A 229223-nucleotide genomic window follows, 5' to 3' on the forward strand; every position below is an offset into this window, starting at 1 on the left:
TTTCCCCCAATCTATAGTTGCCGCAGTTACTGGCCCACCCGACGGTCGGTTCGGGCCTGCAGTGGCATGGCGCTGCAAGACTGGGCCGCACCAATCATGTCTGACGCCGAGGGCAGCGTGCAAAACGCGGCTTGACGGGTGCCGGAACAACTGTCATCGAAATGCGGTCGGTTTCCTTCGGGAAATAATAGGGAATTCGCCATTCGAGCTTGGTCTTGGATGAACCGAAACTGCCCCCGCAACTGTAGACGGTGAGCTACCTCCATCATGCCACTGGGCCCTTTGGCCCGGGAAGGCGGGGACAGCCGCGATCCGTCAGTCAGGAGACCTGCCGACACTGAACCTGAAACACCGGGCGGGGTTGCTCGGGAGAGGATGATGATGGGACCGAGCCTTACGACACGCGCAGACCACCTAGCGCCCGCGCGCCGTTTTGCTGGCCCCTTCTCTTTCTATTCAAAGACCCCGGCGTCGGACCAACCGGAGCCTTCGACATGACAACCACACGCGCAAAAGCGACATTTACCGGACTGACCCTGATCGCCTCTCTAGCAGGGAGCACCGTGCTGGCGGCAGAAACAACCTATCCGCTGACCATCGATAATTGCGGCCACAGTCTGACCTTTGATAGCGCCCCCGAGGCCACCGTGACCATCGGGCAATCCACGACCGAGATCCTGTATCTTCTGGGCCAGCAGGACCGGATCAAGGGGACGTCGGTCTGGTTCAGCTCTGTCCTGCCAGAATTCAACGAAACCAACGCCGCCATCGACCGGTTGGCCGACAATGACCCCAGCTTTGAAAGCGTTCTGGCCAAACGTCCCGATCTGGTCACCGTCATGTATGAATGGCACGTCGGTCCCGAAGGTATGGTTGGCACCCGCGACAGCTTTCACGAGGTTGGCGTTCCGACCTATGTGATGCCCACCGACTGCGCCGCAAAGGACAATACGGTCGGGGCGGATGGCACGCGATCTGAACTGTTCACCACCCAGCAGCTCTATACCAGCATCGAGGAACTTGCCCGGATCTACAACGCGCAAGATGCCGGTGCCGCCCTGCTGCAAGATCTGCAATCGCGCGAAGCAAAGGCCGTGGCCAAGGCCAAATCGCTGAACCTGCCTCAGGGGACATCAGCGTTGTTCTGGTTCTCAGCGTCGGAAATGGCGGCGGACCCCTATGTCGCCGGCCAGCAGGGTGTGCCCGCCTATATGATGGACAAGCTTGGCGTCGAAAACGTTGTGACCTCGGCCGAGGAATGGCCGCTGGTAGGCTGGGAAACACTGGCGAAATCCGATCCGACTTTCATTGTTCTTGCCAAGATGGACCGTCGCCGCTTTCCGGCCGATGATATCGAGAAAAAGCGCGAATTCCTGATGACTGACCCCGTCGCCCGCGAGATGACCGCCGTGAAAGAGGGCCGGATCATCACCATGGACGCCCATGCGATGGACCCGACCGTGCGCGCGATCTATGCGCTCGAGACGATGGCCGACGCGCTGTCCGGTTTCGATCTGGCCGAATGACCGCAATCGACCGCCCCGTAATGCGCAGACCGCAGTGGCACTGGTGGGTGATTATCCCGCCCGCGCTGTTGGCCGCGCTGCTGTTTGGTGCTGCCATCGGCGAGGTCTCTATCCCGCCGCAGGTGGTGCTGAAAGTGCTGGCCAATAAGGTGCTGAACGCGGGTTATGCGGTCGACAAGATCGACGAAGGCATTGTGTGGAACTACCGCATGGCGCGGGCCGTGGTCGCGATGTGTTGCGGGGCCGGTCTGGCACTGTCAGGCGTCGTGTTGCAGGCGCTGCTGCGCAATGCGTTGGCAGACCCTTATCTGCTGGGCATCTCGGCGGGCGCGTCGACGGGTGCCGTCGCGGTGACCATCCTCGGGCTGGGGGGGGGTGCGATCTCGCTGTCCATCGGGGCCTTCAGCGGGGCGCTTGTGGCCTTTGCCTTTGTCGCCGTGCTGGCGCAGGCGGCGGGGGGCGGCGTCGGGCTGCGGGCAGCGGGTGTGATCGTGCTGGCAGGCATTGCGGGCAGCCAGATGTTCAACGCCCTGACCGCACTGATGATCACCAAATCCGCGAATGCGGAACAGGCCCGCGCCATCATGTTCTGGCTCTTGGGAAACATGTCGGGCGTGCGTTGGCCGGATGTGTTCAGCGCGTTGCCTGCCGCGATGATCGGTCTGCTGGCCTGCCTGTGGCACGCCCGCGCGCTGGATGCCTTTACCTTCGGCAGCGACAGCGCCGCGTCCTTGGGCATTCCGGTGCGCCGCGTGCAGCTGCTGCTGATCGGCACGGCGGCGCTGGTCACGGCGGTGATGGTCTCGGTGGTCGGGGCGATCGGCTTTGTGGGACTGGTGATCCCCCACGCCATGCGCATTGTCGTAGGGCATCGTCACGCGATCCTTGTGCCTGCATCTGCACTGGCTGGAGCGGTATTTTTGGTCTTTGCCGATGTGATTTCGCGGGTGATCGTACCGGGCCAAGTGCTGCCCATTGGCGTCGTTACCGCTTTGGTCGGCGCGCCTGTGTTTGCGCTGATCCTGATTGGCAAAAGGACGTCGCCATGATCCTGTCGTGTCACGAACTGGGCTGGCGGGTGCGCAACCGCGCCATTGTCAACGATGTGTCCTTGTCCTTGCGACCGGGCGAAAAGCTGGGGCTGATCGGGCCGAACGGATCGGGTAAATCCACGCTGCTGCATATGCTTGCCGGTATTCAGAAACCGTCGCGCGGGCGGGTCGAACTGGACGGCGCACCGCTTGCAAAGATGCGCCAGCGCGACATTGCGCAGCGGCTGGCGTTGGTCGAACAACACGCCGACACGGCTGACCGTATCACCGTGCGCCATGCCGTTGAACTGGGCCGCACACCGTGGCTGTCGGCCCTGCGCGGGTGGAGCCATCAGGATGATGCCATCGTGACGCAGGCCTTGGCGGATGTGGACCTGTCGGGCTTTGGCGACCGGCACTGGCACACGCTGTCGGGAGGCGAACAACAGCGCGTACATATCGCGCGTGCCTTGGCACAAAGGCCGCAAGTGCTGCTGCTGGACGAGCCGACGAACCACCTTGATATCCGGCACCAACTGTCGATCCTCGAGCTGATCCAGCGCCTGCCAACCACCGCCATCATCGCGCTTCATGACCTGAACCAAGCCACCCTTTGCGACCGTATCTGCGTGCTGCAAAATGGCACCTTGCGTGCCATTGGCACCCCGTCCGAGATCCTGAACGAACCTCTGCTGCGCGAGGTCTTTGGCGTCTGCGGTCACTTCCTCACGGATCCGGCGGACAACGCCCAAGTGATCCGCTTTCACACCGCGGCGCATTAGTCGGCGCAACCTGCACACCATTTGACAACTATCTTAAACATCCGGTCGGGAACCTTACGCGCTCTCCTTAGGTTTAACCTAAGGATCCTGAAGGAGTAGCTACAGATGACCGATAAAAAGCAGACCCCTCCCACCACCACTGACGCCGGTATTCGCGTTCAAAGCGATGAACATTCGCTGACCGTTGGCCCCGATGGCCCGATCGTGCTGAATGATGCCTATCTTCTTGAACAGATGGCGAATTTTAACCGCGAACGCATTCCAGAACGCCAGCCCCACGCCAAAGGCTCCGGTGCGTTCGGCACCTTCGAGACGACGCAGGACGTGTCGAAATACACGATGGCGAATATCTTCCAGCCCGGTGCGAAATGCGATGTGGTGATGCGGTTCTCTACCGTGGCGGGGGAACGCGGCAGCCCTGACACATGGCGCGACCCGCGCGGCTTTTCGGTCAAGATGTACACCGACGAAGGCATCTTTGACATGGTCGGCAACAACACCCCGATCTTCTTTGTACGCGACCCTATCAAGTTCCAGCAATTCATCCGCAGCCAGAAACGCCGCGCGGATAACAACATGCGCGACCACGACATGCAGTGGGATTTCTGGACCCTGTCGCCAGAAAGCGCGCATCAGGTGACCTATCTCATGGGCGACCGCGGTATTCCGAAAAACTGGCGCGAGATGAACGGCTATTCCAGCCACACCTATTCGCTGGTCAATGCCGAGGGCGATAAATTCTGGGTCAAGTTCCACTTCCACACCGATCAGGGCGACGGTAACGCCTACCTTAGCCAGGAAGAAGCCGACAAGCTGGCGGGGACCAACGGCGATTATCACCGCGCCGATCTGTTCAATAACATCCGCGACGGGAACCACCCCAGCTGGACGCTCATGTGGCAGATCATGCCCTATGAGGATGCCAAGACCTATCGCATCAACCCGTTTGATCTGACCAAGGTCTGGCCGCACGAGGACTACCCGCTGATCGAGGTCGGCAAGCTGACCCTGAACCGCAACCCTACCGATTTCCATACAGAGATCGAACAGGCCGCGTTCGAGCCGAACAATATGGTGCCGGGCGTGGGTCTGTCGCCGGACAAGATGCTGATGGCACGCGGCTTTGCCTATGCTGACGCGCACCGAGCGCGGCTGGGGGTGAACTACAAGCAGATTCCCGTCAACAAGCCCGTGTCACCCACGCATAGCTATTCAAAGGATGGTGCGGGCCGGACTGAAAAGGTTTCTGATCCGGTGTACGCGCCCAACTCCTACGGTGGCCCCTCTGCGCAGCCACATCAGCATGAGGCTGGCCTGTGGTATTCCGACGGTGAAATGGTGCGTCAGGCCTATACCCTGCGCCCTGATGATGACGACTGGAGCCAGGCTGGCAAGCTTGTCCGCGAGGTCATGGACGCTGACGGCCGTGAACGTTTGGTGTCGAACGTCGTGGGTCATTTGTGTGACGGCGTCAGTGAAAAGGTGCTGGTCCGCGCCTTTGAATACTGGCGCAATATCGACAAGGAAACTGGCGACAAGATCGAGGCCAGTGTGCGTGAAAAGCTGGGCGGCGAATCCAAAGCCCCCGGTATGGCGTCAGCGCTAAGCATTGGCGGCAAGTAACACCGACCTATCTATTGCACGCGATCAGCGGGGCCTTATCGGGCCCCGCTTTGCTATGTCTAGTTTCGCTGTGTTATCCGACGGCGATATTGTCGATCAGCCGCACACCGGCCAACCAAGCGGCTGCAAGCAAGCGTGCAGGACGGTCGGGCGTGGTCATCAGTTCCAACCGGTCGGCAGATCGCAAATCAAGGTATTCCACCTGCGTAAAGCCCGCGCGTTCAATCCGCTTTACCGCCACCGCGCGAAGGGCTTCAAGATTGCCCCCCGCACGCAGCCCCTCTGACATCTCCTCCATCGCGCGGTGCAATTCTGGTGCCCACGTACGGGCGCGATCCGACAACATCAGGTTGCGCGACGACATGGCCAACCCGTCCTCTTCGCGGATGGTGGGGCAACCGACGACCTCGATCGGGAGGTCCAGATCGCGGGCCAGACGGGTGACCACCTGCAGCTGCTGATAGTCCTTTTCGCCAAAGAACGCCTTGTCGGCTTGGGTCTGGGTGAACAGCTTGGTCACGATGGTCGCAACCCCGTCAAAGTGCCCTGCCCGATGCGCACCGCACAACCCTTGGGTAATGCCATCGACGGATACGGTCGTCGCAAAGCCATCGGGGTACATCTGCGCCCCATCAGGCACGTAAACCACATCCGCCTTCAACGAGATCAGCTTGCGCGCGTCCTCTTCTTCGGTGCGGGGATAGTTCTTGTAATCATCGGGGTTGTTGAACTGCTTGGGGTTGATGAAGATCGTCACGATCACGCGGTCGCAGGCCTCTTTCCCCGCCCGAACGAGGCTCAGGTGCCCCTGATGCAGCGCACCCATCGTGGGCACGACGGCGACGCTTTCGCCCGCGGCTTTCCATCCGGCGACTTTGCTGCGCAGTTCAACCAGCGTGCGGATAATTTCGGGTGTCATGTTTTAGAAACCTCGTCAGAAAATACATGGTCAGGTCCGGGGAAGGATCGCGCCGTGACCTCGTCGGCATAGGCCTGAACCGCGGCTTTTGCGTCATCGCGCAGATGGGCGTAGCGTTTTACGAATTTCGCCTTGAAGGCGGTGAACAGTCCCAGCATGTCGTCGACCACCAGAATTTGCCCGTCGCATTGCGCGGATGCACCGATGCCGATGGTGGGAATGCTGACGGTTTCGGTGATCTGGTTGGCCAGCGCTTGCGGTACTTTTTCAAGCACCACGGCAAAGGCCCCTGCCCGCGTCACCGCCTGCGCGTCGGCCATCAGCTGCGTGCCTGCCGCGCCGCGCCCCTGCACCTTATAGCCGCCAAGCGTGTGGATCGACTGCGGCGTCAGCCCGATATGCGCCATCACCGGAATGCCCCGCTTGGTCAGAAAAGCGATGGTGTCTTCCATCACCTCACCTCCCTCGAGCTTGACCGCGCCGGCACCGGTTTCACGCATCAAACGCGCCGCGTTTTCAAAGGCTTGCGCCGGGCTTTGTTCATAGCTGCCGAACGGCATATCGATGACCAACATCGACTGTGTCAGCCCGCGCCGCACCGCTTGACCGTGCAGGATCATCATCTCCATCGTGACCTCGAGCGTCGACGGCAGCCCGTGCAGCACCATCCCCACTGAATCCCCCACCAGCACAAAGTCGCAGATGCCATCCATCACCTGTGCCATCGGCGTCGTATAGGCCGTCAGGCTCACCAGCGGAGCCCCCCCTTTTCGAGCCAGAATATCCGTCGGCATCGGGGCAGTCTTGCGGGCTGTTGCGCTCATCTTGGCGGTCCTTTGTATAAGGTACGTCATTGCAATCACTGTGGCGCATGCACAGGCATGGGCCACAGTGATTGCGCATGCTTCTAGACCAAAACATCGCGGTTGAGGTAGCAAAACCCGAAAGAATTTACGCGTGTCGCAGCGTCAGTCGATTTAATGCTACTCTGACGGGATGGGCGGGACGGTCTGCGCACGGTGTCCCCTAGGTATGGTCAACACCAGCAGGCACACCACGACCAGTCCTACACCGATCCACCCCAAGGCGGGCAAGCGTTCGCCCACAATGACCACGGCCAGCACCGCCGCAACCACCGGTTCAATCAGCGTCAGGGTGGTGGCCGTACTGGCCCGCACCCGTGACAGCCCGTACCCGAAACAGATGTAGCCCAGAAACATCGGCACAAACGCCATATAAAGCCCGACCGCCGCATTGCCCCATGAGGCCAGCAGCGGGCCACCCGTTACGATCAGCACGGGCATGAGAAACATTCCTCCCAGACCAAAGGTCGCGCCCATCACGACAGATGACCGCACGCCACGCAACATCACCGACCGCGCCGTCCAGCTATACAGCGCATAGGTAAAGCCCCCCAGCAGGCCAAGCGCCACGCCAAGCGGGACAGATGAACCGCCCACAGCGCTGTGGCTGCTCCCCTCGGCCAGACAAATCAACACCATCCCCGCAACGCCCGACAGCGCGCCGACGGTCCAGCGCAGGGTCAGCAAGGATCGTTCCATCACATATTCAATAAGAGCGGCAAACAAGGGCGCGGTGCCGATGGTGACGACGGTGCCGATGGTCACCCCCGCCAGCCGCATCGCGCTGTAAAAGGCCAGCGGATAAATCATGACGGCCAAGGCCCCCAGCACAAGAAGCCCGCGGTGCTGCCAAAGTGCGGCGCGGGCCCGCGCAATGCCGCGCAATGCCAGCAAAGCCTGTCCGAGACCGCCAATCCCCATAGCAGCAGCCCCGATGGCAGCCGCGCTGACATCGGGGGCGAAAGTCGCGGCCGTGCCTGTCGTGCCCCAAACGGTACCCGCGAACAGTACCCCCGCGATGCCACGCGCATTACTTTGACCGCCTGCATTGGCCGCGTTTGTCATAGGGTCACACCTACCGTCTTTCAGCCCGCCACGCCCGCGCAATGAAGGCCGCCGGAGTCATAGCGTTATTCAGAGTGCAACCGCGACACGATGCTGCTGGCTGTGACCGTGCCGATCGTCTCTCCGTCTTCGACCACGGGGATCGCCTGTCCATCGTCGCCGATTTTGCCAATCAGTTCCGACACCGGCGTTTCCGCGGCAACGGCCCCGTCCGAGCTGGCAGCCGGTGGCCCCATCACATCGCGTGCCGTCAGCACGCCAAGCGGATTCATATTGGCCACAAACTCCGCGACATATTCTGACGCGGGGTTCGAAAAAATCTCGCGCGGGGTGCCGCATTGCACGATGCGCCCACCTTCCATGATGGCGATGCGCCCGCCGAGCTTGAAGGCTTCGTCCAGATCGTGGCTGACGAAGATGATCGTGCGTTTAAGCTCGCGTTGCAGATCAAGCAGCTCGTCCTGCAAGCGGGTACGGATCAACGGATCAAGGGCAGAGAAAGGCTCGTCCATCAGCAGGATCGGGGCTTCGGTGGCAAAGGCGCGGGCCAGCCCCACACGTTGCTGCATGCCGCCCGACAGCTCGCTGACCTTGCGGTCGGCCCAATCGGCCAGCCCGACCAGCTTCAGTTGCGCCTCTGCCCGTTCAAGGCGTTCGCGCTTGGGGACATCCGCCAGTTCCAGCCCAAGCGCCACGTTGTCACGCACGGTGCGCCACGGCAACAATCCGAACTGCTGGAAAACCATTGACACACATTCACGGCGCACACGGCGCAGATCAGCGGCAGAGCTTGCGGTGACATCACAGCTCCAGTCGCCATCATGCACCCGCACCGATCCGCGCACCAGCGGGTTCAGCCCGTTGACTGCACGCAGCAAGGTGGACTTGCCCGAGCCGGACAAGCCCATCAGAACAAGGATCTCGCCCTGTTTGACGTCAAGCGTGCAGTTATGCACCCCAAGGATCTGGCCGGTTTCGACCTCGATCTCGGCGCGGTCTTTGCCTGCATCCATCAAGGGCAGCGCCTTGGCCGGCTTCGTGCCGAACACGATGGATACGTTGTCGAATTCAACGGCGTTTGCGGGGTTGTTCATTTGATCGCTCATTTACGTGTCACCCGTAGCATCCGGTCCAGCATGATGGCGACCACCACAATGATCAGCCCCGATTCAAAGCCAAGCCCCGTGTTCACCTGATTAAGCGCCCGCACCACCGGCACGCCCAGACCATCGGCCCCCACGAGGGCGGCGATCACCACCATCGACAGCGACAGCATGATAGTCTGGTTCAGACCGGTCATAATCTGTGGCAACGCATAGGGCAGCTCGATCTTCCACAGGGTCTGGCTGGGCTTCGCGCCAAAGGCCTGCGCGGCCTCGAGCAGCGCCTTGGGGGTCGATGCGATACCAAGCTGCGTCAGCCTGATCGGTGCCGGCAGCACAAAGATCACCGTCGCGATCAGCCCCGGCACCATGCCGATGCCGAAAAAGACAATCGCGGGAATGAGATAGACGAAGGTGGGCAGCGTCTGCATCAGATCGAGCACCGGTGCCATATAGCGATACATCCGCGGGCGGTGCGCCGCGGCGATGCCGATGGGGACGCCGACGCCCATACACACCACACAGGCCGACAGCACCAGCGTCAGGCTTTCGGTCGTTTCCTCCCAATAGTCCTGATTGAGGATGAACAAAAACCCCACCACGATCAGCAACGGGGTTTTCCAGTTGCGCTGGATCGCCCATGTCAGCGCGCCGAAGACGGCGATGATGATCAGCGGATGCGGCGTTTGCAGCACCCAAAGGATTGCGTCAATCAACCATTCCATCGCGACGGCCAGCCCGTCGAACAGCCACCCGGCGTTGATGAGCAACCAATCAAAGATCGCCTCTGCGGCGTCATCAATCGGGATCTTGTTGTCGGTGAGCCAGTTCATGGGAACCTCCGGAGGACTGTTATCGTGCGATCATAGCAAAAAGGGCCCGCCCAGTGGCAGGCCCTTTTCACATTTTGTTGGATCAATTACTCGACGATGGTCTTAGCCGCGGCCATCGCGTCGCCACCGTCACGTGTTGTAACGCCGTCCAGCCATGTGTTCAGCACGTCAGGGTTGGCCTTGATCCAGGCCGTTGCCGCATCACGTGGCTCTTCGCCATCATCCAGAATGGCACCCATGATTTCGTTCTCCATGGCGAGCGTGAATTCCAGATTGTTCAGCAGCTTGCCGACGTTCGGGCATTCTTCGACGAAACCGGCGCGGGTGTTGGTCGCGACTGTCGCACCACCCAGATCGGGCCCAAAGAAGTCGTCCCCGCCTTCAAGATAGGTCAGGTCAAAGTTCGCGTTCATCGGGTGCGGTTCCCAGCCAAGAAAGACGATCGGCTCGCCCTTGGCGGACAGGCGTTTCACCTGCGCTAGCATCCCCTGCTCGGAGGATTCCTTGACCTCGAATTCGGCCAGATCAAAAGCGTTGTCGTCAATCATCGACTGGATCAGACGGTTGCCGTCGTTGCCCGGCTCAATGCCATAAATCTGGCCGTCCAGCGCGTCTGCATTGGCTGCGATATCGGCAAAGGTCTTGATCCCCAGATCGGCGGCGGCTTTGTTCACCGCCAGCGTGTATTTCGCGCCGGTCAGGTTGGTGCGCACGGTGTCAACCGTACCGTCTTCGCGATAAGGCGCGATGTCGGCTTCCATTGTCGGCATCCAATTGCCAAGAAACACATCTACATCGCCCGCAGCCATCGACGTATACGTCACCGGAACGGAAAGGATTTTTACGTCGGTTTCATACCCCAATGCGTCCAGCACAACGGTGGTCGCAGCGGTTGTTGCGGTGATGTCGGTCCAGCCTACGTCGGAAAAAGTGATTTCGTCACAGCTGGCCGCAGCAAGGCTGCTGGCAAGCGACAAGGTAAGCGCGGTGGTTGCTGCAAGGATTTTCATGGCAGAGGAACTCCCGTTATGTTTATTGTTGGTCGCGCAATAGAGCGCTATCGCGCCCTTCGATGCAACCCGATTTCTATAGGACCGCGCGGCATGATGCAGTGCGGACAAGGAGAAAACCAATGATCCGCATGCCCCAATTTCACCGTCCGCTTTACGCAGGTCGCCCCGCGTGAGCGGCGCAAGCCCTGCGTGGATCGGCGTCGATGTCTCAGACGGACATGTGCATTTGTGGGTGCATGATCCCCGTGGTGACGTGCTGGCACAGGCCGACGGGCCAGTTGCCGATTTGCCCGCCGAGGCGGGGTTTGTTGCCGCACTGACCGACCTGCTGTCGCCCTATTTGTCAGATCACCAGCGCTTGCCGGTGATTGTGGCTGGGCTGCCTGCCCTGCCCGCACACAGTCTGAGGCCGGTGCCAGCGCTGCCCGTTGACGGGGTTTTGGGTCTGGATGCCGACGACCCACGCTTGGATTTACGCGCAGTGCCGGGGCTGAAACAGGCCACTCCGCCGCAGATGATGCAAGGCCCCGAAACTGCGATCGCGGGCTACCTGCAAGCACTGCCAGAGTTTGACGGCGTAATCTGTACTCTTGATGCACAGTCTACATGGAGCCACATCAGCGCCCGCGAGGTGGTCAGCTTTCAAACATTCATGACACCGGCGATGGCACTCCAGCTCGGCGGTGCCGCCCCCCTGTCGCAGGCCGTTGCCGGCGGGACGCTGATTGAAGAGACGTTTGACACGGCCGTGAATGACATCATGGCCCGCCCTCAAAGTTTTGGCACCGCCCTTGCCGAGACTTCTGCGCAAGCCGCCCTTGAGGGGGCCAGTCCCGATGCAGGCTGGTCGCGGCTGATGGGGGCTCTTATCGGGCTCGAGCTTGCCGGATCGCGCCCCTACTGGCTGGGCCGCGAAGTCGTGATCCTATCGGATAGCCCGCTTTCGGCACTCTATACACGCGCGCTCAAAGCGCAGGGTGTCTTGGCACAAGATGTCTCGCGCAGGGAGCAACTGCGCGCAGGGCTTCAGGTCTGTGCAGAGGCAAGCGTCAACTGACGAGACGGGCACACCTAAGGGGAAGCCCCCGGCCTTAGGCCGGGGTGCCACCGTTCTCGGGAAAGAAGCAGGCCGCCGCATGGTGGCCTTGGGTCAGTTCGGGCCGTTCAGAACGGCATTTATCCTGCACCTTCCAACACCGTAGCGCAAAGGGGCACCCGTCGGGAATGGCCAAGGGCGATGGCAGTTCTCCCTCCAGCTTGATCCGTTCTTTCGCGGCACGGGGGTCTGCTTGCGGCGTCGCCGACAGCAGCGCTTTGGCATAAGGATGAAACGGCGTGCCGAACACATCCTCGCGGCTACCGCGTTCGACGGCACGGCCCAGATACATCACGATCACCTCGTCGGCGACGTGACGTACAACGCTAAGGTCATGCGAGATGAACAGATAGGCCAGTTGCAGACGTTCCTGCAGATCGACCAGCAGGTTCAGCACCGAGCTCTGGATCGACAGGTCCAGCGCGGACACAGGCTCGTCCAGCACCAGCACTTTGGGGTCCAGCATCAACGCCCGCGCAATCGCGATCCGCTGGCGTTGCCCGCCGGAGAACATATGCGGATAGCGGTCAAAATGCTCAGGCCGCAAACCCACCAACCCCAGCATCTCGCGCGCCTTGGCAGTACGCTCCTTGCTGCTCATGTCGGGGCGGTTGATCTTGAGAGGTTCTTCGAGGATCGCGCCGATCCGCTGGCGCGGGTTGAGCGAGCCATAGGGGTCTTGGAACACGATCTGCACCGATTTACGCAGCGATGCCCAGTCTTCGCGGACCACGGGTTTGCCATCCAGTGTCAGCGATCCGGCGGTCGGGTCCTCGATCATCGTGACCATCCGCGCGAGCGTCGGTTTCCCGCAGCTGCTTTCGCCTACGACGGCCAGCGTCTTGCCGGGATACAGCGCGAAATCGAGCCCGCCGACGGCCTTGAGCGTGCGCGGCTTGCGAAACAGCCCGCCGCCGACTTCGTAGTGACGCTCTAGCGCCGTTGCAGTCATCACAGGTGCGGTCATGATGCGACCCTTTCGTCTGTGTTCAAGGGGTAGAAACAACGCGCATAGCCCAGATCAGGGCCCAAGGCGGGCGGCGCTTCGGACTTGCATTTGGCGTTGGCGAATTTGCAGCGTGGCGAAAACAGGCATCCTGCGGGGCGGTCGAATTGCCCCGGCACCACGCCCGGAATGGTCGGCAGCCGCTTTTCTGTCGCCCGCTCTGGCAGCGCGTCCAGCAGCGCCGAGGTATAGGGGTGGTGCGGCGCGTCAAATAGCGGGATCACCGGCTGCTCTTCGATCTTTTGGCCCGCATATTGCACGCTGACCCGTTCGGCGGTTTCCGCAACCACGCCCATGTCGTGCGTGATCAAGACCAACCCCATGCCGGTTTCCTCGCGCAGGGATGCCAGCAGGTCAAGGATCTGCGCCTGAATGGTCACATCCAGCGCCGTGGTGGGTTCATCAGCAATCAGCAGCTTGGGCTTGCAGGCAATCGCCATGCCGATCATCACACGCTGGTTCATCCCGCCCGACATCTGGTGCGGGAAAGGCGGACAGCCGCTTTTCGGGATCGGGGATGCCGACCTGTTCAAAGAGCTCAATCGCGCGTTTCTGACGTTCGCGGCGGCCCATGCCAAGATGCACCCGTAGGGCCTCGCGGATTTGCCAGCCGACGGTAAAACACGGGTTCAGGGATGACATCGGTTCCTGAAAGATCATCGCCAGATCATTGCCGACGATCTTGCGGCGCGCTTTGGCATCCATCGTCAGCAGGTTGTGCCCGTCAAAGGTCAGCTCGTCCGCGGTGACGGTAGCCGTCCAGGGCAGCAGCCCCATCAGCGCCAGCATCGACACGGATTTACCCGACCCGCTTTCCCCCACAATCGCGAGGATTTCGCTTTCGTTCACGTCTTGGTCGACCCCGTCCACCGCCCGGAACTTGCCCGAGGCCGTGGCGAAATCAACGCTTAGGTTTCTGATACGCAAAAGTGTCATGGCTCAGCTCCGTTTCAGTTTCGGATCAAGCGCGTCGCGCAGGCCGTCACCCATGAGGTTGATCGCCAGCACGGTCACAAGGATCGCCACGCCGGGGAAGGTCACGACCCACCACGCGCGCAAAATGAACTCGCGTGCTTCGGCGAGCATGGTGCCCCATTCAGGAGTGGGCGGCTGCGCCCCCATCCCCAGAAAGCCTAAAGCCGCCGCATCAAGGATCGCGGTCGAAAACGACAACGCGGCCTGCACGATGATCGGCGCAAGGCAGTTGGGCAGCACGGTGACAAACATCAGCCGGAATATCCCCGCCCCTGCCACACGCGCCGAGGTCACGTAATCCTTTTGCCGTTCTGACATGACGCTGGCACGGGTCAGGCGCACATAGTGCGGCTGCAATACAATCGCGATGGCGATCATCGCGTTGGTCAGCGATGGCCCAAGAATCGCCACCAGCACCAGCGCCAGCAGCAACGACGGGAATGCCAAAACGATATCCATCACGCGCATGATGATGCTATCGACCCATTTGGGTGCAAAGCCCGCGATTAAGCCGATGATGATCCCGCCGCTCGCCGCGATTGAAACGACGACGACCCCCACAAAGAAAGAATAGCGCGCGCCCACGATCAGACGCGACAGCATATCGCGTCCCAGCGGGTCGGTGCCCAGAATATGGGTCCAGCTGCCGCCCTCTTGCCACGCGGGTGGCTGTAGGGTGGCGGCGCGGAATTGCTCGGTTGCGTCATGCGGCGCGACCCACGGGCCGAACAAGGCCAGAAAAGCAAAGACCGCAAAGATATACAGCCCGATGACAGCGCCACGGTTTTCGCGAAAGTAGAACCAGAATTCGCGCAAGCGGCCCTGACGTTCCTGAACCATTGCGGCTTCGGCAGAGAGTGCGTCGTCCATATTATCGCTTTCTGATTTTGGGGTTGATGACGCCGTACAGCATGTCGACGGTCAGGTTCACGACCATCACCATCACAGCAATCAGCAGCAGCCCGCCCTGAACCACGGGGTAATCGCGGCGGAAAATACTATCGACCATCCACTTGCCGATGCCCGGCCAGCTAAAGATCGTTTCGGTCAGGATCGCGCCGGCCAGCAGCGTGCCCACCGACAGACCAATCACGGTGATCACGGGGATCAGCGCATTACGCAGCGCGTGGATGCCGTTGATCCGTCCCGGCGACATGCCTTTGGCGCGCGCGGTGCGGATGTAATCCTCGCCCAGAACTTCCAGCATGGCCGACCGCGTCTGGCGCGCGATCACGGCCAGCGGGATCGTCCCTAGCACAATCGTCGGCAAGATCAGATGCCGCACCGCCGAAATAAACGCGCCCTTCTGGCCTGACGCCAGACTGTCGATCAGCATAAAGCCGGTGGGGTTGGGGAAATAGTACAGCAGATCGATCCGCCCCGACACAGGCGTCCATTGCAGGTTGCCCGAAAAGACAATGATCAGCAGCAACGCCCACCAGAAGATCGGCATCGAATAGCCCACCAGTGCCGTGGACATCAGCGCCCGGTCAAAAAACTTGCCTCGGTTCACCGCCGCAATCACCCCCGCCGGAAGGCCAAGCGCGATGGCAAAGATCATCGCACAGACCGACAGCTCAAGCGTCGCGGGGAACAGCGTAAAGAATTCGTCGAACACCGGGCGCTTGGTGACAAAGCTATTGCCCAGATCGCCCTGAAGCACGCCGGTCAGATAGTCCCAGAATTGCACATAGATCGGCTGGTCATAGCCGAATTGTTTGGCCAGTTGGGCATAGCGTTCATCAGAGATTCCGCGCTCGCCCGCCATCACTTGGATGGGGTCATCCGGCAGCGCGCGGATGAACCCGAAGGAGATCAGCGTCACCCCGATGAAGGTCGGGATGAACGTCAGCAGTCGTCCCAGAACATAGTTCAGCATTTTATCACCATCAGCTCTTTGGGGAAGTTGGTCAGCGTTTCATAGCCGTCGTCGGTAATCAGCACGTCATCCTCGATGCGCACGCCGAAATTCCCGATCTCGTAGAGGCCGGGCTCATTGGTGTAAACCGTCCCGGCGGGTAAAGTCATGTGGTTGCCACGCATGATATAAGGGGCCTCGTGGACCTCGCGGCCCAGACCGTGGCCGGTCTTGGTGCGGATGCGGTCCCCATAGGGCGAGGCTTCCAGCACAGAGATCACGGCATCGTCGATGTCATGCGCGGTCACCCCCGCGCGGGTCACGGCAAGCCCTGCCATATTGGCGCGCAGCACGGTGTCATAGACATCGCGCCCCTCGTCGGTGACATGATCCAGAAAAACGGTGCGGGTGATGTCGGCGGCAAAGCCGTTCTTGCGCGCGCCAAAGTCCAGCAGCAGCGCATCGCCCGCCTTGACTGCGTAATCCTCGCGCGCGTGGGCATGGGGCCGAGCCGAGCCATCCGCGGCGGCCACGATGGGACCAAAGGACAGGTCATCCGCCCCTTCCGCGAAAAGCGCCTGCACCAGCGTCTGTTCGATCTGCTTCTCGCTCTGGCCCAGCTTGACGCTGTCCAGCGTGCGCTGGAGGGCGCGTTCGGAAATGCCGATCGCCTCGCGCAGGGCAGAAATATCTTCAGGGGTTTTGATCATCCGCAGTGCCGAGATTTCGCGCTCTGCATCGGTGATGATCAGATCGGGTTGCGCGTCTTTGAACGCATGGTGCACGAACACGCGCATCACCTGCCCCTCAACCGCCAGCGACGTGATGCCCAAATGCTGCGTAAGCGCGGCAAAGGCATCGGCATAGCCTGTCTGATCACGCCAATCGAATACCGCACCGTCAAATCCGACTGTATCCCAGCTGCCCAGTTCAAGGTTCGGCAACAGCACAGCCGCGGGTTTATCCGCAGGGATCACCAGAACAAAGGGGCGTTCGTGGCTCATAAAGCTTTGGCCAACGGCACGCGAAAAATTGGGCCCGGGCACCAGCGCCACGGCATCGACGCCCAAATTGGCGGCCACAGCGGCATAGTCGGCAAGACGTTGGGAGAGATTTTCTGACACGGGGGGTTGCGCCTTTCGTTAACGTGGCCGGGGCCTAGAATAGAGGAAGGGACGGCGCGATATGCACCGTCCCCATTGCTTTGTCATCGCTGTTATTGCGACAGACCAACCTGGTTGAAGATGTGGCCACCCAGCGGGTGCACAACATAGTTTTCAACTTCGGGGCGCATTGGCATGTAAACAACCGAATGCGCGATGGTTGCCCAAGGGGCTTGGTCTTTGAAGATTTCCTGCGCTTTTTCATACAGCGGCGCACGTTCTTCTTGTGTCGGCAGAACCTTGGCTTCCTGAACCAGGGCGTCGAATTCCTCGTTGCACCATTGTGCGCGGTTGGATTTCTCTACGCCGTCGCAGCCCAGCAGAACCGCGAGGAAGTTGTCGGGGTCACCGTTGTCACCTGTCCAACCCAGCAGAACGGCACCATCGCGGTCTTTCGCTTTGGAACGCTCAAGGTATTCACCCCATTCGTAAGAAACGATCTCTACGTCGACACCGACCTTAGAGAAATCTTCCTGCATCAGCTCCGCCATACGGCGGGCATTGGGGTTGTAGGGACGCTGAACCGGCATCGCCCAGATTTTCAGCGTCAGGTCGGATACCCCTTCGGCTTCCAGCGCGGCTTTCGCGGCTTCGGGATCGTATTTGTCATCCTCGATCGCGTCGTTGTAGGACCACATTGTTGGCGGCAGCGGGTTCTTGGCGATTTCGCCGGAGCCCTGGAAAACCACGTCGATGATCGCCTGTTTGTCGATCGCCATATTCAACGCTTTGCGCACGTTGGCGTTGTCGAACGGAGGCATCTGTGTGTTGTACGCCAGATAGCCCACGTTCAGGCCCTCTTGCTCCATCACGACCACATCTTCGGCGTCTTTCATCGCCTGCACATCGGCAGGGTTCGGATAGGCCATGACGTGGCATTCGCCCGCTTGTACCTTCTGGTAGCGCACGGAGGCGTCCGGTGTGATCGCAAAGATCAATGCTTCGACTTTAGCCGGGTCACCCCAGTATGCGTCGTTGCGCACGTAACGGATCACGGCGTCTTTCTGGTAGGCTTGGAAGGTGAACGGGCCGGTACCGATAGGTGCCTGGTTCAGCATTTCCGGCGTGCCGGCTTCCAGCATCGCGTCAGCATATTCCTTGGACACGATCGACGCGAAATCCATCGCCATGTTCGCGATGATCGGCGCTTCGGCACGGGTCAGGTTGAACTGAACGGTATAATCGTCAACCTTTTAAATGCTTTCGACCAGATCTGGCATCGACATCGCACCGTAGTATTCCCACGTGCCACCCGATACTTTGTTGTAAGGGTTTTCGGCGTTGCCCTGACGGTCAAAGCTAAAGATCACGTCATCGGCGTTAAAATCACGCGTGGGCGTGAATTGCGCGTTGCTGTGAAACTTGACGCCCTTGCGCAGCTTGAACGTGACGGTTTTGCCGTCTTCGGACACGTCCCAGCTTTCGGCCAGCGCGGGAATGGTTTCGGTTGTGCCGACCTTGAATTCCGCCAAGCGGTTGTAGACCGGGTGGCTGGACGCGTCAAAGGTCGTGCCCGATGTGTACAGGGCCGGGTCAAAGCCTTCGGGCGACCCTTCCGAGCAATAGACCAGCGACTGCGCCTGCGCCGCAACGCCAAGCGTGCTCAGCAGCAGGCCAGTGGCCATGATTTTCTTAAAAGACATTCGATTTACTCTCCTGGTTGGTAAAGTGGTATGTCCCCACGGCCTCTTTGGGCCGATGAGGGCGATAGGGTTAACGCCTGAGGGGTAACATTTCGCGCAGGCTTTCCACCGGCGCGGCCTCATTCTGTCCGATTTCCCCGGACTTATCGTATTTCATCCGACCGACCCATAATATGCGGGCCTGCCGATCTGTCTTGTTGGACCAGCAATGGGGCGTGGTACCCAGATAATGCAGGCTGTCGCCCGCCGTCATCAGATACTCTCGTTCGCCAACCATCTGCGAGATCTCTCCCTCAAGGATATAGATGATCTCTTCGCCTACATGGGTCACTGTTTCGGACTCGTAGCCGGGCGGGACATTCATCACATAGGATGTCATCTCGTGACCCGCGCGTTCAGCACCGATCTGTTCATATTCAATCGACGATCCTGCCACCGCAAAACGGGGCCGTCCGGCACCGCGGGTCAGACTGTCGACCGTACGCGGGGTGCGCACAAAGAAATCCGTATCTACCTCAAGCGCGGCGGCGATCTGGCTAAGCGTGCCAAGCGTCGGCGTCGCATTGGCACGTTCCACCTGGCTCAGATAGCCGACCGACACACCGGACGCGGCGGACAGCTGCTGCAATGTCATCGCCATACGGTGACGCTGCATCCGCATGCGATCGCCCAATCCATCCGGTGGCGAAAGCGTTGCCGCCTGTATCGCTGTTGTTGACAAATAATCCCCCGAAAGCACGCTTTGGCGTATCTTGGCGCACAGACTGTCGCGCAACTTTGTTTACGTCAACAATAAAAATTATTGTCAGAGTGAAAACACCTCTAGTTGCCGCGACGGCACTTTGCGTTGAACCCGACACGGATCGCCCACCGTGGCACAGGACCGATTCTATTTATACGTGCACACGCCCCGCGTTCCGATAAACGCACATTTTTTAGGCAAACGCTAGAAAAAACGACACGGACCGCGCCATCAGCCCGCTTGCGCCGTTGCAACAATCAGCCCCACGACACACGCTAAACAGATGACTATGCCCCCACCTCTGCTGGTGTTTACCGACCTTGATGGCACGTTGCTGTCGCATACCTCCTATCGCTGGGACGCGGCCACACAGGCGCTGGATATACTGCGCGATATCGGTGCGGCGCTGGTGATCGCCAGCTCCAAATCTGCCCCGGAGATCATAGAGATTCGCGCCCAATTGGGCTGGACCAATTGCCCCGCGATCATTGAAAACGGCGCAGGCATTCTGCCCCCCGAGAGCACCGACACACCCAAAACGGAGACCTATGTCCGGCTGCGCCGCGCACTGGACAGCTTGCCCGCCAACCTGCGTGACCCGTTCCGCGGTTTCGGCGACATGACGGTGGCGCAGATCGCGCAGATCACGGGCCTGTCGCACAGCGGTGCCGCCAACGCGGCGGAGCGGGCCTTTTCTGAACCTGGCATCTGGTCCGGCAGCGCCGAGTTGCGCAGCACATTTATCGACGCCTTGCACGACCACGACATCCATGCCCGCGAAGGCGGCAGATTTCTCACACTGTCCTACGGGCGCACCAAGGCCGACCAGATGGCCGCGCTGACCGATGCCTTTGCGCCGCGCCATACGCTCGCGCTTGGCGATGCCCCCAACGACATAGAGATGCTGCAAGCGGCAGATTTCGGCGTCATCGTTGCCAACCCTCACCGTGCCCCCCTGCCCCCGATGCCCGGCGAAGACACGGGCCGGATCACCCGTACCACGCTTGCCGGCCCCGCTGGGTGGAACACCGCCGTGCTTGATATGATCGCGCGTCTGAATCTGAACGAAGGAGCGACAAAGCATGGCTGATTTTCATCAAAACGGAAATATCGCGACGTTGCACAATCTGCGCACCCGCTCTCAGGCCGAGATGACCTACGAGCTTGAAACATTCGCGCAGACCCGCAAAATGACGCTGATCCTGCCGTGCCTCTATTCCGAGCTACAAACCGAAGCGATGCCCCGCATTCTGGATGAACTTTCCAAGGTCACCTATCTGCACCGTATCATCATCGGTCTGGACCGCGCCGACGAGGCACAGTTCCGCCACGCCAAAGAGTTTTTCAAAGGCTTAAACCAGAACCATATTGTGATTTGGAACGACAGCCCGCGCATGCAAGCGCTTGAGGCTCAGCTCCAAGATATGGGGCTCGCCCCCGCCGAGAAGGGCAAAGGCAAAAATGTCTGGTCCTCTCTCGGGTATCTGATCGCTTGTCAGGACAGCGCCGTGATGGCGATCCACGATTGCGATATTGTCACCTATACCAACGACCTGCTGGCCCGCCTGATCTATCCGGTCGCCAATGCGAATTTCCCCTATCAGGTCGCCAAAGGCTATTACGCGCGGGTGGGCAGCGACAAGCTGAACGGGCGGGTCACGCGCCTACTGGTTAGCCCGCTGCTCATAGCGTTGAAAAAGGTCGTGGGGGATCGTGACTATATCGATTACCTGCGCGCCTTCCGCTATCCGCTGTCGGGCGAATTTGCCATGCGTACCAATATCCTGCCCGACCTTCGCATCCCATCCGACTGGGGGCTAGAGATTGGCGTGCTGTCAGAGGCATGGCGCAACCTTGCCCCGAAATCAGTCTGTCAGGTCGAAATCGCGGACGACTATGACCACAAGCACCAAGACCTGAGCGAAGCGGATGCCGACGCGGGCCTGAACCGCATGTCCACCGACATCTGCAAAGCGATCTTTCGCAAGCTGGCAGCGGATGGCACGGTGTTCACGCCCAACGTGTTCCGCACTCTAAAAGCGACCTACTACCGTTGTGCGCTGGACCTGCTGGACGCCTATTACAACGATGCCAAGATGAACGGCCTCAGCATCGACCGCCACCAAGAAGAGCGCGCGATTGAACTGTTTACCGAAAACATTATGCGGGCGGGGCATTTCTTTTTGGACAACCCGCACGAGACGCCCTTTATTCCCACGTGGAACCGTGTCCATTCAGCGGCACCGGATTTTCTGACGAAACTACGCGAAGCTGCGGCGGCGGATGATGCCGAATACACCTAATCACGGCAGTGTCTTTCGCCCAGTCAAAAGCGATTGGTGATCCACATGCATTGATAAGGCTCCAGCGTGATGTGATCCGCGCTGGTGGCAATCGGTTCGCCGCTGATCAGGTCCAGCCACGGCTGGTCCTCGATCAGGTTCAGCGCCGCTGCAGAGATCGCAACAGACGCATCACTGACGTTATGCAACGCAAAGATCGACTGCTTGCGATCCAGGCTTTGCCGCCACACGCCAAACACGCGGTCGTCTTGCAGATTCACGGTGAACTGTGTGGCATTGGGGTGAAACGCCTTTTGCTCTTGCCGCACCTTCAAGCGCGCCGACAAATCGCCCAAAACCCGCGCCTGCGCGCTGGCCCCATCGGCCAGTCGGTCACGCAACGTCGGATAGTCCCACCGATGGCGGTTGATCGCGCGGCTCATCCCGCGGTGTTCGACCTGCGCATGATCATTGGGCGTCGCCAGCATCGCGTGAATATAAAAGGCGGGTATCCCCTCCAGCGACATGACGATGGTCTGCGAGCAGATGAACCGTGCATGATGATGGTCGTCCTCGCCCTTAAAGGTCCGCGACAGCGCGTCGTAGAAGGTCGTGTTCAGCTCGTACGGGCTTTGCCCGCCGTCAGGCAGGCTGCGCATCGACACCAACCCGCCGACCTGTAGCACCGTATCAATGACCTGTTGCTTTTCATCCTCGGGCAACAACCCTTCGGCGGGGCGCATGCCGATGCCGTCGTGACTGGCGGTAAAATTCAGATACGCGCAGCCCATCGGCGCGGGCGGCATGGTGCGCTGCCAGCGCCGCAGATGCGCCCCGTTTCCCGACATCATCGCATGCAAAATCAGCGGCGGCAGCGGGAAATTATAGATTGCATGCGCCTCGTCCCCCGCGCCGAAGTAGCTTAGGTTTTCGGCCTTGGGTACATTGGTTTCCGTCAGCAAAATGATCTTTTCGGGCGCATAATCACACAGCAACCGCATCAGCCGGACAATCGCATGGGTCTGCGGCAGATGGATCGACGGCGTGCCGATCTGCTTCCATAGAAACGCCACCGCATCCAGCCGAATGATCTGCACGCCATTGTCCACATGCAGGCGAATGATCCGCAAAAACTCCAGCAGCACCTCGGGGTTGCGGAAATCGAGGTCGACCTGATCGTGGCTAAAGGTGCACCACACGTGACGCGGCCCATTGGGGGTCTCTACCTCTTGTAGCAGCGGCGTTGTGCGCGGGCGCACCACATCGCGCAGATCATCCTGCGGCGAGGCTTCGAAAAAGAACGTGTCAAAAGGGGACTGACCCTGACGGTACGCATTGAACCAATTACCCTGACTTGAGACGTGGTTCAGCACCAGATCCGACATCAGAGTAAAATCGGCGGCGATGCGATTAATATCAGGCCAGTCACCCAGCTGTGGGTTCACCGCGCGGAAATCGGACACCGCAAAGCCGTCGTCAGACGTATAGGGAAAGAACGGCAGAATATGCACGCTATTCAAAATTCCGCGTAGATATCGGTGCAGGAAATCGTTCAGTAGATCCAGCGGTTTATGCGCACCATCCACAATCGAATTGCCGTATGTAATCAACAGCGCATCCTGTTCCGACCACAGCGTATTGCCCGCCACACGGCCCCTCTTGCGCCGGGTTGTGTCCTCGGGCCAAAAGGCGTCCAATACCATGCTGGCCAAAATGTCGACATCCAGTTCGGGGTAGATTTCGCCCAGCAATGCACGAAGCCGATAGCCGAGAGAACGCGCGCTGTCCGTCATGATCTATTGCCTTGTATAAGAGCCATTTCCAGAACCCTAGCGCAGACAACTGCGCGCGACGAGCCAGCATGCCGCGGCCCCCGCCCTGAGGGCACTAAACCCAGAAGGTCGGGAAAACCCGTCTGATTAAGAGGCGCAACGCCCAATCGACGGGCATTTGACGGACCCCGAAGGCGGGATCAGCCTGCAACGGGCCAGATAGTTCAGAACGGTTGGAGAATGCGGTCTGGTCCTCACAGCTTGCCCACTTGCTAATACAGCGTCTTGGGTAGCGAAGAAGATCGACAGGCGGCTTTCGCCCTCGACGTCAAAGCGGTTCGCCGCAAGATTGAAATCCCCTCTCGCCCAGCGCGACATTTGGTATTTTCAGTTTGGATTTCCGACTTAAAAGCGGCTCTAGCGGGTTAAGACACCTTTTGTCAGCGAGGGTAGCTTTGGCACTTTAGCCTTCCGGTCCCGCAATCTTCTATACTGGGGATGCCTTCTATTCTGGGCCTGCGTCGCCCTATCTAGCTGGTATATATCTCGCATGCTATTTTGCCGCGATAGCTCGCCCATCTCTTTCCTCTCCCCCTTCCACTAAGGTTTCGTTGCATTGTCGCTTTGCGCTTAGATGTGCAGCGTATGTTGCGCACGGCCAGCGTGCTTGGAGCGGTAGAGCGCCGCATCAGCGTCCGACAAGACATCCTCCGCGACGGCATCCTGCCCCTTGTCGACCCAAATGCTGCCAATGCTGGCCGAAATCCTGCAGGCCGCACCGTCAAAATCAATTGGCCGCTCTAGCCGTGCTATGATCCGATTGCCAACCTCAGTGAGATGGGCACCGTCTGTGATACCGGGTAGAAGGACCGTAAATTCGTCACCGCCGACGCGGGCAATGGTATCGATCTCTCGGGTGGTGTCGATCATCACACGCGCGGCAGCCTGTAGCACATGATCGCCCGCCGCATGCCCCATGCTGTCATTGACCACCTTAAAGTAATCAAGATCGATCTGCATCACCGCGAACCCCTTTTTCCCCGCAATAAGACGTGCAAGCACATGGTCCATCGCACGGCGGTTCTTGAGACCCGTCAGCGTGTCAGTAAAGGCCTGCTCTTCCGCGGCGATCTTGGCGACCTCTAGCTTCTGGTTCAACGCACGCGAAGCCGCCATCGCCGCCGATTTCGCCTCTATGAGATATAGCATTTCAACCGCTAGATCCGTTGGCGCAAAATCTGCATTGCTTAGCCGATACGCGCGTACCCCGTTCAGGATTGAGATCCCGAAGGACAGGTTGATGACGCAATCGTCTTCCGCGGTTTCTGCATCCTGCCCCCCACTGCGATCCGGCAGTGGGACCAATACCCCCTTCAATATCAATTCCGGCCTTTCACGTAGCGCTAAATGCAGCTTGCGCCCTGCCAAGGGGCGGATCTGCGCGATGCTGCAAGCCATATTGGGACGCCGTATGACGAACTGATCAAAGAAGTTTCTGCCAACCCATGTACCGCGATGGCACAGCTTCTGAACTGTGGGCCCCACATGGCGAATACGTCCACAAGGCCGCACGATAAGATGCATCGGGCAAAGCATATCCAGCGCCGCCTCATAGGCAGCAGCGGTGATCATTCGCTTGCGCCCAACTCAAAGCTGCGTCCCTGTGCAAAGTCCCGGTCAATGATGGTGACGATAATGATCTCCTCCCCCGCAGTGAACCCTTTGCAGTCCAATAGCGCCAATGTGCCATAATCATCCGCGATCACCCGCATAATGCCCATCATCACATACCCAAAGCCCGATACCGGCCCGCGACACGTCAGCGCGAAACGCCAGTCGTCCAGCTGCGTGACCTCCATGGCGGGCAGACGAAGTTCCTCTATCGCGAGGGTGGCACGTTCAGGAAGATCATTGAGAGAATGGAGAAACTCTTCGAAATCGACGCCGCCGAACCGCAGCAGACGGCGCACCCCGTCACGTGCGGGGTTAGACACCAGCCAAGCGCCTAAATCCTCAAGCAGGTCCGGTATCGGGCGGTCCACCACCGCAGACAGGCGCGCAACGACCCGTGGCGTGATGGCGTCATCATAGGTCAGCATCGGCTCAAAGTCGCTCGAGCCCATTGCGCCACATAGATCGGCGCGCAGGGCGACTTGCGTCCATACCGCCCCCCCAAAACTGTCCAGCACGAACCGTTGGATCGTATGGTTGATCAGCCCGTGCATCGCACCCCTCTCTGCCGCTTTCAGGGGGGAAGGTGACTAAAGACCGTTAATAAACACCCAACGGAAACAGCCCCCGAGGGGCGAAAGCCGATCAAATTTATATCAATTCAAAGGCAAACGTCCGACAACGCGTCTATTGCGACCGACTGTCAAGCCACGCAGGCAGGTGGCCAATGTCAGGCAGCACCACATCCGCTGCGGCCTCAAGATCCTGCCGTGTAGCCATTCCAGTCAGCACCGCAACACATGCCATACCCGCTGCACGGCCCGCTGCCATATCATGCAGACTGTCGCCGATCATTGCCACTTCTGACGGGGCCAATCCAACGGCCTTGGCAAAAGCCAGCAATTGCCCCGATGTGGGTTTTGCACCGTAGCCACTGTCGAAACCCGCGATAAAATCAAAATATCCGGTCACCCCGGCTTCTCCCAGATGCGCCCGCGCGGGGGCTTCGGCGTCATTCGTCGCAACACCAAGCGTCAACCCGCGCGTCTTAAACACTTCGAGCAAAGCAATCAGCGGCACGGCCTCTGCCTGCGGGGCGTTTTCTGCCTCGTAATTCAACAGCTGCAATAATTCCGCCTTTGTCATCTCGCTGACCTGAGGGGCAAGCGCCTCCACGATCTCCCCCGGGGTGCCGGCAATGGCAATACTGTCAGCACAGAACGTTTGCGTCCGCACGTCAAACCCGATTTGTTGCCCCAGCAGGGCGGTCCGATCCGCATCCCCCTTGCCAAGCCGCGTGAGGAAGGAATGGGCCCATGCCTCCCATGTGGCGGCGAAATCGAACAGGGTTCCGTCTTTGTCGAACAGCAGGGCTTTGATCATTCTCAAGTCCAATTCATCTGCGCGCCGCCCGGCAAAGACTGCCGCGCCTGCATGATACGGTCGTAGGGCACATTAATCGTGTCGCATAGCCCCGTCACCCATGCGTCATCCATCATGATAAAATCAAGCACAGCGCCAAGAAACACCGGGTCACCCGCTTGCGTGCGCAGGTCTTCGGCCGAGGCACCGGTTGCCCCCATGAATGTCGGCATGAGGTCTTCGTTGGCAGCCAGCCAACCCAGCGCCTGCAAGGCGACTGTTTCAGCGGCATCTTGCTTCATCATATTAAATTCCCTCGCGGCTTCATAATCGAAACACTTTGTTAACCATTCACGGCAACAAAGAGCATTCAAGCCAATTACACGCGAGCGGAGATTGAAGACAAGTGCCGGGTAAAGTCCTTATCGTCGATACTGTTGCCACCAACCGCATCGCACTGAAAACCAAACTCACGACGGCCTCTTACGAGGTACGCGAGGCGACAGCGGTATCGCAGGCCGTTGAAATAGCGCAGCAATACGCGCCAGACATCATTATCGCGACGCACCACCCGGGGGGCCAAGATGCCACGCAACTGTGCCGTGCGCTTGCAGCGTCCCCCCTAACATCACGCATGCCGGTTTTTGCGCTTGCTGACGGGGGGGATCCGGCGATCTGTATCCATTTATTAACCCATGGCGCACAGGAGGCGATGGTAAAGCCGGTAAGCGACTCTCTTTTTCTAGGGCGGGTGCGCAGCATCATACGCGCACGAAATACGCCTGCCCCGTTTTATATGCACGAATCTCTCTGCCCCGCGCCCGGTCTAGCGGAACCGGCCGGTGGCTTTGCGCTTCCGGGAAATTTCCAGATTGTCAGCAGTGGCCAGCCGCGGACATCGGCCTGCCTGTCGCAGCTGCGCAAACGACTGGGCGGCATGGTGACACAAACGACGCCCCGCGATGCGCTTGCCTGTCTCAGGCAAAAGACCCTGCCCGACGTGTTTATCTTGACCCTGACCGGCGCGGACGAGACGGATGAAGAGCAGCTGCGGGTGATCTCTACCCTGCGGGCGAATGCAACCGCGCGCCACTGCGGTATCCTTGTCCTGCAGACGCAGCCCCACCCCGTTGCCGCGGCACATGCGCTGGATCTGGGGGCAGATGACCTGATGCAGCACGGCTTTAACGCCGAAGAATTGGTGCTACGGCTTGAAGGCTTGTTGCAGCGCAAACAACAGGGGGACACGATCCGGCGCGACGTGGATGCCCGCCTGCGCGAGGCGGTGTTTGATCCGCTTACCGGTATGTACAACCGCCGCCATGCCCTCTCGGAAGTGGCACGTCTTGCGGTGCGCATGCGCCAAAAAGGGTTACCGCTGGCGGTGATGCTGGTGGATATAGACCACTTCAAACGGGTGAACGATGCCTTCGGCCATGCCTCCGGCGACGCGGTGCTGGTCGAAACAGCGCGCCGGCTGAAATCATGTCTGCGCCCGCTGGATGTCGCTGGCCGCATCGGAGGCGAGGAGTTCTTGCTTGTGCTGCCCGGAATAACCGAGGACGAAGCGGCGCAGATGGCCAAGCGAATTTGCCGCGCCTATCGCACCACGCCGTTTACCATCCCCGCAAGCGTGCAGCCGATCCATACCACCATCAGCATCGGGCTGTGCATCGCGCAGCCGGAAGACAGCCCGCCTTTGGGCACATCGCAAAGCGCACAGGATCTCGTCGCCCGTTTGATCGACCGTGCGGATCAAGCCCTGTACAGCGCGAAACACGGCGGGCGCGACCGAGTGGGGCTGATCCGGTCGGCCGCATGACGGTGCCACGCGGGATATTTGCAATGCGGCGAAAAACACGCCACTCTCGTGCTTGCGCGTTTAGCAATAGCCCGGACGCGTATCCCAGCCCTACAACAAAGGCCTCGCCATGCTGCCCGATAAACCGATGACCGGTATTGCCATGATGCTTGGCTTTTGCATCATCGCCCCTGTGGGGGATGCGATCGCCAAACTGCTCGGGGCATCGGTGCCGCTGGGTCAGGTGGTCTTCCTCCGCTTCGCCGTCCAGCTGCTGATATTGCTGCCGATTGTGATTTTGACCGGTCGGCCCCTGATCCTGCGGGGCAAAACGCTGTGGCTGACGTTTGTGCGCACGCTGCTGCATGTCATCGGGATCGCGATGATGTTCTCCGCGCTGAAGTACCTGCCGCTTGCCGATGCGGTGGCGATTATCTTTGTCATGCCCTTCTTCATGCTGTTGCTCGGCAAATATGTCCTGAAGGAAGAGGTCGGCCCCCGTCGGCTAATCGCGTGCATCGTCGGCTTTTGCGGCACGCTGCTGGTGGTGCAACCCAGCTTTGCCGAGGTCGGCTGGCCCGCCTTGTTGCCCGTTGGCGTTGCGCTGAACTTTGCCCTGTTCATGCTGGTGACGCGTCAGATTGCGAAACACACCGACCCGATCAGCCTGCAAACGGTCAGCGGGTTTATGGCCTTGGTGATTATGCTGCCGTTCCTGGCCCTTGGTCAGGGCATGGCGCTGCCCGCCTTGGGATGGATCGCGCCTGACACAACAGATTGGTCGCTGCTAATCGCCATGGGCGTACTGGGAAGCATCGCGCATCTGCTGATGACATGGTCCCTGCGCTACGCCCCCTCGGCAACGCTGGCCCCGATGCAATATCTCGAAATTCCCGTGGCGACGCTGGTCGGGTTGATCGTTTTTGGCGATTTCCCCAATGCGCTGGCGGCGCTCGGCATGGGGATCACTATGGCCGCGGGGCTTTATATTATTCTGCGAGAGCAGGCCACCCAGCGGCGTCTGGCCGCAGCAACGCTTGTGCAACCTGCTGCATGAGGTCCCGTGGCACCATCAGCAGCGCGGCGGGGCGGTCCATCGAAAGCGTCAGGGCACCTGTGGCACGGTTCGATGTGCCCAAGCGCCCAAGCGGCGATAGCTCCAGCCCGTCAAGCGGCCACTCCAACCCGCGGCTTTGGCCCCGCACTGCGGCCAGCGGATATACCGACACCACATCGCCTGCCCGCGTCGGCAGGGTTATGTTTGGCGGTGCGAGAAAGATAAGCTGCGTGCCAGCGATCAGCAGGCAGCGTTGGTGCGGGTGGCGCGCCAGACTGCTCAGGGCCGCAAGCTGATGGTCCACGCGCCCGCCCGAAAATCCGACCGCCACGATCAAGGGGGCAGCCACCGACCGCAGCGCTTTGTCAAAGTCCGTCGTCTCTTGCTCTGCCAGTTTGAACTGACGCGCAGACGGGATGCGGGACAGGGTTTCGGACGATACGGAATCAAAGTCGCCGACCAGCGCCGCGACCTCTGCCCCTTGGGCAACGGCCAGATTGGCCCCACCGTCGACCGCTACGCACATCGGCGCAAGCTGCAGCGCGTCTTTCAGGTCATCCGGACCCACCTGCCCGCCCCCAACGACCGTTATAGGGCTGTTGCTTGCAACAAACGTTGTTTTCACGGCGATTTACCTCAAATTGGAAACAATGCCGCAATTTTGACATTAAATGATACGTTGCAGGGCACAGATTCGAGCCGAATTGGTCTTGAACCTTATGGTAAACAGTAAGCTGCAAATAGGCAGAGGACGACCATCCGATGATGAATAACAACAAAATTCTGACGGTCTCATACGGCACTTTCTCGTGCACGTTGGAAGGCTTTGACGATTCATTCGGCACCATGAAGGCCATCGCGGAGTATTTTCGCGATTTGTCGTCGGAGGATCGGTATTTCGGTGCAGAACCCGCACAGCCCGATGCGGAGATGCTGGCACATATCGCCCAAAAAGAGATTTCGCGCCGTGTCGAGGCGCGTCAGCAAGACGGACAGATTGTCCTGAGCGCACAAACGCCCGAAAAAGCCGCAGCGCAAGCGCAGCAAAGCCCTACCCCTGTAGCTGCACCTGCCAGCCCGTCGGTTGTGTCGACCTCCTTTGCGCCCCGCGGGCCTCAGGAAATTTCCGCCTATTACGACGCCTACAGCGTCAACGCCTTGAAAGCCGACACAGCTAAAACCGCCCCTGCAGCTCAGGCAGAAACCGCCCCTCAGCGCGTTGATGCGGTCAGCCGCGCCGTCGAGACACCGCAGCCTGCCTACGACGCCCCTGCGCCGCAGGCCGAAACCCCCAAAGCGCCACCCGCCGAGGTGGATATCGTACCCGGCCAGCCCGACGAAGACGTCGAGGCGTTCTTCGCCGATAGCCCACGCACCACTGTGACCCTCGACGACCAGGACGCCGAAATCCAACCGGTCGCGGCACCCGCCGTCGACAGCATCGCGGCCAAACTGCAGCGCATCCGCGCCGTGGTTGCCAATCAGGATGCGCCCGCTGCGCAACATCCCCAGATCTCTGGGGATGACACTGCAGACAAAAACGAGGCAAAAACCGATGATGTGATCGCCAGTGCCATTCACGACATCGAGGATGCCTTGAATGCGGATGATACTGTCGAAGATATTGCCCACGCACGTGAAGCCGATGCGCAGGTTGAAGAAGCCGCAGCGCCGGCCGAAACTGCGCCCCAAGACGACGACGCCTTAGAACAGCAGCCTGACGCAACGGCGCAAGACGACGCGTCCGACGAAGATGATGCGCAGAACGACGACACAGCTGATAGCGCAGAGCTTGAAGCCGTCGAAGACACCGCGCCGCGTGGTCGCGTGCTCAAGGTGAAACGCGCCGACATCGACCGCGCCATCGCCGCGGGCGAGCTGGAAGAAGTCAAAGAAGACGCCCCCGCTGTGCTGGAAGAGACCGATAGGCCCGCCGCGCGCCTCCCGCGTGATCCAGAATCGACGCTCTCGGACGAGGACGAAGAAGACTTGGCACGCGAGCTGGCCGAGCTAGAGGCGACATTGCCCTCTGCCTCCGCCGACACGCTGGCCGACGCGCCCGACGAGGATGCCGACACTGCGGTGGAAGACGAGATCACTTTGGAAGGCGAAACCAGCGCGGAGGACGTATCAGAAGATACAGATGCCGAAATGTCGGAAGACGACACTGAAACGGCGGCAGAGCCCGAAGCCGAAGCGCCCAAAGATGCCGCGCAACGTCGCAGCCTGCCAACGCTCGACGCGGATACCGGACCGGACATGAACCGTCTGCTCGCCGAAACCGACAACCAGATGGACGAACCCGAAGCCGCCACCCGCCGCGACGCGATCACCCATCTGCGTGCAGCCGTGGCCGCGAAAAAGGCCGACATCGCCCTTGGCGCGCCCGCCACGACAGAGCAGAAGAACAACGCCTACCGCAGCGATCTGGCTGAAGCGGTGAAACCGCGCCGTCCCGCGACGACCACCGCCCGCACCGAGCGTCCGGCAGAACCACGCCCTGCACCGCTCAAGCTGGTGGCAGCACAGCGGATCGACACCCACCAGCCGCGCAACGTTACCCCTGTACGCCCCCGCCGCGTGGCCGCAGTCGCGCCAGCTCCCGCGCCTGTTCCACAGGCCGGTGGGTTCGCTGAGTTCGCCGAAGAGATGGGAGCGACTAAACTGCCCGACCTGCTGGAAGCCGCAGCGGCCTATATGGCCTTTGTCGAAGGGATGGACGAATTTTCGCGCCCGCAGTTGATGAACACAGTGCGCCAAGGCGGTGCCGATGACTTTAGCCGCGAGGAAGGCCTGCGGTCGTTTGGCCTACTGCTGCGCACCGGCAAGCTTCAAAAGCTGGACGGTGGCCGGTTCAAAGCGTCAGAGCAAATCGGCTTTCAGCCAGATGAGCGCGCCGCCGGATAAGCTGGACAAACAGAAAGTCCGAAACGCAAAACGGCCCCCTCGGGGGCCGTTTTTTATTGTGATGTATGGTCGTGTATCCGCAAGCCAGGCCGGCCAAAGCGGTTCTATTCAGCGTCGTCGCGCGCGTTCGGGTCGGCCTGACCGATGCCCTTGAACACGAACTTGAGCGGGATCGCCCAAACCACGCCAAGCGCAATATAGATCAGCAGTTCAGCCCAGAACGGCGGCCGGTCAAACAGCGACACTGCGACGACAGCGGCAATGATATAGAGCGGCAGACCGACCAGAAGAATGACCAGCGCCCAACGGCGTCGTGCTTTATATCCAAGGGCCATCGTGGTGTCCTTTCATCAGGTGCCAAGGGCCCCGCAGGGCCCCGGCGATATAGATCAATCGGCGAAGGGGTCAGTGACCAGAATCGTATCTTCCCGCTCTGGCGAGGTTGACAGCATCGCGACGGGGCACTGGATCAGCTCTTCGATGCGGCGCACGTATTTGATCGCGTTCGCGGGCAGATCAGCCCAGCTGCGCGCGCCTTCGGTGCTTTCGGACCAGCCCGGCACTTCCTCGTAGATCGGGGTACAGCGCGCTTGTTGATCGGCTGCCGTGGGCAGGTAATCGAGCACTTGACCATCCAGATCGTAGCCGGTGCAGATCTTGAGCGTCTCAAACCCGTCAAGCACGTCAAGCTTGGTCAGCGAGATGCCGGTCACGCCACTGGTGACACAGGTCTGGCGCACGAGGGCCGCATCGAACCAGCCACAGCGACGCTTGCGCCCGGTGGTGGTGCCGAATTCATGGCCGCGTTCGCCCAGACGTTGACCGTCGGCATCGTCCAGTTCAGTCGGGAACGGGCCTTCGCCGACGCGCGTGGTATAGGCTTTGACGATCCCCAGCACATAGTTGATCGCGCCCGGACCAATGCCGACACCCGTCGCCGCCTGCCCTGCAATCACGTTCGACGACGTGACGAAAGGATAGGTACCAAAGTCGATGTCGAGCAGCGCGCCTTGGGCCCCTTCGAACAGGATACGCTTACCGGCTTTGCGCTTTTCGTTCATCACCTTCCAGACAGGTGCCGCATATTCAAGGATCTTCGGCGCGATCTCTTTAAGCAGTTCAACCAACCCGTCGCGGTCAATCGCTTCGACACCCAGACCCTTACGCAGCGGATCGTGGTGCTGCAACGCGCGGTCGACGCGTGCCTCGAGCGTGGCGGGGTCGGCCAGATCGGCAACGCGGATGGCGCGGCGACCGACTTTATCCTCGTAGCACGGCCCGATGCCGCGACCGGTGGTCCCGATTTTGGTACCTTTTGACGCGGCCTCTTCGCGGGCGCGGTCCAACTCGCCGTGGTAGGGCATGATCAGCGGCGTGTTTTCCGCGATCATCAGCGTTTCGGGCGTGATCTCGACGCCTTGGGCGCGGATCGTTTCGATTTCTTTCAGCAGGTGCCACGGGTCAAGCACAACACCGTTGCCGATAACCGAAAGCTTGCCGCCGCGTACAACACCCGAGGGCAGCGCGTGCAGCTTGTAGACCTTGCCGTCGATGACCAGCGTGTGGCCCGCGTTATGGCCACCCTGAAAGCGGGCGATGACATCGGCCCGTTCGCTGAGCCAGTCAACGATTTTGCCTTTTCCTTCGTCGCCCCACTGGGCGCCTACGACTACGACGTTGGCCATGAAGATATTCCTTTAACAGTTCAAATAACCGTGCAAACCCGTGGAGGTATAGCGACGACCGCCAAGGTCCGAAACTGTAAAATGCAGCCAAAACGCCGCGGCGTCACATTTCTCGGCATTTATCGGCCTTGGGCGGTAAAACTTGAACCCGCCCCCATAGACTTTGGCGCGGTAGCGCCGATATTCCAAGCCAGACCAAACAAGGAAGTACCACTGATGGGTTTTTTCATACGTTGGGCCTGCGCTTTTGTGCTGTTGGCCGCGACCTTTAATCCGACGTCTTATAATTATGTCACATGGGTCATGCGCTACGGCCATATGAATCTGTCCATCGCCGTCTTGCTGGGGCTGCTGCTGCTCATCGGCTACGTTGTTTATCTGCGTGCGACGCTGCGCTCTATCGGCGGGCTGGGGATGTTGCTGGTGCTGGCACTGGTCGGGGCCAGCCTCTGGGTGCTCTATGATCTGGGGGTCCTGCGGCTGGACAACGGCAGCTTTAACCTTTGGCTTGGCCTAGTCGCACTGAGCTTTGTACTGGGCATCGGCCTTAGCTGGAGCATCTTTCGCCGCGCCGTATCGGGGCAGGCAGATGTGGACGATGTGGAAACCTGAAGCGAGGTTTCACACCGGCTTTCTGCCCAAGCGGGGCAACGCGGGCCAATCCTCCCTTGCCCCCATAGGCAAACTTGCCTAGACACGCCCAAAGTCAAAACCGCAGAGCCGTAGGTACCAATGGAAAATGTAGTCCTGATTGTCCATCTCATTCTGGCCCTTGGCCTGATTGCAGTCGTGTTGCTGCAACGGTCCGAAGGGGGCGGCCTTGGCATGGGCGGTGGGGGCGGCGGTGCCGTTTCCGGTCGCTCGGCAGCCACGGCCATGGGCAAACTGACCTGGATCTTGGCCGCGGCCTTTATCGTGACGTCGATCACATTGACCATCATCGCGGCAGAAAAATCCGCCGGCTCCTCGGTTATCGACCGTCTGGGCGGCACGCCACCAGCTCTGAACCAAGGTGACGCACCAGCGCTGCCCGATACCGATTCACTGCTGCCGCCGACACCTGCGGAAAACACACCGCAAGTTCCGACTGCGGATTAATCCAGACACTACAACAGCTTGAGGTTAGGCCAAGTTACGCAACAGGATGTTGCGGCTTGGCCTTGCTTTTTCCATCCGAATCCTGTTAGGTATAAGTCCCGTGATGCTGCGGTTTTCCGCAGCTCAATTGCTTGGCTTTTGCCGCATCAAATCTGAACTCACGGGGGCCTTCATCACATGGCACGCTATATTTTCATCACCGGTGGTGTGGTTTCCAGCCTTGGCAAAGGCCTTGCCTCTGCGGCGTTGGGGGCCTTGCTGCAAGCGCGTGGCTTTTCCGTCCGTCTGCGCAAATTGGACCCGTACCTGAACGTCGATCCCGGCACGATGTCGCCCTTTGAACATGGCGAAGTTTTCGTGACCGACGATGGTGCCGAAACCGATCTGGATCTGGGCCACTACGAACGCTTTACCGGCGTCGCGGCACGCAAGACGGATTCGATCAGCTCTGGTCGGGTCTATTCCACCGTGCTCGAGAAAGAGCGTCGCGGCGACTATCTGGGCAAGACCATTCAGGTGATTCCCCACGTCACTAACGAGATCAAGGATTTCCTGCATGTCGGCGATGACGAGGTCGACTTTATGCTGTGCGAAATCGGCGGCACGGTGGGCGACATCGAGGGCTTGCCCTTCTTCGAAGCGATCCGCCAGTTCAGCCACGACAAACCGCGCGGCCAGTGTATCTTTATGCACCTCACCCTGCTGCCCTATCTGGCAGCCAGCGGCGAGCTGAAGACCAAGCCGACGCAACACTCCGTCAAGGAATTGCAAAGCATCGGGATCGCGCCGGATATTCTGGTCTGCCGTTCAGAACACCCGATCCCCGAAAAAGAGCGCGAGAAGATCGCCCTTTTCTGTAACGTCCGCAAAGAGGCTGTGGTCGCGGCCTATGACCTGAAAACCATCTATGACGCGCCGCTGGCCTATCACGCCCAAGGGCTGGATCAGGCCGTGCTGGATGCGTTCGATATCTCCCCCGCACCCAAGCCCGAACTGTCGGTCTGGCGCGATGTCTCTGACCGCGTGCACAACCCCGAAGGCGAGGTCAAAGTCGCCATCGTCGGCAAATACACCCAGCTTGAAGACGCCTATAAATCCATCGCAGAGGCGCTGACCCACGGTGGCATGGCCAATCGGGTCAAGGTCAAGATCGAATGGGTCGATGCAGAGGTCTTTGATCAAAGCGACGACCTGTCCTCGCACCTCGAAGGGTTCCACGCGATCCTCGTGCCCGGCGGGTTTGGCGAACGCGGTACTGAAGGCAAGATCAAGGCCGCACAATATGCCCGCGAACAGAAAGTCCCCTATCTGGGGATCTGTCTGGGCATGCAGATGGCCGTCATCGAAGCCGCGCGTAACGTGGCGGGCCTGACGACTGCGGGCTCCGAAGAATTCGACCACGAATCCAGCGGCAAAAAGCGTTTTGAACCCGTCGTCTACCACCTCAAGGAATGGGTGCAGGGCAACCACAAGGTCGAACGCAAGCTGGACGACGACAAAGGCGGCACCATGCGGCTTGGTGCCTATGACGCGACGCTGAAAGAAGGGTCGAACGTGGCCAAAGTCTATGGCACCACGTCCATCGACGAACGTCACCGCCACCGATATGAGGTCGATACCGCCTACCGCGAACAGCTTGAAAAAGCGGGTCTTACCTTCTCGGGGATGTCGCCCGACGGCATGCTGCCCGAGATCGTGGAATGGTCCGATCACCCGTGGTTCATCGGCGTGCAGTTCCACCCCGAACTCAAATCCAAACCCTTTGATCCGCACCCCTTGTTCAAGGATTTCATCCGCGCCGCCAAGGAAATGTCGCGGCTGGTCTGACCCTCGCGAAAGGCGGCCATCGGCATGCTCAGCTACCAACATATCTACCACGCCGGCAATCTGGCCGATGTTCACAAACACAGCCTGCTGGCGTGGATGTTGGGGTATCTGACGCGCAAGGACAAACCGCTGTCCTATCTGGAAACCCATGCGGGTCGGGCGCTGTATGACCTGTCCGACACCCCTGCCCTGAAAACCGGCGAGGCGGCGCAGGGCATTGGCCGTGCCCGTGGCTGGTTCGGCAATACGCATCCCTATGCGCAGGTGCTCGATCAGATCACGCGAGAGCAAGGGACCGATGCCTATCCCGGTTCGCCGCTCTTGGCCGCCAAGCTGCTGCGCGACAGCGACAGCATCCATCTGGCCGAACTGCATCCCGGTGAACATGCCGCGCTTGATCTGGCGATGTCGCCCTATAATGCCAAGTGTCACTACCGCGACGGGTTCGACATGGCTTTTGCCCTGACGCCCCCCACCCCGCGCCGTGGCCTGATGCTGATCGACCCGAGTTTTGAGATCAAAACCGATTACGTCGATATCCCGCGCCACATTGGCAAGCTCGCCCGCGCATGGAACGTCGGCATCATTGCGCTGTGGTATCCGATTTTGACCAGCAAGGCGCACCAACCCATGCTCAGCGCGCTGATGGGGGCCCACCCCGAAGCACTGCGCCACGAGGTCAGCTTTGCCCCTGCCCGCCGTGGTCACGGAATGGTCGGATCGGGCATGTTCGTGTTGAACCCGCCATACGGGCTCAAGGAAGAAGCGGCCCGTCTGACGGCCAAGTTCAAAACCCTACCTCGATAAGGAGCTACCGATGCCCAAAGGATACTGGATCGCAAATGTCGACGTTCGTGACGCCGAGGTCTACGACAAATACCGCGCTGCAAATGCCAAGCCTTTTGCCGATTTCGGGGCAAAGTTTCTGGTCCGTGGGGCCACGCCAGACATCCGCGAAGGTACGTCACACCCGCGCATCGTTGTGATCGAATTTGCCTCTCTTGCGGATGCCGTGGCCTGCTATGAAAGCGACGGGTATCAGGCGGCCAAAGACATCCGGTCGTCGGTGTCGGATGGCAATCTTGTCATCGTCGAAGGCTATGACGCCTGAGGCCACGAACAGCAGCTGTGTGCGCGTTTAGAATTGCGCTTTTTATACATCACCCCTTTGCGAATATGGGCCAATTGGAACGTCCGGCTTTGATTTGAGTTAGCCTAGAACGCCCCGAACGATAAAGAGTTGCCATGTTTGAACGTCTATTCCCCCGCCGCAAGCCGGACCCCAAGCCGCTGCCACAGCCGACCCCACAGCTTGCGCTTGGTGCATTGCTGGTGCGTGTGGCGCTGGCCGATCGCACCTACCGTGCGGCCGAAGTCGGGCAGATCGACCGCATTCTGGCGCAGACCTTTGGTTTGAAACCGATCGAGGCGGCGAAACTACGTGCCACGTGCGAAGCCTTGGAACGCCACGCGCCGGGCACGCCTGAATTTGCGCAAATCCTGCGCGAGGAAGTCGCCTATGACGACCGCAAGGCGCTTGGCGATGCGATGTGGTCCGTGGCGCTGGCCGATGGGGCGCGGGACGACGACATCGAAATTCAGCTGCTGGCGATCGAAACCGCGCTTGGGCTCAGCGACAAAGACATGTCCGCCGCCCGCGAAAAAGCGTTGAAAGCTTTGTGACCTTGGCCTCGCGCCGCAACCGCTCTATATCACGCCCATGTTTGCAGAATTCATCAAACGGCTGACCCAGCCTGATCCCGCCCAGCTTCCCGACGGGGATGCCCGCCTTGCGCTGACCGCGCTGTTGGTGCGCATCGCCAAGTCGGATAACGAATACGCCCCGTCCGAGCGCGCGCGCATCGACCAGATCATCGCCAAACGATATGCGCTGGATGATGACGACACCGCCACGCTGCGTGCCGACGCCGAAGCGCTTGAAGCCGAAGCCCCCGATACCGTTCGCTTTACCCGCGCGATCAAAGATGCCGTGCCCTATGACGCCCGCCTTGCCGTGATCAAAGCGCTGTGGGAAGTCGTGCTGGCTGACGGCATGCGCTCTGACGAAGAGAACGCCCTGCTCCGCTTGGTGACCAATTTGCTGGGGGTCTCGGACACCGACAGCGCCATCGTACGCAAACAGATTGAAGACAAAGACTAGTTTACGCGCAGGTGGCGATCTTACGCGGGGTCAACCTTTGAATTATTGGGCGAAACCCAAGTTCAAGATTGCAAATCCCCGTGAAAATCACCTTAACTTGCTGCGGAATGCACAATAAGGCAGCACAGTGACAGAACAGCCCCCCGTTATCGAGATCAACAATCTGCACAAGGCCTATGGCCCTCTGGAGGTGCTCAAGGGGGTGTCGGTCAAGGCCCCTCGGGGGCACGTCATCTCGCTGATCGGGTCGTCCGGTTCTGGTAAATCCACGTTGCTGCGCTGCTGTAACCTGCTCGAAGACAGCCAGCAGGGCGATTTGCGCTTTAACGGCGAGGCCGTGACCTGGAAAGGCACGGGCCACAACCGCCGCCCCGCCGATCCCAAGCAAGTGCTGCGCATTCGCACGAACCTGTCGATGGTGTTTCAGCAGTTCAACCTGTGGGCCCATATGACGATTCTGCAAAACGTGATGGAGGCCCCCCTCACCGTTCTGCGCCGCGACCGCGCCGAGGTAGAGGCAGCAGCACGGGCGTATCTCGATAAGGTGGGCATCGGCGACAAATGCGATGTCTTTCCGGCGCAGCTGTCGGGCGGCCAACAGCAACGCGCCGCCATCGCACGCGGGCTGTGTATGGAACCCGAAGCACTGCTATTCGACGAACCGACCTCGGCGCTTGATCCCGAGCTTGAGCAAGAGGTCGTCAAAGTCATCAAGGATCTGGCCGCCGAAGGGCGGACCATGATGATCGTAACCCATGATATGAAACTGGCGGCCGATGTGTCGGACCACGTCGTTTTCCTGCATCAGGGTTTGATCGAAGAACAAGGGGCCCCCGACGCATTGTTCGGTGCTCCTAAATCGGAACGTCTGCGCGGGTTCCTCTCGGCCACCCACGCGGACTAAAAAACGACCAAAAAACAATAAACTGGGAGACTTCAAAAATGAAAACACTCGTTCTTGCCACTGCCGCACTGGCGCTCAGCACAGGTTTCGCCATGGCAGATGCCCACGGCAAAACCATCCGTATGGGGACCGAAGGGGCCTACCCTCCCTATAACTTCCTGAACGATGCTGGCGAAGTAGACGGCTTTGAGCGCGAAGTCGGCGACGAACTGTGCGCCCGCGCCGAGCTGACCTGCGAATGGGTCACAAACGAATGGGACAGCATCATTCCGAACCTGACGTCGGGCAACTACGACACCATCATTGCCGGCATGAGCATCACCGACGAGCGTGAAGAAGTGATTGATTTCACACAGAACTACTTCCCGCCTGCGGCCTCTGCCTATGCCGCGAAATCGGCTGATGCCGACATCACAGGCGGCGTCGTTTCCGCGCAGACCAGCACGATCCAAGCGGGTCACGTCGCCGAATCCGGTGCCACCTTGCTGGAATTCGCCACCTATGACGAAACCGTCGCAGCCGTGAACAACGGCGAAGCCGACGCGGTTTTCGCCGATAAGGACGCATTGGTCCCCACGGTCGAGGAATCCGGCGGCGAGATGGTATTTGTCGGTGATGACGTACCACTGGGCGGCGGCATCGGTCTTGGCCTGCGCGAAAGCGACACAGAGCTGAAAGCAAAGTTCGACACCGCCATCCAGTCGATGAAGGATGACGGCAGCCTAAACAAGCTGATCATCAAGTGGTTCGGCGAAGACGCCAAAACATTCTGATCCTGATCGGGGCGGCACGTTTGCCGCCCCCTTTTCTCTGCCTACCGATCTGACTAAAGACCCCAATACAGACGCCCGCAAAAGGGCGCATACCACCGGGACATTTCGCTATTTTTGCTTGCACCGACCCAGAAACGCTTTCCGGCCTGTCATGGCTGACGTGCTACCTGACCACGGGCAAGCATTTGGCTTTCTATGGCGCATTCGGCACAGTGTTGCTGTTGCTTGCCATCACCGCCCCCGCAGCACTTGCCTTTGGCTTTGGCGGCGCGATGGCCGCACGGTCGCCCTTTGCACCGCTGTCATGGCTGGGCCGCACCTATATCGCCGTTGTGCGCGGCGTGCCGGATATTGCGTTCTTTTTATTTTTCGTCATCGCCTTGGATCAGGGCATCGAATACCTGCGCCACAAGGTGAAATGCCCCGACTGGGATCAACCGATCCGGCAGGGCAGTGATTTTCTTGTCTGTCAGGCCGCCAAAATGCCGCTTGGGAATTCGGCGCAATGGGTCCACGAAGCCTACGGCTTTTCGCTCGCCGTCCTGACCTTTGCGATCGTGTTCGGTGCCTTTGCGGCTAATGTGCTTTATGGCGCGATGCGCGCCGTGCCACGGGCGCAGATCGAAACCGGCGAAGCCTACGGCATGAGCCCGCGCCAGACCTTCTGGCGTATCCTTGTGCCGCAGATGTGGGTCTATGCGCTGCCCGGGCTGGGCAACCTGTGGATGGTGCTGATCAAGGCAACCCCGCTGCTGTTCTTGTTGGGTATCGAAGACATCGTGTACTGGGCGCGTGATCTGGGCGGGGCCAAGACGCCGCGCTTTACTGATTACCCCCACCCCGACTGGCGCATGTGGTATTTCCTAGCACTGCTGGTCTTCTACCTCTGCTTTACCCGTGTGTCTGAAATCGTGCTTGACCGACTGATGCGGCGACTGACCAAAGGTCAGGCCACCGCCGGTGGTGAAGCGCAGCGAAAGGCCGCCGCATGACCTGTTGGGAAACGATCCAATCCTACGGGCTGCGCTCGCTTGGCTATGGTGAACGGCTGCTGCCGCGCAGTGACTTTACGCTGTGTGATCAATTCACCCTGATCGGGTCGGGCATGATCTGGAACGTCTACTACGGATTTTTCGCGCTGATCAGCGGCTTTCTGCTGGCAACGGTTCTGGCCGTGGGCAAGGCGCACCCCAGCCCTTGGCTGCGCAAACCGTCGGAATGGTTTATCTTTCTGTTTCGCGGCTCGCCGTTGTTCATCCAGTTCTTTTTCGGCTATTTTTTGTTCCTTAGCCTAAAATCTGTGCATCCGTTCTTTGATATGTTCACCTCCGCGTGGCTCGGGGCGTTGATCGTTTTGTTCTTTAACACCTCCGCCTACTCGGCCGAGATTTTCTATGGCGCGCTGCAATCCATCCCCAAAGGCGACACCGAAGCCGCTGATGCCTATGGCATTTCGGGCTGGCCGCGTTTCAAGCGCATCGTCTGGCCGACCATGCTGCGTTTGGCCTGGCCCGCCTATACCAACGAGGCGATCTTCTTGTTTCATGCGACAACACTGGTCTTTTTCACCGGTTTTCCGGCGCTACAACAACGCGGCGATGCGCTTTATTATGCCAGCTATTTTGCGGATAAAACGTTCAACCCGTTCACCCCCTATCCCATTCTCGCCGGCTATTTCATTCTACTGACACTCGTGATCATCTCTGTCTTCGGGCTGATCAATCGCCGTCTAAACCGCCACCTGCCCCAGTCATCGGTGCGGAAAATTCGCTTGCGTCTAAATCTGATCCGGTAGTATCTATTTTTTGATCAAATTATTTAGCGCGTGGGCGCTACTTTCGGTTTTCATGTTTTAAGAACACCGTTCACGCCCGCCGCTTGCAAGGTGTGATATGAAAAACTGGCTTCGCAAACATCCTCAGGTCCGCACAATCCGTGTGGCCGCCGCCGACCTGAACGGTCAGGCCCGAGGCAAGCGCATCCCTACGCGTTTTGCCGACAAGGTCGTAGAGGACGGCACGCGCTTTCCGATGTCGGTGCTCAACCTCGACATCTGGGGCGAAGACATCGACGACAGCCCGCTGGTATTCGAAAGTGGCGATGCCGACGGCATCCTGCACCCGACAGAGCGTGGCTTTCTGCCGATGCCATGGCTTGATGCGCCGTCCGCCCTGCTGCCGATCTGGATGTTCCACGAGGATGGCCGCCCCTATGGCGGTGACCCGCGTCATGCCCTGCGCGCGGTGGTTGATCGCTATAAATCGCGCGGGCTGACACCGGTCTGCGCAGTCGAGCTTGAATTCTTTCTAATCGACGATTCGGGCCGCAAGCTTCAGGTGCCCCTGTCGCCGCGGTCGGGCAAACGCCGTAAGGCGGCTGAAACCCTGTCGATCCGCGCGCTTGACCAGTTCGATGAATTCTTCACCGACCTTTATGACGCCTGCGAAGAGATGGATATCCCCGCCGATACCGCGATTTCAGAGGCAGGTCTGGGCCAGTTCGAAATCAACCTGATGCACTGTGACGACGCCCTGCGCGCCGCCGATGATGCGTGGTTGTTCAAGATGCTGGTCAAGGGACTTGCCCGCCGCCACGGCTTTGCCGCGAGCTTTATGGCGAAACCCTACGAGGATTACCCCGGCTCTGGTTTGCATACGCATTTCTCTGTGCTCGACAAGAACGGCAACAACGTCTTTGATGACGGCGGCCCCCAAGGCACCGCGATCATGCGCCACGCCGTTGCGGGCTGCATGAACGCCATGGCCGGTTGCGCGCTGGTCTTTGCCCCTCATGCCAACAGCTTTGACCGGATGGTACCCGGTGCCCACGCGCCCACGGGCATTTCATGGGCCTATGAGAACCGTACCTCGTCGATCCGCATCCCGTCGGGCAGCCACAAGGCGCGGCGGATCGAACACCGAGTGTCGGGCGGTGATGTGAACCCCTATCTGATGCTGGCCGCCGTACTGGGGGCCGCGATGAACGGCATCGAAGACGGGGCCGAACCCCCTGCCCCGATCACCGGCAACGCCTATGCCGCCGAACTGCCGCAAATTCCGGGCGACTGGAAATCCGCGATCGATGCCTTCGAAAACTCGGAAGAGGTGAAACGCATTTTTGCCCCCGAAATGGTGCGCAACTTCATCCTAACCAAGCGCCAAGAGCTGCATTATATGCAAGAACTGACCCCGCAAGAGCAGGTCGAAATCTATCTGGACACGGTGTAAACAGATGGCGCGCATGAAAATCGGCATCCTCCAGACCGGCCACTCCCCCGACAACATGAAAGACGCGCTTGGCGATTATGGTGATATGTTCGTCAAACTGCTGGGCGGGCATGATTTTGACTTTCAGATTTGGTCGGTGGTTGATGGCGACTTCCCCGCCTCTGCCGTGGATGCGGATGGTTGGCTGATCACCGGATCCAAACACGGTGCCTACGAAGACCACGACTGGATCCAACCGCTTGAACAGCTGATCCGTGGCATACGCGACGCAGGCCGCCCCTTGGTCGGCATCTGCTTTGGCCACCAGATTATCGCCCAAGCCCTTGGCGGCAAAGTCGAAAAATTCGCGGGGGGCTGGTCTGTCGGCCGGACCGAATACACCATCGACGGCGAAACGCTGGCGCTGAACGCTTGGCATCAGGATCAGGTTACCGAACTGCCCCAAGGCGCAAAGGTCGTCGGCGCATCAGATTTCTGTGCCAATGCCGCCCTCCTTTATGATGATCAAATCTGGACGATCCAGCCCCACCCCGAGTTCACGCAAGATTTCATCGACGGGCTGATCCGCACCCGAGGCAAAGGCGTGGTCCCCGACCACCAGCTTGAATCTGCCTCCGCCCTGCTGGACGCCCCCACTAACAACGCGAAAATCGCCGACCACATTGCAGACTTCCTCAAGAAAGAGAGATTATGATGTCCGACTGGCTTGAAGAGCTTCCCCCCGCAGCACGTACATATCTAGAGGGTCGACGGCTCGACGAAGTTGAATGCATCATCCCTGATATTCCCGGCATCGCACGCGGCAAGGCAGTGCCCGCGACGAAATTTGCGCGTCAGGAGTATTTTCACCTTCCCGACAGCATCTTCTACCAGACCATCACCGGCGAATGGGGTGATGCCGCCGGTGTTGACGGCTTCATCGAAAAAGACATGATCCTGCGCCCCGATATCTCGACCGCGACCGCCGCCCCCTGGACCGGTGACTGGACCTTACAAGTCATTCACGACGCCTATGACCGCGATGGCAATGCTGTCGGCTATTCGCCACGCAATGTGCTAAAGCGGGTCGTCGAGCTGTATCGCGCGCAAGGCTGGGAACCCGTTGTGGCCCCCGAGATGGAATTCTTTCTGGTCGCCCGCAACCTTGACCCCGCCCACGAAATCAAGCCGATGATGGGCCGCTCGGGCCGTCCCGCCGCTGCGCGACAGGCCTATTCCATGACCGCCGTGGACGAATTCGGCCCCGTGATCGACGACATCTATGATTTCGCAGAGGCGCAGGGCTTCGAAATTGACGGCATCACCCAAGAAGGCGGCGCGGGCCAGCTGGAGATCAATCTGATCCACGGTGACCCTGTGCGTTTGGCAGACGAGGTATTCTATTTCAAACGTCTGATCCGCGAAGCCGCGCTGCGCCACGATTGCTATGCCACCTTCATGGCGAAACCCATCGCCAACGAACCCGGCAGCGCCATGCACATCCACCATTCGGTGCTGGACGCGACAACGGGCAAGAACATCTTTTCTGACCCGGAGGGTGGCGAAACGGAAGCGTTTTATCACTTTATCGCCGGTATGCAAAACCACATGCCCGACGCGCTGGCCGTCCTTGCACCCTATGTGAATAGCTATCGGCGCTACGTCAAAGACCACGCCGCGCCGATCAATCTGGAATGGGGCCGCGACAACCGCACCACGGGCATCCGCGTGCCCCTGTCCGGCCCAGCTTCACGCCGCGTCGAGAACCGCTTGGCCGGCATGGACTGCAACCCCTACCTCGGCATCGCCGCCTCGCTCGCCTGTGGTTATTTGGGCCTGATGGAGCAGAAAGACCCCAAACCCGAATTCAAGGGTGACGCCTATAATGGCGACGGGGATATCCCGCAGGTTCTAGGGTCAGCACTGGATCTGTTCGAAGAGGCCACAACCCTGCACGACGTGCTAGGCCCCGAGTTCGCCCGCGTCTATGCCATCGTGAAACGCGCCGAGTATGAAGAATTCCTTCATGTGATTTCCCCGTGGGAGCGTGAGCACCTGTTGATGAACGTCTAGGTTCGCCGCACCCGCGGGAGCCTTCGGCGAGGATTTAGGACCATTTGGAAGCGGTCGAGGGGGCCTATCTGCCATGAATCTGCTATATGAAAATGACGCGCCGGGGCGCTACCCCGACAGCTGGTACGCTGCGACCGCGACCCCCAGCACCCCCTACCCAACCCTAAAGGGGGACCAGCGCGCCGATGTCTGCATCGTGGGCGGCGGCTATACCGGACTGTCCGCCGCCTTGCATCTGGCACAAGCCGGACGCCGCGTCGTGCTGGTCGAGGCGCAGCGCGTGGGCTTTGGCGCATCGGGCCGCAATGGCGGTCAGCTGGGCAGTGGTCAGCGGGTCGAACAGGACGCGCTTGAAAAGATGGTCGGGGCTAACGCCGCCCGCCGTCTGTGGGACCTAGGCGAAGACGCCAAGGCGCTGGTCAAGCAGCTGATCGCCACCCATGACATTGACTGCTACCTCAAGCCCGGTGTGGCCTGGACCGCCAGCGCGTCGACGGATGTGGACCACCTGCACGCCTATGCTGGCTTCTTGCAGGACCGCTATGGCTACGACCAGATAGAGGTGCTGGACCGCAACGCTCTGCGCAATGTCTGCGCCTCGCCCGCCTATGCTGGCGGTATTCTGGATATGGGGGCCGCGCATCTACATCCCCTGAACCTCGCCCTTGGGCTGGCACGGGCGGCGCAGGCAGCAGGGGTCGAAATCTATGAACGCAGCGCCGTGCATCACATCACCGAAGGCAGCCCCGCCACTGTGCAAACCGATGGCGGGCGGGTCACGGCGGATCATGTGATCCTTGCCTGCAACGGCTATCTTGGCGGGCTGAACCGCAAGGTTGCGGCCAAGGTGATGCCGATCAACAACTTTATCATCGCCACCGAACCCTTGGGGGATCGCATAAAGGAAGTGTTGCCCCGTGACGTCGCCGTGGCCGATAGCAAATTCGTGGTGAATTATTTCCGGCTTAGCCATGACGGGCGGCTGCTGTTTGGCGGCGGCGAAAGCTATGGCTACCGGTTCCCCAGTGATGTCGCGGCCAAAGCCCGCAAGCCCATGGCCCAGGTTTTCCCCGCTTTGCGCGATGTAAAAATCGATTACGCTTGGGGCGGCACGCTGGCGATCACCATGAAGCGTCTGCCGTTTCTCGCACGTATTGCGCCGAATATCTTGTCGGCCTCTGGCTATTCCGGCCACGGCGTCGGCACGGCGATCCACGCAGGCCAGCTGATGGCACGTGCGATTGAAGGCGACGGCGATGGCTTTGACACCATGAGCGCCCTGCCCACCCCCAGCTTCCCCGGCGGCGGAGCCTTGCGCAGTCCGCTGCTTGCGCTGGCGATGACCTGGTTCAGTTTGCGCGATCGGCTGGGGATCTAGTCACAAAACATTCATGAAGCCGAGCGGTGAAAACGCTTGGTCCCACAGGCGCATTGTTTTACCATTCTGAAAACAAACATTCAGGATATTGAAATATGACCCTGCCCGACATGCACAGCGCCGAAGCTATTCCGGACTCTGCCCGCGCCGAGATAGAGCAGCTGTTGCAAAGCGGCGATCTGTTTCGCTACACCGCTGCTGCCGACGCGCCGGTGTCCCTGCTTGAAGCCGAGTTCGCGCAAATGATGGGCAGCCGCTATGCGCTGGCGGTGTCGTCCTGCTCTGCCGCGCTGTTTCTGTCACTGCTGGCGCTGGATCTGCCGCAGAATGCCAAGGTGCTGATCCCCGGCTTTACCTTTGCTGCCGTGCCCTCCGCTGTGATCCACGCCAATTATACGCCGGTGCTGTGCGAAGTCGGGGCGAACTACCGGATTGATATGGCGGATTTTGCCGCCAAGCTGCCGACGGTAGATGCGGTGATCATCAGCCACATGCGCGGGCATACCTCGGATATGGATGCGATCATGGCGCTTTGCGATGCCGCAGATATACCCGTGATCGAAGACGCGGCCCATTCGCTCGGCACGCTCTGGCATGACCGCAAGATAGGCACCATCGGCAAGATCGGCTGCTTCTCGTTCCAGTCCTACAAGATGGTCAACGCGGGCGAAGGCGGTATCCTGATCACCGACGACGCCGATCTCGTGGCGCGTGCGATCATTATGTCAGGGGCGTACGAGCACAACTGGAAGAAACACCCCGGCATCGCTGACGCCTGTGCGCGGTGGCAGAACCAGCTGCCGCTTTATAACCTGCGGCTCAACAACCTGTCGGCGGTGCTGGTGCGGGCTCAACTGGCCGAACTGCCCCGCCGTGTGGCCGACGGGCTGCGTAACCACGACTATGTCGCGGCCAAGCTGAATGCCGTTCCACAGATCGACGTCCCCGCCCCGCTCCCCCCCGAGACCCGGGCACCGGATTCCATCCAGTTCAACCTTGTGGGTCTGGACGACGCGGCCATCCGCGCCTTTGCAGATGCCAGCGCCAAGGCGGGCGTCAAGGTGCAGGTCTTTGGTCAAAGCACCGACAATGCGCGCGCTTTCTGGAATTGGCAGTTCATTCAAGATTTGCCCGACCTGCCCCAGACCCGCGCCATGTTGATGACAGCCTGCGACGTGCGCCTGCCCGTGCAACTGCAACCAGCCGAGCTCGACGCGATTGTGAATGTGCTGCTAGGCGCGCTGGCGACGGTGACGAAATCCGCCGCGGCCTAAGGCTTCATTTTGCCAGATAAACTCCCGCCGGAGGCATCCGGCAGACACAACAAAGCCCACCCGTCAGCGGATGGGCTTTGACCGTTCTAACGCATCTAAAACGCACCGAGAAAGAGGTTACTTCAACTTTGACAGTTTCTCTTGCAGTTCGGCCAGCTGCTGTTTGATCGCATCAAGACTTTCATCCTGACCGCCCCCCTTGGCGGGGCGCGCATCGCCCCCCCCCATGCCATTCCAGGGCGTCGGCATGGTGCCCGTCATCGCTTTCATAAAGGCCTCTTGCTGGGCCTGCATGACCTCGAAGCCCGGCATTTTCGACATCGGGTTGATCGTATTCATATTCTCGAGCACCCGTGCCTGACCATCGCGCAGCATATCGAACGACGATTTCAAGAACTGCGGCACGACACTGGCATCGGGGGACATATAACTGCGGACAAGATCGTTCAGCACATCCACGGGCAGCACGGATTCACCGCGGCTTTCGTGTTCGGCGATGATTTGCAGCAGGTATTGACGGGTCAGATCGTCGCCTGATTTCAGGTCTACAATCTTCACCTCTCGGCCATCGCGGATAAAGCCCGAAATATCGTCTAAAGTGACATAATCACTGGTTTCGGTATTATACAGGCGGCGGCTTGCATATCGTTTGATAAGCAGGGGCTTGACTGTTTCGGTCACACTAGGTCCTTCCCAAATAGGCATGCTGCATTGCAGCTTAGGGCAGCTTAAATGAAAAAGATAGGCGCCACAAAAAAGGGCAGACCGCAAAGTCTGCCCTCATCAATCTTTACTGAACCAAAGGCCAGAGCGATTACTTCGCTGTGGTTTTCTTTGTCGCGGCTGTCGCGTCGGCAGTTGCCTTTTTGACAGCGGCCGTTGCTTCTTCGGACATGTCCTTGCCAGCAGCCATCATCAGCTCAACAGTGTCCATCTGGACCTTTTTGGCGATCTCGGCAAAAGCGGCCATGTGCTCGGACGCAACTTCGGCAGAGGCCGAGGTGAACTCGGTCATTGCTTTGGCGTAGTCAGCAGGCTCTTGCTTGGCTTTCGACATTTCCGACATTTTTGTCAGGGTGTCTTGAGTCCATTTGCTGGAAATCGCTGCGGATTTCTCAGCGGCGCTCAAGGCCACACCGGACAGCTTTTCGTTCAGCGTCGCGGTGGTTTTGAACGCATCGTTCATTGCGGATGTGTCAACGGGGAATGCACCCATCATGTCTTTCATCATCGCGGCGAAATCTGGTGTCTTCGTCATGGTAAACTCTCCTTATGGGGGTAAGCGGCGTCTACCGCTTCGTTATGACTAAACTTAAGATAGATGCTGCAGTGCGGCATTGCAAGGTTTTTTCTGCATTGCAGCATCATCGATTCCAGACACTTGCGCCCTTAATAAAATGGGCAATCAGATCAACCTCTTGCCCTGCGCGCCACATAGGTGCCGGGCGCATCGCCAAACGTCTCGCGGCCATTTTCACCTGCAATACGTGCATCCACCTTACCGTCGGACTGATTCTCGAGCCATGCCCCCCAGCGGGGCCACCAAGACCCTTCGTGGAAGGTCGCGCCCTCTCGCCAGTCCTCATGGTCCAGCGACACATCAGCGTTGGTATAGTGGCCGTATTTGCCTTTGCTGGGCGGATTCACGATGCCTGCGATGTGCCCCGACTGCGTCATGACAAATGTCTTGTCAGCGCTGCCCATCAGCCCCACGCCGCGATAGCTGTCTTTCCACGGCGCGATGTGGTCCGTCTCGCAACCGACTGCCATCAGCGGCACGTCAATGTCTTCGAGCTTTAGCCGGTGGCCCAGCAGGTCGAACCCGCCGTCGACCAGCTTGTTCTGCTGGCAAAGCCCCCGCAAATATTCCATCGCCATGCGTTGCGGCAGGTTCGCCCCGTCGCCGTTCCAGTACAGCAGATCAAAGGCGGGCGGCGTATCGCCCAGCATGTAGCTTTTGATCGCGGGCCCATAGACTAGATCATTCGACCGCAAGAAAGAGAACGTACGTGCCATGATAAGCGACGGCAGCATACCTTTATCCTGTGTCTCTGCCTCGATCCCGTCAATGAAATCATCGGTCAGGAACGGCTGAAACTCACCTTGATCGGAGAAGTCGGTCAGGGCGGTAAAGAAGGTCGCGGATTTGACCGACGTATCGCCCCGCTGTTTCATCAGCGACAGCGCCAACGCCAGTGTCGTGCCTGCAATGCAATACCCCACGGCATGCACATTGTCTTGACCCGTGATCGCCTTGGCCTCCTTGATCGCGGTCAGGAACCCGTTTTCGATATAGTCGCCCATGCCAATGTCACGATGGCTTTGGTCCGGATTGACCCATGACACCATGAACAATGTATAGCCCTGATCCACGATCCATTTGACCAGACTGTTCTGCTCTTTCAGATCAAGAATGTAGAATTTGTTGATCCACGGTGGAAAGATCACGATTGGGGTGGCGTCCACTTTTTCGGTGCTGGGGCTATACTGGATCAGTTCGAACAGTTTGTTGCGAAACACGACCTTGCCGGGGGTTGTGGCGATGTTGCGACCCAGCTCGAACGCGCTCTCATCCGCCAGCCGCACGACCAGCTCGCCGTTGTTGGCCTCTAGGTCAGCAATCAGGTTCTCAAGCCCGCGGATCAGGCTTTCGCCTTCTGTGGCGACGGCACGTTCCAAAGCATCGGGGTTGGTGGCCAGAAAATTCGTCGGGCTCATCAGATCAACGATCTGGCGGCTAAAATAGCTCAGGCGTTTGCGTTCATGTGGGGCCAAATCGGCGACGTTCTCGACCGCTTGGCCAAGCGCCTCTGCGTTGATCTGGTACTGTTGTTTGACAAAATTGAAATAGGGGTGCGATTTCCACAACGGGTTGGCAAAGCGGCGGTCCTCGGGCGCGGTATCTTCAGGAGCTTCCAGCTTGCCTTTGGCCAGCGCCTGCTGCGCCTCGACGAAGTGGCTGACAGATTTGCTCCAGTACGACACCTGCTGCTCGATCATCTTGGCCGGATTTTGCACAGCTTCGGTCCAATAGGACGTCGCAGCCTTTGTAAACAGCTCCTGATTCGGACCGTCCAAGCTCGCCTGATGCGTGTCCCGCCCGACCATGATCTGCGACAGTCGTGCCCCCAGCGCTTCGACCTTGCGCAGGTTTTCCTCCATACGTTCCTGTGCCTTGGAACTCTCAACGTCGGTCTTAGTTGTTTTTATTGTCATGTTAACCGTTCCTCCCTATGTTTGCACCTGCAGCATCGCGCCGACCTTTGGGGGAGGGTCCGACAAGATGCAGGGCGCAAGGCCCCCCAACAGGAGACCCCTTACATGAAGTATATGGCATCTTACGATTTAATGGAAACGATGAGAAACACCAATCAGTGGCTTGGCGCCACCGCGTTGGCGATGGCATCGTATCCCGCTTTTGCAGCTGTTCCGAACCCCGCGCTGAACTGGATGGCCGCTTGGGGCGAAGTGACCGAACGCAGCTTTTCGCGCATGGTGGTCAAACCTGATTGGGACATTCCGCCGGCTGTTGGTGCCGATGGTCTGGATCATCCCGTCCTGATTGAAAAAGAGCTTCAAGGTCCGTTTGGCGATCTGGTGCATTTCGTTGTGCAGGGCCGCGACACGCCCAAGCGCAAGATCCTGCTGGTCGCGCCCATGTCCGGCCACTATGCGACCCTGCTGCGGTCCACCGTGATCAGCCTGATCCCCGATGCCGATTTGTACATCACCGACTGGCATAATGCCCGCGACATCCCTGTCAGCGCCGGCAAGTTCGACGTAGAGGATTATACCCTGCGGCTCGTCGACTATATGCGCCATCTGGGCCCCGACGTGCATGTGATCGCCGTGTGCCAACCTGCGCCACTGACCCTTGCCGCAACCGCCTATCTGGCCGAACAGGACCCCAAGGCGCAGCCCAGCTCGCTCACGTTGATTGGCGGGCCGATCGATACCGCCGCCAGCCCGACAGAGGTGACGGATTTCGGCCAACGCGTGAACATGAACCAGTTGCAAGAGATGATGATCCAGCAGGTCGGCTTCCAGCACCAAGGCGTGGGCCGCAAGGTCTATCCCGGTCTGTTGCAGCTGAACTCCTTCATCACGATGAACGCCGAAACCCATGCCAAGGCCTTCCGCGACCAGATCATGCGCGTCGCACAAGGGACGGCAGGCGACCATGACAAGCATAACAAGTTCTACGACGAATACCTCGCCGTGATGGACATGCCCGCCGAATTCTACCTGTCTACCGTGCAGCGGATCTTTAAGGACAATGAAATCGGCACCAACAGCTTCACGATCCAAGGCCAGCCCGTCGACATCGGCAAGATCACGGATGTTGCGGTGAAAACCGTCGAAGGCACCAAGGATGATATCTCGGCCCCTGGCCAATGTGTCGCCGCGCTGGACCTATGCACCGGCCTGCCCGACGACAAAAAGGCCAGCCATCTTGAAGACGGCGCAGGGCACTATGGTATCTTCGCAGGCAAAAGCTGGCGCGAGAATATCCGCCCGCTGGTGCTGAAATTCATCGATGAAAACCAGCGCACGGCCAAGGCAGCGGCCCCCCAAGCCCCCGCCGCCCCAGCCAATGCCGGCAAGACTTCGGTTCCGGCCCAGAAGTCGACAGCATAATGCCCGCCGCGCCGCGTGATCTGCCCTTTGCCTGCACCTGTGGGACTATCAAAGGGACTTTGCGCGGCGTGACACCCGCACGCGGCAGCCATGCCCAGTGTCACTGTATCGATTGCCGCGCGGCCGAGGTGTACTTGAACCACCCCGACCCTGCGCCACAGGCGGTCCAACTGTTCCAAACCACGCCCGACCGTTTCGACTTTGATCAGGGGTTCGACCGACTGGGCGTGTTTGCTTTTGGTGAAAAGAGCCTGCTGCGCTGGTATGCGACCTGCTGCGGGACGCCGATGTTCAACACGCTGCGCAAGCCCAAGCTTGCCTTTGCCAGCATCATGACCAGCGCTCTGTCCGACCCTTCGGCGCTTGGGCCCATCGTCGGCACCGGATATATCCCCACACCGTCAGGCAAAACCCGCAACGAGGGACTGCCGCGGTTGATCTGGGGGGCGCTATCGCGTGCTGCGGGGGCCAAGATAACGGGACGGTGGAAAACCAACCCCTTTATCGATCCCGATACCACGACGCCCAACCGCCCTGTGCAGATCGTGCCGAACGACCAGCGCCAAGCCATCCTCGACGCCCTGCGTTAATCCCGTCCTCAGACGCTAGGCAGGGGTCAGGGGCATCTTCATCCATTCCTTGATTGCTGCGGTCGTTGCCTCTGGCTGCTCCAGCGTGGGCAAATGCCCTGCCCCTTCGATCACGCGCAAAATGGCATAGGGCAGCAGTTCGGCCATAAAACTATGGCGCTTGACGGGGTTCAGCTTGCCCACCTCGCCACACATCACCAGCGTCGGCACCTTGCATTTGCGCAGCACCGCTTGCTGGTCGCGTGCCCGTTGCAAGGCGCGGGCCTGACGGATGTAGACCTCGGGTCCCAGCGTGTCTGCCATATCCATCGCGATCTCTAGGATCGCCGCGCGGTTCGGGCCGGGGGCCAACCACAAAGGGTCCAGCTCTTCGCGCATGGCATCGGCCAGCCGCCCCGACTTGACCTTGACGATCAACATCTCGCGCGCGGCGGCGGTCTGCGGCGTTTCGGCCAGCGGGCTGGCATCAATCAACGCCAACCGCGTCAACCGATCCGGCGCACGGCGCAAAATCTCAAGCGCGACAGCACCGCCCAACCCCATCCCTGCCAGCGCAAACCGTTTGGGCAATTGATCCAGCAGACCGGAGGCAATTTCCTCGATCCGTTCGCCTTGGGTGATCGGGGCCACGGTAACGGCGGTTTTCGCCGACAGTTCGGCAATCTGCGGCCAGAACACCCGCGCGTCAGACATGAGGCCGGGCAGAAGAACAAGAGGGTCAGCCATGTATGTCCCTGTCATTAGTCATAAATTCGCGCCACTTCGGGACACTGCTGCTGCGCCGTACCTCATCATGGATAGGCGATGCCACGCAAGGGCGGAAAATCCTTATAGCGCGTGCGGCGCTGCGCCAAGGGCTCTGACGGCGACTTCCCGCCACGCAATAATATCCCGCGCGGCGCGATATAGCTGGAAATGCTGCGCTGCGGCTCTGGTCGCCAGGTCAGGTTAAAGGCCGCGAGCTTGGGAAAGAACCACATCTCGGAATAGGGCAGATGATCATGCACCCACCACGCCAGATCGCGCCAGTCGCGGCCCTGATCATACTGGTCGGCAAACCACGGGACCACGATGCTGGCGCCCGCGATTGCCTGCGCCCCTGCCCCGCGATCCCAGATATGACATTCGATCGGGTTGTCATTGGCCGCGCAATTCAGCTTGCGCCGGTTGCCATAGGCATTCAGCGCCGCCGACCGATACCCTGACCGCACAGCGATACGTCCAAAGGTTTCCTCTAGCGGGTCCAGCAACGACGTGCAAAAGGCCCGCCCGTTCTCGATCGCAAGATCAGGATCGTCGGGGATATTGGGCTGTCCGTGAAAGCCCGAAATCTCAGAGTACATAAAATCGCGCATAAAGAAATGCCGGGACAGGCGGACCCGCCCAAAAGTCTCGAGGCTCCACATGCTGGCCGGTTTGCGCATGGCGAAGCCCCTTTCCCTCAGGCCGCTGCGGCGACCTCTTCCACCGCTTGGATCAGCAGGCCCAGACAGCGGTCGTCGGAAAAGCGGTGGTCCGCATCCTTGACCAGTTGCAACTGCATGTCCGGCCCCTGCGCATGTTCCAGCAGCCGCACAGCGGTGGCAACGCTGACGGCGGTGTCTGCGGTGCCTTGCAGGAAGCGCGTCGGGAACGGCAGATGCAGCGGATCGCGCAGCACCAGCTGCGTGCGTCCGTCCTCGATCATGCGGCGGGTGATGATGTAGGGCTCCATATAGTCAGACGGCAGCTCGACCTGCCCCGCCTCGGCCAAAGTCTGTTTCTGCGAATCGGTGAAGCTGGCCCAATAACCGTCTTCGGTAAAATCAGGGGCCGCGGCGATGGTCACCAGACCCGCGATCCGCGACGGCAGCGCGCGCGCCAACAGCAGCGACTGCCAACCGCCCATGGACGACCCCACCGGCAAGATCGGCCCCGCGGTCAGTGCTGCTACCGCCGCCAAGGTATCTTCGGCCCAATCGCCAATGCAGCCGTCGGTAAACGCGCCAGAGGATTCCCCATGACCCGAATAATCAAACCGCAAAAAGGCCCGCCCCTCGCGTTTGGCCCAGTCTTCAAGGAACACCGCCTTGGTGCCCATCATGTCGGATTTCAGACCGCCCAGAAACACCACGCAAGGGCCTTTTCCGTCGGTCTTGTGATAAGCCAGCCGCCGCCCTTGAGGCGTTTCCAGATACATCGGAGCCGTCATCCTCAGCCCCCCAGATAGGTGCCCTTGGCGGGGCGGTAAAAGATTTTCTGATTGTGCAAACGGCCCAGCAGATCGTCGATCCGGCGCAGGCTGTCTTTGGCGGCATCGGCGGGCAGCATCGATGCCGTTTCATTCAGCGCGTCCATCGACAGGTCACGTTTGGTCACATGCAGCGCCGCTTCGATCAGGTCAATATCGCTGATCGTCAGCTCAAAGTTGCGGTTGTGTTTGGACATGGGCTTCCCCCCTTTGGGTCAAATGCGCGCCCCAGTCATACGGCGCGCGGCCCCAACGATCAATCCGCCGCTTCGACTTCGCGCAGGCCAAGCGCCGCCAACGCCGCCGCCGCGGACATGGCTGCGAATAAAACCAGCGTTGCCACTGGCCCGATCAGTGCCGCGCCGCCACCCGCCACACCGGCGATCAGCAGCAGCCCGCCAATCACGGTGTTGGACACGGCGGCATAGGCCGACCGCTGGTCCTTGGGCGACATATCCACCAGATAGGTCGACCGCCCCTGCCGCACCCCGTGATAGGCGATCATCAGGACAAACAGCACCAGCGGCATCGCCCAGATCTGCGTCGCCATGCCAAGCAGCGCCAGCGCCACCGCCCCCACCATCGCCACTGCACCGACAATGCCGGTCAACATCAGCACACGGCGGCTCGACCGATCCGACAACCGCCCCCAGACGTACGAGCTCAGCAGCGACGCCAAGGCCGAGGCGAGCACCAGCGCGCCAAGCTGGCCGAGGGCGGATTGATCCTCGCCCCCCGCCAGCACCACAAAATACGGCGGCGCAAGCGATGTGGCGACCAACAGCCCGCGCACCAGTATGAACCGTCGCAGGTTTGCGTCTTCTTTGAGGATGGCAAAGCTGGCCGGCGTGGCCTTGGCGCTGTCGCTCGGGGCCTCGTCCAGCGTTGAAAACAGCAGCGCCGCCCCGCCCCACAGCAGCGCGGCCAGCGCAATCGCCGCAATCACCACGCCGCGATCCTGCACCAGCCCCGACATCAGCAACAGCGCCAGCACCAGCACCCCGGCAGAGGCGACAGAGCCCGCAGTGCCCGTGATCGATCCGCGCCGCGACTTGCCCACGGTCTTGCCGAGGATATCCTTGTACGACACCGAACAGGCCGCACGGCTGACCGCCAGCCCCGCCAGCGCCCCGCAAATTGCCAGCCCCGCCGCTGATCCGTCCAACATGAGCGCCGCCAGCACGATCAACGCCGCGAAAATGCCCTGCCCCGCAGACCCCGCGACCCAAGCCCATTTGCGCCGCGCCATCGCTTGCACCCAGCCCGCCATCACGATCTGCGGTAGCAGCGCCCCCGCCTCGCGGATCGGCACCAGCGCCCCCGCATAGACAGCCGGCGCGCCAAGCGCTGTCAGCAGCCACGACAACATCAGCTTGGGGTCAATCAGCCCGTCCGCGACTTTGGTCATCGTCAGGCTGGCGATATGGCGCAGGGCGTTCCGGGCCTCGGCCTCTTGCGCGTGGGGCGACAGGTCCTGCGCGTCGCCCTCTGCCCCCGAAAGGGTATCAAACGCCCGCTGCGCCATATCATCTTGCATATCTTCCGGTCCCGTCGCTTCTTGGTAATCCCCTGCAATCTATCGCAAGGGGCCGCCAAGGAAAGGACCCCACCGCGATATTGACAACCCAGACCACCGACGCCAAACAGGCCGAACGCATATAACCCGCAACCGGGCGTCTCGTAGGCGCCAAACCGACGAGGAGGCCCGCATGGCCCAGATCACCCTCACCCTTCCCGATGGCAACGCACGTCAGTACGACGCAGGTATCACTGCGGGCGACGTGGCCAACGACATCTCCAAATCGCTTGGCAAAAAAGCGATCAGCGCCACCGTGGACGGTGCGCATTTTGATCTGGCCTGGCCGATCAACGCAGATGCCGACATCGCGATCCACACCATGGCTGACGAAGCGCAAGCGAACGAGCTGGTACGCCACGACCTTGCCCACATCATGGCCCGCGCCGTGCAAGACCTGTGGCCCGATACCAAGGTCACCATCGGCCCCGTCATCAAGGACGGCTGGTACTATGACTTTGACCGCAAGGAATCCTTCACCCCCGAAGACCTTGGCCTGATCGAAAAGAAGATGAAGGAAATCATCAACAAGCGTGACCCCGTCCGCACTGAGGTCTGGGACCGCGCCCGCGCGATCAAGCATTACGAGGATTTGGGCGAACCTTATAAGGTCGAGCTGATCAACAGCATCTCCGGCGACGAGCCGCTGCGCATGTACTGGCACGGCGACTGGCAAGACCTCTGCCGTGGGCCGCACCTGCAACACACTGGGCAGGTGCCGGGCGACGCGTTCAAACTGATGTCCATCGCGGGCGCTTATTGGCGCGGCGACAGCGACCGCGCGATGCTGCAACGGATTTACGGTGTGGCCTTCACCGGCAAGGAAAAGCTGAAAGCGCACCTGAACATGCTCGAAGAGGCTGCCAAACGCGACCACCGCAAGCTGGGCCGCGAGATGGACCTGTTCCACATGCAAGAAGAAGCGCCGGGTCAGATCTTCTGGCACCCCAACGGCTGGCATATCTATACCGAGCTTCAGGATTACATGCGCCGCAAACAACGCGCCGGCGGCTATGTCGAGGTGAACACACCGCAGGTCGTGGACCGTAAACTCTGGGAAGCCTCCGGCCACTGGGAGAAATACCAAGACCACATGTTCATCGTCGAAGTGGACGAGGAACACGCCCGCGAGAAATCGGTCAACGCGCTGAAACCGATGAACTGCCCCTGCCACGTGCAGATCTTTAACCAAGGTTTGAAATCTTACCGCGACCTGCCCCTGCGCATGGCCGAATTCGGATCGTGCAACCGCTATGAACCCTCGGGCGCGCTGCACGGGATCATGCGCGTGCGCGGCTTTACGCAAGATGACGGCCACATCTTCTGTGCCGAAGACCAGATCGAAGCCGAGACCGCGAAATTCATTGAATTTCTGTCCGGCATCTACAAAGACCTCGGGTTTGAAAACTTCAGCGTCAAATTCTCGGACCGGCCTGAAAAACGCTCCGGCTCGGACGAGGTCTGGGACAAGGCCGAGGCCGCGTTGCTGTCTGCCACCCGCGCAGCTGGCATCGAACCCACGCTCAACCCCGGCGAAGGCGCGTTCTATGGCCCGAAACTGGAATTTGTGCTGACCGACGCCATCGGCCGCGACTGGCAATGTGGCACCCATCAGGTGGATTTTGTGCTGCCCGAACGGCTGGACGCGACCTATATCGGATCGGACGGCGCAAAACACCGCCCCGTCATGCTGCACCGCGCGACATTGGGATCATTCGAACGTTTTATCGGCATCCTGATCGAAGAACACGCAGGCAAACTGCCCTTCTGGCTGGCCCCGCGTCAGGTTGTCGTGGCCGCCATCACCTCAGAGGCCGATGACTACGTCCACGAGGTCGTCGCCACTCTTAAGGCACAAGGCGTCCGCGCCGAGGCGGATGTCCGCAACGAGAAAATCAACTACAAGGTCCGTGAACATTCGGTCGGCAAAGTGCCGGTGATCCTTGCGGTCGGGGCGCGCGAAGTCGAAGAGAAAACCGTGTCCGTCCGCCGTCTGGGTGAAAAGCAAACCTCCGTTCAGGCGCTATCGGACGTGGCAGATGCGCTTGGCATCGAAGCCACACCGCCCGATCTGCACGGCTGAAACCTGTAACAAACGTCTCGGGGCGCAATGATCTTGCGCCCCGAAGCTGTCATAATGTTTCAATATTGCGCCTTACGACGCGGGATTCTCACGCATTGTTACAAAAAAACCGGCGATTTCCTGACGCCTCTGTGACACACTTTGATGTGAGTAGCTTTGTCGCACCCCCCGCGGCTTAATGTCCTTATCGACACGCAACCCAATCAGGAGGAAACACCAATGTCCAACACGATGAAAACGCTCGCCGTTGCCGGCGCTGTTGCCGCAGCAATGTCCGCGCATGGCACAACAGCCAATGCGGCATCCAAAGAAAAATGCTATGGCGTCGCGCTTGCCGGTCAGAATGACTGCGCAGCAGGCCCCGGCACCACATGCGCCGGCACATCCGTCACTGATTACCAAGGCAACGCCTGGACGCTAGTTGACGCAGGCACCTGCGCCGAGATGGAGCTGCCCGAAATGGCTGACGGCTCCGAGCGTATGGGATCGCTCGAAGCGCTGGACCGCGATCTGCCAGCCTAAGGCCCCTTGCGGCTTAAACCCCTCGCCTGTGCAGCACGGAGCATCCGGCTGCGCAGGCCCCTTACGCGACCCCTACGATAGGGAGCCCCCCATGCCAGACGGAACCGCCCGTTTCGCCACCCTGCCCGCCAGCCCCGGCGTTGGCTATAAGCCCCAGCATTTCAAAGACCTGCAGGACGATCCTGGTCCGGTACAGTGGATCGAAATCCATGCAGAGAATTATATGGGCGACGGCGGCCGTCCCCTTGCGCAGCTGCGCGCGCTGTCCGAAAAGTTCGCGCTGTCAGTCCATGGTGTCGGCCTCAGCATCGGTGGTGAAATGCCGCTCGATCGTGACCACCTGGCCCGTCTGAAAAAGCTCTGCGACTGGGCAAAGCCCGCCAGTTTTTCAGAACATCTGGCCTGGTCCACCCATGACAGCGAGTTTTTGAACGACCTGTTGCCCTTGCCCTATACGGAATCCACCCTGTCCCGCGTGGCCGACCACATCAGTCAGGTTCAGGACACAATTGGGCGTCAAATGCTGCTGGAAAACCCCTCCAGCTACCTCGCCTTTGATGAATCCACCTTGTCTGAAACCGACTTTTTAGCCGAACTTACCCATCGAACCTCCTGCGGTTTATTGCTGGATGTCAACAATGTGTTCATTTCGGCCCAAAACCTTGGTCTCGCGCCCCGCGACTATATCGACGCCTATCCGGTCGACGCCGTGGGCGAGCTTCACGTTGGCGGCCACGAAGAAGACAGCGTTGGTTTCAACCAGCCGCTTTTGATCGACAGCCACAGTCGCCCCGTTGTCGACCCCGTCTGGGATTTGCTGGCCTATACGCTGGACCGCACCGGCCCCAAGCCCGTGCTGGTGGAATGGGACAATGACGTGCCCGACTGGCCGACCCTGCGCACAGAGGCAGAGCGTGCGGCGGATGTGCTGACCCGATGACCACGCTGCAACGGTTTCGTACGCCCCTGCTGGACCCGACGCAGGACCGCCCCGAGGGGCTGCGCGGTGCCGCTGGCGCGCCCGCCGACACGCGCTATGACGTCTACCGCAACAACGTCACCCATTCCTTAATTGCAGCGCTGCACAGCGCTTTTCCCTTGGTGCTCAAAGTATTAGGCACGCAGAATTTCGACCGGCTGGCCCCTGCCTACGTCCGTGCGCACCCGCCGACCTCTCCGCTCATGATGCATTACGGCGCTGATTTTCCCGACTTTCTCGCCGCACAACCGCAATTGTCTAAAATGGGTTACCTGCCCGACTGCGCCCGCCTCGACCTTGCCTTGCGCCGATCCTACCACGCGGCTGACAGTGCGCCCTTTGACCTCGAAACGTTCCAGCAGCTTACGCCAGAAGAGATGATGCAAACACAGCTCATCCCCGCCCCTGCGACGGTTTTGCTGCGGTCAAGCTGGCCGCTTTTTGATATCTGGCGGTTCAACATGCAGGCCGATGCCCCCAAGCCGCAAATGCAGGCCCAAGACGTGTTGATCACCCGCCCCGAGTTTGACCCCGCCCCGCATCTTTTGCCCCCCGGCGGCGGTGATTGGTTCGCCGCATTGGCCGAGGGCGCAACGCTTGATCAGGCCCATGACACCGCGCTGGCGCTTGTGCCTGATTTCGATCTTGGTGCGGCCTTGGGACTGTGCTTTGCAACTGGCGCATTTCGCGCAAAGAACGGCGGATAAGATGCTGAAGACCCTCACCCTTTATGACCGCGCCACCCACTGGATTTCAGCGCAGGACTGGCTGCTGCCGACGCTTGCACGGTTTCTATTTGCTGCCGTCCTTATGCAGTATTTCTTTGCCTCCGGCCTTACCAAACTCGACGGGTTGGTGACGCTGAGCACCGGTGCCTATGTCCAGATTTTCCCCCGTGCGTTCGAGGCGGCGGGCTATGACGCGACAGCGCTTTCGGCGTTCCACGGGTTGGTGGCCTATGCGGGGACGCTGGCGGAGTTTGTGCTGCCGGCGCTCATCGTGGCGGGGCTGTTCACGCGGTTTGCGGCGTTGGGGATGATCGGCTTTGTGGTGCTGCAATCGCTTACGGATCTGTACGGCCACGGGCAATGGAGCGCGCTTGGCCAGTGGTTTGACCGTCTGCCGGACGGAACCATTCTGGACCAACGCGGGCTTTGGGTGCTGCTGCTGGTGGTGCTGGTGGTCAGGGGCGGCGGGCCGGTGGCGCTGGACCGTATTTTGCTGGCGCGCCGCCGCTGAGGGTTACTGCGCGGCTTTGACCTCGGCTTGGGTCGTGTCATTCCAGCCGAGGAAAAGATCCTCCCCCACGGCGATGAGGGGACGTTTCATCAGCGCGGGATGGGCGACCAGAAGTTCAAGCGGATCGGAGGCGCGTTCGGCATCGTCCAGACCACGCCATGTGGTGGAACGCGTGTTCATCAGTGCTGCGCCAAAGCGGGCGTGGGCGCGGGCCAGAACGTCAGCGGGGACACCGTCTTGGCGGACATCGACCAGCTGCGCGTCGGGCAGCGCCTTGATCGCCTTGCGGCAGGTATCGCAGTTCTTCAGACCGTAGATCAGCATTCTCGTCTCACTTTTTCGGGTTTCATATGTCCTAAGATAATCGGGCAGCGCAAAATTTCTTGATTTTCGACGCAGGCGAACAACCTTTTACCGCGTGGGGCGGCGAAAGCAATTTTCGGGCCTGCGACAGCGAGTAATGAGGAGCGTTGAGATATGCCTACGGGTACAGTCAAATGGTTTAACACCACCAAAGGATACGGATTTATCGCGCCGGAGAGCGGCGGGTCGGATATTTTTGTCCATATTTCGGCAGTGGAACAGTCCGGTCTGACCGGTCTGGCGGACGATCAGAAAGTGTCTTTCGAAATGTCCGAGGGGCGCGACGGGCGTCAGATGGCGACGGAACTGGAGCTGCTGTAAAGAATCCGATGCCCGAGGGGCGCCGGATCCAGTTATGCGGGCATCAATCGGGGCTGCGGCTTAGCGGCAGCCCTTTTCGCCCGGCACGCAAGAATAGCTGGCGCGGCGCGGGTGATAGTGGCGGACCTTGTGCTTTTTCGGCGCGGGGTGCGACATCATCTGCTGGTAGCTGGTGGCCGTGTTCGGCGTGCCGCAGCAGATCACGCCGGAGATTGTGACCGGCTGAAGCCCTGCGGGGCAGAAGTTGGCGGAGGACGGATAGGCGTAGATTTTTGGCTCTGCCGAGACCTGCGCGGGCAGCAAAACTGCGCCCATCAAACCCAATCCGGCGATCATTCCTGTTGTTATACGCATAATATCCCCCGTTCTTTTCAATTTCCTTTAATTTGCCCAGACTTAAGCGCCAAGTCTAGCTTTTTCGCCTTTTGGGGCTGGAGGCTGGCGGGACTGGCGGGGCGGGCTTTGCGCCGTCGTAGGGTCTCGGGTTACCCATGGGTAACTTAACCTATTGTTATTGTTTGTTTATTTTTTGTTATGGGTGCGTGCGGTGGAGTGCGTTTGCTGGGATGAGGCGTGGTCCGGCACAGATGAGTCAAAAACCGTGGCCGACTTTTGAGGGGTCGAACGCGGAATACCCCGCATTTTGCTGGGGATGAATGAGGTGACCTAAACAGGAACTGCCGCGCCCGAACCGAGGGGTGGAAGTGAAGCGCCGACTCCGCGAAGGCAAGCCTTCGCGGAGTCGGTGACGCAGATGCTTTGCATCCGCTGACCCGCCCCGTGGGGGCGGTTCGGGCGCTGCCCAATCGGAGATTGGCATTGCACTAACTAAAATTTAAATCACGCAACTCTTCGCAGATACTTTCAATTCCTGGAAACATAGAAGCTTTTGTAATTCCCATTAACCGCAAATCGCCGATAGCTTTCTTAGCTTCGTACGCTGGCAAATCGAATGCATGAAGATAGGTTTGGCCATCCGCCTCTTGCAAATTTTGAATAAAGCGCTCGATATCTTCAAGATTTGTAAGATTCAAAACACCCTGTTGGGGAATAGCTCTTTCATTTTCGATTGCGAGTGTTTCGAGATTAGAAAAATGAGGTTTAACTAAGTTAAGGTGTGTCAGTTGATGATATTTCTGCTGATACAGTGTCCTATTGAAAGCATATATGCGTATGGGTTCTTTCTGATTTGGGTTTGTGTCTTTGTAAGCAAAAAAAGCAGCGACAAATGGTGATCGTGTCCAGTCAAGAAGCGGGGTTGGGAAGCCATGGTGCTGGGCGAGATTGAAGAATGCCCCTAACTCAATTGGATTTTCGAGATTAAATAGGTGCTTAGTTCTCGCACTCAAAGCATTGTGAAGTCGCTTCAGATCCTCGTGGAAATATCGTCTTAAGTCACGCCTATTCGTTCTATGGAAACTTGTCATCAAAGGCCAAGGTTGACTTTGACCGCGGAAAACCCAACCCAAGTTCGGCTTATCGGTTACAAACGCTTGAAATTCTGCCCAAGTCTTCACTTGATTGTTGGCTATCACTCTAGAATTGGTAGCAGCCACTGATCGAATAAGCCGCGCTGATCCACCAGTTCCAATCTCTGTTTTCCAACTGAGATTTATCGTTCCCGCATCGATTGGTGTAAAGATACCATCGACAACCTGCGGCAGCCTGACGCCCGGAAAACGATCGCTGAGCTCTGACCAATTGGGAATATATCCGTTATCTGCAATAAAGTGGATCGGTGTACACGAAATATCAAACTTTGTCAGAAAATCTTCTGCTTCGATCGGCGCGAGCGAAGACGGCAAATCATCCCCTTTTGGATATAGGTAAAGAACTCCTTTCGCAATTCCATCTATACTGTCTAAATCCATAACCATGGTTCCCTCGGGGTCGCCATCGTTTTCACCAATCCATTGCCCTGCAAGAGAGTTAGCAGAATTAGTACTCACCCAATCACTCCCTTAAACTCCCGCCATTCCCCCTTGCTCATGCCAGAGGTCTCCTGCGTGACCTCCTCACCCTTCACCATCCGACGGATACACTCAAGAGCTGTATTTGACACAGTTGCGCCACCTAGACGGTAATCCTCGAAGGCGCGGTAGGCGGCGGGGACCCAGTCGGCGACGACGTTGCAGATGGCATCGGCATAGACGCGGATTTCGTATTGGGCGTGGGCATCGGCGCGCAGACGCAGGAAATGGAACAGGTTGTGCAGGTCCACTTTCCAATACCATTGCGTGTAGATGTTCGACGGCAGGTTCATCCGCGCCAGCTCTCGCGCGAGACCATCCTGGGGTTCGCCGTCGGGGCCGGTTTCGGCAATCATCGCCTCGTAGTTGTCATAGGCGCGGTTGCTGTCGGATTTGAGGGTCTCGAGCACGCGGGCGGCCTCGGCGCCTTCGAGCACGCCACCGCGGCCTTGATTGTTCACCACGCTTTGCGCGTTCACATGGGCGGGTTCGGGGATGTAGAATTCGCGGTCGAGGATCGAATAGCGGGCGGAGTATTCGTTGACGTTGGCGGTCCGGTGACGGATCCACTGGCGCGCGACAAAGACGGGCAGTTTGACGTGGAGCTTGATCTCGCACATCTCGAAGGGGGTGGAGTGCCAGTGGCGCATCAGGTAGCGGATCAGGCCTTCGTCGTTTTGGACCGATTTCGTGCCACGGCCATAGCTGACGCGGGCCGCCTGACAGATCGCTTCGTCGTTGCCCATATAGTCGATGACGCGCACAAAGCCGTGGTCGAGCACGGGAATGGCCTTGTAGAGATGCGCCTCTATCCCGTCCGAGACGGCGCGCAGGGTCTGTTTCGGCTCGGCCCGCAGGGCGTCGATTTCGGCTTGTTGGTCGGGGCTGATCGGCATGGGGGGGCGTCCTGTCATATGGGCGTGGATTCGGAGTTTACTATATCTGTGGCAGCAAGGCACAGGAACCGCCATATGCGGTATTGTTTTTGGGATGCACTTTGTCGGCAAATGCATGGACGGTGCGGTGGAGCGTTGACAGCAGGGCGCGGGATTGGCGACTGTCGCGGCAATAATCAAGAAATTTTCGAGGCAGACAGTTATGAAATTCGGGACATCAGCGCTGGCGCTGTGCGCATTTTTGGCAGCATGTGGTAGTGGCACGCCGTTTAACGGCAAGGTAGACGTCGATACGGGGACGGACGGGAGCACGGGGGCAAGTGCGATCCCCGAAGCGCTGACCAATGACCTGAAGAGCTTTAGCTATGATCCGGCGTCGGAAACGCTGTCGATCACCGGCATCACCGCAGATGACAGCGCGTTCACTGCTGCCTATCGCCGCCGCCCCGGGTTGGACCGCAACGGCTATGAGGCCTATACCGCGCAGGACGGGTCGCTGGACCGCCATGTCACCGCGTATGTCAAGGATATCGACGGCACCCGCGCGGCTGTCGTGATGACGGGCGGCCAGTTTGAGCAGGTCTTTTCAGGCGCGGCCTATAGCAGCACATCCTATTCCGCGCCGGTCGCTCCGGGCACGCAATCCGAGGGCGGGCTGGTGACCTATGCGGGGAATTATGTGGGGCTTTTGAACGGGTCCGGGTCTGATGAGGATCTATTGCCCGTGACGGGGGGAACGGCGTCTGATCCGCTATCAAAACAGGCGGCAGAGGTGACCGGCAAAGTAGTACTGACAGGAGACTTTACAGACGCTGCGGTTGCAGGGATCATCTATGACCGCAAGGTTACCGACTATAATGCGGCTGGTGGTCTTGATCCCAATTCGGCCGATCCGTTCAAGGCGAAGAATATTGCCCTCGACAGTACTGCTATAGCGGATGATGGCACGTTCTTTGGCACGGCGTCGCAGGAAAATAATACGGTCGGCGAATACGGCGGCATTTTTGGCGGCATAGGGGCGACCGAGGTGGCAGGGGTGATCCATGCCGAAGACCACATTGAGATAGGGGGATCAGGCACGCCCATCGAATATGGCGCGTTTGTGCTCACGCAGTGCGGCCAGCCCGGTGAAGACCCGATCTGCGACCAGCCCGTCCGATAGCCCTCGTGCGTATCGCGGCCCTATCCCAGCAGGTGAGGAACGGCGCGTTGGCCTGCGGCTGCCTGCTGGCGGCTGCTCCTGTCCATGCAGAACCGTCGGTGGCGTTGACCCTCCCCGAAGCGCGGTCGCTGGCGGTGCATGCGTTGCAGGGGGATCGGCCTGCCCTCGCGTCGCAGATTGCGCATGGTTTGCTGGTTGCTGACCCACGTTCGCCCTATGCGCATTACGTATTGGCGACGGCACATGCGGATATGGGCGACGCGACTGCAGGGCGAAGATCAGCGGCGCGGGCTTACCGTTATGCCGAGACGACGGTACAGAAGTTTCAAGCAGCAGAGTTGGCGGCACGGCTGACCTTTGCCGAAGGGCATCCGACACGCACACAGCTTTGGCTGCGGCGCGCGGTGCAAAATGCGCCCTCCCCCGAGATCGAAGAGCAGCTTGCACGGGATTATGCCCGTGTGCGGCGCGAAAACCCGTTTCGTTTTTCTATCAGCGGTGGCGTGAAGCCATCGAGCAACGTCAACAACGGAGCCGACACCGCACAGCAGGTCATCGACGGGCTGCCGTTTACGGGCCGGCTTAGTGGTGGTGCGCAGGCCTTATCCGGCGTGGTGGGCACCGTTGACGCTGTCGCTGGCTATCGGTTGCGCAGTACAGACAGGGCACGCACAGACCTCGCTGCGCGGCTTTTTGTGCAACGTATCGCGCTTGATAGCAGATCGCACCACCTTGCGCCTGAAGTACGCAATCGTGACTTCGGCGCGACTTATGCGGACGTTACATTGCGGCAGACCTATGCGGTTGGGACACGAGGCAACACGGTTGATGTGACGGGATCGGTTGGTGAATACTGGTCCGGCGGCAATCGCAGCTATACATTCGCGCGGGTCGGACTAGGGCACCGTTGGCAGGTTTCAGCTGCGACGTCCGTCTCATTCGGGGCCGCTATCGAAGAGCGTTTTAGCGACCGGACGCATTTTTTCGATAGTAGCACTGCGTCGGTAAGCGCGGGCGCGACCCACACGGTGGCCGGGGGCGACGGGATCGGGCTCTCGGTCAACCTGCGCAAGACCGAAAGCGATTTCATCAACTATGCGTCGACGGCGGCGTCGCTACGCCTGACCTATAGTTTTGCCGACCAGATTGGTCCGGCCATAGTGAGCGCGGGTCTGGTCTTGGGTAAAACCGACTATGACGACTATGTCGCGGTGTTTAGTGTGCCCGGCGGCAAACAAGATTACGCGACCTATGCAGATGTGAACGTCCTGCTGCCGGATGTGGATTACGCCGGCTTTGCCCCTAGCGTGAATTTTCGCGCCGGACGGACACGTTCTAACGTCAGCCGGTTTGAAACACGTGAGCTTTCTGTGTCGCTAGGATTTCAGTCAAAATTCTGACATCCGCTGGCAACTGCAGCCAGCCGTGCTACTCTGCGTGTCGAAGATGAAAGCAAAGGAGCCGACCCCATGCCGATCAAATATTTGCACACGATGGTGCGCGTCAAAGATCTGGAGAAATCGCAAGCCTTCTACGAGCTGCTGGGCCTGAAAGAGCGCAGCCGGATCGACAATGAGGATGGGCGGTTTTCGCTGATTTTCATGTGCCCTCCCGGGCAGGACGACGGCCATGCGGATGTGGAGCTGACCTATAACTGGGACGGCGACGATGCGCTGCCAGATGACAGCCGCCATTTCGGGCATCTCGCCTATACCGTTGAGAACATTTACGAAACTTGCAAAATGCTGCAAGAGAACGGGATCACGATCAACCGGCCTCCGCGCGACGGGTATATGGCTTTTATCCGGTCGCCCGACAATGTGTCGGTTGAATTACTGCAAGAAGGGGATCGGCTCGAGCCGCAGGAACCTTGGGCCAGCATGGAAAATACCGGCCACTGGTAGGCCGATGATCCGGACGGCTTTCCTTGCCACTGCGCTGGGCTTTGCACCTGCTGTCCTGTGGGCGGCGGAGTGCAGGCTGGCGCTGGTGCTGGCGATGGATGTGTCCAGTTCGGTCGATGCGGTCGAGGACCGTTTACAGCGTGGCGGGACCGCCGCCGCGCTGCTATCCGATCCCGTGCGGCGGGCGTTTTTCGCCAGCGATCTGCCGGTGGCGCTGGCGGTCTATGAATGGTCGGGGCGCTATAATCAGCAGATGGTGCTGGACTGGCAAATGATCAATTCCCCCGATGATCTGACGCGCGCGGCGGGCGTGGTAGCGGGCAGCACACGCAGTCATAATGATTTCCCCACGGCGATGGGCTATGCGCTGGGCTTTGGCGCGGCGGTGATGGCGCAGGCACCACGTTGTTTGTACAAGACGATTGATCTGGCTGGGGATGGTCAGAACAACGAAGGCTTTGGCCCGCAACTGGCCTATCAGTCGTTCGATTTTGACGATGTGACTGTCAACGGGTTGGTGGTGAATGCCGCCGATTTCGAGGCCGAGACGGGGCTGATCGCCTTTTACAAACGCGAGGTCTTGCACGGCCCCGGTGCGTTTCTGGTGATCGCCAACGGGTTCGAGGATTTTGAACGTGCCATGCGGATCAAGCTGGAACGCGAGCTGACACCCCCTGCGATTGGCAGCCTGCCTGTGGCCAAGGACGCGGGATGATCCGCGCCGGTGCTGTGGCTGCTGTCGGCGCAATGCTTTGGGCGTCGGCGGGTTCGGCGGACTGTCGGCAGGCCTTGGCCTTGGGGCTGGATGTGTCGGGGTCCGTCGATGCGCGAGAGTATCACTTGCAATTGGATGGCGTCGCGGGGGCCTTGGACGACCCTTTGGTGCGCGCGGCGATCCTGTCGGCACCAGAGGCGCCGGTGTCCCTGCTGGTCTATGAATGGAGCGGCCCGACAGACCAGCGCGTGATCGCACCCTGGCGGTCGATCACGGATGGTGCCGCCTTGCAGGAGATGATTGACAGGTTGCGCCAGGTTGAACGCTCGGCAGCGTCGCCCGGCACCGCGCTTGGCGTGGCGATGGCGGCGGGGGCGGCGTATCTTGCGCAGCAGCCCAACTGTTTAAAGCACACGTTGGATATTTCAGGCGACGGCACCTCTAACCTTGGGCCCCGCCCTCGCGATGTGAAACAGCAGTTGGCTGGCAAAGACGTGACCGTGAATGCGCTGGTTATTGAACCGGCGGGGAATGATGCGCCCCTGACGGCGTATTTCGCGGCAGAGGTGGTCACCGGCCCCGCAGGTTTTGCCCTGCCCGCCGCGGGGTTTGACGCCTATCAATCGGCCATGACCACCAAGCTGCTGCGCGAACTGGCAGTGCTATCGCTGGCGCAACTGGCCGAATAGCATGTCCTCCCGCCGCACCGTTTAGTAGATATAGCGGATCTGGTCTGTCCAGTATCGTTCCATCCGTTTGAGAGAGCGGGTGATGTCATCCATGCCGGATGCGCCCAGCGCGCCCTTGTTCATCAGCCCGCTGGCGTGGCGGCCAAAAAGGTCCGAGACGACGCCGCTGATGTGACGCCCTTTGCCGGTCAGCCGCACCCGAACCGAGCGGCGGTCGATCTGGCAGCGCTGGTGGTGCATATAGCCCATATCCACCAGTTTTTTCAGGTTATAGCTGACGTTACTGCCCTGATAATAACCGCGACTTTTCAGCTCTCCGGCGGTGACTTCATTGTCGCCGACGTTGAACAGCAGCAGCGCCTGCACCGGATTGATCTCAATCACGCCGACACGTTCGAATTAGTCCTTGATCACGTCCAGCAGCAAACGGTGCAATCGTTCCACCAGCCCGAGCGCATCGAGGTAGCTTTGCATGAATCCCGCCTCTGACGGCGGAAGGGGGATGGGGTTTTGGATGCTCATATTCAACTCCGACATTGCGATTGGGGCGGAAGCTGAAGATAAAACTAAAATATATCGTTAAACTGGGCGGATGCCGGCGCAGCGCGGCCGACATCCAATGCGCAAACCGCGCCTAAAGCGGGTTTGCAGCCAGATGAGTCTGGATGTCCGCGATCAGCGCAGTAAAGGGTTCTGGCGCGGGGGATTGACCCGTAACCCATTGATAAAGATCGTGATCATTCTCGCTTAGCATTTCACCATACAGCGACAGCGCGGCGTCATCCATCGCCGCAAGGCGGGTTGAGGCATAAGAAGGTAAAATGAGATCCATTTCCTTAATACCGCGCCGCATGGAGCGCATATGCAGACGTTTGACCTTGTGTTCGTGCAGCTCAGCCATGGGTGGTCCCTTTGAAAATCCGGCGTAGTTTCTTTTCTAGACGGCCCATTTGTTCCGCCCGTTTCAACAGATCGGCGCGCATGTCGCGCAGTTCGATCAATGCTTCTTTGATGTTGTCATCCGAGGTCTGGGCATCATCGGGGGCGTCGATCCCGTCACCCTCGCCATTGATCAGCCACATCATCGACACGCCCAAAACGCCCGCGAGCGTTGCCAAGCGGTTGGCGCGGGGTTCGGACAGGTCGTCTTCCCAGCCGCGCAGGGTGGATTGTTTGATCCCCAAGCGCTTGGCAAGCGCGGCTTGCGTCATATCCGCATTCTCGCGCGCGGCAGCGACCCGGTCGCCAAAGGTTGCCACGTCGGATGCGTACCAGTCTTCGTTCTCGGTCATTGCGTCTCTCCTGTTTGGACCAATCTGGCTTGATCGGTGCGGGGGTGCGCCCTATGAGGGTGCTGTACACATATCAAACTGAGGCCGAAATGGAACTGCTGTCCAAGACCCTTGCGCGCGTAAAACCGTCGCCCACCATCGCCGTGACCCAAAAAGCTGCCGAGCTGAAGGCCGCAGGCAAGGATGTGATCGGGCTGGGGGCCGGAGAGCCGGATTTCGACACACCCCAGAACATCAAGGACGCTGGTATCGCCGCGATCACCGCGGGCAAGACCAAATACACCGCCGTTGACGGCATCCCCGAGCTGAAGCAGGCGATTTGCGTCAAGTTCAAGCGTGACAACGGGCTGGATTATACCCCGTCGCAGGTCAGCGTCGGGACGGGTGGCAAGCAGATCCTGTACAACGCGCTTGTGGCCACGATGAACCCCGGTGAAGAGGTCGTGATCCCTGCGCCCTATTGGGTCAGCTACCCCGATATGGTGCTGCTGGCCGGTGGCACGCCGGTGATCGCGCCTGCGACGCTGGAGAATGATTTCAAGCTGACGCCTGAGGCGTTGGAAGAGGCGATCACGCCCAACACGAAATGGTTCATCTTCAACTCGCCGTCGAACCCTACGGGCGCGGGCTATAGCTGGGATGAGCTGAAGGCGCTCACCGATGTACTGATGCGTCACCCCCAGGTCTGGGCAATGACCGATGATATGTATGAACATCTTGCCTATGATGATTTTAAATTCTGCACCCCCGCGCAGGTGGAGCCTGCCCTTTCTGACCGTACGCTGACGGTTAACGGTGTGTCCAAAGCCTATGCCATGACCGGCTGGCGTATCGGCTATGCTGCGGGGCCGGAAAAGCTGATTGGCGCGATGCGCAAGGTACAGTCGCAATCCACGTCGAACCCCTGCACCGTCAGCCAGTGGGCGGCGGTCGAGGCGCTGAACGGCACGCAGGACTACATTGCAGAGAACAACAAGATGTTCACCCGCCGTCGCAATCTGGTGGTGGATATGCTGAACGAGATCGACGGCGTGATCTGCCCCAAACCCGAGGGCGCGTTTTATGTCTACCCGTCCATCGCAGGGCTGATCGGCAAGACCACCCCGTCGGGGATCACCATCACCGATGACGAGGTTTTCGCCACCGCGCTGCTGGAAGACACTGGCGTTGCTGTCGTCTTTGGCGCGGCTTTCGGGCTTAGCCCGAACTTCCGCATCAGTTATGCCACCTCGGATGAAACACTGAAAGAAGCCTGCATGCGTTTGCAGAAGTTCTGCGCCGCGTTAAGCTAAGCCGGACCCAAAAGGAGCCGCCATGTCGAGCGATTTGCCAGAGTATTACTTTCGCGTGCGCGAGAATGGCGCGGCTGTGTTTCGCGTGGATGCAGAGAACCGCCAGCGGCGGATCGAGATGGACCAGATCGCCGTTGTGAATATCCGCAACGGCGAGATCAAGCCGCAGGGCGACCGTGTGCTATCGGACGGTGATATAGAGCGTATCCGCCAGTGGATGAACGCGCGCGCGCAGGTGCTGGCGCAGCGCGACATCGACGATATTCACCGCGCTGTCGATCACCTCAACCTGACCACGCAATGGGTGCAGTCAAAGGCCACAGATGAACAGCTTGATGCTGTGACGGACGCGTTGCTTTTGGCAATGCATGATCTGCGCAGCACGCTGGTGCGCAAGAAAGCCGACCGGCTGCCCTAAGCTGCCGGTCGCGGGTGCCCTTACGCGGCAGTGGGTGCGGTTGGCCCCAGCCGTTTCAGCACGCTGCCCCAGAAGCGTGCATTCAGCAGGATTGCCGCCACCCCAAGACCAAAGACCAGCCCGAGCCAGACCCCCACCCCTTCGAAATCGAAGACGAAGCCCAGCAGATATGACGCTGGCATGCCCACAATCCAATAGCTAAAGCCAGCAAGGATCATCGGCACCGTGGTATCCTGCACCCCGCGCAGAATGCCCAGGGCCACGGCCTGCGCGCCATCGACAAGCTGGAACAGCGACGCCATCGCCAGCAGTGCCACACCGATCGCAAGGATCTGTTCGCGGGCGGGTTCATCACGTTGCATGAACAGGTTGATCAGGGGTTCGGGCCACATCACGAAGACAAAGACCGTGACCACTGCGACCAGCGCCGACATCACTGTCGCCATGATCGCACCACGCGCCAGATGCGCCGGATCGCGGCGGCCATAGGCATTGCCCGCACGAATGGTGGCAACGTTGCTGATACCAAGGTGCACCATGAATGTGATTGACGCCAGCTGCAGCGCAATGCCGTGGGCGGCGAGTGCCACCGTGCCCAGCCAGCCCATCATGACGGCGCTGGCCGCGAACAGCCCGACCTCGCTTAGCCCCGTGAATCCGATGGGCAGGCCCAGACGGAACACGCGGGCCAGCATCTCCCAATCGGGGCGCCAGAGACGGACGAACATCTGGTGCTGCGGCATTTTCCATAAAACATAGACCACCACGGCGACCAGCGACACGCTGTGCGACGTGACAGAGGCGATGGCCGCACCGCGCACGCCCAGTTCGGGCGCGCCCCAGTTGCCGAAGATAAACGCATAGTTGGCCAACACATTCGCAACGCCTGCCAGCAGCGTGATCCACAGCACGACCTGCGTCCGCTCCAGCGCGGCAAGGTAGCTTTTGAGCACCATGACCATCAGCGCGGGGAAAATGCCCCAAGCGGCGATGAACAGATAGCCGTCCACCATATCGGCCAGCGCCTGATCCTGCCCCATCAGCGCCATGATGGGCCGCGACCAGATCATCAGCGGCAGTGCCAGCACGGCAAAGCCCATCGACAGCCACATGCCCATACGCGTGGCGCGGCGCAGCCCGACCTCGTCGCCTTCCGCGTCAAAGGCGGCGACGAGCGGCATCACGCCCCACGCAAAGCCCGAGCCAAAGATCAGCAGCACGAAGAAATAGGTACTGGCGAGGGTGACAGCGGCCAGCGCCTCGACGCTGTACCAGCCCGCCATAACCGTGTCGGAGACCCCGATCGCGATCTGCCCCAAATGCCCGCCCACAAGCGGAAGCCCCATCACGGTGATGGCCCGGGCGTGGCCCGGATATGTCATGTGTTTTCTCATCCACCTTTCCTACGCCGGAGCCGCCGCCAAGGAAAGAGCCGATGGCCCTGGGGTGGCGGCGCCAGACGGGCTTGCACGCTGACGCTGCGCGGGCCACAGTCCGGTCAACAAGAGCAAAGGGGATGTTCGTGCCTCCCCCGCCTAAGACAGTGATGAAACGGAGACGTGATGACCGCCCATTGGACCGAAACCACAGAGCTGAACGGCTACCCGTTCTTTATCCGCCACTGGGGGAACAAGGATGCCCCCAAACTTTTGATGTTGCACGGCTTTCCAGAATACTCCGGCGCGTGGAACGATCTGGCCCCGCTGCTGGCCGACCGGTTTCACTGCATCGCCCCCGACCAGCGCGGCTATGGTCAAAGTTGGCGACCGGCCGAGGTAGAGCACTATAAGACCGCAAAGCTGGTGTCGGATATGGTGGCACTGATCGGGGATGAACCGGTGATCTTGCTAGGACATGACTGGGGGGCCTCTGTCGCCTATGCGCTGACCATCGGGCGGCCTGATCTGGTGTCCAAACTGATCATCATGAACGGCGTCCACCCTGCCCCGTTCCAGCGCGAGCTAGCTAAGGGGGGCGCGCAGACGGACGCGTCGCAATACATCCATTTCCTACGCCGTGACGGGTCAGAGGATATTCTGGCCGCGGATGATTTCGACAAGCTGATGGGACTGTTCTCGGCGCATATGGATATGAGCTGGCTAGAGGGCGAGACGCTGGCGGGGTACAAAGGCGCATGGCGTGATGCAGCGGGCTTGCGCGGGATGGTGAACTGGTACCGCGCCTCACCGCTGAGACTGGGGGCCGAGGGCGAGGCGATTGACGACGCGCTGAGCTTTGATCCGGCGCGGTTGCAGGTCCGCTGCCCGCACCTGTTGGTCTGGGGGACGGACGATACCGCGCTGCTGCCCGAAACGACCCGCGGGCTTGAGGCGTACGCCCCAGACCTGACCCGCGTCACCATCGAGGGCGCGGATCACTGGCTGCACCACCAAAAACCGCAAGAGGCGGCGGAGGCCATTCTGAACTGGCTTTAGGCCACGCCTGCCCCGTCCCGCGCGTTATTTGCGGGCGCGGGTAAAGACCATTTTCTGCTGGTGCAGATCGGCAGGGTCGCCCATCCACGCATAGGCCAGCAGCGCCGGTTCGCGGTCCCCTACCGTGATCCGGTGCAGATGTTCCGGCGGGTTAAAGATCATTGATCCGGGCACATAGACGCCCTGATGGTTTTCCGACACCGCGCCGGACAGACACACGTAGCTTTCGGTGATCCCCTTATGGGCATGCGACGGATATGTGCAGGCGGGCGCAAAAAGCACGACACCCAGAATGATATCATGGCTGACGACCGGCCCCTGCGCCCCCGCCAGTTCGGCATAGGCATAGCTGTTGGTCAGCCCTTTGGGGACTTTCTCGTAGCCGTATTGCCAGCTGAGGTCATGGGCGATCGCATCCAGCGCCCGCACAGCCGGTGCCAAGGCCCCCTGTTTACCTTCGTCAAGCGCGCGACGCAGATGCGCTGTCACGGGTTTGACGGCAGGCGGTTGCAAGCGCAGTTCGGCGTTGCCGCGCAGCAGCCGCGCAATCGCCTCGCGGGCTTTGCGTTGGTGGCTTTTGATCCGGTCGCTGCCGCCTGCCGGCAGGTAGCGGTACAGCTCGTCACATTCCTGCATCATATAGCGCCAGTCGGGCACATCGCGCAGGGTTGTGGGGGCAGCGGTGTCAAATGTCATGGCAAGCCTTCCAACGGTTTCCTGCACCGATGATAGCAAAGGCACAACCACAGGAAACCCCGCATTGCGACGTCATCCGCCCTTCCCCCGACCATGGCGCTCTGGCATAGTGGCAGGCTCAACAAAAGCAACAGACAGGCAGGCCCCTACATGTCCGATCTTCTTTCCGGTGCGCAGACCAACGCCAAGGAATATGATGCCTCATCAATTCAGGTGCTTGAGGATATGGAGCACGTGCGCCTGCGCCCGGGCATGTACATCGGGGGCAAGGACGACCGCGCGCTGCACCATATGGTCGCGGAAATCATCGATAACTCGATGGACGAGGCGGTCGCGGGCCATGCCACCTGGATCGAACTGGAACTGCACGAGAACGGCCATGTCACCGTGCGCGACAACGGGCGCGGCATCCCCACCGATCCGCACCCCAAAGACCCCAGTAAATCCGCGCTGGAGATCATCTTTTGTACGCTGAATGCGGGCGGCAAATTCTCGGGCGATTCGTATGAGACCTCGGGCGGTCTGCACGGGGTCGGGTCATCGGTGGTTAACGCCCTGTCCGATCACCTGCGGGTCGAGGTCGCACGCAACCGCGAGCTTTTCGCGATGGAGTTTTCGCGCGGCATCCCCCAAGGCAAGCTTGAAAAAATCGGCGCGGCCCCGAACCGGCGCGGGACGGCTGTCACCTTCCACCCTGATCCCGACATTTTTGGCGCGCTCAAACTCAAGCCCGCGCGGCTGTTCGCGATGGCACGGTCCAAGGCCTATTTGTTTTCCGGCGTCGAAATTCGCTGGAAAACCGCCCAGACCGACGGCGACACCCCGCAAGAGGCGACGTTCCATTTTCCCGGCGGTCTTTCGGACTATCTGAACGAAACGCTGAAAGGGTCGACGACCTACGCCGAACACCCCTTTGGCGGCACCGTCGATTTTCGCGAGAAGTTCAATGCGCCGGGCAAGGTCGAATGGTCGATCAACTGGACGCCGTCGCGCGACGGGTTCATCCAGTCTTACTGTAACACCATCCCGACCCCCGAAGGCGGCACCCACGAGGCCGGTTTTTGGTCCGCGATCCTGAAAGGCGTCAAAGCGTATGGCGAGCTGGTCGGCAACAAAAAAGCCGCCACCATCACCCGCGACGATCTGATCACCGGCGGCTGTGCGCTGGTGTCGTGCTTTATCCGCGAGCCTGAATTCGTCGGCCAGACCAAGGACCGGCTGGCCACGGTGGATGCGCAGCGCATGGTGGAAAACGCCGTGCGCGACCACTTTGACAACTGGCTGGCAGCGGATACCAAATCTGCAGGTGCGATCCTTGATTTTCTGGTGCTGCGCGCCGAAGAACGCCTGCGCCGCCGTCAGGAAAAGGAAACCGCCCGCAAGACCGCAACCAAGAAGCTGCGCCTGCCCGGCAAGCTGACCGACTGTACGTCAAAAACCCGCGAAGGCACCGAGCTGTTCATCGTGGAGGGCGACTCTGCTGGCGGCTCTGGCAAGGGCGCGCGCAACCGCGTGAACCAAGCGTTGCTGCCGCTGAAGGGCAAAATTTTGAACGTGCTGGGGGCGGCCTCGGGCAAGCTGAACACCAATGCCGAGATTAACGATCTGTGCGAAGCGTTGGGTGTGGGCATGGGCAGCAAATTCGTGCTGGACGATCTGCGCTATGACAAGATCATCATCATGACCGATGCGGACGTCGACGGGGCCCACATCGCGGCCCTGCTGATGACGTTCTTTTACACCCAGATGCGCCCGATGATTGACGCCGGCCATCTCTACCTCGCCTGCCCGCCGCTGTACCGTCTGACGCAAGGGGCAAAACGGGTCTATGTGTCTGACGACGCAGAGAAAGACATGTGGCTGGAAAAAGGTCTGGGCGGCAAAGGCAAGATTGACCTGCAACGCTTTAAGGGTCTGGGCGAGATGGACGCGAAGGACCTGAAAGAAACCACGATGGACCCCAACACCCGTAAGCTGATCCGCGTCACCGTCGACGAAGACATGCCCGGAGAGACCAGCGATCTGGTCGAGCGCCTGATGGGGAAGAAACCGGAGCTGCGGTATCAATATATTCAGGAGAACGCCCAGTTTGTGGAAGAGCTGGATGTTTGAGGGGGCTGTTGAAACGGTTCACTCATTCACTTTTGCGCCAGAGATGGGCTATTCACTTCATTCTCTCAATGTATTCGCGCACATTGGCTTCGAGCGCGAACTCGCGACGAATAACACTTAACCGACAAGCGATATGTCAGCCCCCAAGGATTGCCATTGATACCGGCGTCCTGCAGCTTTTCGGGAAAAAGGTTGTATCGCCCGAGGTTATGTGGACGTCTTGGAAAGAGAGAGATACAGCCTTTCGGCACTTAAGTAAGTCCGAAGATTTCCAAGTTTTTGAAAAAACAGAAGAAATGAGCTTTTGTTTTGCTATCTGTGAAGCGTTTCGGACGGGAGACCTCAGAGCAATTCAACTCGAAAGTATAGGTAGGGAGCAGGCTGGAGCAAAAAACATTCATCTCTCTCGTCATCATGGTCACCTCCGCCTGGACTACGGCGTAAGCTACGAACTTTTTGATTTTTTAGATTTGATAGAAGAATCTGGGGAGCTTTTCCGTCGGATGAGTATAGACTCAACCAGCATCGTTGGACCAAAATATCAAATTGACACAAAGTACGTAACTCTAATTAGACATCTCAGTGGAAAGTCTCATAAAAAGGACCTTATTCACATTATAGCCTGCGATATTGGAAACATCGAAGTTTTCTTAACGATAGATCAAAAGCTGATAAATGCATTTTCTACCTATCAAAGTAGGAAGGGCGTGTATCGATTAAACGTCAAATTACTGACACCACGTGAACTTTGTTCGCATTTGAAAATGGCACCAATTAACATTCCTTTTTGATAATGAACGCTACGCCCGATGCACCCCCCGGGACTCTGCCCATTCGACCCTGAAACCTTCCCCCGGAAGGTTTCCGAGACGGGTCTCACTTCTCTCAAAAATACCGCTTGATCCCCCACCCGCTTTCACTCAACGTTTCGCCATGATCCGCGCCCTCATCCTCCTAATGTTTCTTGCCTCTTGCGGGCGGCCGTTGACGGAGAATGAGATGCTGTTCGCGGGCGACATCATGGGCGACACGCTGAATTACCCCAAGGTGCGGCTGCATGACGGGTCGCCCTCGCGGGGGGTGACGATGACGCGCAAGGCGCGGCCGCGCACGACCTGTCGCGAACGTATTCTGCCGCCCGAAAAAGTGGGCGAGGTGATCACCACCAAACCCGCCGCCGTGGCGCTGTGGAATACGGTGCTGTTCGACGAGGACTGGTATCTAGACGATTATCTGCCAGATTACCCCGACCGGATCGGGCTGATCGCGACGATGATCTTTGCGCATGAGCTGACCCATATCTGGCAATGGCAGAACCGCAAGACGACGGGCTACACCCCGCTGCGTGCGGCTTTTGAGCATGGCGGCAGGGCTGATCCGTACCTTTTTGATCTTGAAAGCGATCCGCAGTTTCTGGATTTCGCCTATGAGCAGCAAGGCTCCATCGTCGAGGAATTTGTCTGCTGCCGTGCGTTGGACCCGCAGGCCCCACGCACGCAACGGCTGCACGCGCTGATCTCGCAGGTCATGCCTGTAGCCCCCCTACCCCAAAGCCGCGCCTCTGCTGTGCGGATGCCGTGGGACGGGGTCGAAGTGAACGGGATTTGTGGTTAACGCTGGATGCTTTCGAGATAGACCAGCAGGCCGGCAAGGACGCGTGGCGTCGGCGTCAATTGTCCGTCAAGATCAACCGGCACCAGATCCAGCGCCATGCCCTCGCCAAAGTTCGGCATCACCCGTTTCAGGTGAGACCCGCCGAAATCATCTTCAGGATCGCCATAGATATAGGCCAGCGTCTTGGTCTGTGGGAACCGCCCGCCGTTGTCGCGCGCGAGCAAGGTCAGGTCGCGTGGCTGCGCGCTGAGCCCCTTGGCAACCGCGCCATCGCCTTGCGCGTTGCGCCCGTGGCATTGCACGCAGTTCTGCGCGAAGAACGCGGCCCCTTCGGCACGGTCGGGGGCGTCGGGCATCGGCTTGGCGGGCATACAGGCGGCAAGGCTCAGCAAGAGCGTCGCGCCAAGGGCTGTGGTGATTTTCATCATTTGATCCTCCGGTAGGTCACTGGGATGCTTGCCCTTGCTACGGGTCTTCGCCATGATCCAGATCAAGTAATTGAATTAATTTGGGCATATCATGGCACATTATGCAATTGTGATGCTGTTGGCTGGCATCGGTATTCCGGTTCTGGCCGCGCTGAACGCGGGTCTTGGCAGCCGGATCGGGTCTCCTGCGGCGGCGGCAACGGTGCTGTTTGTGGTCGCTTTCGCGGTCAGTCTGGTGGTCGCGTTGTTGGTGGGGCGGCAAGGGTTTGCGCAGATCCCCGCGGCCCCGAAACATCTGCTGCTGGCCGGTTTTCTGGTGGCCTTCTACATCTTGTCGATCACCTTTATCGCGCCGCATTTCGGCGTGGGCAATGCGGTGTTCTTTGTCTTGGTGGGGCAGCTGTTCAGCGCGGCGGCGATCGACCATTTTGGCCTGTTCGGCGCGCAAGTGTCGCCCTTGGGTGCCGCGCGCGCGGGGGGTATCGCGGTGATGTGCGCCGGCGTGTGGCTGACCCAGCAGGCCTGAGGGCAGAGGTCTAAAGGCTGACCAACTGCCCTGCATCCAGCCGGATCTGACGGTCCATCCGCGCGGCCAGTTCAAGGTTATGGGTCGCGATCACCGCAGATAGCCCCGTGCCGCGCACCAGCGTCATCAGCGCGGCAAAGACCTGATCCGAGGTGGTCGGGTCAAGGTTGCCCGTCGGTTCATCCGCCAGCAGCAGCCGCGGCGCATTGGCCAACGCACGACAGAAAGCGACCCGTTGCTGTTCGCCGCCCGACAGCGCCGCGGGCCGGTGGTCGGCACGGTGGCCGATACCGACCTCGTCCAGCAAAGACCGCGCTCGGGTCTGGGCATCGGACTGCGACACGCCATTGGCAAGCTGCGGCAGGACGATATTTTCCAGCGCCGAAAACTCGGGCAGCAGGTGGTGGAACTGATAGATGAACCCCACATCGCGCCGCCGCACGCCTGTGCGTTTGCGATCGGACTGCCCCGTCATATCGGTGCCGCCGATTTCAACTGTCCCCGCGTCGGGCGTATCCAGCAGCCCTGCGATATGCAGCAGCGTCGACTTGCCCGCGCCTGACGGGGCGACCAGCGCCACGACCTCGCCCGGGGCGACAGTCAGGTCAATGCCGCGCAGCACGTTGACTTCGTTCGGTTGGCCGGGGTTGTAGGATTTTCCGATCCCCGAGAGCCGCAAAACAGGATCATTCATAGCGCAGCGCCTCGACTGGGTTCATGCGCGCGGCACGGCGCGCAGGGAAGATGGTGACAACAAAAGACAGCCCGAGCGACAGGCCTATGGCCGACATCACGTCACCGAATTGCAGCTTGGCCGGCAGGAAATAGATGCCGCGGATCGACGGATCCCATGCGTTGCCGCCCGAGAGGTAGTTCACGGCGGCAAAAATCTGATCAACATACAGCGCAAAGAGACAGCCCAGGATCACCCCCATCGCCGTGCCGATGATGCCGGTGAAGGCCCCGCAGATAAAGAAAACGCGCAGGATCGACCCTTCGCTCAGGCCCATGGTGCGTAGAATACCGATGTCGCGGCCCTTATTTTTGACTAGCATAATCAGGCCCGACACGATGTTCATAGCCGCGATCAGCACAAGGATGCTGAGGATCACGAACATCACGCGGTCTTCGATATCAAGCGCGTTCAGGAACGACCCCGACGCATCACGCCATGTCCAAATCATGCCGCGATCCCCTGCCGCGGACAGCAACGGCACGGTCAGATCGTCCACGCGATCGGGATTTTCGACCATCACCTCAAGCTCGTCGGCGACGCCTTCGCGGTTAAAAAACGACTGCGCCTCGGTCAGCGGCAGATAGGCGCGCGTACGGTCGATGTCATAGCGACCGGCAGTGAAAATATAGGTGACCTCATAGCCATTTACCCGTGGCGAGGTGCCAAATGCGGTTTTAACCCCGTTCGGAGAAATGATCTTGATCGTGTCACCCAAGCCGACCCGCAGCGCCTGTGCCACGCCGGACCCGATGGCAATGCCCTGTTCGAAATCGGCCAGATTACCTTTGGCAGTTTCTGGGTTGGCGATGCGCGGGATATTGGCCAGATCAGCGGCATCAATGCCGAAAATTTCGATCCCCGCGTTGGCCTGCCCCTTGTTCGCCATCACCTGACCGCGCACCAAGGGGGACACGTGCGTGACGCCCGGCACTTGGGCCACGCTTTCAGCCATCTCGGTGTAGTTCGCAATCCCCGTCTGGGAGACCCCGTTATCATCCACGGTCGCCATATTATACACGGTCACATGGGCGTTGGCCCCAAGGATCGTGTCGACGAATTCAGCCCGAAAGCCCGAGCGTACGGCAAGCGTCGCGATCAGGGCAAAGACCGCTAAGGTGATCCCGATCAAGCTGATCCAAGTCATCACGCTGACGCCGCCTTCGGCGCGACGCGCCCGTAGGTAGCGCCAGGCGATCATCCATTCAAAGGCAGCGAAGGGCGGTGTCGAGGAAACTGGTTTGGCCAAGGGATGGCTCCGATCTGGGATCAATCGCGCGCAACCTCGCGGTTTCGGCGCATCGGGTCAAGCGAGGAGTGGTTGCGCAGCAGTCTGCAAGGCGGGCATAGGCGGTAAGGTCAGCGGCCCTGCGCCGGTGTGAGGGGGCGCCGTCGTCGGAACGGGGTGCGCAGTAGCCGCAGCAGCAGCCCCAGACCCAAACCGCCCGCAACAAAGCCCACGCTCGCAAAGATAACCCCCGCAAAGTTCAAGGGCACGGCAGGCTGGAACTCCTGCCATGCCGCCCGCGCAATCTGCGGGTCGGACATCTGCGATAGGTGATAGGCCCGCATGAACGGCCCCTGCCCCTGCAATCGGGTCAATGCGGTATCCAATGCATCGTAGCGTGCAAATGTCTCGGCCATGTCGGTGCGACGTCGCGCCATAAAGGCGGTGCCGGTCATCTGCGCCAGCGCATCACTGCGCGACAGACCGACCGCTTGGGCGCTGGCATCGAAATCAGCAACAACCTCGTGCAGCGCATCGACAGCCCCACCCAGCCGTTGCAGGTATTGTTGCGAGTATTCGGGGAACTGCGACGTTACCGCAGCCCCCGCCACACCGCCAGCAAGCGTCAGCGCGCGCAGGATCATGAAACGCCCCAAAGGTCCATTATGCAGCGTTCCATGATCCGCCTCCGTTTTTAAAAGGCCCGTCGTTCAAGGTTAGGCGATACCGCGATAGATCTCGGCGATCTTTTCAACCGCGGCCTCGGGTGTCATCTCTTCGCTCTCGCCGGTGCGGCGCGAGGTGAGCTCGACCACGCCGTTTTTCAGACCCCGCGGCCCAACGGTGATCCGCCACGGCAGACCGATCAGGTCCATCGTCGCAAACTTACCGCCCGCGCGTTCTTTGGTGTCGTCATAAAGCGGATCCAGCCCCAAGGCCTGCAGGCTGGCATAGAGCGCGTCACACGCCGCATCCGCCTGATCGTCGCCCTGCTTGAGGTTAACGATGCCTACGTGGAACGGCGTGACGCCTTCGGGCCAGATGATGCCCTTGTCGTCATGGGATGCCTCGATGATCGCGCCCAGCAGACGGCTGACGCCGATCCCGTGCGACCCCATGTGAACCGGCACAGGCTTGCCATCCGGCCCCTGCACGGTCGCGCCCATCGGTTCGGAGTACTTGGTGCCGAAATAAAAGATCTGCCCCACTTCGATCCCGCGCGCGCTGCGCTGGCGTTCGGCTGGCACTTCGGCAAAAAGCGCCGCGTCGTGGGTTTCATCGGTGCGGGCGTAGCGCGAGGTGAACTCCTCCATCACGGCCTGACACTGGTCGACGGAATCATAATCGATCTCGCGGTCGCCGAACTTGAGCTCGGTGATCTGGCTGTCATAGAACACCTCGGATTCGCCGGTTTCCGCCAGCACGAGGAATTCATGCGTGTCGTCGCCGCCAATCGGGCCGGAATCCGCGCGCATCGGGATCGCCTGCAAGCCCATGCGCTCGTAGCTGCGCAGGTAGGTCACCAGATGACGGTTATAGGCGTGCAGCGCGTCTTCTTTCGTCAGATCAAAGGTATAGCCGTCCTTCATCAGGAACTCGCGGCCGCGCATGACGCCGAAACGGGGGCGGACCTCGTCGCGGAATTTCCACTGGATGTGGTACAGCGTCATCGGCAGGTCCTTGTACGACCCCACATGGCTGCGGAAGATATCAGTGATCATTTCCTCGTTCGTGGGACCATAAAGCATATCGCGGTCCTGACGGTCCTTGATGCGCAACATCTCGGGGCCGTAGGCGTCAAAGCGGCCGGATTCCTTCCACAGGTCCGCCGATTGCAGCGTCGGCATCAGCATCGGGATGTGGCCGGCGCGCTGCTGTTCTTCGTGCACGATGGTTTCGATCTTGCGCAGCACTTTAAAGCCAAGCGGCAACCACGAATAGATCCCCGCAGCCGATTGCTTGATCATGCCGGCCCGCAGCATCAACCGGTGGCTGACGATCTGCGCCTCGGACGGGTTTTCCTTGAGCACAGGTAAAAAATAACGGGACAGACGCATGATGATCCTCTCAGAGTGAATTGGCACCTGACTATGATAATCCCCGCGTCGAGACAATCACCAACAAGCGGGCACCAACAGACGGGGCACCAACAGACGGGGCACCAACAAGCGGGCACCAACAAGCGGGCACCTAGACGGGCGCACGCTTGGTGATTGACGCTTGGGGCGCAGACGCGTTTCTTACCGAGATCGCCAAACCACAAAGGACGCCCCATGACCATGATCCTCGAGCCCGCGCGCGAAACCCCTGTGATCCACGAGACCGGCGTGCTGGTGATCGGGTCCGGCCCCGGCGGTCTGGCCGCCGCCCTTGCCGCCGCACGTGCGGGGGCAGAGGTGACGCTGCTTGATCGTTTCGGCTGCTTTGGTGGCAATATTACCGTGGTCGGGGTCGAAGGCTTTGCCTGGTACCGCCATGAACAGACGATAGAGGCCGGCGGCATCGGCTGGGAATTCGAAGAACGCGCCAAGGCAATGGGGGCTGCCAGCCCCGAATCCCAATCGCTCAGCTACGAGCTGGACAGCGAGGGATTCAAACTTGTCGCCGACCGGCTGGTGACCGAAGCAGGCATCCACCCGATGCTACACCGCCAGTTCGTAGCACCCATCATGGAGGGCGACACGATCAAGGGCGTCATCGTCGAATCAAAAGCGGGCCGCGAGGCGATCCTCGCCAAAATCGTGATCGATGCCACGGGCGACGCCGATGTCGCACATCGCGCTGGTGCCCCCACACAGAAAACCCCGATTGAGGACATGCAGGCCGCCTCGGTCATGTTCCACATCGCGGGCGTCGACAAGGCGGCCTTTATGGCGGGGGTCAAGGCCGACCCGCAGACCTATGCCAATTGGTCCACGGGCGAATGGGTGGTCGAAACCGATGGCAAGGAAGACGCGATGTTCTCTCCGTTTCTGGCCAAACCCTTTGCCCAGGCTATCCGCGACGGGCGTATGCCCGCCAATCTCAACACCATCGGGGGCACGTGGGGCGCAGTGCATGACAGCGGCGAGATGACCTATATGAATCTCGTCCACCTTGCAGAATGCGACGGCACCGACCCCGACAGCATGACCCGCTTCGAGATCGAGGGCCGCGCCCAGGCGATGCACGCAATTGACGCGCTCAAGGCGTATACACCCGGCTGCGAGACCGCGCGGCTGCGCAATTTTGGCATGAGCATCGGCATCCGCGACACCCGCAAGATCGACGCGGTCTATAACATGACCGAAACCGACGTGCGCCAGCAGGCCCGTTTTGACGACAGCATCGGCATCTACCCTGAATTCATCGACGGCTACGGCGTGCTGATCATCCCCACCACGGGGCGCTACATGCACATCCCCTACCGTGCGATGCTGCCCAAAGGGGTCAAGAATCTGCTGGTCGCAGGGCGCGCTATTGGCGGCGACAAAATCGCCCATGCCGCCACCCGCAACATGGCGTGCTGTACTGTGGCGGGCCAAGGCGCGGGCGTCGCGGCAGCAATTGCGCTGGCGACAGGCTGCCCGCTGGACGCCGTCCCGCTAGAGCGCCTGCAAAAAACCCTGCAAGATCAGGGCGTCCGCGTGTTCTGATCCACAAGGGCTGCTTCCAAATGGTAAAAATCCTCGCCGAAGGCACCTGACACGTCCACGCGCGCAGGCCGCCCATTTCACCACGGGCCTTGAAAAACGTGCCACGTTGCGCAATGTCGACCCAAATCAAAGTGCGAGGACGCGGCATGGGCCTGCCAATCAGAGATCAGATGAAATACTGGGGCATCGCCGGGGCGGTCTTTCTTGTTGTCTTGTGGTTCACCGGCGACATACTGCTGCCGTTTCTGATTGGCGCGGCGATTGCTTATTTTCTGGACCCCGTGGCGGACCGGCTCGAAGCGCTCGGCTTGAGCCGCGCGATGGCCACGATGGTGATCACATTGATGGCGCTGCTGATCTTTGTACTGATGGCGCTGTTGGTGGTCCCCGCGCTGATCAACCAAGCCGTGAACCTGATAGAGGTAGCACCCCAGCTGACGCGCAACTTCACCAATTTCCTGACCGAACGCTTTCCCACGCTGCTGGTCGAAGGGTCGACGCTGCGCAGTTCGATCAACTCTATCGGGTCTACCATTCAGGAACGTGGCGGAGAGTTTCTAAACACCGCAATCGCCTCGGCCGCGACGGTGCTGAATGTGCTGCTTTTGTTTGTGATCGTGCCGGTGGTTGCGGTCTACCTGCTGCTGGACTGGGACCGGATGGTCGGCCAGATCGACCGGTTACTGCCACGCGATCACGCGCCAGTGATCCGCCGGCTTGCACGTGATATCGACCGCACGCTGGCGGGATTTATCCGTGGCATGGGGACGGTCTGCCTGATTCTGGGCACCTATTACGCCATTGCCTTGATGTTGGTGGGGCTGCAATTTGGCCTAGTTGTCGGCTTTATCGCCGGTCTGGTCACCTTTATTCCCTATCTCGGGGCTGTTCTGGGCGGTGCTTTGGCCATCGGTCTGGCGCTGTTTCAATTCTGGGGGGATTGGTTCTCTATCGGGATGGTCGCGGGTATCTTTGTGCTGGGCCAGATGATCGAGGGTAATCTGCTTACGCCTAAATTGGTCGGTAACTCGGTCGGGCTGCATCCGGTCTGGCTGATCCTCGCGCTGTCGGTCTTTGGCTCGCTGTTCGGGTTTGTCGGCATGCTGGCTGCCGTGCCGATTGCCGCCGCCCTTGGGGTGATCGCGCGGTTCGCAACCGAACAATACGTCGAAAGCTCGCTCTATCAGGGCACGCAACGATCGACTTTGGACGAAACGGCGGACTGATAGCATGGCACAACAGCTTGGACTTGACCTTCCCAGCCGCCCAGCACTGGGACGGGACGACTTTTTTGTCGCCCCGTCAAACGCGATTGCTGTGGCGATGATCGAGGGCTGGCAGGCGTGGGCCGGCCGCAAGCTGGTGCTGACCGGCCCGCCCGGGTCGGGCAAGACCCACTTGGCGCATGTCTGGGCCAACCTGTCGGGCGCACAGATCATCGACGCGGCCGATATTGCCACTGCAGATATCCCCGCGCTGGCCCAGGGGCCTTTGGCGGTTGAAAACATCCCCGCAATCGCCGGTGACACCACCGCCGAGACAAATCTTTTCCACCTGCATAATCTGGCGCTGGCCGAGGGTCACAGCCTGCTGCTGACCGGCGCGCCGGCGGTGCCCCACTGGGGACTGCACCTGCCCGACCTCACAAGCCGTATGCGCGCCGCCACGGCTGCAGCGCTTGAAGCGCCCGATGACAGTTTGCTGACGGCTGTGATGGCCAAGTTGCTGGCCGACCGGCAGCTGACGCCAAAACCTGATGTGATCCCCTATCTGCTGCTGCGGATGGACCGGTCCTTTGCGGCGGCGGGCGATCTGGTGGCTGCGCTGGATGCCGCCAGTCTGGCTCTACAAAGGCCGGTGACACGCACCCTCGCGGCACAAGTGCTGGACAATGGGATTTCCGCTGCGCGATAGTCTTTATAGATCGCGTCACAAACCCATTACATTCCAACGCCATAAGGCCGTCATGACAAACGCTGACTTTCTCGAATCCGCCTTCGTACCGGCCCAAGATATGCCTGAACTGGATATCACCGGACCGGGTCGCTTTTACAACCGCGAGCTCAGCTGGCTCGGGTTCAACTGGCGTGTGCTGGAAGAGGCCAAGAACCCCCGCGTGCCGCTGTTGGAACGGCTGCGCTTTCTGTCGATCTCGGCGGGCAATCTGGATGAATTCTATACCGTGCGCGTCGCTGGCCTGCGCGAACTGGCACAGGCGGGCAACACAACGCCTGCCAGCGACGGGCTGACCCCTGCTCAGCAACTTGTGCTGATCAATGAAGACGCGCGCCGGCTGATGACCGAACAGCAAAATGTTCTGGTCGATCTGATGTCAAAGATGGACGATCAGAACATCATGCTTGAACGCGCCGCTGATCTGGACGCGGCCGACCTGGCCTATCTGGATGATGTGTTCTTGCACCGCGTCTTTGCCGTGCTGACCCCGCTGGCCATCGATCCCGCACACCCTTTCCCGTTCATTCCCAACACCGGCTATGCGCTGGCGTTGCAATTGGAACGCACCAGCGACAAGCGCCCTTTGCAAGCCTTGCTGCCAATTCCGGCGCAGATCGACCGGTTTGTCTCCCTGCCTGCCCCCGCAGGATCGCTGCGCTTCCTGCCGCTCGAAGATCTGCTGGTGCTCAAGATTCCCGGTCTGTTTCCGGGCTATAAGTTAAAGGCTCATTTCGAATTTCGGGTCCTACGTGACAGTGACCTCGAGGTCGAAGAAGAAGCCGAAGACCTTGTGCGCGAATTCGAAGTCGCCCTGAAACGCCGCCGCCGCGGCGAGGTCGTGCGTCTGACCCATTCCGCCGGAGCGCCTGAAAAACTAAAATCCGTGGTCATGGCCGAATTGGGCGTGCGCCCGCAAGACGTGATAGAGCTGGACGGGATGATCGGCATCAGCGATCTGGCGGAACTGGTGGTCGACAGCCGCCCCGATCTGCTGTGGCCACAATTCACGCCGCGCATTCCCGAGCGGGTGACCGACCACGAAGGCGACATGTTCGCGGCGATCCGGTCCAAGGACATGCTGCTGCACCACCCCTACGAGACGTTCGACATGGTCGTGCGCTTTCTGGCGCAGGCCGCACGTGACCCTGATGTGGTGGCGATCAAACAGACGCTCTATCGCACCTCGCGCGACAGCCCCATCGTAGAGGCGCTGTGCGAGGCCGCCGAAGACGGGAAATCGGTTACCGCGCTGGTCGAGCTCAAGGCGCGTTTCGACGAGGCCGCCAACATCCGCCAGTCGCGCCGGTTGGAACGCGCAGGCGCGCATGTGGTCTATGGTTTCCTTGACCTCAAAACCCACGCGAAAATCTCGACCGTCGTGCGCCGCGAAGGCGATCAACTGGTCACCTATACCCACTATGGCACCGGCAACTACCACCCGATCACCGCACGCATTTATACCGATCTGTCGCTGTTCACCTGTGACCAGAAGCTGGGCCGCGATGCGACCAAAGTGTTCAACTACCTATCAGGCTACGCGCAGCCCGACACGCTGGACAATCTCGCCATATCGCCCATCACGCTGAAACCGCGTCTGCTGGCCATGATCGCCGCCGAAGCCGAATATGCCGCCGCAGGCAAACCGGCAGAAATCTGGGCCAAGATGAACTCCGTCGTCGATGCGGATGTGATCGACGCCCTGTACGCCGCAAGCCAAGCAGGAGTAAAAATCAGCCTCGTGATCCGCGGCATCTGCGGCTTGCGCCCCGGCATCAAAGGCCTGTCCGAAAACATCCGCGTGAAATCCATCGTCGGGCGCTTTCTGGAACATTCGCGCATTGTCTGCTTTGGCAATGGCCACGGGCTACCGCATAAAAAGTCGCGGGTCTTCATGTCCTCCGCCGATTGGATGGGCCGCAATCTGACCCGCCGTGTCGAAACACTGGTCGAGATCGAAAATCCTACCGTTAAGGCACAGATCACCAGTCAGGTTATGGCGGCCAATCTGGCAGATGTGGCCCAAAGCTGGGTCATGTCGCCCGATGGAAGCTTTGAACGTCCCGAAATTGCCGACGGCACATTTGCGTTCAATTGCCACCGCTTTTTCATGGAGAACCCCTCCCTCTCAGGGCGCGGCACGGCGGGCGCATCGGACGTTCCGAAACTGACCCATACGGAAGACTGACCGCTTCATTTTGCCTATGTAAACTCTCGCCGAAGGCGCATCTATCCGCCCGCGTTCCCGCTGGCGTTTATACACCCTCTATCCCTTGAGGTTTTTCAGTTGCCTGCCCGTCTTAGCGATTGACCTAGCAGCCCGGCTGGGCCACCTTGCCCCCCCAAGACCAAAGCCCCCGCAGGAGCGTTCGTGGCAGATAGAACCGACACCCCTCCGCCCTCGCCCGTCCCTGAAACGGGCGTCGCTGATTTAGGCTTGTTCGGAAAACCCCTGTTTCTTGATCCGTCCGCCCGCGCGCTGGCGCGTGTCGGTGTGGTGGATGTGGGGTCGAACTCTGTCCGCTTGGTCGTCTTTGACGGGGCCGCGCGATCGCCTGCGTATTTCTATAACGAAAAGATCATGTGCGCGCTTGGGGCCGGCATGGCTGAAACCGGCCACCTGTCCCCCGACGGGCGGGTCCGGGCGCTTTCTGCCATGCGACGTTTCAGCAAACTGGCCCAAAGCATGGGCCTGTCAGAGCTGACTGTTGTGGCCACCGCTGCGGTGCGCGACGCCAGCGACGGACGTGATTTCTGCGACGAAGTCCAGCGCGAGACGGGGCTGAAAATATGGGTTATCGACGGCGAAGAAGAGGCACGGTTGTCCGCACAGGGCGTCCTGCTGGGCTGGCCCGGTGCCTATGGGTTGGTCTGTGACATCGGCGGATCCTCAATGGAGCTGGCCGAGATTTCCGGCGGGCGTGTGGGCAAACGTGTGACCTCAGCGCTTGGTCCCTTGAAACTGCGTGACATCAAGGGCGGGGCCAAAGCGCGTCAGGCCCAGATCAAGACCGTGATCGAAGGGCTGGCGGAAAAGATGGGCGCACAGCGCGACCGCCTGTTTCTGGTCGGCGGGTCATGGCGTGCGATTGCGCGGATCGACATGGTGCGCCGCGGCTATCCGCTGCACGTGCTGCATGAATACCGTATGACGCCCACATCGGTGCGCGAAACGGTCAAGCACATCCAGACCAGCGACCACGAAGAACTGCGTAAAATCAGCGGCGTATCGGCCAGCCGGATGGCGCTGGTGCCCTTCGCCGCTGAAGTTTTGTCACGGCTGGTCAAGACATTCAAACCCAAGGATATCGCGATTTCCAGCTACGGCATCCGCGAGGGGATGCTGTACGAACAGATGCCGCAGCGCCTACGTGACCGTGATCCGCTGATCGAAGCCTGCCGCTTTGCCGAAGCCAAAGACGCGCGGTCGCCGGGGTTCGGCAAGGCGCTGTTCGACTTCATCCTGCCGCTTTATAAATCGGCGTCGCCGCAGCGCAAACGACTGGTCAAGGCTGCCTGCCTGCTGCACGACGTCAGCTGGCGCGCGCACCCCGACTACCGCGCCGAAGTCTGCTTTGACAATGCCACCCGCGCCAATCTGGGCGGGCTGAAGCATGCTGAACGGATCTATCTGGGGCTGGCATTGCTGCACCGGTATTCCAACAAGCGCGAAAACACCCGTTTCGAAGACCTCTATGAAATGGTCGATGAAAAGACCCGCAACGAGGCTGAGATTCTGGGCAAGGCCATGCGCTTTGGCGCCATGCTGTGGATGAACCCCGAGGAAGAGCGCGGCCACATGCGCTGGTTCCCCAAGAAAAAGCTGCTGGAGCTGTGGCTGACCGACGACATGATGCCCCTGTTCGGAGAAGTCGCTGAAGCGCGGTTGAATTCCCTCGCCCTATCGCTCGGGGCCGAGGTGCAGCTTAAAACCTGCAAATAGAAAGGTGAGTCAGAGCCGGATCGAACTGTCAAAGGTCAATCTGTGGCACTTCGTCCAGATAGATCGCGGGCGGAGGCGGTGTATCTTCTGGGGTCTCGGCTTCGGGCGCGGGGTCTGGCTTGCGACGGATCACGATATCGCCGTTGGGCATCTTTTGAGGTGGCTCATAGACACTCCAATCCTCGACCTCATCCAACAAATCGGTGAGCGCGGGCCCCATTTCGGACACGAAATTGCGCAATGCGGGGCTGGCCTTGCGGCCCCAGTCGCTAAGCCCGTCCAGCGTGGGGGCCATCTCTTTTTTCATGCCGTCAAAGAAATTTCTGGCCCCGCGTTCCATTAACGAAAAGCCGGAGGTATCGTCGTCACTCTCCTGTGCCAGCGCGAAACCGGACAGACAAATCAAAGTGGTGGTCAAAAGAAACTGTCTCATGCCTAAGACACTGCCCTATTTCCAGACACGAGGAAAGCGGGAGTCGATAGGTCCAGATCAATCGTCACTGGAAAGTGATCCGACGCCGTGATTAACGCATCGCGCAAACCTGCATCGGCCCAGCATTCCGGATCGTCCATCGGGTGCCAGATGCGCCACTGGGGGTGGTGCGCGGTCAGGGCCGGGCTGATCATGATGTAATCCAGCAGCGCCTGAAGATAGCGTTTCTCGGGTGCGATCCAAAAGCGCGAGGTCGTGGGCATCGCCCCGATCCGCTGCCCCAACGCACGGGTTGCATGTGGGTCGAGCAAAGCCCGATCCTGCCGGTGCCCCATCACGATCTCTACCGAGGACCGCCCAAAAAGATCCTCGAAACTGTCCAGCCCGGGCCCGTCGTTCAGATCGCCCAGAACCATCAACGGGGTTCCCGCGTCTAACCGCGCATCAATGCGGCGGCGCAGCCAGACCGCCTGCGCCAGTTGTTTGCGCCGGTTTGCGATTCCGATGCGCAGCGCATCTTGCGGCGTCTTGGCCCCATGCGGTGCTTTGGATTTCAGATGCGCGCCGATCATATGAAAAGCGAACCCGTCACGGGTGACGATATCCAGCTCAAGCGGCGGCTTAGAGAAGACCACGTGATCCTCGCGCGCGTCGATATCCAGATCAATGGCCAACGTCCCGTCGAACCGCGGCGCGTCCCCCTGCCCGACCGATCCAGCGGGCGCATGGGTTGCCGATAATTGGTCCGGATCGAATAACAGCGCGATTTCCTGCTGCGTGTCATTGGCAAAGCCGATCAGGGCCTTGCGCGTGCGCAGATTGAAATGCGTGGCAAAACGTTCCAGCGCAGCCACCGTCCCGCGCTTGCGGCTTTGATCGGGGGCCTCGATCACCATCACCGCATCGGCGTCCAAGGCACGAAACACAGCGCCCAAAGCCTGTGCTTGCTGCGCACGGGTAATATCATGGCGGGCGGACCAGCCGTCATCCAGCAGCAGATGGTCATTGTCGTCGAACAAACCGGTAAACCATTCGACATTATAGGTCGCGATCCGCATTACCGCGCCTTGCCTGACCAGGTCTCCCATGCGCGATTGATGTCGATCATGCGCTTTTCGGCCATCGCCACAGCCTCTTGTGGCAGACCGCGGGCGACCAGCGCGTCAGGATGATTGGCGCGCACCAGCTTGCGCCACGCCGCGCGCCCCTCTTCAAGCGAAGCATCGGGTCGTATGCCCAAAACCGCATGGGGCAACGGCGAGGTATCGGGTACAAACCGCGCGCGAAGCGAGGCAAAGTCGCTGTCATCCATCGCGAAAATCTGCGCCACCCGCACCAAGAACGCGTCTTCATTCGGGTGGTACATGCCGTCGGCCATGGCAATATGGAACAAGCCTTCGATCAGATCGTGCAGCATCTCGGGCTGGTCCGCAAACATCTGCGCAATGCGTGCGGCGTAATCCTCGAAACCGGCCACATCATGACGCGCCAGATTGAACACCCGCGCCGCACCCTGTTGGTCGGCCTCGGCGATCTGGAACACCTCGCGAAAGGCGGTAACTTCGTCGCGGGTCACCTGTCCGTCGGCCTTGGCCATCTTGGCCCCCAGGGCAATCACGGCAATGGTGAAGGCTACCGACCGCTCGGGCGGGGTGCGCAGACGGTCGAAAACAGCCGACAGGCCCTCACCGGCGGTGAGCGCTGACAAAGCTTCGGTAATGCGAGACCAAATAGACATAACGCCCACCATACGGGGCAGCGCCGGGGAAGTCAGTGGGCCGACAGCATTTTCTGCATCAAAATTAGATCAAGCTGCTGGCCGTTCTTCTGCCCGATGCGCGGCATCCTGCCCACCTGGTCAAAGCCGAGTGCGGTATGAAACCCGATAGCACCGGGATTGGCCCCGCTGATGGCCGCCACCATGATGCGCCGCCCCTGTGCGGCTGCGGCGTCAAAAGCGGTTTGCATCAGGGCGCGCCCCACGCCGGTGCCCTGCACGGATCTGTCCAGCACGATCGAATGTTCCACCACATCGCGGTATCCCGGCCCAGAGCGAAAGGGGCCGAAAGTCACAAACCCAACGATCCCATCAGCCTCTGCGACCCAAAACTGGTCTGCACGCGCAGCGATAAGATCCGCGACCTCGGCGGCCGTTTTAACGTCCGTGGTAAAGGTAAACAGCGTATCGGCGATCATGCTATTCCAAAGTGCGGCCACCGCAGCCCCATCGTCACCGCACGCCGTCCGCAGTATCACGCCAACACGCCCCTGCCCGCAGGGGTATCAAAGGTTGCAAACAGCCCTGGCGTTCCGACCTCGAACATGACCCGCGCATCCTTCAACAACGGTGCCAACGCAGCCGCTAACGCCTCTGCCTGCGGATGCTGCACCATGAATGTCACCAGCCGACAGCCCGAGTTATCAAGCCGTTGGGTCGGATGTGCATCCCCATCCCACTGCATCAAAGCAGGGGCGCAATTATCATAGGGCAAGACACCGTTTTCCGGCACGGCCATACGCCAGCTCAAATCACCGCGTTGTAACTGTACCGGCGCGCCATAGCCTTCTGGCAAAGCGTCCAGCGCCGCCGCCAGATCATCGCAGCGGCAAATCCAGTTGGACAGACGCGCCGGCCCGTTGAACCGATCCAGATCAAACCACCGTGCATAGGCGGGCTGTGGCGCATCGGGATCAACAGCAATCGCCTCTAGATAAAGCGCATCTGACAGGCCTAACAGATGGTTATGCGTCCCAAATACCGCATGCGCGCCACCCGATTGCAACGGGACCCCTAGGACCTGCGCGGCATAGTCTGATGCTGCCTCAAGGCTTTCGCCTGCGACTGCAAGGTGATCCAGTTCAATCATGCTTCATGTTTCCAAATGGTTCGAATCCTCGGGGGAGTGTGAGGGGGCAGACAGCCCCCTCGCGCCCAGCTCAGTCCCGCGCGGCGCGGATGAGTTTCAGGATATCCTGCGCCGCGTTCGGAATGTTGGTGCCCGGTCCAAAGATCGCTTTAACCCCCGCATCTTTAAGGAACTTATAGTCCTGTTGCGGGATAACGCCGCCGCAGATCACCAGAATATCCTCGGCCCCTGCCTCTTTCAGCGCTTTAATCAGTTGCGGTGCCAGCGTTTTATGGCCTGCCGCCTGTGACGAGATACCGATGACGTGCACGTCATTGTCCACGGCGTCCTGTGCGGCTTCGGCAGGGGTCTGGAACAGCGGGCCTACGTCTACGTCAAAGCCGATGTCGGCAAAGGCCGTCGCGATCACCTTGGCCCCGCGGTCGTGCCCGTCCTGACCCATTTTTACCACCAGCATACGCGGGCGGCGGCCTTCGGCTTCGGCGAAGTCTTCTACGGATTTCTGAATTTCCGCAAAGCCGCTGTCGCCTTCATAGGCTGCGCCATAGACACCGGCCAGCGTTTTGACCTCGGCGCGGTGACGCCCGAATTTTTCTTCCATCGCCATGCTGATCTCTCCTACGGTGGCGCGGGCACGGGCAGCTTCAACCGCCCCTTCCAACAGGTTTCCGCCCTCGGAGGCACGACGGGTCAGTTCGGCCAGCGCGGCGGTACATGCCGCTTCATCTCGAGACCCGCGGATCGCTTCCAAACGCTTGATCTGGCTGTCGCGCACCTTGACGTTGTCCACATCGAGAATGTCGATCTCATCCTCGACCTCGCGGCGGTATTTGTTCACGCCGACGATCACCTCGGTCCCGCGGTCGATCTTGGCCTGACGGGTGGCGGCGGCCTCTTCGATGCGCAGTTTTGGCATGCCGGAGGCGACGGCTTTGGTCATACCACCCAGCTCTTCGACTTCCTCGATCAGCTTCCAAGCGGCGTCTGCCAGATCGGCGGTCAGCTTTTCGACGTAGTAGCTGCCCGCCAAGGGGTCCACGACATTGGTGACGCCGGTTTCTTCTTGCAAAATCAACTGCGTGTTGCGGGCGATGCGCGACGAGAAATCCGTGGGCAGCGCAATCGCCTCGTCCAGCGCATTGGTGTGCAGCGACTGCGTGCCGCCAAGCACTGCGCTCATGGCTTCATACGCCGTGCGGACCACGTTGTTATAGGGGTCTTGTTCCTGAAGGCTGACGCCCGAGGTCTGACAGTGGGTTCGCAGCATAGAGGATTTGGGGTTCTGCGGTTTGAATTCATCCATAATCCGCGACCACAGCAGGCGCGCCGCGCGCAGCTTTGCTGCCTCCATGAAGAAGTTCATGCCGATGCAGAAAAAGAAGCTCAACCGCGGCGCAAAACGGTCGACATCCATGCCTGCGGCAATGGCGGTGCGCACATATTCGCGGCCATCGGCAAGGGTAAAGGCCAGTTCCTGCACAAGGTTCGCGCCCGCCTCTTGCATGTGGTAGCCCGAGATCGAGATCGAATTGAATTTCGGCATATGGTCCGACGTGTATTCGATGATGTCGCCAATGATCCGCATCGAGGGTTCAGGCGGGTAGATATAGGTGTTGCGGACCATGAATTCCTTCAGAATGTCGTTCTGAATGGTGCCCGACAGCATGGATTTATCGTGCCCCTGTTCTTCGCCCGCGACGATGAAATTCGCCAAAATCGGGATCACGGCGCCGTTCATCGTCATCGACACCGATACTTTGTCCAGCGGGATACCGTCGAACAGGATCTTCATGTCCTCGACGCTGTCGATCGCAACGCCCGCCTTGCCCACGTCCCCTTCTACGCGGGGATGGTCGCTGTCATAGCCGCGGTGGGTGGCCAGATCGAACGCGACCGAGACACCTTGCTGCCCTGCTGCCAGTGCACGGCGGTAAAAGGCGTTCGATTCCTCAGCCGTCGAGAAGCCTGCATATTGACGGATGGTCCAGGGACGGCCAGCGTACATGGTCGCCTTGACGCCACGCGTAAAGGGCGCTTCGCCGGGGATGCCCCCGAGGTGATCCAGCCCTTCGGTGTCTTCGGCCGTATAAAGCGGTTTGACATCGATGCCTTCCAGCGTGTTCCACGTCAGATCATCCAGGCTACGCCCCCGCAATTCCGCCGCAGCCAGATTGCGCCAGTTTTCTTTGTCCGCTGTCATGGTGGTGTCCTTTTCTTCTGTCGCCTTCCGGCCAGCTTGTGCTGGCTCTTGTGGCGGTTGAGTTCTCTGTCAGGGTCGCAAGACCATCGGCACCGGCGGTCAGCCAGAACAGATCGTCCGCATAGGTTTCGCGCAAAGCCGCTGTCTGGTCTTGAGTAAAAGGTTGCCAGTGGCCCAGATCATCGCTGGGCAGCTTTGCCGCTTCGGGGTCCATTTGCGCGTGCAAGGCAGCCACGTCCGGACGCCGGTTCAGCCAGTATCCGTCGTTTACGACAGGTGCAGCACGCCCCGTCAGTTGCGAAAACAGCAGGTCGGGGTGGCCGGCGAAGTCGTCATAGCGGGCGACTGTGATTTTCGCTTCGGGCAAGGCGCAGGCAAGATCGGTGATGACATCGCGCCAGCCACGCGGATCATGGGCAATCCGGTCAAGCTGATCCGCATCGGGCACCGGATGTCCGCGCCCCACGGTATAGGCCAGCGCAGAGGTCCACCACTGGTCGGTTTGCCGGATGGCCAGCACCACCTGCGTCACGCGCCCGCCAAAGCTAGACCCGAACCGTGCCATGCGTTCGCCAATCGCAGGAAAAAGCCGTGCGCTGCGCACCGAATGACGTGCCGACCCGATCATGTTCTCGTCTGAAATCAGCAGTTGATCCGCACCAAGCTCGCGGGCCTTGCCCATCAGCAGCGAAACGCGTCCGTTGACCAGATTGGGGTCGGCTCCAAGGCCGCCGGAGGCAGGAAACAGCCCGGTAAAAAGCCCCCCGCGGGTCTGGCGCGGCCCCCAGACGCAGGTGCCACGCGCCGCGATCTCCTCTGAATGGTCGGCCAGATAGTGTTGAAAACTGGTCGTGCCTGTCCGGTGTGCGCCAACGTGAAGAAGGATATCCATGATCTGCTTGCCCAATCCTTGAAAGGTGGTCAGCCAAAAAGGCCCACCAAGTGTTTGAGCCACAGTCATGCCTGCAAACCTGTTGCAGAGTGCTTAATATGCGCAGATGTCGGGTTGTGCATCGCAATCGCGTCGCGCAATCTTATATCTGTACGGACAGGAGAAATGATGAAATCAGTGATAGCCCTTGTTTTTGCAGGATTGTTTGCGGTCTCGGCGGGGGCGGAAACGGTCTCTGAACCACAGGTTCCCGACTTGTTCCTGCCCGCCGATATGGAAAATTTGAGTGAATTCCACTGGAAAAAAAGGCCCATTCTGGTCTTTGCAGACAGTGAGGACGACCCCGCATACCAGACCCAGATGGAGCTTTTGCGCGAGCAGCCCGAAGACCTAGTGAGCCGTGATGTCGTCGTATTGACCGACACAGACCCCGCCGCACGTAGCACGCTACGGCTGCGGATGCGGCCACGCGGGTTTATGCTGGTGCTGGTCGGCAAAGACGGCGACATCAAGCTGCGCAAACCCCGTCCCTGGGACGTGCGCGAGATTACCCGCAGCATCGACAAAATGACCATCCGGCAGCGCGAAATCCGCGACGCGAAGGAACAGTCAGGTAAAATCTTTGACTGAAGGCACGCCAGCCGCAACGATATGGGGCGGTGCTGCGCAGGAATCCCCCGCAGCGCCGTATCGTATCCCATGATCACAACGGCTGGCATGGTGTTTATTCAAACTCGATGATGACATCATCCACAGCAAGGCTGTCGCCCGCTGCGGCGTTGATCTTGGACACCTTGCCCTTTTTCTCGGCGCGCAGGATGTTCTCCATCTTCATCGCCTCAATGGTGCACAGGTTCTGGCCTTCTTGGACCTCGTCGCCCACCTCAACGTCGATCTTCACCACCAGACCCGGCATCGGGCATAGCAGCAGCTTGGATGTATCGGGCGGCAGCTTTTCAGGCATCAGACGCGCGAGTTCTGCCTGACGGGGGCTGCGCACATGCACTTTCATATCCGCGCCACGCGCTCGGACGCGGAACCCGCCCGAGATCTTGCCGACCTTGAACACCAGTGGCGTATCATCGACGGTCATTTCTGCCAGCTGGTCGCCCGGCGTCCAATCGCCCGCGACGCGCAGCGCTGTACCGTCGTCGAACGTAACGGTCGCCCCCTTGGGGTCCGCTTGGATATCCACGTCAAACGAGTGGCCTTGCACCGCAACATTCCATGCAGTGCCGACCTTGCGTTCGTGGTTATCCATACGGCCCGACACGCGCGTCCGGCGGATCTCGCCGACGCGGTGCATGGCTGCTGTGGCGGCAGCAATGCGACGCAGGTCTGCTTCGGGCAGGTCTACCCCGTCAAACCCGTCCGGATACTGCTCTTCGATGAAGGCGGTGGTCATATTCCCTTCGACAAAAATCGGGTGATCCATCACGGCGGACAGGAACGGCAGATTGTGCCCGATGCCTTCGACCTCGAAGCTGTCGAGCGCCACGCGCATCCGTTCAATCGCCTCGGCCCGTGTCGGTGCCCATGTGCACAGCTTGGCGATCATCGGATCGTAATACATCGAAATCTCGCCGCCCTCATAGACGCCGGTATCATTGCGCACGGCCATGTCGCCCGATGGCGCGTCGCCTTGCCATTTATCGTTGTCAAGCAACGGGCCTGCCGCGATCTCCATCGGAGGACGGTAGCGCGTCAGACGTCCGATCGAGGGTAGGAAGCCGCGGTAAGGGTCTTCGGCATACAAACGGTTTTCAATGGCCCAGCCGGTCAGCTTGACGTCGTCTTGGGTGATCGTCAGCTTTTCACCATTGGCGACGCGGATCATCTGTTCAACCAGATCAACGCCCGTAATCAGTTCGGTCACGGGGTGTTCCACCTGAAGACGTGTGTTCATTTCAAGGAAGTAGAAATTCTTGTCGCCGTCCACGATGAATTCGACCGTACCGGCAGAGGTATAGCCCACGGCCTGCGCCAAGGCGACGGATTGCTCGCCCATGGCTTTGCGGGTGGCTTCGTCCAGGAAGGGCGACGGGGCCTCTTCAACGACCTTCTGGTTGCGGCGCTGGATCGAACATTCACGTTCGCCCAGATAGATGCCGTTGCCGTGGCTGTCGCACAGGACCTGTATCTCGATGTGGCGCGGCTGGGTGACGAATTTCTCGATAAAGATACGGTCGTCGCCAAAGCTGTTGGCGGCCTCGTTCTTGGACGACTGGAACCCCTCGCGGGCCTCTTCGTCGTTCCACGCGATACGCATCCCCTTGCCGCCGCCGCCCGCTGACGCCTTGAGCATCACCGGATAGCCGACCTCGTTCGAGATTTTAACCGCTTCGTCAGCGTCGGCGATCAAGCCCATGTAACCGGGGACGGTGGAAACGCCCGCCTCTTGAGCGATTTTCTTGGAGGTGATTTTGTCACCCATCTTTTCGATCGCGCCGACGGGCGGGCCGACAAAGGCGACGCCCGCAGCGGCAAGCGCTTCGGCAAACTTGGAGTTCTCGGACAAAAAGCCATAGCCCGGATGCACAGCCTGGGCGCCCGATTTCTTGACCGCCTCCATGATCTTGTCGATCACGATATAGGATTGGTTCGCAGCGGGAGGGCCGATGTGGATCGCCTCGTCGGCCATCTGGACGTGCAACGCCTGCGCATCCGCGTCTGAATAGACAGCGACGGTTTCAATGCCCATCTTCTTGGCGGTCTTGATAACGCGGCAGGCAATCTCGCCGCGGTTGGCGATCAGGATCTTATTGAACATCGACTGTCCCTTTTGGTCTTGAGTGAACGGAAAAACCCCGCATCAGCACGAGGCTGAGCGGGGCAAAATCTTGAGCAATACTGCTACCGCGGCGCGTGGCCGCAGCAGATGTCAGATTATTGGCAGCGTACTGCGCCGGACTGGCAGGCCAGTACGTTTGCGCCGGCACCGATGGCTGCACCTTGTGCAAGGCTACCGCCTGTAACCGCTGCGGCACCAGCGCCCACGACACCACCGCCAAGCGCTTGCTCGCCCAGAGTGTCGCCACAAGCGGCAAGGCCAGCGGACGCAGTAACGGCGAGAAGAATTGTTTTGATGGACATGGGTATAAACCTTTTATTGAACGTGCGTTATTCGCGATGTGATACTGCTTAACGCATGATTTCAAAGAAGGTTCCACAGCCGTCGGGAAAAGAGCGTGCGCCCCCGTCAAACTGGGCGTACTCTTGCCCAATACGCAAAGCGCATGGCGAAAAGCAGCCTGAATGATGGGGGCAACACGCATGGTTTAATCCTCGAAGGCGTCTGGGAACGACGCACGGGCCAGCGCTTCGTTGATGACCAGCATCGCCTCGTAGTCGGCAGGATCAAACGGATCGTCGACCGCAACCACTTCGCGGCCAAACAGCCACGACAAACGCCCGGCATCAAGATTGCCCCTCTCGAACGGCTGGTCGCCAAACGCTTCCCAGAGCGCGCGCATAAAGGCGGTGTCAACGCGACGGTCCGCCGCCTTGCGATCAGACCGGCGTTCGCGACGGGTCAACGGTGTGATCCCGCGCGGGTTGGCGCGACGAATGACGAATTGATAGTCTGAACCGGGCATACGCCCCGGGAAACCGCGATGCTTCAGCATGATGCCCCCCAGACGACAGGGGAAATGCGCGGTGAAACCCCTGCGTTAATTGCCGCAGAGGGAATGGAGACAGGCGCAGACGCCTGCCCCCAGCAAGTCTTACTTGTACTTGCCTGTGTACACGGGCTCAACCGAGATGGGCTCGGGTGCGACCACGACATATTCTTCTTGCTGCTTGGGTGCGCATGCCGAAACGGCTGCGATAAGGCCGAATGCGGCCAGCATTGTGATGCTCTTGGACATCTAAGTCTCCTGTCACTGTTTAAAGGGCCCGGCACTGCCTCATGCCAATCAGACCCCGGTTTTAAAGTGGGCAATACATCGGTATTCCCCGCCGCGACATTATCGCAGTTCAAAGCGGTTGGATACGGTGTGGTTTCCAATCCGCCCAAATGTGACGCCAAAGTCGCAGTTCGGTGCGCTGGTACCGCAGCGCTCGCAAGATGTTGTGGGTGCATCAAAGACCCTCCCAGATACAGGTGTCGTTGCTCAGGCGAAACGCCTCGAAAAACTGTGTGGCCTCGGGGTCTGATACCCCGAATTCCGTGACGCGATCAGCCAAAGAGATCACAATGACCTCTCCGTTCAGCGCGTGTTGCGCCATATAGGGAATGGCCAGCGCGTCGCACAGATAGGTCATATCGGCCCCTACCTGCGCAAAGTCCACAGCGCCTGTATCACGCGCGATATAGGGTGCGACGAAACGGAAGCGCAGCCATGTTTCGGTCGCCACCTGATCAACCAGAACCTCTTGCAGTTCCAGGCTTTGCCCCGACGGCATATCGACCGCGCTTGCCGCGACGACACCTGCGGACGTCGCGGCAAGCAACACCGATGCAGCAAGCCACGTCACCGCCGACGCCCGAAGGGGGCGGTCCGTGCAGCTAAGCTGATAAAGGGCGGGGCGAACTGTCACGCAAAGAGGTCTCCTGCCCCTCGGGGCACCTGTCGGGGCACCGCGAGGGATGCGCGTTAAACGACGTTAAAGCGGGATGTTGTTGTGCTTCTTCCAAGGCATCGCGGCTTTCTTGTTGCGCAGCGAGGCAAAGGCGCGGGCAATCCGCTTGCGGGTCATGCGTGGCTGGATCACTTCGTCGATAAAGCCGCGTTCTGCCGCGACAAACGGGTTTGCGAAACGCTCTTCGTAATCGGCGGTGTGGCGGGCGATCTTTTCGGGATCATTCAGATCGGCACGGTGGATGATCTCTGTCGCGCCCTTGGCCCCCATCACAGCGATCTCGGCTGTGGGCCACGCATAGTTAAAGTCCGACCGCAGGTGCTTGGACGCCATCACGTCATAGGCCCCGCCATAGGCTTTGCGGGTGATAACCGTCACCATCGGCACTGTTGCCTCGCCGTAAGCGAACAGCAATTTTGCGCCGTGTTTGATCACACCGCCGTATTCCTGCCCCGTACCGGGCAGGAAGCCGGGCACGTCGACCAACGTCAGGATCGGAATCTCGAAGGCATCACAGAACCGCACAAACCGCGCGGCCTTGCGCGAGCTGTCAATATCAAGACACCCCGCCAGCACCATCGGCTGGTTCGCGACGACGCCCACAGTGCGCCCTTCGATCCGGATAAAGCCGGTCAGGATATTCTTGGCGAAGTCTTCCTGAATTTCGTAAAAGTCGCCTTCATCCGCGAGCTTGTGGATCAGCTCTTTCATGTCATAGGGCGTGTTGGCGTTGCTCGGCACCAATGTATCCAGCGACGCCTCGATCCGGTCAGGTTCATCAAAGAACGGGCGGACGGGTGGCATGTCGCGGTTATTCGCGGGCAGGAAATCGACCAGACGACGGACTTCGGCCAGCGCTTCGACGTCATTTTCGAACGCGCCATCCGCGACAGAGGATTTGCGCGTGTGCGTGGACGCGCCGCCCAGCTCTTCTGCGGTGACCTGTTCGTTGGTCACGGTTTTCACCACATCAGGGCCGGTCACAAACATGTAAGAGGTATCTTTGACCATGAAGATAAAATCGGTCATCGCAGGCGAATAGACCGCCCCGCCCGCGCACGGCCCCATGATCACGCTGATCTGCGGGATCACGCCCGAGGCTTCGATATTGCGCTGGAACACTTCGGCATAACCGGCAAGGCTGTCGACACCTTCCTGAATACGCGCACCACCGGAATCGTTAATACCGATAACCGGCGCACCATTCTGGATCGCCATGTCCTGAATTTTGCAAATCTTCTGCGCGTGGGTCTGCGACAGCGATCCGCCGAAAACGGTGAAATCCTGACTGAACACATAGACCAGACGACCGTTGATGGTGCCCCAGCCTGTGACAACGCCGTCGCCTGCGGGTTTTTGCTGTTCCATCCCGAAATCGGTGCAGCGGTGTGTGACGAACATATCGAATTCTTCGAACGACCCTTCATCAAGCAACAGGTCGATCCGCTCGCGGGCGGTCAGCTTGCCACGGGCGTGCTGCGCGTCGATACGCTTTTGCCCGCCGCCCAATCGAGCGTCGTCGCGGCGGGTTTCAAGCTGTTCCAGAATATCTTTCATCACGCACCTCTATAAGATTTCCGGTATGCTAGCGTCAGGTCCGCGCGAACCAAAGCCCATTTTTGCAAATTTGCAAATAATATACACTTGGTTATTTGCTAATTGGAAAATTGCAAATTGTTCGGTTACCGTATGGTTCTGGATAGACAAGGTTCAACCGCAGGCATACTTATATGATATGGCCAAGGATAACCCCGTCCGTTTTCTGGATAAAACCTCTCCCCCGCATATTTCGACGTTAATCCTTTTGTCGGGGATTGGCGCGTTGGCGATGAACATGTTTTTGCCAAGCCTTCCCGCTATGGCTGAATATTTTGACGCCGACTATTCGGTCATGCAGCTGTCGGTCCCGCTTTATCTGCTGTGCAGCGCGGTATTGCAGGTCATTATCGGGCCCGTTTCTGACAATCTGGGGCGGCGTAATGTGCTGCTGTGGGGGCTTGTGATATATATGGTCGCGACGGTCGGGTGCATCTACGCGCCCACGACGGCCGTGTTTCTCGCGTTCCGATGCGTTCAGGCGATCGTGGCCGTATCGATGGTGCTCAGCCGTGCCGTGGTGCGCGACATGTTCGCCCAAGACAAAGCCGCGTCGATGATTGGCTATGTCACGATGGGCATGGCGCTGGTGCCGATGATCTCGCCTGCTGTGGGCGGGTTGCTGGAACAGTCGTTTGGCTGGCAGGCAACCTTCTGGGCAATGTTCTGGATCGGCGGACTGGTGCTGGCGATTACATGGTTCGATCTTGGCGAAACCCATGTCGCATCGGGCCGCACACTGGCCCAACAATTTGCCGAATACCCTGAACTGCTCGGCTCGCCGCGGTTCTGGGGGTATTCGATGGCAGCGGCCTGCTGCTCGGGCGCGTTCTTTGCTTATCTGGGCGGTGCGCCCTTTGTCGGCAGCGTGGTCTTCGGCATGGAACCGGCAGAGCTTGGCCTTTATTTCGGGGCGCCCGCCGTGGGCTATTTCCTTGGCAATTTCATCACGGCCCGCCAAGCAACGGTCGTCGGTGTGAACACGCTGGTGCTGTGGGGCTGTCTGGCCAATGCTGTTGGTGGCTCTGTCTCTATGTTGATCTTCTTGCTGGGCTATGGCTCGCCGCTGTCGTTCTTTGGGATGATGACGCTGGTCGGGCTTGGCAACGGGCTGTGCATCCCCAACGCGACGGCGGGCCTTTTGTCGGTGCGTCCGCATCTGGCGGGCACGGCATCGGGGCTTGGCGGGGCGATCATGATCGGCGGCGGTGCAGGGCTGAGCATTCTGGCCGGTGCCTTGCTGAGCGAAGAGACAGGTGCCTACCCGCTGCTTTGGATCATGCTGGCCACAGCCGTCGCAGGCGTGGCGTCGATACTGGTCGTGATTCGCCGTGAACGGGCGCTTGGCATCACCTGACAAACCTTGCCGCGGTAAGTTTGCAAAGATACGGTTGGTATAACGCAAACTTTGCAAAGGCCCCTCTCCTGATGGCGATCCAAAAGCTTTACGCTGGCGCAAAACTACGCGAGCTGCGCACCAAACTGGCGCACACCCAAAAGGAATTCGCCGCGCGGCTTGGCGTGTCTCTCCCGTACTTGAACCAGATGGAGAATAATAACCGTCCGGTCAGCACCACTGTCGTGTTGGCGTTGGCGTCGGAGTTTGGGATGGACGTGACCGAACTGTCGAGCGGCGACAGCGCACGGCTGGTCAGTGACATGCGCGAAGTGCTGTCGGACCCTGTATTTGAAGGCGATGTGCTCCCGTTGGCGGATGTGCAGCTGGCGGCTTCTAATGCGCCGGGGCTGGCGCGGGCGTTCATCAAGCTGCATCAAAGCCACCGACAGACACAGGAACGTCTGGCCTATCTGGACGAAGCCTTGGGCCGCGAGGATGCCCGCCCGTCCCCCAGCCCATGGGAAGAGGTGCGCGATTTCTTCCATTATTGCGACAACTACATTGATGCGGTGGACCGTGCCGCCGAATATTTCGCCCGCGATACCGGCAGCGGCCAAAGCCTGCGCGACACCACCAAAGCCGCCCTATCCGCCGCCGGGATCACGGTCGCGTTCGACGAGACGGACGCCCTGCGCCGCTATGATCCGGCCAGCGGCGTGCTGCATGTCTCTGCCCGCGCCTCGCAGGCAACGCAAACCTTCCAGATGTTGCTGCAAGTCGCGCTCGTGCGGCAGAACGACCTGCTTGAAGCGACACTGGATTTCGCCCGCTTCAACAGCCCTGCTGCCCGTGACATCGCGAAGATGGGGTTGGCGAACTATTTTGCCGGGGCCGCATTGATGCCCTATGGCCGCTTTCTGGAACACGCTCAAAGCTGCCGTCATGATCTTGAGGTCCTTGCGACGCAATTCGGAGCCTCGATCGAACAGGTGGCGCACCGGCTGTCGACGCTGCAACGCCCCGGATCAAAGGGCATTCCGTTCTTCTTTGTGCGCGTGGATCAAGCTGGCACGATCACCAAACGCCATTCGGCGACGCGGCTGCAATTCGCGCGTTTTGGCGGAGCTTGCCCCCTATGGAACGTGCACAGCGCGTTCGAAACGCCGGGCCGTTTCTTGCGCCAGCTGGCCGAGACGCCGGATGGGGTGCGCTATATCTCGCTCGCGCGCGACATATCGAAACCGGCGGGGCGGTTTGGCGCGCCGGTGCGACGCTATGCGATTTCGCTGGGGTGCGAGGTCCGCCACGCGCCCGCGCTGGTCTATGCCGACGGGATGGACACCACCCGCGCCTCTGCGTTTGAGCCCATCGGCATATCCTGCCGCATCTGCGAACGTAAACATTGCCATCAACGGTCGGTGCCGCCGCTGGAACGTCAGCTGGTGGTGGACCCGAACCTGCGCGACGTGCTGCCCTATCAGGTGGATTGACCGTTTACCGCTTTGCCGCCCGCCACCCTGCGGCACGTGCTTGCGCAGCGGTGCAGAACCAATGTTCACCTTTGTCGGTGCGGATCACGGTGCGGTCATAATCGCGCTGACCCGGCATGTGGAATATTCGCGTGCCCTTGCTGCTGACGTTGCCTTTGATCTCGCAACCGCCCGGACCCGCTGACGCGGCGGGCTTGGTCGCTGCTTTGGATGCCTTGCGAAAGACATCAGGGCGCTGTGTTTCATAAGCGTGTACCCCGCGCCCTGCCCGTTTAGCTGCCGCTTCGGTCTTGACGTAAGCACGGCTGTAGCGCGCATAGGAAAACGCCAGCCCTGCCGCAACCAGAGCCTGCCCCATATCCTGCCCGAGCGCTTTGCAGCGTGCCACGGTCCGACCATAGCGGTCGGTATCGACCCTCACACAATCAGCGCGTTGCCCGTCATAGCTTTGGTGGACCAAGGACGACACCCAAGCGCCGCAGTTCAACACGGTACCATCCGCAGCGGTGCAGGGTTGATCCCCCTCGACGGCGTCGATACCGAACAGCCGGATGCGGGTTTTGCCAAGGGCGATTGTATCGCCGTCAATCACCCTGATCACACCGGTGATACGCGGTTCGACCGCCGCAGACGGCTGCATGGCTGCGACCACAAAAGCCGCGGATAATAGTGTTTGAAGTATTAATTTCATATCCGGCTGATTGGGACGTTTCCGCGTCCTAATCAACCGGAGATGTTAACGTAGGTTAATTTTCATTAACCACAGTGTCATGTCGTCCCTGTCACCCAATAGCGCCTGCCTTATCGCTGCGAGGTTTCCCAATCGGGGTGGATCCAAGGCGCGTCATTTGACGCGGCCAACGGGTCAAGCCCCAGCACATGGTCCGATATTTTCTCGCCGACCATGATGGACGGCGCATTGAGGTTGCCGTTGGTAATCCGCGGAAAGATCGAGCTGTCGGCGACGCGCAGCCCCTCTACCCCGATCACGCGGCCCTGAGGATCGACGACCGCCTGCGGGTCATCGGCGCGACCCATGCGGCAGGTGCCACAGGGGTGATAGGCGCTTTCGGCATGTTCGCGGATAAAGGCATCAAGGTCGTCATCGCTTTGCAGGTCAGCCCCGGGCTGGATCTCGTGTTTGACGAAAGGTTTGAACGCGTCCTGCGCAAAGATCTCGCGGGTGAGACGAATACAATTGCGGAACTCCTCCCAATCCTTGTCTTGCGACATGTAATTGAAAAAGATTTTCGGCGCGTCGGCTGGGTCGCCGGACGCCAGCGTGACCGACCCGCGCGACGTGGATCGCATCGGCCCGACATGGGCCTGAAACCCGTGCCCCTCAGCCGCCGCCTGCCCGTCATAGCGCACGGCAATCGGCAGGAAGTGATACTGGATGTCCGGATATTTGATCCCCGCTTTGGACCGGATGAAGGCCGCGCTTTCGAACTGGTTCGACGCGCCCATGCCGGTTTTTGTAAACAGCCACTGCGCCCCGATGACGGCCTTCGAGAAGATGTTCCAGTGCTTGTACAACGTGATCGGCTGGCTGGCCGCCATCTGGATATACAGTTCAAGGTGGTCTTGCAGGTTTTGCCCGACGCCCGCGCGGTCGGCGACCACGTCGATGCCGTGCTCTGCCAAATGGGCCGCAGGGCCGATGCCCGACAGCATCAGCAGTTTAGGAGAGTTGATCGACGACGCCGCGATGATGACCTCACCGCTGGCACGCAGAATTTCGGTTTTGCCACTGCGCAGCACCTCGACCCCGACAGCGCGACCGTCTTCAATCACGATGCGCTGCGCCAAGGCGCGGACCAATTCAACATTGCCGGTTTTTTGCGCAGGCCGCAGATAGGCGTTGGCTGCGGACCAGCGGCGGCCTTTCCAGACCGTCTGCTCCATCGGGCCGAAGCCTTCCTGTTTCTCGCCGTTATAGTCGTCGGTTGCCTCATAGCCCGCTTGCTTGCCCGCCTCGACAAAGGCTTTGAAGAGCGGATTTTCACGCGGGCCACGGCTGACATGCAATGGGCCGTCTGTGCCGCGCCATTCGGGGTCGCCCCCGTGGCCGCCATCGTGCCAGCTTTCCATACGTTTGAAGTAGGGCAGCACATCGGCATAGCCCCAACCATCGGCGCCCTGTTCGGCCCAATGATCATAGTCCATCGCGTGCCCGCGCACATAGACCATCCCGTTGATCGACGACGATCCACCGATCACCTTGCCGCGCGGGGTCGCCAGACGGCGGTTATCCAGATGAGGTTCGGGTTCGGACTGGAACCCCCAGTCGTAGGTTTTCATATTCATCGGGTAGGACAGCGCCGCAGGCATCTGGATGAACGGCCCCGCATCGCTGCCGCCATGTTCAATGACCAGAACCTTGCGCCCCGCCGTCGCCAAACGATACGCCATCGCACAGCCCGCGCTGCCCGCCCCTACGATAATAAATTCAGCTTCCATCTTATCGCCTTTCTTCCGTATGTCTCGGGCGGGTCAAGGCGGCCCTAGGCCGCCGCGCATCTGGCGCGGCTTGTCCTTGATGCGCTCATGACTTGCATCCCAACATTTACAAGGAACCTTGAGGATCAGACCGATCCCAAAGGCACCTCGCAGCACCTTTCCCTGCGCCTTAGAAAGGCGCTTCCATATCGCCCATGCGCACGTAGACGGTTTTCAACTGGCTATAGTGATCAATCGCCGCCTTGGAGTTTTCCCGCCCCACACCGGAGTTTTTCATGCCGCCAAACGGCGCTTCGACCGGCGCATCGTTATAGGTGTTGATATAGCAGGTGCCCGCCTCGAACCCCGCCGCGACGCGGTGCGCGCGGGACAGGTCTTTGGTGAACACACCGGCGGCCAGACCGAATTCGGTCGCATTGGCGCGGGCCATGACCTCTTCCTCGGTCTCGAAATCCAGCACCGACATGACCGGCCCGAAAATCTCTTCGCGCGCGATGGACATGTCGTCGGTCACATCGGCAAAGACGGTGGGCTGCATGTAGAAGCCATCGCGGTCAATCGCCGCCCCGCCATAAACCAGACGCGCACCTTCGGCCTTGCCCTTTTCGACATAGCCAAGCGCGATCTCCATCTGGCGCTTTGATACCATCGGGCCAAAGCTGGTGTTGGGGTCCATTGGGTCGCCAATCACAGCGTTTTCCAGACGTTCCGCCAACCGCTTGAGGAAAGCTTCCTTGATGTCGCGGTGCACAAAGACGCGGGTACCGTTCGAACAGATCTGACCTGAGCTGTAGAAGTTACCCAGGATCGCGCCGCTGATGGCGTTTTCGATATCGGCATCTTCGAACACGATCATCGGGGACTTGCCGCCCAGTTCCATCGTGACGTGCTTGATGCCTTCGGCAGCGGCGGCATAGACCTTGCGGCCCGTGGGCACAGAGCCGGTCAGCGATACTTTGTCGACGCGCGGGTCGGTCACGAGGGAGGCCCCCACTTCGCCCATGCCCTGCACAACGTTATAAAGACCGGCGGGCAGCCCTGCCTCTACCAGAATTTCCGCGACTTTCAGCGCGCAAAGCGGCGTCGTCTCGGACGGTTTGAAGATGATCGAGTTGCCACAGGCCAGCGCCGGTGCGCCTTTCCAGCATGCGATTTGCGTCGGATAGTTCCACGCGCCGATGCCGACACAGACCCCCAGAGGTTCGCGTCGGGTATAGACCCAGTCTTCCCCCAGCTGGATATGTTCGCCCGTCAGCGATGCGGCCAGCCCGCCGAAATATTCCAGCGCGTCGGCACCACTGGTCGCATCCGCGACAGAGGTTTCCTGATAGGGTTTGCCGGTGTCATAGGTTTCGAGGATCGACAGATCGTGGTTACGCTCGCGCATGATGTCGGCGGCGCGGCGCAGGATACGGCCCCGTTCGGTGCCGGTCATCGCCGCCCAACCAGCCTGCGCATCACGCGCGGCGGTGATAGCCTTGTCCACGATTTCAGGCGTGGCAGCGTAGACGGTCGCGATCACTTCGCCGGTGGCCGGATAGATCACCTCGATCGGGGTGCCATTGGTGTCTTCGACGTATTCGCCGTTGATGAAATGGCTTGCTTTGGGTTGCGTTTGCATAGGTCTCTCTTTTTCGGTTGGGCCCCGCCCGTACGGCGAGGCCTGTGATAGGTTTACGGTTTATTCGGCAGCCACATTGGCGTTGCCATCCAGCCCGTGCAGGTGGCGGCGTTTGACAAAGAACATATAGCCAAGCGCCAGCAGGTAGATGCCGATCACGATGGTCCCGACCCACTGGATTTGCAGCCATTGGCTTTGGAACAGTAGGGTCAGCACGAATAGGCCGATGGCGTTGGCCAGCACATAAGACACCGTGCCAAAGCGTTCTGTCGTGAAGTTCAAGTTATCGGTGTAAAGCCGGATCAGACTGTCGAAAGAGTTGATCACGAACACGATGCCCACGATGGTCATAGCCCAGTTCGGGAAGCCTTCGGTGCCGATGCCATTCAGGTGGTAGTAATAGAGCACCGAGAACCACAGCCCCAGCGGGATCGACGGGAACACCAGCAAGGACGCCAGTAGCTGCCACGTCTTCAGCCCGCCCACAAAGCGGCTCACGAACTGCCCGATCATGATCGACCATGCGAACCACCAGAACAGGTAGAATTCGTGGTAATCCGTCAGCGGGATGACGAATTTGTGGATGTTGGTGAAATAGCCGCCCAGATTGCTTGCGGTTGACGCGAATTCGCCCAGTCCCATGCCGGCGTTCAGCCACATGTAAGCAATCAGCGCCAGAAACAGCAGCGTCGAGCTGACAGAAAGCACGCGCACGAACTTGAGGTCCGTCGAACTGAAGGCCGCAATCAGGATCACGAGGAAGCAGATCAGGTAGAAGACCGGCAGGATCGTCTCTCCGTCGCCGACCTCGGCGATGTAATACGGCATATAGATCAGGAACAACGCACCGGTGAAGGCACATGTGGTGATGATGACGATGTTGTTCAGCAGCTTGATCGCGGGAATTTCAAAGAACTTCACCCGCGGTTCGATTGCGCAGAAATAAAAGGTCGTCAGGAAGTAGAAGGCCCAGATCAGAAAGCCCCAGAACCCGAATTCGAGCGCCAGCGGATTGGTGAACGCATAGGCAGGCTCCGCGCCCGTGTCCGCATAAAGCGGATAGTCAAAGGCCAGTGGGAACATGATCAGCCCCACATCCAGACCCGAGGTGAAAAGGATCGCGATAAAGGTGAACAGCGGCACCGGCGTCACACCGGTCAGCGGCAGGTTCCACCACTTGATCGTACAAAAAACGGTTAGGCCCAAGGCCATGATGACCCCGAACGAAATGATGGTCGTTAACATATTGTCCCTCCGTGTTTGGGGTGCATTATAATTTTAAGTGCCCGCACCCCTTGGGCTGTCGTTCTATTCGCCGCGCGGAAAACGTTTGTTGTCTTCGAGCACGTTCAAATCCATGTGGTTGCGCATGTACTGCTCTGACGCTTTGCGCAGCGGCTGGTGATCCCAAGGATAATATCCGCCCTTGCGCAGCGCCTCGTAGACGACCCAGCGGCGGGCCTGACTTTTGCGCACATCAGCGTCAAAGGCAGCCAGATCCCAGCGGGCATCAGCCTTGGCCGACAGGGTCAGCCGCGTCCCCTGATGGGCGGGTTCCTCGGCAAGGTTGGTGAGCTCGTGCGGATCAGCGTCCAGATCGAACAGTTGGTCAGGATCAAGGGCGCAGCGGTTGAACTTCCACTTGCCATAGCGCAGCGACACCATCGGCGCGTAAGAGGCCTCTGCCGCGTATTCCATGGCGACGGGTTCGGTGCGTTCCACCCCCTGCCCCATGGGCACCAAAGATTGCCCCGTGGTCCATTCCTGCACCTCGTCCATGGACACGCCCGCCAAATCACAGACCGTCGGACAGACATCGATGTTGCTAACGGCGGTTGTCTGCAAACCGGCCTCCATCTGCGGGGCGGCGATCATCATCGGCACGCGGGATGAGCCTTCGAAAAAGCTCATCTTGAACCAAAGCCCCCGCTCCCCCAGCATATCGCCGTGGTCCGAGCAAAAGACGATAATCGCCTCCTGCCGCGTGTCTTCAAGCGTTTGCAGGATCTCACCGATCTTGTCGTCGAGATAGCTGATGTTGGCAAAGTAAGCCTGACGCGAGCGTTTGATGTCCCGCTCTGTGATGTCAAAGCTGCGCCAGTCGTTGGCATCAAAGATACGTTTCGAATGGTTGTCCTGATTGTCGTACCCCAGATCGGACACCTCGGGCAGCAGGTGCTCGCAATCGTTATACAGATCCCAGTATTTCTTGCGCGCTACATACGGATCATGCGGATGCGTAAAGCTGGCTGTCAGGCACCACGGACGCGGATCAAGACCGCGCGACAGGTCGTAAATCTTGCGCGTCGCCTCATAGGCCACGGCGTCGTCATATTCCATCTGGTTGCTGGTTTCCGCCACGCCCGCACCCGTGACCGACCCCATATTGTGATACCACCAGTCAATGCGTTCCCCCGGCTTGCGATAGTCCGGCGTCCAGCCGAAATCGGCGGGGTAGATATCGGTGGTCAGGCGTTCCTCGAACCCGTGCAACTGATCGGGGCCGACGAAATGCATCTTGCCCGACAGGCAGGTCTGATAGCCCGCACGCCGCAGATGGTGGGCGTAGGTGGGCACGCTCGACGCGAACTCTGCCGCGTTGTCATAGACGCCCGTGGCCGACGGGAGCTGCCCCGACATGAACGCCGCCCGCCCCGGCGCGCACAGCGGGCTGGCGGTATAGGCGTTCTTGAACCGCGTCGACCGCGCCGCCAGCTTTTTGAGGTTCGGGGCATGCAGCCACTCGGCGGGGCCGTCGGGAAACAGCGTGCCGTTCAACTGGTCAACCATCAGGATCAGGATATTGGGCTGGGTCATACCGCGGTCCCCACGAGCATATGAAGGACGGATAAGGCACGGTCACTGGCGGTGCGCGCATTTCCATCATCGGACAGGGCGGCGCGCAGGTACAAACCGTCAATCAAGGCAGCCAGCGTGTCGGCATCCCCGGACGGATCGTCCGAGATCGGGCGCAGCGCATAGGTCAGGTTCGACCGCAAGCGCCGCTGGTACACCACGAGCAGGCGATAGGTTTCAGTATTGGTGCGCGACGAGGCATAGAGCGTCATCCACGCACTGACAGTGGCCGGATCGAAATAGCTTTCCTCAAAGCTCGCGCGGATGATGGCTTCGGCGCGCCCGAGGGGGGATTTGGTCAGCCGGAGTTCGCGCCGCACCTCGGCGCTGTATTCCGATAGGATATAGCGCATGGCCGCCAGAAAAATCTGATCCTTGCCGCCAAAGTAGTGGTGCGCGAGCGCGGATGACATACCAGCGCGGCGCGCGATCTGGCCAACCGTCACATCCAAAGACTGTGCGGCACCGATTTCGGCAATCGTCGCTTTGACCAATGCGTCGCGGCGAATAGGCTCCATTCCGACTTTGGGCATAAAGAATCCTTAGTGGTTTGATAGCGTCTGGCTATCAAATCTACGTTTATTGACTGACAAGTCAATAAAAACCTCAGGGTGGATCAACCCCCGATTTAGTCACATCCAAGCAGCCGGTGCCGCTAAAATTTCGTCGCCGGTGCAGCGGGTGTGATCTGGCGTTTCAACATCGCTTCGCGCCAGGTGATGAAGGTGACAGAGCCAAGGATCACGGCACCACCAAGAACAACCCAGATATCAATGGGTTCGGCAAAAGCAATCGCGCCAAGCGCCGTTGCCCATACCAGCTGCAGGAAGGTCACAGGTTGGGTCACCGTCAGGGGTGCAGCAGCAAAGGCCAACGTCATCGTGTAGTGACCTGCGGTTGCAAAGCAGGCGACAGCGGCAAGGATTCCGATCTCCTCCCATGTGGGGGTAATCCAGGATGCCAGTGCAAAGGGGGCCAGAAACAGCGTCACGAACAGCGACATCATCGCCACGACCACCGAGGGGCGCACCTCGTCCGCGAGCACTTTGGCCAGCAAATATGCCCCGCCAAACACCACCGCCGCGATCAACATAGCGAAATGTCCGCTGGTCAGTTCCCGAAACCCCGGCCGCAGGATGATCGCGGCCCCGACCAACCCGAGCACAACCGCAATGATCCGGCGCAGCGCAAGCGTTTCGCCCAAAAACAGCGCGGCCCCGACGGTAACATAAATGGGCGCGAGATAGTTCATCGCCGTTACCTCGGCGATAGAGATGCGGGTCATCGCGTAGAACCACAAGATCACCCCGATCCCGTGCAGCCCGCCCCGAACACTGAAAAGCGCCCATTGCCGGCGCGACAGCTTGGCCTCTCGCAGCGCGCCTATGGCAGGCAACAGGAACACCAGACCAAAGCCGTAGCGGATAAAAGCAGCCTCTGAGGATGGCAGGCGCGGCCCCATATGCTTGACCAAAGCGGTCACACAGATGAAACAAAGGCCGGTCACGACCATCCAGAAGATACCGGTGACGGGGCTTTGGGGATGTGCAGTTTTCATCTGCGCAACATTCCGCAATGCTTTGGCAAGAGCAAGGTCACATCAGTAGAAGTTTCAACGCAATGGCCCACATTGTCAGGGCGATGACGCCGTCCAGTATCTGCCAGCTGCGCGGCTTGCTGAAGAACGGCCCCAACAGCCGCGCGCCATAGCCAAGTGCAAAGAAGAAGACAAAGCTCGAACTGACCGCCCCCAGCCCGAAGGCAAAGCGGTTGTCATATTGCGCAGCAATCGACCCCAGCAGCACAACTGTATCCAGATAGACGTGCGGGTTCAGCCAAGTCAGTGCTAATAGGGTCAGGATCGTGCGGCGCAGGCTGGTCGGCGCGGTGCCATCGACCGACAGCGCATGCCCCCCCTGCCATGCAGACCGTGCATTCTGGAAGCCATACCAGATCAAGAACGCCGCGCCGCCAAAGCGCATAACCGTCTCGAACCACGGCACCGCCACGGCCAGCGCGCCAAATCCTGCCACCCCCGCCGCGATCAAAACGGCATCGGATAGGGCGCAAGTCAGGCACACCCAGAAAACATGCTGCAACCGCAATCCCTGACGCAGCACAAAAGCATTCTGTGCGCCGATGGCCAAAATCAACGTTAGACCAAGCGCAAAGCCGGGGAAAAAAGCGGTCATGTCTGGAGGACTCCGTCGGGAATTTGGGGTGGTATCGGCAGGATGCGACACCGCCGTTCACCAAAAAGCAAAACCTTCCCCCGCTGCAACCCCAATTTTATTATTGCGGGCGCGAAACATTTGCGTGATTGGGCCCGTTACTACTAGCGAACCACAGATAGAGCGCCTATCTGACCCCTCTAAGACAACCAAGGAATACTGTCATGTTCGACAATAAACAGAAGCTGGAAATCAGCCAGGATGAATTGGCGCTCATCGAAGCAGCCCTGCACACGCAATCCAAGATCCTAAGCGTGCAGGCAAGCGCAGGCGGCTCTAAGGCGTTGGGACGTTTGAACGACGTCAAGCGCGTGCTGTCAGCCATTGCGCAACAGCGTGCCCCCGAGACAAGAGCCAAACCCGCATGGGGTGGTCTGTTTCGTATGGCGCGACTTCTGGGATAAATTCTGGCCCAAGCGCTGATTAAAAAAACCGCCCCACTGGCAAGCCAGGGGCGGTTTTTTTATGTCTCTAAAGTCGTGGTGACCGGTGCCTGCAAAGGCGAACCCCGCGCCCCGACTGATATCAGAGGCGGGGCGCGCTGCTTAAAGCTGTTCCATCACCTCGTCAGAGGCTTCGAAGTTCGTCGTGACGCGTTGCACATCATCGTCGTCTTCCAGGGCGTCGATCAGCTTCATCAGCTTCTCCATCCCCTCGAGGTCCATCTCTGTCGTGGTCGTCGGACGCCAGACCAGCTTGGTGCTGTCGGATTCGCCGAGCTCGCCTTCGAGAGCGCTGCTTACTTCGTTGAGGTCGGTGTCCAGGCACCAGATCACATGCCCCTCGTCCGAGCTGTCAACATCTTCGGCACCGGCTTCGATCGCTGCCATCATGACCGTATCGGCATCGCCGACGCTGGCGGGATAAGTGATTTCGCCCTTGCGGTCGAACATGAAGCCGACGCTCCCTGTCTCGCCCAGATTGCCGCCGTTCTTGGTGAACGTGGAACGTACAGTCGACGCGGTGCGGTTGCGGTTGTCGGTCATCGCCTCGACGATGACAGCAACACCATTGGGGCCATAGCCTTCATAGCGGATTTCTTCGTAATCCTCGCTCTCGCCGCCAACCGCCTTCTTGATCGCGCGATCGATGTTGTCCTTGGGCATGGATTGGCCCTTGGCCTCTTTCACCGCAAGACGTAGACGCGGGTTCTTGTCCGGGTCGGGTTCGCCCATCTTCGCCGCGATGGTGATTTCCTTGGAGAGCTTTGAAAACACCTTGGCGCGCAGTTTGTCCTGACGGCCCTTACGGTGCTGGATATTTGCCCATTTTGAGTGACCTGCCATGGTGACCTCATATGCTAAAATTCAGTGTTGGCTCTCTATACGGCAGCCTAGGCACCTGAACAAGCCACCGCGCACGCAGAGGGGATGGCTGCGTTTGGGGCAGACAGCCTGTGGTGCGGCTGCTAGTGCTGCAAGCGCAGTTCACCCAAGGTATGCCGAAATGACCACTGACCAAATTATTCTGTTTACGCTATTTGCCGCCGTGTTCGGCATGCTGCTGTGGGGGCGTTTTCGCTATGACCTTGTGGCCTTTTCCGCGCTGATGGTCGCGGTGGTGCTGGGGGTCGTTGACAGCAAGGACGCCTTTGCGGGCTTTGGCCACCCCGCGACGCTGGTGGTGGCGCTGGTGTTGATCGTATCGGCGGGGCTGACGCGGTCAGGCGCGGTGTTGCTGATCACCCGCACGCTGGTCGATGCCTCGCGCAGTTTGGGCGGGCATATCACCCTGATGGGGGTGATCGGCGGGGTGCTATCGGCCTTTATGAACAACGTCGCCGCACTGGCGTTGCTGATGCCGGTCGACATCCAGACCGCTCGCAAGGCGGGGCGATCACCGGGGTTAAGCCTGATGCCCCTGAGCTTTGCCACGATCCTTGGCGGCATGGCGACGCTGATCGGGACGCCGCCCAACATCATCATCGCCTCGATCCGACAGGAATCCCTTGGCGAGCCATTTCGCATGTTTGATTTCGCCCCCGTGGGGGGGATTGCGGCGGCGGCGGGGCTGGCCTTTGTCGCGCTGATCGGCTGGCGCTTTATCCCGCAACGCGAAAACAACGTATTGGGCCCCGAAGACCTGTCCCCCTATCTGGCAGAGCTGACGATCCCCGAAGGCAACGCCCAGATCGGCAAGCGTCTAGCCGAACTTCAGGATGTTGCCGATAAGGCTGATGTCGCCATGCTGGGGGTGATCCGCGACGGCAAGCGCCGCTACGGCCAATCGCGCAACCTGCCCCTGCGCGCGGGCGATGCGCTGGTGCTTGAAGCGACCCCGGACGCGCTCGACGAGTTTCGCAGCACGCTGGATTTGCACGTCGCCGACGCCGACCGCGAGGACCGGCTGCACGCCGATGGCGAAGGGGTCGAGATCATCGAAGTCGTGGTTACCAGCGATTCCCGTATGAATGGCCGTTCGGCACAGGCAGTTGGTCTGTCGTGGCGGCAACGCTCAGTGCTGCTGGGGGTGTCGCGGCGCGGCAAACGCATCACGTCGCAGCTGCGCAAGACCGAATTGCAGGTGGGCGATATTTTACTGCTGCTGGTACCCCGCGATACCGCCTCCCATGTGGTTGAATGGCTGGGCGTGCTGCCATTGGCCGACCGCGGGTTGGCGGTGACTGAAAACCACAAGGTCTGGCTTGCCATCGGCCTGTTTGCCGGCGCGGTCACGGCGGCGAGCTTTGGGTTGATCTATCTGCCTGTGGCCTTGGGGCTGGTGGTGATTGCCTATGTACTGGCGCGGATCGTCCCGCTGTCGGAACTTTACACTCATATCGAATGGCCCGTCGTCGTCCTGCTAGGGTCAATGATCCCGCTGGGGGCTGCGCTGGATAGCTCTGGCGGGACGGAACTGATTGCCGGTGCGCTGGTCGGATTGACCCAAGGGATGCCCGCGTGGGTGGTGCTGACCGTGTTGATGCTGGTCACGATGACCTTGTCGGATGTGTTGAACAACACCGCCACCACCATCGTCGCCGCCCCTGTGGGCATCCAGATGGCGCAAAGCCTTGATGTCTCGCCCGACCCGTTCCTGATGGCGGTCGCCGTCGCGGCTTCAAGCGCGTTTCTGACACCCATCGGACATAAGAACAACACCCTGATCCTCGGGCCCGGGGGCTATAACTTTGGCGATTACTGGCGCATGGGGCTGCCGCTGGAGATCATCGTCGTAGCGGTATCTATTCCGGCCATTTTGGTGTTCTGGCCGCTTTAGGGGCAGAGCCAAGTGAAGGAGCCGGGGGCCAGCCCCCGGACCCCCGGAATTTAATCCATTTGGAAGCGCGGGCTGTGCGCTACCAGAACAACGGGATCATCAGGGAGACGAGCAACGACATCGACAGGTTCAAGGGAATGCCGATGCGCATGAAGTCGGTGAAACGGTAGCCGCCCGGACCGTAGACCAGCGTGTTCGTCTGGTAGCCAATGGGTGTCGCGAAGGCGCAAGACGCTGCGATCATGACCGCGACCACCAAGGGGCGCGGGTCCATGCCAAGCGCGGACCCGAGGCTGATGGCAATCGGCGTCATGATCACTGCCACCGCGTTGTTCGACACGATCTCTGTCAGGATTGTCGTCAGCAGGAACACCGCAAAGATCACATAGAAGGGTGACAGAGTGCCGAGGAAAGGCGCGATGTTGTCAACGATCAGGCTGATCGCGCCGGAGTTTTGCAACCCCGCCCCGACCGCAAGCATCGAGAAGATCAGCGCCAGCAGCCGGCCATCGACGAAACTGAACGCTTCTTCCGCGTCGATACAGCCCGTGACCAGCACCAGCGCCACAGCAAGCACCGCCAGCAGCAGGATCGGCGCGACGTTCAGCGCGGCCAAGACCACGATTCCCACCAGCGCCGCTATGGCGATCGGGGCATGCCCGCGCCGGAAGGCCCGCGCCGAAGGCTGCGAGACGTCGACCATATCCATGTCTGAGGCAAGCCGCTGGATATCCTCCATCGCGCCTTCGAGCAGGAGCGTGTCACCGACCTTGACGATGAGGTCGTCAAGCTGGCGGCCGATGTTCTGGTTGCGGCGGTGCACCGCCAGAGGATACACGCCGTAGCGCCGCCGCAAGCGCAGCGCCCCAAGCGTGCGACCCACCATTTTGCAGCCCGGTGTAATCAGCACCTCTACGGTAGAGGTTTCAACGGCGGAAACCTGATCGACACGTTTCAGTTCCTTGTTGGCCTGAAGGCTCAGCAGTTCCGTCATCTGGGTCCGCAGAACCACACGGTCACCGACCCGCAGTTCGACACTGGCAAGGTCGCGGCGCAACGACTGATCGCCGCGCACCACGTCTATCAGCCGCACGCCTTCGCGTTTAAAGAGCTGCACGTCCAGCACCTCGCGTCCGATCAGGTTGGAGTCCGGCGGGATCACGGCTTCGGTGAAGAACTTCATCTTGGACCGGTCCGACAACATATTCGCCATACTGTCACGCGCAGGCAGCAGCTTTGGCGCGAAGACAGCCATATAGATCAGGCCCCAGGCGCAGACCACCAGCCCGATGGGCATGATTTCAAAGATGCCAAAAGGCTCCAGCCCCTGCGACCGTGCGACACCATCCACCAAAAGGTTGGTCGAGGTCCCGATCAACGTCAGCGAGCCACCCATGATCGCGGCATAGCTAAGCGGGATCAACAGTTTGGAGGCTTTGGTGCCAAGCGTCTGGCTCAGTTGCACCACGACCGGAATCATCACCACCACCACAGGCGTGTTATTCATAACCGCCGACGCCGCCATCACCGCTATGATCACGCCCACCACCGCGGTTTTCGGATGCGTCTTGGCATAGCGTTCGGCCATGCGCGTCAGCACGTCCAACGCACCTGTGCGCACCAGCGCCCCCATCACGATAAACATCGCGGCAATGGTCCAGGGGGCCGAGTTCTGAAGCACCGCCTGCGCATCATCATAGGGTAAGATGCCAAGCGCCAGCATGATGGCCGCCCCCGATAGCGCCACGACCTCGGTCGGGAGGGATTCGCGCAGGAACATGACGAACATGATCACAACAACGGTCAACGCCAGGATTGCAGAGGTGCTATCCGACAGGTTTAGAAAGTCCATTCAGGTATATCCGGCCTTGGGCAAAGGAAAATCAGACTGCAGTTTCGTCGATTGCTTCGTCCACGGCAAGCGCCGCCTTGGGGCAACTGTCAGATGCCCCTGCCCTGCGCTATTCCGGATACGGGTCTGTCATCCCCCGCAGCATGGCGGTTATGGGGCGCTTTGCTGCAGCTTGCCGCCCTGACGCACAGGCACGATGCGGGTCGCCTTGCCGGTGCGGTCGTCCGTCTCGATATAGACGCCGGACAGGGTCGCTTCTTCGTTGGCGGGGGTGAACCGGTCCTTGGGCATGCCCGTGATAAACCGGCGCAGGGGTTCGGTCTTTTCCATCCCGATGACCGAATGATAGTCGCCGGTCATTCCGGCATCCGTCAAATAGGCTGTCCCGCCGGGCAGGATCATCGCGTCAGAGGTCGGCACATGGGTATGCGTGCCCACAACAAGGCTGGCGCGGCCATCGCACCAATGCCCCATCGCCATCTTTTCGGATGTAGCTTCGCAATGCATATCGACAATCACCGCAGAGGCCATGCCCCCCAGCGGATGGGTTTTGAGCACGGGTTCGAGCGCCGAAAACGGATCGTCAAAGGGGCGTTTCATGAAGACCTGACCAAGCGCTTGCGTCACCAGCACCTTGCGCCCGTTCTGGGCGGTGAACAACCGTGCGCCTTTACCCGGTGCGTTTTTGGAAAAATTCAGGGGACGGATGACGCGCGGTTCTTGTTCGATAAAGCTCAGCATGTCTTTTTGATCGAACGCGTGGTCGCCCAGGGTCAGGCAATCTGCGCCCGCGTCCAGGAGCGCTTTGGCGTGGCTGCCAGACAGCCCCATGCCAGAGGTGGCGTTTTCACCGTTCACCACGACAAAATCGAGCTTCCATTCCGTCCGCAAACGGGAAAGGTTTTCGCTGATTGCGCGGCGGCCCGCGCGGCCCATGACATCGCCGAGGAAGAGTATTTTCATACCCCCAGCGTTAGGCTGCGCAGCGCCCGAGGGCAAGGGGCGACGCTGGAGTTTTTGCGCTTGTGCCGGTCGGGCTAGCCGATCTCGATCACGCCCGTCTCTGTCACGATCAGATCAAGCGGCTGGTCTGTGGGTTCAAGCGGCAGATCGTCAACCTCTTGTCCCGCAAAGGCAAATCCGATCGCCAAGGTCGCCCGACGTGCGCGCAGCTGTTCAAGCGTGCGGTCGTAAAATCCGCCGCCATACCCCAGACGCCCGCCAGAGCGGTTGAACGCCAGCAGCGGTACAATCACAATCTCGGGGTCGAAAAAATCATCCAATGCAGGGATTTGCGCCCCGAATGCACCGTCCACCAGCGCGGTCTCGGATGTCCAGCGCGAAAACCGCAAGGGTTGCGCCGGCCCCATAATCACCGGCACACCCACGGGCCCATGCGCGGCCGCTTCGGCCATGGCAGGGCGCGGGTCGATCTCTGTGCGGATGGGGAGAAAACCGGACAGTGGCACGCCGCGATACCCTGCCAGCACTTCGCTTAAATACCCCGCCTGGGCTGCATTTGCCGCATCAAACAGCGGCTTGCGACTGGCGAAAGCCGCCTTGCGTGCCGCAGCTTTGGTCGCAGCCATATCCATTACAGCAAAACCGCAGCGGCCAGCCCGAGAAAGGCAAAAAAGCCCACGACATCCGTCACTGTTGTCACGAAAGCCCCAGAGGCAAGCGCGGGATCGACGCCGAAGCGTTCAAGCAGGATCGGGATGCCCGTCCCTGCCAGTCCCGCCACGACCATATTGATGACCATAGCCGTCGCGATTACATAGCCAAGCGCGGGTGACCCGAACCACAAAATACCGACGATCCCCATGATGATCGCGAAAATCAGGCCATTCACCAGCCCCACAAGACATTCACGACGGATCACGCGCCAGACGTTCGATCCGGTCAAATCGCGGGTCGCAATGGCGCGCACGGCGACGGTCAAACTTTGAGTGCCTGCATTGCCGCCCATAGAGGCGACGATGGGCATCAAAACGGCCAGTGCCACAATCTGCGTAATCGCCGCCTCGAACTGCGAAATCACCATCGACGCTGCGATCGCAGTCAAAAGGTTCACCGCAAGCCAAGGCAAACGCTGCTTGGTCGTCTCTATCACGCGGTCGGACAGAGACCCCTCCCCGACACCGGCAAGCCGCAGAATGTCTTCTTCATGTTCTTCGTCGAGCACCGACATGGCGTCATCAATGGTGATCACACCGATCAGACGGCCTTCGTCGTCGACAACCGGGGCCGAAATCAGGTGGTACTGGTTGAACGCATAGGCCACATCGCCTTCGTCACGTAAGGCGGGGATGATCTGAAATGTGTCTTCCAGAATATCACGCATGGGCGTAGCGCGCTTGGACCGCATCAGTTTGCCCAACGTAACATTGCCCACCGGATGCAGACGCGGATCGACCATAACAATGTGATAGAACTGGTCAGGCAGGTCTTCTTCGGGGGTAGCGCGCAGGTGGTCAATCACCTCGCCCACCGTCCAATGCTCCGGTGCCATCACGACCTCGCGCTGCATCAAACGACCGGCTGAATATTCAGGATAGGTCAGCGCCTGCTCAACCGCGACCCGGTCTGCATCTTCCAAGGCACCCAGAATAGTTTCGGCCTGCGCATCCTCAAGGTCTTCGATGAGGTCGACAACATCATCGCTGTCCATGTCGCGCACAGCATCCGACAGCACCTCGGGCGTCAGGATCGCAACGACTTCCTCGCGGATCGATTCGTCGAGCTCCGACAGGATTTCACCATCGAACTCACGGTCATAAAGCCGGATCAGCTTGGTCCGCTCAAAAGCGCTGATCTGTTCCAGAAGGTCGGCGATGTCGGCCGCATGCAGCGGTTCCATCAGCTCTGTCAGCTTGGCGGCGTCGTCGATTTCCACCGCATATAGGATGGATGCCACGGCCTTTTTGTTCAGCCGGTATGCCTCGGCTTCATCTTCAGCATCGGGGGAGAGTTCAAGTTCCTGCGCGTCGTCAACCATGGCTGCCCCCACTTGCGAATTTGTGCAGACCATATGCGGGGCAAAGCGCGGATACAATGGCGCGGAACCGCATCCAAACGGATTGTAGCCGCTGCAGGCTGGGGTTAGACAAACCGCATGAAAACACAAACACTCCTCCTTGGCCAAACGCTCCGATTTACGGGCAATCCCCTCTCTGACCCGTGGGAGGATACAGTCCGTATCGACAGCGACGGCGCGGTTCTGATCGAGGGCGCGCATATCAAGGCCGTGGGCCGCGCCGGCGATCTGCGCAAAGCACATCCGCAAGCAACGGTGAAAGACTACGGCGACCGGCTGATCTGTCCGGGATTTGTCGACGCCCATGTGCACTATCCCCAAACCGCAATCATCGCGAGCTGGGGAAAACGGCTCATCGACTGGCTCAACACCTACACCTTCCCTGAAGAAATGCGCCTGTCCGACCCTGAATATGCCCGCGATATCGCCGGGCGCTATCTGGACCTGACACTGGCCAATGGTACCACCACGGTTTGCTCTTTCGCCACCATCGCCCCCACCAGCGTCGACGCCATATTCGAGGCAGCGGCAGCGCGTGGCCAAAGGGTCGTAGCGGGCAAAACCTGCATGGACCGCAATGCACCCGACGGGCTGCGCGACACTGCGCAATCCGCCTATGACGACAGCAAGGCCCTGATTGACCGCTGGCACGACAAGGGCCGCGCCAGCTATGCGATCACGCCACGGTTCACGCCCACGTCGACGCCCGAACAGCTGGCGGCGCTCGGGGCGCTTTGGTCGGAACGCCCCGGCTGCCTGATGCAGACGCACCTGAGCGAACAGGTCGACGAAATTGCCTGGGTCAAAGACCTTGTGCCCCACGCCCGCGAGTATCTGGACACCTACGAGGAACACGGGCTGGTGCGCGATCGCGCCGTCTTTGGTCACGCCATCCATCTGACCCCGCGCGAGATCGACCGCCTTGCCGATAGCGGCGCATCCGTTGTGCATTGTCCGACATCGAATACTTTTATCGGGTCAGGTTTGTTCGACATGGCGCAAATCGCGGCGCGGCGCATCCCTATCGGTTTGGCGACAGACACCGGCGGCGGGTCGTCGTTCTCGATGCTGCGCACAATGGCTGCGGCCTATGAGATCGGCCAGCTGCGCGGCACCCCCACCCATGCAGCGCAGTTGATGTGGCTTGCCACCGCCGGCTCTGCCCGCAGCCTGCATCTGCACGACAAGATCGGCACGCTCGCCGAAGGATACGAGGCCGACATCTCCATCCTTGACCTCGCCTCCACCCCTGCGATCAAGCAGCGAAGCGAGAACGCCAAAAACACCTGGGCCCAGCTTTTCGCGACCATCATGATGGGCGACGATCGTGCGATCAGCGATGTCTGGGTCAACGGGGTGCGCCGAGGCTGACGCCAGCCTCCTTCATTTTGCCCCTTAAACTCCCCGCGGCGCGTCCCGCACGAAGAACAGGCAGCGCCGCCGCGGGTCTATCCTAGCAGGGCGCAGCCAATACCATCGCCCAAATGCGGTCTGGGCTCTGATAGAGACCAAAGGCGCGCGCCTTGCGGCTCATCATGTTGCGGAAATGCGGTGGTGACTGCGCCCATCCCTGCATCGCCTGCGCCAGTTCACGCTGACCCTTGGCAAGGTTTTCAGCGACATAGCACCATTGATACCCCTGCGCGCGCACCCGGTCGCCAACACTTGATCCATCAAGACCGCTGTGAGCGAAATACCCGTGCCGGGCCATGTCCAGCGCATGGGCGCGCGCTGCAGCCTCCAAGCGGGACGAATAAATTAACGGGGCGACGCCCTCGCGGGCGCGCATCGCGTTCAGCGTTTGCACCGATAGCGGGTCTGCCGCGGCAGAGCAGATCGCAGCAACGATCACCCCAATCGCGATGCCAAGCGGTCTAGCAATACGTGTTATCAAATCACCCTCGTTCCACAGCACTTATACAAACGGATTTCGTTCATAAACTCGCGCTGCCAAATGCGGTATCAAAGAGTATCGCGAAGGGCCCGCGCCAGTTGGTTCTGCCGCGCGATTTGCGCGGGCAAGTCTATCGTCACAACCTGCCCGTCCCTTACCACACTGCGCCCTTCGACCAGTAGATCCCGAACCGTCGTTGGTCCCGCAAGCAACAACGCGGCGGGATCCCAGCTGCCCGCGCTTGCAATCCCGCTAACATCCCAGATGGCGATATCCGCTCGCGCACCGACGGCGATCCGCCCGCATTCGGGCCGCCCTAGAATATCCGCCCCGCCCCGCGTCGCGATCTCTAGCGCCTCACGGGCACTCATCGCGTCGGCCCCGCCCGAGACCCGTTGCAGCAGCATTGCTTGCCGGGCTTCGGCCACAAGATTTCCGGCATCATTGCTTGCCGACCCGTCGACCCCAAGACCCACCGGCACACCTGCATCCCGCATAGCCCGAACGGGGGCTATCCCCGACCCCAAGCGGCAATTCGAACAGGGACAATGCGCAACGCCTGTCTTTGTTTGCGCAAACAACGCGATTTCGCTGGGATCAAGTTCGACGCAATGCGCGTGCCAGACATCGGGACCGACCCAACCCAGATCCTGCGCATATTGTCCCGGGCGACAGCCAAACCGCGCCAGCGAATAGGCAACATCTTCGGCATTTTCAGCGAGATGCGTATGAAGCATGACACCCTTGTCCCGTGCCAACAGTGCCGCATCACGCATCAACTCCCTACTCACAGAGAAAGGTGAGCAAGGCGCGATCCCAACACGGCACATAGAGGATGCCGCGCCGTCGTGGAAACCGTCGATCAGCCGAATACAATCCTCCAGTATCGCCGCCTCACGCTCGACCAAAGCATCAGGCGGCAAGCCGCCGTCGCTTTCTCCGATGCTCATCGCGCCGCGCGTTGGCTGAAATCGTATCCCCAGCTCTGCGGCAGCATGGATCGTATCTTCCAGCCGGCTGCCATTAGGATACATATAAAGATGATCCGAACTTAAAGTGCACCCCGACAAGGCAAGTTCGGCGAGCCCGACCTGCGCCGAAACAAACATATGATCCGGCGTGAAACGCGCCCAGATAGGGTAGAGCGTCTTCAACCAACCAAACAGCAGCGCGTCCTGACCACCCGGCACTGCCCGCGTCAGGCTTTGATAGAGGTGGTGATGGGTATTCACCAACCCGGGCGTCACCACACACCCTGATGCTTCAATCACCTCCCCCTCGGTTGACAGGTTATGGCCTACCGCTGCAATGACACCGTCAGCCAACAGGACATCAGCCGCGACCAATTCGCGACGCGTGTCATCCATCGTAAGAAGATAGTCGGCGTTGCGTATCAGCAGTTCGGTCATACCGGACAATTCTTAAGGAACTCTAAAGCTTCGGCGTGTATTTCGCGATTGGCTGCCGCAATTGCACGGCCGCCGTTATGCGCCGGGCCACCGTCCCAGTCCGTCACGATACCGCCCGCTGCCTGCACCACAGCAATAGGTGCTTGAATATCGTAGGGTTGCAGCGAGGCTTCGATGACCAGATCGACCTGACCTGAAGCCACCAAAGCATAGGCATAGCAATCCATCCCAAAACGCGTCAGCCGCGCCTGTTGGGAAACTTTGGCAAAGGCCGCACCTTCATGCGCCGAGCCGACTTCGGGAAACGTCGTGAAAACAGTGGCTTGGGCCAAGGGCTGGGGGCTTCGCGTTTGCAGGGCGTATGCCCCCGACGGTCCCATGACCTCGGCCCGTTCGCCATACCCTAAAAAACGCTCGCGAATATAGGGTTGGTCGATGATGCCGAAGAACGGGCCGTTCGCATCGCTGAGCGCGATCAACACGCCCCAAGTGGGCGTACCGGATACAAATCCGCGGGTTCCGTCGATCGGATCCAATACCCAGGTTAGTTCGGAAGTTCCTTCGGTGGAGCCGTATTCCTCGCCCAAGATTGCATCGTCTGGCCGTTCGCGCTCTAGAATCTCGCGCATTGCCCGTTCGGCTGCTCGATCAGCTTCCGTAACCGGATCATAGCCGATTTGAAACTTGTTGTCCGCAAGCAGATCAGGTTTTCGAAAATGGGGGAGTATTGCCGTACGCGCTGCATCAGCCAGTAGATGACCCACACGAAGTATATCGGGATCCGAATGCAAGTTCTGTATCATGGCTACCGATCTGACACTTTCGCCAGATCCTTGCAAGATAACAGTTTGCGTTAGCGATTAAGCAACATCACTCAGCACACGTGCCAATTCGAACAACCGCCGCCGCTGGTTTTCAGGGATGGCATAATAGGAGCGGATGAGGTCCATCGCTTCTTTATCCCCGACCAGATCCGCAGGTATGTTTTCCAGCCCCTTCTCGGCTTGAGGTTTTTCCGCCTCTAGCCCCTCGAAGAAATGGGCTACATTGACGTTCAAAGCAAAGGCAATATCCCAGAGCCTAGAGGCGCTGACGCGGTTTGCGCCTGTCTCATACTTCTGGATTTGCTGAAATTTTATGCCAACAAGCTCTGCCAGGCGCTGCTGGGTCATGCCGGTCAACCAACGGCGCTGTCGTATCCGCTGGCCAACATGAACATCTACTTTGTGAGGCATCACGATCTTCTTTCTAATTCAGCGCCCATAATTTCGACGCTTGCATTTGTATTATTGAGGAAGTGACCAATTCACGTGGTCCTTTCCGACAAAACGTGCTACTTACAAATCTCATCGCTATGCGCAAATAAAATGAAAATGGACATACGTTCAGTTATCATCCTATTCATCTGCGACACCCAATCACGCGTTGATTTAGCGGACGGATTACCCCTTATACGAGAAATAAACCTAGCGGGCGAAAGTTAAATTGCATATCTTCTTTGCCAATTCTGCACCTATAGTTAAGCTGCATCCCTGTTTACCATTCGCCTCAGGTGACCTTTCTTTGCTTAGGTGAAAATCAGATTATCTTATCTATCAACACTATAGACGGCACGGGATGTGACACTTTGACATCACCGGGTGGTACGCGGTGTTTCGCTCATAGCATAAATTAGCCGCGCATATGGCGCGGGTAACGATAACGTTATGTAAGTATGGCCAGCAGGCATCTCCGAGAATCATCAGGTTCATAGCCGGATGATTGCAACACAAACCTTAACACATCGTGTAGGGCTTGATGCTTGCAGACGCGACTTAATGCGCGTTCGCGATTTCCTAAAACAACACTATCGTTAGGTAAAACTTCATAGTTGTCTCTTAGCCTTGTTCAAAACGGGAAAGAAGCCCCCTACGCTTCTCTCTCTTCACAGTGCGTAAGGTGGATTGTGCGACATTTGGCATAGCATCGCCTCGAACTTTCGCTACCTCGCGTATTTGAGTACGAAACTACTTGAAAACAATGGCGTGGATGCCGATATTTGACACAATACCAAGGTCGGAAAACCGACTTTGCAACACGTCTATTATTTGGAGGATATTCATGGCCGACGTGAACACAATCCGGTCCGCTGCCGGATCCCGCGCCGCCGCTATCGATGAGGGGCTGCGCACCCATATGAACAAGGTGTATGGCACCATGTCTATCGGCATGTTGATCACCTTTGCAGCGGCTTGGGCCATTTCTGGTCTCGCTGTTACAACTGATCCTTCCGCTGCAGCGGCGCAGATTGGTCCTGACAAATATCTGACAGCTCTAGGGGCTGCTTTGTATACGTCGCCACTGAAATGGGTGGTGATGCTTGCTCCGCTCGCCTTTGTGTTCGGCCTTAGCGCTGCAATGAACAAGATATCGGCTGCGACGGCCCAAACGTTGTTCTATGCCTTCGCTGCGGTTATGGGCGTCTCGATCAGTTCGATCTTTTTGGTCTTCACCGGATATTCGATCATCCAGATCTTCCTTGTTACCTCTATTGCTTTCGCTGGTCTGTCACTTTGGGGGTACACCACCAAAAAGGACATCTCTGGCTGGGGAAGCTTCCTTATAATGGGGGTGATTGGTCTGGTGGTCGCATCGATCGTGAACATCTTCCTTGCCTCGCCCGCGCTGGTTTTCGCGATCTCGGCTATTGGCGTTCTTATTTTTGCTGGTCTTACCGCCTATGATACGCAAAATATCAAGAACACCTATCTCGCCCACGCGCACCACGGTGATCAGGAATGGTTGCAAAAATCCGGCATCATGGGGGCCCTGAGCCTATACCTGAACTTCATCAACATGTTCATGATGTTGCTCCAGCTGTTCGGCAACCGCGAGTAAGACACGTTGTCTAGCTTGATACGGCAGACATAAGAATAACGCCCACCGGCTTTCGATCCGGTGGGCGTTTTTTTTGTCGTAAATACACGAGAACTTTGGCGGGTGAAAATAGGTCTGAGCTGAACAAGCCTCGCCCGTTCAGACCAATTTGCTCCGTTAAGACATAACTTAGAACGGATGCTCCGGCCGTGTGCGAGACACCTCCCGCGTTGGACTTAGCGGCCTGCGGCGACCCTATACCGCCACTTCGAAGATGTGGCCCAGTCCAGCGGTTACCGCCATCGCTAGCACCCCCCAGACCACGGCGCGGATACTGGCAGCCCGCATGGGTGCCCCCCCGAGCCGGGCACCGCCACCACCGAGTAAAATCAGTGCGAGCACGGCAGTTACGGCAATTGGCCATAGCCCCTGCCCCACAGGCGCACAGAGCGCGGCGAGCAGAGGGAAGGCCCCACCTAGGGCAAAGGCAAGGGCCGAAGCACCTGCGGCCTGTAGCGGGTTCGCCTGCCCTGCCAAACCGAACATGCCAAGCTCTTCACGCGCATGCGCCCCCAGGGCGTCATGGTCCGTCATCTGCGCCGCAACCTCAACGGCGAGCGCGGCATCGACACCGCGGCTCTCTAACCCTTCGGCCAGCTCTTCCAGCTCGTAGTCGGGGTCTTCTTCCAGAGCGACGCGTTCACGCTCTAGATCAGCGGCCTCCACATCGGCCTGCGCCGAAACAGATACATATTCCCCTGCAGCCATCGATAACGCCCCTGCCGTCAATCCGGCGAAACCGGTTAGGGCGATATTGCCCGTCTCCATGCCTGCCGAGGTGACGCCGACCAAAAGGCTAGAGATTGAAACGATACCATCATTCGCCCCCAAGACGGCGGCGCGCAGCCAGTTGCTGCGGTTGATGTAATGGCCTTCCTTGGGCATGACCCGCCTCCTTGCGCTCAACGCGACACAGGCCCGCAACGGCAGGCCTGTTCAACTGTCCGGGGTATAGAAACGCAAAAGGCCGCGCACTAGGCGCGGCCCTCATATCGCGTCGACGGTAAGATCTTACTTGATCTTGCCTTCTTTGTATTCAACGTGCTTGCGAATAACGGGGTCGTACTTTTTGATGACCATTTTCTCGGTCATGGTACGAGCGTTTTTCTTAGTGACGTAAAAATGGCCTGTGCCCGCGGACGAGTTCAGACGGATCTTGATCGTGGTTGGCTTCGCCATAGTCGTTCTCCTGCAACGACGAGCCGGCCGCTGTTCGACCGCTCGTGAAATCCTGAGTTTTGGGTTCTAGTCACGCCTGCGCCTGAGTCAACCGCTATTTCGAACTCACGGCCCAAACGAACCGTAAAAATTGATATTTTCCGGCATTCCCACCCCGAAATAAGGAGAGCTGGCCCATAAATATGCGCGGAAGGCCTATAAGCCGGATTTTGTCCCCGCTTTACAACGGGGGATGACCATTCCTCTGACCACACAGTTACCTGCATGGCTACAGCTGCCAACCCGGACCTGCTGGGGCAGAAGTGGCCCCGCCTTGCCTGTTGCCAGACACGGCGCGCGGTCCCTATTTGGCATTGCTCCCGGTGGGGCTTGCCTTGCCAGAGATGTTGCCACCTCCGCGGTGCGCTCTTACCGCACCGTTTCACCCTTACCTCTTTGGTGGTATCGGTTGCCCGACCCGTCAAAGCGGCGGTCTGTTTTCTGTGGCGCTATCCGTCGGGTTACCCCGCCCGGGCGTTACCCGGCACCGTTTCTTCTGGGAGTCCGGACTTTCCTCGACCTTGTTACCAAGACCGCGGCCATCCAGCCTTCCGCGCGCTGCACGCCTAGCGCCTAAATTCGGGTGGGGTCAATGTGTTTCGCCAGACGGATGCCTTCGGCGAGGATTTTTAACCATTTGGAAACGGGTATGATGCTACAGATTATGCCCAAGGACCATATCATCAGCGCAAAGTGGCCCCTTGCGCCAAGGTGCAAAGCGCAGGCGTGTGCTTTGTAACAAAAGGTCTACGTCATGCGTGGCCGTGTAGCCCGCCGCACGTGCTGCCGTGACAAAGGCATCGACCGTAGGATCGACAGTCGCGGGCTCGCTGCTTCCTTTTCCGGCGAGGTTCTGTCGTGCAAGACGGGGCCAGTCGAACCGTGGGCCGGGATCTACCTTGCGCCCAGGAGCCATATCGGAATGGCCTATGACCCCTTCTGGCAGGATCGCCCAACGGTCCATGATGCCACGCAGTAACGTCTCGAGCATGGCCATCTGCGGTTCGGGAAACGGGTGAGTGCCCCGATTATCGAGCTCGATCCCGATGGAGCGGGAATTGATGTCAGAGTGCCCCTGCCACTCTCCGCCCCCCGCATGCCAGGCACGCTGATCTTCTGGCACCAGCGGCACTGTGTCGCCCGTCATGGTGATGAGGTAATGGGCCGAAACTTCGGCCTCGGGGTCACAAAGGCGCGCACAGGCGGCTTCGGCGCTATCCATTGCGGTATAGTGCAACACGATCAAAGAGGGCCGCAGCCCGTTCCGGCGCGGCCCATGATTTGGAGATTTATAGTGCAGCGGCGTGCCAACCATCCGGCCTAGCCCCGCACCCCTTTGCGGTAGGGGCTTGGATCCCAGTTGCAGGCATATCCATCGCCGTCAGGGTCCATGCCATCGCGGTCTTTGGTCGGCCCGCCAGCGCTTAGAAAGGCGATCTGTGCTTGATCGGGGTGTGAATACTGTGCGCAGGCCCGCGCGAACTTGCGTTCTTTGTTGAACCCGCGACGGGTATATTGCGCGGTGCCAACGGCATGGGAATTCTGCAATGCGTAGGCAACGATATTGGGGCCGGCGTCGGCGCGATCCGGAAGCGCCTCGGGCTGCACCACACGATATTGCGCACGGTTGGCCGCGATGCGGGCCGCATCGCCTTCGATACTGCGCTCATCGGCCACCGCGTCAAAGTTGTTCTCTTGCGAGATCCCCCCTGCCCCCAATACTGGCGGCGCAGGGTTCGACGGGCTGGCGTTGACCGGTGCCACACCCGAATTGGTCGCGGCATCGTTGCCCAGACCACCGGGACGCGTGGCATCGAGGATACGCGCCGTTGCAGCGGCCGTAGCCGCGGGGGAGCCATCATTGACGGCATCCAGCGGCGTGGCATCCACAGCAGCCGGTGCCGGCATGCTTGCCACCGCCCCGCCGGCCAGTGCCGTATCCCGCTGCGCTTGCGCGGCATCGAATGAGCCGTCGAACCCGACGCCCCGTCCACTGTCGGGGACCGCGGGTTGGCAGGCCGAAAGGGCGAGCCCCAAGGCTGCAACAATTGAACAACGTATCATCATCGGACCTGCTTTATCTGCTCTGGTTTATCGGCGGGGGTTTACCACCATTTTTGCGGCTTGGCTACAAAGCCGGCCGCCTGCTCTAGCGCATAGGCGGTAGACAGTAGATCGGCCTCTTCCCATGGGCGACCAATAAGTTGCAAACCAAGGGGCAGCCCATTGTCGCTGATACCAGTCGGCAGCGCGATACCAGGCAGCCCCGCGAGGTTCACGGTGACCGTAAAGACGTCGTTCAGATACATCGCCACCGGATCGGCATCCGTCATCTCGCCCAGACCAAAGGCCGCCGACGGCGTGGTTGGTGTCAAGATGCTGTCGATACCTGCTCCAAATGCGTCTTCGAAATCTTTCTTGATCAAGGTACGGACCTTACGTGCCCGGTTGTAGTAAGCGTCGTAGAACCCCGCGCTTAGCACATAGGTACCAACCATAACACGGCGCTGCACCTCGGCCCCGAACCCTTCGGCGCGGGTCTTTTCGTACATCTCGGTGATGCCGTCGCCGTGGTCCAGCTTGGCGCGGTGGCCATAGCGCACCCCGTCATAGCGGGCGAGGTTCGACGAGGCTTCCGCCGGTGCGATCACGTAATAGGCAGGCAAAGCGTACTTCGTGTGCGGCAAGGAAATATCGACGATCTCGGCCCCGGCATCGCGCAGCATGGCAATACCGTTTTGCCACAGTTTATCGATCTCTGCGGGGATGCCATCAATGCGGTATTCGCGCGGGATACCGATCTTTTTGCCCCGAATGTCGCCCGTCAGCGCGGCTTCGAAATCGGGTACGGCCAGCTCGGCAGAGGTGCTGTCTTTGGCGTCATACCCGGCCATAGCGCCCAACATGATTGCCGCGTCGCGTACGGTTTTGGTCATTGGCCCCGCTTGATCCAGCGAAGAGGCAAACGCCACAACGCCCCAGCGGGAACAGCGCCCATAGGTCGGCTTGATCCCCACAGTGCCGGTAAAGGCCGCAGGCTGGCGGATCGAGCCGCCCGTATCGGTGCCGGTTGCCGCCAGACACAGGTCTGCGGCTACAGCCGCGGCCGACCCGCCCGAAGACCCGCCGGGGGTCAGCGCAGTGTCATCGCCGGACCGCCGCCAAGGGTTCACAGCATTGCCATAAACGGAGGTTTCATTCGACGAGCCCATCGCGAATTCATCCATGTTGAGCTTACCCAACATCACCGCGCCACTATCCAGCAGATTTTGCGACACAGTGCTTTCATACTCGGGCACGAAGCCTTCAAGGATCCGCGACGCGGCCTGCGACGGCACACCTTTGGTGCAGAACAGGTCCTTGATGCCGATGGGCAAGCCACACATCGCAGGCGCATCGCCGGATTTGATCCGCGCATCTGCCGCCTTGGCCTGATCCATCGCAAGATCACCGGTGTGGTGCACGAATGCATTCAGCGCGCCCGCGCCCTCGATGGCGGTCAAACATGCGCCGGTTAGCTCGGCCGAGGTCACATCGCCTTTGCGCAGCGCATCACGTGCTTCGGCAAGACCCAGTTTGTTCAAATCAGCCATTATTCAACCACCTTCGGAACCGCAAAAAATCCTTCACGCGCATCGGGCGCATTGGCCAACACTTTGGCCTGCTGGTCGCCATCGCGCACCACGTCCTCGCGCTTTTTCAGCACCTGAGGTGTTACGGATGTCATCGGCTCTACCCCGTCGACATCGACTTCGTTCAGCTGTTCGATAAAGCCGAGGATATTGTTGAACTCTTGCGCCAGCGCGGGCAAGGCGTCGGGTTCGACCTTGATGCGGGCCAGTTTCGCCACCCGTGCGGCTGTGGACTCGTCAATGGACATGGGCGCTCCTTCATCTGATTGGGTGCCGTTTATCGCCCCCTGCCCGCCCCCGCAAGTCTGGCCACTGTTTCTAGCGCTCGATCGCGCCGGTTGATCCTTCATTTTGCCAAATAAACTCCCGCCGGAGGCTCCCCTTCGTACAAACACGCGCTACAGTCCGCGAAAGACACCACATAAAGGGAGACCAAAAATGGATATCATCTGGCTCGGCCACGGCAGCTTTCGCATCGAGATCGAGGATCAGATCCTGCTGATCGACCCTTGGCTTACTGGCAACCCGATGCTGGGCGACGCGCAGCACGATGCCGCACTGTCCGGCGTGACGCAAATCCTGGTGACCCACGGGCATTTCGACCACACCCAAGACCTCAAGATGGTCGCGGAAAAAACCGGTGCGCCGGTTGCGGGCATGGTTGAACTGATGGGGTATTTCGGCGCGCAAGGCGTGGAAAACACCACGGGCTTCAACAAAGGCGGCACGATCCGCTGCGGCAAGGTTGACGTGACGATGGTGCCGGCATCGCATTCCTCTTCGGTCGATGGGGACGCGGGCCCGATCTATATGGGGGCTGAAATCGGCTTTATGATCAAGGGCGAAGGTCACACGGTCTATGTGTCGGGCGATACCGATATTATGGCGGATATGGATTGGATGGGCGACTACCACAAACCCGACATCGGCATCCTGAGCGCGGGCGGTCATTTCACGATGGATATGGCTGGCGCGGCCTACGCGGCCAAGCGGTATTTCGACTTCAAAACCGTGATCCCCTGCCACTACCGCACCTTTGACGCGCTTGAGCAATCGGCTCAGGTGCTGGTCGACGGCTTGCCCGGCGTGGACGTGATCGAGCCCGAAGTGCTCAAGGCAATCACGCTATAGGATCCCCCTATTCAATAGAGACGGCACGCTCCCCGATAAAGCAGAGGGTGTCGTCGGCGCGCAGGGCAATGTTGCCTTGATCAAACGCAGCTTTGCGCGCCTTTTGCGAGTTCAGCGCCAGCGTCGTACAAACTTCGAACGCGGTGTCGCTGAAGCGACGATACACATAAGGTGCGCCGCTCGCTGGGTCGCCACTGGCAAGGATATCGTGCAGGCTGTGGCGCGTGCTGGGACAATAGGCGTCATCCGTCAGGGTCTGGGGCAGCGGCTTGCGCGGGTGGCCGATGCACATGAGATGACTGCGAAGGATCCGCAGGTCACTGATGCGCTGCTTGTCCTCGCGCGCCAGTCGCGCCTGCTTTGGTCCACCTATCACCATCAAACCACCGACAATGGCCCCGCCGACCAGCAAGCACATGCAGATCAGTAGCAGTTTGTTCACGCAGGGGCCTCTTCGCGCAGGTCCCGCACATAAAAACCGAATATGCCTCCCGCCACTACCAGTACCACCAGCGCCTTAACGATAAATTGCAGCGTCAGATCACCGGTCAGCAGTGCATAGATCGTGGCAATTGCATCCCCGAGCAGGGTCAGCGCAGCCAAGAGCAGCCCGATATAGATCATCCATTTGCGGATCGCGGACCGGTAATGCGCAGGGTCGCGCGCAAGTTTCTGCCGCTCCCGCAGGGTCAGCCAGAGGTACAGCGGCGCAGTCACGATCAACACGGCAACACCCCAGCGGATTGGCCGGTCACTGTCGCCGTCCCCTGTGGCAAAGACCAGATCAACCAGCGCCTGCAACACAACCACCAGATTGAATGCCCCAAGAATCAGGACGCAAAACGTCAGCGCATAGGTAAAGAAATCCCGCGCAGACACCGTCGCCACGGGGCGCGGAACGGGCGGAGAGAACGGCATCTCGTCCCATCCGTTCAGGGCGTCCTGCACCTCTGCGCTGCGCCAGCCCGCGTGGGCCAGCGCGGCAGCAATCTCGGGGCGGGACTTGCCTGCCGTCAGCGCGTCGCGCACGAAAATGCTTAATTCATCCCGTTGGGCCATGGGGCTTATCCTTTTCGTTTCGCAGCAAAAAACGTCTTCAGCAGCTCTTCGCTCTCGGCGGCGGCGATGGCGTCATAGACGTCGGGGGCGTGGTGGCATTGGGCATGGGAAAACACCCGCGCGCCCTGTGCCACTCCGCCTGATTTGGGGTCGGACGCGCCGTAGTACAACCGTGCCAGCCGCGCCGCGGAGATCGCCGCAGCACACATGGCGCAGGGTTCCAGCGTGACATAAAGTGCGTGCCCGCCCAGCCGTTCGGACCCCGCCGCAGCGCAGGCGGCGCGAATGGCCAGCACCTCGGCATGGGCGGTCGGATCATTCAGCTCGCGCGTGCGGTTGCCCGCTTGGGCCACGACAGTGCCATCAGCTGCGACAATGACCGCGCCCACGGGTACTTCGCCGCGGGCAGCTGCGGCGCGGGCCTGTTCTAATGCGAGGGACATATAAGAGGTAAAGCTCATTCATGTCTCATGCCCGCAAACGCCGCCCTTTCGCAAGCGCAGGAAACAGGGTAAGCGCTGTGGTATGAGCGAAGATACACCCTCCCAGCCCCCGAAATCCGGCACCCCACCCGGTGACCGTATTGCCAAAGTCCTGTCCCGTGCCGGACTTGCCAGCCGCCGCGAAGCAGAGCGTATGATCGAGGCCGGCCGCGTGCGGGTCAACGGCGCGCAGATCGATTCGCCCGCGTTGAACGTGACGCCTGCCGATGCAATCACTGTGGACGGCAAGCCCGTCGGCGAGCCCGAACCACCCCGCGTCTGGCTGTACCACAAGCCCACGGGGCTGGTGACCACCAATCGCGACGAAAAAGGTCGCGGCACGATCTTTGATGATCTGCCCGAAGACATGCCCCGCGTCATGAGCGTCGGTCGCCTTGACCTTAACTCCGAAGGGTTGTTGCTGCTGACCAATGACGGCGAGGTCAAACGCAGGTTGGAATTGCCCTCGAACGGCTGGCTGCGGCGCTACCGCGTGCGGGTAAATGGTCGGCCCACCGATGATATGCTCGAACCGCTGCGCAAGGGCATCACCGTCGATGGTGAGGATTTCCAGCCCATGACGGTATCGCTTGATCGGCAACAGGGTGCAAATGCCTGGCTTACAATCGGTCTTCGCGAAGGCAAGAACCGCGAAATTCGCCGCGCGATGGAAGCGGTGCACCTGTCAGTCAACCGTCTGATCCGCACCAGCTATGGTCCGTTCCAGTTGGGCGAGCTGAAACCCGGTGAGGTCGAAGAGCTGAAACGCAAGATCGTCCGTGACCAGCTTGGGCTTGAGATTGCGGATTCCACTGGTACCGCCGTCAAGAAAAAGCCCGCGCGTATCGTCAAACGAAAGACGCGCAAACCCGGAGATCCAGGCCCCGGTCGCCCCGGTCTGCCAAAAGAACCCGGCGACAAGACCGCCACCGGCAAAACCATCCCCGGCAAGCCCAAGCCCGGCTATGGCAAATCCAAGCCTGCCCGCACTGCGTTCGACGCCCCTGCGCCGCGCAAATTCGGCACCCGCGTGAAATCCACCCGTAAACCCTGATTTCTTTGGGTTTACGGCCTCTTGTCAGCTTCTTTTACGTGCGCGACCCTAGTCGATGGGCGGTACCGCGACTATATGTCGTGCAAAGGAAGGTCTGATGGGTAGATTGCTAGTCATTGTCGCCACGCTGGCGCTGATTGTTGCGTTTGTCGCCATTTTGGTGACAAACGTCGCAAAGATACTGGACGCAAGCCGTCGCGCATCGGCACCCGCGCAGGGACAGGAGATCTATCGCCCCATGGCACCGACACCGTTTCAGAAAATCACCTATGTCGCCCTGATCGTTTTGCTGTTCGGCGTGTCCACCGGCTGGCTTGGGGGGCTTTGATCCATGGCACAGCGCTTTGGCGGTAAATACAGCAATCAAGACACCGGCGGCGACGCGTCAGCCCCGCGTGAAGCCCGTGCAAAACGCATAGAGGTGGACCCCGCAAGCGGGCGGGCAACGCTCTTGTTCATCCCCGCCATTCCGCTGGTGTTCCTGTCATTGAACGACGGGGCTCAGGGGCTTGTCCTTGGCTTGGTGGCCGCAGCGGCGTTGACCGGTGCCGCGTGGATGCTGCGCGAAGGATTAAAAGCCGAAGCCGCCTATACCGCGCGCAAAGTGGCTGAACGCCCCGCCCTGCCGCGCAAGATCATCGCCAGCCTGCTTACCGGTGCGGGTGTGGCCTTGGCTGCCTATAAAAATGATCCCGGCCTGGTGGCCCCCGTGCTCTATGGCTTGGCCGCTATGGGGTTGCATGTGTCGGCCTTTGGCATCGATCCGCTGACCGCCAAAGGGATGGAAGGCGTGGACAGCTTTCAGAAAGACCGCGTCGCCCGAGTTGTGGACGAAGCCGAAAAGCACCTTGCTGCTATGAACACAGCCATTGCCCGCGCTGGCGACCGCCAAGCACGGGACCGCTTGGCTCAGTTTCAGGACACGGCGCGTACCCTGATCCGCACAGTGCAGGATGACCCGCGCGATCTGACGGGTGCGCGTAAATACCTGTCGGTCTACCTGTTGGGCGCGCGGGACGCGACGATCAAGTTCGCTGACATATATGCCAGCACGGGCGATGCGCAGGCGCGTGCCGATTATCTGGCCTTGCTGGACGATCTGGACAAAAATTTTGCCGCGCGCACCCAAAAATCGCTATTGGAAGACAAGACCGACCTGAACATCGAAATCGACGTGCTGCGCGAGCGGCTTTCCCGAGAAGGCGTGCGCCTCGATTAATCTGTCGCACCCGCAAGAACATAGGAATACTTGAACCATGTCTGATACCGTTCGTGAAAAAGCCACCCAATCTGTCGCGCTGGTGGATGAGGTAAACGCCCAAGTGCTGGCCGACCCCGCGCCCGCGGATGCTGTCGTTTCGCTTGAAAAGGCAGATGCGCCCCAATCGGCCGAAATCAAAAGCCGCATGGCAGAGATCGACATGGGCGACACGCAATCGATTATCGGTTTCGGCTCCGGTGCGCAGGCTGAGCTGCAAGAAATCAGCCAAGCGATGTTGCAAGACGTGCGGAACAAGGATGTGGGCCCTGCCGGTGATAGCCTGCGCAATATCGTGACAACCATCCGCGGTTTTTCGGTATCGGAACTGGACGTTCGCCGTGAACGCAGCTGGTGGGAACGCCTGCTGGGTCGCGCCGCCCCCTTTGCCAAGTTCACCGCCAAGTTCGAACAGGTTCAAGGTCAGATCGACCGCGTCACGGACGAGCTGCTGACCCATGAGCACACCCTGCTAAAAGATATCAAATCACTTGATATGCTGTATGAAAAAACGCTGCAGTTCTATGATGAACTCGCCCTTTATATCGCAGCAGGCGAGGCCAAGCTGGAAGAGTTGGACGCGACCACCATTCCCGCCAAACAGGCAGAGGTCGACGCCGCGCCCGAGGCGGATCAGGTCATGGTCGCGCAGGAACTGCGCGATATCCGCGCCGCGCGTGACGATCTGGAACGCCGTGTGCATGACCTCAAGCTGACCCGTCAGGTGACGATGCAGTCGCTGCCCTCCATCCGCTTGGTGCAGGAAAACGACAAGTCGCTGGTGACCAAAATCAATTCCACCCTCGTGAACACAGTGCCACTGTGGGAAACCCAATTGGCGCAGGCGGTCACCATCCAGCGCAGCGTCGAAGCCGCCGCTGCCGTGCGCGACGCCAACGATCTGACGAATGAACTGCTGACGTCGAACGCTCAGAACTTGCGCGAAAGCAACAAGGTCATCCGCACCGAGATGGAACGCGGCGTTTTCGACATCGAAGCCGTCAAACAAGCCAACGCTGACCTGATCGGGACCATTCAGGAATCCCTGCAAATTGCGGACGAAGGCAAAGCGCGCCGCGCCTCTGCCGAAAAAGACCTGCAGGAAATGGAAGCCAATCTGCGCGACACGTTGGCCTCTGCCAAAGCGGTCAAGCCCGCACCCTCTTCGGTTTAATCCCTTTTACGCTTGGAGCGCGCGATATGGCATGGCAACGGTTAGGGCAGGCAGGATGGTTCGGCACGGTGGCAATGGTTGCCGCGCTTGCCGCCTGTACTCCGCAGCCCCCGGTTGAACCGACGCTGAAGCCCATCGCGCGCCCCGAAACGCCACCGGCCCCGCCGCCTGTGGTGGCCAAGCCGACGTCGCAGAAAAGCGCCAAGCTGCGCAGCTATTTCCATCAGATTCAGCAGGCGCAGCTTAGCCAGGGCCTTTTGCGACGTGATGGTGGCGGGCAGGATACGCCTTTTTCTGCCGGCATGCTGGTGCGCAACTTTGAACAAATCGCCTTTTACAACGAATACAACGCCACTCTGACCGGCCGTGGGGACAAATCCCCGATGCGTCGCTGGGAACGCCCCGTGCGGATGGAGGTGGTTTTCGGCGACGGCGTGCCCCCGTCCGAACGCGCGCGTGACGAGGCTTCGATCAAAAAATACGCCGCCCGTCTGGCCGCGACGACGCAGCATTCCGTCTCAGTCGGGGGGAAACCGAACTTTATGGTGATCGTCGTCGGCGAGGATGACCGGTCCGATGCTCTGGCCCTTGCAGCCAAGCGTATCCCCGGTGTCACTGCCGAAAGCCTTGCCGCGCTCGGTGATCTGCGCCGCGATACCTATTGCGTCGTCGCAGCCTATGCCGGGGGTGCGGACCCCAACATCTATACTGCTGCCGTGGCCGTGATCCGGGCAGAAAACCCGTCGCTTATGCGGCTGTCGTGCATCCACGAAGAACTCGCGCAGGGGCTTGGCCTTGCCAATGACAGCCCCACCGCACGCCCGTCGATCTTCAACGATGACGACGAATTCGCGCTGCTGACCCGCCATGACGAGCTTTTGCTCAAGATGCTTTATGATCCTCGTTTGCATGCTGGCATGACCGCCGAAGAGGCGACCCCCGTCGCCCGCGAGATCGCAAATGAACTACTTGGCGGGCCCGTTTAACCCGCCACCGACTTCCCCCGAAAGGACCAAGACATGGGTATTCTCGATTTTCTCTCTGGCCAATTCATCGACGTTATCCACTGGACCGATGACACCCGCGATACGATGGTGTCGCGTTTTGAGCGCGAAGGCCACGAGATCAAATACGGTGCCAAGCTGACCGTCCGCGAGGGTCAAGCTGCGGTGTTCGCCCACGAAGGCCAGCTGGCCGATGTGTTCACGCCCGGGCTTTATATGCTTGAAACCAACAACATGCCGATCATGACATCGTTGCAGCACTGGGACCACGGCTTTAAAAGCCCCTTCAAATCCGAGATTTATTTCGTTAACACCACGCGTTTCAACGATCTGAAATGGGGCACCAAGAACCCGATCATCGTGCGCGACCCCGAATTTGGCCCTGTGCGCCTGCGGTCCTATGGCACCTACTCTGTCAAAGTGTCGGACCCTGCGCGGTTCCTCACCGAAATCGTCGGCACCGATGGCGAATTCACCATGGACGAGATCAGCTATCAGATCCGCAACATCATCGTGCAGGAATTTTCGCGCAGCATCGCGTTGTCAAATATTCCGGTGATGGATATGGCCGCCAATACCCGCGAACTGGGCAAACTGGTGAGCACTGAAATCTCGGCCACGATTGCAGAATACGGCCTGACCATCCCCGAGCTTTATATTGAAAACGTCTCGCTTCCCCCTGCCGTAGAAGAGGTGATGGACAAGCGTTCCTCCATGGGTGTGATCGGGGACCTTAACAAGTTCACCCAGTTTCAGGCCGCCGAAGCCCTAGGCCGCGAAGGTGCTGCCGGTGCCGCCCTGCAAACCGGCCTTGGGGCTGGGTTGGGGATGCAGATGGGTCAGGCTGCTGCCGCCCAGACAGGCCCGTGGGGGCCCCGCCCCGCTGCTGCGGCCCCTGCCTCCCACACGCCTCCTCCGCCACCTCAGCCTGACAAGGTCTGGCATTTGGCCGAGAACGGCCAGACCAAGGGTCCGTTTTCCAAGGCCGCCTTGGGGCGCATGGCTGCCGATGGCGGGCTGAAACGCGAAACCTATGTCTGGACACCGGGTCAGGATGGCTGGCTGAAAGCTGACGACGTGGCAGAACTGGCGCAGCTCTTTACCGTGCTGCCGCCCCCGCCGCCGCCCGCCGGTGCATAAAGCGATCTGAAACTCAGATGGGGCGGCCCACGTGTCTAGGCTATGATCACACCCCGCCGACCCTTGCTGCCCCACCGGCGCACCCTGATGAAACTGTTGCATTGGGGCATGGTGCCCCTGTTCGTCTGGTTCTTGCTGGTGCAACCGTCTGACGTGGCGCGGATCGGGCCTGCGGCGGTGCGGTTTCATTCTGTCATGGGACTTGTTTTTGTCAGTGCGGCGCTGCTGTGGTGGGTCCACTATATGCGATGCGGATTGCTGGGCCGCCCCGGCCCCAAACTGACAGGCTGGGCCCGCTGGCTGCATCCTGTGCTGCATAAAACCCTGATCTGGGGTATCTTGGGTGTCGCGCTCACGGGGCTTATGATCGGGATTACCTCTACTGTGCAGCTATGGGCCGGGGGCATTGTCCCGATTGCCGTACCGTTCGACCTGCCACGTGCCAACGACTGGGTCGGCCTGATCCACAGTATCGAATTTTACGCCCTTGCAGGCATCGCGCTCGCCCATGCAGGGTTTCACATCTGGCGCCACATTCGTCTGCGCGATAACGCCCTGCGGATCATGGCCCCCAAGCTGCTGCACCGTTTTTTATAGCCCCGCTCTGGTCGCAGCGGGCGCGGTGCCCTATGTCTGGTGCAGGCCTGACCAAAGGACAGCTCTATGCCCGCCAGCACCGGCTTTGACGACCCCGCCCTCCCTCGAACGCCAAGCGAGGAACACCGTTTTCCATGCGATACCTGCGGGTCCGATCTGCGGTTTGATCCCGAAAGATATCTGCTGGTCTGCGACCACTGCGGCAATACCGAGGAAATCTCGGGGGCGCGCGGTGTGCATAGCCCCATCGCCGAGCTCGATTTTCAAGCCGCCCTCGCCAGCGCGCTCCCGCAATCCCAGATGGAGGAGACCCGCGTTACCACCTGCCCCAACTGCGCGGCGCAAGTGGAATTCGACCCCGGCAAACATGCAACCGAGTGCCCGTTCTGCGCGACGCCTGTGGTGATCGACACAGGCCTGAACCGCCACATCAAACCCCGCGCTGTGCTGCCCTTTGGCCTGACCGAAAATACCGCACGCGATGCCATGACAGACTGGCTGGGCAGCCTTTGGTTTGCCCCCAACGGCTTGCAAGAATACGCGCGCAAGGGCCGCAAGATGCAGGGGATCTATGTGCCCTACTGGACCTATGACGCCGACACCCGATCCAGCTATTCGGGCGAAAGGGGCACGGTCTATTACGTGACCCAGACCGTCATGCGCGACGGCAAGCGCGTGCAGCAGCAGGTGCCCAAAATCCGCTGGCGGGCGACCTCGGGTCGTGTGGCGCGTTTCTTTGATGATGTGCTGGTGCTGGCGTCAACATCGCTCCCGAAACGGTTTACCGATGCACTCGCCCCGTGGGATCTGGCGGCGCTTGAACCCTATGCGCCGGAATACCTCGCCGGTTTTCGCGCCGAAGCCTATGCGGTCACGCTTGACGAAGGCTATGCGCAGGCGCGCGAGGTGATGGACGCGATGATCCAGCGCGACGTGCGTTTTGATATCGGCGGCGACCGCCAGCGCATCCACAATATCCAGACGCAGGTCAGTGATGTGACGTTCAAGCATATCCTCCTGCCGGTCTGGCTGGCGGCCTATAAATACCGCGGCAAGACCTATCGTTTTGTCGTCAACGGCCGCACCGGCAGTGTTCAGGGGGAACGCCCCTATTCCACCGTCAAGATCACCTTTGCGGTGATCCTCGGCCTGATTGTCGCCGGGATCGTCGGCTATTTTATGGCACTGCAAAAATGACCCAGATCGATACGTTGACCGACATTCTCAAGGCGCGGTCGTCCTGCCGTGCTTTCCGCCCCGATCCGGTCGATGACGCGGTGATCACGCGCATCGTCGAAACCGCCCGCCATGTGCCGTCGTGGTGCAATGCGCAGCCGTGGCAGCTGACCGTCACCAAAGGGGCCGCGACCGACCGCTTCCGCGACGCGCTGGCGCAAGAGATTGCCAAGGGCACGCCCCCCGCCGCCGATCTCGATTGGCCCGCATCCTACAGTGGCGTTTACGGCGATCGGCGGCGGGCCTGCGGTTTCCAGCTCTATGACGCGGTTGGCATCGACAAGGCAGACCGCGCAGGTCGCACAGCGCAGATGATGCGAAACTATGCGCTGTTTGGCGCGCCCCATGTGGCGATCGTAACCTCCCCGGCAGAGCTTGGGGCTTACGGCGCGATGGACAGCGGCGGCTTTGTCACCGCCTTTACACTGGCTGCCACTGCGCTTGGCGTCGCCACCATTGCCCAAGCCGCCATCGCTGCCTATGCGCCCACCGTGCGCAGCCATTTCGACCTGCCGCAAGACCGTCTGATCCTTTGCGCGATTTCCTTTGGCTATGCGGACGACACAGCACCGGTCAACCGCTTCCGCACGCAGCGGGCCACACCCGCCGACATTATCGATTGGAAGGTCTGATATGCGCGCACTTCTCCAACGTGCTACCGACGCCTCTGTCACCGTCGACGGCCAGATCATCGGGCAGATCGAGCATGGCCTCCTGATTTTCGTCTGCGCCATGCCCGATGACACCCAAGCGACCGCTCAGACACTTGCTCAAAAGATCGCCAAGCTGCGCCTGTTTAAGGATGAAGCCGGCAAAATGAACCGTAGCCTCGCCGATACGGGCGGCAGCGCTCTGATTGTCAGCCAGTTCACCCTCGCCGCCGATACGTCCCGCGGCACCCGCCCCGGTTTCTCGCGCGCGGCCAAGCCTGATCAGGCAAAGATGCTGTACCAAGATTTCATCGTCTGCATCGAAGCCCTCGGCATCCCCGTCCAAACCGGCGCTTTCGGGGCCGACATGTCCGTCGCCCTGACCAATGACGGCCCCGTCACCCTCTGGCTCGACACGGAAAACCCCTGATCTTCCGAATGGAAAAAATCCTCGGGGGGTCAGGGGGGCCGACAGCCCCCTTGCCACGTCTACGGCTCGCGAAACGCCTCTTTGGACTTATAGAGCGGCTTTAAGAGATACTGCAAAACCGTCTTAGACCCTGTGTGCAGTTCGACGCTCGCCTGCATCCCCGGGCGGATCTGCAAAGACGCCTGTCGCGGGGTGAGGTGTTCAGTATCCACCTGCAGCGTCACCTTATAATGCGGATCGCCATCTGCCGCGCGGGACCGTTCGTCCTTGAACGTATCAGCCGAGATCAGTTTGACCGTGCCCTTCAACGTCCCGTAAATCGTATAGTCATAGGCTGACAGCTTGACCGTCGCCTCTTGCCCCGGACGTACGCCGGCGATGTTCTCTGGCTTGACGCGGGCCTCTACGACCAGCTCTTCGTCCAGCGGGATGATCTGCAAGATCTCCTCGCCCGGGCGCACGACGCCGCCGATGGTGGTCACACTCAGGTTGTTGACGATGCCGCGCAGCGGGCTGACCAGCACGGTGCGGTTCAACTGGTCCGTGCTCGCCTTGAGGTTCTGTTTCAGCGTTGCCAGCTCTTTCAGAACGTCCGAATACTCCTGCGCACGGTCCAGCTCTGTGCCGGTGACGATCTCGTCCAGTTTTATCCGCGCATCCGCATGGGTCTTGCGTGCACGCGTCACCTCGATCAGTGATACGATCTTTTTCTTGAGCATATTTTCAAGCAGTTCACGCTCTTTCGTGGCCTCGGTCAGCACCCGCCCCGCCCCTTCGGAGCGCGAGACAAAGTCCGATTGCCGCGCCCTCAACAACGCGCGTTCAGAAGCTACGATATCAGGGGTACGCGTGGCGAAGGCGTCGGGCACGTCAAAATCATATTGTCCGGCCAGCTCTGCCTCTAGGCGCAGACGGCGGATTTCAAAGGCGCTGATCTGATCGCGCAAGTCATCCACCGAGGACTGGAACTGCGTACCGTGCAACTTTGCCAGCACGTCGCCTTTCTCCACATGGTCACCCTCGCCCACGGCAAGCTCTGCCAGAATACCGCCCTCGAGGTTCTGGATGATCTGGGGCCGCGAGCTAGATATCATCGACCCTTCGGCGCGCACAATTTCATCGACCCAAGCAAAGGCAGCCCACAGCAGGAATACCAGCACGGATGCACCGCAGAGCCAGATCACCATGGACGGCCCGCGCATCTGCCCCGTCATCTGCGCCCCCAGCGGCGTGGTGCTGACAGAGTTCATGCGACATGCCCCTTCTGACCCGCCAAATGGGCGAGCACTTTTTCTTTTGGCCCGTCAACGGTCATACGGCCATCTTGCAGCACCAACGTGCGTTCCGTCAGTGCAAGGATCGGCGCACGATGCGTCGCGATGATCGCAGTGCGTCCGGCCATCCAGTCTTGCAACCGCGAGACCAGCGTTGCTTCCAGTCGTTGGTCCAGCGCGGCCGTCGGCTCATCCAGCAAGCAGATCGCCGGATCCTGCAACCACAGGCGCGCCCAACCAATAGATTGACGCTGTCCTATAGACAGGCCCGCGCCTGCGTCCTTGATCTCTAGGTCCAGACCCTTGTGGTGGTTGCGCACAAACGGCCCCAGACCCGCAAAATCAAGCGCTGCGTGCAGGCGGTCGTCGTCACGCTCCAGCATGGTGAGGTTCAGGTTATCGCGCAGCGTGCCCGAGAACAGGCGCACGTCCTGCCCCAGATAGCCGATCAGCCGGCGCAGGTCGCGCGGCTCGATCTGGCCCAGCTCTGTGCCGTCAATCAGGATGCGCCCTTCGGTCGGAGCGTAGAGCCCGCTGAGCATCTTCAGCAGTGTCGATTTGCCCGATCCATTGGCCCCCAGCACGGCGACATGCTGCCCCGGCTGGATCAGCATCGCTTTGATATCAACCGTCGGTGCGCCGTCATCTTCGTAACGGAAGATCACGTCGCGCAGTTCGAACTGGCCTTTCAGCTTTTCACGGCGCAGATAGGTGCGCGCCTCTGCGGTGTCCTGCGGTGCTGCGACAATCGCGTCGAGCCCGTCAAGCGCGCCTTTGACATTGCCCCACCGCGCCATGGTACCCGACAGTTGCGTCAGCGGCCCCAGCGTCCGGCCCGTCAGGATACCGACCGCAATGATCGACCCCACGGTAAATTCCCCCGCAAACACCAGATAGGTGCCCACGATGACCGCCGCGACATAGGTGGCCTGCTGGACCCCTTGGCTCCAGAACGTGAGGAAGGACGCGAGCTTGCGTTGCTCTGACGACTTAACCGACGACAGGGTGTTCAGCTCGGTCCACAGGCGCAGCACGCGGTCCTCTGCCCTTTGGGTCTTGACCGTATCAAGCTCGAATATCGCCTCGTGCAGCAGCCGCGAGGATTTGGTCGACGCGCCTTGGGTTTCCTGCGTCAGTTGGATCGCTTTCTTTTGCAGCAAGAACCCCGGCACAAGCATCAAGACACCGCCAAGCACCAGCACCCAGACGACATTCCCCGCGATGCTGGCCACGAGGAAGAGGAACACGAAGATAAAGGGGATATCCGCGATGGTGCCAATGGTCGACGCGGTAAAGAATTCGCGCACCGACCCGAATTCACGCATCGCGGAAAACAGCTGGTTGGGGGCTTGCCCGCGCGTGTCGGATCGCATCCCGAGCAACCGACGCATCAGGATGTCCTGCACCGACAGTTCGATCTGCCGCCCTGCCCCGTCCATCAGACGCGCCCGCGCCATCTTGAGGAAAGCTTCCATCAGCAACGCGAGCCCTGCACCAGCTGCAAGCACCCAGAGCGTCGCTTCGGACTGATGCGGGATCACACGGTCATAGACCTGCAAGGAAAACAGCGCCACGGCGACAGCCAGCAGGTTCGCCACAAACGACCCCGTTGCGACCTCTATCAACTGGCGACGAAAGCGCGGAAACTGCCCCCAGAACCAATGCGCAGGCGCACCGTCGGTTTTATGGGTTTCCGCCACTGTCTTCAGCGAGGCTTCGGCGCGCAGCACCAAGCCTGCAAAGAAGGGTTTGAAATCGCTGATCGGCACCATCGCGCGATTGTCGGTGCAGGTTGTGTCATAGAGGATCAGATCGCCACGCTGCTGGCCCATGACCAACAGCACCTGCCCCGATGTCATATAGGCCAGGGCCGGCCACATATCTTTCGAAATGCCCTGCACGCGGCTGACCTGAGTGACCAGCCCTGCTGTTTCCATCCCACGCGCAAGCGCTTCGGCCTCGACATGCGGATCGTTGCCATGCTGCGGGGCCGCGGCAACAACGTCAAAGATATCGCGGGCGGCGGTGGTGACCCCAAGTAATCCAGCATAGGTCGCGGCGAGTTTCGCGCGCGCCATGATACGGTCCTCGGGGCGATTGGCATTCTCTGCTTTGGGCTGCACCGCCTCCGTTGCCGCCATTCGACCTTGGTTGCCGTTGGTGATCGTCAGCGTAAAGGTCGGCTTCTGGGTCAAATCGCGCTCCCGTCCGCCAGCACACCCTGAATCTGCGCCATTTCGATCTTCAGACGCACTGCCTCGTATTTAAGGGTGATTTGCGATTGTTGCTGGCGCGAGTATGTCTCATAAACGCCGACCACATCCATGACCTGACGCTGACCGGCGTCATACTGTTCCTGAAACAGATCGAGGTTGCGTTTGGCCTGTACTGCAAGGGTCGCGGCTTCGCTCGCCTGACGGGTTTTGGCGCTCAGCTGCTTTTCCAGACGGCGCAACGTGCGGTTCGCGTCTTCGATCGATTGGCGCACTTTGCGTGTGGCGGTTTCCTCGGCCATGCCCGACGCGTCAAGCGACGCCTTGGTGCCCAGACCCAGCAGTTGATCCGACCCAAGTGACAGCCCTGCACCGCCCCCTTCACCGATGGTCGCGCCCGCGGACAGGCCCGGCAGCAAACCGGCACGTTCGACCTTGGACGCCGCAATGGCGCGGGTCTTTTCGGCTTCGGCACGGACCACGGACAGCGGCGCGCCGGCAAAGCTGTTGACGGGGACCTCTGGCACGCCGTGCATCGCGTCAAGCGGGTGAACCGACATCGCGTTCAGCTCGGACATCGAGGTCGCTTCGCGCTCGACCGAGGCATCAAGCGTGGCGCGGATTTCCAGTAGTTTCTGGCGCAGGATGGTCAGGTCGGACACATCCGATACGCCGCCTTTGACACGTTCCTGCATCACCCATTCGAAATGGGTCATATCCTTGAGCGCGACACGGTTCAGCGCCGCGGTATCGCGCGCCTCGATCGCGTTGGTGTAGAGCTTCAGCGCGGTTGCCACGCGGTTGTTGGTGTCTTGCGCCAGCGATACGGCAGCGACTTCGACGTCGGCCACAGCAAAAGCGCGTTCGCCCGCGCGGCGGCCATTATCGAACAGCACCTGATCCACCACCAGATTGGCCGCGAGCGACCCCAGCGAGGTGAGGTTGACCTGTGGCCCGATCTTGGGGAGCCAGTTCTTGCTCGCGGCCTCGGACCGCAACGTTGCGGCGCGCAGCTCTGCCTCGGCGGTGCGGCTGTTGGCGGCCAGCACGGCGGCGGCCACCTGATCCGACACGGTACCATCGGGCAAAACAGAAGACCGCAGCGCCAGACCTTGAATGATCTGGCTGTCTGCGGTGATTTTTTCAGCGTAGGTGGGTTTCATCGCCTGCGAGGCGTCGGGGGTGCGGAACCGTGTGACGATGTCGGTGGGCATCAGGTCACCGGGCATCATGCCGCTGCCGAAATCCGACATGCAGCCGGATAGGGCCAGCGCTGCTGCGCATATGCCCCCTGCCCGTTTTACACTCTGCCTCATTAGCCTGCCCTTAGCGTGCCGGTTTTTTTATTCTAAAAACGCCTGCGGTCGTTGCCGCCTGCGTGTGCCACCCGCGCCCCCTTGGACAGAGGGCGCGGTGCAGTCGTTAGACGATGACGTTGATGTCGTTGTCGATCAACAGCGTGGCTTCGTCACCCAAGGTGTAGATGTCATAGGTCTGGTTGCCACGTACCTCGGACCCTCCACGCTGCGCGCCGGTGATCGTCACGGTGTCGTCGTTATGCCCGTCGATGATCAGCTCGTTTGTGTTGCTCGAGAGGTTGACCAGCGCGGTTTCAGTGATGGTCAGCTGCGCCTCTTCGGCGAATTGCAGATCAACGGTTTCGATGTTGTAGTTGCCCAGGTTCGGGTTGGTCAGGTTAAGCTGCGTATTTGCCGCCTCGTCATCCAGCGCCAGATATGTGCCCGAGAAGTTTCCCGCCGCATCCGTTGCCGTCACGATCAGGTCGGACCCGTCCGGTACATTGCTGTTGAACTGAAAGTTCCGCTCGCCGATGGGGTCGATGTCAAAGCTGGTCGACTCCACTTCGGAGATAGAGCGGTCTGCATGCACTTGATGCACGTCCAACGTATCGGGGCTGATCTCGGTAGAGATACCTCGGATGCCGTCGCCGTCGCGGGTATAGGACGCGATGACGGGGCCTTCGGGGGCATAGGTGTCAATCGCCAGTGTGTCGGTGATCGATGCGATGTTGCCGACACGGTCCGTCGCCGTGACCGAGATATTGGCATCATAGGTGCCTTCGCGGATTTCGGAGGGCGGGATCGTCACCGACCAGTTGCCCGCGCCATCTACGAAAGCGGTGTAGTTGGTACCGTCAAAGTTGACCACAACGCTTGATCCGGCTTCAACCTGACCGTTTAGATCAATGCCGGTTTGCGCTTCGCGGGAGCTGACCACACCGTCATTCCCGCCTGCTTGCGCTATCTCGAGCGGGTCAACGACCGTGTCGATCAGCACGCCGTGGCTTGCCGTGGCGGTGTTGCCCGCTGCATCGGTCGCCTTGACAGATACGGTGGTGTTGATCGTGCCTTGGGACACCTGCCCCGGCGCAAAGGTCACGGACCAGTTGCCATTGGCATCCACAGCCCCATTAACCGACGCGCCGTCAAGCGTCACAATGATGGACGACCCGATTTCAGAGGTACCAGTGACCAGCACGCCGCCGTTCGCCAGACGCTCTGCCCCGCTGATGATGTCATCGCCTTCGACCGTGTTCAGCGACAGGTTGTCGACGCGGGTATCCACGCGCACGCTGTCAGAGGCGCTGCGGCTGTTACCTGCGGCGTCGGTCGTGGTCGCGCTGATGTCGGCGGTATAGACGCCTTGGGCAACTTCGCCGGCGGCGTAATATGCTGTCCACTGGCCGCTGCCATTCGCCACAACCGTATGTGTTACACCGGCCAGCGTGACCTGTACGACCGCGCCCGCGTCTGCGGTACCGGAAATGGCCACACCGTCGCTTGCTTCGGCAGCGTTAACCACATCATCGCCTTCAACCGGCAGCGGGCTGATGGTGAGCGATCCGGCTTCGGTATCAACAGTGACTGTTTGCGACACGCTATCCACGTTGCCCGCTGCGTCTGTCGCGGTGGCGGTCATTGTGCTGGTGTAGGTGCCTGCAGGAATATCGCTGGGGGCAAAGCTGACTGTCCATGTGCCATCTGCCGCAACCGTCGCCGCGCGCGAGATCTGACCAAGCTGGACCATAACAGACGAGCCGGGCTCGACCGTGCCGGTCATGACGATGCCCTGCGCTGCCTCTGTCGCGTTAATCACGCCGTCGTTGCCGCCGGTCTGACCGGTGAAGGCCAGATTATTCACCAGTGTGTCGATCTCGACCTGGCTGGTTGCGGTCGCGGTGTTGCCCGCCGTATCGGTTGCCACAGCCGTGACAGTCGCTGTTGTCTCGCCGGTTGGAATGTCAGTGGCCGCGAAATCAGCGGACCAGTTGCCGTTTGCATCAACCACCGCATCGCGTGTCGCGCCGCCAAAGCTGACCTGAACGGTCGAACCCGGCTGCGATGTGCCGGTCAGCGTCACGCCGTCGCCGCGCTCTGCCGCGTTGATGACGCCGTCGACTTCGACCGCATCCGCCGCAATCGCGACCTCGGAGACGGTATCCACCACCAGCTGCTCGGTCGAAGTAGAGCTATTTCCAAAAGCATCGGTCGTTACGATGGTCACATCGCTGATGTATTCACCTGCGGGCAAAGTGCCGGCCTGCCATGTCGCGGACCATGCGCCATTGTCTCCCACGGTCGCGTTGCGGGTGATGCCCCCGATGGTCAGCTGCACGGTCGAGCCGGGTTCGCCGGTGCCGTTCAGCGTGACGCCCCCCGCAAAGGAAGCCGCGTTAAAACTGTCGCCCACGGATTGCGTGCCGGATGTGACAGCGACCGTCGGCGCAACAGTATCCACCACCAGCGTTTCAGTGCTGGTCGAGGTGTTGCCATATTGATCGGATGTCGAAATCAGCACGTCGGATTCGTATTCGCCGCCCTGCAATGTGCCGGTTTCAAAGGTGACGGACCATGTACCGTCTTCGGCCACGGTGGTGCTGCGCGTGATGCCGGCGATTGTCACATCGACAGATGCGCCCGCCTCGCCGTTGCCGGCCAAAGTAACGCCATCAGCGAAAGCTTCACCGTTAAAGAAGTCGCCGACGCTTTGCGTACCTTGGGACAACGTGACCGTGGGCGCTGTGGTGTCGATAATGAACGTCGGACCGTCCAGCACTGCCTCGGTTCCGTCGGTTGTAACGACCACCTCGGCCTCATGATCACCGTCTTCGGGGAAGTTGTCGCCCTCGAACACCGCTTCGAATGTGCCGTCTTCGCCAATGATCGTTGTGACGTCCTTGTCGCCGATCGTGACGACAACGTCAGAGCCCGGTTCGCCGCCGCCCGTGACGATAATCTGTTCAACCGCATCGTCACCGCCCACGGTACCGGTGGTTTCCGCATCGTTCACAAAGGGTGCCGCCGCAGAGGAACCGCCGCCACCGCCACCGCCGCCGATGACCGCCGCGCCACCCACAACTGCCGCACCGGCTGCTGCTGCAGCACCACCGCCGCCGACAACGCCGCCCAACAAGGGGGCTGCGAGCATGGATACTTCGTCATCGCCCGGCTCTACGCCGCCCGGCACTGATGCCACATCGCTGCGACCCAGATAGATCAGATCGTCAGAAGGGCTCCATTTGCCCCATTGTTCGGTCGGGCCGTACTGGGCATACAGACCGCCACCCTCGCCCTCGACAAAGGCGACTTCGTTCAGATAGCCATCCGCCGAAATAAACAAACGGTTCGCGACACCGGTGTCGTTAAAGTAATTCTCGATGGTGATGACCGACCCGTCATTGAGCGTGAGCACAAGATTGTCGCCCGAGCGCTGATGCGACTGGAAATCGGTCTGACGCAGGTTCAGCGATATTTCCTGACCTGATGTAGCCTGAATGACGTGGAAGTTTGCGTTTTCCGCAACCGTGCCACGTTGCAATGCGCCCGCTTGATCGCGAACGACGAAATCTATCGTCTTCATAATATCTGCTCCACCTCGGTACGCATTCTACGCGCGACACCTGAGAAAATTTTATGACCGCCCACGCGTTGATCGCATCGTGCAGCCGCCTGAATATGTTCGTCTTTAAATCGACGCTATTATTGTTGCAGAAGATAGCCGCCAAAACACATAAAAGCCAAGTTTAAACTGACACGCCACATTATTGCCTTATTTCCACGGTGCATCGCTGCCACAGTTTCCATTAGAACGGGTAGGCGCTAATAAAGGTTAACGCACTTCAGAATTAACCATTTCAATTTATTCAGGAAAAACCTCCCACGCGCGACCCCTTCCCCCGCCTAAATTGTTGACAAAAATAGGTTTCCTCGCAACCTTCGGGAGATGAACATCTCTCAAAACATCCCGCTGCCGCTGATCGAAGACCCGGATATGGGGATTACCCTCTCGGACGGATGCCGGCTTTCTGCACGGATCTGGCGGCCTGAAAATTCAGATGGCGCGCCTGTTCCCGTTATCCTTGAATACCTGCCGTACCGCAAACGCGACGGGACGACGGCCCGTGATGCGCTGACGCACCCGTGGTTTGCCGAACGGGGCTATGCTTGCGTGCGGGTCGACATGCGCGGCAACGGCGACAGCTACGGCGTGATGGAAGACGAGTACACCCCGCAAGAACAGGCCGACTGCCTAGAGGTGATCGACTGGCTTGCCGCACAGCCGTGGTGCAGCGGTACCGTTGGCATGATGGGCATCAGCTGGGGCGGCTTTAACGGGCTACAGGTCGCGGCCCATGCGCCAGACGCGCTGAAAGCAGTGATCACACTATGCTCGACCGTCGACCGCTTTGCCGATGACATCCACTACAAAGGCGGGTGCCTGTTGAACGAGAACCTCGGTTGGGGGGCGACGATGTGGGCGTATTCAAGCCGTGCGCCCGACCCCGCCCTGCGCCCCGACTGGCGCGAGATGTGGCTGGGACGACTGGAGGCAGAACCGTTTCTACCGGCGCTTTGGCTGCGCCACCAATCGCGCGACGCCTATTGGAAGCAAGGATCGGTAATCGAGGACTACAGCGCAATCAAAGCCAAGGTGCTGGCGGTCGGCGGTTGGGGCGATTCCTACAAAAACGCTGTGCCCCAGTTGGTCGAAGCCCTGCCCGATGCCAAAGGGATCGTCGGCCCTTGGGTGCATAAATACCCGCATTTCGCCATCCCCGAACCGCGCATCGGCTTTCTGCAAGAAGCCCTGCGCTGGTGGGATCGATGGCTCAAGGACATCGACACCGGCGTGGAAGACGACCCCGATTATCGCGCGTATCTGATGGACGGCATGCGCCCCGCGACATGGACACACGCGCGCCCTGGCCGCTGGATCGCGCAAGCCACGGGCGCGACCTCGCACTTGCCGATTGAAACGCTGCACCTGACCAACGACGGGCTGCATGACACACCGGCCCCACTGAACCAAAGCATCGCCTCCCCCGCCCATTGCGGTGCGGATAGCGGCGAATACTGCGCGATCTGGCTTGGACCCGAGATGCCCGGCGACCAGCGGCAAGATGATGCGCTTTCGGTCTGCTTTGACAGCGGGCCACTGGATCAACAGATGGATATCGTTGGCGCGCCACGCCTGCATTTACGTCTGGCGTGCGACAAACCGCAGGGGCAGATCGCCGTGCGGCTGAACCATATCCATCCCGACGGCGCATCGGCGCGGATCACTTACGGCGTCCTGAACCTCAGCCATCGTGACAGCGCCGAGCATCCGAAGGCAATGACACCAGGTGCCGCCACAGATATCACACTTGATCTGGATCACATCGCCTACCGTATTCCCAAAGGGCACCGGCTGCGGGTGTCAATTTCGACCGCCTACTGGCCCCTGCTTTGGCCCGCGCCAGAGGCCGCCGAGGTGACGCTGTCGTCGGGCCATATCGACCTGCCGCAGCGCCCTACCAATGGCGGCGACGAATACAGCTTTGCCCCGCCCACCTCTGCCGCCCCGTGGGAGACAGAGACACTGCGCCCTGAAAACCATATCCGCCGACAAGAGATCGATCGCGTCACCGGCAATATCTCACTGATCATCGAGGATGATTTCGGCAAGCTACGTGATGCCGATCACGGGCTGATCGCAGGGTCTATTGCACGCGAAACATGGACCATCCATCCAGACGACCCGCTCTCGGCCAAAGGCAGCTGTCACTGGACCGAAGAGCTGGAGCGTGACGGTATCCTTCTGCGTACCGAAACTCGGTCGCAGATGTGGTCGGACGCCACCCACTTTCACCTATCTGCCCGACTAGAGGCGTACGAAAACGACAAATTGATATATGAACGCGACGTGACGGAAGACATTAAGCGACACTTTATATAACAAACTCGTCACATAGGCGTCATTATTACTGCTTGCGACACGGGCTGAAATGCTTAACGTTGTGCCACCAATCAATAAAAAAACCTGCGTGAAAATGCGCGGATGTATCACCAAAAACAGGGAGTTCTCATCATGGATGATCAACTGAAACATATGACCGGCCAAGTGGCTAAGGGCACGATGACACGCCGTGAATTCGTTGGCCGCGCCGCTGCTTTGGGCGTGACAGCCGCCGTCGCAAATTCGATGTTGGCGAATAATGCACAAGCTGCGGCCCACGAAGCACCGATTCGCGGCGGCACGCTCAAGATCGGGTCGTCGGGCGGCGAATCGACCAACACGCTCGATCCGGCGCTAACCGCTTCCGAAGTCCCGCTGAACAACCTGCGCCACCTTTACGAAAGCCTCGTCGAGGTCGATCCGAACGGTAAAATCGAAAACCGCATGGCCGAAAGCTATGAGGCCTCTGCCGATGCGAAGACCTGGGCGTTCAAGATCCGCAAGGGCGTCCAGTTCCACAACGGCAAGGACATGACCCCCGAAGACGTGCTGAAAACCATGCAGCGCCACTCGAACGAAGACAGCCAGTCCGGTGCCTTGGGCATTATGCGCGGCATCGAGAACATGAAGGTCGACGGCGACAACTTTATCGTGGAACTGGGCGTCGGTAACGCTGACCTTCCCTATCTGCTGGCCGACTACCACCTGATGATCCAGCCCGATGGCGGCATGGACAACCCCGGCGCGGGCATCGGTACCGGCCCTTATACACTTGAGGTCGACGAACCCGGCGTGCGCCACGGCTTCAAGCGTAACGAAAACTACTGGGACGCCGACAACCGCGGCCACACCGATTATAACGAAGTACTGGTGCTGAACGATGCCACCGCTCGTACGGCTGCATTGCAGTCGGGTCAGGTCAACATGATCAACCGCGTCGATCCCAAGGTTGCCGCGCTGCTGGACCGTGCCCCGAACCTGTCGGTGAAATCCGTCGCCGGTCGTGGTCACTATGTGTTCATCGCGCACATCGACACCGCACCCTTTGACAACAACGACCTGCGTCTGGCGCTGAAATACGCGATCAACCGCGAGGAAATGGTCGACAAGATCCTGCGCGGCTACGGCACCATCGGGAACGACATGCCGATCAACGCCTCTTATCCGCTGTTCGACGACACCATCCCGCAGCGTGAATACTCCGTCGAGAAGGCGAAAGAGCATTACGCGGCCTCTGGTCATGACGGCAGCCCGATCATCCTGCGCGTTTCAGACGGTGCCTTCCCCGGTGCGGTAGATGCGGCGTCTCTGTTTCAGGAATCCGCCAAAGCCGCCGGTATCCCGCTGGAAATCAAGCGTGAACCGAACGATGGGTACTGGTCCGAAGTCTGGAACAAACAGCCTTTCTGTGCTTCTTACTGGGGTGGCCGTCCGGTACAGGACCAGATGTATTCGACCGCCTATCTGTCGACAGCTGACTGGAACGACACACGCTGGAAGCGTCCCGAATTTGACGACATGCTGCTGTCGGCACGCGCCGAGCTGGATGAAGCCAAACGCAAGGAAATCTACTCCAAGATGGGTCAGATGGTCCGCGACGAAGGCGGGTTGATCCTGCCGATGTTCAACGACTTTGTGGATGGCGTTGCCAACAATGTCGGTGGCTGGGTCGTGGATCCCAACGCCGAGATGTCCAACAACAAAGCCGGAATCAAATGCTGGGTCAAAGACGCATAAGGTAGACCCAGCTTATGCATCCCATCGTCAAACTGATCGCCCAACGCTTAGCGTTGGGCCTTCTTCTCCTCTTTGCCGCGTCGATCCTGATCTTCGTAGGTACCTCGATTTTGCCCGGCGACGTGGCACAATCCATATTAGGTCAATCGGCCACGCCCGAAGCCCTAGCAAACATGCGCCGCGAGCTTGGCCTCAACGATCCTGCCATGACCCGCTATTTCGCCTGGCTGGGCGGCGTGCTTCAGGGGGACTTGGGCACCGCGCTGACCAATGGCCGCGACATAGCCGAAAGCCTTGGCGGGCGTCTGAAAAACACCCTGTTCCTCGCCTTCTGGGCCGCTGCCATCTCTGTACCACTGGCGATCTTTCTGGGCCTGTTGGCCGTGCGCTATAAAGACCGCTGGCCGGACAAACTGATTTCGGCGATTACGCTAACGACGATCTCTATCCCCGAATTCATGATCGGCTATGTGCTGATTTACTGGGTGGCGATCAAATGGCGTCTGTTCCCGTCTGTGGCGATCATCAACGACAGCATGTCCCTTGGGGCCAAGCTGAACGCGATTGCCATTCCGGTGATGGTGCTGACGCTGGTTGTGCTGGCGCATATGATGCGCATGACGCGGGCTGCGATCCTGAACGTGATGCAATCGCCCTATATCGAAACAGCCGAGCTCAAGGGCTTGGGCATGCTCAAGATCATCCGCAAACACGCCTTCCCCAACGCCATCGCCCCGATCGTCAACGTGGTGATGCTGAACCTCGCCTATCTGGTGGTCGGTGTCGTCGTGGTAGAGGTCGTCTTTGCCTATCCCGGCATGGGGCAGTATCTGGTGGATCACGTCAGCAAACGTGATGTGCCCGTGGTACAGGCCTGCGGCTTGATCTTTGCCGCGGTCTATATCGGGCTCAACCTTGTTGCGGACATCGTGTCGATCCTTGCCAACCCAAGGCTGAGGCATCCCAAATGAGTTTATCCCAGAACAAACGCGCCATGCGCAACCGAACGTTTGTACAAAGCAAATGCGTAGGGAACCGACCATTTGCCGCATCACCGCCAACCGTTGACCCCTTCATCTGTTTGGGAGCCAACCTATGAAAAATATCCCAATCTCGGCCATGATCGGCCTGTTCTTTACCAGCATCTATTTCTTCATGGCCATCTTTGCGCCTTGGCTGGCCCCCTATGGCATGGCTGAAATCGTCGGTGACGTGTGGGAGCCTTCATCGTCGGAGTTCCTGCTGGGCACCGACAGCATCGGGCGCGACTTGCTGTCGCGGATGATCTATGGCGGGCGCACGACGATCTTTATCGCCACTGCGGCGACGATCCTCAGCTTTACGCTGGGGTCCATTCTGGGCTTCTTCGCAGCCGTCTCCGGCGGTTGGGTCGACCAAGCCATTTCGCGCTTTGTCGATCTGATCATGTCGATCCCGTCGCTGATCTTTGCGCTGGTCGTCTTGTCGGTCATGCCGACCACCGTGCCGATCCTGATCATCCTGATGGGCCTGCTGGACAGCACCCGTGTCTACCGTCTGGCGCGCGCTGTGGCCGTGGACATCACCGTGATGGACTATGTCGAAGCCGCCCGTCTGCGCGGCGAGAAAATCGGCTGGATCATTTTCCGTGAAACCCTGCCGAACGCGCTATCGCCGCTGATCGCGGAAATGGGCTTGCGCTTTATCTTTGCGGTGCTCTTTGTGTCGACGCTGTCTTTTCTGGGTCTGGGCGTGCAGCCCCCTCAAGCGGACTGGGGCGGCATCGTGAAAGAGAACAAGGAAGGCATCAACTATGGCATTCAAGCGGCGCTCTATCCTGCCTATGCCATCGCCACGCTATGTATCTCTATCAACCTTGTTGCGGACTGGATTTTGAACCGCACCACATCGCTGAAAGGGGGCCGCGGATGACCGAGCCACTTCTCAAAGTACGCGGCCTGAAAATCGGCGCGACGGCCTATCCGCCCGGCGAAAAGCCTATTGATATCAAGATCGTGCATGGCGTCGATTTTGATCTGCAACCTGGCAAGGTATTGGGGCTGATCGGGGAATCCGGTGCGGGCAAGTCCACCATCGGGCTGGCCGCAATGGCCTATGGCCGCGGCGGGGTAGAGATCACCGGCGGCGAGGTCTGGGTCAACGGGCGCGATATCCTTAAGGAACGTTTGCGCGCCGTGCGGCGCCTGCGCGGTGCTGAGGTGACCTATGTCTCGCAATCCGCGGCGGCGTCTTTCAACCCTGCGAAAAAGATCATGGAGCAAGTGACCGAAGCCGCGATCTACCAGAACAAGTTCACCAAGGCCGAGGCCGAGGAACGCGCGGTTGATTTGTTCCGCAAGCTTGGCCTGCCCGACCCCGAAACCATCGGCAACCGCTATCCGCATCAGGTGTCGGGTGGGCAGTTGCAGCGCTGCATGACGGCGCTGGCGCTGTGTCCCCAGCCCGATCTGGTGGTCTTTGACGAGCCCACGACCGCGCTGGATGTGACGACGCAAATCGACGTTCTGGCCGCCATCAAGGAAGCCATTGCGGCGACCGGCGTTGCCGCCCTTTATATCACCCATGACCTCGCGGTTGTGGCGCAGGTCAGCGATCACATCATGGTCCTACAACAGGGCGATATGGTCGAATACGGCACCGTCGATCAGATCATTAACGACCCGCAGGAGGACTACACCAAAGCGCTGGTATCGGTCCGGTCGATCCGTCACGAAGAGAAAACCCCGACCGACACCCCTGTCCTGCGCGTGGAAAACGTGACCGCGCGCTATGCCGGCACGGACTTTGACGTCCTCAAGAAGATCAATGTCGACGTCCATCCGGGCCAGACACTGGCTGTGGTGGGGGAATCCGGTTCGGGTAAATCGACATTGGCCCGCGTCATTACCGGCCTGCTGCCACCAAGCGACGGGACCATCACCTTTGACGGACGCGAATTAGCCCCCGCGCTGGCCCAACGCCCCATCGAAGACCTGCGCGAAATGCAGATGATCTATCAGATGGCCGACACCGCGATGAACCCGCGTCAGACCGTGGGCACCATTATCGGCCGCCCGCTTGAGTTTTATTTCGGGCTGAAAGGCAAAGCCAAACAGAAGCGTATTCAGGAATTGCTGGACGAGATCGAACTCGGCGACGGGTTTCAGGACCGCTATGCAGCCGAGCTTTCGGGCGGACAAAAACAACGTGTCTGCATCGCCCGTGCGCTGGCCGCCAAGCCCAAGCTGATCATCTGCGACGAGGTCACAAGTGCGCTTGACCCGCTGGTGGCCGACGGTATCCTCAAGCTGCTGCTGAACCTGCAAAAAATCGAGGATGTGGCCTATCTGTTCATCACCCACGATCTGGCCACGGTAAAGGCCATCGCCGACAGCATCGCGGTGATGTATCAGGGCGAAGTCGTGCGCTATGGCACCAAAAGTCAGGTGTTGTCACCGCCCTTTGACGATTACACCGACCTGCTGCTCAGCTCGGTCCCTGAGATGAAGATCGGCTGGCTGGAAGAAACCATCGCACATCGCAAAATGGAAAGCGCTGGCAATTAGAGCTGTGGATATTGCAGGGGTTCATATCGGACAAATGCAATATCCGCCGCCGGCCAAAGGGAGGCCCACATGAAGAACAAGCTGCTTTTGATCATCCTCGACGGTGTCCCCTACCGCAATTTCCGCCGTCTGTTCGGCAATCTTGAAGGTTGGGTTGATAGTGGCGAGGCGCGGGTTTGGACCCAGCGTGCAGTGCTGCCGTCGATCTCTGCTTCCTGCTATGCCTCGATCCATACGGGCGTGGCACCGGCTGAACATGGCTGTACCGGCAATGGCAATGTGTTCCGGCTCAAGCACAAGGACGTCTTTGCCCAGACACGCGCTGCGGGCGGCGTGACGGGCGCTGTCGCCCATTCCTTCTGGTCGCAATTTTTCAACCGCCATCCATTCGACTATGTGCGTGATATTGAATATGACGAACCCGATAGCGATACGATCAACCACGGGCGGTTTCATACGATGACCGGCTATGGGCTGGTGAACCAGATGACGCCCTCGGATGTAGACCTGTTCGGCTCTCTCACCAATCTGGCGCTGCGGTTCGGGCTGAACTACGGAATGCTGCACACCTGCACGCTGGACAGCATGGGGCACCGGTTCTTTCACGATTGTCAGGAAATGGACCACGCTTGCGCCGTGATGGACGAGATGTTGGCCCCTTTCATCCCCAAATGGCGTGCGATGGGGTACGAAGTCATCGTTACGGCCGATCACGGGCAAGACGAACGCGGGCACCACGGCGGACGCGGCGCATTGCAGCAGGAAACCGCGCTGTATTACTTTGGTGATGCCGAGGGCCCGTCAGAGGACACCGTGATCGACCAGCTACAGCTTGCGCCGACAATCCTTGGCCGCTTGGGCGCGCCTATCGCCGACACGATGCAGGCGAAGTCTTTCCTGAAGTAGCCCTCGCACTTTAGCAGCACCGAGAAAATCAATGAACAGTGCCGCCGTGCGAGCAGCACGCTCGAGCCTCTAACACCCCCCTAAAACGCGACATGGGACGCCTCTGGAAGGAACGTCCCATGTGCTGCCCCGTCGGGGTAAGATAGCTGAAAAGCAGCGCACATTCGATGATAGAAAATGCGCTGCTAGCCGATGGTAAACGCCCTCGCGTTAGGTCACGCGGCCTCCCAACCGAAGGTAAAGGCATTCAGCGACGCGCCTACATCGGCCTCGCTTGCGCCATTCATAGCGATTTGTGCAACCAGCCCGCGTTTTTTATCGTCTGTGACAGAGGCAACCCGTGCAGGCAGCCCCGCGGCCACGAGCGTTTCATCATAGACGCGGGTGATGGCGTTTTTGCGCAGGTCAGGCTTGAAGATTTTGCCAACAGCGGTTTTGGGCAGTTCGCTCATGATGGTCATGTGCTTGGGCTGCGCCGCGCGCTCTTGCACGTGCTCTTTGCAGTACGCCAGCAGTTCGGCTTCGGAGACCGACGCCCCGGCAACCAGTTCGACAAAGGCGCAGGGCACTTCTCCGGCGTGGGCATCCGGTTGACCGATGGCACCAGCAAAGGCCACCGCTTCGTGACCCAGCAAGGCCTCTTCGATCTCGGCGGGGTCGATGTTATGACCACCACGGATGATCAGGTCTTTGGCACGGCCCGTGATCCAGAGATATTTGTCGCTGTCGATACGGCCCAGATCTCCTGTGCGCAGGTACTTGTCCTGATAGTAGAGGTCTTTGTTTTTGTCCGCTTCGGTATAGGTATTGCCCGCATAGACACCAGGGTTTGAGATACAGATTTCGCCGATCTCGTCCACGTCAGCCTCGACCAGCCCCTCGCCGGTGCTTTTGACGATCTTCACATCAGTATAGGGGAAGGTGATGCCGATACTGCCCACTTTGCGCACGCCATCCGTCGGATTCGACGACACAAGGCAGGTCGCTTCGGTCAGGCCGTAGCCTTCGATCAGCGTGATGCCTGTGGCCTTTTCAAAGCGACGGAACAATTCCAGCGGCAACGGGGCCGAGCCCGAAAAGGCGGTCTTAACCGTAGAGATATCCGCATTGATCGGCCGCTGCATCTTGGCCGAGATCGCCGTAGGCACGGTGATGATAAAGGTGATTTTCCAGCGTTCGACCAGCTTCCAGAAGTTATCGAAGACGCCTTCGCCGCGATACCCTTGGGGCGTCGGGAACACGACATGGGCACCGGATTTCACCGCCGCCATCAAGATCACGTGGCAGGCAAATACGTGGAACAACGGCAGCGGACACATGATGTTGTCGTTTTCTGTGTAAAGCAGCGTGTGCCCCAGCCAGCCATTATACACCATGCCCGAATATTTATGCTGCGCCACTTTTGGCATGCCCGTCGTCCCACCGGTGTGGAAGTAGAATGCGACGCGATCCTCTTGCGGATCGTCAAAGGTCAGCTCGGCGGGTTGTTTGGCAATTTCCGCGTTAAAGTTTTTGTAGGTCGCCCGATTGGTCACCGTCATTTTCGGGCGGATCAGCGGCACGATCCACGACTTTGGTGCGGTCAGATAGCGGCACAGGTCCACTTCGAGCACGGTCGTGACATTCGGGGCCAGTTTGACCGCCTCGGCGGTTTTGTCAGCCACGTCCGTCTTGGGGAAAGGCCGCAGGGTCACAACGACCTTGGCATTGGTTTCGCGCAGGATCGACGCGATCTGTTCCGCTTCTAGCAGCGGGTTAATCGGGTTCGCGATCCCTGCAACGGCACCGCCCAAAAGCGTGATGACCGTTTCATTGCAGTTTGGCAGAACATAGGCGACCACATCGGTCGGCCCGACACCCAGCGACCGGAACAGGTTGGCAGCACGCCCCACCTGACCACGCAGCTGCGACCAGCTAAGGGTTTCTGCGTGATCTTTGGGTCCCGAGAACAGTTGATAGCTGATGGCATCGTGGCTGGGAAACTTTCCCGCGGTTTCGCTGAGCATACCCCATAGGGTTTTAGGCACATCGCGGTCAGCCCACGGCATCTCTGCTTCGATTGCATTACGGTCTTCTATACCGGCAAATGACATTATTTTCCTCCCTTAGTGGTGCGGTTTGCCCGCATCCCGTTATTCCCTGTCGTCAAAGATGATTGCTAAATTCAGCTTTCGCAAGCATTTGCAGGCCCCCAAACGCTGCGTTCACGCCCACTGACCCAACGGAAGGCCAAAAAAAGAACGGCAGACCCAGCCTGCCGCTCTGATTTATGGGGAAATGGCGTGTAATGCCCCCCGTTATATGTTTGGTACGATTATTTGGCAGGAATGCGCAGCATCTGGCCCGGATAGATTTTATCAGGGTGCGACAGCATAGGTTTATTCGCTTCAAAGATTTCTTCGTAGCGTGCGCCGTTGCCCAATGTCTTGGCCGCGATCGCCCAAAGCGTGTCGCCTTTTTCAACCGTGTGGAAAGTGCCGTCGCCCTCGCCACCATCCATGTCTTCCTCGACCGCGGCAACGCCTTCGACGTTCCCCACAGCAAGAATGACCTTTTCTTTCATCTCTTGGCTGGCAGCCTTGCCCGAGACCTTAACCTTGTCGCCCTCGACCGAAATATCGAGCCCGTCGGCATCAAGCCCGAGATCTTTCAATTCGTCCTGAAGCGCGGCCCCGGTGACTTCGGTATCATCACCGCCGCCAAATACTTTTTTGCCAGCGTCTTTTACGAAACTCCACAAACCCATGTTGCTCTCCTTCTGGATCCACTCGGGTACGAGTGTTTCCACCTCGCCAAGCATTTCACAAGGTTTTTTATACTTCTCCGCGCCCGTCGGTGAATTGTAGCCGTGCCAGCCGCGCATAAAGCCCGCCTTTGGTCACCAGTTCGTCATGGGTGCCCATATCCACGATCTGCCCTGCTTCCAGCACAACGATGCGGTCGGCCTTTTTCACGGTTGCCAGACGGTGCGCGACAATCAGGGTCGTGCGGTCAGCGCTTAGCCTGTCCACGGCGGACTGCACTGCCCGTTCGCTTTCGGCATCCAAAGCGCTAGTCGCTTCGTCCAACAGCAGGACCGGCGCGTCGCGCAAGATGGCGCGGGCAATGGCGATACGTTGCTTTTGCCCGCCCGACAACATCACCCCACGCTCGCCCAAGTAGCTATCGTAGCCGTCGGGTAGCGCGGTGATGAACCCGTGCGCGGCGGCTGCCTCGGCGGCGGCGGTGATTTCCGCGTCTGTGGCGTCGGGGCGGCCAAAGCGGATGTTTTCGCGGGCAGAGGCTGCAAAGATCACCGGATCTTGCGGGACAAGGGCAACCGACTGCCGGAAGACCGCACGCGACACGTCGCGCAGGTCCACGCCATCAAGGGTAATCCGCCCCGAGGCGGGGTCATAGAACCGCAGGATCAACTGGATGATCGTTGTTTTACCCGCGCCCGACGGGCCGACAAAAGCGACCGTTTCACCGGGGTCGATCGACAGATTGATCCCGTCCAGCGCCTGAACGTCGGGGCGCGCAGGATAGGTGAAATGCACATTCTCAAAGGCGATGCGCCCTACGACGGGGGTGGGCAAGGCAATGTCGGTTTCAGGGTCTTGCACGGTGTCTTGCGTCCGCAGCAGTTCGACCAGACGCTCTGTCGCGCCGGCGGCACGCTGCAATTCGCCCCAAATCTCGGACAGGGCGGCGACGCCGCCTGCGACCATGACGGCATAGATCACGAATTGCACCAGCGCACCGGGGCTCATCTGATCAGCACGTACATCGCGCGCGCCCATCCACAAGACGCCCACCACACCGGCAAAGACCAAAAAGATCACGATAATCGTCATCAGCGCACGGGTCTTGATCCGCCGCTGTGCCGCATCAAAGGACGCTTCGGTCATCTGCCCGAACTGCGCCTGACTGGCGGCCTCGTTGGTAAAGGCCTGTACGGTCTGCACCGCACCAAGGCTTTCGGACGCGTTCCCCGAGCTCGCCGCGATCCAGTCCTGATTTTCGCGACTTAGCACGCGCAGGCGACGTCCCAACACAAGAATGGGCACAATCACCGCGGGCACGATCAGCAGCACCATCGCCGTCAGCTTGGCCGAGGTAAACAACATCAGCACCAAACCACCGGTCACGATCAGCATATTGCGCAGCGCGATCGACATCGACGACCCGACCACCGACAGAATCAACGTCGTGTCGGTCGTGATCCGGCTCAGCACCTCGCCCGTCATCAGGTTCTCGTAGAACGCGGGGCTCATGGAAATGACGCGGTCGAACACGGCCTTGCGGATATCCGCGACGACCCTTTCGCCAAAGCGGGTGACAAGCGCATAGCGCAGCCCCGTGCCGACGGCCAACAGCCCGGCGATGATCAGGGCCGCCACAAAATACTGGTCCAGCAATTCGGCCTCGCCGCTGCCAAAGGTGTCGATCACCCGGCGCACCGCCAAGGGCAGCGTCAGCGAAATCATCGCCGTCAGCACCAGCGCCAGTATGGCAGCGATCATTAACCCCCGATACGGCGCGAGAAACGGCAGCAGCGCACGCAGAGCCCCCAACTCACGCGATTTTTCGCGTTCTTCGGTGCCGGGGCCGGGCGTCGGGGTACGTGCCATGTGATATCCTTTGGAGTGCTGCCGTGTCATCGCCCGCACGCCGCGCGGGGTCAAGTGCTGCCCCCGTAGCGAACTTGCGACAAAAGCGCATTGATCCAACGCAAATACGAGTAATCAAAGGAATTTCAGGAAAGAGTGGAGCGGGCGGCGGGAATCGAACCCGCGTCTTCTGCGTGGAAGGCAGAGGTCTTACCATTACACAACGCCCGCGCTACGAAAGGAGAGGTAAGTCATCCGCCACGGGTCGTCAAGGCCGTCTGCGAGGGCAAGATGTCGGAAAGAACAGAATGCGCCGCGCGCCGCCCTTTACCTCGCCTGACCAATGACGCAAATTCGGCAACGCGAAAGAACACAAGGAGACGACAATGCCCAACCCGCTTTACGACGCTTTATTCGGTCGCCATATCGGGCAATCCACGGCATTTCTGATCCTGCCCGACGGGCGCACCATCACCCATGATCAATTCATCCGCTCTGCCGCGCGCTATGCCAATGCGTTTGCTGACAAGGGACTGATAGCGGGCGACCGTGTGGCGGTGCAGATCGGGAAATCGCCCGATGCGCTGGCGCTTTATGCGGCCTGTGTTCAAGCGGGGCTGGTGTTTTTGCCGCTCAACCCCGGCTACACCGCCTCCGAGGTGGATTACTTCGTCGGCAACTCCGGTGCGCGACTGCTGGTGTGTGATCCTGCCGATGTCAGCGCACTGGCCCCCGTTGCCGCTGCGGCTGGCGCGGCTGTTGAAACCATGGACGCCACCGGCCGCGGCACGCTGCGCGATCTGGCAGCCTCACTGCCCGACACATTCGACACCGTAGACCGCACCGCCGATGATCTAGCCGCGTTCCTCTATACCTCCGGCACCACGGGCCGGTCCAAGGGGGCAATGCTGAGCCAGCAAAACCTGCTCAGCAACGCCGAAACCCTTGTCGATGTCTGGCACTTCACCAAGGCTGATGTACTGCTGCACGCGCTGCCGATTTTCCATACCCATGGGTTGTTTGTGGCGACCAACATCATGCTGCTGAGTGGCGGCGCGATGGTGTTCTTGCCCAAGCTCGATATCGACCAGTTGATCCGCTTTATGCCGCAGGCCACCGCGCTGATGGGCGTGCCGACGTTCTACACCCGCTTACTCTGCTCTGATGATTTCACCGCCGGATTGACCGCACATATGCGGCTGTTCATTTCAGGCTCTGCGCCGCTGCTGGCGGAAACCCACAAGCAGTTCGAAGAACGCACAGGTCACCGCATTCTGGAACGCTACGGGATGACGGAGACCAATATGAACACGTCGAACCCCTATGACGGACCGCGACGCGGGGGCACGGTGGGCACGCCGTTGCCGGGTGTCGAGCTCAAGATTTGCGACCCCGAAACCGGAGAGACCCTGCCTCAGGGAGAGATTGGCGTTGTTGAGGTACGCGGCCCGAATGTTTTCCAAGGCTATTGGCAGATGCCCGAAAAAACCGCCGCTGAACTGCGCGCGGACGGGTTCTTTATCACCGGCGATCTGGGGCTGATTGACGAAGACGGCTATGTGCAGATCGTCGGACGCGGCAAGGATCTGATCATATCCGGCGGCTACAACATCTATCCCAAAGAGGTCGAGCAGGTGCTGGACGATCAACCCGGCGTTCTGGAAAGCGCGGTGATTGGCGTGGCGCATGCTGATCTGGGAGAGGCCCCTGTCGGCGTGCTGGTCGCCGATGGCAGTGCTGATCTGAACCTTGATGCGCTGTCGCAGACGGTCGCGCAGTCACTGGCGCGGTTCAAATGTCCGCGCAAGCTGGTGGTGGTCGACGCCCTGCCCCGCAACACCATGGGTAAGGTGCAAAAGAACCTTCTGCGCGAGATTTACGCGGATCTGTTTAAAGCATAACAGCGCATTTTACGGGTCGCCGACACAGGGTGTCCCGCCTACTACCCAAATTGCCAGCGCCTCCTGCATCTCGGGGATTGATCCGGGGGCGGCCACGCGCCCTGCGCCGGGGTCAAACCCCCACGCGACAAAGGCCGAGCTGCCGACGTGATCGGACAGTTCTTCGGGCGTGAAAGCACCGTTGCGGCCGGGGTCACGCAGCTGCACGCAAATCTCGGCGCTGGTTTTGCCTTTCCACGCCATCTCAATTGGAGGAAGCCGCCACGCATCTGCAATCATCGGTGGTGCATGGGGCACGCTGTTGGCTGACGCGGCGCTGATGTGACAGGTCCGGCACGGCATTGATTCTGCTCCGATGCGGCTGTCGTCAGCACGCACGTTCATGCCGTGCACCACTTCTTTCCCTAGCGCCCCCCCATACCCCAGCCCTTCCCACAGGGGCAGACCAGAGGTGCCGACGTGGCAATTGGTGCAGCGCGGATGCGAGACGACGGCGTGAATATCATCCCACGCAGCCAGCGCCGCCGCGCGACCCTGCACATCTTGCGCCCGAGCACTGCCCGCGCAGGCCAGCGCGATGATCCCGCCGGTGATCGCCCCGCGAAGGGTCCTCATACAAAACCGATCGACTTGGACAGCGGCAGTTCGCGGATACGCTGCCCCGTCGCGGCAAAGATCGCATTGGCCAAGGCGGGTGCGGCGGGAGGCACGGCGGGTTCGCCGATACCCCTTATCTTGTCGCCATTCTCAAGCCCGCGCACCATGATTTGCGGAGCCTGATGCAGCCGCATGCCCTCGTACATGTGATAGTTATCCTGCTCTGCCAAGCCGTCGCGATAGGTTAGCTCGCAGTTCATCGCGTGGCCCAAGCCAAAGATCACGCCGCCTTGCAGCTGCGCCTCAAAGTTCACAGGGTCCAGTACGCGGCCCACATCGGCGGCGACGAACACCTTGTCGATACGGATGCCGTCGGGCGAGTTAGTGATCTCGACCACCTCGGCCACGGGCACGCCAAAGGCCAGCGTAAAGGCCAGCCCCCGTCCGCGGTTCGGCCCCAGATCGCTGCCCCATTCCGACATCTCGCCCACGGCTTCCAAGACCTTGCGCGAAGCATCGTGCCAGCACAAGCGCAGCCTCTCTTGTAACGGGTCTACCCCCGCGGCGTGGCACATTTCATCCATGAAGCTTTCATGCATAAACCCGTTGCCAGACGCCCCGACCGACCGCCAAGAACTGATTGGCACCATCGCAGGCGTGCGGTAGCCGGTCACGCGGTAGTTGGGAATTTGAAACGGCTGGTCCCATGCCCCCGCGACAATCGCCACGTCCGGGCCAAAGGCGGGTTGGTTCAACCGCGCGAGCGAGGATTCAGCGACCGAAGGGGCGGCAATGGATAAATCAAACGCTGCGATACCGGCATCCGCCACAGCACCGCGTCCGCGCGCAATCGCCAGCGGGCGCGGGAAGTCATGGGTGAAGTCTTCCTCGCGCTGCCAGATCATCTTGATCGGCGTGTCGGGCAGCTGCATCGCGATCTCTACCGCTTGGGCGATATAGTCATCCTCAAGACGTCGTCCAAAGCTGCCGCCGGACATCAGCACATGCACATGGATGTCATCGCCATCCAACCCCGTCAGCCGCGCCATGTTGGCTTTGACAAAGCGGGGGATTTGCGTGCCGGTCCAAATATCAAGGCGTCCATCGGTCAGCTTGACCACGACGCTCATCGGTTCCATCGGGGCGTGGGCCAGATAGGGGATGCGGTATTCCGCCTCGACAACTGAGGCGTCTTGCAGCGCATCCTCTACGTCGCCTTCATCCTTGAAACGGCTGTCGCGGTGGTCGTCGGTGAAGGAGGCCGCCACGGCCGCAAACTGGTCGGCGCTGTTGCCGATGTAGGGCGACGGCCCCCAGTCACAGTCAACCGCCTGCGCGGCCTGAAACGCGCGCCATGTGTTATCGGCAACCACAGCAATGCCACCGGTGATCGGCAAAACCGCATACACACCGCGCATCTGTTGCGCCGCTTCGGCATCAAAACTGTTCAACCCGCCGCCAATCGCCGGATTGGTGCGGGTCGTGGCGATCACCATACCGTCCATCTGCATATCGATGCCATAGATCTGCGTGCCCGTGGATTTGGCCACCACATCTGTGCGTTTTTGCGGCTTGGTCAGATAGCGCCATTCCGACGGGTCGCGCAGGATGACATCCTGCACAGGCTCGATCTCGGCGGCGATGCTGGCAAGGTCGATGTATTCAATCTTCAGCCCGTCCGGCAGCACGATACAACCATCTTCGGTGCCCAGTTGATCGCGCGGCAGGCCGGTCTGTTTCATCGCGGCCTTGATCAACGTCTCGCGCGCGACGGCACCAGCCATACGTAGGCGGTCGTACATATCGGGCACAGTCGACGAGCCGCCGGTGATATGCAGCCCCATCAGCTTGCCCACAACATCCACCGCGCCGCGCCCGCCGCGTGCCAGCAGCGTGTCAGAGGTCGCGGCAATCGGCAGCGCCTCTGCGCCGACAACGCCATTGTAATAGATCGCATCCGCCGGACCGGGCGACAGCTTGGCGTTGCGCGGATTGATATCAAGCTCTTCTGCGATCATATGCGCCTGCATCGACCACGCACCCTGCCCCACATCCGCACGCGGCGTGATCAGCGTGACCCCTTGGGCATCAACCTTGACGTAAGGCGTGATAGCGGTTTCACCGGGTTTCAGCCCGTCAAGCAGCGGGTTTTCGCCCGCGCGTTTGTAAAGATAAGTGCCAAAGACAACGCCCCCTGCAACAGCAACAGAGCCGACAAGGAAGCTCCGGCGGGCTATGGTTTTCACGCGCCCCATATCACACCGCCTTGAGCTTGAGCGCGGCGGTCTTTACCGCCTCGCGGATACGGGGATAGGTACCGCATCGACACAGGTTGCCGCTCATGGCGGCATCGATCTGGTCGTCGGTAGGCGTCGGGTTCAGCTCAAGAAACGAGGCCGCCTGCATGATCTGGCCCGATTGGCAGTAGCCGCATTGCGCGACCTGCAGGTCGATCCATGCCTCTTGGACGGCATGGCGCACGGCGGGGGTCCCCAACCCCTCGATGGTGGTAATCTCGCCCGCTACGTCACCAGCAGCCAATTGGCAGGCGCGAACCGCGATCCCGTCCATATGCACGGTACAAGCCCCGCACTGTGCGATGCCACACCCATACTTTGGACCCGTGATGCCCAGAATATCGCGCAAGACCCACAGCATCGGCATGTCTTTCTCGACGTCCACATCATGGATCACGCCATTCACCGTAAGTTTCATGCCCTGTCTCCCAACGTTCACTCTATAAATACCAGCGGGAACGACGTGGTAAACCCACCGTGTCCCGCAGCCCCCTCTGCCCTCACGTCAAAACATGATGGCCTAGGGGGCTTTAGAAAGCATAAAACGCCGCCCCACTGGGACGGCGTTTGCCATAGATTTTACGAAATCGCGCTTAGAATTCAACGACCGCACGAATGGATTCACCTTTGTGCATCAGCTCGAACCCTTCGTTGATCTGGTCCAGCGTCAGTTTGTGGGTGATCATCGGGTCGATCTCGATTTTGCCGCTCATGTACCAGTCGACGATCTTGGGCACGTCAGTGCGGCCCTTTGCCCCGCCGAATGCAGTCCCTTTCCAGACGCGACCCGTCACCAACTGGAACGGACGGGTCGAGATTTCGGCCCCTGCCGGTGCAACGCCGATGATGATGCTTTCGCCCCAGCCCTTATGTGCCGCTTCAAGCGCCTGACGCATGACTTTGGTGTTGCCCGTCGCATCAAAAGTATAGTCCGCGCCGCCCTTGGTCAATTCAACCAGATGCGCGACCATATCGCCTTCGACCTTGTTGGGGTTCACAAAGTCGGTCATGCCGAAGTAGCGGCCTGTCTCTTCCTTGTCGTCGTTCAGATCGACGCCGACGATCTGGTCGGCTCCGGCCAGGCGCAGACCTTGGATGACGTTCAAGCCGATGCCGCCCAGACCAAAGACTACGCAGCGCGCGCCGATTTCGACCTTAGCGGTGTTGATCACCGCGCCGATACCCGTGGTCACACCGCAGCCGATATAGCAGATCTTGTCAAAGGGCGCGTCCTTGCGGACTTTGGCAAGCGCGATTTCAGGGATGACCGTGTGATTGGCGAAGGTAGAGCAGCCCATATAGTGGTGGATCGGCGTGCCATCCATCATCGAAAAGCGCGTTGTGCCATCGGGCAGCAGGCCCTGACCTTGGGTCACGCGGATCGCCTGACACAAGTTGGTTTTGCCCGACAAGCAGTATTCGCATTCGCGGCATTCGGGCGTGTAAAGCGGAATGACGTGGTCGCCGACCTCCAGCGTGGTGACGCCTTCGCCGATTTCCAGCACAACACCCGCGCCCTCGTGACCCAGAATGGCGGGAAAGATACCTTCGGGGTCGTCGCCCGAACGGGTGAATTCATCCGTGTGGCACAGGCCCGTGGCTTTGATTTCGATCAGGACTTCACCCCGCTTGGGGCCTTCCAGATTTACGTCCATCACCTCAAGCGGTTGACCTGCGGCAACGGCGACGGCGGCGCGTGTTTTCATCATAAGAAGCGTCCTTTTGCTGTTTGGGACAAAAGGGAGAAAACGAGCCGATTTGTCAAGGTCAAGAGGGTATGGCTAAGCGGCAAGGTCTGCCGCTCGGGGCGCTGCCCCCGGAGCCGCTTTGCGGCCCCTCCCCCGGGATTTCCAGCCATTTGGAAGCATGTATATGCGTTTGTGCGCCGCGTGTTTTTCCTGTTCAATCGGTTCTGCGACAAGGATGACGTACCGTGACCGAGGAGAAGACCATGGCAGACCGAAGCGAGATCGGAATGAAAACCCGCCGCGCCGTCTTGGGCGACGCCCATGTCGACCGCGCCGAGGCGGCAAAGACCGAACTGGATGCACCGTTTCAAAACCTGATCACCGAAGCAGCCTGGGGCACGGTCTGGGCGAGTGACAAGATCAGCCATCGCGAACGATCAATGCTGACGCTGGCGTTGCTGGCGGCGACCGGCAATTTTGACGAGATCCCGATGCACATCCGTGCCACCACCAATACCGGTGCCAGCAAATCCGACGTGATAGAGGCGTTCCAGCATGTTGCCATCTACGCGGGGGTGCCAAAGGCGAACCATGCGCTTAAGCTCGCGAAACAGACCTATCAGGAAATGGAAGCTGGCGAATGACCGATCAGAACGGAGCGTTCTTTCACCGAGACCGCAATTGGCACCCGCCCGCGCTGGCACCGGCCTATAAGACGTCGGTGGTGCGGTCGCCACAAAAGGCGCTGATTTCCATGAACACAACGTTGAGCGAACAGACCGGACCGGTCTTTGGTCACACTATGCTGGGCGCACTGGATAATGACCTGATCCTTAACTACGCCGCTGACGGCGAGATGGCGATTGGTCAGCGGATCATCGTGCATGGTCGTGTGCTGGACCAGAACGGGCGCGGCGTGCCGGGTGCCTTGTTGGAGTTCTGGCAGGCCAATGCGGGCGGGCGCTATCGCCATAAGAAAGAGGGCTATCTGGCCCCGCTCGATCCCAATTTTGGCGGTTGCGGGCGCACGGTGACGGACGAGAACGGCGGCTTTAGCCTGCGTACCGTCAAACCCGGTGCCTATCCTTGGCCAAATGGGGTGAACGACTGGCGCCCTGCGCATATCCATTTTTCCGTGTTTGGACAGGGGTTTGCGCAACGGCTGATCACCCAGATGTATTTTGAGGGCGACCCGCTGATCTGGAAATGCCCCATTGTCCAAAGCATTCCGTCACGCGCCGCCGTTGAACAGCTAATCGCACCGCTGGACATGGACAATACCGTGCCAATGGATGCCCGCGCCTATAAGTTCGATATCGTGCTACGGGGCCGCCGGTCGACCCTGTTTGAAAACCGGATGGAGGGGACCTGATGCAAGAGCTGACCCAGTTGAAAGAAAGCCCGTCCCAGACAGCAGGGCCCTATGTCCATATCGGCTGCGTGCCTAATTTTTGTGATATCACCGGTGTTTACCCTGAGGATCTGGGCGCGCAGATGGTCAATGCCTATACCAAGGGCGAACGGATCACCCTCAAGGGGACGGTCTTTGACGGCACCGGCACCGCGATCAAGGATGCCATGGTCGAGATATGGCAGGCCGATGCCGACGGGATCTATCCCGGCAACGATCCACGCGGCGTGGCGGACCCGAACTTCACCGGCTGGGGGCGCAAAGCGGGGGACTATGACACCGGCGAATGGGTGTTCCACACCATCCGACCCGGTGCCGTGCCCTTTCCTGACGGGCGGATGATGGCCCCGCATATCAGCTTGTGGATTGTCGCGCGGGGGATCAATATCGGCTTGAATACACGCATGTATTTCCCCGATAGCGACAACAGCGCAGACCCGTTGCTGACCCGCATCGAACATCAAAACCGCGTAGCGACCCTGATCGCGGAGAAAGAGGCCGATGGCGTCTATCGGTTTGATATTTACCTTCAGGGCGAGAAAGAGACAGTGTTCCTAGATGTCTGATCCATGCATTCTTTGCGTTGCCATCACCGGCAGCGTGCCCACCAAAGCCGCCAACCCCAATGTGCCTGTCACGATCAATGAACAGATCGAAAGCACCCATGCGGCATTCGAGGCCGGAGCGAGCATCTGCCACGCTCATGTGCGCAACGACGACGAGACCCCCTCGTCGGACCCTGACAAATTTGCGCGGCTGAAAGAGGGCGTCGAGAAACACTGCCCCGGCATGATCATCCAGTTCTCGACGGGCGGGCGGTCCGGTGCGGGCGAGGCGCGTGGCGGCATGCTGTCCTTGCGGCCCGATATGGCGTCTTTGTCGGTGGGGTCGAACAACTTTCCCACCCGCGTCTACGAGAACCCGCCGGATCTAGTGGAATGGCTGGCGTCGGAAATGCGCACCTACGAAGTCGTCCCCGAGATCGAGGCCTTTGACCTGAGCCATATCTTGCAAGCCATCCAGCACCACAAGAACGGCAAACTGTTCGGGCGGCTGTATGTGCAATTCGTCATGGGCGTCAAAAACGCCATGCCCGCCGACAAAGAGGTCTTTGATTTCTATGTGGCACAGATGAAGGCGCGGGCCCCCGAAGCCGCTTGGTGTGCCGCAGGAATCGGGCCGAACCAGATTGTTGTGAACGAATGGGCCATTGCCGCAGGCGGCCACACGCGTGCCGGCCTGGAAGACAACGTACGTCTGGACAAAGACACGCTGGCCCCGTCGAACGCGGCCTTGATCAAACGTGCCGCAGATCTGTGCGAGAAATACGAACGTCCCGTTGCGACATGGCAGCAAGCGCGCGACATTCTCGGGCTGCGCAGCGTCGCGGGCTAACCGTTTTTTACTGCCCCCGTTTGTGACACCATAAAGCGGGGGCGGCACCGGCCTTGGCGCAGATTGCATTTGGCCCGACCCGCGTGACACCCGTTTGGAAAGCACCTGCCCCTTAACCCAAGGAACCGCCACACGTGACACGTATCCTTGCTGTAACCTGTATGCGCAACGAAGGGCCTTACTGCCTTGAATGGATCGCGCATCACCGCGCCGCGGGGGTGACCGATTTTCTAATTTTCACGCATGATTGCACTGATGGCACGCCAGAACTGCTGGATCTGCTTGGCGATGTAACCCATGTGCCCTTTGTGCCCGAGGTCGATAAATCGGTTCAGTGGCAAGCGATGCGGCTGGCGGATCGCCATGATCTGATGAAGCAGGCCGATTGGGCGCTGTTCTTTGATTGTGACGAATTCCTGTGCCTTCAGGCTCCGATGGCTAGCCTCAATGATCTGATTGCCGCGGTCCCGACTGACACCGACGCGATCGCCCTGCCGTGGCGATTTTTCGGTGCAGATGGCCAAGAGGCTCTGCAGGACGCGTTGACCCCGCTCCGGTTTCGCCGGGCCGCACCCGAGCCCTTTCACCTGCCCGCTGGCAGCTTCTTCAAAACCCTGCACCGCCCCGCAGCCTTTCAGAAGCTCGGGGTGCACCGACCCAAGAAAAAGGGCAGCACCAGCCCGCAGTGGAATCTTGGCGGTGTGCAGGCGGCCCCAGGCGGGTTTGCCGAAAATGACAACCGGATCAATATATTCGGCACCCTACAGACCCACGCGCGGGCGCGGTTGAACCACTATTCCTTGCGGTCAGCGGCAGAGTTCATGGTCAAACGCGGACGCGGCCTGCCCAACCGGACGACCAAGCCACTGGACCTGCATTACTGGGCGGAACGGAATTTCAACACGGTCAAAGACACGATGATCGACCCGATGATGGCCGCGACCAAGGCAGAGATGACCCGCCTGCGGGCCCTGACGGGCGTCGCTTCCGCGCATGAGGCTGCGATCCAGTGGCACCAAGACGCCTTTGCTGCGCTGATGTCGGACCCCGCCGAGGTTCAGTTTTACTGGCATCTGCTGTTGCTGGGTACCAGCACGCCCCCGACCGCCGAGCAAACACAGGCCCATTTGTTGCGCCACGTCGGCACCTGACGGGCCCCTACCCGCGCACCGTCCCACAAAGGACACTGGCATAGAAAAAGGCGCGACCGGGGACCGGCCGCGCCTTGGAGTGTCGTTACGCGTGCTTACGCGAGGTCGAAACGATCAAGGTTCATCACCTTGGTCCATGCCGCCACAAAGTCGGTGACGAATTTGTCTTTCGCGACGTCGCCGGCATAGACTTCCCCGATGGCGCGCAGCTGCGAGTTCGACCCGAACAGCAGATCGACAGCGGTACCGGTGTGCTTGAGCTCACCCGTGGCGCGGTCCCGGCCCTCGTAGATGTCGTCGGTGGCAGTCTCTTCCGCCTTCGACCACACAGTACCCATGTCCAGTAGCGTGGTGAAGAAATCGTTGTTCAACGTACTGGGCGCATCTGTGAACACGCCGTGTTTAGAGCGGCCTACGTTCACGTCCAGTGCACGCATACCACCGACCAACACAGTCATTTCCGGCGCGGTCAGCGTCAGAAGCTGGGCGCGATCCACCAGCAGCTCTGCCGTGGTGACCGAATAGCGGGTCTTGGCAAAGTTGCGGAAGCCATCTGTCACAGGCTCGAGATAGGCAACGGAATCGACTTCGGTCTGCTCAAGCGAAGCATCGCCGCGGCCTGGTGCGAAGGGCACAGTCACGTCGTGACCTGCGTCCTTTGCAGCTTTCTCGATCCCGGCCGCACCGGCCAACACGATCAGGTCAGCGACCGAGATTTCCTTGTCGCCTGACTGGGCGCCGTTGAACTCGGTACGGATGCCTTCCAGTACGTCCAGCACTTTGGCCAACTGATCGGGTTCGTTCACTGGCCAGTCTTTCTGCGGTGCCAGACGGATGCGCGCGCCATTGGCACCACCGCGTTTGTCCGACCCGCGGAAGGTCGCGGCAGAGCCCCAAGCGGTGGCTACCAGTTCCTGAACGCTTAGGCCCGATGCCAGCACTTTGGCTTTCAGCGATGCAACGTCCGCGTCATCCACCAACGTATGCGTCACGGCGGGGATCGGGTCTTGCCAGATCAGCTCCTCGCTGGGGACATCCTTGCCCAGATAGCGGGCAATCGGCCCCATGTCGCGGTGGGTCAGTTTGAACCATGCACGGGCAAAGGCGTCGGCGAATTCCTCGGGGTTCTCGTGAAAACGCGTCGAGATTTTGAAATACTCGGGGTCTTCGCGCAGCGCGAGGTCAGAGGTGAACATGATAGGCGCGTGACGTTTGGACGGGTCATGCGCATCCGGCACGGTGCCTGCGGCGTCGCCATTCTTTGGTGTCCACTGCACAGCACCGGCAGGGCTTTTGGTCATTTCCCACTCGAGCCCCAGCAGATTGTCGAAATAGGTCATGTCCCAGCTTGTCGGGGTCTGCGACCATGCGCCTTCAAGCCCGCTGGTCAAGGCGTGGATGCCGTGGCCGGTCTCGTGCTTGTTGGTCCAGCCAAAGCCCTGGCTTTCCAGTGGCGACGCTTCGGGATCGGGGCCGGCATTCTCGCCGCCCACGGCACCGTGCGCCTTACCAAAGGTGTGCCCACCCGCGATCAGCGCCACGGTTTCATAGTCGTTCATTGCCATCCGGCCAAAGGTGTCGCGGATGTCATTGGCAGAGCCTTGCAGATCGGGTTTGCCGTCTGGCCCTTCGGGGTTCACATAGATCAGGCCCATCTGCACAGCGGCCAGCGGGTCTTCCAAGGCGCGCTCTTCGCTATAACGCTTGCTGCCCAGCCATTCGTCTTCGGGGCCCCAGTAAACGTCCTCTTCGGGTTCCCAACGGTCCACACGGCCACCGGCAAAGCCGAATGTTTTCAATCCCATGGATTCAAGCGAGATGTTCCCGCACAGAATGATCAGATCGCCCCATGAAATCTGGTTGCCGTATTTCTGCTTGATCGGCCACAGCAGGCGTCGCGCTTTGTCGAGATTGGCGTTATCCGGCCAGCTGTTGAGCGGCGCGAAACGCTGTGTGCCCGTGCTGGACCCGCCACGGCCATCCGCCGTCCGGTAGGTGCCCGCTGCGTGCCACGCCATACGGATGAAGAAAGGGCCGTAGTGGCCGTAGTCTGCGGGCCACCAGTCCTGCGAATCTGTCATCAGCGCGTGCAGGTCTGCCTTGACCGCCTCGATGTCCAGTTTCTTGAACTCTTCAGCATAGTTGAAATCCGGCCCCAGCGGGTTCGAATCGATGGAGTTTTGGTGCAACAGCTTGAGGTTCAGCTGGTTCGGCCACCATTCATTCAACGACCGCGCACCGCGCTTCGAGTTGCGGCCGTGGCTGCCGACAACCGGGCATTTGCTGATGTTTTCGACGTCGTTTCCGTCCATGGTGGTCTCCGATGTTATCTGTCTGGTGCGCGGTTTGGGCCGCGTCACGGGGGATGGATGTCGGGGGCGCGACACAGTCTGCCCCCGTCTTTCTGGAATTGTTCTAACAGCAGTTATTGATTAGTTTAAGTTGGCATTTCCTATCAGTTTGATAACTACAAACTATGACTAACATCACCTTAAAGCAGCTTCGCTATTTCGAGGCCGTCGCCCATCACCGTCATTTCGGCCACGCCGCTGAATCTTGTGCGATTTCGCAGCCTGCCCTGTCCGTGCAAATCAAGGAGCTAGAGCAGAACCTGCAGACGCCCCTGTTTGATCGCGGCGGTCGCACGATCACACTGACCAGCTTTGGCGTCGATTTCGCGCCACGCGCACGGGCGATCTTGCAAGGCGTGGACGAGCTGCAAGATATGGCGCGGGCGTCCAAGGACGGGCTGATGGGCCGGCTGAGAATCGGGATCATCCCCACCATCGGCCCTTATCTGCTGCCCTCGATCATCACCAAGCTGACGCAGATGAACCCCGCATTGGATATCCACGTTCGCGAAACGATGACCCCGCGGCTGATCAACGAGCTGACAGAAGGCCGCATCGACACCGCCATTGTCGCCCTGCCCGTGTCAGAGCCATCCCTGACCGAAGTTGCCCTGTTCGACGAAAAATTCATGCTGGTCCGCCCCGAGGCAGACCGGGGCAAACCGATCCCCAGCAGTGCACGCTTGAACGAAATGAAGCTGCTTTTGCTTGAGGAAGGGCACTGTTTCCGCGATCAGGCTCTGTCGTTTTGTGACATGCAGTCGGAAACCGCGCGCGAGGGGCTGGATGCGAGTTCACTGTCCACACTAGTGCAGATGGTCGGCGCAGGTATCGGCGTCACGCTGATCCCCGAAATGGCGGTCGCGGTTGAAACGCGGTCGGCACAGGTGGCGGTCAACGCTTTCCCCGCGCCCGAACCGACGCGCCGCGTGGGGATGATCTGGCGCAAGACCAGCCCGCTGGCGAGCAAACTGTCCGAGATCGCCGATCTGATCCGCCCGACCTAAGCGGGCGGATCATCGTTTCATCGCGGTATCAGCCCAACCGCGCTAGCAGCGCGCGCGACGGGTCGCCGGTTGCGGGCAGTCCTTGGCTTTGCTGATAGGCGGTGATCGCCTTGCGGCTGTTCGGGCCGATCACACCGTCGGTGCCGTCTGTGTCAAAGCCGCGGGCGGTCAGCCGTTCCTGCAACGCTTTGCGGTCTTCGATCGTCAGCCCGTATTTGTCCGGTCCAAAGCTTGCCTGAATTGGCCCGCCCCCCGCGATACGGTCCGACAGATGCCCGACGCCAATCGCGTAATTGTCCGAGTTGTTATAGCGTTTGATCGCTTTGAAGTTGTTAAAGATCGCAAAGCGTGGCCCGCCTGCATCCGGCTGCAAGATTTGTACCGGCGTGGCAGAGCTTGCCGCCGCTGTGCCCATCTCTGCGCCCCATTTCTGGCCGGATTTCCAGCCTGACTTCGCCAGATAGGCCGCGGTCGAGGCCAGCGAATCCGACGGGTCATCCGACCAGATATCGCGCTTGCCATCACCGGTGAAATCAACAGCGAAGGACTGGTAGGAGGTGGGGATGAACTGCGTGTGCCCCATCGCGCCAGCCCAGCTGCCGGTCAGACCGGCTGCCGACACATCGCCGCGTTCAAGGATGCGCAGTGCCGCGATCAGCTGCTTTTCAAAGAACGCCCCGCGACGTCCGTCATAGGCCAGCGTCGATGTGGCCGACACGACCGGCACATTCCCGCGTCGCTCGCCGTAAAAGCTTTCAAGCCCCCAAACGGCGGTGACCACTTCGGCGGGTACGCCATAGCGCGCTTCGATCTGGCGCAGCACGCCTTGGTGACGCGCGAATGCAGCCCGCCCTTTGGTGACACGCTCGTCCGATGCCGCAATGGCAAGGTAATCCTCAAGCGAGCGACTAAACTCGGTCTGGTTGCGGTCGCGCTTGACGACGCCCGGCAGATAGCCCGTACCAGCAAAGCCACGGCGAAGGGTGCTGTCGGAAATGCCCTGCGCCGCAGCACGCGATTTGAACGCCGACACCCACGCATCATAGCCTGCATTCGGCTGCGGCTGTAGGTCTGCTGCCAGCCCCGCATCACCACGCGGTGCGAAGCTGCCCGCCCTGTTCCCCGTGGTACATGCCGCAAGGCCCAACGCGGCCACTCCGACTGCAAAACTTCTTCTTGAAATACTCATACTGCCCGCGCCCTTATTCGTTATGACTTCGGCATAGAATAGCCGAAGCACGGGGGCGGGCAAAGCGGATGATACGCCTTGGCAAAGCTTTGCCTATTTGGTCGGTATATAGAGCGGCACAGTCGACATCGACATCTTGGCCGATCCGTTCTGCACATCGCGCGCGTGGCTGATATAGACCAACGTGTTGTTCTCTTCGTCGAAAATGCGTTTGACTTTCAGCGTCTTGAAGATGACGGACCGGCGTTCGCTGAACACGGTCTCCCCTTCGTCATCGCGCGAGATATCGCCGATTTCGATCGGGCCGGTTTGTCGGCAAGAGATGGAGGAGTTCGACGGGTCTTCGAACCAGTTGCCTTTTTGCAGACGGTCGATCAGGCCCCGTTCAAAGTAGGCCAGGTGGCACGTAACGCCTTTGACATCCGGGTCGGCGACAGCCTCAACCACAATGTCATTGCCCAGCCAGTCCACGTCCACATTGCCCACAACATCGGCGGTTGCGGTCATTGGAAGGACAAAGCCAAGGGCGGCGATGGGGACGAAGGCGGCGCGTTTGAATATGTTCATGCATCCATACGCGTCACAGCCGATATAGTTCCCACAGGTGCCCAAGAACCTCGCTGCCCCCCGCCGTTTAAGTGACACGCGTCCAAAATGCGACTTTGCCCGCATGTCTCTTGCGCAACCGTTGGACAAAGGCGTCATTGCTCTCGAAACGTCCATAGCCCTCGATCTCGAGGTCCGCTGCCGCGCAATCCATCAGGTGATCCGCCGCCTGCGCATAGCGCGCCTTGGCACCTTCCCGCAGGGCGGCTTCGATCATCGTGCGCCAGCACAGCGCCGCCGCCAAAGGATGGCGGGACCGCAGCGCATCGGCTGCCTCTGTCAGGGCCGCGACTTGGGTACCGCTCAACCTGTCGGCACGCGTTTCGATCATGGTGGCCAACCCGCGCAAATCGGGCCACGCGAGGAAAAAGCCAATGGCAGCGTTCAGGTCTTTGAACGTTGCGGCATGCGCCTTGGCGGCTTCTTCTACCTCCAGATCGTCGAAATCCGGCAGTTGCTTGAGGTGCGCGCGCAGCATGTCAGGGTCAAGCGTTTCGGCAAAGCAGTGCCAGCGGTACGCTTGGGCATCGTCTTCCCGCCCCAATGCCATGAGCACGTTGACATAGGCCGCATCCCATGCGCCGCGCCCCGCGACCCTGCCCTTGGGCTGCGCCCCTTCAAGGGCATCCAGCGCGGCCGTGTGGTTGCCTTGCGCGACCCATAGTTCGGCCACCTCTACCGCAACGGTGGGCCGCGCCAGATCGGTGGATGAAAACAGCGAGATATAGGTTTCCGTATCCCCCTGCGCCAAGGCAACCTCGCGCAGGTGCATCTGGATAAAGCGCCGTTTGCGCTGAGCGGCGTAATTCCCATTCCGCCCCCGCAGTTCACGCAAAAATTGCAGCGCAGGGTGATCGTCGGTGGCGTCCAGCGGTGCGGCTTCGAACTGGTGGATCAAGGATTTCAGATGCGCCATCCCCGTTTCGCCAAGCGACGGGGCCATGCGCGTGATGACCGCGTCAAACGCACCATCACTGTTGGTTTGCACCGCCTCCCACGTGCGTTCGGCCAGCGGGATCGGGTCCAGCGGGGCACGGGCCGCAATCGGGCCGATCTCTTCACGAGCATCACAGAAAACCGCCCCCACATCGCCTTTGCTATCGTCCACCCTGCTCATGACAAAGGGCGCAAGTTCAAGAAACTCCCACAGCAGATCAAAGGCGTCTGCGGGCGCGTCTGGGGCGATCTTGTCGATGATCATCGCGGACTGCGTGCGCAGGTCCTTGATCAGAGCGTTCCGCTTGCGCCACCCGACATAGCTTTTGGCCCGACGGATCGTGACCAGCCGCTTGCGGACGTCACGCGCCAGTTCCGCGGGGCCAAGGTTGTGACTAAGCTCAAGCCGCAGGCGACGTTTCATATCGGCGCTGCCGGTGCTGACCTCGATCAACAGCTCGGCCAGACGGTCCGCCCCGAGGGCAGCAAGATTTGCGGTGTTCAGGGTCTTTTTCGACATAGGGCCTTGCTACATCGGATTTGCAGCCTGTCAAAGGGGCGCATGACCCAAGCTTTAGCCGACAAGATAAACGGCGACGCCCCAGCCCGACAGTTCGGCCAGCTTTTGCATCGCCCCGATCACATCGCCGGTCTGACCGCCGATCTGGCGCAGCGCCAGCGCCGCCACTAGCGCAGTGGCCACCACGACACCCGCAAAGATCACAGCCCCTACGCCGAACCCCAAGGGTAGGACCCCAAACAGACCAAGGGCGACCGCAACATAGACGCAGGTCGCAGGCACCTGCGCCGCCCCATGCCCCAGCCCGTCGGCCCGCGCGGCAGGCATCCGCGCCAGCCAGAACGGCAGCATCGCGCGGCTTGCCATCGACAGCCCGAGGGCGGCAGGTACAACGAGCGCCGGATTATCCAACCGCGCGATCAGCGACACATGCAGCGCCACCGACAGGATCAACGCCATGACACCGTAGCTGCCGATGCGGCTGTCGCGCATAATCTCAAGCTTGCGCGTGCGGGTCTGCCCGCCGCCGAAACCGTCGGCCATATCGGCCAGCCCGTCCTCATGCATCGCCCCCGTCAGCACGGTCGCGGCACAGATCAGACCAAGGGCCGCGACCGTCGGCCCAAAGCCCGCCGCATGCAATCCCCAATACACCAAGCTTGCGGGCAACATCGCGATCAAGCCTGCCAAAGGCCACGCCCAGGCCGACGCCCCCGTCGCAGGGATCGGATCACGCAGATATCCCACGGGGATACGGGTCAGCAGCAGGATCGCCAGCCGTGCCTCTGCCAGCCGTGCACGCAGCATCAGCCGCCCGCCACGCCTGCTTCGGCAAAGGTCGCCATGCCGCTGTGACACGCAAGAGCCGAGCGCAGGATACCAAGCGCTAGCGCGGCGCCCGATCCTTCGCCCAACCGCATATCGAAATCCAGCACCGCGGTTTTGCCGATCGCGTCCAGCAGACGTTTATGCCCGGGTTCGACGCTTAAGTGGCCAATCAGGCAGTGGTCCAGCGTCGCGGGAGACAGCGCGAACAGCGGCGCGACCGAAGCCGTGCAGATAAAGCCGTCAAGGATCACGGGAACACGCCGTTGCCGCGCCGCGAGAACAGCGCCACAAATCGCGGCCTGCTCGCGTCCGCCCAAGGCCGTCAGGATCGCGGCACCGTCCTGAGGTGTCGCGGTATGGCGGGCAAGGCCGCGCGTGATGGCGTCAACCTTGCGGCGCACGCCTTCGTCGTCAGCGCCAGTGCCGCGCCCGACCCAATCCTGCACAGCCCCCCCAAAGACCGCAGCCGTTAACGCCGCCGCGACGGTGGAGTTGCCGATCCCCATTTCTCCCAGAATCAACACGCTTGCCGCCGGATGCAGTGCCGCGGCACCTGCGTTTAGCGCTGCCAAGCACTCGGCTTCGGTCATTGCTGGGCCTTCGGTGAAATCAGCCGTGGGGCGGTCCAGGTCCAGATCAATCACCGACAGGCGCGCGTCATTCACGTGGCACAATTGGTTGATCGCCGCGCCGCCCGCCTTGAAGTTCTGTACCATCTGGGCCGTCACCTCTTGCGGAAAGGGGTTCACCCCCTGCGCGCAAATCCCGTGGTTCCCAGCAAAGACCAGCGCCTGTGCAAAGTCGATCTGTGGCACAGCCTGTTGCTGCCAACCCGCCATGAACACTGCCAGTTCTTCCAGCCGGCCCAGCGATCCGGGTGGCTTGGTCAGCGCATTCTGACGGTCACGCGCGGCGTCTTGGGCTGCGACGTCAGCTTGTGGCAGGTCGCGTGTCAGCGCCCCGAGGTCGGACAGGGAAGTCAGGGGAAAAGTCACATGCGCCATGCAAAGGGTCTCTTTCGTTTTGAATAATATCGTATGTCGGGATCAGGGATCAGGCAAGCGACGCCGGAGCAGCGGCACTGCCCTTGAGCGCAAGTGGCAAGCCGCAGGTGACCAGCACCACATGACCCGCACGAGCCCCCAGACGCTGGTTCATCAGGCCCGAGGCATCGCGGTAACGCCGCGCCAGCGCGGACATTGGAACAATGCCGCCGCCCACTTCATTCGTGACCAACACGACGGGGGAAGATTGTTCACGCAAGCATTGCAGCACTTTTTCAAGTTCCGCCTGCCAGTCCAGCTCTGCATGCATCACATTGGACAGCCAAAGCGTCATGCAATCCACCAAGCGCGCGCCCGCCCCGTCCGTGCGTGCCAGCGCACCGCACAGATCAAGCGGCTCCTCCACCGTGTCCCAACCAGCGCCGCGCTGCGTTTTATGAGCGGCGATGCGGTCTTCCATCTCGGTGTCAAACGCTTGGCTGGTGGCGATATAGACCAGTGGCAGCCCATAGGCGCGGACGTGGGTTTCGGCAAAAAGGCTCTTGCCCGATTTTGCACCGCCGGTGACCAGCGTGATCTTGTCCATATGTCCGCCCTTTGGCTGGCAGGGCAAGGCGCGATGCCCTGCCCCGGTGTCTATCAGAATTCCACACCGGCTTGTGCTGCGATACCCTGTTTGCGGAACGGATGTTTGATTTCTTTCATCTCGGTCACCAGATCTGCGATCTCGATCAACGCGTCGGGCGCGTTGCGGCCGGTGATTACTACATGGGTCATATGGGGTTTTTCGGCCTGCAGGAAATCGATCACATCTTGCGCGTCGATATAGCCATAGCGCAGCGCGATGTTGAGCTCGTCCAGCAGCACCATGCGGTTGTTTGGATCGCGGATCAGCTCTTTGGCCTTGTCCCACGCGCGACCGGCGGCAGCGACGTCGCGTTCGCGGTCTTGCGTGTCCCAGGTAAAGCCTTCGCCCATCACATAAACCTGACAGATATCGCTAAAGCGGTCTTCCAGCAGTTGACGGTCTGCTGACACCCGCGCCCCTTTGATGAACTGCACAAGGGCGCAGGGGAAACCATGACCGATACAGCGCATGATCATCCCGAAGGCCGAGCTGCTTTTGCCCTTGCCGGTGCCAGTGTGCACGATGACAAGCCCCTTGGTCACCGTCTTTTCTGCCATCATCTTGGCGCGGGCAGTCTGGACCTTTGCCATCTTCTCGGCGTGGCGCTTGTTCTCTTCTGGGGTGCTGTCGGTCATCTGTTATTTCTCCTCGTGGCGTATGTTATTGCGTGCCCTGCGCACGTCCTGCACCGCCCTAAGCGCCAGCGGCGTGCCGCAGACCCAATCGGGGGAGCTATACACCATCCTGTCGGTCTGGGCATATTGCGCGAGGGCAGGATGTAGCATGATCTCTTCGGATCGGGAACCACCGCGATAGGGCTGCGTGGTGACCAGCAGATCAGGGGCGTTCATCACCAACTCTTCAAGCGCGAGACGCCCGCTGTTTTGGCGGCCCAGTTTTTGCGACAGGTTGCGCAGACCGCCCGTTGTCACGATGTCATGCCCCAAAGTATCCACCCCCAGCGAATAGCCGTTGGGGTAGTAAAACGCGGCCACGGGTGCATCTGGCGTCAAAGCGGGCTGCGCCGCCAATGTTTGCTCTACCTGACGTGCCATCGTGTCTGCCCGCGTGGGTTGTCTCAATAGATTGCCCATCTGGCGGATTTGCGCAGGTATATCGTCAAGCTTTTTGGTGAGCGGCATTTGCGCCACCTGAAGGCCAAGATGGCGCAGCATCGCCAGCGTCGCCTTGTCAGAGTACCGCCCCGCCAGCACCAGATCAGGGTCCGACAGGTAAATCTCTTCGGCCCCCCCCGCGTTCTGAGGATAGGCCTCGGCCTCTTGCGCCAGCGAGGACGACCGCGGGTCACGCGCCAAGCGGCTGAGAGAGACGATTTGTTCGGGGTCGGCCAGCAGCAACACCATCTGATCGGTGCACAGGTTCATCGAGACCACGCGCGGCAGGTCTTGGGCGTAGACCTTGGCGGGAACGGCTGGCATCGCTCCGCAAGCAATGGCAGCAGCCAGCACCCGCAATGCCCGCTGCCCGATCACGCCCCGCCCCTCAGGGCAGCTTCCAACCGCACCCAATCAGCGGGCGGGCCAGGCAGGCCAAGGCGTATCCAGCTGTCGGAATATGGAAAAATCCGCGACCAGATGTGATGTGCGGCCAAAGCGTTCTGGGCCGCTGTGGCATCCGGCGTGGCATAGGTGCGAAACAGCGGCGTGCCGCCCACCAGCGTCCACCCTGCCCGCAGCGCCATCGCATCCATCTGCGCCGCCTCGCCTTGTAAACGTCTTGTGGTCTGCGCCGCCCATTCCGCATCGTTCAGCGCGCGCAAGGCGACCTCTATCGCCATGCCCGACACCGGCCATGGGCCTGTCATCGCACGCAATTTTGCGGCCAGTGGCTCTGCCGCCAAGACAAACCCCAGACGCAGCCCCGCCAGCCCGTAGAACTTGCCAAATGACCGCATGACAAGGATATTCTTCGGCAGATTAGCCCCGCCTTGCACCAGCGAAAGCTCTGGATCGGGATCAGCAAAGCTTTCGTCCACAATCAAAAGCTCGACCGTTTCGGCCAAGGCGCGCAAGGTGTCAGGGGCGTGGCGCTGCCCGTCGGGGTTGTTGGGGTTGACCACCACGGCGAGGGCGTACCCTTCAAGCGCATCAAGGTCAGAGGCTTCGGTCACCTGCCAGCCTTCGGCCCGCAACGCCGCGGCATGCTCATTATAGGTGGGCGACAGGATCGCGGCCTGCGCGGGCTCGATCAGGCGCGGTACCAGTTGGATCGCCGCCTGCGCCCCCGACACTGGCACGACTGCGCAGCTTGCGCCATAGGCCCGGCGTGCCGCGTCCTCCACCGCGTCAAGCGCGCTGCGCTCGGGCAGCCGCGTCCACGCTTCGGGCGTCAGTGACCCCACCGGATATGGCACCGTGTTGATCCCTGTCGAAAGGTCGATCCAGCTGGCGCGGTTCCCGCCGAACGTCCTGATCGCCCCATCCAGATTGCCGCCGTGGTCTCGCATCGCTTGCCCCTGTCAGATCAGCGCCACTAGCGCCAACACGACTGCTAATACGAACATGGCGCGAAGGTAAAGCGCCAGCCCCCGACGCAGCCCTGTCGCGTCCGCCTCTTGACCCTCCGCATTTAACCAAGGTTCATCCGCGATTTCTGAACCATAGACACGCGGGCCGGACAGGCGGACGTCCAGTGCCCCGGCCATCGCCCCTTCGGGCCAACCGGCATTGGGGGACCGGTGGTGGCGCGCGTCGCGCAGCATCACGGCGGCGCCCCGCTGCGTGTGACCCGATACCAGCACAAAGAGCAGCCCCGTCAGGCGCGCCGGAATCAGATTGACCAGATCATCCAGCCGCGCAGCCACCATGCCATAATGGCGATACCGCACCGACCGGTGGCCAATCATCGAATCCATCGTATTGATCGCTTTGTAGCCGACTAGCCCCGGCAACCCTAAAACAACGCCCCAGAACACAGGAGCCACCACCCCGTCCGATGCATTTTCAGCCAGACTTTCAAGCGAGGCGCGCGCAATTGCGGCATCGTCCAGCTTGTCAGGATCGCGCCCGATGATCATGGAAACGGCATAGCGGGCTGCGGAAGTATCCCCTTTGGCCAAGGGTTTGGCCACCGCTGCTACGTGTTCAAACAACGACCGTGGCGCCAGAAACGGCCAAGCCAGCACGCCGCCAATGGCGGTGCCCGCCCACCCTTCAGGCAGCACCGCAGCGACCGCAATCGCAGGCACGACAGCAAGCGTCAGCACCATGCAGACGCCGACTCCGCCCGACAAACGCAACCGCGCCGGCGTTTGGTCTGCGGTATTCAAGCGCGTCTCGATCGCGCGGATGACAAGGCCAATCCATGAAACAGGGTGCCCGATTTTGGTATAAAGCCGTGCGGGCCAGGACAGCGCCGCCTCGACCAGAAATCCCAGCAGGATGCCTGCCGCACCGATCATGCCATGCCTCCGGTCTTGAACCGCATTGCGCCCGTCAGGCCGTAGTCTGATAGCACCTGCTCTGCATCATCCGGAGCGCTGCCGGGCGCAAATATAAAGGCGCGGGCAGATCCGGTGTGCGCGCGCGCATACCCCAAAGCGCCAAGCCGCTGTGCCAATGCCGCGCTTGGATCGTTTCGGGGGCCCCGCAATGCTGTTGTCCGGTCTGCACTGACGCTGGCCAATCGCGCGGCCTGTGGCAAATCCTGCTGTGCGGTCGCGTTTTCCCACGCCGGCAGTAGGTCAGAGATGTCTGCGAAACCGTCATCCGCCGCATCGGTCCGGATCGGTGCCCCAAAGTATCCGCCGATGATATCGGCCCGTGGCGGCGCGGCAATCTCGCCCTTGCGTTGGGCCAGACGCGAGGCCCAGATGACCCGGTCGGGATGGGGGAGCATCAACGGATCAGTGGCCCCTTCGACCGCCAGACAAAGCGACGGCAACCGGTCTTCGGCCACGCCCGCCGCCCGCGCCACTGCGACCAGACCCGCCGTAGACGCCCCGGCCCCAACGGCAACGGGAAGGTTACCAGACAAGGCAAACCGACCCTTTTCCGCGCCGGCGATATCTATCAGACGCTCAAGCTGTTCCCAGTTGATCGCCGCAGGCCCGTCATGCACCAACGTCAAGTTGCTTCCCCGCGTGAACCGTGCCTGCACCCCATGCGCAGGGCACACCATCGTCACCAGAACAACCGGCCCCGCCGGCCCCAAACGGCCCTGCAGCCATTCACCGAAATGACCGAAGACAGGCGCAGTTTCTGCAGACGCTCCTGAAGTATCGAAAATTGTCTGCAAAATAATGGCTTTCGTCCGGAGGCAGGGAATGGGTGACGCCATATTCACGATCCTCAGGCAAACGGCAACAAGGCAAGCGACTATGGGGTAAAGGCTTTTCCGCCTCGCCCTGCCTACCGATTCTGCGTGCCGCGCTCTCGAAAGTATAGCGGCCTATTCTGGAAGGCAGTCAGATTGTACCTGAGCATTCTCGCTCGCGTTAACCTTGTGTGAGAACTTTGGACTTATCCCGGGGGGCAGGAAAGGCGGCGCGTTCGTCTTCGGCCAATGTACAAGGTGTTTGGGACACCGCAACAAGAGGTCCGTATGATGTCGATCGCAGATTTAACCTATAGCACGTTCCGCTGCGCCGCTTTGGCAGCTTTGGTTGCGGCAGGCGCAGGCAAAGCCGATGCAGGCGAGTTCACCCTTGACTGGAGTTTTTATGACTGGCCGGCAGGCAATCTTGGCCCGCTGACTGCGACCCTGCGCGACCAATACGGGTTCGAGGTTGATTTTAGAATAGCACACACCGGTATCTTCGCGGAGTTCGGCTCAACCCCCACGCCGGATGACGTGGCATTTCTTGGTGGCAATGTCGAAGCGCTTGTCGTCTTTTCAGACGCGCCCGAGAACAGCGGCGCATTCGGCGATGCCAGAACGACCACTTCGGTCTCTACCAGTTCGGGCGGCGTTGCCTTTCCGATCGACAATCTGGTGATCGATGTTCTTGATATCGACACAACTGATACAAATTCTTTGGGGGATCGCTGCGATTTTGTTACGGGTTTTGGGGACAACGGGAATCCGACCTTTGCAACCGTCAGTACGACCCCGGTTGTCCTTGTAGGTCCAGGTCCGGGTTCGGGCTTCACCGGACCGATCGGCGCGAACCAGGCTCAGTGTATCTACTTCGAAGGGGCGACCCCCTCTGCGTCATCGGGCAATGATGATCGGGGCACGGTGCGCGCGACATTCCCCGATGCCACGTCTGCCGTGACTTTCTGGTACGATGAATCGATTGCGGACGTGCGAAACTATAGCGCGTTGACGGAGTACGACCCAGGGGCACGGGCGATTGGTGTGTTGGGCAATGCATCGTTTAACGTCGATCAAAGCATTTCCCTGACCCGCAGTGCCAGCCCCAGCACGGGGACGCAGGGCGAAACGGTTACCTATAGCTATACCATCACGAACACCGGTGCCCTGCCCTTTAACACCGGACAGGATATCGTGATCGAGGATGATCTGCTTGGGCCCGTACTTTGCCCGGCCATCAGTATACCGGTCGCCCCCGGGGGCACAGTGGTCTGCCAAGCCGACTATACCATTCAGGCTTCAGATGTGCTGACTGGCACCGTAGACAGCAGTGCTGTGGCCGGTATCGGGCGTATCGGTCAACCCTTCGTGTCGCGCCTGCAATCGAACACCCAATCGCTGTCCATCGTCAGCAGCGTTCTATCCGGCGAAACCGGCTCGCAAAGCTGCACGCCCCAATCCGTATTCAGCCAACCCTCTAGTCAGCTCGCAGGTTCAGGCAGCCAGTCGAATGTGACGCTGTCCGACATCTTTTTGTACGAAGACGTGACGACCGACATCAACGGCAACCCGATCGATGTCGTGATGCAGGTCACCAGCATCAACAACGCAAGTTCGCTCGAGCTGAACACCTCGCTCGAGGCGGAGATGACGCCCGAGGATAATGCCTATATTACGTATCGGCTTCGCTTGGTGCAGGACGGCAGCGCCACATCAGCAAATCCCCAAGGTCTGGCGATTGATCAAAGCCGCATCAACGGCATCATCGTCCAGCAAACCGACGTGGACAGCCGCGACGATGATGACGATTCCTCCGATGTGGTGGGCTCCCTGACCACGCCGACGGCTACCTCTTTCTTTAATACCACGCCCCTGTCTTCCTTTCCGGCGGGCCCGAATGCAATCTCGATGGACCCTGCAAAGGTAGGCAATCCGTTAGACTGGGAGGACGAGCCAAACGAGACGAGCTTTGACAACTATGTGACCTATGAGTTCAGCACCTTCGTCGAGGCCGAGTTCATCCACGGCTACACCGGGTCGTCCGACCGCAGTGCCACGCGCGGCTCCGGCATCCAGCTCTGCGCGATTTCAAACACCTCGCCCAATGTTGTGGCGCAGGACGATGATTATACCGCGTCGCCCGTAAATACACTGCTCGGGGGCACTGCTGGCGAGATCATGGCGAATGATACCATCAATGGCTTGCCCGCCGCCTTTCCGACCGCCACGCTCGCCGTCTTAACCGAGGCCGTTCCGCAAAACACCGGCGACCCGGTGCCCTTCCTGGAGATAAGCGGTGCCGACGCGGGCCGCGTCGTTGTACCGGCCGGTGTGCCCGCTGGCGTCTATGCGATTGAATATCAACTTTGCGACGCGCTTGAACCCACCGATTGCGACCGCGCCTTGGTGACGATTGCAGTCTTCGCAGGCCTGGGTGTGGACTTTGGCGATGCCCCATTAAGCTATCTCACACCGACCCACGGCGTGGATGCGTCACCGAATGTGTACCTTGGCCTGATCGAGCCCGATATCGAACTGGTTGCCCAGTCCGATGCGACTGCGACGGCAGATGACCTGATTGGCACCGATGATGAAGACGGGGTCGTTTTTCCCGTCCTCACCCAAGGGATGATTAGCACCCTTGATGTTGCGATTACGGGTAGCGGCAACCTGCAGGCCTGGATCGACTTTAACGGTGACGGCCTGTTCGAGGAAACGCTCGGCGAGCGGGTTGCACTGGATCTTAAGGACGACGGTACGCAATTCGATAACGTCGCAGGCGACGGCGTCATCCAAATCGATGTGACTGTGCCGTCAGATGCGACGACGTCGACCACCTTTGCACGCTTCCGCTATGGCTCGGAGCCCGGTTTGTCCACGTCGAACTTTGCCGTAGATGGCGAGGTCGAGGACTATTCACTGGTCATCGCGGCCGCTGATCTGTCCGACCGTGGCGATGCGCCCGCCTCCTATGGGGATCCGCGACATGTCGTCGTGCAGGACATCTATCTGGGTGCCGGCGAACCCGACACTGAACAAACGCCACAGCACAGTCCCGATTCCGACGCGGATGATCTGTCCGGCTTTGACGATGAAGACTCCATTGCCGTCTTTCCCATTCTCGAGGCAGGCACCACCGTGCCACTGACGATCGTCACCCATGAAACCTTAAGCCTGCAACTTGCCTTGGGTATTCCAGTGGTATCGGGCATCACGAACCTGCAACTTTGGGTAGACTTTGACCAAAGCGGCACGTTCGACACATCAGAGCATATCGCGATCGACTACCGCGATGGTGGCGCAGGGGACACGGACGGTTTGTTCAACAACCAGATCACGTTGAACATCCCGGTGCCGGCAAATATCACCAGCGGCTTTACCCATGCACGCATTCGCTGGTCTACGTCCAGTGCGGTTGCGGCGGACCCTTTCGATGGGCTGAATTTTGACGGCGAAGTCGAAGATTACAAGGTCATCCTCTCGGCGGGGGCTGTGCCTTTTAGCTGCGACGGCTCGCTCTACCGCGTGACACAGGCGAATTCGCAACTGCAACGTCTCAGCTTTGCAGAATCGGGCGGCGTGTACAGCATCGCAGCAACCGATATCGGCACACCTGCAGGGGCGCAATATGATGCCGGCTGGGGGTATAATGCGCTCGACGGGTTGCTCTATGGCGTGCGGACTGGCACCCGCGAGCTGATCCGTCTGGACGCCGCCGGTGCCTACGAATTGGTCGCCACCCTGCCCGCCTCAGCAGCTGATGGGTCCTCGGCGGGCGATATCCTTCCCAATGGGGTGATGATTTACCGTGTGGAGGGTGCCAACGCATTGCAACTGCTGGATCTGACCGACCCGGCAGCGCCGGTGGATCTGGGTTTGATCATGCTGTCAGCTGCCGTTGAGCCCTCTGACATCGCTTATAACCCCAACGACGGTATGTTGTACGGGGTGAACGAAGCGTCTGACCGTCTATTCTATATCGACCCTGCGGACGGGACCCCGGGCACACGCGCACCGGTGGAATTCGGCCCGACTGCCTGGGATCAGTCTTATGGCGCGGTATGGTTCGACCTTTATGGCAGAATGTACCTCAACCAGAACGTGACCAACGATATCTATGAAGCAGATGTCGGCGTTCAGGGATCAGGCTCGGGCGGCGGTCAGTTGATCAATACCGTGCCCTCCGGTGATGGTGGCGTGAACGACGGGCTGAACTGCCCTTCCCGCTTGGGTCCCCTACCGCCCGAAGGCACCTTGGCGGGCGTTGTCTACCGCGACAGCAATTACTCCGACACCTATCAGCCCGGCGAAACCGCGCTCAGCGCCGTGACTGTCTCTTTGTATGACGACAATGGCACGGCTGACACGGCAGATGACACGTTCCTGAGCAGCGTAGAAACCGCCAGCGACGGGACCTATCAGTTCCTTAATCTGTCTGCCACGACCACCTACCGCGTAGAGGTTGATGAAGCCGACCCCGACATCCCTGCTGGGCTGGTTCCGGGTACGATAACCCCGCAGACCGGTGTCACGATCACAGCCGGCAGTGTGCGCAACGTCGATTTTGGCTTTGTAAACGGCGGGGCGACCGCAGATCTGTCGCTGACCAAGACTGTGTTCGACGCCAGCGGCCAGCCAATCACCCAAGCAGGGTCGGGCACCGCGCTCGACTTTGTCCTCACCGTCACAAACGACGGGCCTGATGGCACCACCGGGGTCCGGGTGCGCGACCTTATCCCCGACGGGTTCACCTTTGTCTCTGCCACCCCGGCAGATGGTACGGATACCTATGACGCCGGCACCGGTATTTGGGAGATCGGAGATGTCGCCAATGGCGCAAGCGAAGCACTGACATTGCGGGTCACCATGAACGCCACGGGCGAGCATACGAACGCTGCCGAACTCATCGCCTCGGATCTGCCGGACCCCGATAGTGACCCTACCGTGGGTGCACTGACGGACGATTTTGGCGACGGGATCGCCGATGATGACGAAGCCTCTGTCAGCGTCACCTTCGCCGGTTCAGGTCCGACATTGTCGGGGCGTGTCTTTGTCGACAATGGCGCGGGGTCGGATACGGCTTACGATGCCCTCCAAGGCGCAACCGAAGCGGACACCAGTGCGGCCCAGATCCGGATCACCGACAGCAACGGCACGCTTGTTGGATCACCTGAAATCGCCCGCGATGGTAGCTGGAGCCTGACCCTACCCGAAGGGTTTTCCGATGCCGTCACCATCACGGTCGTCCCAAGTAACGGGTATCTCGCCGTGTCGGAAAATCCGGGCTCCCCCCCCGGGCTGGTCAATCCCGACATCCGCGATGGCGCGTTCACTTTCACGCCAGCAGCGGGAACCTCTTACCCCGATCTCGATGTCGGCCTAGTCAAAGAAGCCCGCCTAAGTGAAAGCCAGCAAAGCGCGATCCGGCCTGCACAGGTGGTAAGCTTGCGGCACGAGTACCTTGCCGATGCAGAAGGGTCCGTGGTGTTTGACACCGACATCCAGTCGATTACCGCACCGGGCCTTTTCTCTGTTGCGCTGTATGAGGACGCGGCCTGCGACGGGACGGCGACCAGTCCGATCACCGCGGCCCTGCCTGTCACCATCGGCACGCGCATCTGTCTGGTGGCACGGGTTACCGCCTCGGGTGCTGCGGCACCGGGGTCAGCCATCGCTTTCGACGTCGTCGCTGATACAACCTACGGCGCGTCGGGTGTGACCGAACAGGACCGCAATACCGATCTGGTGCGGGTGGAATCCTCCGAAGGGGTGCTGAAGCTGCGCAAGACGGTACGCAACGTGACCCAAGGTACGCCCGAAGGGGTTAGCAACGGTGCAGCAGCAGGGGATGTGTTGGAATACCGCATCTTTCTCGACAACCCCGGACAGCTGCCGGCAACCAACATCGTCATCCACGACCGCACGCCGCCCTATACCGAACTGGCCTCCGCCATCCCGAGCCCGGTTTCCATCGGCGGGGACGTGGCGTGCACCGTGACCACGCCGGTAACAAATGCGGCGGGCTACGCGGGGTCACTGCAATGGAACTGCACTGGGTCGCATAACCCCGGCGCGACGGGGTCCGTTACCTTCGAGGTGCGTATCGCGCCCTAAGGCGGCCCCTCAAACGTTTAAAAAGAAGGGGCATTCGACCTGCCCCATGAAAGCCCCCTCGTCTCGCAGAAGCGGCACGAGGGGGATCACACGAAAAGGTTCAGCCGCGGATGGCAGGGCTACGCGACTGCGCATCAGCCCAACAACCGAACCAGCATCCAAAGCCCCATACCCAGCATCATCAGGTTCTCTGTCAAGGACACAAAGCCAAGCGGCACGTTGCTGCTGCCACCGACACAGGCACATTTCAACTCGCGCTTGTCGATATAAACCGCCTTGATCACCGACACTGCACCAATGCCACCGATTACGATCGCAACCGGTGCGGCCAGCCACAGCAAGGCCCCCGCGGTCATGGCGATGCCCGCGAAGGCCTCCCCGAAGGGGTAGACCTTGCCATAGGGTACCCAGCGTTTGGCAAGCAGATCATAGTTCAGGAACATCGTGGAAAAGCTCTCAATGTCCTGCAGCTTTTGCACCGCCAAAAAACACATGGAGATTGAGACAAACCACTGGAACGCCTGGACAGTCAGGATGCTATCGAAGGCGAACCATGACAGGCCAAGCGCCATCAGGAAGGCAACCGCGAAAATGGCGATCACTGGCTGGTAGGACGTGTCAGATTGCTGATCCTTGGGTTTGTCCAACCCGAAGTAGATCCGCAGATCATCATAGCCGCCGATCCGGTCCCCGCCGATAAAGGTTTGCGGCGTAGTTTCGACATCATGCTTATCTTTGAACGCGTCTGTTTCGTCGCGGGTTGTGAGGGGATGATCCTCGACCTCATATCCCTGACGCTCCAGCAGGTCTTTGGATTTCAGCCCATAGGGACAGGTATGGTCGGGCATCATCATCCGGTAAAGTTTGGCGGGTTGTGTGTGTTGATCAGCCATGGATTACCTCACTTTCCGTCGATCTCAGGTGTAGCGGCCGACCCACCTTCAAGGTCTGCAATCAGCGCCTTCATCTCGTCGATTTCCAGCCGCTGTGCTTTGATAATATCATCGGCCAGCTTGCGCACACGCGGGTCCGATATATTGGCCCGCTCACTGGTCAGGATGGCAATCGAATGGTGCGGGATCATGGCGCGCATCCACGAAGTGTCATCCACCGTGGATTGGCTGCGCACTAAAAACAGCGACACCGCAAACACCAATGCGCTGCCGGCAAAGATCGCGATATTCGCGCCGCGGTTGCTGTACATGCCCAACATGAAAGCGAGCATAATGATCGCCATCACCGCCCCCATATACAGCGCCATATAGCTGCGGGTTTCACTAAAGAAGACGTGATCGATGGCGTAGGTGTTCAGGTACATCAAACCGAACATCACTACGGTCGAGGTAATGATCATTGCAAAGAAGCGCCAATATGACATGAGAAGACCTTTCGTAAAATTGCTATGGCAATAAAACGGCCCTCCCACGCAGGAGGGTTCCCGCCGCCAGCGATTATTTTCTGCAACGTGCCTTGATCTCTGCGGGCAGAAGGCCATCACCGCCGACTAAATTCCCGCGTGCTTAGCTATAAGCACCGGCGGAATAGGTCAGTTCGTAGCTGTGGCTATACAGCTCGAATACAATGCCAAAGGGGTCTTCGACATAAACCATGCGGTAGGGTTTATCGTTAGGAAAATATTCCCGTACGGGCATCCGTTGCTTGCCCCCCGCCGCGATAATCTTGGCCAGTAGATCTTCGAGATTTGGGTCCTGGATGGCGAAGTGAAAGGTGCCGTGCTGGCGGAGGTTCAGCGGGTCGGCGGGTGCGTGGTTGTCCTCGAATTCAAACAATTCGATCCCGATGCGGTCCGCCGTCGCAAGGTGGGCGATACGCAACCGCCCCCAGCCCGCGCCAAAGACATCGGTACACATCTGCCCGATATCGCTGTCGTCCTCGACGATTTCGGTCGGCTGCATAATGACGTAGAATCCCAGAATATCGGCGTAAAACTGAACGGCCTGATCAAGGTCGGGCACAGAAAGCCCGATGTGAGAAAAGCTGCGCGGTGTCGGTGTCATGATCTATCCTTTGTTCACTGATACCCCCATGATTTAGGCGGACCGCCCACAAACATAAAATTATCATATGGAATGGATTTAATAACATTTTGGAATGAACCATGTTGAATGCTTCGTGGCTGGAGACTTTCACGACCCTTTGCGACATCGGTCATTTCACGCGCACTGCAGATCGGCTCGCCATGACGCAACCGGGGGTGTCGCAGCATCTGCGCAAACTTGAACAGCAGGTGGGTCAGCCCTTGATCTTGCGGGACGGCAAGTCTTTTACCCTGACCCCTGCAGGAGAGGAACTACTTTCCATCGGCCGCGCGCGCCGGTCAGAGGAACGCGCGCTGCGCGACAGGATGCAGCGCGATGACCCTTTGATAGGCACCGTGAGGATCGGCTGTTCGGGGAGCTTTGCGCTTTGGCTTTATCCGCAACTGATCGCGCGGATGTTGCAGGCACCAAAGCTCGTGATCGACCTAAACGCGGCACCGCAGTCGCAAATCATGGCCGAGGTGGCGGCGGGCAGACTGGATCTGGGCGTGGTGACCCGTGCCCCTGATATGCCGCGTATCACGGCGACCCCCCTGTGCCGAGAAGAGCTGTGTCTGGTTCTGCCAGCCGCTTTCGATACCACTGACCTGACCCTACAGCGTCTTGATGCGTTGGGGTTCATCGCGCACCCCGACGGCAACGCCTATGCGGACGACCTTTTGGCGCGTAATTTCGATGATTACCGTGGGGCAGAACAACTGCGGGTCCGCAGCTCGATCAACCAGATCGGGCAAATTCCCCTGCCCGTCGCCCAAGGGCTGGGCTATACGATCTTGCCACGTTCTGGGGTGGAGGCGTTCCCCAAGCGCGATGCGCTATCGGTGCATGCGCTGCCCGACCGGCGGTTTCATGATCTGTGGCTGATCGCCCGTAAAGACCGCGTCGCGTTCGCCCGCGTCGCCGCCACTGCGGAAGGGATCACCGCGGCCGTTGAAACGCGTGGCTAAGGCCGGCTCTCGGGCGGGGCATCATCATCCAACAAAACCCGCGCCGATGCGCCCTGCGGATCGTCATACTGGCCGGACTTCAACGTCCAGAGAAACGCACAAAGCCCGAGACCGCCAAGGATCACGGACACGGGGATCAGGATGAAAAGCACGTTCATTGCAGATGCCTCATTTCACATATTTCACGCGCATCGCGTTGGCCAGAACGGTCAATGACGACGCCGACATCGCAATCGCGGCCAGCAGCGGGGTGGCATATCCCAGCAGCGCGACCGGAATGGCGATGGCATTATAACCCGCCGCGATGGCAAAGTTCTGACGTGACAAACGGGTCAGAGCGCGCGCGATTACGATCAGCAGCGGGAACCGGTCCAACCCTTCGCGCAGCATCACCACATCAGCCGCATTGCGCGACGCATCCAGCGCCGAGGACGGCGCGACAGAAGCATGCGCCAGCGCCAAGGCAGCCGTATCATTCAACCCGTCGCCGACCATCAACACGCGGTGCCCCTGCGCCTGAAGCTGCGCCAGTCGATCATGTTTTTGCGGTGCGCTTACATCGCCACAGGCCGACTGCACGCCAAGCCTTGCGGCAAACGCCTGTACAATAGCTTGTTGATCGCCACTTAGAATCTGCGGCGTGATCCCTTGGGAGGAGAGCCATGCCAACGTATCTGCGGCCCCCTCTCGCGGGGTCTCTGTCACGGCCAGCGGGACGGCAGGTGCGCTCCCGATGCGCAGACCGGTGCCGGAGAACGCAGCCCCCAGCCATTCGCCACGTCCCAACCGCACAGTCACACCGTCGATGTCCCCCTGCATACCTTGCCCGGCGACTTCGGTGACATCGGCCAGCTCAGCGGGCGTATGAACGGGCAAGGCTGCCAGAATAGCCTGCGCCACCGGATGCGCCGATGCTTGGGCCAAGGCTCCTGCGATGGCAGCTTCCTGGACCGGAAGCTCTGCCAGTGGCGCGGGTTTCCCCTGCCGCGTCAGCGTGCCGGTTTTGTCGAACACGGCCATGTCCACCTCTGCCAGCCGTTCAAGGGCGGTACCTGATTTGACCAGAAACCCCATATCGAACAGTCGTGCAATGGCCGTGGTTGCCACCGCAGGCACGGCCAACCCCAACGCGCAGGGACAGGTGATGATCAGCACGGCAACCGCCACGTTGAGCGCGTGGCGCAGGTCGCCATCATAGGCCACCCACCCGACAAAGGCCGCCAGCGCCAGCAGATGTACCATCGGCGCATAGATGCGCGCGGCACGGTCGGCCAGATTGGTATAGCTGTTGCGGCTGTTCTCGGCCATTTCAACCAACGCGGCAACGCGGCGCAGGGTTGTATCTTCGCCCACGGCAGTCGCTGTCATCTCGAAGGGCGCGCCCAGATTGATCTCTCCGGCCTGAACCACATCGCCAAGGGTCAAGGCGACAGCCGCGCTTTCGCCGGTCAGAAATGACCGGTCGGCCTGCGCCGCGGCACTGTTCAGCACCCCGTCAACAGGCACGCGCATGCCTGTCGGCACCAGCACCGTGTCCCCGACGCGCAAAAGGCCGACCGCAACCCTTTCGACACCGGTTCCATGAATGCGCTGCGCAGTCTGCACCTCGAGCGCAGCCAGTTCCTTTGCGGCGGAATGGACAGAGCTACGGGTCCGGTGATCCAGATAGCGGCCAACCAGCAAGAAAAATGTCAACGACAATGCCGCGTCAAAATAGGCGTGATGCCCGCCGTTCAGAACCTCATACAATGACATCCCCGCAGCCAGCAGGATCGCAAGCGAGATCGGCACGTCCATGTTTAGCCCGCCCCTGCGCACCGCCCGCATCCCATTGGCAAAGAACGGCTGGCCGCAAAACAGCACCGCAGGCAGGGTGATCACGGCAGAGATCAGGTGGAACAATGCGCGGGTTGCATCTGACGCCCCTGACCAGATCGCAACGGAAAACAGCATGACGTTCATCATCGCGAAACCGGCGATGGCAAGCCGGATCAGCAGCCCACGCCCGATGTCGTCTTGCCGGCTTTCCAGCAGGCTTTGGTCCAGCGGATGCGCCTCAATTCCTGCGCGATCCAGCGCGGCGACCGCCTGTTCGGCGTCAAGATCGCTGGCGTGGATCGAGACACGCTTGAGCGACAGATTGACCCGCGCCGACCGGACCTGCGGCAAGGCGCGCAGGCTGCGTTCGACCGTGTTGATGCAAGTGGCGCAGTGAATTGCGGGCAGTGACAGCACCAGATCCGGCGGGCCCGAGTGCGGTGCCGTCTGCGCGATTGCCGGTGCTACAACGCAGCCGGGGCATGCGGCGATGGCGCTCATTCCTTTACCTTTACGATTACACGTTGCTGAAAGAGCGTGCCTTCGGCGTCGCGCAGTTTCAGGCGCAGGTTCCAGTTGCCCGGTCCCGCCACAACAGGCGCGACCAGTGCCTGACCGTCAAAGACGAAAACCGGGTTCTGGTCATTCGCAACGCTGGTCGCCCGTCCGAAAACGGCGCTTGTGACCTGCGGTTCTTGCGGCTCTCCCTCGCGCAGCACCGCGACCCGCAACACGCCCTGCGTGACGGTTGCCGACACCTCCCAGCCAAGCGCCTCTTGCGCCTTGCGGTCCACGTCAAAGCTTTGCGATGCAACGTAAGAGTTCTTGACCTCCAGCCCCGGAAAACTGTGCACGGCATTAAATGCCAACGTCAGGTTCACCGCGATGATCACGCTAAACGCCGCGGCAAAGACGCCGAACACATGCCAGCCTTTGATTTCCTGTACCATTCTAGCGGTCCTTTCCATTGAAACTGGTGGCTTTCGACGCGCGATCGCCGGTGCCGGTATCCTCGACCCACAGCCGCAACTGCGTCATATCAGCGGTCGACGCTTCGGTTTGCGGCGCGGCGGTGACATAGACCCGTTGCAGGATCGTCTGGTTGGCAGGCAGCACGACGGTTGCGCCCGCGTTTCCCTGCCCTTCGAGCGTGACAGTCAGCGCGCTGTCGCTCGTGATCCCAATTTGAACGGTGGCATCACGCCCCTGTTTGTTGCGCAGGCGTACGTCATAGATGTTGCGCACTGCGCCGTCCGACAGGGTGACATAGGTCGGGTTGCGCACGGGGCTGACGGTCAGTTCAATCGCACTGCGGATGAACAGCGCATAGACCAGCGCGACCCCGATCAACGCCCACGCGGCGGTATAAAGCAGCGTGCGCGGTCGCAGAATATGACGCCACAGCGGCTTGGGCGGCTGGCCGGCGCGTTCGGCTGTCTCGTCCGACAGCGCCAGATAGTCGATCAATCCGCGCGGCTTGCCAATCTTGGCCATCACATCGTCACAGGCGTCGATGCACAGGGCGCAGGTGATACACTCCATCTGCTGGCCGTTGCGGATGTCGATGCCCACGGGGCAGACGTTGACGCAGGCCATGCAGTCGATGCAATCCCCTTGGGTGTCTGCGCGCGGAACGGGGGGCAATGCGGCGCGCCCCCGGTCGGGGTATGGGGTAGGCCCGTAGCGCGCGGCCCCCGGCCATGCGGCGGCGATCTGGTCTTGGGCGCGCTGAGCGGCGGCACGTTCGCGTTTTCGCAGATTGCCCTTTCCGCGCGGCTCTCCGCGCCAGTCGCGATAGGCGACCGTGATCGTGTCGGGGTCCATCATCGCGGCCTGGATACGCGGCCAGGGACACATATAGATACAGACCTGTTCCCGCATAAAGCCCCCCAACAGAAATGTCGTGGCGGTCAGGATCGCGATGGTCATATAGGCCACCGGAGCCGCGTCGAGCGTGACCAGATCAAGGGCCAGCTGCGGTGCATCGGTAAAGTAGAACACCCACGCCCCGCCTGTCGCCACCGCAATCCCCAGCCAAAGCACCCATTTGGTGACGCGCAGGCGCAGTTTGCGTGCGCTCCAGCCCGCGTGATGCAGTCGGACGCGGGCATTGCGGTCGCCCTCGATCCAGCGTTCGACAAGGATGAACAGATCGGTCCAGACCGTTTGCGGGCAGGCATAACCACACCACACACGCCCCAAAGCAGAGGTAAACAGAAACAACCCAAGCCCCGCCATGATCAACAGACCGGCGACGAAATAGAATTCATGGGGCCAGATCTCGATCCAGAAGAAATAGAACCGCCGATGCGCCAGATCGATCAGCACCGCCTGATCCGGCAAGTTGGGCCCGCGGTCCCACCGCAGCCACGGGGTGAGATAATATATCCCCAGCGTAACGGCCATGATACCCCACTTAAAGCGGCGGAAGAACCCGTCGACGCGGCGCGGAAAAACCGGCACTCGCGGGGCATAAAGAGATGGAGGTGACGTTTGTGTCATCAGATGTATCCTGTTCGCACCGCCACCTTATCGAAGGTCAAGACAGCGCACTTTGATCTGAGTCAAAAACACCCCCAAAGCGGTTCGTTTTGCGAACAGGACCGCCTTGGGGATGGACAGTGGCGCTCGGGCAGAGCCGCCACCGTCAGCTTTCTACGCTATTCCCCCCCTCCAAGAGAGTGGACATAGGCAGAAACCGCGCGGATATCGGCCTCTTCCAGCCGCCCGCCCCAGGGGGGCATAACGCCGAAACGCGCATTCGTCACAGTTTGGGTCAGCGCCTGCCGGCCGCTGCCGTACAGCCAGATCGCATCGGCAATATTAGGGGCACCCTGACTGCGATCACCCTGCCCCGCATCACCGTGGCAAGCGCTGCAGTTATCTGCAAACACCTCGGCACCCGTTTCGGCCAGCGCCGCATCAAAGTCCGACGACGAAAGCGAGATCACGTGTTCAACAACCCCCGCGATCTCATCCTTGCCCAATATCGCGCCAAAAGCAGGCATCTGGCTGTAGCGCGCATCGGCGTCCTGTTCGTTGCGGATGCCATGGCGCACCGTGTATTCGATGTCCGCCATCGCGCCACCCCAAAGCCAGTCGTCGTCCAGCAGGTTCGGATAGCCCCTGGCCCCTGCCGCGCCCGACCCGTGACACTGCGAACAGTTCGCGCGAAACACTGCCCCGCCACGCGCGATAGCATAGCGGTTGAGGTCGGCATCTTGTGGCAACGCTTCCATATCGGTGCCCAGCAAATCCGTCACCAGCTGCGCGTTCTTTTGCGCGTGCGCGTCGATGTCCTGCGCCACATTGGCGCGGGTGGACCAGCCCAACAGACCGCTCGTCGCCCCTGAAATCATTGGCCACGCGGGATAGGCCACACTATAGCCGATGCCCCAGATGATCGTCAGATACAGCGTCCGAAGCCACCAGCGCGGCAGCGGGGTGTTCAGCTCTTCGATGCCGTCCCAGCTGTGGCCCGTCGTTTCGATGCCGGTCACATCGTCTTGCTTGTGATCAGTCATTTCGGGCTCCTTTCTTGGCGGCGCAGTCTGCGCCGTTACAGCCCCTGCACGCAGCGGGCGCGTCTTCGCGCAGCGGAATGCGCGCCACGGCGGCATAGGTGTCAGAGCTGCCGGGCCGGAAAGCCCACAGGATCACGCCCACGAAAAAGCTGAACATCGCCAGCAGAACCCAGCTGTCTGCCAGCTGACGCAGGAATGAATAGGTATCCATTGCAAAACCTCCTTATCGGCTGGCGTCGGGGGTAAAGGTCGAGAAATCGACCATCGTCCCCAGCACTTGCAAATACGCGATCAGCGCGTCCATCTCGGTCAGTTCGGGCGCACCGTCAAAGTTCGACACCGCAGCACCGGGATACCGCGCAAGCATCGCGTCATAGTCGGCATCCGGGTCAGCCTGCACCTTGAAATCCGATGCGGCCTGTTCGATCTGCTCGTCCGTATAGGGGACGCCCACAAAGCGGTGGGTTTTCAGCAGATCCTGCACGTGGTCTGCGTCAATCCGCGTGTCGGAAAGGAACGCATATTTCGGCATGATGGATTCCGGTACGACCGATTGCGGATCGGACAGATGGTCCACATGCCACGCATCGGAATACCGACCGCCCACACGTGCCACATCCGGTCCGGTGCGTTTCGACCCCCATTGGAACGGGTGGTCATACATGGATTCCGCCGCCAGCGAATAATGCCCATAACGTTCGACTTCGTCGCGCATGGGGCGGATCATCTGGCTGTGGCATAGATAGCATCCCTCGCGCACATAGATGTCGCGCCCCGTCAGTTCGAGAGGGGAATAAGGGCGCACGCCCTCGACCTTTTCGATCGTATTTTCAAGCCAGAACAGCGGTGCGATTTCGACGATGCCGCCGATGGATACCACCAGCAGCGACGCGATCAACAACAGCGTCGGGCTTTTCTCGAGGATCGCGTGCCGGTTCACCAATGCGGTGTGATGCGGCAGCTCGTTCGGAATCTTTTGCGGAGCGTCCGACAGGGTCGAGACATTGGGATCCTGCGCGGGATCGGTGATTTTACTGTTATGTGCCATTGTGATTGCCCCTATTCCGCCGGAACGCCAACGGGTGCGGACTGTTTTGCGCCCCCTTTGATCGTCATCCACATGTTCCAGACCATGATCAGCGCGCCGCTAAGGTACAAAATACCGCCCATGCCACGCACCACATACATCGGAAATTTCGCCGCCACGGTGTCCGCAAAGGAGTTGACCAAGAACCCCTGATCATCGACCTCGCGCCACATCAGGCCCTCCATGATGCCGGTGACCCACATGCTGGCCGCGTAGAAAATGATGCCGATGGTCGCCAACCAGAAGTGCCAGTTGATCGCCGAGATAGAATGCATCTTTGCGCGCCCCCAAAGCCGCGGCGTCAGGAAATAAAGCGCACCAAAGGTGATCATGCCATTCCAGCCAAGGGCACCGGAATGGACGTGTCCGATGGTCCAGTCGGTATAGTGGCTCAGCGAATTCACGGCGCGGATCGACATCATCGGACCCTCGAACGTGGACATGCCGTAAAAGCCAAGCGACAGTACGAACATCCGCAAGATCGGATCGGTGCGCAGCTTGTCCCACGCCCCTTGCAGCGTCATCAGGCCGTTGATCATACCGCCCCAGCTGGGCATCCACAGGATAATCGAGAACACCATGCCAAGCGTCGACGCCCAGTCAGGCAGCGCGGTGTAATGCAGGTGGTGCGGCCCCGCCCAGATATAAAGAAAGATCAGGGACCAGAAGTGGACGATGCTCAGTTTGTAGGAATAGACAGGGCGGTTCGCCTGTTTGGGCACGAAGTAATACATCATCCCCAGAAAGCCCGCCGTCAGGAAAAAGCCGACCGCATTATGCCCGTACCACCACTGTGTCATGGCATCTTGAACACCGGCAAAAACCTGCACCGATTTCGACCCCCAGAGGCTGACCGGCACTGATAGGTTGTTGACCACATGCAGCATCGCGACGGTCACGATAAAGCCAAGATAGAACCAGTTGGCGACGTAGATATGCCGCTCGCGGCGGATAATAAGCGTGCCCAGAAACACCGCCAGATAGCACAGCCAGATGATCGTCAGCCAGATATCGACGTACCATTCGGGCTCTGCGTATTCTTTGGATTGCGTGGACCCCAGCAGATACCCGGTGGCGGCCAGCACGATGAACAGCTGATAGCCCCAGAACACAAACCACGCGAGGTTGCCGCCAAACAACCGCACCGAACAGGTGCGCTGCACCACATAGAAAGAGGTCGCGATCAACGCGTTGCCGCCAAAGGCAAAAATCACCGCCGACGTATGCAGAGGGCGCAGTCGGCCGAAGTTGGTAAAGGGTTGCCCCCAGTCAAAGTTCAACGCCGGAAAGGCCAATTGGAACGCAATAAACGTCCCCACCAGCAGCCCCGCAATCCCCCAGAACGCCGTGGCAATCACGCCTGCGCGGATCACCCCATCGGCATAGCCGGTGGACATGGGCCGCGGCCGCTCAGGCTCGTCCGTGTGGCGCAGGACCCATAAAAACATGCCCCCCGCGATGCTCATGATGATCAGCGCATGCACCTGATAGGCGATATCACGTGCCCAACTGGCCCCCATCGCAGCGATCAACGCCACCAGCGCCAGAATGACGAGTTTCAAGTAATTCATATCGGACCTCTATGTATGCGCCCGCCCTGATCGGGGCGGCGCTTTCCTGTTCGCGCTTTGGGCGTAAAGGGGCCACGCGAACCGGTCTTTGATCTGGGTCAAGTTTGCCCGTGAGGGTGCCGATTATCTGACGACATGGACCGCGCATTTGGCGTGGCGCACCACATATTGCGCGACAGAGCCAAGCAGGATGTCCGAAAACGCCGGCTGGTGCGACGCGATGACGATGCAGTCCATCCCTTTTTCCTCGGCCCAGCGGGTCACCCGCGGTCCCGCCCGCCCGTCAGCAATGGCGGTGGTACACTCGGGCAGCTCTAGCGCCAACGCTTCCAGCTGCGCCTGTACCGTCTCGCGGGCGACGCTAAAAACGTCCGTGGGAATATAGTCCGCGACATAGATCGGCACTGTTTCAATCACGTGAAGCAACGTCAGCTTGGCATCCTTTGACGCCAGCGCCTGCGCCGCGTCAAAAGCGGTCTGGGTGATTTCGGGGGTCTCGAAAACAACGGGGATCAGGATATTCTTGTACATGCTGCACTCTCCTATGAAGGTGCAGGCATCAGACACTACCATATGGGCATCCGCGTTGATGCAGATCAAATCAGTAGAAAAATATCTTTAGAGGCAGTCGTCACCTGACGCCACGTGCAGCGCCTCAAGGTCGGTCACGCGGAACCTGCGGCGGTCAACGAACTGGACGATACGCTCTTTCTTCATCGCGCCAAGCTGGCGGCTGACAGTCTCGAGCGTGAGACCCAGGTAGTTGGCGATCTCGTGCCGCGTCAGGGGCAGAACAAGCTCCTGATCCATTGCGTCGGCGATGGTAAGCTGTTGTCGGCGCACCAGCATTTCGATGAAGGTCGCGATCTTTTCGCGGGCGGTCTTGCGGCCCAGCAACAGCATCCAATCGCGTGCGGCGTCCAGTTCATCCAGCGCCATTTCCATCAGCCGTTGGGCAATATGGGGCGTGGTTTCGATCAAGGCCTCGAAGGGTTTGCGGTGAAAGCAGCACAGCGTCACATCGGTCACCGCCACCACATCGAAATCAATCGCCTCGCGCCCAGGACGGCCGATAAAATCCGACGGCAACAGCAAGCCGACCATCTGGGTGCGCCCGTCTTCCATCGTTTTCCCAAGGCTGGCGACGCCTGCCACGACCGACGCGACATAAGTCAGCCCGTCGCCGCGCCACAGCACCTGATCCCCCGCCTTGAATGACTTATAGGTTTTGATCTGTTCAAGCATCAGCAGCTCGTCGTCGTCGCAGCGCGCACAAACGGCACGGTGACGGATCGGGCATTCACTGCATTTCGGACGGGACTGTAGATCAAGCATGGCACAACCATAGCGCCCAACTGCGCGAATAACCATCGCCAAGACGCGCCCCGCCACAGCGCTGCGTCCCGATGTCGCTTGCTGTGGCAGAGCATGGTTTGTGCCGGTCAGGTCACATCGCGCTTTTGATGATACTCGGGTCGATCCCAGCTGCGGGTGTTCAGAATATCGGCCAGAATATCCACCGCACCGCGCACGTCGGCCTCGTCGATATAAAGCGGCGTGAAACCAAAGCGCATGATGTCGGGCGCGCGGAAATCACCAATCACATCGCGCGCAATCAGGGCTTGCATCACCGCATAGCCATTCTTGGATGCAAACGACACCTGACTGCCGCGGTGGCTTGCGTCACGAGGGCTGGCCAGCGTCAGCTCGGGGCAATGCTTTTCGACAAGCTGGATGAAAAGTTCGCTCAGCGCGACGGACTTGGCACGCAAGTCAGCCACATCCACGTCGTCCCAAACGCCCAGCGCGTGTTCCAGCGCGGCCAGTTGGATCACAGGAGGTGTCCCGACGCGCATGCGTTCGATGCCGGGTGCCGGACGATAGCCTGTTTCAAACGCGAAAGGCGCATCATGCCCCAGCCATCCAGCCAGCGCGGGTTGGATTTCAGCAACAATATCAGGCCGGGCATAGATGAATGCCGGGGCCCCCGGCCCGCCGTTGAGGTATTTATAGGTGCAGCCAACGGCGAATTCTGCATTGCAGGCCAATACATCGACGGGCACGGCCCCTGCGCTATGCGCCAGATCCCACAGCATCACCGCCCCAGCCCCATGGGCCGCCGCGGTCACCTGAGCCATATCGTGCATCCGGCCCGAGCGGTAATCGACCTGCGTGATCATCGCGACCGCGACGTCGTCGGTCATGGCACCGGCCACCTCTTCGGGGGCGACGATACGCAGCTCGTAGTCCTGCCCCAGTTGGTTGATCAACCCTTCGGCCATATACAGATCCGATGGAAAGTTGCCGCTGTCCGACAGGATCACCCGCCGGTCAGGGCGCATCTTTAACGCGGCAGACAAAGCCTGAAACACTTTGACCGATAGCGTGTCGCCCATGGTCACCGTCCCCTCGGGCGCGCCGATCAAGCGAGCGATGCGGTTGCCGACCCTTGCGGGCTGGGCCATCCAGCCGTCAAGGTTCCAGCCTTTGATCAGATGCGCGCCCCATTGCGCCTGCACCACATCTTGCACCTTTTCGGCCGTGCCCACAGGCAGCGGCCCTAGCGAGTTTCCATCAAGATAGATCATGCCCTCGGGCAGGGAGAAGCGGTCTTTCATCGGCAGTTGGGTCACAGGGCACCTCGTAAGTTCCAGAGTTCGGGGAAAAGTTCGACTTCGAGCATCCGGCGCAGGTATTTCACCCCCGACGTGCCGCCCGTGCCGCGTTTAAAGCCGATGATGCGTTCCACCGTGGTCACATGGTTGAACCGCCAGCGGCGAAAGTAATCTTCGAGATCGACCAGCTTTTCAGCCAGCTCGTACAGCTGCCAATGGGCGCGCGGGTCTTTGTATACAGTGATCCACGCCTGCATGACCGCATCATCCGCCGCATGGGGGGTGTCCAGCGTATAGACATGCGTGTCAAAGCTTTGCCCGGTCGCCTCTGCCAGCAGGTCAAGCGCCACGTGATACAGCGATTTCGTGTCCAATTCCTGCGTCAACATATGGTGCAGTTCCGGGCGGTGTTCATGCACCTTCATCATCGCGCGATTGCGGTTGCCGAGGATGAATTCGATCAGCCGGTATTGATGCGATTGGAACCCCGACGACGCACCAAGGTCATCGCGGAAATCAGTGTATTCGCTGGGGGTCATTGTGCGCAGCACGTCCCACGCGCTGTTAAGCTGTTCAAAAATCCGCGCCACACGGGCCAGCATCTTCATCGCGGGGGCGAAATCGCCTTGGGCCAAATGGGTCCGGGCAGAGGAAAGCTCGTGCAGGCACAGACGCATCCACAGCTCGGACGTCTGGTGCTGGATGATGAACAACATCTCATCATGGGCGTCCGATTTGCAGTTCTGCGCCCCGAGGATCGGGTCGAGCGACAAGTAATCGGTATAGGACATATCCTTGGCAAAGGACATTTGCGCGCCCTCGTCAGCGGGGTTGTAGCCGGTCATGCGGGAGTCTCCGATTGGGGGCCGAGGGTCTTAGCAAACGGCGAATGGGCAGGCATCAGCGTCGAAAGCTCCTCGAACGCGGCGATGCTGAGGCCGGTGTGATGGCGAAAAGCCGCAAGCGCCGCAGCCGGGTCGTGATCAAGTGCTGCCTGATACAGCGCACGGTGCGGTTCCAGCGCCATGCCAGCAGCAGAGACAGCGGCCGCTTTGGTCGCAAGCGATGGCGCGGTTTGGGTCAGATCGCGCAGGCCTGACTGAATAAAGCGGTGATAGCGGCCCAGCTGATCCTGCAACTGCCCCGCAAACCGCGCCATCCAAGGCGAACGCGCACCGGCGACCAACGCTTGGTGAAAGGCCAGATGCCGCCGTGTCCATTGGGCAAGCGCGTCATCTTCATGAATCACCGACGGCACGGGCGTTTGCGACAGGTGGTGATAGGCGCCGATCACCCCTGCCTCCCACGCGTCATCGGCGTGGCTGACGGAATGGGCCAGCATCGCGCCTTCGATGGCATCGCGGCTGCGTTCAAGGTCCAGCAGATCGGCACGGGTCAGCGGGGTGACGCGAAAGCCCTTGTTATGCTCGGGCACGACCAGCTGTTCCACCGCAAGCCGGTTCAGACATTCGCGCAGGGGCGTCAGCCCGATGGCATAGCGTTCGGACAAGGCAGGCAGGCGCAGGACCATGCCAGGCGGTAATTCCAGCGTCAGGATGTCTTGTCGGAGCCTGTCGAACAGGATGTCTGATTTCGATTGCCGAAGTGTCATAGGCGCGCCCCTCTCCCCGCTCATTCTGCCAAATAAATACGATCAAGTAAATCGTATACTATTAATTCCGCCAGTGATCTGGCCTTTGATCGGTAACGCTCTACCTGTCCTGCCACAAAGACACGGCGCAGCGCTTTTGCCCTGATGCTCGTGATCGCCCTTTGAAGAGATAGGAAACCTATGTGTCGCGTTCTCGCCTATATCGGGCCCGAAATTCCGCTTGAAAGCCTGCTCACCAAGCCGGAAAATAGCCTGATCAACCAGAGCCTTGATCCCGAACTGCACCCGAACCTGCAACTCGCGGGCTGGGGATTTGGGTTATGGAGCGCGCATCTGCTGAAACCAGAAGAGCCGCTACTGTATCATCGCCCGCTGGCAGCGTTTCATGACGACAACGCCCCCGGGATCATTCCCAGTCTTCAAGCCAGCACCATGCTCGCCCACGTTCGCGCCGCGGCCTATGATGCGCGCAACGTGTTGGCCGATGAAAACTGCCACCCCTTCTCGTTCAAGGGCACGACGTGGATCATCGCACAGAACGGGGCCTTGCCCCATTGGCGGCTGCTGCAACGCGAATTGCTGACGCTGTGCAAAGACGAATACCTGCGCCAGATGAAGGGCACAACCGATACCGAATTCTTCTATGTGCTGCTGCTGTCTCTGATGGAGGGCGACGGCGATGACGATGTGCAAGCGGCGTTTGAAAAGCTGCTTGGCGCGGTGCTGGAGGCGGTGCGCAAACTGGACTTGGTGGCCCTCACTAAGCTCAAGATCGCGCTGGTGTCCCCCGACCGGATCATCGGCGTGAACTATGGCGCAGGTCACAAGGGCGAAACAGCGCCCAAGGGTGACTGGAAAGAGCTGCGCAAGGCAGGCCCCGGCACCGACGACTATTCTTTGTCGATGCTACTGGAACCGATGTACCTGCTGATGGGTGAAAATTATCAGGACTACGCCGACAGCTACAAGGTCGACAGCAGCGCCGAAGGGGAAGCGACCTCGGCCATTTTCGCGTCTGAACCGCTGACCGAAGACGGCGATGACTGGTTGCATATCCGTTTTGGAGAGATGGTCGCCCTGCGCCGTACAGATGGCAAAATCTCCAAGACCGTGACCAAGCTGGACGTATAGCCGCCCCCCTCTGCACGCTGGAAAGGACATACATGGCCGACCGATATCCCGATTTCGCCACGCTTGCCGCCGCGCATGAGGCAGGGAAAGATTACCAGATCACAGTCAAGGATCGCGGCACGCCCGTTGTGATCCTTGCACCACATGGGGGCACGATCGAGCCCGAGACGGCGCAAATCGCGCAGGCGGTGGCGGCGGATGATCTGTCGTTCTATCTGTTCGAGGCGCTCCACCCCGGTGCCCATGGCGATTTCCACATCACCTCGCACCGGTTTGATGAACCCAACGCGCTGGCATTGGTGGCGCGATCTGTCACGTCGGTCGCGGTGCACGGGCGCAAGAACGACGGTACCGACGCGGTCTGGCTCGGGGGGCGTGCCGAAGGCCTGCGCGACGCCATTGGCGACGCCCTGCGCGACGCGGGGTTTGCGGCCGAACTGAACACGGCGTTGCCCGGCGTGCATCCGACCAACATCTGCAATCGCACCCTCAGCGGCGCGGGCGTGCAATTAGAACTGTCCCGATCCCTGCGCCACGCGTTGTCTGAGGATACCGCGATGATGGATCGCTTTAGCGCCGCGCTTCGCAAAGCGATCACGAAGGCCGATACCTTTGACAGGGCCTGACTGTCACCCTGTGCCGGTACTCTGATCGGGTCCGCCCGACGCATGACAATCTATCCCGCCTGATGCCGGCTTGACAGCAGCGGGCGCATCTGGTCCGCGTGCGGCACCAACAGAGGCCTTTGCAGGGGCAATCAGCACAAAGGGTGCAGCATGGCGATATTATTGATCCATACCGGTGGCACGATTGGCATGGCCCAGACCCCCGACGGATTCGCACCGCGTGCGGGCGTGGTCGAAGACGCCGTGGCTGCCTTGGTTGCCGGTGGTGTCGTCGCAGACACAGTCGAGGTGCTGAGGCTTGATCCCTTGATCGATTCCGCCCAAGCTACGCCGCAGGACTGGCTGCGCATCGCTGAAACCATCCACCAGCACCGTGATCGCTTTGACGGGTTTGTTGTAACCCATGGCACGGATACGCTGGCCTATACCGCCGCTGCGCTGTGCCTTGCGCTGCCCGGACTGGCACGCCCCGTGATCGTGACCGGTGCCATGCGCCCGCTGACCGTGCCCAACACCGATGGCACTGCAAATCTAATCGATGCGCTGACCACTGCCCGTACGGCGGCGGCTGGTGTCTGGGTCCAGTTCGGCGGAAAAAAATTGCATGGCGCACGCGTGCGCAAGGCCCATTCGCAAGCGCTGGACGCCTTTACCGCCGCGCCCACCGACTGCGTGCCGCGCAGTGCAGCCCCTGCCCCCGATCTTAGCCCGCTGCGCCCGCATGAGGTCGCAGTGCTGACCGTCACCCCCGGTTTCAGCGCCGCCTTGCTGGATCACGCAGCGGGCACCTGCGACGGGATCGTCCTGCGTTGTTTTGGGGCGGGTACGGTCCCGGATAGCCCTGCCCTGCGCGCCGCGCTGCGCAAGGCCCAAGACGGAAACGTTCTGGTGGTCGCCGTCAGCCAATGTGCCGAAGGCGGCATGCAGATCGGCACCTATGCTGCGGGAAAGGCGCTGCGAGACAGCGGCGCGGTCGATGGTGGCCAGATGACACCTGAAATGGCCTTTGTGAAAATCCAGTTCGCGTTGAGCCAGCAAAGCGATTTCGACGCGCTACAACGCTATCTGGCGACAGACCAATGCGGAGAGATGGCGGTTTAACCCCCCAAATAACCACTCCGTCCCTCGTTTGCCTAAAAATTAAGCCCATAAGTTTCAATGCACTAGATGCGACAGGATTGGCCCATCCATCTTGCCGCGTCATTCGGCTTTACGCTTTGGGCACGATCGCCTTAAAACGCGGCAAAACATAGGGACATAATTATGGAATTTCTTGAACTTCTCTTCGGCTGGATCGGAGACTTCACCTGGGGATGGTCGCTGATCCCGATCCTCGTCATTTTCGGTATCTTCATCACCATCGCGACCGGTTTCGTGCAGATTGAATACTTTGGCCGCATGTTCCGCGTCCTGTCGAACAAGAATAACGCGGATGATTCCAATCAGATTTCGGCACGCGAAGCGCTGCTGGTGTCGGTCGGCGGACGTGTCGGCGGCGGCAACATCGCGGGCGTCGCGGTTGCGATCACCCTTGGCGGTCCCGGTGCTGTCTTTTGGATGTGGGCCATCGCGTTGGTCGGCATGGCCACCAGCCTTGTTGAATGTTCGCTCGCGCAGCTCTTCAAACGCAAAGTCGGAGAGCACACCTACCGCGGCGGTCCGGCTGGCGCGATCATTCACGGGTTGGGCAAAGAATACCGCTGGCTGGCCGTGGTTTACGCGATCTGCCTGATTGCCGCCTTCGGCCTCGGCTTTAACGCGTTCCAGGGCAACACAGTCGCCGGGTCCATGCAAGACAGCTTTGGCATTGACCGCCTCTGGACCGGCATCGCGCTGGCGATCATCTCGGGCTTTATCATCTTTGGTGGCATCCACCGCATTGCCAAAGTGTCGGACGTTGTCGTGCCGATCATGGCCATCGGGTATCTGGGAATGGCGCTGATCGTGATCTTGCTGAACATCACCAGCCTGCCCGGCGTGATCTATGACATAGTCACCAATGCCTTCGGCCTGCAAGAAGCCGTCGGTGGTGGCATGGGGGCGGCCGTCGCCCAAGGTCTGCGTCGCGGTCTGTTCTCGAACGAAGCGGGTCTGGGTTCGGCCCCGAACGTGGCTGCCACGGCAGAGGTACGCCACCCGATCAGCCAAGGCATCACACAGTCGTTTTCGGTCTTTATCGACACGATCATCATCTGTTCGTGCACGGCCTTCGTGATCTTGCTGGGCGATGTCTATGTCCCCGGTGCCGAAGGCATCGACGGTGTGGCGCTGACGCAGCAAAGCATGGTGTCGCATCTGGGCACATGGGTGCAGTACTTCCTGAGCGGCGCGATCTTGCTGTTCTCGTTCTCGTCGATCATCTACAACTACTATCTGGGTGAAAACGCGATGACGGTACTGACCAAAAGCCCCTTGGGTATTCTGGGTCTGCGGATCGCGATCATCGCCATTGTCTTCCTTGGGGCGACAGCACCGGCGGCGACAGCGGTGTTCTTCTTCTCGGATCCGATGATGGGAATTCTGGCGCTGGTCAACTTGCTTGCGATCATGATGCTGTTTCCTGTGGCCATGCGCCTGCTGCGCGACTTCCGCCAGCAGCTTAAGGCCGGCATCGAACGTCCTGTGCTGAACCCCGATGACTATGCCGATCTGGACATCGACCGCGACGCGTGGAAGCTCCCCGCAGAGTGATCTGAACGCAGCTTACTGACTTCGAGACGGGCCGTAGCATCTGCTGCGGCCCGTTTCTTTTGCACCCCGACGCAGCGTTCCCAAACTCGGTGATGGTCAATACCGCCTGCCTCGCCCCATAGTTGCGCAAAGACATGCAACCAATCGGGGAGGAACGGCACATGGCTGAATTCGATATCATCATCTACGGCGCAACTGGATTTACGGGGCGGCTGGTCGCGGAATACATCCACGCGACCTATCCGGATCGTCCCTGGGCCATGGCCGGTCGCAGCGCATCCAAGCTTGCGTCGGTGCGCGACGAGATGGGCCTGCCTGCCGATACGCCCCTGATCGAGGCAGATGCCTCTGACCCGGCGTCGCTGGACGCGATGGTCGCACGGGCGCGGGTCATCATCACCACGGTCGGCCCCTATCTGCTGTATGGCGAACCGCTGGTCGCGGCCTGTGTCAAAGCCGGCACCGATTACGTCGACCTGTCGGGCGAGCCGCCCTTCATGTGGGACATGATCGAGAAATACAACGATGCTGCCAAAGCCAGCGGTGCGCGCATCGTGCATTCATGTGGCTTCGACAGCATTCCCTTCGACATGGGCGTCTATTTTCTGCAACAAGAGGCGCAGAAACGCTTTGGCGCGCCGCTGAAAGACGTCAAAGGTCGGGTGCGCGGCATGAAGGGGACCTTCTCTGGCGGGACAGCCGCGTCGGGCAAAGAGACGATGAAGCTGGCCATGGGTGATCCCGATGTGATGAAACGCTTGGTCTCATCCTTCGCACTGACACCGGGGTTCGAGGGGCCGACACAGCCGTACGGCAACAAGCCCTACGAAGACCCTGATTTCGGCATCTGGGTCGCCCCCTTCGTGATGGCATCGATCAACACCAAGAACGTGCACCGATCAAACATGTTGATGGGCCACCCCTACGGCACGGATTTCACCTACGAAGAGATGATGTTCACCGGCAAAGGCGAGAAAGGCGAGGCAATCGCCAGCAGCATCGCCAAATCCAACCCCATGGGCGACGGTGATATCAAACCCGGCGAAGGCCCCTCGAAAGAGGAACGCGACAACGGCAGCTATGACCTGATGTTCTCCGGCGTTTCCGACGGGGGCGAGCGGCTGACTGTCGGCGTTAAGGGCGACCGCGATCCGGGCTACGGGTCTACCTCCAAGATGTTGACCGAAGCCGCTATCTGCCTGATCGAAGAGGCCGCATCCGCCCCCGGTGGCGTGCTGACGGCGGCACCCGTCTTTGGCAGCGCGATCATCGACCGGCTGACCGCCAATGCGGGGCTCAGCTTTGACGTAGAAAGCTGACGAAAGCTTCCCTCGCGGTGATCATCACTGCGGGGGCTTCGCATGCTGGCTCTTGAACCGGCGCAGCGGATCGGCAACCGTACTCTGTGCGCCACCACCCACGATGGTGAAATCCTGCGGGTCGAAGCCGACGGGGCGATCAGCGTCTTTACGCAAACCGACGGTCGCCCTTTGGGGATAGAATGTAAGCGGCGGCACGCTTTTTGTCGCCGACGCCTCGCGCGGCTTGCTGGCGATTGATTGCAGTTTTGCCTATGGGGTACTGAAGCAGCCGAACGTCTTTCCCGTGGTGACCTAAGCCATCTACGGGTCGTCGAACCGGTCGTGGACACCTTCGAGCAGCGTATCCAGTGCGGACAGAAAATGCGCGGCCGCTTGGGGGGCGAGCTTGTCCAGAAACCGCGCCTGATGCGCGTCGACCAGCCCCCGCGCACGTGCCAGCAGGTCTTGCCCCGCGTCGGTCAGCGTGATCGCACGGGCGCGCCCGTCCCCTTCTGTCAGGTTTTGCACCAGCCAACCTTTGTCGCGCATCTGCTTGAACGTCCGCGACGCCGTGGGGCGGGTGATGCCGATATTCTCGGCGATACCAGAGGGCGCGGTGATGCCTTCCAGCGCGATGCTTGCCAAGACGCACCACTCCAAACGTGTCAACCCAAGCTGCGACAGCTCTTTGTCCAGACTTGCGCGCATAATTGCCGCCAGCCGCGACACGCGAAAGCCCAGCCTGTCGTGCAGGCTATACGAGGCAGAGGCAGAGGTGCTTTCGGGTCCGGTCATAACGCATGAATACTTCATTTTTGCCGCATCGCTACTGTTTGCTTGCAAAATAGTTGATCCATGACAACTATAGCTACGAATTACGAGGCAACACCCATGACTCCACGGCTGCGTTCACGCAAAAACCGCCCCATCCATATGGGTGCCTATCCGACTGAAAAGCTGCAGCGCGCTGATGGTGCGGCAGGGCCTGTGCCAGCTTTCAAAGCTTTGGGGCCTGCGGAGGATGACCGCCCTTTGGCACAAGCCACGCGGGATCACCGCGCTATGCTGGATGCGATCCGCGAGGGTCTGGTGAACAAGGCCATGGCCGAGATCCCCGCCGATCTGACCGAGCGCGCGCAGCATCTCAAGGCATTTGCCCATTTCAACGACGCGACGATGGTGGGGATTTGCAAGCTTGCTCCTGACCACCATCTGGCACAGCCCCTGCGCAATGCGAATGTGGCGCGGCTGGCGCAAGATTTGCAGAAGCGTCAGGTCAAGACGCTCGCCTCGGGCGTGGATGCGATCATGGCGGACCTGCGCGATTCAGTCTCGGCACCAGAGACGGACATCAACGGGCATACCCACGCGCTGGTGGTCCTGTTTGCGCACCCCCGCGCCGTTGAGCAGAATGAACCAGGTTCCGCGTGGATTGCGGGGATGGAGGATCACCGATCCTCTCTGCTGGCCGCTGAATCGGCGGCGGTGCTGTCAAATTACATTCGCCTGCTGGGGCGTCCGGCGCGCGGGCATACCATGACGGCAAGTGATGTGGACCTGAGCCAGCTGGCGGTGGCGGCGGGGCTCGCCCTGCCCCAAGACGGCCAGTTGACCGCCCCCTTCGTCGGCACGCGGTTTTCGCTGGCCGCGATCACCATGGCAATGGACGTGGCCTGCGACCGGCCCTTGGCCGCCACAGCCACCCTGCCCCGCACACCGCCCGCCTATGCGACGCGGCGCTTTGCCGATGGCGCGCAGCCGTTCGAAAAGCTTAAACGCGTGGACAGCCCCACGACCTATATGGATGAGCCCCGCATCCCGCGCCTGCCCAAACGTACCGATATGTTCAGCCGTGCGCTGTTCGGCGATATGGGCAAGAAACTGCAAGACGGGGCCACCGGCGGTCGGTACATCCGCAAAACGCCGACTTCCATGGCGCAGCGGCGTGCCTTGGGGGCTTTCTGCCTGCTGCAGGATGGCAAGGCGGCCGAGACACAAACAGCCCCAGCCCCTCAGCAAGCCGCAGAGATGGTCAAAGCCGTCGCCTATTTTCTGGGGGCCGATGCCGTGGGCGTTAGCCGTTGTCCCGATTGGGCGTGGTACAGCCATGACGCCACCGGCACCGCGATTGACCCGCCCCATGATCAGGCGATCAGCCTTGTCATCGATCAGGGATTTGACACGATGGAGGGGGCCTCGGGCGATGACTGGATCAGCGTGGCGCAATCCATGCGGGCCTATCTGCGATTTAGCCTTGTGGGCGGCGTGCTGGCGCGGTTGATCCGCGACTTGGGCTATCCGGCCAAGGCGCATACGGTGATGGACGGCGATGTGCTGCAACCGCCTTTGCTGTTGCTGTCGGGCTTGGGCGAGGTCAGCCGCATCGGCGAGGTCATCCTGAACCCCTACCTTGGCCCACGTCTGAAATCGGGGGCGGTAACGACGACCCTGCCGATGACCCACGACAAGCCGATCGATTTCGGCCTGCAGAAATTCTGCGAAAGCTGCCAGAAATGCGCCCGCGAATGCCCCTCGGGGGCGATCACCGCTGGGCCAAAGCTGATGTTCAACGGCTATGAGATATGGAAATCGGACAGCCAGAAATGCGCCACCTACAGGATCACGACCGAAGGCGGTGCCATGTGCGGGCGTTGCATGAAAACCTGCCCGTGGAACCTTGAGGGGATATTGGCCGACAGCGTATGGCGCTGGACCGCGATGAAGCTGCCTGCCACGGCCCCCGCCCTTGCCAAGCTGGATGATCTGCTGGATCGCGGCGACATCAACCCTGTCAAGAAATGGTGGTGGGATCTAGAGGTGCAGGACGACGGCGGCTATCGACCCACGGACAAGCCGGTAAACACCCGTGGCCTGCAAAAAGACCTGAAGCTGCGTGCGAAAGACCAGACGCTTGCCGTCTACCCTGCATCCTTGGCCCCGCATCCTTATCCCTATCCCGACCCGATGGACCGCGAGGCCGGTATCCGCGCCTATGGCGCTATGATCCCTGCCGCAACGCACCGCGCGCGGGTCGCACGCGGCGAGACGCAAGGATTGGTTCCTGCGCTCAAACCGCTGGCCGACAGTCCGGTGCAGGCGCTGACCGTCACGCGTGCTGACGTGCTGAGCGACGGGATCACGCGGTATGAACTGCGCGACCCTGACGGGGCCGATCTGCCCCTGTGGCAGGCAGGGGCGCATCTGGATGTGGTGATCGCGCCCGAATACCTGCGCCAGTATTCCATGTGCGGCGATCCGTCGGACCGGTCGCGCTATGTCATAGCCGTCCAGCGCGAGGATCAGGGCCGCGGCGGCAGCGCCCTGATGCACCGTATCTTTAGCCAAGGCCGCAAAATTTTCGCCGCGCGTCCGATCAACCATTTCCCCCTGACCGAAGACGCCCCCTTCAGCGTGTTGATGGGCGGCGGCATCGGCGTCACGCCGATGATCGCCATGGCGCACCGGCTGCATCAGTTGGGCCGCCCTTTCGCGCTACATTATTCCGCCCGCACCGCCGCTGATCTGGCCTTTGCGCCCGAGATCGCTGCCGCACCTTGGGCCGCCCAGGCCGTGCTGCACATCAGCGATCAGGGCAGTCGGGCAGCGTTTGATGCAATCTTGTCAGATCACCCTAAGGGCAGCCACGCCTACGCCTGCGGCACCCCGGCCTATATGGAGGCCGCAATGAACGCCGCCGCTTGCGCAGGCTTTGCCGAGGATCAGTGTCACATCGAATATTTCGCCGTCCCCGAAGCCCCCCCGCGCGAAAATCACAGCTTTACGGTCCATCTGGCCAAGACCGGCAAGGACATCCACGTACCCGCCGACCGTAGCCTGTCTGATATGCTGACAGAGGCGGGCGTGCCGGTGGATGTGAAATGCGCCGACGGGATCTGCGGGGTTTGCGCTTGCGGGCTGGTCGAGGGCGACGCCGATCACCGCGATTATGTGCTGTCACAGGCGCAGCGTGAAACTACGTTGATCACCTGCCAGTCACGTGCGGCGGCAGCGGGTGGGCATCTGGTGCTGGACCTGTGAAAACCTAGCGTTCACCACATCGGTAAAGTCAGGGCGGGTATGCGAAAACTGCGCTTGCAATGCCCCCTGCCTTTCTGTCTACGGGCGCCACCGCAACCGACCGCAGGCTGGACCGATTATGACAGAACCCAACGGCGCTTCGATCACGTTTGAGAACGTGGGCAAAGCCTATTCCAAATCCGGCGGCACGACTGTCACGGCGCTTGAAGGCGTCTCTTTGGCGATGGAGCCGGGATCAATCACTGGCATCATCGGACGGTCGGGGGGTGGCAAATCGACGCTGCTGCGCATGGTCAACGGGATTGAGCGGCCCACGACGGGCTCTGTTCTGGTGGGCGGGCAGAATGTGGGGGCCGCCAAAGGGGCCAAGCTGCGCGCGATCCGTCGCGATGTTGGGATGATCTTTCAGCACTTTAACCTGCTGGCCTCGCGCACCGTGGCGGGCAACATCGCCCTGCCGCTGGAAATCGCCGGTGTGCCATCATCGCAAATCAAACCACGTGTCGCCGACCTGATCGAACGGGTCGGGCTGACCTCGCACGCCACACGCTATCCGGCAGAGCTTTCGGGCGGGCAAAAACAACGGGTGGGGATCGCGCGCGCACTGGCCACAGGCCCCAAGGTGCTGCTGTCGGACGAGGCGACATCCGCGCTGGACCCCGAAACGACACAAACCGTCCTGTCCTTGCTCAAAGACATCAACCGCGAACTGGGGCTGACCATTCTGCTGATCACCCACGAGATGGCCGTGGTCCGTGACATCGCCAGCCATGTCGCGGTGATCGACAGCGGGCGCATCGTCGAACATGGCGAGACCTATGATATTTTCACCGCGCCACAGCATCCGACCACACGGTCCTTCCTGTCGGGGGTGACCGGCGTCACCCTGCCCGCTTTCGTCAAGGACCGTCTGATGCCAAACCCACCCGCGCAGGGCGGCGAAGAGGTGATCCGCGTGACCTTTGCAGGCCAGCATGCCACCGACCCGATGCTGGCGCGGCTGACGCAGGACATGGGCATTCCGGTCAATATCCTTGCAGGTGCGGTCGAGGAAATCGGCACGCGCCCCTTCGGCAACCTGCTGGTGTCGCTGCCTGTGGCCAAGGCCGCAGAGGCGCGTTCATTTTTGGAAAGCCACGGGCTTATGACGGAGGTGCTTGGCTATGTCGGCTAACCTTATCACCCTACTGATCGAGGCCACGGGCCAGACGCTTTATATGGTCGCCATCTCGGCGCTGCTGGGGACGCTGCTTGGCCTGCCCTTAGGGCTGTTTCTGGCGACATCGCAACGCGGCGAGCTGTTGTCGGCTCCGTGGGTCAACAAAATCCTCGGTCTCGTCGTCAATGCCACACGGTCGGTGCCGTTCATCATACTGGTGGTCGCGATCATCCCCTTCACGCGGATGGTTGCGGGCACGTCGATCGGCACTACCGCGGCTATCGTGCCGCTTACAATTGCCACAGTGCCCTTCATCGCCCGGCTGGTCGAAAACGCGATCCGCGAGGTCGATTCCGGCCTGATCGAGGCGGCGCGCGCCATGGGGGCGACCCCGTTGCAGATCATCCGCAAGGTGCTGCTGCCCGAAGCGCTGCCCGGTATCACGCTTGGCCTTACACTCGCCATCGTTAGCCTGATCGGCTATTCCGCCATGGTCGGCGCCGTGGGCGGCGAAGGTTTGGGCGATCTGGGCATTCGCTATGGGTATCAACGGTTTATGCCCGATGTTATGACGGTCGTTGTGATCATCCTCATCGTGCTGGTCCAGCTTGTGCAATCGATCGGCGAACGCATCGCAGCCGCTGTCGACAAACGCGCCACCAAAAGCGGCGGGCAATAGCGTCCCGTCGCCTCCTCCCCCTACTTCGTTTCCCAGTTAAAGGAGCATACACATGCTACGTCTTGTAACCCTGACATCCACACTTGCCCTGATGGCTACATCCTTGATGGCCGAGCAGATCAAAGTCGGCGTTTCCCCCGGCGAGCACGCCGAAATCATGGAAGAAGTCGCTCGCGTTGCAGAGCCGATGGGCCTTGAAATCGACGTCATCGAATTCTCTGACTACGTTGTGCCAAACCAAGCGCTGGCCGATGGCGACATCGAGGCGAACTCCTTCCAGCACGTGCCTTACCTTGAAGCACAGATGAAAGACCGCGGCTTTGCGCTGGCGGTTGTGGGCAACACGATCACCACGCCCATGGGCGTCTATTCGGACAAGATCACCGACATCGCCAACCTTGAAGAGGGCGCGACCTTTGGCATCCCGAACGATCCCACCAATGGCGGCCGTGCGCTGCTGGTCCTGCAACAACTTGGCATGATCAAAGTCGATCCCGAAGCGGGTCTGGTGCCGACGGTTCTGGACATCATCGAGAACCCCAAAGACCTGTCGTTCAAAGAACTCGACGCGGCGCAGCTGCCCCGTTCGCTGGCGGACCTTGATGCGGCGCTGATCAACACCAACTACGCGATTGCCTCGGGCCTCAGCCCCAAGGAAGATTCCATCGCGATGGAAAGCGCCGATAACCCTTATGTGAACGTGATCGCTGTGCAGAAGGGCAACGAAGACGCGCCTTGGGTCAAAACCCTGCTAGAGGCGTATCATTCGGACGAGATCAAAGCGTTCATCGACGAAAGCTACCACGGGACTGTGATTACATCCTGGTAAGCTAAATGTCGGATACCGCCTGTTGCACGGGCGGTATCCGACGCGGTTGTGCATGGTTCGCAGTGCCCACCGGTGACAGCGCAAACGCAAGCCATTGATATTGGCGGCAGTTGCGCCAATTTGACATGCAGCGGCATGTCGTGTGACCGTCCCCGAAACCAATAACAAGTTGACCCGATGGACGATCTTCGCAGCACGCTTAAATCTTTGTACGACGGTCGCAGCGCCCGCGCGCGGCGATTCCGCTATGGGCTGATCCTGTTTGATTCAATCTCGATCGTCTACTTTATCACCACTGCGGCCCTTACTGCGACGCCCCTTTTCGTCACGCTAAACGCGATCTTTGGCGTGTTCATCGTTCTCGATCTTGCCGCGCGTCTGTGGATTTCGACAAACCTGCGCAAAGAGCTGATGCGCATCTATACGCTAGCCGATCTTGTGGTGGTGATTTCGCTGGTGCTTGCGCCGCTGATGGCCGAAAGCTTTGCGTTCTTGCGGGTGCTGCGCGGGCTTCGACTGATCCATGCGTACCATCTATTGTACGATCTCAGGCGTGAAAGCATGTTCTTTCGCAAACACGAGGATGCGATCCTTGCGGCGGTGAACCTGCTGGTCTTTATCTTTGTCATCACGTCGCTGGTTTTCGTCCTGACCTTTGATGGGGATGCAGGCATCGCGGGCTATGTCGATGCGCTCTATTTCACTGTGGCAACGCTTACAACGACAGGCTTTGGCGACATCACATTGACCACGACGGGCGGCAAGCTGTTGTCGGTTTTCATTATGGTGGTCGGCGTCGCGCTTTTTGTGCAGCTGGCGCGTACAATCTTTCAGCCCGCCAAGGTGAAACACACCTGCCCGGAATGCGGGCTAAGCCGCCACGAGTCTGATGCTGTACACTGCAAGCATTGCGGCACCACGCTCAAGATCGAGACCAAAGGCGACACCAGCGGTTAGGCAGCGCAGGTCGAACGGGCAGCGGGTTCGACCCGACCGTACGGCGCTCCCCCCTAACGCCTTTAAGCTTTCATAAAGGCTGGGCGTTGGTCTTTTCTGATAAAGGACCACGCGATAAACCGACTTGTTTTCTGCCCCTGCGCCATCTCGACAACGTCGCAGTTGGCCACTTTGGCCTTTTTCAGGATTTTATACAGCGTTTGCACATTGTCCTTTTTCGACACGAGCGACGTGAACCACAGACATTGATCGGCATAGGCTCGGCTTTGGTCGACCATATTGGCGATGAACTTTATCTCGCCGCCCGGGCACCAAAGCTCGGCGTTTTGTCCGCCGAAGTTGAGCTTGGCAGAACGTCCCTTGCCAAGATTGGCCCATTTTCGCTGGGTGCCTCTGGCGGCTTTTTCCATCGAGGCGTGAAAAGGCGGGTTGCACAGGCTGACGTGGAAACGGTCGTCGGGCTTTATCACACCGTTAAAGACATCTTCACGGGCAGGTTGCAGCCTCAGGTCCACATCCAGAGTGTTATCGCGGCAAATCTGATGCGCAGATTCAAGCGCCACAGGGTCGATATCCACGCCGGTAAAGTGCCAGCCGTAGGCGCTCTGCCCGGTTAGGGGGTAGACCAAGCTGGCACCGGTCCCGATATCCAGCGCCTTGATCTTCGCCCCGCGCGGAATTTCGTTCCCGTTACTGCGCGCCAGCAGGTCCGCCAGATGGTGGATATAATCGACACGCCCCGGAATCGGGGGACAAAGATAATTGGCGGGAAGATCCCAGACCTCGACATCGTAGTGCGACTTGAGCAGCGCCCGGTTCAGCATGCGAACAGCTGCCACATCCCGAAAATCAATGGTGGTCTCACCCGCGGGGTTGCGGGTCGTGAAGGGCTCCAATTCAGGGAGGCAAGCGACCAAGCGCGCGAAATCATAGCCCTCTTTATGCGGGTTACGGGGGTGTAGATTGGTCTTGGTGGCCATCGAGAAGCCTTTTTTGAAGGGGTGGGAAAGAAGCAAAGCTCTGCGCCCGTCTTACGCCCATGCGCCCCCAGAGTAAAACCAAAGCGAAAGCCCCCGCCCCTCGGGCAGTCCAGCGGGGCAATTATTTTTCACTCTCCCCCAAAAAACCGTTGTTAGTTACAAACGCAACCTTTACGCAGTCGAAGAACCGGACCCATGGAGGCGACGATGACTGATAAAAAATATCCAACCCGCATGACCCAGGCCCCCTCCCTTGCAGGGCCGCACGCGGGATACATGCCCGGTTTCGGCAATGATTTTGAAACCGAAGCGCTGCCTGATGCCCTGCCCCAAGGGATGAACAGCCCACAAAAATGTAACTATGGCCTGTACGGCGAACAGCTGAGCGGGACGGCCTTTACCGCACCGAGCCATCAGAACGAGCGCACGTGGTGCTACCGTATTCGTCCATCGGTCAAACATTCGCATCGCTACGAGAAGATTAATCTGCCGCATTGGAAATCCGCACCCAATATCGTGGACGAGGTGACCAGCCTTGGCCAATACCGCTGGGACCCGCTGCCGCACAGCGACACGCCG

General features: G+C 60.1%; 216 protein-coding genes, 1 tRNA gene, 1 other RNA gene, 3 pseudogenes and 1 riboswitch (1 of these 222 running past the window's edge). Of the genes and pseudogenes, 96 read left to right on the top strand and 125 right to left on the bottom strand.

Translation table 11 applies throughout. The features are described 5' to 3' along the window. Window positions 1-151 precede the first annotated feature (151 nt). A riboswitch (cobalamin riboswitch) is annotated at window positions 152-350 on the top strand. 144 nt (window positions 351-494) lie between these two features. The 4 genes from GLP52_RS06770 to GLP52_RS06785 all read left to right on the top strand — a co-directional run bounded on the left by GLP52_RS06770 (window position 495) and on the right by GLP52_RS06785 (window position 4962). Next, window positions 495-1526: an ABC transporter substrate-binding protein gene (locus tag GLP52_RS06770; RefSeq protein WP_093733209.1), complete on the top strand. Its 1032-nt coding sequence runs from the start codon at window positions 495-497 to the stop codon at window positions 1524-1526. 20 nt (window positions 1527-1546) lie between these two features. Beyond that, entirely contained in the window at window positions 1547-2575 is a 1029-nt protein-coding gene (locus GLP52_RS06775) for a FecCD family ABC transporter permease (protein WP_237272662.1), read from the top strand. Further along, a complete protein-coding gene (locus GLP52_RS06780) occupies window positions 2572-3339 on the top strand; it encodes an ABC transporter ATP-binding protein (protein ID WP_237271907.1) in 768 nt (255 codons plus the stop codon). The genes GLP52_RS06775 and GLP52_RS06780 overlap by 4 nt, the downstream gene beginning before the upstream one ends. Before the next feature lie 105 nt (window positions 3340-3444). Further along, the gene (locus GLP52_RS06785) at window positions 3445-4962 is read left to right on the top strand and encodes a catalase (protein ID WP_237271908.1); all 1518 of its coding nucleotides are present in this window, start codon (window positions 3445-3447) and stop codon (window positions 4960-4962) included. Window positions 4963-5035: 73 nt separating this feature from the next. On the opposite strand, the gene panC is transcribed toward GLP52_RS06785, so the two are convergent. From panC to GLP52_RS06815, 6 genes are all read right to left on the bottom strand, one after another. Further along, on the bottom strand, window positions 5036-5881 hold the full coding sequence (gene panC, locus GLP52_RS06790; RefSeq protein ID WP_237271909.1) for a pantoate--beta-alanine ligase: 846 nt from the start codon (window positions 5879-5881) through the stop codon (window positions 5036-5038). Beyond that, a complete protein-coding gene (panB, locus tag GLP52_RS06795) occupies window positions 5878-6705 on the bottom strand; it encodes a 3-methyl-2-oxobutanoate hydroxymethyltransferase (protein WP_237271910.1) in 828 nt (275 codons plus the stop codon). The genes panC and panB overlap by 4 nt, the downstream gene beginning before the upstream one ends. A gap of 159 nt (window positions 6706-6864) precedes the next feature. After that, entirely contained in the window at window positions 6865-7809 is a 945-nt protein-coding gene (locus GLP52_RS06800) for a DMT family transporter (RefSeq protein WP_093733215.1), read from the bottom strand. A gap of 65 nt (window positions 7810-7874) precedes the next feature. Beyond that, on the bottom strand, window positions 7875-8915 hold the full coding sequence (gene choV / locus GLP52_RS06805; RefSeq protein WP_093733216.1) for a choline ABC transporter ATP-binding protein: 1041 nt from the start codon (window positions 8913-8915) through the stop codon (window positions 7875-7877). Beyond that, window positions 8912-9745, bottom strand: a complete 834-nt coding sequence (gene choW / locus GLP52_RS06810) for a choline ABC transporter permease subunit (RefSeq protein WP_093733217.1) — start codon at window positions 9743-9745, stop codon at window positions 8912-8914. Before choW ends, choV begins: the two co-directional genes overlap by 4 nt. An 86-nt stretch (window positions 9746-9831) precedes the next feature. Next, window positions 9832-10755: a choline ABC transporter substrate-binding protein gene (locus GLP52_RS06815; RefSeq protein WP_093733218.1), complete on the bottom strand. Its 924-nt coding sequence runs from the start codon at window positions 10753-10755 to the stop codon at window positions 9832-9834. Window positions 10756-10927: 172 nt separating this feature from the next. Here GLP52_RS06815 and GLP52_RS06820 point away from each other — a divergent pair, with 172 nt between their 5' ends. Continuing rightward, a complete protein-coding gene (locus GLP52_RS06820; protein ID WP_237271912.1) occupies window positions 10928-11815 on the top strand; it encodes a 2-dehydro-3-deoxygalactonokinase in 888 nt (295 codons plus the stop codon). A gap of 34 nt (window positions 11816-11849) precedes the next feature. Here GLP52_RS06820 and GLP52_RS06825 read toward each other — a convergent pair whose 3' ends face one another. The 7 genes and pseudogenes from GLP52_RS06825 to GLP52_RS06855 form a co-directional block, all read right to left on the bottom strand. After that, a complete protein-coding gene (locus tag GLP52_RS06825) occupies window positions 11850-12821 on the bottom strand; it encodes an ABC transporter ATP-binding protein (protein WP_237271913.1) in 972 nt (323 codons plus the stop codon). Continuing rightward, window positions 12818-13796, bottom strand: a pseudogene (locus GLP52_RS19660) (ABC transporter ATP-binding protein). The gene GLP52_RS06825 and the pseudogene GLP52_RS19660 overlap by 4 nt, the downstream one beginning before the upstream one ends. Before the next feature lie 3 nt (window positions 13797-13799). Continuing rightward, window positions 13800-14705 carry an ABC transporter permease subunit gene (locus tag GLP52_RS06835; protein ID WP_237271914.1) on the bottom strand — a complete coding sequence of 302 codons (906 nt, stop codon included), beginning with the start codon at window positions 14703-14705 and terminating at the stop codon, window positions 13800-13802. Window position 14706: 1 nt separating this feature from the next. Then, entirely contained in the window at window positions 14707-15714 is a 1008-nt protein-coding gene (locus GLP52_RS06840; RefSeq protein WP_237271915.1) for an ABC transporter permease subunit, read from the bottom strand. Further along, window positions 15708-16817: a M24 family metallopeptidase gene (locus GLP52_RS06845; RefSeq protein ID WP_237271916.1), complete on the bottom strand. Its 1110-nt coding sequence runs from the start codon at window positions 16815-16817 to the stop codon at window positions 15708-15710. The genes GLP52_RS06840 and GLP52_RS06845 overlap by 7 nt, the downstream gene beginning before the upstream one ends. Window positions 16818-16909: 92 nt before the next feature. Next, window positions 16910-18499, bottom strand: a pseudogene (locus GLP52_RS06850) (ABC transporter substrate-binding protein). A gap of 70 nt (window positions 18500-18569) precedes the next feature. Then, a complete protein-coding gene (locus GLP52_RS06855) occupies window positions 18570-19160 on the bottom strand; it encodes a helix-turn-helix domain-containing protein (RefSeq protein WP_237272663.1) in 591 nt (196 codons plus the stop codon). Window positions 19161-19524: 364 nt separating this feature from the next. Here GLP52_RS06855 and GLP52_RS06860 point away from each other — a divergent pair, with 364 nt between their 5' ends. Both GLP52_RS06860 and GLP52_RS06865 read left to right on the top strand, forming a co-directional pair. Then, window positions 19525-20331: an HAD-IIB family hydrolase gene (locus GLP52_RS06860; protein WP_237271917.1), complete on the top strand. Its 807-nt coding sequence runs from the start codon at window positions 19525-19527 to the stop codon at window positions 20329-20331. After that, window positions 20324-21544 carry a glycosyl transferase gene (locus GLP52_RS06865; RefSeq protein ID WP_237271918.1) on the top strand — a complete coding sequence of 407 codons (1221 nt, stop codon included), beginning with the start codon at window positions 20324-20326 and terminating at the stop codon, window positions 21542-21544. Before GLP52_RS06860 ends, GLP52_RS06865 begins: the two co-directional genes overlap by 8 nt. Window positions 21545-21567: 23 nt before the next feature. Here GLP52_RS06865 and GLP52_RS06870 read toward each other — a convergent pair whose 3' ends face one another. The 5 genes from GLP52_RS06870 to GLP52_RS06890 all read right to left on the bottom strand — a co-directional run bounded on the left by GLP52_RS06870 (window position 21568) and on the right by GLP52_RS06890 (window position 26630). Continuing rightward, a complete protein-coding gene (locus GLP52_RS06870; protein WP_237271919.1) occupies window positions 21568-23316 on the bottom strand; it encodes an alpha-amylase family glycosyl hydrolase in 1749 nt (582 codons plus the stop codon). A 609-nt stretch (window positions 23317-23925) separates the two neighbouring features. Continuing rightward, the gene (locus tag GLP52_RS06875) at window positions 23926-24927 is read right to left on the bottom strand and encodes a GGDEF domain-containing protein (RefSeq protein ID WP_237271920.1); all 1002 of its coding nucleotides are present in this window, start codon (window positions 24925-24927) and stop codon (window positions 23926-23928) included. Further along, the gene (locus GLP52_RS06880) at window positions 24924-25520 is read right to left on the bottom strand and encodes a heme NO-binding domain-containing protein (RefSeq protein ID WP_237271921.1); all 597 of its coding nucleotides are present in this window, start codon (window positions 25518-25520) and stop codon (window positions 24924-24926) included. Before GLP52_RS06880 ends, GLP52_RS06875 begins: the two co-directional genes overlap by 4 nt. Before the next feature lie 133 nt (window positions 25521-25653). Beyond that, complete coding sequence (locus tag GLP52_RS06885; protein WP_237271922.1) at window positions 25654-26349, bottom strand: HAD family hydrolase; 696 nt, start codon at window positions 26347-26349, stop codon at window positions 25654-25656. Between the two features lie 2 nt (window positions 26350-26351). Next, the gene (locus GLP52_RS06890) at window positions 26352-26630 is read right to left on the bottom strand and encodes a DUF3572 domain-containing protein (RefSeq protein ID WP_171048974.1); all 279 of its coding nucleotides are present in this window, start codon (window positions 26628-26630) and stop codon (window positions 26352-26354) included. Window positions 26631-26734: 104 nt separating this feature from the next. Between GLP52_RS06890 and GLP52_RS19585 the strand changes: the two genes are divergently transcribed. Beyond that, a complete protein-coding gene (locus GLP52_RS19585) occupies window positions 26735-28150 on the top strand; it encodes a diguanylate cyclase domain-containing protein (RefSeq protein WP_237271923.1) in 1416 nt (471 codons plus the stop codon). A 109-nt stretch (window positions 28151-28259) separates the two neighbouring features. Beyond that, window positions 28260-29186, top strand: coding sequence for a DMT family transporter (locus GLP52_RS06900; protein ID WP_093733234.1), 927 nt, complete (start codon window positions 28260-28262; stop codon window positions 29184-29186). On the opposite strand, the gene GLP52_RS06905 is transcribed toward GLP52_RS06900, so the two are convergent. Next, window positions 29119-29811, bottom strand: a complete 693-nt coding sequence (locus tag GLP52_RS06905) for a thiamine diphosphokinase (RefSeq protein ID WP_093733235.1) — start codon at window positions 29809-29811, stop codon at window positions 29119-29121. The two genes, GLP52_RS06900 and GLP52_RS06905, sit on opposite strands and share 68 nt — an antisense overlap. Window positions 29812-29948: 137 nt before the next feature. On the opposite strand from GLP52_RS06905, the gene GLP52_RS06910 reads away from it, so the two are divergent. Beyond that, window positions 29949-32093, top strand: coding sequence for a hypothetical protein (locus GLP52_RS06910; RefSeq protein WP_237271924.1), 2145 nt, complete (start codon window positions 29949-29951; stop codon window positions 32091-32093). Between the two features lie 104 nt (window positions 32094-32197). On the opposite strand, the gene GLP52_RS06915 is transcribed toward GLP52_RS06910, so the two are convergent. Then, the gene (locus GLP52_RS06915) at window positions 32198-32428 is read right to left on the bottom strand and encodes a DUF2842 domain-containing protein (protein WP_237271925.1); all 231 of its coding nucleotides are present in this window, start codon (window positions 32426-32428) and stop codon (window positions 32198-32200) included. Between the two features lie 54 nt (window positions 32429-32482). Then, the gene (locus GLP52_RS06920; protein WP_093733238.1) at window positions 32483-33778 is read right to left on the bottom strand and encodes an adenylosuccinate synthase; all 1296 of its coding nucleotides are present in this window, start codon (window positions 33776-33778) and stop codon (window positions 32483-32485) included. Between the two features lie 216 nt (window positions 33779-33994). Here GLP52_RS06920 and GLP52_RS06925 point away from each other — a divergent pair, with 216 nt between their 5' ends. From GLP52_RS06925 to GLP52_RS07000, 16 genes are all read left to right on the top strand, one after another. After that, window positions 33995-34390: a DUF6524 family protein gene (locus GLP52_RS06925; RefSeq protein ID WP_093733239.1), complete on the top strand. Its 396-nt coding sequence runs from the start codon at window positions 33995-33997 to the stop codon at window positions 34388-34390. Between the two features lie 120 nt (window positions 34391-34510). Further along, the gene (gene secG / locus GLP52_RS06930; protein WP_093733240.1) at window positions 34511-34876 is read left to right on the top strand and encodes a preprotein translocase subunit SecG; all 366 of its coding nucleotides are present in this window, start codon (window positions 34511-34513) and stop codon (window positions 34874-34876) included. Between the two features lie 177 nt (window positions 34877-35053). Then, complete coding sequence (locus GLP52_RS06935; RefSeq protein WP_237271926.1) at window positions 35054-36703, top strand: CTP synthase; 1650 nt, start codon at window positions 35054-35056, stop codon at window positions 36701-36703. Between the two features lie 24 nt (window positions 36704-36727). Then, the gene (gene rlmJ / locus GLP52_RS06940) at window positions 36728-37510 is read left to right on the top strand and encodes a 23S rRNA (adenine(2030)-N(6))-methyltransferase RlmJ (protein ID WP_237273469.1); all 783 of its coding nucleotides are present in this window, start codon (window positions 36728-36730) and stop codon (window positions 37508-37510) included. Window positions 37511-37520: 10 nt separating this feature from the next. Beyond that, window positions 37521-37814, top strand: coding sequence for a DUF1330 domain-containing protein (locus tag GLP52_RS06945; RefSeq protein ID WP_138923804.1), 294 nt, complete (start codon window positions 37521-37523; stop codon window positions 37812-37814). A 134-nt stretch (window positions 37815-37948) separates the two neighbouring features. Further along, window positions 37949-38386 carry a tellurite resistance TerB family protein gene (locus GLP52_RS06950; protein WP_138923805.1) on the top strand — a complete coding sequence of 146 codons (438 nt, stop codon included), beginning with the start codon at window positions 37949-37951 and terminating at the stop codon, window positions 38384-38386. A 37-nt stretch (window positions 38387-38423) separates the two neighbouring features. Then, window positions 38424-38864: a tellurite resistance TerB family protein gene (locus GLP52_RS06955; protein WP_237271928.1), complete on the top strand. Its 441-nt coding sequence runs from the start codon at window positions 38424-38426 to the stop codon at window positions 38862-38864. Window positions 38865-38991: 127 nt separating this feature from the next. Continuing rightward, entirely contained in the window at window positions 38992-39768 is a 777-nt protein-coding gene (locus GLP52_RS06960) for an ABC transporter ATP-binding protein (protein ID WP_237271929.1), read from the top strand. 38 nt (window positions 39769-39806) lie between these two features. Beyond that, window positions 39807-40541, top strand: a complete 735-nt coding sequence (locus GLP52_RS06965) for a transporter substrate-binding domain-containing protein (RefSeq protein WP_237271930.1) — start codon at window positions 39807-39809, stop codon at window positions 40539-40541. Between the two features lie 110 nt (window positions 40542-40651). Further along, window positions 40652-41533, top strand: a complete 882-nt coding sequence (locus GLP52_RS06970; RefSeq protein WP_237272664.1) for an ABC transporter permease — start codon at window positions 40652-40654, stop codon at window positions 41531-41533. Continuing rightward, window positions 41530-42336 carry an ABC transporter permease gene (locus tag GLP52_RS06975; RefSeq protein WP_237271931.1) on the top strand — a complete coding sequence of 269 codons (807 nt, stop codon included), beginning with the start codon at window positions 41530-41532 and terminating at the stop codon, window positions 42334-42336. The genes GLP52_RS06970 and GLP52_RS06975 overlap by 4 nt, the downstream gene beginning before the upstream one ends. Before the next feature lie 97 nt (window positions 42337-42433). Next, on the top strand, window positions 42434-43768 hold the full coding sequence (locus GLP52_RS06980) for a glutamine synthetase family protein (protein WP_093733250.1): 1335 nt from the start codon (window positions 42434-42436) through the stop codon (window positions 43766-43768). A 13-nt stretch (window positions 43769-43781) separates the two neighbouring features. Next, the gene (locus GLP52_RS06985; RefSeq protein WP_237273588.1) at window positions 43782-44462 is read left to right on the top strand and encodes a type 1 glutamine amidotransferase; all 681 of its coding nucleotides are present in this window, start codon (window positions 43782-43784) and stop codon (window positions 44460-44462) included. Further along, entirely contained in the window at window positions 44462-45820 is a 1359-nt protein-coding gene (locus GLP52_RS06990) for a glutamine synthetase family protein (protein ID WP_237271932.1), read from the top strand. The genes GLP52_RS06985 and GLP52_RS06990 overlap by 1 nt, the downstream gene beginning before the upstream one ends. A gap of 73 nt (window positions 45821-45893) precedes the next feature. Continuing rightward, window positions 45894-47198: an NAD(P)/FAD-dependent oxidoreductase gene (locus GLP52_RS06995; protein WP_093733252.1), complete on the top strand. Its 1305-nt coding sequence runs from the start codon at window positions 45894-45896 to the stop codon at window positions 47196-47198. A gap of 95 nt (window positions 47199-47293) precedes the next feature. Next, the gene (locus GLP52_RS07000; protein ID WP_237271933.1) at window positions 47294-48472 is read left to right on the top strand and encodes a DegT/DnrJ/EryC1/StrS family aminotransferase; all 1179 of its coding nucleotides are present in this window, start codon (window positions 47294-47296) and stop codon (window positions 48470-48472) included. 117 nt (window positions 48473-48589) lie between these two features. Here GLP52_RS07000 and phaR read toward each other — a convergent pair whose 3' ends face one another. The 3 genes from phaR to GLP52_RS07015 all read right to left on the bottom strand — a co-directional run bounded on the left by phaR (window position 48590) and on the right by GLP52_RS07015 (window position 51688). Then, window positions 48590-49153, bottom strand: coding sequence for a polyhydroxyalkanoate synthesis repressor PhaR (gene phaR / locus GLP52_RS07005; RefSeq protein ID WP_093733254.1), 564 nt, complete (start codon window positions 49151-49153; stop codon window positions 48590-48592). A 133-nt stretch (window positions 49154-49286) separates the two neighbouring features. Continuing rightward, the gene (locus GLP52_RS07010) at window positions 49287-49730 is read right to left on the bottom strand and encodes a phasin, PhaP (protein ID WP_093733255.1); all 444 of its coding nucleotides are present in this window, start codon (window positions 49728-49730) and stop codon (window positions 49287-49289) included. 152 nt (window positions 49731-49882) lie between these two features. Continuing rightward, window positions 49883-51688, bottom strand: a complete 1806-nt coding sequence (locus GLP52_RS07015) for a PHA/PHB synthase family protein (RefSeq protein ID WP_237273470.1) — start codon at window positions 51686-51688, stop codon at window positions 49883-49885. Window positions 51689-51793: 105 nt separating this feature from the next. Between GLP52_RS07015 and phaZ the strand changes: the two genes are divergently transcribed. Then, a complete protein-coding gene (phaZ, locus tag GLP52_RS07020; protein WP_237271934.1) occupies window positions 51794-53110 on the top strand; it encodes a polyhydroxyalkanoate depolymerase in 1317 nt (438 codons plus the stop codon). Further along, window positions 53110-53700, top strand: a complete 591-nt coding sequence (locus GLP52_RS07025) for a DUF6151 family protein (protein WP_237271935.1) — start codon at window positions 53110-53112, stop codon at window positions 53698-53700. The genes phaZ and GLP52_RS07025 overlap by 1 nt, the downstream gene beginning before the upstream one ends. 15 nt (window positions 53701-53715) lie before the next feature. Here the strand turns inward: GLP52_RS07025 and GLP52_RS07030 are convergent, their stop codons facing one another. From GLP52_RS07030 to GLP52_RS07050, 5 genes are all read right to left on the bottom strand, one after another. Further along, complete coding sequence (locus GLP52_RS07030; RefSeq protein ID WP_237271936.1) at window positions 53716-54426, bottom strand: alpha/beta fold hydrolase; 711 nt, start codon at window positions 54424-54426, stop codon at window positions 53716-53718. A gap of 65 nt (window positions 54427-54491) precedes the next feature. Continuing rightward, window positions 54492-55106 carry a hypothetical protein gene (locus GLP52_RS07035; RefSeq protein WP_237272666.1) on the bottom strand — a complete coding sequence of 205 codons (615 nt, stop codon included), beginning with the start codon at window positions 55104-55106 and terminating at the stop codon, window positions 54492-54494. Between the two features lie 35 nt (window positions 55107-55141). After that, window positions 55142-55891: an alpha/beta fold hydrolase gene (locus GLP52_RS07040; RefSeq protein WP_237271937.1), complete on the bottom strand. Its 750-nt coding sequence runs from the start codon at window positions 55889-55891 to the stop codon at window positions 55142-55144. A 2-nt stretch (window positions 55892-55893) separates the two neighbouring features. Continuing rightward, window positions 55894-56127, bottom strand: a complete 234-nt coding sequence (locus GLP52_RS07045; protein WP_093733261.1) for a hypothetical protein — start codon at window positions 56125-56127, stop codon at window positions 55894-55896. Between the two features lie 59 nt (window positions 56128-56186). Further along, window positions 56187-57467, bottom strand: a complete 1281-nt coding sequence (locus GLP52_RS07050) for an MFS transporter (RefSeq protein ID WP_237271938.1) — start codon at window positions 57465-57467, stop codon at window positions 56187-56189. 172 nt (window positions 57468-57639) lie between these two features. Between GLP52_RS07050 and thrS the strand changes: the two genes are divergently transcribed. From thrS to GLP52_RS07075, 5 genes are all read left to right on the top strand, one after another. After that, window positions 57640-59589, top strand: a complete 1950-nt coding sequence (thrS, locus tag GLP52_RS07055; protein ID WP_237271939.1) for a threonine--tRNA ligase — start codon at window positions 57640-57642, stop codon at window positions 59587-59589. 219 nt (window positions 59590-59808) lie between these two features. Beyond that, window positions 59809-60111, top strand: coding sequence for a BufA1 family periplasmic bufferin-type metallophore (locus GLP52_RS07060; RefSeq protein WP_093733264.1), 303 nt, complete (start codon window positions 59809-59811; stop codon window positions 60109-60111). Window positions 60112-60202: 91 nt separating this feature from the next. Further along, on the top strand, window positions 60203-61051 hold the full coding sequence (gene bufB / locus GLP52_RS07065) for an MNIO family bufferin maturase (protein ID WP_237271940.1): 849 nt from the start codon (window positions 60203-60205) through the stop codon (window positions 61049-61051). After that, window positions 61048-61797 (top strand): HvfC/BufC N-terminal domain-containing protein, encoded by a 750-nt coding sequence (locus GLP52_RS07070; RefSeq protein ID WP_093733266.1) that lies wholly within the window; start codon window positions 61048-61050, stop codon window positions 61795-61797. Before bufB ends, GLP52_RS07070 begins: the two co-directional genes overlap by 4 nt. Before the next feature lies 1 nt (window position 61798). After that, a complete protein-coding gene (locus tag GLP52_RS07075; protein ID WP_237271941.1) occupies window positions 61799-62329 on the top strand; it encodes a DoxX family protein in 531 nt (176 codons plus the stop codon). A gap of 3 nt (window positions 62330-62332) precedes the next feature. Here GLP52_RS07075 and GLP52_RS07080 read toward each other — a convergent pair whose 3' ends face one another. Then, the gene (locus GLP52_RS07080; protein ID WP_237271942.1) at window positions 62333-62653 is read right to left on the bottom strand and encodes an arsenate reductase family protein; all 321 of its coding nucleotides are present in this window, start codon (window positions 62651-62653) and stop codon (window positions 62333-62335) included. Between the two features lie 153 nt (window positions 62654-62806). Between GLP52_RS07080 and GLP52_RS07085 the strand changes: the two genes are divergently transcribed. Next, on the top strand, window positions 62807-63013 hold the full coding sequence (locus GLP52_RS07085) for a cold-shock protein (RefSeq protein WP_093733269.1): 207 nt from the start codon (window positions 62807-62809) through the stop codon (window positions 63011-63013). A 60-nt stretch (window positions 63014-63073) separates the two neighbouring features. Here the strand turns inward: GLP52_RS07085 and GLP52_RS07090 are convergent, their stop codons facing one another. From GLP52_RS07090 to thyX, 3 genes are all read right to left on the bottom strand, one after another. Then, the gene (locus GLP52_RS07090) at window positions 63074-63367 is read right to left on the bottom strand and encodes a hypothetical protein (protein ID WP_237271943.1); all 294 of its coding nucleotides are present in this window, start codon (window positions 63365-63367) and stop codon (window positions 63074-63076) included. A 470-nt stretch (window positions 63368-63837) separates the two neighbouring features. Next, a complete protein-coding gene (locus tag GLP52_RS07095; RefSeq protein WP_237271944.1) occupies window positions 63838-64962 on the bottom strand; it encodes an FRG domain-containing protein in 1125 nt (374 codons plus the stop codon). Continuing rightward, complete coding sequence (gene thyX, locus GLP52_RS07100; RefSeq protein WP_237271945.1) at window positions 64959-65879, bottom strand: FAD-dependent thymidylate synthase; 921 nt, start codon at window positions 65877-65879, stop codon at window positions 64959-64961. Before thyX ends, GLP52_RS07095 begins: the two co-directional genes overlap by 4 nt. Before the next feature lie 202 nt (window positions 65880-66081). On the opposite strand from thyX, the gene GLP52_RS07105 reads away from it, so the two are divergent. The 5 genes from GLP52_RS07105 (at window position 66082) to GLP52_RS07125 (ending at window position 70349) form a co-directional block, all read left to right on the top strand. After that, on the top strand, window positions 66082-67041 hold the full coding sequence (locus GLP52_RS07105; RefSeq protein ID WP_237271946.1) for a thymidylate synthase: 960 nt from the start codon (window positions 66082-66084) through the stop codon (window positions 67039-67041). A 32-nt stretch (window positions 67042-67073) separates the two neighbouring features. Next, on the top strand, window positions 67074-68441 hold the full coding sequence (locus GLP52_RS07110) for a tetratricopeptide repeat protein (protein ID WP_237273471.1): 1368 nt from the start codon (window positions 67074-67076) through the stop codon (window positions 68439-68441). Window positions 68442-68510: 69 nt separating this feature from the next. Continuing rightward, window positions 68511-68945 carry a VOC family protein gene (locus GLP52_RS07115; protein WP_093733274.1) on the top strand — a complete coding sequence of 145 codons (435 nt, stop codon included), beginning with the start codon at window positions 68511-68513 and terminating at the stop codon, window positions 68943-68945. A gap of 4 nt (window positions 68946-68949) precedes the next feature. Beyond that, entirely contained in the window at window positions 68950-69660 is a 711-nt protein-coding gene (locus GLP52_RS07120; RefSeq protein ID WP_093733275.1) for a DUF1194 domain-containing protein, read from the top strand. After that, complete coding sequence (locus tag GLP52_RS07125; protein ID WP_237271948.1) at window positions 69657-70349, top strand: DUF1194 domain-containing protein; 693 nt, start codon at window positions 69657-69659, stop codon at window positions 70347-70349. Before GLP52_RS07120 ends, GLP52_RS07125 begins: the two co-directional genes overlap by 4 nt. Window positions 70350-70370: 21 nt before the next feature. On the opposite strand, the pseudogene GLP52_RS07130 reads toward GLP52_RS07125, so the two are convergent. The 3 genes and pseudogenes from GLP52_RS07130 to GLP52_RS07140 all read right to left on the bottom strand — a co-directional run bounded on the left by GLP52_RS07130 (window position 70371) and on the right by GLP52_RS07140 (window position 71641). Next, window positions 70371-70871: pseudogene (locus GLP52_RS07130) on the bottom strand (MarR family winged helix-turn-helix transcriptional regulator). A 112-nt stretch (window positions 70872-70983) separates the two neighbouring features. Then, the gene (locus GLP52_RS07135; protein WP_093733278.1) at window positions 70984-71250 is read right to left on the bottom strand and encodes a succinate dehydrogenase assembly factor 2; all 267 of its coding nucleotides are present in this window, start codon (window positions 71248-71250) and stop codon (window positions 70984-70986) included. Beyond that, the gene (locus GLP52_RS07140) at window positions 71243-71641 is read right to left on the bottom strand and encodes a helix-turn-helix domain-containing protein (protein WP_093733279.1); all 399 of its coding nucleotides are present in this window, start codon (window positions 71639-71641) and stop codon (window positions 71243-71245) included. Before GLP52_RS07140 ends, GLP52_RS07135 begins: the two co-directional genes overlap by 8 nt. An 89-nt stretch (window positions 71642-71730) precedes the next feature. Between GLP52_RS07140 and GLP52_RS07145 the strand changes: the two genes are divergently transcribed. Together GLP52_RS07145 and GLP52_RS07150 are read left to right on the top strand one after the other, a co-directional pair. After that, on the top strand, window positions 71731-72933 hold the full coding sequence (locus GLP52_RS07145; protein WP_237272667.1) for a pyridoxal phosphate-dependent aminotransferase: 1203 nt from the start codon (window positions 71731-71733) through the stop codon (window positions 72931-72933). Between the two features lie 22 nt (window positions 72934-72955). Beyond that, the gene (locus tag GLP52_RS07150) at window positions 72956-73351 is read left to right on the top strand and encodes a hypothetical protein (RefSeq protein ID WP_093733281.1); all 396 of its coding nucleotides are present in this window, start codon (window positions 72956-72958) and stop codon (window positions 73349-73351) included. A gap of 20 nt (window positions 73352-73371) precedes the next feature. Here GLP52_RS07150 and GLP52_RS07155 read toward each other — a convergent pair whose 3' ends face one another. Next, entirely contained in the window at window positions 73372-74745 is a 1374-nt protein-coding gene (locus GLP52_RS07155; protein ID WP_237271949.1) for an MATE family efflux transporter, read from the bottom strand. A 168-nt stretch (window positions 74746-74913) separates the two neighbouring features. Here GLP52_RS07155 and GLP52_RS07160 point away from each other — a divergent pair, with 168 nt between their 5' ends. Then, complete coding sequence (locus GLP52_RS07160; RefSeq protein ID WP_093733283.1) at window positions 74914-75786, top strand: alpha/beta fold hydrolase; 873 nt, start codon at window positions 74914-74916, stop codon at window positions 75784-75786. Between the two features lie 24 nt (window positions 75787-75810). On the opposite strand, the gene GLP52_RS07165 is transcribed toward GLP52_RS07160, so the two are convergent. Further along, entirely contained in the window at window positions 75811-76482 is a 672-nt protein-coding gene (locus GLP52_RS07165; protein WP_093733284.1) for a dimethylsulfonioproprionate lyase family protein, read from the bottom strand. A gap of 150 nt (window positions 76483-76632) precedes the next feature. Here GLP52_RS07165 and GLP52_RS07170 point away from each other — a divergent pair, with 150 nt between their 5' ends. The 3 genes from GLP52_RS07170 (at window position 76633) to GLP52_RS07180 (ending at window position 80208) form a co-directional block, all read left to right on the top strand. Continuing rightward, window positions 76633-78594 carry a DNA gyrase/topoisomerase IV subunit B gene (locus GLP52_RS07170; protein WP_237271950.1) on the top strand — a complete coding sequence of 654 codons (1962 nt, stop codon included), beginning with the start codon at window positions 76633-76635 and terminating at the stop codon, window positions 78592-78594. Window positions 78595-78803: 209 nt separating this feature from the next. Further along, window positions 78804-79385 carry a hypothetical protein gene (locus tag GLP52_RS07175; RefSeq protein ID WP_237273472.1) on the top strand — a complete coding sequence of 194 codons (582 nt, stop codon included), beginning with the start codon at window positions 78804-78806 and terminating at the stop codon, window positions 79383-79385. Window positions 79386-79527: 142 nt separating this feature from the next. Further along, window positions 79528-80208, top strand: a complete 681-nt coding sequence (locus tag GLP52_RS07180; protein ID WP_093733287.1) for a hypothetical protein — start codon at window positions 79528-79530, stop codon at window positions 80206-80208. Here GLP52_RS07180 and GLP52_RS07185 read toward each other — a convergent pair. Further along, entirely contained in the window at window positions 80205-80690 is a 486-nt protein-coding gene (locus tag GLP52_RS07185) for a c-type cytochrome (RefSeq protein ID WP_237273473.1), read from the bottom strand. The genes GLP52_RS07180 and GLP52_RS07185 overlap by 4 nt on opposite strands. Before the next feature lie 37 nt (window positions 80691-80727). On the opposite strand from GLP52_RS07185, the gene GLP52_RS07190 reads away from it, so the two are divergent. After that, window positions 80728-81162, top strand: a complete 435-nt coding sequence (locus GLP52_RS07190) for a DMT family transporter (RefSeq protein WP_237271953.1) — start codon at window positions 80728-80730, stop codon at window positions 81160-81162. Window positions 81163-81172: 10 nt separating this feature from the next. On the opposite strand, the gene GLP52_RS07195 is transcribed toward GLP52_RS07190, so the two are convergent. The 4 genes from GLP52_RS07195 to proS form a co-directional block, all read right to left on the bottom strand. Continuing rightward, complete coding sequence (locus tag GLP52_RS07195; RefSeq protein ID WP_093733290.1) at window positions 81173-81856, bottom strand: ABC transporter ATP-binding protein; 684 nt, start codon at window positions 81854-81856, stop codon at window positions 81173-81175. Then, window positions 81849-83096, bottom strand: coding sequence for a lipoprotein-releasing ABC transporter permease subunit (locus GLP52_RS07200; protein ID WP_237272668.1), 1248 nt, complete (start codon window positions 83094-83096; stop codon window positions 81849-81851). The genes GLP52_RS07195 and GLP52_RS07200 overlap by 8 nt, the downstream gene beginning before the upstream one ends. A gap of 158 nt (window positions 83097-83254) precedes the next feature. Beyond that, on the bottom strand, window positions 83255-83767 hold the full coding sequence (locus GLP52_RS07205; RefSeq protein WP_237271954.1) for a DUF2937 family protein: 513 nt from the start codon (window positions 83765-83767) through the stop codon (window positions 83255-83257). 72 nt (window positions 83768-83839) lie between these two features. Then, entirely contained in the window at window positions 83840-85180 is a 1341-nt protein-coding gene (gene proS, locus GLP52_RS07210; RefSeq protein ID WP_093733292.1) for a proline--tRNA ligase, read from the bottom strand. A 216-nt stretch (window positions 85181-85396) separates the two neighbouring features. On the opposite strand from proS, the gene GLP52_RS07215 reads away from it, so the two are divergent. The 5 genes from GLP52_RS07215 (at window position 85397) to ppx (ending at window position 92654) form a co-directional block, all read left to right on the top strand. Next, complete coding sequence (locus tag GLP52_RS07215; RefSeq protein WP_237271955.1) at window positions 85397-86758, top strand: FAD-dependent oxidoreductase; 1362 nt, start codon at window positions 85397-85399, stop codon at window positions 86756-86758. A 146-nt stretch (window positions 86759-86904) separates the two neighbouring features. Next, window positions 86905-87984 (top strand): AI-2E family transporter, encoded by a 1080-nt coding sequence (locus GLP52_RS07220; RefSeq protein ID WP_093733294.1) that lies wholly within the window; start codon window positions 86905-86907, stop codon window positions 87982-87984. Between the two features lie 4 nt (window positions 87985-87988). Continuing rightward, the gene (locus GLP52_RS07225; RefSeq protein ID WP_093733295.1) at window positions 87989-88672 is read left to right on the top strand and encodes a chromosomal replication initiator DnaA; all 684 of its coding nucleotides are present in this window, start codon (window positions 87989-87991) and stop codon (window positions 88670-88672) included. A 52-nt stretch (window positions 88673-88724) separates the two neighbouring features. Next, window positions 88725-90899, top strand: coding sequence for an RNA degradosome polyphosphate kinase (locus tag GLP52_RS07230; protein WP_237271956.1), 2175 nt, complete (start codon window positions 88725-88727; stop codon window positions 90897-90899). Between the two features lie 183 nt (window positions 90900-91082). Continuing rightward, window positions 91083-92654 (top strand): exopolyphosphatase, encoded by a 1572-nt coding sequence (ppx, locus tag GLP52_RS07235; protein WP_237271957.1) that lies wholly within the window; start codon window positions 91083-91085, stop codon window positions 92652-92654. Window positions 92655-92682: 28 nt separating this feature from the next. On the opposite strand, the gene GLP52_RS07240 is transcribed toward ppx, so the two are convergent. From GLP52_RS07240 to GLP52_RS07270, 7 genes are all read right to left on the bottom strand, one after another. Then, window positions 92683-93087, bottom strand: a complete 405-nt coding sequence (locus tag GLP52_RS07240) for a hypothetical protein (RefSeq protein WP_237271958.1) — start codon at window positions 93085-93087, stop codon at window positions 92683-92685. A 2-nt stretch (window positions 93088-93089) separates the two neighbouring features. Beyond that, window positions 93090-94145 carry an endonuclease/exonuclease/phosphatase family protein gene (locus GLP52_RS07245; RefSeq protein ID WP_237271959.1) on the bottom strand — a complete coding sequence of 352 codons (1056 nt, stop codon included), beginning with the start codon at window positions 94143-94145 and terminating at the stop codon, window positions 93090-93092. Beyond that, a complete protein-coding gene (locus tag GLP52_RS07250) occupies window positions 94145-94825 on the bottom strand; it encodes a molecular chaperone DjiA (protein ID WP_167354534.1) in 681 nt (226 codons plus the stop codon). The genes GLP52_RS07245 and GLP52_RS07250 overlap by 1 nt, the downstream gene beginning before the upstream one ends. 32 nt (window positions 94826-94857) lie before the next feature. Next, complete coding sequence (locus GLP52_RS07255) at window positions 94858-95343, bottom strand: GNAT family N-acetyltransferase (RefSeq protein ID WP_237271960.1); 486 nt, start codon at window positions 95341-95343, stop codon at window positions 94858-94860. Next, on the bottom strand, window positions 95340-95954 hold the full coding sequence (locus GLP52_RS07260; protein ID WP_093733302.1) for a VOC family protein: 615 nt from the start codon (window positions 95952-95954) through the stop codon (window positions 95340-95342). Before GLP52_RS07260 ends, GLP52_RS07255 begins: the two co-directional genes overlap by 4 nt. 70 nt (window positions 95955-96024) lie before the next feature. Next, window positions 96025-98154: a methylmalonyl-CoA mutase gene (gene scpA / locus GLP52_RS07265; RefSeq protein ID WP_237271961.1), complete on the bottom strand. Its 2130-nt coding sequence runs from the start codon at window positions 98152-98154 to the stop codon at window positions 96025-96027. Continuing rightward, a complete protein-coding gene (locus tag GLP52_RS07270) occupies window positions 98096-99115 on the bottom strand; it encodes a hypothetical protein (protein ID WP_237271962.1) in 1020 nt (339 codons plus the stop codon). The genes scpA and GLP52_RS07270 overlap by 59 nt, the downstream gene beginning before the upstream one ends. Window positions 99116-99214: 99 nt before the next feature. Between GLP52_RS07270 and GLP52_RS07275 the strand changes: the two genes are divergently transcribed. Next, complete coding sequence (locus tag GLP52_RS07275) at window positions 99215-99676, top strand: DUF4174 domain-containing protein (RefSeq protein ID WP_093733304.1); 462 nt, start codon at window positions 99215-99217, stop codon at window positions 99674-99676. A 94-nt stretch (window positions 99677-99770) separates the two neighbouring features. Here the strand turns inward: GLP52_RS07275 and GLP52_RS07280 are convergent, their stop codons facing one another. From GLP52_RS07280 to GLP52_RS07305, 6 genes are all read right to left on the bottom strand, one after another. Beyond that, window positions 99771-101816: an acetyl-CoA carboxylase biotin carboxylase subunit gene (locus GLP52_RS07280; RefSeq protein WP_237271963.1), complete on the bottom strand. Its 2046-nt coding sequence runs from the start codon at window positions 101814-101816 to the stop codon at window positions 99771-99773. A gap of 116 nt (window positions 101817-101932) precedes the next feature. Beyond that, the gene (locus GLP52_RS07285) at window positions 101933-102139 is read right to left on the bottom strand and encodes a hypothetical protein (RefSeq protein ID WP_037943771.1); all 207 of its coding nucleotides are present in this window, start codon (window positions 102137-102139) and stop codon (window positions 101933-101935) included. A gap of 185 nt (window positions 102140-102324) precedes the next feature. Then, the gene (locus tag GLP52_RS07290) at window positions 102325-102672 is read right to left on the bottom strand and encodes a hypothetical protein (RefSeq protein ID WP_093733306.1); all 348 of its coding nucleotides are present in this window, start codon (window positions 102670-102672) and stop codon (window positions 102325-102327) included. Window positions 102673-102771: 99 nt separating this feature from the next. Further along, complete coding sequence (locus GLP52_RS07295) at window positions 102772-102915, bottom strand: hypothetical protein (RefSeq protein ID WP_167354535.1); 144 nt, start codon at window positions 102913-102915, stop codon at window positions 102772-102774. A gap of 214 nt (window positions 102916-103129) precedes the next feature. Then, window positions 103130-103588 (bottom strand): DUF6497 family protein, encoded by a 459-nt coding sequence (locus GLP52_RS07300; RefSeq protein WP_237271964.1) that lies wholly within the window; start codon window positions 103586-103588, stop codon window positions 103130-103132. A 66-nt stretch (window positions 103589-103654) separates the two neighbouring features. Beyond that, window positions 103655-105187 carry an acyl-CoA carboxylase subunit beta gene (locus GLP52_RS07305; protein ID WP_093733307.1) on the bottom strand — a complete coding sequence of 511 codons (1533 nt, stop codon included), beginning with the start codon at window positions 105185-105187 and terminating at the stop codon, window positions 103655-103657. A gap of 178 nt (window positions 105188-105365) precedes the next feature. Here GLP52_RS07305 and GLP52_RS07310 point away from each other — a divergent pair, with 178 nt between their 5' ends. Further along, complete coding sequence (locus GLP52_RS07310; protein WP_237271965.1) at window positions 105366-106583, top strand: multidrug effflux MFS transporter; 1218 nt, start codon at window positions 105366-105368, stop codon at window positions 106581-106583. A 71-nt stretch (window positions 106584-106654) separates the two neighbouring features. Continuing rightward, window positions 106655-108055 carry a helix-turn-helix domain-containing protein gene (locus GLP52_RS07315; RefSeq protein ID WP_237271966.1) on the top strand — a complete coding sequence of 467 codons (1401 nt, stop codon included), beginning with the start codon at window positions 106655-106657 and terminating at the stop codon, window positions 108053-108055. A gap of 4 nt (window positions 108056-108059) precedes the next feature. On the opposite strand, the gene GLP52_RS07320 is transcribed toward GLP52_RS07315, so the two are convergent. The 8 genes from GLP52_RS07320 to GLP52_RS07355 all read right to left on the bottom strand — a co-directional run bounded on the left by GLP52_RS07320 (window position 108060) and on the right by GLP52_RS07355 (window position 117184). Beyond that, entirely contained in the window at window positions 108060-108746 is a 687-nt protein-coding gene (locus tag GLP52_RS07320) for a thermonuclease family protein (RefSeq protein ID WP_237271967.1), read from the bottom strand. Window positions 108747-108856: 110 nt separating this feature from the next. Then, window positions 108857-110515 carry a choline dehydrogenase gene (gene betA, locus GLP52_RS07325; protein ID WP_237271968.1) on the bottom strand — a complete coding sequence of 553 codons (1659 nt, stop codon included), beginning with the start codon at window positions 110513-110515 and terminating at the stop codon, window positions 108857-108859. 169 nt (window positions 110516-110684) lie between these two features. Beyond that, the gene (betB, locus tag GLP52_RS07330; RefSeq protein ID WP_237271969.1) at window positions 110685-112136 is read right to left on the bottom strand and encodes a betaine-aldehyde dehydrogenase; all 1452 of its coding nucleotides are present in this window, start codon (window positions 112134-112136) and stop codon (window positions 110685-110687) included. Window positions 112137-112196: 60 nt separating this feature from the next. Further along, window positions 112197-113381 (bottom strand): BCCT family transporter, encoded by a 1185-nt coding sequence (locus GLP52_RS07335; protein WP_237271970.1) that lies wholly within the window; start codon window positions 113379-113381, stop codon window positions 112197-112199. A gap of 63 nt (window positions 113382-113444) precedes the next feature. Next, window positions 113445-114953: a choline-sulfatase gene (gene betC / locus GLP52_RS07340; RefSeq protein ID WP_237271971.1), complete on the bottom strand. Its 1509-nt coding sequence runs from the start codon at window positions 114951-114953 to the stop codon at window positions 113445-113447. Next, window positions 114950-115525 (bottom strand): choline-binding transcriptional repressor BetI, encoded by a 576-nt coding sequence (betI, locus tag GLP52_RS07345; RefSeq protein ID WP_093733315.1) that lies wholly within the window; start codon window positions 115523-115525, stop codon window positions 114950-114952. Before betI ends, betC begins: the two co-directional genes overlap by 4 nt. 122 nt (window positions 115526-115647) lie before the next feature. After that, a complete protein-coding gene (locus GLP52_RS07350; RefSeq protein ID WP_093733316.1) occupies window positions 115648-116550 on the bottom strand; it encodes a DMT family transporter in 903 nt (300 codons plus the stop codon). Between the two features lie 37 nt (window positions 116551-116587). Next, window positions 116588-117184 carry a LysE/ArgO family amino acid transporter gene (locus GLP52_RS07355; protein ID WP_093733317.1) on the bottom strand — a complete coding sequence of 199 codons (597 nt, stop codon included), beginning with the start codon at window positions 117182-117184 and terminating at the stop codon, window positions 116588-116590. Between the two features lie 203 nt (window positions 117185-117387). Here GLP52_RS07355 and GLP52_RS07360 point away from each other — a divergent pair, with 203 nt between their 5' ends. Next, the gene (locus GLP52_RS07360) at window positions 117388-117627 is read left to right on the top strand and encodes a hypothetical protein (protein WP_093733318.1); all 240 of its coding nucleotides are present in this window, start codon (window positions 117388-117390) and stop codon (window positions 117625-117627) included. Window positions 117628-117768: 141 nt separating this feature from the next. Here the strand turns inward: GLP52_RS07360 and GLP52_RS07365 are convergent, their stop codons facing one another. Beyond that, complete coding sequence (locus tag GLP52_RS07365) at window positions 117769-118509, bottom strand: YebC/PmpR family DNA-binding transcriptional regulator (protein WP_093733319.1); 741 nt, start codon at window positions 118507-118509, stop codon at window positions 117769-117771. A gap of 160 nt (window positions 118510-118669) precedes the next feature. On the opposite strand from GLP52_RS07365, the gene GLP52_RS07370 reads away from it, so the two are divergent. Further along, window positions 118670-120442 carry an SLC13 family permease gene (locus GLP52_RS07370; protein ID WP_093733320.1) on the top strand — a complete coding sequence of 591 codons (1773 nt, stop codon included), beginning with the start codon at window positions 118670-118672 and terminating at the stop codon, window positions 120440-120442. Window positions 120443-120521: 79 nt separating this feature from the next. Here GLP52_RS07370 and GLP52_RS07375 read toward each other — a convergent pair whose 3' ends face one another. The 4 genes from GLP52_RS07375 to mgtE all read right to left on the bottom strand — a co-directional run bounded on the left by GLP52_RS07375 (window position 120522) and on the right by mgtE (window position 125292). Next, window positions 120522-122294: an SLC13 family permease gene (locus GLP52_RS07375; RefSeq protein ID WP_237271972.1), complete on the bottom strand. Its 1773-nt coding sequence runs from the start codon at window positions 122292-122294 to the stop codon at window positions 120522-120524. Between the two features lie 150 nt (window positions 122295-122444). Then, a complete protein-coding gene (locus tag GLP52_RS07380; protein WP_093733825.1) occupies window positions 122445-123257 on the bottom strand; it encodes a TIGR00282 family metallophosphoesterase in 813 nt (270 codons plus the stop codon). 74 nt (window positions 123258-123331) lie between these two features. Then, a complete protein-coding gene (locus tag GLP52_RS07385) occupies window positions 123332-123889 on the bottom strand; it encodes a 5-formyltetrahydrofolate cyclo-ligase (RefSeq protein ID WP_093733824.1) in 558 nt (185 codons plus the stop codon). Then, complete coding sequence (gene mgtE, locus GLP52_RS07390; RefSeq protein ID WP_093733823.1) at window positions 123889-125292, bottom strand: magnesium transporter; 1404 nt, start codon at window positions 125290-125292, stop codon at window positions 123889-123891. Before mgtE ends, GLP52_RS07385 begins: the two co-directional genes overlap by 1 nt. Before the next feature lie 117 nt (window positions 125293-125409). Here mgtE and guaD point away from each other — a divergent pair, with 117 nt between their 5' ends. Then, window positions 125410-126702 carry a guanine deaminase gene (gene guaD / locus GLP52_RS07395; RefSeq protein WP_237271973.1) on the top strand — a complete coding sequence of 431 codons (1293 nt, stop codon included), beginning with the start codon at window positions 125410-125412 and terminating at the stop codon, window positions 126700-126702. A gap of 82 nt (window positions 126703-126784) precedes the next feature. Here guaD and GLP52_RS07400 read toward each other — a convergent pair whose 3' ends face one another. The 4 genes from GLP52_RS07400 to GLP52_RS07415 form a co-directional block, all read right to left on the bottom strand. Then, complete coding sequence (locus GLP52_RS07400) at window positions 126785-127225, bottom strand: CAP domain-containing protein (RefSeq protein WP_237271974.1); 441 nt, start codon at window positions 127223-127225, stop codon at window positions 126785-126787. A 68-nt stretch (window positions 127226-127293) separates the two neighbouring features. After that, the gene (locus GLP52_RS07405; protein ID WP_093733821.1) at window positions 127294-128634 is read right to left on the bottom strand and encodes an 8-oxoguanine deaminase; all 1341 of its coding nucleotides are present in this window, start codon (window positions 128632-128634) and stop codon (window positions 127294-127296) included. After that, window positions 128631-129437 carry a histidinol-phosphatase gene (gene hisN, locus GLP52_RS07410; RefSeq protein WP_208596067.1) on the bottom strand — a complete coding sequence of 269 codons (807 nt, stop codon included), beginning with the start codon at window positions 129435-129437 and terminating at the stop codon, window positions 128631-128633. Before hisN ends, GLP52_RS07405 begins: the two co-directional genes overlap by 4 nt. A gap of 57 nt (window positions 129438-129494) precedes the next feature. After that, window positions 129495-129869: a helix-turn-helix domain-containing protein gene (locus tag GLP52_RS07415; RefSeq protein WP_093733820.1), complete on the bottom strand. Its 375-nt coding sequence runs from the start codon at window positions 129867-129869 to the stop codon at window positions 129495-129497. Between the two features lie 865 nt (window positions 129870-130734). On the opposite strand from GLP52_RS07415, the gene GLP52_RS07420 reads away from it, so the two are divergent. Next, window positions 130735-131511 (top strand): Bax inhibitor-1/YccA family protein, encoded by a 777-nt coding sequence (locus GLP52_RS07420; protein ID WP_093733819.1) that lies wholly within the window; start codon window positions 130735-130737, stop codon window positions 131509-131511. A gap of 234 nt (window positions 131512-131745) precedes the next feature. Here the strand turns inward: GLP52_RS07420 and GLP52_RS07425 are convergent, their stop codons facing one another. From GLP52_RS07425 to gatC, 7 genes are all read right to left on the bottom strand, one after another. Next, on the bottom strand, window positions 131746-132435 hold the full coding sequence (locus tag GLP52_RS07425) for a VIT1/CCC1 transporter family protein (RefSeq protein ID WP_093733818.1): 690 nt from the start codon (window positions 132433-132435) through the stop codon (window positions 131746-131748). A gap of 126 nt (window positions 132436-132561) precedes the next feature. Continuing rightward, entirely contained in the window at window positions 132562-132729 is a 168-nt protein-coding gene (gene rpmG, locus GLP52_RS07430) for a 50S ribosomal protein L33 (protein ID WP_005852281.1), read from the bottom strand. Window positions 132730-132911: 182 nt separating this feature from the next. Continuing rightward, window positions 132912-133323, bottom strand: an RNA gene (rnpB, locus tag GLP52_RS07435) — RNase P RNA component class A. Window positions 133324-133423: 100 nt separating this feature from the next. After that, window positions 133424-134083 carry an N-acetylmuramoyl-L-alanine amidase gene (locus tag GLP52_RS07440; protein ID WP_093733817.1) on the bottom strand — a complete coding sequence of 220 codons (660 nt, stop codon included), beginning with the start codon at window positions 134081-134083 and terminating at the stop codon, window positions 133424-133426. A gap of 5 nt (window positions 134084-134088) precedes the next feature. Then, window positions 134089-134835 (bottom strand): hypothetical protein, encoded by a 747-nt coding sequence (locus tag GLP52_RS07445; protein ID WP_093733816.1) that lies wholly within the window; start codon window positions 134833-134835, stop codon window positions 134089-134091. Window positions 134836-134873: 38 nt separating this feature from the next. Continuing rightward, complete coding sequence (gene gatA, locus GLP52_RS07450; RefSeq protein WP_237271975.1) at window positions 134874-136361, bottom strand: Asp-tRNA(Asn)/Glu-tRNA(Gln) amidotransferase subunit GatA; 1488 nt, start codon at window positions 136359-136361, stop codon at window positions 134874-134876. After that, on the bottom strand, window positions 136361-136648 hold the full coding sequence (gene gatC, locus GLP52_RS07455; RefSeq protein WP_005852277.1) for an Asp-tRNA(Asn)/Glu-tRNA(Gln) amidotransferase subunit GatC: 288 nt from the start codon (window positions 136646-136648) through the stop codon (window positions 136361-136363). The genes gatA and gatC overlap by 1 nt, the downstream gene beginning before the upstream one ends. 190 nt (window positions 136649-136838) lie before the next feature. Here gatC and GLP52_RS07460 point away from each other — a divergent pair, with 190 nt between their 5' ends. Beyond that, on the top strand, window positions 136839-137531 hold the full coding sequence (locus GLP52_RS07460) for a metal-dependent hydrolase (RefSeq protein ID WP_237271976.1): 693 nt from the start codon (window positions 136839-136841) through the stop codon (window positions 137529-137531). Window positions 137532-137538: 7 nt separating this feature from the next. Here GLP52_RS07460 and GLP52_RS07465 read toward each other — a convergent pair whose 3' ends face one another. From GLP52_RS07465 to GLP52_RS07475, 3 genes are read right to left on the bottom strand one after another with little or no spacing between them, the layout of a single operon-like run. After that, complete coding sequence (locus GLP52_RS07465; RefSeq protein ID WP_237271977.1) at window positions 137539-137973, bottom strand: hypothetical protein; 435 nt, start codon at window positions 137971-137973, stop codon at window positions 137539-137541. Then, the gene (locus GLP52_RS07470; RefSeq protein WP_093733812.1) at window positions 137970-138590 is read right to left on the bottom strand and encodes a DUF5671 domain-containing protein; all 621 of its coding nucleotides are present in this window, start codon (window positions 138588-138590) and stop codon (window positions 137970-137972) included. Before GLP52_RS07470 ends, GLP52_RS07465 begins: the two co-directional genes overlap by 4 nt. A gap of 5 nt (window positions 138591-138595) precedes the next feature. Further along, entirely contained in the window at window positions 138596-139051 is a 456-nt protein-coding gene (locus tag GLP52_RS07475) for a nucleoside deaminase (RefSeq protein ID WP_237271978.1), read from the bottom strand. A 64-nt stretch (window positions 139052-139115) separates the two neighbouring features. On the opposite strand from GLP52_RS07475, the gene GLP52_RS07480 reads away from it, so the two are divergent. The 10 genes from GLP52_RS07480 to dtd all read left to right on the top strand — a co-directional run bounded on the left by GLP52_RS07480 (window position 139116) and on the right by dtd (window position 147615). Further along, window positions 139116-140126, top strand: coding sequence for a pseudouridine synthase (locus tag GLP52_RS07480; RefSeq protein ID WP_237273474.1), 1011 nt, complete (start codon window positions 139116-139118; stop codon window positions 140124-140126). Between the two features lie 97 nt (window positions 140127-140223). Beyond that, entirely contained in the window at window positions 140224-140454 is a 231-nt protein-coding gene (locus GLP52_RS07485) for a hypothetical protein (RefSeq protein ID WP_237271980.1), read from the top strand. Window positions 140455-140457: 3 nt separating this feature from the next. Further along, window positions 140458-141345 (top strand): 5-bromo-4-chloroindolyl phosphate hydrolysis family protein, encoded by an 888-nt coding sequence (locus GLP52_RS07490; RefSeq protein WP_093733808.1) that lies wholly within the window; start codon window positions 140458-140460, stop codon window positions 141343-141345. 37 nt (window positions 141346-141382) lie between these two features. Next, a complete protein-coding gene (locus tag GLP52_RS07495; RefSeq protein WP_237271981.1) occupies window positions 141383-142558 on the top strand; it encodes a toxic anion resistance protein in 1176 nt (391 codons plus the stop codon). Between the two features lie 26 nt (window positions 142559-142584). After that, on the top strand, window positions 142585-143544 hold the full coding sequence (locus GLP52_RS07500; protein ID WP_237271982.1) for a DUF2927 domain-containing protein: 960 nt from the start codon (window positions 142585-142587) through the stop codon (window positions 143542-143544). 33 nt (window positions 143545-143577) lie between these two features. Further along, window positions 143578-144702, top strand: a complete 1125-nt coding sequence (locus GLP52_RS07505; RefSeq protein ID WP_237271983.1) for an SPFH domain-containing protein — start codon at window positions 143578-143580, stop codon at window positions 144700-144702. 87 nt (window positions 144703-144789) lie between these two features. After that, on the top strand, window positions 144790-145299 hold the full coding sequence (locus GLP52_RS07510; RefSeq protein WP_237271984.1) for a cytochrome b/b6 domain-containing protein: 510 nt from the start codon (window positions 144790-144792) through the stop codon (window positions 145297-145299). 66 nt (window positions 145300-145365) lie between these two features. Then, complete coding sequence (locus GLP52_RS07515) at window positions 145366-146496, top strand: TFIIB-type zinc finger domain-containing protein (RefSeq protein ID WP_237271985.1); 1131 nt, start codon at window positions 145366-145368, stop codon at window positions 146494-146496. Beyond that, window positions 146493-147167, top strand: coding sequence for a nitroreductase family protein (locus GLP52_RS07520; RefSeq protein WP_093733802.1), 675 nt, complete (start codon window positions 146493-146495; stop codon window positions 147165-147167). Before GLP52_RS07515 ends, GLP52_RS07520 begins: the two co-directional genes overlap by 4 nt. A 1-nt stretch (window position 147168) precedes the next feature. Beyond that, on the top strand, window positions 147169-147615 hold the full coding sequence (dtd, locus tag GLP52_RS07525) for a D-aminoacyl-tRNA deacylase (protein ID WP_237271986.1): 447 nt from the start codon (window positions 147169-147171) through the stop codon (window positions 147613-147615). Window positions 147616-147674: 59 nt separating this feature from the next. Here the strand turns inward: dtd and GLP52_RS07530 are convergent, their stop codons facing one another. From GLP52_RS07530 to GLP52_RS07545, 4 genes are all read right to left on the bottom strand, one after another. Next, complete coding sequence (locus tag GLP52_RS07530; protein WP_093733800.1) at window positions 147675-148865, bottom strand: HlyD family efflux transporter periplasmic adaptor subunit; 1191 nt, start codon at window positions 148863-148865, stop codon at window positions 147675-147677. After that, window positions 148862-151084, bottom strand: a complete 2223-nt coding sequence (locus GLP52_RS07535) for an ATP-binding cassette domain-containing protein (protein ID WP_237271987.1) — start codon at window positions 151082-151084, stop codon at window positions 148862-148864. Before GLP52_RS07535 ends, GLP52_RS07530 begins: the two co-directional genes overlap by 4 nt. Further along, window positions 151081-152388 (bottom strand): TolC family protein, encoded by a 1308-nt coding sequence (locus GLP52_RS07540; RefSeq protein WP_420544115.1) that lies wholly within the window; start codon window positions 152386-152388, stop codon window positions 151081-151083. Before GLP52_RS07540 ends, GLP52_RS07535 begins: the two co-directional genes overlap by 4 nt. A gap of 136 nt (window positions 152389-152524) precedes the next feature. Beyond that, window positions 152525-155983: an Ig-like domain-containing protein gene (locus GLP52_RS07545; protein WP_237271989.1), complete on the bottom strand. Its 3459-nt coding sequence runs from the start codon at window positions 155981-155983 to the stop codon at window positions 152525-152527. Window positions 155984-156346: 363 nt separating this feature from the next. Between GLP52_RS07545 and GLP52_RS07550 the strand changes: the two genes are divergently transcribed. The 6 genes from GLP52_RS07550 (at window position 156347) to GLP52_RS07575 (ending at window position 164529) form a co-directional block, all read left to right on the top strand. Beyond that, window positions 156347-158341, top strand: a complete 1995-nt coding sequence (locus GLP52_RS07550; RefSeq protein WP_237271990.1) for a CocE/NonD family hydrolase — start codon at window positions 156347-156349, stop codon at window positions 158339-158341. A gap of 132 nt (window positions 158342-158473) precedes the next feature. Continuing rightward, the gene (locus GLP52_RS07555; RefSeq protein ID WP_237271991.1) at window positions 158474-160078 is read left to right on the top strand and encodes an ABC transporter substrate-binding protein; all 1605 of its coding nucleotides are present in this window, start codon (window positions 158474-158476) and stop codon (window positions 160076-160078) included. A gap of 14 nt (window positions 160079-160092) precedes the next feature. After that, on the top strand, window positions 160093-161049 hold the full coding sequence (locus GLP52_RS07560; RefSeq protein WP_093733795.1) for an ABC transporter permease: 957 nt from the start codon (window positions 160093-160095) through the stop codon (window positions 161047-161049). A gap of 124 nt (window positions 161050-161173) precedes the next feature. Beyond that, complete coding sequence (locus GLP52_RS07565; RefSeq protein ID WP_093733794.1) at window positions 161174-161989, top strand: ABC transporter permease; 816 nt, start codon at window positions 161174-161176, stop codon at window positions 161987-161989. Beyond that, on the top strand, window positions 161986-163623 hold the full coding sequence (locus GLP52_RS07570) for an ABC transporter ATP-binding protein (RefSeq protein ID WP_237271992.1): 1638 nt from the start codon (window positions 161986-161988) through the stop codon (window positions 163621-163623). Before GLP52_RS07565 ends, GLP52_RS07570 begins: the two co-directional genes overlap by 4 nt. Window positions 163624-163692: 69 nt before the next feature. Further along, complete coding sequence (locus GLP52_RS07575) at window positions 163693-164529, top strand: alkaline phosphatase family protein (RefSeq protein ID WP_237271993.1); 837 nt, start codon at window positions 163693-163695, stop codon at window positions 164527-164529. Window positions 164530-164744: 215 nt separating this feature from the next. Here the strand turns inward: GLP52_RS07575 and GLP52_RS07580 are convergent, their stop codons facing one another. The 4 genes from GLP52_RS07580 to GLP52_RS07595 form a co-directional block, all read right to left on the bottom strand. Continuing rightward, window positions 164745-166622 carry an acyl-CoA synthetase gene (locus GLP52_RS07580; RefSeq protein ID WP_237273475.1) on the bottom strand — a complete coding sequence of 626 codons (1878 nt, stop codon included), beginning with the start codon at window positions 166620-166622 and terminating at the stop codon, window positions 164745-164747. Between the two features lie 221 nt (window positions 166623-166843). Then, window positions 166844-167275 carry a peptidoglycan-binding protein LysM gene (gene lysM / locus GLP52_RS07585; RefSeq protein WP_237271995.1) on the bottom strand — a complete coding sequence of 144 codons (432 nt, stop codon included), beginning with the start codon at window positions 167273-167275 and terminating at the stop codon, window positions 166844-166846. Window positions 167276-167342: 67 nt separating this feature from the next. Further along, window positions 167343-169142 carry an ABC transporter transmembrane domain-containing protein gene (locus tag GLP52_RS07590; RefSeq protein ID WP_237271996.1) on the bottom strand — a complete coding sequence of 600 codons (1800 nt, stop codon included), beginning with the start codon at window positions 169140-169142 and terminating at the stop codon, window positions 167343-167345. 136 nt (window positions 169143-169278) lie between these two features. Next, window positions 169279-169352 (bottom strand) — tRNA-Gly (locus tag GLP52_RS07595). A gap of 155 nt (window positions 169353-169507) precedes the next feature. Here GLP52_RS07595 and GLP52_RS07600 point away from each other — a divergent pair. Beyond that, window positions 169508-171022 carry a malonate--CoA ligase gene (locus GLP52_RS07600; RefSeq protein WP_237273476.1) on the top strand — a complete coding sequence of 505 codons (1515 nt, stop codon included), beginning with the start codon at window positions 169508-169510 and terminating at the stop codon, window positions 171020-171022. Window positions 171023-171031: 9 nt separating this feature from the next. On the opposite strand, the gene GLP52_RS07605 is transcribed toward GLP52_RS07600, so the two are convergent. The 4 genes from GLP52_RS07605 to GLP52_RS07620 all read right to left on the bottom strand — a co-directional run bounded on the left by GLP52_RS07605 (window position 171032) and on the right by GLP52_RS07620 (window position 175622). Further along, complete coding sequence (locus GLP52_RS07605; protein ID WP_237271998.1) at window positions 171032-171637, bottom strand: hypothetical protein; 606 nt, start codon at window positions 171635-171637, stop codon at window positions 171032-171034. After that, window positions 171634-173874: a xanthine dehydrogenase family protein molybdopterin-binding subunit gene (locus GLP52_RS07610; protein WP_237271999.1), complete on the bottom strand. Its 2241-nt coding sequence runs from the start codon at window positions 173872-173874 to the stop codon at window positions 171634-171636. Before GLP52_RS07610 ends, GLP52_RS07605 begins: the two co-directional genes overlap by 4 nt. Before the next feature lies 1 nt (window position 173875). After that, window positions 173876-174334 (bottom strand): (2Fe-2S)-binding protein, encoded by a 459-nt coding sequence (locus GLP52_RS07615; protein WP_093733786.1) that lies wholly within the window; start codon window positions 174332-174334, stop codon window positions 173876-173878. A 175-nt stretch (window positions 174335-174509) separates the two neighbouring features. After that, window positions 174510-175622, bottom strand: a complete 1113-nt coding sequence (locus GLP52_RS07620) for an S-(hydroxymethyl)glutathione dehydrogenase/class III alcohol dehydrogenase (RefSeq protein WP_093733830.1) — start codon at window positions 175620-175622, stop codon at window positions 174510-174512. A 245-nt stretch (window positions 175623-175867) separates the two neighbouring features. On the opposite strand from GLP52_RS07620, the gene pcaC reads away from it, so the two are divergent. The 5 genes from pcaC (at window position 175868) to GLP52_RS07645 (ending at window position 179561) form a co-directional block, all read left to right on the top strand. Next, window positions 175868-176248, top strand: a complete 381-nt coding sequence (gene pcaC, locus GLP52_RS07625) for a 4-carboxymuconolactone decarboxylase (protein WP_093733829.1) — start codon at window positions 175868-175870, stop codon at window positions 176246-176248. Continuing rightward, window positions 176245-176976 carry a protocatechuate 3,4-dioxygenase subunit beta gene (gene pcaH, locus GLP52_RS07630; protein ID WP_237272000.1) on the top strand — a complete coding sequence of 244 codons (732 nt, stop codon included), beginning with the start codon at window positions 176245-176247 and terminating at the stop codon, window positions 176974-176976. The genes pcaC and pcaH overlap by 4 nt, the downstream gene beginning before the upstream one ends. Further along, the gene (pcaG, locus tag GLP52_RS07635; protein WP_093733784.1) at window positions 176976-177581 is read left to right on the top strand and encodes a protocatechuate 3,4-dioxygenase subunit alpha; all 606 of its coding nucleotides are present in this window, start codon (window positions 176976-176978) and stop codon (window positions 177579-177581) included. Before pcaH ends, pcaG begins: the two co-directional genes overlap by 1 nt. Continuing rightward, window positions 177574-178410 carry a 3-keto-5-aminohexanoate cleavage protein gene (locus GLP52_RS07640; protein ID WP_237272001.1) on the top strand — a complete coding sequence of 279 codons (837 nt, stop codon included), beginning with the start codon at window positions 177574-177576 and terminating at the stop codon, window positions 178408-178410. Before pcaG ends, GLP52_RS07640 begins: the two co-directional genes overlap by 8 nt. A 134-nt stretch (window positions 178411-178544) precedes the next feature. Then, complete coding sequence (locus tag GLP52_RS07645; protein ID WP_237272002.1) at window positions 178545-179561, top strand: glycosyltransferase family 2 protein; 1017 nt, start codon at window positions 178545-178547, stop codon at window positions 179559-179561. 95 nt (window positions 179562-179656) lie between these two features. Here GLP52_RS07645 and katG read toward each other — a convergent pair whose 3' ends face one another. Continuing rightward, window positions 179657-181873, bottom strand: a complete 2217-nt coding sequence (katG, locus tag GLP52_RS07650; protein ID WP_237272003.1) for a catalase/peroxidase HPI — start codon at window positions 181871-181873, stop codon at window positions 179657-179659. Window positions 181874-182037: 164 nt separating this feature from the next. Here katG and GLP52_RS07655 point away from each other — a divergent pair, with 164 nt between their 5' ends. Beyond that, window positions 182038-182919: a hydrogen peroxide-inducible genes activator gene (locus GLP52_RS07655; protein ID WP_093733781.1), complete on the top strand. Its 882-nt coding sequence runs from the start codon at window positions 182038-182040 to the stop codon at window positions 182917-182919. A gap of 28 nt (window positions 182920-182947) precedes the next feature. Here GLP52_RS07655 and GLP52_RS07660 read toward each other — a convergent pair whose 3' ends face one another. The 11 genes from GLP52_RS07660 to GLP52_RS07710 all read right to left on the bottom strand — a co-directional run bounded on the left by GLP52_RS07660 (window position 182948) and on the right by GLP52_RS07710 (window position 192887). After that, entirely contained in the window at window positions 182948-184108 is a 1161-nt protein-coding gene (locus GLP52_RS07660) for a lytic murein transglycosylase (protein ID WP_237272004.1), read from the bottom strand. Between the two features lie 93 nt (window positions 184109-184201). Then, window positions 184202-184675: a CreA family protein gene (locus tag GLP52_RS07665; protein ID WP_093733779.1), complete on the bottom strand. Its 474-nt coding sequence runs from the start codon at window positions 184673-184675 to the stop codon at window positions 184202-184204. Window positions 184676-184742: 67 nt separating this feature from the next. Continuing rightward, window positions 184743-186170 carry a DUF6880 family protein gene (locus GLP52_RS07670; RefSeq protein WP_093733778.1) on the bottom strand — a complete coding sequence of 476 codons (1428 nt, stop codon included), beginning with the start codon at window positions 186168-186170 and terminating at the stop codon, window positions 184743-184745. 54 nt (window positions 186171-186224) lie between these two features. Beyond that, window positions 186225-186977, bottom strand: a complete 753-nt coding sequence (locus GLP52_RS07675) for an adenosylcobinamide-GDP ribazoletransferase (RefSeq protein ID WP_237272005.1) — start codon at window positions 186975-186977, stop codon at window positions 186225-186227. Next, window positions 186977-188002, bottom strand: a complete 1026-nt coding sequence (gene cobT, locus GLP52_RS07680; RefSeq protein WP_237272006.1) for a nicotinate-nucleotide--dimethylbenzimidazole phosphoribosyltransferase — start codon at window positions 188000-188002, stop codon at window positions 186977-186979. The genes GLP52_RS07675 and cobT overlap by 1 nt, the downstream gene beginning before the upstream one ends. A 49-nt stretch (window positions 188003-188051) precedes the next feature. Beyond that, window positions 188052-188588 carry a bifunctional adenosylcobinamide kinase/adenosylcobinamide-phosphate guanylyltransferase gene (cobU, locus tag GLP52_RS07685; protein ID WP_093733775.1) on the bottom strand — a complete coding sequence of 179 codons (537 nt, stop codon included), beginning with the start codon at window positions 188586-188588 and terminating at the stop codon, window positions 188052-188054. A 53-nt stretch (window positions 188589-188641) separates the two neighbouring features. Next, window positions 188642-189265: a cob(I)yrinic acid a,c-diamide adenosyltransferase gene (gene cobO / locus GLP52_RS07690; protein ID WP_237272007.1), complete on the bottom strand. Its 624-nt coding sequence runs from the start codon at window positions 189263-189265 to the stop codon at window positions 188642-188644. 3 nt (window positions 189266-189268) lie between these two features. Beyond that, the gene (locus GLP52_RS07695) at window positions 189269-190069 is read right to left on the bottom strand and encodes an ABC transporter substrate-binding protein (RefSeq protein ID WP_237273477.1); all 801 of its coding nucleotides are present in this window, start codon (window positions 190067-190069) and stop codon (window positions 189269-189271) included. Window positions 190070-190119: 50 nt separating this feature from the next. Then, complete coding sequence (cobD, locus tag GLP52_RS07700; protein ID WP_237272009.1) at window positions 190120-191097, bottom strand: threonine-phosphate decarboxylase CobD; 978 nt, start codon at window positions 191095-191097, stop codon at window positions 190120-190122. 12 nt (window positions 191098-191109) lie between these two features. Continuing rightward, window positions 191110-192051 carry an adenosylcobinamide-phosphate synthase CbiB gene (cbiB, locus tag GLP52_RS07705; protein ID WP_237272010.1) on the bottom strand — a complete coding sequence of 314 codons (942 nt, stop codon included), beginning with the start codon at window positions 192049-192051 and terminating at the stop codon, window positions 191110-191112. Then, entirely contained in the window at window positions 192048-192887 is an 840-nt protein-coding gene (locus tag GLP52_RS07710; protein WP_237273478.1) for a hypothetical protein, read from the bottom strand. The genes cbiB and GLP52_RS07710 overlap by 4 nt, the downstream gene beginning before the upstream one ends. A gap of 306 nt (window positions 192888-193193) precedes the next feature. Between GLP52_RS07710 and GLP52_RS07715 the strand changes: the two genes are divergently transcribed. Continuing rightward, window positions 193194-199019, top strand: coding sequence for a GEVED domain-containing protein (locus tag GLP52_RS07715; protein WP_237272012.1), 5826 nt, complete (start codon window positions 193194-193196; stop codon window positions 199017-199019). Window positions 199020-199153: 134 nt separating this feature from the next. Here the strand turns inward: GLP52_RS07715 and GLP52_RS07720 are convergent, their stop codons facing one another. The 3 genes from GLP52_RS07720 to GLP52_RS07730 form a co-directional block, all read right to left on the bottom strand. Beyond that, on the bottom strand, window positions 199154-199912 hold the full coding sequence (locus tag GLP52_RS07720; RefSeq protein WP_093733769.1) for a glutaredoxin family protein: 759 nt from the start codon (window positions 199910-199912) through the stop codon (window positions 199154-199156). Window positions 199913-199920: 8 nt separating this feature from the next. Then, entirely contained in the window at window positions 199921-200397 is a 477-nt protein-coding gene (locus GLP52_RS07725; RefSeq protein ID WP_237272013.1) for a DUF305 domain-containing protein, read from the bottom strand. A gap of 142 nt (window positions 200398-200539) precedes the next feature. Continuing rightward, window positions 200540-201037, bottom strand: a complete 498-nt coding sequence (locus tag GLP52_RS07730; protein WP_237272014.1) for a lactoylglutathione lyase family protein — start codon at window positions 201035-201037, stop codon at window positions 200540-200542. 101 nt (window positions 201038-201138) lie between these two features. Between GLP52_RS07730 and GLP52_RS07735 the strand changes: the two genes are divergently transcribed. Further along, a complete protein-coding gene (locus GLP52_RS07735; protein ID WP_237272015.1) occupies window positions 201139-202026 on the top strand; it encodes a LysR family transcriptional regulator in 888 nt (295 codons plus the stop codon). Here GLP52_RS07735 and ccoS read toward each other — a convergent pair. The 13 genes from ccoS to GLP52_RS07800 form a co-directional block, all read right to left on the bottom strand. Next, a complete protein-coding gene (ccoS, locus tag GLP52_RS07740) occupies window positions 202023-202184 on the bottom strand; it encodes a cbb3-type cytochrome oxidase assembly protein CcoS (protein ID WP_093734199.1) in 162 nt (53 codons plus the stop codon). The genes GLP52_RS07735 and ccoS overlap by 4 nt on opposite strands. A gap of 10 nt (window positions 202185-202194) precedes the next feature. Further along, window positions 202195-204345, bottom strand: a complete 2151-nt coding sequence (locus GLP52_RS07745; RefSeq protein ID WP_237272016.1) for a heavy metal translocating P-type ATPase — start codon at window positions 204343-204345, stop codon at window positions 202195-202197. Continuing rightward, the gene (locus GLP52_RS07750) at window positions 204342-204794 is read right to left on the bottom strand and encodes a FixH family protein (RefSeq protein ID WP_237272017.1); all 453 of its coding nucleotides are present in this window, start codon (window positions 204792-204794) and stop codon (window positions 204342-204344) included. Before GLP52_RS07750 ends, GLP52_RS07745 begins: the two co-directional genes overlap by 4 nt. 1 nt (window position 204795) lies before the next feature. After that, on the bottom strand, window positions 204796-206346 hold the full coding sequence (gene ccoG, locus GLP52_RS07755) for a cytochrome c oxidase accessory protein CcoG (protein ID WP_237272018.1): 1551 nt from the start codon (window positions 206344-206346) through the stop codon (window positions 204796-204798). Between the two features lie 158 nt (window positions 206347-206504). Beyond that, the gene (gene ccoP, locus GLP52_RS07760; protein ID WP_237272019.1) at window positions 206505-207368 is read right to left on the bottom strand and encodes a cytochrome-c oxidase, cbb3-type subunit III; all 864 of its coding nucleotides are present in this window, start codon (window positions 207366-207368) and stop codon (window positions 206505-206507) included. After that, a complete protein-coding gene (locus GLP52_RS07765) occupies window positions 207361-207579 on the bottom strand; it encodes a cbb3-type cytochrome c oxidase subunit 3 (protein WP_093734204.1) in 219 nt (72 codons plus the stop codon). The genes ccoP and GLP52_RS07765 overlap by 8 nt, the downstream gene beginning before the upstream one ends. A gap of 12 nt (window positions 207580-207591) precedes the next feature. Beyond that, a complete protein-coding gene (gene ccoO / locus GLP52_RS07770; protein ID WP_237272020.1) occupies window positions 207592-208416 on the bottom strand; it encodes a cytochrome-c oxidase, cbb3-type subunit II in 825 nt (274 codons plus the stop codon). An 11-nt stretch (window positions 208417-208427) separates the two neighbouring features. Next, window positions 208428-210026, bottom strand: coding sequence for a cytochrome-c oxidase, cbb3-type subunit I (ccoN, locus tag GLP52_RS07775; protein WP_237272021.1), 1599 nt, complete (start codon window positions 210024-210026; stop codon window positions 208428-208430). Window positions 210027-210149: 123 nt separating this feature from the next. Next, window positions 210150-210557: a universal stress protein gene (locus GLP52_RS07780; protein ID WP_237272022.1), complete on the bottom strand. Its 408-nt coding sequence runs from the start codon at window positions 210555-210557 to the stop codon at window positions 210150-210152. A gap of 87 nt (window positions 210558-210644) precedes the next feature. Further along, window positions 210645-211397 carry a transcriptional regulator FnrL gene (gene fnrL, locus GLP52_RS07785; RefSeq protein WP_423837014.1) on the bottom strand — a complete coding sequence of 251 codons (753 nt, stop codon included), beginning with the start codon at window positions 211395-211397 and terminating at the stop codon, window positions 210645-210647. Window positions 211398-211468: 71 nt separating this feature from the next. Further along, on the bottom strand, window positions 211469-212644 hold the full coding sequence (kynU, locus tag GLP52_RS07790) for a kynureninase (RefSeq protein ID WP_237272669.1): 1176 nt from the start codon (window positions 212642-212644) through the stop codon (window positions 211469-211471). An 11-nt stretch (window positions 212645-212655) separates the two neighbouring features. Continuing rightward, window positions 212656-213486, bottom strand: a complete 831-nt coding sequence (locus GLP52_RS07795; protein ID WP_237272024.1) for a tryptophan 2,3-dioxygenase — start codon at window positions 213484-213486, stop codon at window positions 212656-212658. Beyond that, entirely contained in the window at window positions 213483-214253 is a 771-nt protein-coding gene (locus GLP52_RS07800; protein WP_237272025.1) for a GntR family transcriptional regulator, read from the bottom strand. The genes GLP52_RS07795 and GLP52_RS07800 overlap by 4 nt, the downstream gene beginning before the upstream one ends. Before the next feature lie 180 nt (window positions 214254-214433). Between GLP52_RS07800 and GLP52_RS07805 the strand changes: the two genes are divergently transcribed. The 6 genes from GLP52_RS07805 (at window position 214434) to GLP52_RS07830 (ending at window position 220260) form a co-directional block, all read left to right on the top strand. After that, complete coding sequence (locus GLP52_RS07805; RefSeq protein ID WP_237272026.1) at window positions 214434-215384, top strand: class II glutamine amidotransferase; 951 nt, start codon at window positions 214434-214436, stop codon at window positions 215382-215384. A 32-nt stretch (window positions 215385-215416) separates the two neighbouring features. Continuing rightward, window positions 215417-216010, top strand: a complete 594-nt coding sequence (locus GLP52_RS07810) for a poly-gamma-glutamate hydrolase family protein (protein ID WP_237272027.1) — start codon at window positions 215417-215419, stop codon at window positions 216008-216010. A 150-nt stretch (window positions 216011-216160) separates the two neighbouring features. Next, a complete protein-coding gene (locus GLP52_RS07815; protein ID WP_237272028.1) occupies window positions 216161-217111 on the top strand; it encodes an asparaginase in 951 nt (316 codons plus the stop codon). Between the two features lie 162 nt (window positions 217112-217273). Then, window positions 217274-218701, top strand: coding sequence for an alanine/glycine:cation symporter family protein (locus tag GLP52_RS07820; protein ID WP_237272029.1), 1428 nt, complete (start codon window positions 217274-217276; stop codon window positions 218699-218701). Window positions 218702-218862: 161 nt separating this feature from the next. Then, entirely contained in the window at window positions 218863-220020 is a 1158-nt protein-coding gene (locus GLP52_RS07825; RefSeq protein WP_237272030.1) for a saccharopine dehydrogenase family protein, read from the top strand. Between the two features lie 42 nt (window positions 220021-220062). Further along, complete coding sequence (locus GLP52_RS07830) at window positions 220063-220260, top strand: hypothetical protein (protein WP_237272031.1); 198 nt, start codon at window positions 220063-220065, stop codon at window positions 220258-220260. A gap of 63 nt (window positions 220261-220323) precedes the next feature. On the opposite strand, the gene GLP52_RS07835 is transcribed toward GLP52_RS07830, so the two are convergent. Next, complete coding sequence (locus tag GLP52_RS07835; protein ID WP_237272032.1) at window positions 220324-220797, bottom strand: MarR family winged helix-turn-helix transcriptional regulator; 474 nt, start codon at window positions 220795-220797, stop codon at window positions 220324-220326. A gap of 96 nt (window positions 220798-220893) precedes the next feature. On the opposite strand from GLP52_RS07835, the gene GLP52_RS07840 reads away from it, so the two are divergent. The 5 genes from GLP52_RS07840 (at window position 220894) to GLP52_RS07860 (ending at window position 227664) form a co-directional block, all read left to right on the top strand. Continuing rightward, a complete protein-coding gene (locus tag GLP52_RS07840) occupies window positions 220894-224040 on the top strand; it encodes a 4Fe-4S double cluster binding domain-containing protein (RefSeq protein WP_237272033.1) in 3147 nt (1048 codons plus the stop codon). Window positions 224041-224158: 118 nt separating this feature from the next. Continuing rightward, window positions 224159-225214 carry a methionine ABC transporter ATP-binding protein gene (locus GLP52_RS07845; RefSeq protein WP_237272034.1) on the top strand — a complete coding sequence of 352 codons (1056 nt, stop codon included), beginning with the start codon at window positions 224159-224161 and terminating at the stop codon, window positions 225212-225214. Next, window positions 225204-225878 carry a methionine ABC transporter permease gene (locus GLP52_RS07850; RefSeq protein ID WP_237272035.1) on the top strand — a complete coding sequence of 225 codons (675 nt, stop codon included), beginning with the start codon at window positions 225204-225206 and terminating at the stop codon, window positions 225876-225878. The genes GLP52_RS07845 and GLP52_RS07850 overlap by 11 nt, the downstream gene beginning before the upstream one ends. 52 nt (window positions 225879-225930) lie before the next feature. Then, window positions 225931-226707: a MetQ/NlpA family ABC transporter substrate-binding protein gene (locus GLP52_RS07855; RefSeq protein WP_093734219.1), complete on the top strand. Its 777-nt coding sequence runs from the start codon at window positions 225931-225933 to the stop codon at window positions 226705-226707. A 177-nt stretch (window positions 226708-226884) separates the two neighbouring features. Further along, window positions 226885-227664, top strand: coding sequence for a potassium channel family protein (locus GLP52_RS07860; RefSeq protein ID WP_093734220.1), 780 nt, complete (start codon window positions 226885-226887; stop codon window positions 227662-227664). Between the two features lie 62 nt (window positions 227665-227726). On the opposite strand, the gene rlmF is transcribed toward GLP52_RS07860, so the two are convergent. Further along, the gene (gene rlmF / locus GLP52_RS07865; RefSeq protein ID WP_093734221.1) at window positions 227727-228644 is read right to left on the bottom strand and encodes a 23S rRNA (adenine(1618)-N(6))-methyltransferase RlmF; all 918 of its coding nucleotides are present in this window, start codon (window positions 228642-228644) and stop codon (window positions 227727-227729) included. 207 nt (window positions 228645-228851) lie between these two features. Here rlmF and hmgA point away from each other — a divergent pair, with 207 nt between their 5' ends. Beyond that, window positions 228852-229223: the beginning of a homogentisate 1,2-dioxygenase gene (gene hmgA, locus GLP52_RS07870; RefSeq protein WP_237272036.1), read on the top strand. It continues 990 nt past the right edge of the window; 372 of the gene's 1362 nt are visible here — the first part of the coding sequence; it begins with the start codon at window positions 228852-228854; its stop codon lies off the right edge, out of view.

Origin of the sequence: Sulfitobacter sp. M22, from assembly GCF_021736025.1 — a bacterium.
In the GTDB taxonomy this organism is placed as follows: Bacteria; Pseudomonadota; Alphaproteobacteria; order Rhodobacterales; family Rhodobacteraceae; genus Sulfitobacter; species Sulfitobacter litoralis.

Excerpts from the sequence above, each read along its gene's own strand:
- GLP52_RS06875 (WP_237271920.1), bottom strand. The coding sequence starts at position 24,927 with ATGATCACCGCTGCTGCCTATGAGGCGGCGCTGGATATGCTTTGCCCG.
- GLP52_RS07850 (WP_237272035.1), top strand. The coding sequence starts at position 225,204 with ATGTCGGCTAACCTTATCACCCTACTGATCGAGGCCACGGGCCAGACG.
- GLP52_RS07015 (WP_237273470.1), bottom strand. The coding sequence starts at position 51,688 with ATGACAATAAAAACAACTAAGACCGACGTTGAGAGTTCCAAGGCACAG.
- GLP52_RS07090 (WP_237271943.1), bottom strand. The coding sequence starts at position 63,367 with ATGCGTATAACAACAGGAATGATCGCCGGATTGGGTTTGATGGGCGCA.
- thrS (WP_237271939.1), top strand. The coding sequence starts at position 57,640 with ATGGCCCAGATCACCCTCACCCTTCCCGATGGCAACGCACGTCAGTAC.
- ccoP (WP_237272019.1), bottom strand. The coding sequence starts at position 207,368 with ATGACTGATCACAAGCAAGACGATGTGACCGGCATCGAAACGACGGGC.
- GLP52_RS07380 (WP_093733825.1), bottom strand. The coding sequence starts at position 123,257 with ATGAAAATACTCTTCCTCGGCGATGTCATGGGCCGCGCGGGCCGCCGC.
- ccoN (WP_237272021.1), bottom strand. The coding sequence starts at position 210,026 with ATGAATTACTTGAAACTCGTCATTCTGGCGCTGGTGGCGTTGATCGCT.
- GLP52_RS07640 (WP_237272001.1), top strand. The coding sequence starts at position 177,574 with ATGTCTGATCCATGCATTCTTTGCGTTGCCATCACCGGCAGCGTGCCC.
- GLP52_RS07030 (WP_237271936.1), bottom strand. The coding sequence starts at position 54,426 with ATGGCTGACCCTCTTGTTCTTCTGCCCGGCCTCATGTCTGACGCGCGG.
- GLP52_RS07695 (WP_237273477.1), bottom strand. The coding sequence starts at position 190,069 with ATGCCAGCCGTTCCCGCCAAGGTCTACGCCCAAGACCTGCCGCGCGTG.
- GLP52_RS07025 (WP_237271935.1), top strand. The coding sequence starts at position 53,110 with ATGCCCGCCGCGCCGCGTGATCTGCCCTTTGCCTGCACCTGTGGGACT.
- GLP52_RS06975 (WP_237271931.1), top strand. The coding sequence starts at position 41,530 with ATGACCTGTTGGGAAACGATCCAATCCTACGGGCTGCGCTCGCTTGGC.
- GLP52_RS07560 (WP_093733795.1), top strand. The coding sequence starts at position 160,093 with ATGCATCCCATCGTCAAACTGATCGCCCAACGCTTAGCGTTGGGCCTT.
- GLP52_RS07480 (WP_237273474.1), top strand. The coding sequence starts at position 139,116 with ATGAGCGAAGATACACCCTCCCAGCCCCCGAAATCCGGCACCCCACCC.
- GLP52_RS07320 (WP_237271967.1), bottom strand. The coding sequence starts at position 108,746 with ATGAAATTAATACTTCAAACACTATTATCCGCGGCTTTTGTGGTCGCA.
- GLP52_RS07175 (WP_237273472.1), top strand. The coding sequence starts at position 78,804 with ATGTGGACGTCTTGGAAAGAGAGAGATACAGCCTTTCGGCACTTAAGT.
- GLP52_RS07440 (WP_093733817.1), bottom strand. The coding sequence starts at position 134,083 with ATGGTTGGCACGCCGCTGCACTATAAATCTCCAAATCATGGGCCGCGC.
- GLP52_RS06990 (WP_237271932.1), top strand. The coding sequence starts at position 44,462 with ATGTCCGACTGGCTTGAAGAGCTTCCCCCCGCAGCACGTACATATCTA.
- GLP52_RS06865 (WP_237271918.1), top strand. The coding sequence starts at position 20,324 with ATGGCTGATTTTCATCAAAACGGAAATATCGCGACGTTGCACAATCTG.
- GLP52_RS07675 (WP_237272005.1), bottom strand. The coding sequence starts at position 186,977 with ATGCTGCGTGCACGGCTGGCAGAGGCACGGCTGGCGATCCTGCTGCTG.
- GLP52_RS07815 (WP_237272028.1), top strand. The coding sequence starts at position 216,161 with ATGGCGATATTATTGATCCATACCGGTGGCACGATTGGCATGGCCCAG.
- GLP52_RS07860 (WP_093734220.1), top strand. The coding sequence starts at position 226,885 with ATGGACGATCTTCGCAGCACGCTTAAATCTTTGTACGACGGTCGCAGC.
- rlmJ (WP_237273469.1), top strand. The coding sequence starts at position 36,728 with ATGCTCAGCTACCAACATATCTACCACGCCGGCAATCTGGCCGATGTT.
- GLP52_RS07855 (WP_093734219.1), top strand. The coding sequence starts at position 225,931 with ATGCTACGTCTTGTAACCCTGACATCCACACTTGCCCTGATGGCTACA.
- lysM (WP_237271995.1), bottom strand. The coding sequence starts at position 167,275 with ATGGGTTTGTGGAGTTTCGTAAAAGACGCTGGCAAAAAAGTATTTGGC.
- GLP52_RS07115 (WP_093733274.1), top strand. The coding sequence starts at position 68,511 with ATGCCGATCAAATATTTGCACACGATGGTGCGCGTCAAAGATCTGGAG.
- GLP52_RS07285 (WP_037943771.1), bottom strand. The coding sequence starts at position 102,139 with ATGTCCATCAAAACAATTCTTCTCGCCGTTACTGCGTCCGCTGGCCTT.
- fnrL (WP_423837014.1), bottom strand. The coding sequence starts at position 211,397 with ATGGTTATTCGCGCAGTTGGGCGCTATGGTTGTGCCATGCTTGATCTA.
- GLP52_RS06880 (WP_237271921.1), bottom strand. The coding sequence starts at position 25,520 with ATGCACGGGCTGATCAACCATACGATCCAACGGTTCGTGCTGGACAGT.
- panC (WP_237271909.1), bottom strand. The coding sequence starts at position 5,881 with ATGACACCCGAAATTATCCGCACGCTGGTTGAACTGCGCAGCAAAGTC.
- GLP52_RS07510 (WP_237271984.1), top strand. The coding sequence starts at position 144,790 with ATGAAACTGTTGCATTGGGGCATGGTGCCCCTGTTCGTCTGGTTCTTG.
- guaD (WP_237271973.1), top strand. The coding sequence starts at position 125,410 with ATGAAAACACAAACACTCCTCCTTGGCCAAACGCTCCGATTTACGGGC.
- pcaC (WP_093733829.1), top strand. The coding sequence starts at position 175,868 with ATGGCAGACCGAAGCGAGATCGGAATGAAAACCCGCCGCGCCGTCTTG.
- GLP52_RS07830 (WP_237272031.1), top strand. The coding sequence starts at position 220,063 with ATGCTGGCTCTTGAACCGGCGCAGCGGATCGGCAACCGTACTCTGTGC.
- GLP52_RS07545 (WP_237271989.1), bottom strand. The coding sequence starts at position 155,983 with ATGAAGACGATAGATTTCGTCGTTCGCGATCAAGCGGGCGCATTGCAA.
- GLP52_RS07605 (WP_237271998.1), bottom strand. The coding sequence starts at position 171,637 with ATGAGGACCCTTCGCGGGGCGATCACCGGCGGGATCATCGCGCTGGCC.
- GLP52_RS07150 (WP_093733281.1), top strand. The coding sequence starts at position 72,956 with ATGTCGAGCGATTTGCCAGAGTATTACTTTCGCGTGCGCGAGAATGGC.
- GLP52_RS07145 (WP_237272667.1), top strand. The coding sequence starts at position 71,731 with ATGGAACTGCTGTCCAAGACCCTTGCGCGCGTAAAACCGTCGCCCACC.
- kynU (WP_237272669.1), bottom strand. The coding sequence starts at position 212,644 with ATGAAAGACCGCTTCTCCCTGCCCGAGGGCATGATCTATCTTGATGGA.
- GLP52_RS07600 (WP_237273476.1), top strand. The coding sequence starts at position 169,508 with ATGCCCAACCCGCTTTACGACGCTTTATTCGGTCGCCATATCGGGCAA.
- GLP52_RS07825 (WP_237272030.1), top strand. The coding sequence starts at position 218,863 with ATGGCTGAATTCGATATCATCATCTACGGCGCAACTGGATTTACGGGG.
- GLP52_RS07220 (WP_093733294.1), top strand. The coding sequence starts at position 86,905 with ATGGGCCTGCCAATCAGAGATCAGATGAAATACTGGGGCATCGCCGGG.
- GLP52_RS07620 (WP_093733830.1), bottom strand. The coding sequence starts at position 175,622 with ATGAAAACACGCGCCGCCGTCGCCGTTGCCGCAGGTCAACCGCTTGAG.
- choW (WP_093733217.1), bottom strand. The coding sequence starts at position 9,745 with ATGAACTGGCTCACCGACAACAAGATCCCGATTGATGACGCCGCAGAG.
- gatA (WP_237271975.1), bottom strand. The coding sequence starts at position 136,361 with ATGGCTGATTTGAACAAACTGGGTCTTGCCGAAGCACGTGATGCGCTG.
- ccoS (WP_093734199.1), bottom strand. The coding sequence starts at position 202,184 with ATGAACGTGCTTTTCATCCTGATCCCCGTGTCCGTGATCCTTGGCGGT.
- GLP52_RS07370 (WP_093733320.1), top strand. The coding sequence starts at position 118,670 with ATGACCACTGACCAAATTATTCTGTTTACGCTATTTGCCGCCGTGTTC.
- GLP52_RS07505 (WP_237271983.1), top strand. The coding sequence starts at position 143,578 with ATGGGTATTCTCGATTTTCTCTCTGGCCAATTCATCGACGTTATCCAC.
- GLP52_RS07575 (WP_237271993.1), top strand. The coding sequence starts at position 163,693 with ATGAAGAACAAGCTGCTTTTGATCATCCTCGACGGTGTCCCCTACCGC.
- scpA (WP_237271961.1), bottom strand. The coding sequence starts at position 98,154 with ATGACAGCGGACAAAGAAAACTGGCGCAATCTGGCTGCGGCGGAATTG.
- GLP52_RS07715 (WP_237272012.1), top strand. The coding sequence starts at position 193,194 with ATGATGTCGATCGCAGATTTAACCTATAGCACGTTCCGCTGCGCCGCT.
- gatC (WP_005852277.1), bottom strand. The coding sequence starts at position 136,648 with ATGTCCATTGACGAGTCCACAGCCGCACGGGTGGCGAAACTGGCCCGC.
- GLP52_RS07375 (WP_237271972.1), bottom strand. The coding sequence starts at position 122,294 with ATGGACTTTCTAAACCTGTCGGATAGCACCTCTGCAATCCTGGCGTTG.
- GLP52_RS07120 (WP_093733275.1), top strand. The coding sequence starts at position 68,950 with ATGATCCGGACGGCTTTCCTTGCCACTGCGCTGGGCTTTGCACCTGCT.
- mgtE (WP_093733823.1), bottom strand. The coding sequence starts at position 125,292 with ATGGTTGACGACGCGCAGGAACTTGAACTCTCCCCCGATGCTGAAGAT.
- thyX (WP_237271945.1), bottom strand. The coding sequence starts at position 65,879 with ATGCCGATCAGCCCCGACCAACAAGCCGAAATCGACGCCCTGCGGGCC.
- cobT (WP_237272006.1), bottom strand. The coding sequence starts at position 188,002 with ATGGCGCATGTGACTTTTCCCCTGACTTCCCTGTCCGACCTCGGGGCG.
- ccoO (WP_237272020.1), bottom strand. The coding sequence starts at position 208,416 with ATGGCACATAACAGTAAAATCACCGATCCCGCGCAGGATCCCAATGTC.
- GLP52_RS07565 (WP_093733794.1), top strand. The coding sequence starts at position 161,174 with ATGAAAAATATCCCAATCTCGGCCATGATCGGCCTGTTCTTTACCAGC.
- GLP52_RS07295 (WP_167354535.1), bottom strand. The coding sequence starts at position 102,915 with ATGTCCAAGAGCATCACAATGCTGGCCGCATTCGGCCTTATCGCAGCC.
- GLP52_RS07610 (WP_237271999.1), bottom strand. The coding sequence starts at position 173,874 with ATGGGGCGCGTGAAAACCATAGCCCGCCGGAGCTTCCTTGTCGGCTCT.
- GLP52_RS07315 (WP_237271966.1), top strand. The coding sequence starts at position 106,655 with ATGGCGATCCAAAAGCTTTACGCTGGCGCAAAACTACGCGAGCTGCGC.
- GLP52_RS07820 (WP_237272029.1), top strand. The coding sequence starts at position 217,274 with ATGGAATTTCTTGAACTTCTCTTCGGCTGGATCGGAGACTTCACCTGG.
- secG (WP_093733240.1), top strand. The coding sequence starts at position 34,511 with ATGGAAAATGTAGTCCTGATTGTCCATCTCATTCTGGCCCTTGGCCTG.
- proS (WP_093733292.1), bottom strand. The coding sequence starts at position 85,180 with ATGCGTCTGTCCCGTTATTTTTTACCTGTGCTCAAGGAAAACCCGTCC.
- GLP52_RS07470 (WP_093733812.1), bottom strand. The coding sequence starts at position 138,590 with ATGGCCCAACGGGATGAATTAAGCATTTTCGTGCGCGACGCGCTGACG.
- GLP52_RS07215 (WP_237271955.1), top strand. The coding sequence starts at position 85,397 with ATGACCATGATCCTCGAGCCCGCGCGCGAAACCCCTGTGATCCACGAG.
- GLP52_RS07060 (WP_093733264.1), top strand. The coding sequence starts at position 59,809 with ATGTCCAACACGATGAAAACGCTCGCCGTTGCCGGCGCTGTTGCCGCA.
- katG (WP_237272003.1), bottom strand. The coding sequence starts at position 181,873 with ATGGACGGAAACGACGTCGAAAACATCAGCAAATGCCCGGTTGTCGGC.
- GLP52_RS07290 (WP_093733306.1), bottom strand. The coding sequence starts at position 102,672 with ATGCTGAAGCATCGCGGTTTCCCGGGGCGTATGCCCGGTTCAGACTAT.
- GLP52_RS07050 (WP_237271938.1), bottom strand. The coding sequence starts at position 57,467 with ATGCAAGATGATATGGCGCAGCGGGCGTTTGATACCCTTTCGGGGGCA.
- cbiB (WP_237272010.1), bottom strand. The coding sequence starts at position 192,051 with ATGATCGGTGCGGCAGGCATCCTGCTGGGATTTCTGGTCGAGGCGGCG.
- GLP52_RS07075 (WP_237271941.1), top strand. The coding sequence starts at position 61,799 with ATGCTGAAGACCCTCACCCTTTATGACCGCGCCACCCACTGGATTTCA.
- cobO (WP_237272007.1), bottom strand. The coding sequence starts at position 189,265 with ATGACCGACAGCACCCCAGAAGAGAACAAGCGCCACGCCGAGAAGATG.
- rlmF (WP_093734221.1), bottom strand. The coding sequence starts at position 228,644 with ATGGCCACCAAGACCAATCTACACCCCCGTAACCCGCATAAAGAGGGC.
- GLP52_RS07135 (WP_093733278.1), bottom strand. The coding sequence starts at position 71,250 with ATGGCTGAGCTGCACGAACACAAGGTCAAACGTCTGCATATGCGCTCC.
- GLP52_RS07085 (WP_093733269.1), top strand. The coding sequence starts at position 62,807 with ATGCCTACGGGTACAGTCAAATGGTTTAACACCACCAAAGGATACGGA.
- GLP52_RS07070 (WP_093733266.1), top strand. The coding sequence starts at position 61,048 with ATGACCACGCTGCAACGGTTTCGTACGCCCCTGCTGGACCCGACGCAG.
- cobD (WP_237272009.1), bottom strand. The coding sequence starts at position 191,097 with ATGCGAGACCACGGCGGCAATCTGGATGGGGCGATCAGGACGTTCGGC.
- GLP52_RS07795 (WP_237272024.1), bottom strand. The coding sequence starts at position 213,486 with ATGACCGGCTACAACCCCGCTGACGAGGGCGCGCAAATGTCCTTTGCC.
- GLP52_RS07475 (WP_237271978.1), bottom strand. The coding sequence starts at position 139,051 with ATGAGCTTTACCTCTTATATGTCCCTCGCATTAGAACAGGCCCGCGCC.
- GLP52_RS07225 (WP_093733295.1), top strand. The coding sequence starts at position 87,989 with ATGGCACAACAGCTTGGACTTGACCTTCCCAGCCGCCCAGCACTGGGA.
- GLP52_RS07245 (WP_237271959.1), bottom strand. The coding sequence starts at position 94,145 with ATGCGGATCGCGACCTATAATGTCGAATGGTTTACCGGTTTGTTCGAC.
- GLP52_RS07355 (WP_093733317.1), bottom strand. The coding sequence starts at position 117,184 with ATGACCGCTTTTTTCCCCGGCTTTGCGCTTGGTCTAACGTTGATTTTG.
- GLP52_RS07765 (WP_093734204.1), bottom strand. The coding sequence starts at position 207,579 with ATGGATACCTATTCATTCCTGCGTCAGCTGGCAGACAGCTGGGTTCTG.
- GLP52_RS07840 (WP_237272033.1), top strand. The coding sequence starts at position 220,894 with ATGACTCCACGGCTGCGTTCACGCAAAAACCGCCCCATCCATATGGGT.
- GLP52_RS07615 (WP_093733786.1), bottom strand. The coding sequence starts at position 174,334 with ATGAAACTTACGGTGAATGGCGTGATCCATGATGTGGACGTCGAGAAA.
- GLP52_RS07835 (WP_237272032.1), bottom strand. The coding sequence starts at position 220,797 with ATGACCGGACCCGAAAGCACCTCTGCCTCTGCCTCGTATAGCCTGCAC.
- GLP52_RS07590 (WP_237271996.1), bottom strand. The coding sequence starts at position 169,142 with ATGGCACGTACCCCGACGCCCGGCCCCGGCACCGAAGAACGCGAAAAA.
- GLP52_RS06885 (WP_237271922.1), bottom strand. The coding sequence starts at position 26,349 with ATGATCAAAGCCCTGCTGTTCGACAAAGACGGAACCCTGTTCGATTTC.
- GLP52_RS07190 (WP_237271953.1), top strand. The coding sequence starts at position 80,728 with ATGGCACATTATGCAATTGTGATGCTGTTGGCTGGCATCGGTATTCCG.
- GLP52_RS06840 (WP_237271915.1), bottom strand. The coding sequence starts at position 15,714 with ATGCTGAACTATGTTCTGGGACGACTGCTGACGTTCATCCCGACCTTC.
- GLP52_RS07160 (WP_093733283.1), top strand. The coding sequence starts at position 74,914 with ATGACCGCCCATTGGACCGAAACCACAGAGCTGAACGGCTACCCGTTC.
- GLP52_RS07415 (WP_093733820.1), bottom strand. The coding sequence starts at position 129,869 with ATGCCTCACAAAGTAGATGTTCATGTTGGCCAGCGGATACGACAGCGC.
- GLP52_RS07550 (WP_237271990.1), top strand. The coding sequence starts at position 156,347 with ATGAACATCTCTCAAAACATCCCGCTGCCGCTGATCGAAGACCCGGAT.
- GLP52_RS07485 (WP_237271980.1), top strand. The coding sequence starts at position 140,224 with ATGGGTAGATTGCTAGTCATTGTCGCCACGCTGGCGCTGATTGTTGCG.
- betA (WP_237271968.1), bottom strand. The coding sequence starts at position 110,515 with ATGGAAGCTGAATTTATTATCGTAGGGGCGGGCAGCGCGGGCTGTGCG.
- GLP52_RS06860 (WP_237271917.1), top strand. The coding sequence starts at position 19,525 with ATGACTATGCCCCCACCTCTGCTGGTGTTTACCGACCTTGATGGCACG.
- GLP52_RS07730 (WP_237272014.1), bottom strand. The coding sequence starts at position 201,037 with ATGACACCGACACCGCGCAGCTTTTCTCACATCGGGCTTTCTGTGCCC.
- GLP52_RS07140 (WP_093733279.1), bottom strand. The coding sequence starts at position 71,641 with ATGACCGAGAACGAAGACTGGTACGCATCCGACGTGGCAACCTTTGGC.
- betC (WP_237271971.1), bottom strand. The coding sequence starts at position 114,953 with ATGACCCAGCCCAATATCCTGATCCTGATGGTTGACCAGTTGAACGGC.
- GLP52_RS07800 (WP_237272025.1), bottom strand. The coding sequence starts at position 214,253 with ATGACACTTCGGCAATCGAAATCAGACATCCTGTTCGACAGGCTCCGA.
- GLP52_RS07010 (WP_093733255.1), bottom strand. The coding sequence starts at position 49,730 with ATGACGAAGACACCAGATTTCGCCGCGATGATGAAAGACATGATGGGT.
- GLP52_RS06910 (WP_237271924.1), top strand. The coding sequence starts at position 29,949 with ATGATGAATAACAACAAAATTCTGACGGTCTCATACGGCACTTTCTCG.
- GLP52_RS07570 (WP_237271992.1), top strand. The coding sequence starts at position 161,986 with ATGACCGAGCCACTTCTCAAAGTACGCGGCCTGAAAATCGGCGCGACG.
- GLP52_RS06980 (WP_093733250.1), top strand. The coding sequence starts at position 42,434 with ATGAAAAACTGGCTTCGCAAACATCCTCAGGTCCGCACAATCCGTGTG.
- phaZ (WP_237271934.1), top strand. The coding sequence starts at position 51,794 with ATGAAGTATATGGCATCTTACGATTTAATGGAAACGATGAGAAACACC.
- GLP52_RS07240 (WP_237271958.1), bottom strand. The coding sequence starts at position 93,087 with ATGAGACAGTTTCTTTTGACCACCACTTTGATTTGTCTGTCCGGTTTC.
- GLP52_RS07035 (WP_237272666.1), bottom strand. The coding sequence starts at position 55,106 with ATGTGGAGCCTCGAGACTTTTGGGCGGGTCCGCCTGTCCCGGCATTTC.
- GLP52_RS06900 (WP_093733234.1), top strand. The coding sequence starts at position 28,260 with ATGCTGCCCGATAAACCGATGACCGGTATTGCCATGATGCTTGGCTTT.
- dtd (WP_237271986.1), top strand. The coding sequence starts at position 147,169 with ATGCGCGCACTTCTCCAACGTGCTACCGACGCCTCTGTCACCGTCGAC.
- GLP52_RS07445 (WP_093733816.1), bottom strand. The coding sequence starts at position 134,835 with ATGATGATACGTTGTTCAATTGTTGCAGCCTTGGGGCTCGCCCTTTCG.
- GLP52_RS07335 (WP_237271970.1), bottom strand. The coding sequence starts at position 113,381 with ATGTTAACGACCATCATTTCGTTCGGGGTCATCATGGCCTTGGGCCTA.
- GLP52_RS07720 (WP_093733769.1), bottom strand. The coding sequence starts at position 199,912 with ATGGCTGATCAACACACACAACCCGCCAAACTTTACCGGATGATGATG.
- GLP52_RS07195 (WP_093733290.1), bottom strand. The coding sequence starts at position 81,856 with ATGAATGATCCTGTTTTGCGGCTCTCGGGGATCGGAAAATCCTACAAC.
- bufB (WP_237271940.1), top strand. The coding sequence starts at position 60,203 with ATGCCAGACGGAACCGCCCGTTTCGCCACCCTGCCCGCCAGCCCCGGC.
- GLP52_RS07655 (WP_093733781.1), top strand. The coding sequence starts at position 182,038 with ATGACTAACATCACCTTAAAGCAGCTTCGCTATTTCGAGGCCGTCGCC.
- GLP52_RS07425 (WP_093733818.1), bottom strand. The coding sequence starts at position 132,435 with ATGCCCAAGGAAGGCCATTACATCAACCGCAGCAACTGGCTGCGCGCC.
- rpmG (WP_005852281.1), bottom strand. The coding sequence starts at position 132,729 with ATGGCGAAGCCAACCACGATCAAGATCCGTCTGAACTCGTCCGCGGGC.
- GLP52_RS07555 (WP_237271991.1), top strand. The coding sequence starts at position 158,474 with ATGGATGATCAACTGAAACATATGACCGGCCAAGTGGCTAAGGGCACG.
- GLP52_RS07810 (WP_237272027.1), top strand. The coding sequence starts at position 215,417 with ATGGCCGACCGATATCCCGATTTCGCCACGCTTGCCGCCGCGCATGAG.
- GLP52_RS06995 (WP_093733252.1), top strand. The coding sequence starts at position 45,894 with ATGAATCTGCTATATGAAAATGACGCGCCGGGGCGCTACCCCGACAGC.
- hisN (WP_208596067.1), bottom strand. The coding sequence starts at position 129,437 with ATGATACAGAACTTGCATTCGGATCCCGATATACTTCGTGTGGGTCAT.
- GLP52_RS07460 (WP_237271976.1), top strand. The coding sequence starts at position 136,839 with ATGGATATCATCTGGCTCGGCCACGGCAGCTTTCGCATCGAGATCGAG.
- GLP52_RS06925 (WP_093733239.1), top strand. The coding sequence starts at position 33,995 with ATGGGTTTTTTCATACGTTGGGCCTGCGCTTTTGTGCTGTTGGCCGCG.
- GLP52_RS06915 (WP_237271925.1), bottom strand. The coding sequence starts at position 32,428 with ATGGCCCTTGGATATAAAGCACGACGCCGTTGGGCGCTGGTCATTCTT.
- GLP52_RS07360 (WP_093733318.1), top strand. The coding sequence starts at position 117,388 with ATGTTCGACAATAAACAGAAGCTGGAAATCAGCCAGGATGAATTGGCG.
- GLP52_RS06870 (WP_237271919.1), bottom strand. The coding sequence starts at position 23,316 with ATGACGGACAGCGCGCGTTCTCTCGGCTATCGGCTTCGTGCATTGCTG.
- GLP52_RS07185 (WP_237273473.1), bottom strand. The coding sequence starts at position 80,690 with ATGGCGAAGACCCGTAGCAAGGGCAAGCATCCCAGTGACCTACCGGAG.
- GLP52_RS07515 (WP_237271985.1), top strand. The coding sequence starts at position 145,366 with ATGCCCGCCAGCACCGGCTTTGACGACCCCGCCCTCCCTCGAACGCCA.
- GLP52_RS07405 (WP_093733821.1), bottom strand. The coding sequence starts at position 128,634 with ATGACCGAACTGCTGATACGCAACGCCGACTATCTTCTTACGATGGAT.
- GLP52_RS06985 (WP_237273588.1), top strand. The coding sequence starts at position 43,782 with ATGAAAATCGGCATCCTCCAGACCGGCCACTCCCCCGACAACATGAAA.
- GLP52_RS07280 (WP_237271963.1), bottom strand. The coding sequence starts at position 101,816 with ATGTTCAATAAGATCCTGATCGCCAACCGCGGCGAGATTGCCTGCCGC.
- GLP52_RS06965 (WP_237271930.1), top strand. The coding sequence starts at position 39,807 with ATGAAAACACTCGTTCTTGCCACTGCCGCACTGGCGCTCAGCACAGGT.
- GLP52_RS07490 (WP_093733808.1), top strand. The coding sequence starts at position 140,458 with ATGGCACAGCGCTTTGGCGGTAAATACAGCAATCAAGACACCGGCGGC.
- GLP52_RS06780 (WP_237271907.1), top strand. The coding sequence starts at position 2,572 with ATGATCCTGTCGTGTCACGAACTGGGCTGGCGGGTGCGCAACCGCGCC.
- GLP52_RS06825 (WP_237271913.1), bottom strand. The coding sequence starts at position 12,821 with ATGACCGCACCTGTGATGACTGCAACGGCGCTAGAGCGTCACTACGAA.
- pcaH (WP_237272000.1), top strand. The coding sequence starts at position 176,245 with ATGACCGATCAGAACGGAGCGTTCTTTCACCGAGACCGCAATTGGCAC.
- GLP52_RS07275 (WP_093733304.1), top strand. The coding sequence starts at position 99,215 with ATGAAATCAGTGATAGCCCTTGTTTTTGCAGGATTGTTTGCGGTCTCG.
- GLP52_RS07745 (WP_237272016.1), bottom strand. The coding sequence starts at position 204,345 with ATGAGCGCCATCGCCGCATGCCCCGGCTGCGTTGTAGCACCGGCAATC.
- GLP52_RS07165 (WP_093733284.1), bottom strand. The coding sequence starts at position 76,482 with ATGACATTTGACACCGCTGCCCCCACAACCCTGCGCGATGTGCCCGAC.
- GLP52_RS07350 (WP_093733316.1), bottom strand. The coding sequence starts at position 116,550 with ATGAAAACTGCACATCCCCAAAGCCCCGTCACCGGTATCTTCTGGATG.
- GLP52_RS06775 (WP_237272662.1), top strand. The coding sequence starts at position 1,547 with ATGCGCAGACCGCAGTGGCACTGGTGGGTGATTATCCCGCCCGCGCTG.
- GLP52_RS07805 (WP_237272026.1), top strand. The coding sequence starts at position 214,434 with ATGTGTCGCGTTCTCGCCTATATCGGGCCCGAAATTCCGCTTGAAAGC.
- choV (WP_093733216.1), bottom strand. The coding sequence starts at position 8,915 with ATGAGCGATCAAATGAACAACCCCGCAAACGCCGTTGAATTCGACAAC.
- GLP52_RS07250 (WP_167354534.1), bottom strand. The coding sequence starts at position 94,825 with ATGTCTATTTGGTCTCGCATTACCGAAGCTTTGTCAGCGCTCACCGCC.
- GLP52_RS06785 (WP_237271908.1), top strand. The coding sequence starts at position 3,445 with ATGACCGATAAAAAGCAGACCCCTCCCACCACCACTGACGCCGGTATT.
- GLP52_RS06935 (WP_237271926.1), top strand. The coding sequence starts at position 35,054 with ATGGCACGCTATATTTTCATCACCGGTGGTGTGGTTTCCAGCCTTGGC.
- GLP52_RS07125 (WP_237271948.1), top strand. The coding sequence starts at position 69,657 with ATGATCCGCGCCGGTGCTGTGGCTGCTGTCGGCGCAATGCTTTGGGCG.
- GLP52_RS07530 (WP_093733800.1), bottom strand. The coding sequence starts at position 148,865 with ATGAACTCTGTCAGCACCACGCCGCTGGGGGCGCAGATGACGGGGCAG.
- GLP52_RS07045 (WP_093733261.1), bottom strand. The coding sequence starts at position 56,127 with ATGTCCAAACACAACCGCAACTTTGAGCTGACGATCAGCGATATTGAC.
- GLP52_RS07660 (WP_237272004.1), bottom strand. The coding sequence starts at position 184,108 with ATGAGTATTTCAAGAAGAAGTTTTGCAGTCGGAGTGGCCGCGTTGGGC.
- GLP52_RS06945 (WP_138923804.1), top strand. The coding sequence starts at position 37,521 with ATGCCCAAAGGATACTGGATCGCAAATGTCGACGTTCGTGACGCCGAG.
- GLP52_RS07040 (WP_237271937.1), bottom strand. The coding sequence starts at position 55,891 with ATGACGGCTCCGATGTATCTGGAAACGCCTCAAGGGCGGCGGCTGGCT.
- GLP52_RS07580 (WP_237273475.1), bottom strand. The coding sequence starts at position 166,622 with ATGTCATTTGCCGGTATAGAAGACCGTAATGCAATCGAAGCAGAGATG.
- GLP52_RS07230 (WP_237271956.1), top strand. The coding sequence starts at position 88,725 with ATGACAAACGCTGACTTTCTCGAATCCGCCTTCGTACCGGCCCAAGAT.
- GLP52_RS07305 (WP_093733307.1), bottom strand. The coding sequence starts at position 105,187 with ATGAAAGATATTCTGGAACAGCTTGAAACCCGCCGCGACGACGCTCGA.
- GLP52_RS07500 (WP_237271982.1), top strand. The coding sequence starts at position 142,585 with ATGGCATGGCAACGGTTAGGGCAGGCAGGATGGTTCGGCACGGTGGCA.
- GLP52_RS07170 (WP_237271950.1), top strand. The coding sequence starts at position 76,633 with ATGTCCGATCTTCTTTCCGGTGCGCAGACCAACGCCAAGGAATATGAT.
- betB (WP_237271969.1), bottom strand. The coding sequence starts at position 112,136 with ATGCAAACGCAACCCAAAGCAAGCCATTTCATCAACGGCGAATACGTC.
- GLP52_RS07665 (WP_093733779.1), bottom strand. The coding sequence starts at position 184,675 with ATGAACATATTCAAACGCGCCGCCTTCGTCCCCATCGCCGCCCTTGGC.
- GLP52_RS06835 (WP_237271914.1), bottom strand. The coding sequence starts at position 14,705 with ATGGACGACGCACTCTCTGCCGAAGCCGCAATGGTTCAGGAACGTCAG.
- GLP52_RS06890 (WP_171048974.1), bottom strand. The coding sequence starts at position 26,630 with ATGAAGCAAGATGCCGCTGAAACAGTCGCCTTGCAGGCGCTGGGTTGG.
- betI (WP_093733315.1), bottom strand. The coding sequence starts at position 115,525 with ATGCCCAAAGTCGGAATGGAGCCTATTCGCCGCGACGCATTGGTCAAA.
- GLP52_RS07080 (WP_237271942.1), bottom strand. The coding sequence starts at position 62,653 with ATGCTGATCTACGGTCTGAAGAACTGCGATACCTGCCGCAAGGCGATC.
- pcaG (WP_093733784.1), top strand. The coding sequence starts at position 176,976 with ATGCAAGAGCTGACCCAGTTGAAAGAAAGCCCGTCCCAGACAGCAGGG.
- GLP52_RS07750 (WP_237272017.1), bottom strand. The coding sequence starts at position 204,794 with ATGGTACAGGAAATCAAAGGCTGGCATGTGTTCGGCGTCTTTGCCGCG.
- GLP52_RS07670 (WP_093733778.1), bottom strand. The coding sequence starts at position 186,170 with ATGTCGAAAAAGACCCTGAACACCGCAAATCTTGCTGCCCTCGGGGCG.
- GLP52_RS07105 (WP_237271946.1), top strand. The coding sequence starts at position 66,082 with ATGAAATTCGGGACATCAGCGCTGGCGCTGTGCGCATTTTTGGCAGCA.
- GLP52_RS07780 (WP_237272022.1), bottom strand. The coding sequence starts at position 210,557 with ATGTACAAGAATATCCTGATCCCCGTTGTTTTCGAGACCCCCGAAATC.
- GLP52_RS06770 (WP_093733209.1), top strand. The coding sequence starts at position 495 with ATGACAACCACACGCGCAAAAGCGACATTTACCGGACTGACCCTGATC.
- GLP52_RS07520 (WP_093733802.1), top strand. The coding sequence starts at position 146,493 with ATGACCCAGATCGATACGTTGACCGACATTCTCAAGGCGCGGTCGTCC.
- GLP52_RS06800 (WP_093733215.1), bottom strand. The coding sequence starts at position 7,809 with ATGACAAACGCGGCCAATGCAGGCGGTCAAAGTAATGCGCGTGGCATC.
- ccoG (WP_237272018.1), bottom strand. The coding sequence starts at position 206,346 with ATGACACAAACGTCACCTCCATCTCTTTATGCCCCGCGAGTGCCGGTT.
- GLP52_RS07725 (WP_237272013.1), bottom strand. The coding sequence starts at position 200,397 with ATGTCATATTGGCGCTTCTTTGCAATGATCATTACCTCGACCGTAGTG.
- GLP52_RS06955 (WP_237271928.1), top strand. The coding sequence starts at position 38,424 with ATGTTTGCAGAATTCATCAAACGGCTGACCCAGCCTGATCCCGCCCAG.
- cobU (WP_093733775.1), bottom strand. The coding sequence starts at position 188,588 with ATGGACAAGATCACGCTGGTCACCGGCGGTGCAAAATCGGGCAAGAGC.
- GLP52_RS07420 (WP_093733819.1), top strand. The coding sequence starts at position 130,735 with ATGGCCGACGTGAACACAATCCGGTCCGCTGCCGGATCCCGCGCCGCC.
- GLP52_RS07200 (WP_237272668.1), bottom strand. The coding sequence starts at position 83,096 with ATGATCGCCTGGCGCTACCTACGGGCGCGTCGCGCCGAAGGCGGCGTC.
- GLP52_RS07495 (WP_237271981.1), top strand. The coding sequence starts at position 141,383 with ATGTCTGATACCGTTCGTGAAAAAGCCACCCAATCTGTCGCGCTGGTG.
- GLP52_RS06815 (WP_093733218.1), bottom strand. The coding sequence starts at position 10,755 with ATGAAAATCCTTGCAGCAACCACCGCGCTTACCTTGTCGCTTGCCAGC.
- panB (WP_237271910.1), bottom strand. The coding sequence starts at position 6,705 with ATGAGCGCAACAGCCCGCAAGACTGCCCCGATGCCGACGGATATTCTG.
- GLP52_RS07735 (WP_237272015.1), top strand. The coding sequence starts at position 201,139 with ATGTTGAATGCTTCGTGGCTGGAGACTTTCACGACCCTTTGCGACATC.
- GLP52_RS06950 (WP_138923805.1), top strand. The coding sequence starts at position 37,949 with ATGTTTGAACGTCTATTCCCCCGCCGCAAGCCGGACCCCAAGCCGCTG.
- GLP52_RS07000 (WP_237271933.1), top strand. The coding sequence starts at position 47,294 with ATGACCCTGCCCGACATGCACAGCGCCGAAGCTATTCCGGACTCTGCC.
- GLP52_RS07260 (WP_093733302.1), bottom strand. The coding sequence starts at position 95,954 with ATGATTGAACTGGATCACCTTGCAGTCGCAGGCGAAAGCCTTGAGGCA.
- GLP52_RS07845 (WP_237272034.1), top strand. The coding sequence starts at position 224,159 with ATGACAGAACCCAACGGCGCTTCGATCACGTTTGAGAACGTGGGCAAA.
- GLP52_RS07385 (WP_093733824.1), bottom strand. The coding sequence starts at position 123,889 with ATGGATATGGCTGCGACCAAAGCTGCGGCACGCAAGGCGGCTTTCGCC.
- GLP52_RS07205 (WP_237271954.1), bottom strand. The coding sequence starts at position 83,767 with ATGATCCTGCGCGCGCTGACGCTTGCTGGCGGTGTGGCGGGGGCTGCG.
- GLP52_RS07270 (WP_237271962.1), bottom strand. The coding sequence starts at position 99,115 with ATGACTGTGGCTCAAACACTTGGTGGGCCTTTTTGGCTGACCACCTTT.
- GLP52_RS06920 (WP_093733238.1), bottom strand. The coding sequence starts at position 33,778 with ATGGCCAACGTCGTAGTCGTAGGCGCCCAGTGGGGCGACGAAGGAAAA.
- GLP52_RS07365 (WP_093733319.1), bottom strand. The coding sequence starts at position 118,509 with ATGGCAGGTCACTCAAAATGGGCAAATATCCAGCACCGTAAGGGCCGT.
- GLP52_RS07310 (WP_237271965.1), top strand. The coding sequence starts at position 105,366 with ATGGCCAAGGATAACCCCGTCCGTTTTCTGGATAAAACCTCTCCCCCG.
- GLP52_RS06855 (WP_237272663.1), bottom strand. The coding sequence starts at position 19,160 with ATGCGGATGCAGCGTCACCGTATGGCGATGACATTGCAGCAGCTGTCC.
- GLP52_RS07155 (WP_237271949.1), bottom strand. The coding sequence starts at position 74,745 with ATGAGAAAACACATGACATATCCGGGCCACGCCCGGGCCATCACCGTG.
- GLP52_RS07180 (WP_093733287.1), top strand. The coding sequence starts at position 79,528 with ATGATCCGCGCCCTCATCCTCCTAATGTTTCTTGCCTCTTGCGGGCGG.